General features: G+C 57.0%; 195 protein-coding genes and 5 tRNA genes (1 of these 200 running past the window's edge). 76 read left to right on the top strand and 124 right to left on the bottom strand.

Translation table 11 applies throughout. The features are described 5' to 3' along the window. Positions 1–671, top strand: partial view of a transcription-repair coupling factor gene (gene mfd, locus DSL70_RS07845; RefSeq protein WP_119307380.1) — the end only. Its footprint begins 2,833 nt before the window's first position; only the last 671 of its 3,504 coding nucleotides appear in the window; its start codon lies beyond the left edge, outside the window; its stop codon occupies positions 669–671. 17 nt (positions 672–688) lie between these two features. On the opposite strand, the gene DSL70_RS07850 is transcribed toward mfd, so the two are convergent. From DSL70_RS07850 to DSL70_RS07860, 3 genes are all read right to left on the bottom strand, one after another. Further along, on the bottom strand, positions 689–2,038 hold the full coding sequence (locus DSL70_RS07850) for a diguanylate cyclase domain-containing protein (RefSeq protein WP_119307381.1): 1,350 nt from the start codon (positions 2,036–2,038) through the stop codon (positions 689–691). A gap of 65 nt (positions 2,039–2,103) precedes the next feature. Further along, positions 2,104–3,810 (bottom strand): AMP-binding protein, encoded by a 1,707-nt coding sequence (locus DSL70_RS07855; RefSeq protein ID WP_119307382.1) that lies wholly within the window; start codon positions 3,808–3,810, stop codon positions 2,104–2,106. A gap of 138 nt (positions 3,811–3,948) precedes the next feature. Continuing rightward, on the bottom strand, positions 3,949–5,835 hold the full coding sequence (locus DSL70_RS07860; RefSeq protein ID WP_119307383.1) for an extracellular solute-binding protein: 1,887 nt from the start codon (positions 5,833–5,835) through the stop codon (positions 3,949–3,951). Positions 5,836–6,210: 375 nt separating this feature from the next. Between DSL70_RS07860 and DSL70_RS07865 the strand changes: the two genes are divergently transcribed. Continuing rightward, positions 6,211–6,861 (top strand): invasion associated locus B family protein, encoded by a 651-nt coding sequence (locus DSL70_RS07865; protein WP_205563199.1) that lies wholly within the window; start codon positions 6,211–6,213, stop codon positions 6,859–6,861. Positions 6,862–6,985: 124 nt separating this feature from the next. Here the strand turns inward: DSL70_RS07865 and hspQ are convergent, their stop codons facing one another. The 4 genes from hspQ to DSL70_RS07885 form a co-directional block, all read right to left on the bottom strand. Then, positions 6,986–7,309, bottom strand: coding sequence for a heat shock protein HspQ (gene hspQ / locus DSL70_RS07870; protein ID WP_119307860.1), 324 nt, complete (start codon positions 7,307–7,309; stop codon positions 6,986–6,988). A 300-nt stretch (positions 7,310–7,609) separates the two neighbouring features. Beyond that, a complete protein-coding gene (locus DSL70_RS07875) occupies positions 7,610–8,656 on the bottom strand; it encodes an HpcH/HpaI aldolase/citrate lyase family protein (protein WP_119307384.1) in 1,047 nt (348 codons plus the stop codon). 203 nt (positions 8,657–8,859) lie between these two features. Next, a complete protein-coding gene (locus DSL70_RS07880) occupies positions 8,860–9,732 on the bottom strand; it encodes a lysophospholipid acyltransferase family protein (RefSeq protein WP_119307385.1) in 873 nt (290 codons plus the stop codon). Positions 9,733–9,904: 172 nt separating this feature from the next. After that, positions 9,905–11,134: an FAD-dependent monooxygenase gene (locus tag DSL70_RS07885; RefSeq protein WP_119307386.1), complete on the bottom strand. Its 1,230-nt coding sequence runs from the start codon at positions 11,132–11,134 to the stop codon at positions 9,905–9,907. A 268-nt stretch (positions 11,135–11,402) separates the two neighbouring features. Here DSL70_RS07885 and DSL70_RS07890 point away from each other — a divergent pair, with 268 nt between their 5' ends. From DSL70_RS07890 to DSL70_RS07925, 8 genes are all read left to right on the top strand, one after another. Next, positions 11,403–12,398, top strand: coding sequence for a DUF2182 domain-containing protein (locus tag DSL70_RS07890; RefSeq protein WP_205563200.1), 996 nt, complete (start codon positions 11,403–11,405; stop codon positions 12,396–12,398). A 64-nt stretch (positions 12,399–12,462) separates the two neighbouring features. Further along, complete coding sequence (locus tag DSL70_RS07895) at positions 12,463–13,158, top strand: CDP-alcohol phosphatidyltransferase family protein (protein WP_119307387.1); 696 nt, start codon at positions 12,463–12,465, stop codon at positions 13,156–13,158. 67 nt (positions 13,159–13,225) lie between these two features. Then, positions 13,226–13,993, top strand: coding sequence for a TerC family protein (locus DSL70_RS07900; RefSeq protein ID WP_119307388.1), 768 nt, complete (start codon positions 13,226–13,228; stop codon positions 13,991–13,993). Positions 13,994–14,233: 240 nt separating this feature from the next. Beyond that, on the top strand, positions 14,234–15,118 hold the full coding sequence (locus DSL70_RS07905) for a LysR family transcriptional regulator (protein WP_119307389.1): 885 nt from the start codon (positions 14,234–14,236) through the stop codon (positions 15,116–15,118). Positions 15,119–15,424: 306 nt separating this feature from the next. Next, on the top strand, positions 15,425–17,017 hold the full coding sequence (locus DSL70_RS07910; protein ID WP_119307390.1) for an ABC transporter ATP-binding protein: 1,593 nt from the start codon (positions 15,425–15,427) through the stop codon (positions 17,015–17,017). Next, positions 17,007–18,095, top strand: a complete 1,089-nt coding sequence (locus DSL70_RS07915; protein ID WP_119307391.1) for an ABC transporter permease — start codon at positions 17,007–17,009, stop codon at positions 18,093–18,095. Before DSL70_RS07910 ends, DSL70_RS07915 begins: the two co-directional genes overlap by 11 nt. Next, positions 18,092–19,015, top strand: coding sequence for an ABC transporter permease (locus tag DSL70_RS07920; RefSeq protein WP_119307392.1), 924 nt, complete (start codon positions 18,092–18,094; stop codon positions 19,013–19,015). The genes DSL70_RS07915 and DSL70_RS07920 overlap by 4 nt, the downstream gene beginning before the upstream one ends. 144 nt (positions 19,016–19,159) lie before the next feature. Next, positions 19,160–20,230, top strand: coding sequence for a BMP family ABC transporter substrate-binding protein (locus DSL70_RS07925; RefSeq protein ID WP_119307393.1), 1,071 nt, complete (start codon positions 19,160–19,162; stop codon positions 20,228–20,230). Between the two features lie 507 nt (positions 20,231–20,737). On the opposite strand, the gene DSL70_RS07930 is transcribed toward DSL70_RS07925, so the two are convergent. The 4 genes from DSL70_RS07930 to DSL70_RS07945 all read right to left on the bottom strand — a co-directional run bounded on the left by DSL70_RS07930 (position 20,738) and on the right by DSL70_RS07945 (position 25,019). After that, entirely contained in the window at positions 20,738–21,853 is a 1,116-nt protein-coding gene (locus tag DSL70_RS07930; RefSeq protein ID WP_119307394.1) for an ABC transporter ATP-binding protein, read from the bottom strand. Between the two features lie 12 nt (positions 21,854–21,865). Beyond that, positions 21,866–22,753 (bottom strand): carbohydrate ABC transporter permease, encoded by an 888-nt coding sequence (locus tag DSL70_RS07935; protein WP_119307395.1) that lies wholly within the window; start codon positions 22,751–22,753, stop codon positions 21,866–21,868. Continuing rightward, the gene (locus tag DSL70_RS07940) at positions 22,746–23,642 is read right to left on the bottom strand and encodes a carbohydrate ABC transporter permease (protein WP_205563201.1); all 897 of its coding nucleotides are present in this window, start codon (positions 23,640–23,642) and stop codon (positions 22,746–22,748) included. Before DSL70_RS07940 ends, DSL70_RS07935 begins: the two co-directional genes overlap by 8 nt. 126 nt (positions 23,643–23,768) lie before the next feature. Then, positions 23,769–25,019, bottom strand: coding sequence for an ABC transporter substrate-binding protein (locus DSL70_RS07945; RefSeq protein WP_119307397.1), 1,251 nt, complete (start codon positions 25,017–25,019; stop codon positions 23,769–23,771). 195 nt (positions 25,020–25,214) lie between these two features. On the opposite strand from DSL70_RS07945, the gene DSL70_RS07950 reads away from it, so the two are divergent. From DSL70_RS07950 to DSL70_RS07985, 8 genes are all read left to right on the top strand, one after another. After that, complete coding sequence (locus DSL70_RS07950; protein WP_119307398.1) at positions 25,215–25,946, top strand: response regulator; 732 nt, start codon at positions 25,215–25,217, stop codon at positions 25,944–25,946. 15 nt (positions 25,947–25,961) lie between these two features. Next, entirely contained in the window at positions 25,962–27,476 is a 1,515-nt protein-coding gene (locus DSL70_RS07955; protein ID WP_119307399.1) for a sensor histidine kinase, read from the top strand. A gap of 301 nt (positions 27,477–27,777) precedes the next feature. Next, positions 27,778–28,797 carry an ABC transporter substrate-binding protein gene (locus tag DSL70_RS07960; RefSeq protein ID WP_119307400.1) on the top strand — a complete coding sequence of 340 codons (1,020 nt, stop codon included), beginning with the start codon at positions 27,778–27,780 and terminating at the stop codon, positions 28,795–28,797. 75 nt (positions 28,798–28,872) lie between these two features. Then, the gene (locus DSL70_RS07965) at positions 28,873–30,381 is read left to right on the top strand and encodes a sugar ABC transporter ATP-binding protein (protein ID WP_119307401.1); all 1,509 of its coding nucleotides are present in this window, start codon (positions 28,873–28,875) and stop codon (positions 30,379–30,381) included. Continuing rightward, complete coding sequence (locus DSL70_RS07970) at positions 30,378–31,355, top strand: ABC transporter permease (RefSeq protein ID WP_119307402.1); 978 nt, start codon at positions 30,378–30,380, stop codon at positions 31,353–31,355. The genes DSL70_RS07965 and DSL70_RS07970 overlap by 4 nt, the downstream gene beginning before the upstream one ends. Before the next feature lie 5 nt (positions 31,356–31,360). Beyond that, positions 31,361–32,344 carry an ABC transporter permease gene (locus tag DSL70_RS07975; RefSeq protein ID WP_119307862.1) on the top strand — a complete coding sequence of 328 codons (984 nt, stop codon included), beginning with the start codon at positions 31,361–31,363 and terminating at the stop codon, positions 32,342–32,344. A gap of 62 nt (positions 32,345–32,406) precedes the next feature. After that, positions 32,407–33,426, top strand: coding sequence for a substrate-binding domain-containing protein (locus DSL70_RS07980; RefSeq protein WP_119307403.1), 1,020 nt, complete (start codon positions 32,407–32,409; stop codon positions 33,424–33,426). Between the two features lie 118 nt (positions 33,427–33,544). Beyond that, on the top strand, positions 33,545–34,789 hold the full coding sequence (locus DSL70_RS07985) for a Gfo/Idh/MocA family protein (protein ID WP_119307863.1): 1,245 nt from the start codon (positions 33,545–33,547) through the stop codon (positions 34,787–34,789). Positions 34,790–34,873: 84 nt separating this feature from the next. Here DSL70_RS07985 and DSL70_RS07990 read toward each other — a convergent pair whose 3' ends face one another. From DSL70_RS07990 to DSL70_RS08005, 4 genes are all read right to left on the bottom strand, one after another. Continuing rightward, positions 34,874–35,887, bottom strand: coding sequence for an FAD:protein FMN transferase (locus DSL70_RS07990; RefSeq protein WP_425359346.1), 1,014 nt, complete (start codon positions 35,885–35,887; stop codon positions 34,874–34,876). Next, positions 35,868–38,081 carry a PepSY domain-containing protein gene (locus DSL70_RS07995; RefSeq protein ID WP_119307404.1) on the bottom strand — a complete coding sequence of 738 codons (2,214 nt, stop codon included), beginning with the start codon at positions 38,079–38,081 and terminating at the stop codon, positions 35,868–35,870. Before DSL70_RS07995 ends, DSL70_RS07990 begins: the two co-directional genes overlap by 20 nt. A 49-nt stretch (positions 38,082–38,130) precedes the next feature. Beyond that, on the bottom strand, positions 38,131–38,601 hold the full coding sequence (locus tag DSL70_RS08000; protein ID WP_119307405.1) for a DUF2271 domain-containing protein: 471 nt from the start codon (positions 38,599–38,601) through the stop codon (positions 38,131–38,133). Between the two features lie 78 nt (positions 38,602–38,679). Beyond that, positions 38,680–39,000, bottom strand: coding sequence for a hypothetical protein (locus DSL70_RS08005; protein ID WP_119307406.1), 321 nt, complete (start codon positions 38,998–39,000; stop codon positions 38,680–38,682). A 184-nt stretch (positions 39,001–39,184) separates the two neighbouring features. On the opposite strand from DSL70_RS08005, the gene DSL70_RS08010 reads away from it, so the two are divergent. From DSL70_RS08010 to DSL70_RS08020, 3 genes are all read left to right on the top strand, one after another. Beyond that, complete coding sequence (locus DSL70_RS08010; RefSeq protein ID WP_119307407.1) at positions 39,185–39,844, top strand: response regulator transcription factor; 660 nt, start codon at positions 39,185–39,187, stop codon at positions 39,842–39,844. Next, a complete protein-coding gene (locus tag DSL70_RS08015) occupies positions 39,841–41,343 on the top strand; it encodes a sensor histidine kinase (RefSeq protein ID WP_119307408.1) in 1,503 nt (500 codons plus the stop codon). Before DSL70_RS08010 ends, DSL70_RS08015 begins: the two co-directional genes overlap by 4 nt. Before the next feature lie 160 nt (positions 41,344–41,503). Beyond that, entirely contained in the window at positions 41,504–42,214 is a 711-nt protein-coding gene (locus tag DSL70_RS08020) for a fumarylacetoacetate hydrolase family protein (RefSeq protein ID WP_119307409.1), read from the top strand. A 52-nt stretch (positions 42,215–42,266) separates the two neighbouring features. Here DSL70_RS08020 and DSL70_RS08025 read toward each other — a convergent pair whose 3' ends face one another. The 3 genes from DSL70_RS08025 to DSL70_RS08035 form a co-directional block, all read right to left on the bottom strand. Next, entirely contained in the window at positions 42,267–44,141 is a 1,875-nt protein-coding gene (locus DSL70_RS08025; RefSeq protein WP_119307410.1) for a TRAP transporter permease, read from the bottom strand. Positions 44,142–44,236: 95 nt separating this feature from the next. Then, entirely contained in the window at positions 44,237–45,202 is a 966-nt protein-coding gene (locus DSL70_RS08030; protein WP_119307411.1) for a TAXI family TRAP transporter solute-binding subunit, read from the bottom strand. 325 nt (positions 45,203–45,527) lie between these two features. Beyond that, the gene (locus DSL70_RS08035; protein WP_119307412.1) at positions 45,528–46,403 is read right to left on the bottom strand and encodes a LysR family transcriptional regulator; all 876 of its coding nucleotides are present in this window, start codon (positions 46,401–46,403) and stop codon (positions 45,528–45,530) included. A gap of 133 nt (positions 46,404–46,536) precedes the next feature. Here DSL70_RS08035 and DSL70_RS08040 point away from each other — a divergent pair, with 133 nt between their 5' ends. From DSL70_RS08040 to DSL70_RS08060, 5 genes are all read left to right on the top strand, one after another. After that, positions 46,537–47,484 (top strand): Bug family tripartite tricarboxylate transporter substrate binding protein, encoded by a 948-nt coding sequence (locus DSL70_RS08040; RefSeq protein ID WP_119307413.1) that lies wholly within the window; start codon positions 46,537–46,539, stop codon positions 47,482–47,484. Further along, positions 47,481–47,996, top strand: coding sequence for a tripartite tricarboxylate transporter TctB family protein (locus DSL70_RS08045; RefSeq protein WP_205563203.1), 516 nt, complete (start codon positions 47,481–47,483; stop codon positions 47,994–47,996). The genes DSL70_RS08040 and DSL70_RS08045 overlap by 4 nt, the downstream gene beginning before the upstream one ends. A gap of 1 nt (position 47,997) precedes the next feature. After that, on the top strand, positions 47,998–49,515 hold the full coding sequence (locus tag DSL70_RS08050) for a tripartite tricarboxylate transporter permease (RefSeq protein WP_119307414.1): 1,518 nt from the start codon (positions 47,998–48,000) through the stop codon (positions 49,513–49,515). Then, a complete protein-coding gene (locus DSL70_RS08055) occupies positions 49,499–51,088 on the top strand; it encodes a gamma-glutamyltransferase family protein (RefSeq protein WP_119307415.1) in 1,590 nt (529 codons plus the stop codon). The genes DSL70_RS08050 and DSL70_RS08055 overlap by 17 nt, the downstream gene beginning before the upstream one ends. 157 nt (positions 51,089–51,245) lie before the next feature. Beyond that, a complete protein-coding gene (locus DSL70_RS08060) occupies positions 51,246–52,256 on the top strand; it encodes a bile acid:sodium symporter family protein (protein ID WP_119307416.1) in 1,011 nt (336 codons plus the stop codon). Positions 52,257–52,363: 107 nt separating this feature from the next. On the opposite strand, the gene DSL70_RS08065 is transcribed toward DSL70_RS08060, so the two are convergent. The 11 genes from DSL70_RS08065 to DSL70_RS08115 all read right to left on the bottom strand — a co-directional run bounded on the left by DSL70_RS08065 (position 52,364) and on the right by DSL70_RS08115 (position 65,100). After that, positions 52,364–53,134: an SDR family oxidoreductase gene (locus DSL70_RS08065; protein ID WP_119307417.1), complete on the bottom strand. Its 771-nt coding sequence runs from the start codon at positions 53,132–53,134 to the stop codon at positions 52,364–52,366. Next, a complete protein-coding gene (locus DSL70_RS08070) occupies positions 53,134–54,060 on the bottom strand; it encodes a dihydrodipicolinate synthase family protein (RefSeq protein ID WP_119307418.1) in 927 nt (308 codons plus the stop codon). The genes DSL70_RS08065 and DSL70_RS08070 overlap by 1 nt, the downstream gene beginning before the upstream one ends. Before the next feature lie 19 nt (positions 54,061–54,079). Next, entirely contained in the window at positions 54,080–55,210 is a 1,131-nt protein-coding gene (locus DSL70_RS08075; RefSeq protein WP_119307419.1) for a M24 family metallopeptidase, read from the bottom strand. A 137-nt stretch (positions 55,211–55,347) separates the two neighbouring features. Next, entirely contained in the window at positions 55,348–56,049 is a 702-nt protein-coding gene (locus DSL70_RS08080) for a type 1 glutamine amidotransferase (RefSeq protein ID WP_119307420.1), read from the bottom strand. Positions 56,050–56,127: 78 nt separating this feature from the next. After that, positions 56,128–57,336 (bottom strand): M24 family metallopeptidase, encoded by a 1,209-nt coding sequence (locus DSL70_RS08085; protein ID WP_119307421.1) that lies wholly within the window; start codon positions 57,334–57,336, stop codon positions 56,128–56,130. A gap of 13 nt (positions 57,337–57,349) precedes the next feature. After that, a complete protein-coding gene (locus DSL70_RS08090) occupies positions 57,350–58,573 on the bottom strand; it encodes a M20 family metallopeptidase (RefSeq protein WP_119307422.1) in 1,224 nt (407 codons plus the stop codon). Beyond that, the gene (locus tag DSL70_RS08095; RefSeq protein WP_119307423.1) at positions 58,563–60,275 is read right to left on the bottom strand and encodes a dipeptide ABC transporter ATP-binding protein; all 1,713 of its coding nucleotides are present in this window, start codon (positions 60,273–60,275) and stop codon (positions 58,563–58,565) included. The genes DSL70_RS08090 and DSL70_RS08095 overlap by 11 nt, the downstream gene beginning before the upstream one ends. Then, positions 60,275–61,093, bottom strand: a complete 819-nt coding sequence (locus tag DSL70_RS08100) for an ABC transporter permease (RefSeq protein WP_119307424.1) — start codon at positions 61,091–61,093, stop codon at positions 60,275–60,277. The genes DSL70_RS08095 and DSL70_RS08100 overlap by 1 nt, the downstream gene beginning before the upstream one ends. Further along, positions 61,086–62,036, bottom strand: coding sequence for an ABC transporter permease (locus DSL70_RS08105; RefSeq protein WP_119307425.1), 951 nt, complete (start codon positions 62,034–62,036; stop codon positions 61,086–61,088). Before DSL70_RS08105 ends, DSL70_RS08100 begins: the two co-directional genes overlap by 8 nt. A gap of 18 nt (positions 62,037–62,054) precedes the next feature. Then, positions 62,055–63,599: an ABC transporter substrate-binding protein gene (locus DSL70_RS08110; protein ID WP_119307426.1), complete on the bottom strand. Its 1,545-nt coding sequence runs from the start codon at positions 63,597–63,599 to the stop codon at positions 62,055–62,057. Between the two features lie 97 nt (positions 63,600–63,696). Next, positions 63,697–65,100 carry a M24 family metallopeptidase gene (locus tag DSL70_RS08115; protein ID WP_119307427.1) on the bottom strand — a complete coding sequence of 468 codons (1,404 nt, stop codon included), beginning with the start codon at positions 65,098–65,100 and terminating at the stop codon, positions 63,697–63,699. Between DSL70_RS08115 and DSL70_RS08120 the strand changes: the two genes are divergently transcribed. The 4 genes from DSL70_RS08120 to DSL70_RS08135 all read left to right on the top strand — a co-directional run bounded on the left by DSL70_RS08120 (position 65,099) and on the right by DSL70_RS08135 (position 69,658). Continuing rightward, a complete protein-coding gene (locus DSL70_RS08120) occupies positions 65,099–65,758 on the top strand; it encodes a GntR family transcriptional regulator (protein ID WP_119307428.1) in 660 nt (219 codons plus the stop codon). The two genes, DSL70_RS08115 and DSL70_RS08120, sit on opposite strands and share 2 nt — an antisense overlap. Continuing rightward, positions 65,755–67,071 (top strand): hydantoinase/carbamoylase family amidase, encoded by a 1,317-nt coding sequence (locus DSL70_RS08125; protein WP_119307429.1) that lies wholly within the window; start codon positions 65,755–65,757, stop codon positions 67,069–67,071. The genes DSL70_RS08120 and DSL70_RS08125 overlap by 4 nt, the downstream gene beginning before the upstream one ends. Before the next feature lie 345 nt (positions 67,072–67,416). Further along, positions 67,417–68,190: a LamB/YcsF family protein gene (locus tag DSL70_RS08130; RefSeq protein ID WP_119307430.1), complete on the top strand. Its 774-nt coding sequence runs from the start codon at positions 67,417–67,419 to the stop codon at positions 68,188–68,190. 103 nt (positions 68,191–68,293) lie between these two features. Beyond that, entirely contained in the window at positions 68,294–69,658 is a 1,365-nt protein-coding gene (locus DSL70_RS08135) for an aspartate aminotransferase family protein (protein ID WP_119307431.1), read from the top strand. Between the two features lie 61 nt (positions 69,659–69,719). Here DSL70_RS08135 and asnB read toward each other — a convergent pair whose 3' ends face one another. Beyond that, a complete protein-coding gene (asnB, locus tag DSL70_RS08140) occupies positions 69,720–71,579 on the bottom strand; it encodes an asparagine synthase (glutamine-hydrolyzing) (protein ID WP_119307432.1) in 1,860 nt (619 codons plus the stop codon). 357 nt (positions 71,580–71,936) lie between these two features. Between asnB and DSL70_RS08145 the strand changes: the two genes are divergently transcribed. Together DSL70_RS08145 and DSL70_RS08150 are read left to right on the top strand one after the other, a co-directional pair. Then, a complete protein-coding gene (locus tag DSL70_RS08145) occupies positions 71,937–73,280 on the top strand; it encodes a ferredoxin reductase family protein (protein WP_119307433.1) in 1,344 nt (447 codons plus the stop codon). A gap of 135 nt (positions 73,281–73,415) precedes the next feature. Beyond that, complete coding sequence (locus DSL70_RS08150) at positions 73,416–74,969, top strand: D-aminopeptidase (RefSeq protein ID WP_119307434.1); 1,554 nt, start codon at positions 73,416–73,418, stop codon at positions 74,967–74,969. A gap of 153 nt (positions 74,970–75,122) precedes the next feature. Here the strand turns inward: DSL70_RS08150 and DSL70_RS08155 are convergent, their stop codons facing one another. The 7 genes from DSL70_RS08155 to DSL70_RS08185 all read right to left on the bottom strand — a co-directional run bounded on the left by DSL70_RS08155 (position 75,123) and on the right by DSL70_RS08185 (position 82,179). Further along, positions 75,123–76,604 carry an ABC transporter substrate-binding protein gene (locus tag DSL70_RS08155; protein WP_425359354.1) on the bottom strand — a complete coding sequence of 494 codons (1,482 nt, stop codon included), beginning with the start codon at positions 76,602–76,604 and terminating at the stop codon, positions 75,123–75,125. Between the two features lie 84 nt (positions 76,605–76,688). After that, positions 76,689–78,365, bottom strand: a complete 1,677-nt coding sequence (locus DSL70_RS08160; RefSeq protein ID WP_119307436.1) for a dipeptide ABC transporter ATP-binding protein — start codon at positions 78,363–78,365, stop codon at positions 76,689–76,691. Further along, positions 78,362–79,165, bottom strand: coding sequence for an ABC transporter permease (locus DSL70_RS08165; RefSeq protein ID WP_245418162.1), 804 nt, complete (start codon positions 79,163–79,165; stop codon positions 78,362–78,364). The genes DSL70_RS08160 and DSL70_RS08165 overlap by 4 nt, the downstream gene beginning before the upstream one ends. A 47-nt stretch (positions 79,166–79,212) precedes the next feature. Continuing rightward, entirely contained in the window at positions 79,213–80,151 is a 939-nt protein-coding gene (locus DSL70_RS08170) for an ABC transporter permease (protein ID WP_119307866.1), read from the bottom strand. 6 nt (positions 80,152–80,157) lie between these two features. Beyond that, entirely contained in the window at positions 80,158–81,063 is a 906-nt protein-coding gene (locus tag DSL70_RS08175) for a proline iminopeptidase-family hydrolase (RefSeq protein ID WP_119307438.1), read from the bottom strand. Positions 81,064–81,150: 87 nt separating this feature from the next. Beyond that, positions 81,151–81,918 (bottom strand): LuxR family transcriptional regulator, encoded by a 768-nt coding sequence (locus DSL70_RS08180; RefSeq protein ID WP_119307439.1) that lies wholly within the window; start codon positions 81,916–81,918, stop codon positions 81,151–81,153. A 173-nt stretch (positions 81,919–82,091) separates the two neighbouring features. Next, positions 82,092–82,179, bottom strand: a tRNA-Ser gene (locus DSL70_RS08185). A gap of 391 nt (positions 82,180–82,570) precedes the next feature. Between DSL70_RS08185 and DSL70_RS22730 the strand changes: the two genes are divergently transcribed. The 7 genes from DSL70_RS22730 (at position 82,571) to DSL70_RS08220 (ending at position 90,547) form a co-directional block, all read left to right on the top strand. After that, positions 82,571–83,896: a septal ring lytic transglycosylase RlpA family protein gene (locus DSL70_RS22730; protein WP_280955344.1), complete on the top strand. Its 1,326-nt coding sequence runs from the start codon at positions 82,571–82,573 to the stop codon at positions 83,894–83,896. A 219-nt stretch (positions 83,897–84,115) separates the two neighbouring features. After that, positions 84,116–85,273: a D-alanyl-D-alanine carboxypeptidase family protein gene (locus DSL70_RS08195; RefSeq protein ID WP_119307867.1), complete on the top strand. Its 1,158-nt coding sequence runs from the start codon at positions 84,116–84,118 to the stop codon at positions 85,271–85,273. A 112-nt stretch (positions 85,274–85,385) separates the two neighbouring features. Then, on the top strand, positions 85,386–86,090 hold the full coding sequence (gene tmk / locus DSL70_RS08200) for a dTMP kinase (RefSeq protein ID WP_119307441.1): 705 nt from the start codon (positions 85,386–85,388) through the stop codon (positions 86,088–86,090). Between the two features lie 2 nt (positions 86,091–86,092). Further along, entirely contained in the window at positions 86,093–87,178 is a 1,086-nt protein-coding gene (locus tag DSL70_RS08205; protein WP_119307442.1) for a DNA polymerase III subunit delta', read from the top strand. Positions 87,179–87,364: 186 nt separating this feature from the next. Beyond that, complete coding sequence (gene metG, locus DSL70_RS08210) at positions 87,365–88,927, top strand: methionine--tRNA ligase (RefSeq protein ID WP_119307443.1); 1,563 nt, start codon at positions 87,365–87,367, stop codon at positions 88,925–88,927. An 8-nt stretch (positions 88,928–88,935) separates the two neighbouring features. Further along, entirely contained in the window at positions 88,936–89,712 is a 777-nt protein-coding gene (locus tag DSL70_RS08215; RefSeq protein WP_119307444.1) for a TatD family hydrolase, read from the top strand. Positions 89,713–89,740: 28 nt separating this feature from the next. Continuing rightward, entirely contained in the window at positions 89,741–90,547 is an 807-nt protein-coding gene (locus DSL70_RS08220) for an MBL fold metallo-hydrolase (protein WP_119307445.1), read from the top strand. A gap of 822 nt (positions 90,548–91,369) precedes the next feature. On the opposite strand, the gene DSL70_RS08230 is transcribed toward DSL70_RS08220, so the two are convergent. Next, positions 91,370–92,548 carry an NAD(P)/FAD-dependent oxidoreductase gene (locus tag DSL70_RS08230; RefSeq protein ID WP_119307447.1) on the bottom strand — a complete coding sequence of 393 codons (1,179 nt, stop codon included), beginning with the start codon at positions 92,546–92,548 and terminating at the stop codon, positions 91,370–91,372. A gap of 108 nt (positions 92,549–92,656) precedes the next feature. On the opposite strand from DSL70_RS08230, the gene mnmC2 reads away from it, so the two are divergent. Together mnmC2 and mazG are read left to right on the top strand one after the other, a co-directional pair. Continuing rightward, on the top strand, positions 92,657–93,376 hold the full coding sequence (gene mnmC2, locus DSL70_RS08235; RefSeq protein WP_119307448.1) for a tRNA (5-methylaminomethyl-2-thiouridine)(34)-methyltransferase MnmC2: 720 nt from the start codon (positions 92,657–92,659) through the stop codon (positions 93,374–93,376). 51 nt (positions 93,377–93,427) lie between these two features. Next, positions 93,428–94,273 carry a nucleoside triphosphate pyrophosphohydrolase gene (gene mazG / locus DSL70_RS08240; RefSeq protein ID WP_119307449.1) on the top strand — a complete coding sequence of 282 codons (846 nt, stop codon included), beginning with the start codon at positions 93,428–93,430 and terminating at the stop codon, positions 94,271–94,273. Positions 94,274–94,353: 80 nt separating this feature from the next. Here mazG and hflX read toward each other — a convergent pair whose 3' ends face one another. From hflX to dusB, 9 genes are all read right to left on the bottom strand, one after another. Next, positions 94,354–95,697 (bottom strand): GTPase HflX, encoded by a 1,344-nt coding sequence (hflX, locus tag DSL70_RS08245; protein ID WP_119307868.1) that lies wholly within the window; start codon positions 95,695–95,697, stop codon positions 94,354–94,356. A 54-nt stretch (positions 95,698–95,751) separates the two neighbouring features. Then, on the bottom strand, positions 95,752–96,006 hold the full coding sequence (gene hfq / locus DSL70_RS08250; protein WP_119307450.1) for an RNA chaperone Hfq: 255 nt from the start codon (positions 96,004–96,006) through the stop codon (positions 95,752–95,754). 346 nt (positions 96,007–96,352) lie between these two features. Then, the gene (locus DSL70_RS08255; protein ID WP_119307451.1) at positions 96,353–97,816 is read right to left on the bottom strand and encodes a TrkH family potassium uptake protein; all 1,464 of its coding nucleotides are present in this window, start codon (positions 97,814–97,816) and stop codon (positions 96,353–96,355) included. 21 nt (positions 97,817–97,837) lie between these two features. Continuing rightward, the gene (gene trkA / locus DSL70_RS08260; RefSeq protein ID WP_119307452.1) at positions 97,838–99,214 is read right to left on the bottom strand and encodes a Trk system potassium transporter TrkA; all 1,377 of its coding nucleotides are present in this window, start codon (positions 99,212–99,214) and stop codon (positions 97,838–97,840) included. Between the two features lie 225 nt (positions 99,215–99,439). Further along, positions 99,440–100,810 (bottom strand): nitrogen assimilation response regulator NtrX, encoded by a 1,371-nt coding sequence (gene ntrX / locus DSL70_RS08265; RefSeq protein WP_119307453.1) that lies wholly within the window; start codon positions 100,808–100,810, stop codon positions 99,440–99,442. 2 nt (positions 100,811–100,812) lie between these two features. Further along, complete coding sequence (locus DSL70_RS08270) at positions 100,813–103,167, bottom strand: sensor histidine kinase NtrY-like (protein ID WP_162916464.1); 2,355 nt, start codon at positions 103,165–103,167, stop codon at positions 100,813–100,815. A gap of 168 nt (positions 103,168–103,335) precedes the next feature. Further along, complete coding sequence (ntrC, locus tag DSL70_RS08275; protein ID WP_119307455.1) at positions 103,336–104,769, bottom strand: nitrogen regulation protein NR(I); 1,434 nt, start codon at positions 104,767–104,769, stop codon at positions 103,336–103,338. 14 nt (positions 104,770–104,783) lie between these two features. Further along, positions 104,784–105,842 (bottom strand): two-component system sensor histidine kinase NtrB, encoded by a 1,059-nt coding sequence (locus tag DSL70_RS08280; protein WP_394700830.1) that lies wholly within the window; start codon positions 105,840–105,842, stop codon positions 104,784–104,786. 47 nt (positions 105,843–105,889) lie between these two features. Continuing rightward, positions 105,890–106,939 (bottom strand): tRNA dihydrouridine synthase DusB, encoded by a 1,050-nt coding sequence (gene dusB / locus DSL70_RS08285; RefSeq protein WP_119307457.1) that lies wholly within the window; start codon positions 106,937–106,939, stop codon positions 105,890–105,892. A 310-nt stretch (positions 106,940–107,249) separates the two neighbouring features. On the opposite strand from dusB, the gene DSL70_RS08290 reads away from it, so the two are divergent. Both DSL70_RS08290 and DSL70_RS08295 read left to right on the top strand, forming a co-directional pair. After that, a complete protein-coding gene (locus DSL70_RS08290; RefSeq protein ID WP_119307458.1) occupies positions 107,250–108,482 on the top strand; it encodes a bifunctional 2-C-methyl-D-erythritol 4-phosphate cytidylyltransferase/2-C-methyl-D-erythritol 2,4-cyclodiphosphate synthase in 1,233 nt (410 codons plus the stop codon). 84 nt (positions 108,483–108,566) lie between these two features. Continuing rightward, a complete protein-coding gene (locus DSL70_RS08295) occupies positions 108,567–109,085 on the top strand; it encodes a CinA family protein (RefSeq protein WP_245418135.1) in 519 nt (172 codons plus the stop codon). 76 nt (positions 109,086–109,161) lie between these two features. Here DSL70_RS08295 and DSL70_RS08300 read toward each other — a convergent pair whose 3' ends face one another. The 12 genes from DSL70_RS08300 to DSL70_RS08355 all read right to left on the bottom strand — a co-directional run bounded on the left by DSL70_RS08300 (position 109,162) and on the right by DSL70_RS08355 (position 124,539). Next, a complete protein-coding gene (locus DSL70_RS08300; RefSeq protein ID WP_162916466.1) occupies positions 109,162–111,237 on the bottom strand; it encodes a peptidoglycan DD-metalloendopeptidase family protein in 2,076 nt (691 codons plus the stop codon). A 255-nt stretch (positions 111,238–111,492) separates the two neighbouring features. Continuing rightward, complete coding sequence (surE, locus tag DSL70_RS08305; RefSeq protein ID WP_119307460.1) at positions 111,493–112,245, bottom strand: 5'/3'-nucleotidase SurE; 753 nt, start codon at positions 112,243–112,245, stop codon at positions 111,493–111,495. 130 nt (positions 112,246–112,375) lie between these two features. Beyond that, positions 112,376–113,653, bottom strand: a complete 1,278-nt coding sequence (serS, locus tag DSL70_RS08310; RefSeq protein WP_119307461.1) for a serine--tRNA ligase — start codon at positions 113,651–113,653, stop codon at positions 112,376–112,378. Between the two features lie 190 nt (positions 113,654–113,843). After that, positions 113,844–114,635 carry a twin-arginine translocase subunit TatC gene (gene tatC, locus DSL70_RS08315; RefSeq protein WP_119307462.1) on the bottom strand — a complete coding sequence of 264 codons (792 nt, stop codon included), beginning with the start codon at positions 114,633–114,635 and terminating at the stop codon, positions 113,844–113,846. Then, positions 114,635–115,138: a Sec-independent protein translocase protein TatB gene (tatB, locus tag DSL70_RS08320; RefSeq protein WP_119307463.1), complete on the bottom strand. Its 504-nt coding sequence runs from the start codon at positions 115,136–115,138 to the stop codon at positions 114,635–114,637. Before tatB ends, tatC begins: the two co-directional genes overlap by 1 nt. Before the next feature lie 60 nt (positions 115,139–115,198). Further along, positions 115,199–115,417, bottom strand: coding sequence for a twin-arginine translocase TatA/TatE family subunit (locus tag DSL70_RS08325; protein WP_119307464.1), 219 nt, complete (start codon positions 115,415–115,417; stop codon positions 115,199–115,201). 110 nt (positions 115,418–115,527) lie between these two features. After that, positions 115,528–116,643, bottom strand: coding sequence for an ABC transporter ATP-binding protein (locus DSL70_RS08330; protein WP_119307465.1), 1,116 nt, complete (start codon positions 116,641–116,643; stop codon positions 115,528–115,530). Between the two features lie 137 nt (positions 116,644–116,780). Next, a complete protein-coding gene (gene scpB / locus DSL70_RS08335) occupies positions 116,781–117,539 on the bottom strand; it encodes an SMC-Scp complex subunit ScpB (protein ID WP_119307466.1) in 759 nt (252 codons plus the stop codon). After that, a complete protein-coding gene (locus DSL70_RS08340) occupies positions 117,536–118,459 on the bottom strand; it encodes a segregation and condensation protein A (protein ID WP_119307467.1) in 924 nt (307 codons plus the stop codon). Before DSL70_RS08340 ends, scpB begins: the two co-directional genes overlap by 4 nt. Positions 118,460–118,623: 164 nt before the next feature. Beyond that, positions 118,624–121,284 (bottom strand): SPOR domain-containing protein, encoded by a 2,661-nt coding sequence (locus DSL70_RS08345; protein ID WP_162916468.1) that lies wholly within the window; start codon positions 121,282–121,284, stop codon positions 118,624–118,626. 78 nt (positions 121,285–121,362) lie between these two features. Next, a complete protein-coding gene (gene argS / locus DSL70_RS08350) occupies positions 121,363–123,123 on the bottom strand; it encodes an arginine--tRNA ligase (RefSeq protein WP_119307469.1) in 1,761 nt (586 codons plus the stop codon). 201 nt (positions 123,124–123,324) lie between these two features. Beyond that, positions 123,325–124,539: a deoxyguanosinetriphosphate triphosphohydrolase gene (locus DSL70_RS08355; protein ID WP_119307470.1), complete on the bottom strand. Its 1,215-nt coding sequence runs from the start codon at positions 124,537–124,539 to the stop codon at positions 123,325–123,327. Positions 124,540–124,802: 263 nt separating this feature from the next. On the opposite strand from DSL70_RS08355, the gene erpA reads away from it, so the two are divergent. Both erpA and xth read left to right on the top strand, forming a co-directional pair. Then, positions 124,803–125,132 (top strand): iron-sulfur cluster insertion protein ErpA, encoded by a 330-nt coding sequence (gene erpA / locus DSL70_RS08360; protein WP_119307471.1) that lies wholly within the window; start codon positions 124,803–124,805, stop codon positions 125,130–125,132. A gap of 71 nt (positions 125,133–125,203) precedes the next feature. Further along, positions 125,204–125,995: an exodeoxyribonuclease III gene (gene xth / locus DSL70_RS08365; RefSeq protein ID WP_119307472.1), complete on the top strand. Its 792-nt coding sequence runs from the start codon at positions 125,204–125,206 to the stop codon at positions 125,993–125,995. Positions 125,996–126,125: 130 nt separating this feature from the next. On the opposite strand, the gene DSL70_RS08370 is transcribed toward xth, so the two are convergent. Further along, the gene (locus DSL70_RS08370; protein ID WP_119307473.1) at positions 126,126–126,965 is read right to left on the bottom strand and encodes a tetratricopeptide repeat protein; all 840 of its coding nucleotides are present in this window, start codon (positions 126,963–126,965) and stop codon (positions 126,126–126,128) included. 471 nt (positions 126,966–127,436) lie between these two features. Between DSL70_RS08370 and ppk2 the strand changes: the two genes are divergently transcribed. Next, positions 127,437–128,528: a polyphosphate kinase 2 gene (gene ppk2, locus DSL70_RS08375; protein ID WP_245418136.1), complete on the top strand. Its 1,092-nt coding sequence runs from the start codon at positions 127,437–127,439 to the stop codon at positions 128,526–128,528. A gap of 95 nt (positions 128,529–128,623) precedes the next feature. On the opposite strand, the gene DSL70_RS08380 is transcribed toward ppk2, so the two are convergent. From DSL70_RS08380 to DSL70_RS08415, 8 genes are all read right to left on the bottom strand, one after another. Beyond that, complete coding sequence (locus tag DSL70_RS08380) at positions 128,624–129,076, bottom strand: type II toxin-antitoxin system RatA family toxin (protein WP_119307871.1); 453 nt, start codon at positions 129,074–129,076, stop codon at positions 128,624–128,626. A 19-nt stretch (positions 129,077–129,095) separates the two neighbouring features. Further along, entirely contained in the window at positions 129,096–130,079 is a 984-nt protein-coding gene (gene lipA / locus DSL70_RS08385; protein WP_119307474.1) for a lipoyl synthase, read from the bottom strand. 71 nt (positions 130,080–130,150) lie between these two features. Then, complete coding sequence (locus DSL70_RS08390; RefSeq protein ID WP_119307475.1) at positions 130,151–130,393, bottom strand: GlsB/YeaQ/YmgE family stress response membrane protein; 243 nt, start codon at positions 130,391–130,393, stop codon at positions 130,151–130,153. A 163-nt stretch (positions 130,394–130,556) separates the two neighbouring features. Then, positions 130,557–131,951 carry a dihydrolipoyl dehydrogenase gene (lpdA, locus tag DSL70_RS08395; protein WP_119307476.1) on the bottom strand — a complete coding sequence of 465 codons (1,395 nt, stop codon included), beginning with the start codon at positions 131,949–131,951 and terminating at the stop codon, positions 130,557–130,559. 147 nt (positions 131,952–132,098) lie between these two features. Next, positions 132,099–133,433 carry a pyruvate dehydrogenase complex dihydrolipoamide acetyltransferase gene (locus DSL70_RS08400; protein ID WP_119307477.1) on the bottom strand — a complete coding sequence of 445 codons (1,335 nt, stop codon included), beginning with the start codon at positions 133,431–133,433 and terminating at the stop codon, positions 132,099–132,101. A gap of 12 nt (positions 133,434–133,445) precedes the next feature. Next, positions 133,446–134,834 (bottom strand): pyruvate dehydrogenase complex E1 component subunit beta, encoded by a 1,389-nt coding sequence (locus DSL70_RS08405; protein WP_119307478.1) that lies wholly within the window; start codon positions 134,832–134,834, stop codon positions 133,446–133,448. A 17-nt stretch (positions 134,835–134,851) separates the two neighbouring features. Continuing rightward, positions 134,852–135,895 (bottom strand): pyruvate dehydrogenase (acetyl-transferring) E1 component subunit alpha, encoded by a 1,044-nt coding sequence (pdhA, locus tag DSL70_RS08410; protein ID WP_119307479.1) that lies wholly within the window; start codon positions 135,893–135,895, stop codon positions 134,852–134,854. Between the two features lie 175 nt (positions 135,896–136,070). Further along, a complete protein-coding gene (locus DSL70_RS08415; protein WP_119307480.1) occupies positions 136,071–136,382 on the bottom strand; it encodes an FtsB family cell division protein in 312 nt (103 codons plus the stop codon). 405 nt (positions 136,383–136,787) lie between these two features. Between DSL70_RS08415 and DSL70_RS08420 the strand changes: the two genes are divergently transcribed. The 5 genes from DSL70_RS08420 (at position 136,788) to DSL70_RS08440 (ending at position 141,523) form a co-directional block, all read left to right on the top strand. Further along, on the top strand, positions 136,788–138,290 hold the full coding sequence (locus DSL70_RS08420) for a UbiD family decarboxylase (protein WP_245418137.1): 1,503 nt from the start codon (positions 136,788–136,790) through the stop codon (positions 138,288–138,290). 24 nt (positions 138,291–138,314) lie between these two features. Next, a complete protein-coding gene (locus DSL70_RS08425; protein ID WP_119307481.1) occupies positions 138,315–138,902 on the top strand; it encodes a UbiX family flavin prenyltransferase in 588 nt (195 codons plus the stop codon). A gap of 179 nt (positions 138,903–139,081) precedes the next feature. After that, positions 139,082–139,408 carry a hypothetical protein gene (locus DSL70_RS08430; protein WP_119307482.1) on the top strand — a complete coding sequence of 109 codons (327 nt, stop codon included), beginning with the start codon at positions 139,082–139,084 and terminating at the stop codon, positions 139,406–139,408. A gap of 552 nt (positions 139,409–139,960) precedes the next feature. After that, the gene (locus DSL70_RS08435) at positions 139,961–140,518 is read left to right on the top strand and encodes a DUF2087 domain-containing protein (RefSeq protein ID WP_119307483.1); all 558 of its coding nucleotides are present in this window, start codon (positions 139,961–139,963) and stop codon (positions 140,516–140,518) included. Between the two features lie 108 nt (positions 140,519–140,626). Beyond that, positions 140,627–141,523 (top strand): alpha/beta fold hydrolase, encoded by an 897-nt coding sequence (locus tag DSL70_RS08440; protein ID WP_119307484.1) that lies wholly within the window; start codon positions 140,627–140,629, stop codon positions 141,521–141,523. A 63-nt stretch (positions 141,524–141,586) separates the two neighbouring features. On the opposite strand, the gene DSL70_RS08445 is transcribed toward DSL70_RS08440, so the two are convergent. Both DSL70_RS08445 and eno read right to left on the bottom strand, forming a co-directional pair. Continuing rightward, the gene (locus DSL70_RS08445; protein WP_119307485.1) at positions 141,587–141,937 is read right to left on the bottom strand and encodes a DUF6693 family protein; all 351 of its coding nucleotides are present in this window, start codon (positions 141,935–141,937) and stop codon (positions 141,587–141,589) included. A gap of 240 nt (positions 141,938–142,177) precedes the next feature. Continuing rightward, entirely contained in the window at positions 142,178–143,452 is a 1,275-nt protein-coding gene (eno, locus tag DSL70_RS08450) for a phosphopyruvate hydratase (RefSeq protein WP_119307486.1), read from the bottom strand. A gap of 480 nt (positions 143,453–143,932) precedes the next feature. Here eno and DSL70_RS08455 point away from each other — a divergent pair, with 480 nt between their 5' ends. Next, a complete protein-coding gene (locus tag DSL70_RS08455; RefSeq protein ID WP_162916470.1) occupies positions 143,933–144,916 on the top strand; it encodes a DUF1835 domain-containing protein in 984 nt (327 codons plus the stop codon). Between the two features lie 81 nt (positions 144,917–144,997). On the opposite strand, the gene DSL70_RS22215 is transcribed toward DSL70_RS08455, so the two are convergent. The 6 genes from DSL70_RS22215 to tpiA all read right to left on the bottom strand — a co-directional run bounded on the left by DSL70_RS22215 (position 144,998) and on the right by tpiA (position 150,576). After that, positions 144,998–145,177 (bottom strand): hypothetical protein, encoded by a 180-nt coding sequence (locus DSL70_RS22215; protein WP_162916472.1) that lies wholly within the window; start codon positions 145,175–145,177, stop codon positions 144,998–145,000. A gap of 267 nt (positions 145,178–145,444) precedes the next feature. Beyond that, positions 145,445–146,275: a 3-deoxy-8-phosphooctulonate synthase gene (gene kdsA / locus DSL70_RS08460; RefSeq protein WP_245418138.1), complete on the bottom strand. Its 831-nt coding sequence runs from the start codon at positions 146,273–146,275 to the stop codon at positions 145,445–145,447. A 30-nt stretch (positions 146,276–146,305) separates the two neighbouring features. Next, the gene (locus tag DSL70_RS08465) at positions 146,306–147,181 is read right to left on the bottom strand and encodes a VOC family protein (protein ID WP_119307489.1); all 876 of its coding nucleotides are present in this window, start codon (positions 147,179–147,181) and stop codon (positions 146,306–146,308) included. An 87-nt stretch (positions 147,182–147,268) separates the two neighbouring features. Then, the gene (locus DSL70_RS08470) at positions 147,269–148,900 is read right to left on the bottom strand and encodes a CTP synthase (RefSeq protein WP_119307490.1); all 1,632 of its coding nucleotides are present in this window, start codon (positions 148,898–148,900) and stop codon (positions 147,269–147,271) included. Between the two features lie 298 nt (positions 148,901–149,198). Next, a complete protein-coding gene (secG, locus tag DSL70_RS08475) occupies positions 149,199–149,594 on the bottom strand; it encodes a preprotein translocase subunit SecG (protein ID WP_119307491.1) in 396 nt (131 codons plus the stop codon). 235 nt (positions 149,595–149,829) lie between these two features. Further along, positions 149,830–150,576, bottom strand: coding sequence for a triose-phosphate isomerase (tpiA, locus tag DSL70_RS08480; RefSeq protein ID WP_119307492.1), 747 nt, complete (start codon positions 150,574–150,576; stop codon positions 149,830–149,832). A gap of 402 nt (positions 150,577–150,978) precedes the next feature. Between tpiA and DSL70_RS08485 the strand changes: the two genes are divergently transcribed. The 5 genes from DSL70_RS08485 (at position 150,979) to DSL70_RS08505 (ending at position 156,619) form a co-directional block, all read left to right on the top strand. Further along, the gene (locus tag DSL70_RS08485) at positions 150,979–152,859 is read left to right on the top strand and encodes a peptidyl-prolyl cis-trans isomerase (RefSeq protein ID WP_119307493.1); all 1,881 of its coding nucleotides are present in this window, start codon (positions 150,979–150,981) and stop codon (positions 152,857–152,859) included. Between the two features lie 167 nt (positions 152,860–153,026). Next, on the top strand, positions 153,027–154,049 hold the full coding sequence (trpD, locus tag DSL70_RS08490; RefSeq protein ID WP_119307494.1) for an anthranilate phosphoribosyltransferase: 1,023 nt from the start codon (positions 153,027–153,029) through the stop codon (positions 154,047–154,049). 17 nt (positions 154,050–154,066) lie between these two features. Further along, positions 154,067–154,864 (top strand): indole-3-glycerol phosphate synthase TrpC, encoded by a 798-nt coding sequence (gene trpC / locus DSL70_RS08495; protein WP_119307873.1) that lies wholly within the window; start codon positions 154,067–154,069, stop codon positions 154,862–154,864. 46 nt (positions 154,865–154,910) lie between these two features. Beyond that, entirely contained in the window at positions 154,911–155,405 is a 495-nt protein-coding gene (gene moaC / locus DSL70_RS08500) for a cyclic pyranopterin monophosphate synthase MoaC (RefSeq protein ID WP_119307495.1), read from the top strand. A gap of 11 nt (positions 155,406–155,416) precedes the next feature. Beyond that, positions 155,417–156,619 carry a molybdopterin molybdotransferase MoeA gene (locus DSL70_RS08505; RefSeq protein WP_119307496.1) on the top strand — a complete coding sequence of 401 codons (1,203 nt, stop codon included), beginning with the start codon at positions 155,417–155,419 and terminating at the stop codon, positions 156,617–156,619. A gap of 62 nt (positions 156,620–156,681) precedes the next feature. Here the strand turns inward: DSL70_RS08505 and DSL70_RS08510 are convergent, their stop codons facing one another. Further along, positions 156,682–157,518, bottom strand: coding sequence for a ferredoxin--NADP reductase (locus tag DSL70_RS08510; protein WP_119307497.1), 837 nt, complete (start codon positions 157,516–157,518; stop codon positions 156,682–156,684). A gap of 1,029 nt (positions 157,519–158,547) precedes the next feature. Between DSL70_RS08510 and DSL70_RS08520 the strand changes: the two genes are divergently transcribed. The 10 genes from DSL70_RS08520 to DSL70_RS08565 all read left to right on the top strand — a co-directional run bounded on the left by DSL70_RS08520 (position 158,548) and on the right by DSL70_RS08565 (position 169,933). Then, the gene (locus DSL70_RS08520; RefSeq protein ID WP_245418166.1) at positions 158,548–158,985 is read left to right on the top strand and encodes a curli assembly protein CsgF; all 438 of its coding nucleotides are present in this window, start codon (positions 158,548–158,550) and stop codon (positions 158,983–158,985) included. 15 nt (positions 158,986–159,000) lie between these two features. Next, positions 159,001–160,065, top strand: coding sequence for a CsgG/HfaB family protein (locus tag DSL70_RS08525; RefSeq protein WP_119307500.1), 1,065 nt, complete (start codon positions 159,001–159,003; stop codon positions 160,063–160,065). Positions 160,066–160,374: 309 nt separating this feature from the next. Beyond that, entirely contained in the window at positions 160,375–161,763 is a 1,389-nt protein-coding gene (locus DSL70_RS08530) for a curlin repeat-containing protein (RefSeq protein ID WP_119307501.1), read from the top strand. Between the two features lie 252 nt (positions 161,764–162,015). Then, entirely contained in the window at positions 162,016–163,554 is a 1,539-nt protein-coding gene (locus DSL70_RS08535; protein WP_119307502.1) for a beta strand repeat-containing protein, read from the top strand. A gap of 252 nt (positions 163,555–163,806) precedes the next feature. Then, positions 163,807–165,588, top strand: a complete 1,782-nt coding sequence (locus DSL70_RS08540) for a beta strand repeat-containing protein (RefSeq protein ID WP_119307503.1) — start codon at positions 163,807–163,809, stop codon at positions 165,586–165,588. 94 nt (positions 165,589–165,682) lie between these two features. Beyond that, entirely contained in the window at positions 165,683–167,236 is a 1,554-nt protein-coding gene (locus tag DSL70_RS08545; protein WP_162916474.1) for a hypothetical protein, read from the top strand. Between the two features lie 161 nt (positions 167,237–167,397). Beyond that, positions 167,398–167,907 (top strand): hypothetical protein, encoded by a 510-nt coding sequence (locus tag DSL70_RS08550; protein WP_119307505.1) that lies wholly within the window; start codon positions 167,398–167,400, stop codon positions 167,905–167,907. 35 nt (positions 167,908–167,942) lie between these two features. After that, complete coding sequence (locus DSL70_RS08555; RefSeq protein ID WP_119307506.1) at positions 167,943–168,671, top strand: hypothetical protein; 729 nt, start codon at positions 167,943–167,945, stop codon at positions 168,669–168,671. Positions 168,672–168,716: 45 nt separating this feature from the next. Next, a complete protein-coding gene (csgH, locus tag DSL70_RS08560; RefSeq protein ID WP_162916476.1) occupies positions 168,717–169,184 on the top strand; it encodes a curli-like amyloid fiber formation chaperone CsgH in 468 nt (155 codons plus the stop codon). A gap of 23 nt (positions 169,185–169,207) precedes the next feature. Beyond that, positions 169,208–169,933: an SH3 domain-containing protein gene (locus DSL70_RS08565; protein WP_119307508.1), complete on the top strand. Its 726-nt coding sequence runs from the start codon at positions 169,208–169,210 to the stop codon at positions 169,931–169,933. A 98-nt stretch (positions 169,934–170,031) separates the two neighbouring features. Here the strand turns inward: DSL70_RS08565 and DSL70_RS08570 are convergent, their stop codons facing one another. Continuing rightward, positions 170,032–170,247 (bottom strand): hypothetical protein, encoded by a 216-nt coding sequence (locus DSL70_RS08570; protein WP_119307509.1) that lies wholly within the window; start codon positions 170,245–170,247, stop codon positions 170,032–170,034. A 264-nt stretch (positions 170,248–170,511) separates the two neighbouring features. Between DSL70_RS08570 and lexA the strand changes: the two genes are divergently transcribed. Next, a complete protein-coding gene (gene lexA, locus DSL70_RS08575) occupies positions 170,512–171,225 on the top strand; it encodes a transcriptional repressor LexA (protein ID WP_119307510.1) in 714 nt (237 codons plus the stop codon). A 291-nt stretch (positions 171,226–171,516) separates the two neighbouring features. Here lexA and DSL70_RS08580 read toward each other — a convergent pair whose 3' ends face one another. Continuing rightward, positions 171,517–173,952, bottom strand: a complete 2,436-nt coding sequence (locus DSL70_RS08580; RefSeq protein ID WP_119307511.1) for a ComEC/Rec2 family competence protein — start codon at positions 173,950–173,952, stop codon at positions 171,517–171,519. A 203-nt stretch (positions 173,953–174,155) separates the two neighbouring features. Between DSL70_RS08580 and gltX the strand changes: the two genes are divergently transcribed. Together gltX and gltA are read left to right on the top strand one after the other, a co-directional pair. Continuing rightward, positions 174,156–175,577, top strand: coding sequence for a glutamate--tRNA ligase (gene gltX, locus DSL70_RS08585; protein ID WP_119307512.1), 1,422 nt, complete (start codon positions 174,156–174,158; stop codon positions 175,575–175,577). A gap of 417 nt (positions 175,578–175,994) precedes the next feature. Next, entirely contained in the window at positions 175,995–177,284 is a 1,290-nt protein-coding gene (gene gltA / locus DSL70_RS08590) for a citrate synthase (RefSeq protein WP_119307513.1), read from the top strand. 113 nt (positions 177,285–177,397) lie between these two features. Here the strand turns inward: gltA and lpxB are convergent, their stop codons facing one another. From lpxB to rpsB, 15 genes are all read right to left on the bottom strand, one after another. Beyond that, on the bottom strand, positions 177,398–178,549 hold the full coding sequence (gene lpxB, locus DSL70_RS08595; protein WP_119307514.1) for a lipid-A-disaccharide synthase: 1,152 nt from the start codon (positions 178,547–178,549) through the stop codon (positions 177,398–177,400). Positions 178,550–178,639: 90 nt separating this feature from the next. After that, positions 178,640–179,509, bottom strand: a complete 870-nt coding sequence (locus DSL70_RS08600) for an LpxI family protein (protein WP_119307515.1) — start codon at positions 179,507–179,509, stop codon at positions 178,640–178,642. A gap of 3 nt (positions 179,510–179,512) precedes the next feature. Further along, on the bottom strand, positions 179,513–180,310 hold the full coding sequence (lpxA, locus tag DSL70_RS08605) for an acyl-ACP--UDP-N-acetylglucosamine O-acyltransferase (RefSeq protein WP_119307516.1): 798 nt from the start codon (positions 180,308–180,310) through the stop codon (positions 179,513–179,515). Beyond that, positions 180,310–180,777: a 3-hydroxyacyl-ACP dehydratase FabZ gene (gene fabZ / locus DSL70_RS08610; RefSeq protein WP_119307517.1), complete on the bottom strand. Its 468-nt coding sequence runs from the start codon at positions 180,775–180,777 to the stop codon at positions 180,310–180,312. The genes lpxA and fabZ overlap by 1 nt, the downstream gene beginning before the upstream one ends. 123 nt (positions 180,778–180,900) lie before the next feature. Continuing rightward, complete coding sequence (gene lpxD, locus DSL70_RS08615; RefSeq protein WP_119307518.1) at positions 180,901–181,941, bottom strand: UDP-3-O-(3-hydroxymyristoyl)glucosamine N-acyltransferase; 1,041 nt, start codon at positions 181,939–181,941, stop codon at positions 180,901–180,903. A gap of 66 nt (positions 181,942–182,007) precedes the next feature. Further along, positions 182,008–184,329 carry an outer membrane protein assembly factor BamA gene (gene bamA, locus DSL70_RS08620; RefSeq protein ID WP_119307519.1) on the bottom strand — a complete coding sequence of 774 codons (2,322 nt, stop codon included), beginning with the start codon at positions 184,327–184,329 and terminating at the stop codon, positions 182,008–182,010. A gap of 222 nt (positions 184,330–184,551) precedes the next feature. After that, complete coding sequence (gene rseP, locus DSL70_RS08625; protein ID WP_119307520.1) at positions 184,552–185,700, bottom strand: RIP metalloprotease RseP; 1,149 nt, start codon at positions 185,698–185,700, stop codon at positions 184,552–184,554. 174 nt (positions 185,701–185,874) lie between these two features. Beyond that, positions 185,875–186,771 (bottom strand): alpha/beta hydrolase fold domain-containing protein, encoded by an 897-nt coding sequence (locus DSL70_RS08630; protein ID WP_119307521.1) that lies wholly within the window; start codon positions 186,769–186,771, stop codon positions 185,875–185,877. Positions 186,772–186,889: 118 nt separating this feature from the next. Then, on the bottom strand, positions 186,890–188,107 hold the full coding sequence (gene dxr, locus DSL70_RS08635; RefSeq protein ID WP_119307522.1) for a 1-deoxy-D-xylulose-5-phosphate reductoisomerase: 1,218 nt from the start codon (positions 188,105–188,107) through the stop codon (positions 186,890–186,892). Between the two features lie 69 nt (positions 188,108–188,176). Then, positions 188,177–189,028, bottom strand: a complete 852-nt coding sequence (locus DSL70_RS08640) for a phosphatidate cytidylyltransferase (RefSeq protein ID WP_162916478.1) — start codon at positions 189,026–189,028, stop codon at positions 188,177–188,179. 99 nt (positions 189,029–189,127) lie between these two features. Continuing rightward, positions 189,128–189,874, bottom strand: a complete 747-nt coding sequence (locus DSL70_RS08645; protein WP_119307874.1) for an isoprenyl transferase — start codon at positions 189,872–189,874, stop codon at positions 189,128–189,130. 239 nt (positions 189,875–190,113) lie between these two features. After that, a complete protein-coding gene (gene frr / locus DSL70_RS08650; RefSeq protein WP_119307524.1) occupies positions 190,114–190,674 on the bottom strand; it encodes a ribosome recycling factor in 561 nt (186 codons plus the stop codon). Positions 190,675–190,852: 178 nt separating this feature from the next. Then, positions 190,853–191,569 (bottom strand): UMP kinase, encoded by a 717-nt coding sequence (gene pyrH / locus DSL70_RS08655; protein WP_119307875.1) that lies wholly within the window; start codon positions 191,567–191,569, stop codon positions 190,853–190,855. Positions 191,570–191,783: 214 nt separating this feature from the next. Further along, positions 191,784–192,704, bottom strand: coding sequence for a translation elongation factor Ts (gene tsf, locus DSL70_RS08660; RefSeq protein ID WP_119307876.1), 921 nt, complete (start codon positions 192,702–192,704; stop codon positions 191,784–191,786). 177 nt (positions 192,705–192,881) lie between these two features. Then, on the bottom strand, positions 192,882–193,682 hold the full coding sequence (rpsB, locus tag DSL70_RS08665) for a 30S ribosomal protein S2 (RefSeq protein WP_119307525.1): 801 nt from the start codon (positions 193,680–193,682) through the stop codon (positions 192,882–192,884). A gap of 252 nt (positions 193,683–193,934) precedes the next feature. Here rpsB and DSL70_RS08670 point away from each other — a divergent pair, with 252 nt between their 5' ends. Then, positions 193,935–194,258, top strand: a complete 324-nt coding sequence (locus DSL70_RS08670; protein WP_162916480.1) for a hypothetical protein — start codon at positions 193,935–193,937, stop codon at positions 194,256–194,258. Here the strand turns inward: DSL70_RS08670 and DSL70_RS08675 are convergent. After that, positions 194,255–195,118, bottom strand: a complete 864-nt coding sequence (locus tag DSL70_RS08675; RefSeq protein WP_119307527.1) for a helix-turn-helix transcriptional regulator — start codon at positions 195,116–195,118, stop codon at positions 194,255–194,257. The two genes, DSL70_RS08670 and DSL70_RS08675, sit on opposite strands and share 4 nt — an antisense overlap. A 164-nt stretch (positions 195,119–195,282) precedes the next feature. Between DSL70_RS08675 and DSL70_RS08680 the strand changes: the two genes are divergently transcribed. Next, the gene (locus tag DSL70_RS08680) at positions 195,283–196,197 is read left to right on the top strand and encodes a DMT family transporter (protein ID WP_119307528.1); all 915 of its coding nucleotides are present in this window, start codon (positions 195,283–195,285) and stop codon (positions 196,195–196,197) included. Between the two features lie 7 nt (positions 196,198–196,204). Here the strand turns inward: DSL70_RS08680 and DSL70_RS08685 are convergent, their stop codons facing one another. Continuing rightward, positions 196,205–197,164 carry an NAD(P)H-binding protein gene (locus DSL70_RS08685; RefSeq protein WP_119307529.1) on the bottom strand — a complete coding sequence of 320 codons (960 nt, stop codon included), beginning with the start codon at positions 197,162–197,164 and terminating at the stop codon, positions 196,205–196,207. A gap of 133 nt (positions 197,165–197,297) precedes the next feature. On the opposite strand from DSL70_RS08685, the gene DSL70_RS08690 reads away from it, so the two are divergent. Further along, positions 197,298–198,197, top strand: a complete 900-nt coding sequence (locus DSL70_RS08690; RefSeq protein ID WP_119307877.1) for a LysR family transcriptional regulator — start codon at positions 197,298–197,300, stop codon at positions 198,195–198,197. Positions 198,198–198,213: 16 nt separating this feature from the next. On the opposite strand, the gene dnaE is transcribed toward DSL70_RS08690, so the two are convergent. The 24 genes from dnaE to DSL70_RS08810 all read right to left on the bottom strand — a co-directional run bounded on the left by dnaE (position 198,214) and on the right by DSL70_RS08810 (position 225,995). Then, positions 198,214–201,660, bottom strand: coding sequence for a DNA polymerase III subunit alpha (gene dnaE / locus DSL70_RS08695; protein ID WP_119307530.1), 3,447 nt, complete (start codon positions 201,658–201,660; stop codon positions 198,214–198,216). A 790-nt stretch (positions 201,661–202,450) separates the two neighbouring features. Then, on the bottom strand, positions 202,451–203,119 hold the full coding sequence (locus DSL70_RS08700) for an ABC transporter ATP-binding protein (protein WP_245418167.1): 669 nt from the start codon (positions 203,117–203,119) through the stop codon (positions 202,451–202,453). A gap of 319 nt (positions 203,120–203,438) precedes the next feature. Continuing rightward, positions 203,439–204,707 carry a lipoprotein-releasing ABC transporter permease subunit gene (locus DSL70_RS08705; protein ID WP_205563205.1) on the bottom strand — a complete coding sequence of 423 codons (1,269 nt, stop codon included), beginning with the start codon at positions 204,705–204,707 and terminating at the stop codon, positions 203,439–203,441. A gap of 70 nt (positions 204,708–204,777) precedes the next feature. Next, positions 204,778–206,100, bottom strand: coding sequence for a proline--tRNA ligase (gene proS, locus DSL70_RS08710; RefSeq protein WP_119307531.1), 1,323 nt, complete (start codon positions 206,098–206,100; stop codon positions 204,778–204,780). 842 nt (positions 206,101–206,942) lie between these two features. Continuing rightward, a complete protein-coding gene (locus tag DSL70_RS08715) occupies positions 206,943–207,218 on the bottom strand; it encodes a DUF1467 family protein (protein ID WP_119307532.1) in 276 nt (91 codons plus the stop codon). Positions 207,219–207,244: 26 nt separating this feature from the next. Next, a complete protein-coding gene (gene mce / locus DSL70_RS08720) occupies positions 207,245–207,649 on the bottom strand; it encodes a methylmalonyl-CoA epimerase (protein WP_119307880.1) in 405 nt (134 codons plus the stop codon). A 92-nt stretch (positions 207,650–207,741) separates the two neighbouring features. Further along, on the bottom strand, positions 207,742–209,406 hold the full coding sequence (locus tag DSL70_RS08725) for a ribonuclease J (RefSeq protein ID WP_119307533.1): 1,665 nt from the start codon (positions 209,404–209,406) through the stop codon (positions 207,742–207,744). Between the two features lie 30 nt (positions 209,407–209,436). Continuing rightward, positions 209,437–210,213, bottom strand: coding sequence for a biotin--[acetyl-CoA-carboxylase] ligase (locus DSL70_RS08730; protein WP_162916482.1), 777 nt, complete (start codon positions 210,211–210,213; stop codon positions 209,437–209,439). A 175-nt stretch (positions 210,214–210,388) separates the two neighbouring features. After that, complete coding sequence (nuoN, locus tag DSL70_RS08735) at positions 210,389–211,834, bottom strand: NADH-quinone oxidoreductase subunit NuoN (protein ID WP_119307535.1); 1,446 nt, start codon at positions 211,832–211,834, stop codon at positions 210,389–210,391. 35 nt (positions 211,835–211,869) lie between these two features. Continuing rightward, positions 211,870–213,381 carry an NADH-quinone oxidoreductase subunit M gene (locus DSL70_RS08740; RefSeq protein ID WP_119307536.1) on the bottom strand — a complete coding sequence of 504 codons (1,512 nt, stop codon included), beginning with the start codon at positions 213,379–213,381 and terminating at the stop codon, positions 211,870–211,872. Continuing rightward, positions 213,381–215,336: an NADH-quinone oxidoreductase subunit L gene (gene nuoL / locus DSL70_RS08745; protein ID WP_119307537.1), complete on the bottom strand. Its 1,956-nt coding sequence runs from the start codon at positions 215,334–215,336 to the stop codon at positions 213,381–213,383. The genes DSL70_RS08740 and nuoL overlap by 1 nt, the downstream gene beginning before the upstream one ends. An 8-nt stretch (positions 215,337–215,344) precedes the next feature. Further along, positions 215,345–215,653 carry an NADH-quinone oxidoreductase subunit NuoK gene (gene nuoK / locus DSL70_RS08750; RefSeq protein ID WP_119307538.1) on the bottom strand — a complete coding sequence of 103 codons (309 nt, stop codon included), beginning with the start codon at positions 215,651–215,653 and terminating at the stop codon, positions 215,345–215,347. 75 nt (positions 215,654–215,728) lie between these two features. After that, complete coding sequence (locus tag DSL70_RS08755; protein WP_119307539.1) at positions 215,729–216,343, bottom strand: NADH-quinone oxidoreductase subunit J; 615 nt, start codon at positions 216,341–216,343, stop codon at positions 215,729–215,731. Between the two features lie 63 nt (positions 216,344–216,406). Beyond that, a complete protein-coding gene (gene nuoI / locus DSL70_RS08760) occupies positions 216,407–216,895 on the bottom strand; it encodes an NADH-quinone oxidoreductase subunit NuoI (RefSeq protein WP_119307540.1) in 489 nt (162 codons plus the stop codon). Between the two features lie 3 nt (positions 216,896–216,898). Next, complete coding sequence (locus DSL70_RS08765) at positions 216,899–217,156, bottom strand: hypothetical protein (protein WP_119307541.1); 258 nt, start codon at positions 217,154–217,156, stop codon at positions 216,899–216,901. Between the two features lie 19 nt (positions 217,157–217,175). Continuing rightward, positions 217,176–217,421 carry a hypothetical protein gene (locus DSL70_RS08770; protein ID WP_119307542.1) on the bottom strand — a complete coding sequence of 82 codons (246 nt, stop codon included), beginning with the start codon at positions 217,419–217,421 and terminating at the stop codon, positions 217,176–217,178. Between the two features lie 9 nt (positions 217,422–217,430). Further along, on the bottom strand, positions 217,431–218,480 hold the full coding sequence (nuoH, locus tag DSL70_RS08775) for an NADH-quinone oxidoreductase subunit NuoH (RefSeq protein ID WP_119307543.1): 1,050 nt from the start codon (positions 218,478–218,480) through the stop codon (positions 217,431–217,433). Positions 218,481–218,492: 12 nt separating this feature from the next. Further along, positions 218,493–220,577 (bottom strand): NADH-quinone oxidoreductase subunit NuoG, encoded by a 2,085-nt coding sequence (nuoG, locus tag DSL70_RS08780; protein WP_119307544.1) that lies wholly within the window; start codon positions 220,575–220,577, stop codon positions 218,493–218,495. A gap of 33 nt (positions 220,578–220,610) precedes the next feature. Beyond that, positions 220,611–221,915, bottom strand: coding sequence for an NADH-quinone oxidoreductase subunit NuoF (nuoF, locus tag DSL70_RS08785; RefSeq protein WP_119307881.1), 1,305 nt, complete (start codon positions 221,913–221,915; stop codon positions 220,611–220,613). An 8-nt stretch (positions 221,916–221,923) separates the two neighbouring features. Beyond that, on the bottom strand, positions 221,924–223,051 hold the full coding sequence (nuoE, locus tag DSL70_RS08790) for an NADH-quinone oxidoreductase subunit NuoE (protein ID WP_119307882.1): 1,128 nt from the start codon (positions 223,049–223,051) through the stop codon (positions 221,924–221,926). A gap of 98 nt (positions 223,052–223,149) precedes the next feature. After that, the gene (locus DSL70_RS08795; protein WP_119307545.1) at positions 223,150–224,340 is read right to left on the bottom strand and encodes an NADH-quinone oxidoreductase subunit D; all 1,191 of its coding nucleotides are present in this window, start codon (positions 224,338–224,340) and stop codon (positions 223,150–223,152) included. Positions 224,341–224,369: 29 nt separating this feature from the next. Then, positions 224,370–224,972 carry an NADH-quinone oxidoreductase subunit C gene (locus DSL70_RS08800; protein ID WP_119307546.1) on the bottom strand — a complete coding sequence of 201 codons (603 nt, stop codon included), beginning with the start codon at positions 224,970–224,972 and terminating at the stop codon, positions 224,370–224,372. 85 nt (positions 224,973–225,057) lie between these two features. After that, complete coding sequence (locus tag DSL70_RS08805) at positions 225,058–225,639, bottom strand: NuoB/complex I 20 kDa subunit family protein (RefSeq protein WP_119307547.1); 582 nt, start codon at positions 225,637–225,639, stop codon at positions 225,058–225,060. Next, a complete protein-coding gene (locus tag DSL70_RS08810) occupies positions 225,630–225,995 on the bottom strand; it encodes an NADH-quinone oxidoreductase subunit A (protein ID WP_119307548.1) in 366 nt (121 codons plus the stop codon). Before DSL70_RS08810 ends, DSL70_RS08805 begins: the two co-directional genes overlap by 10 nt. Before the next feature lie 593 nt (positions 225,996–226,588). On the opposite strand from DSL70_RS08810, the gene DSL70_RS08815 reads away from it, so the two are divergent. Then, a complete protein-coding gene (locus DSL70_RS08815) occupies positions 226,589–227,692 on the top strand; it encodes a carbohydrate kinase family protein (RefSeq protein ID WP_119307549.1) in 1,104 nt (367 codons plus the stop codon). Between the two features lie 467 nt (positions 227,693–228,159). Here DSL70_RS08815 and DSL70_RS08820 read toward each other — a convergent pair. Beyond that, positions 228,160–228,236, bottom strand: a tRNA-Asp gene (locus DSL70_RS08820). A 43-nt stretch (positions 228,237–228,279) separates the two neighbouring features. After that, a tRNA-Asp gene (locus DSL70_RS08825) sits at positions 228,280–228,356 on the bottom strand. Between the two features lie 445 nt (positions 228,357–228,801). On the opposite strand from DSL70_RS08825, the gene DSL70_RS08830 reads away from it, so the two are divergent. Both DSL70_RS08830 and DSL70_RS08835 read left to right on the top strand, forming a co-directional pair. Then, positions 228,802–228,878: transfer RNA gene (locus DSL70_RS08830), tRNA-Val, on the top strand. A gap of 77 nt (positions 228,879–228,955) precedes the next feature. Continuing rightward, positions 228,956–229,032, top strand: a tRNA-Val gene (locus DSL70_RS08835). A gap of 500 nt (positions 229,033–229,532) precedes the next feature. Here the strand turns inward: DSL70_RS08835 and DSL70_RS08840 are convergent. Together DSL70_RS08840 and DSL70_RS08845 are read right to left on the bottom strand one after the other, a co-directional pair. After that, complete coding sequence (locus DSL70_RS08840) at positions 229,533–230,042, bottom strand: hypothetical protein (RefSeq protein ID WP_162916484.1); 510 nt, start codon at positions 230,040–230,042, stop codon at positions 229,533–229,535. Between the two features lie 125 nt (positions 230,043–230,167). Continuing rightward, complete coding sequence (locus tag DSL70_RS08845) at positions 230,168–230,446, bottom strand: HU family DNA-binding protein (RefSeq protein ID WP_119307551.1); 279 nt, start codon at positions 230,444–230,446, stop codon at positions 230,168–230,170. Between the last annotated feature and the right edge of the window lie 240 nt (positions 230,447–230,686).

Genomic DNA, 230,686 nt, shown 5'->3' on the forward strand with positions numbered 1-230,686 from the left:
CCGAACGCCGCCTCAAGGTGTTGCAGAGCCTCGACACCCTTGGCGCAGGCTTCCAGCTCGCCAGCCACGACCTTGACATTCGCGGCGCGGGCAACCTCTTGGGCGAGGAACAGTCCGGCCACGTCAAGGAAGTCGGTTACGAGCTTTATCAGCAGATGCTGGAAGAAGCCGTAGCGTCGCTGCGCTCTGGCGATCTGACCATCATGGAAGACAAGTGGTCGCCGCAGATTTCCATCGGCACACCGGTACTGATCCCGGACAGCTACGTCCATGATCTGCAGTTGCGGCTCAACCTCTATCGGCGCCTTGCCGACCTGGTGGAAGCGGACGAAATCGATGAATTCGGCTCCGAGCTGACTGACCGTTTTGGTCCGCAGCCCGAGGAGGTCAAGCATCTGCTCAAGATTGTCTATATCAAGGGTCTGTGTCGCAAGGCCAATGTCGAGAAGATCGACGCCGGACCGAAAGGGGCCGTCGTATCCTTCCGCAACAACGAATTCGCCAACCCGGCCGGTCTTGTGCAATATCTCACGGAACAGGGAACACTGGCCAAGATCCGCCCGGATCAGAAGGTCTTCCTGGCGCGCGATTGGAAATCGTCTGCAGACCGTCTCAAAGGCACGGCCGTCATCATGACGCAGCTGGCACGACTGGCCCTCAGCGCAAAATAGCCCTGAGGGGTCACCCGTCAGAAGCGGACGACCGGATTCTCGAACAGGTCCCTGAGGATGCGTTCGACATTGAATTCCGGGCTGCGTGTGTCGCAATAATGCAGGGAGAAGTCGAGCGATACATAGACCGCCCGTTCCGAATGCTGCTCGACAAAGGGACTGAGCTGGACAATCGAGCGGATACGCTGCAGTGCCAACCGCGCCTCAAACAGATCGGTATCGGGAAAGAAGCCGACCATGAAGCCATTATCGAGCCGCGCCAACAGATCTTCCGCCCGCATCAGCGACGAGATGAGGCGGCCCACCTTGGCCAACAGAGCCGGTGGCAGGCGATCCCCGCCACGCTTTTCATGCACGGCATCAAACGAAAGATCGAACCCCACGAAGGTCACCGATGCGCCGGCATCTTCCTGCTGCAAGACCTCCAGATGCGATTTGAGGAACTCTTCCGAATAAAGCCGCGTGACAGCATCCGTCGGCATCAGCAGGCGGGCTTCGGAAAAGATCTTGCGCAACTGCAACCGATAGCGTTCCTCACGCACCAGAATGTCAAAGCGGTTCTCGAAAAAGCGCTCGGAGAAGGGGAAGGAGACGATGTCGTTTGCCCCGGCAGCAAGCCCCGCCAACCCGTCCTGAACGGCCCGCTTATGACAGACAAGGATAATCGGGAAGGAGAAATAGTTTGGATTGCGGCGCAGGTCGGCAATGAACTCGATCAGATGCTCGTTATAGTCACTGAGCTCCACGACCAGAGCATCGAACGACTTGGCCTCCAGATAGTGCATCGCCATCGACGGGGTCAGTGCGGCAATGGTCTCGACAGTATCTGGCAGGGCGACCTGTACCGGCAGAAAGGCAGCACCGGCACCAAGATAGAGCAGGCTCTGCTTGTCAAGGTCACGCGGCGGAGGAACGACTGGCAGCCCAACCCCGAACCGCTTGAAGGTGAGAGACCGGCGCTCTGCCTCACGCCGCATCGTCGCCAACCGCATCAGGGACGTCAGCCGATTGGCGATGAGATCCTGGGTGAGGGGAGGCTTCAGAATGTCGGCAAAAGGCTTCATCTGCTCTTCGGTCAGTGCCAGGGCTGAGTCCGCAATGGCTACCATCGGCACCCGAGCATCGGAGAAGCCATATTCCTTGCGCAACGCCACCGCCCGCTCGATAAAGGCGGCAACATCTTCGCCCTCCACGTCAAACAGATCGACCAGCAAAATACCCGACGCCAGCGAGACCGGATCAATCGGTTTTTCGGAAAAGACATAGTGCGACCAGACTGCAAAGTCAGCCTGTGTAAGCACATCGGCCCATTGCGGTGTATCTAGGCCAAGATCAGTCGAGGTAAAAATCAGAGCATGCTTGGCCATTCGGCTGCCTTGTGCCTTCTAGTACGGGGAGGACTGCACAAAGGAAACCCTTGCGCATTCAGACCTCAAGCAACATTTGCGACCTGACTGGCTTCCAGCAGGCTTTCCCGCATGACCTTGCCATTGGTCCGGCGCGGAATGGCTTCAACGAATATAACATCACGGGGCCATTTCATACTCGAAACACGTTTGGCCTTGAGATAGGCATAAAACTCTTCGCGCGCAGTTTCCTTGTCATCACAGACAAGCGCCGCCATCAGATGGGCCGGCCCGCTATCCTCAGCAGGTACAACAAAGGCGGCAGCGTCCGAGACGGCAATGCAGGCGCGATAAAGTGCATCAAGGTCTTCCCCGCGCTCGGCAAACCCGCCAAACACCAGCACGTCGACCAGATCGCCAAGCGGGCGGAAGAGGGCGCGTTGATCGCCATGTTCCTCGGTCACAAGGTGGCATCCGATCTCGGTATGAATAAAGCCGTCATCCGTCGCACGCAGCGGTTCGCCTTCTACCGCCCCGGCCAGAGGGAAGGCACAATCAGGCAGCATCGCGCTTTTGATGCACAACTCCCCACCAACGATCCCGGCGTCGCCCTTGGCCCTTGCTTCTTCCATGCCATAAAGGAAGGTTTCCATATAAACCTGAGAAGGGTCTCGCAGGAAATTAATGGCACCAAGCGGAACGGAGCCGACTTCGCTTGGATGTCGGCGGATCTGGGAAACCAGCGCCAGATCCTTGAAGTTGGTCACATCGATCAGACGGGCAGCAGTTTCATTCTCGCCAAACACGCTCTGTTCAGCGTGGGCACGGTTCCACACCAGCGAAATGCTGACAAGCTGTTCGCGCACCGACATTGGCAGCAGGGCATGGACTTCCTCCCAAAGGGCTCCCGGCAGATAGACATGCTGGCCACCAAACTCGGCGAGCGCATTGACGAATTTCGGCAATGACCGGAAATTGTGAAACTGTAGCCGCGCGCCGGTTTCCAGCGCCCCGATCAGCCCGACGGCAAACCCGACAAGCCCGGACATGTGGTGGGTCACGAACACACAGCTCTCCGCGCCAAGGTCCGTCTGTTCATGGGCGTAGCGCGCAATCGTCAGCAGCTGATTGTGGCTGCGCCCGATCGGTCGGGCCTGTTCGCTCCCGGCAGAACTCCAATGGATCGCCAGAATGCTGTTGGCCCCGGCCTGCAGCGCATGCTGGAACAACGTCTCTTCATCGACCTTGTCTTCCTCGGAGAGGATGTCACCAAGATCAATGAGGCCTTCGGGGGCATTATCGCCAATGCAGAAGACAAAGCGGATGGAAAACATGTCGGCCGCAACATTGCGGACACGCTCGGCGACGGGCTCGTTTTCATAGTGTGAACAGCAGACAATTGCCTTGGCGCCAACCTGTTCGAGCTTTTCCCTGAGATCGGCCTCGCCGCTGGTCAGCGGAATGGGCGCAAGAATGATCCCCATCCGGCTCGCAACAAGCGTCAGCACGGCAGCATCGGCACTCGGCGGTACCAGCATAGCAACCACCGTGTCGCTCTTCATGCCAATGCCGGTCAGGAACTCGCAAAGGGCGACCACGCGCCGCCATGTCCTGATGAAGGACAGGCACTGGGGCCGACGACCACTGACGGAATGCAGCAACTGATCATCAACCAGCGCCAGCTCGTCCGGCCTCTGTTCTGCGTGCCGCGCAAAAACCAGATCAACACGATCTTCCCCCCAGAGGCCTGATGAAGAATAGAATTCGATTTGTTCGGGGGTGGAGAGGAGCATACGAGACCTCTTGCTCAGTGAAACACACGTAGAACTTTGAGCAAGTGTAGCTGATTCCGATAGGATCAAGACAGCCCCCAACGGGGGCTATCATATCGTTTCCGTTGTTTTCTCGAGAAAAACTGCGTTTTTTGAATATTATTCCCCACCATACCAGAAGACGGTGGGGCGATATCCGGCCATAGGCCGCCCTTTGGCTTCCGTTTCCGGGTAGCGTATCCGCTTCCACATGCCGACCCATTGTTCGCCCTTGTGAAACAGCGGCACCACATAGAAGCCGTTGATGAGGGTTCGGTCATAGGCCCGCACAGCAGCGGTGAAATCTTCCTGACTGCGTGCGGCAAGCAACGCATTGATCATCGCATCAACCGCAGGATCATGCGCGCCAGCCTGATTGAACCAGCCATCGACGTCCCTTTGCGAGGACTCCCAACGGGATTTCTGTTCGTTGCCCGGAGACAGCGACGCGCTCCACGACATCTTCATCATGTCGAAATCCATGGTTTTGCGCCGTTCCCAATATTGGGCCGAGTCGACGGTTCGGATTTCCATCTTGATGCCAAGGCGTTCCAGCACCCGGGCGTAGACGAGGGCGAGGCGTTCCTCTTCCTTGGTGGTCGAAAGAAACTCGAAGACAAACGGTGCCCCGGTCGCCTCGTTCACCATGACCCCGTCCTTGAGGCTATAGCCTTCGCCTGCAAGGTCGGAGAGAGCGGCCCGCATCAGCTTGCGCATCTCGCCATTGTTGGCCGCGGAAACGGGCAGATAGCTGCCGTCCAGTATGTTTGCGTCTATGGTGTCGAGATAGGGAGCCAGCAACGCCTTTTCCCGCTCACTTGCCGGCTCCCCCAGCGCCGAGAGAGAAGAGTTCTGGAAATAACTGCCAGAACGCTGGAACAGGCCGTGGTAGAGATTCTTGTTCACCCAGTCGAAATCGAACAGCGTGGCCAATGTGCGCCGGACAACACGGTTCTGGAAGACCGGTTTGCGCGTGTTGAAAACAAAGCCAGACATGCCGGTCGGCAAGTTCGAGCTGAAGACCTTCTTTTCGACCTTGCCGTCCCGGATGGCATTGAAATCATACTGATCGGCCCAGCGGGCAGGGTCGGATTCCGGCTGAATGTCGAACTGCCCCTTTTTGAAGGCCTCGAACATCGCGGTTCCATCCCGATAATATTCAATGCTGATCTGGTCGAAATTGTCCTGGCCGATCTTGATTGGCAGATCCTTGGCCCAGTAATCGGGGTTCCGCTTGAGCACGATTTTTGAACCGGCATCAACCTGCGAAATCAGATAGGGCCCAGAGCCAATGAACTGATACATGCCGGACTTGGCAAAATTCTCCGGATCAATGGCATGTTTGGGCAACACCGGCATCATGCCGATCAGCAGCGGCAACTCACGGTCTTCGCCATTATCAAAGACCAACCGAATCTGTCCCGGCCCCGGTTCCTCAATGGCAACAATCCGCTTGATCTGGCTCTTGTAGGACGGACGACCATGTTCCTCGAGCAATTTGAGTGTAAATTTCACGTCGTCCACAGTGATTGGCTGGCCGTCGGAAAAACGCGCCTCATCGCGAATTTTGAAGGTAATCGACGACCGGTCCTCCGGCATGTCTGCCCATTCGGCAATCAATCCATAAAGTGAAAAGGCCTCGTCAGCACTGCGCGCCATCAACGGTTCATAGACATTGTAGCCATAATCGGCATCCCAGAGGCCACGTGGTGCCACCCCTTTAAGAAGAAACGGATTGAGGCTGTCAAAGCTGCCCTGACTGGCATAGGTGATCTGGCCACCCTTCGGAGCATCCGGGTTCACATAGTCCAGATATTTGAAATCTTTCGGATATTTTGGATCCCCATGCATCGCTATACTAGGAGATGGCGCAGCCTGGCTGACAGTCGACAGAAGCGGAGAGGCCAGCAGCAAGGAACAGGTCAGAACCGGCAGCACAGCCTTTCTGACCAGCGCTCCCCGAACGGAAGACCGAGAAGGGGACTGGCGCAAATATCGAAAAAACATGGTTCACTTCCTCTGTCGCAAACGGAATGCCGAACAGGGACCGAAATGAATCAGTCCCGCCGGGTCAATCTATCATAGGCAGGAAAACGGCCGCAGCATGATTCTGCCACTGGCATTTTGCTGCGACAGCTTGTAGAAGAAATAGCGTTTAGTCACTATTCTGCCCAATTCATTGTGAATGAAGAGACTAGTTTTGGATTCATGACTGCCGCCGAATTGCATCGATAACTCGCTCTTGGCATAGAGGCCATAAATGGAGCTGAGGCGATTCTGCCAATCCGGTGTCAGTCAAAACGATCTGATGTCGCAAGGATCGACATATTGAACGGGAACTCGCCTTCCTGCAGTAACGGAACAAAATCGGGATTCTAATTAATGGTCATGTTTGACAGGGCTTCCAAACTCATAAAGCCAGTTGCCACGGCTGCTTTCGCACTCGCAGCTGTTGCATTTCTCGCACCTGTGCAGAGCGCCAGCGCCCAGCAGGCAGCTGATGCCAATGCAAATGCCAACGCCCCGCGATGGATGAAATTCTGCAGCGACGATGCCAAGACCAAGAAACAGCTCTGCGCCGTCACCCAGGAGCTGAAAGCCGAGACCGGCCAGTTTCTGGCTTCCATTTCGCTGCGCGAACTGGAAGGGGCAAAGCGCAAGGCTCTTGTCATTGCGATCACCCCGGGCATGCTGCTGCGCCACGGCCTGACGCTGCAGATCGACAAGGGCAAACAGACCAAGGGCACATTCTCGATCTGCTTCCCGAACGCCTGCTTCTCGGACGTTGCCGTGGATGACACCTTCGTTGATCAGATGAAGAAGGGCGGCACCATTTCGGTCACCGCGCTCAACCAGCAGGCTCAGCCGGTGCGCTTCGATCTGTCCCTCAACGGCTTTACCGCCAGCTATGATGGCGATCCTATCGACCTCAAGAAGGCAGCTGAAGAACAGCAGAAACTGCAGGATCTGCTGCGCAAGCGCGCCGAAGAGCAGCGTCAGAAGATTCTTGAACAGAAACAGAAGACCGAATAGTCGGGCCCACTGTTCTGCAGACAAAACAAAACCGCGATCCGATTGCTCGGGTCGCGGTTTTTTGTATCCGATCCTTGATCGACAAGCTGGGGTCGACAAGACCGGGGTAAACGAGACTGTGAGGTCAGTTGACCAGATCGTCTTCAGGCATATAGACGCCTTCCTTCATGCCCTTGAAGAGCTGACGCACCTGCGGGTGCCGGATAGGCTCGCCTGAGCTGTCCTTGAGCAGGTTCTGCTCGGAGACATAGGCGACATACTCGGTTTCGTCATTTTCGGCAAAGATATGATAGAAGGGTTGATCCCTGCGTGGACGCACGTCCTCAGGAATGGAATCATACCATTCCTCGGAATTGGCAAACTCCGGATCCACGTCAAAGACGACGCCACGGAAGGAATAAACCCGATGGCGCACGACCTGACCGATCTGAAATTTTGCGGTTTTCATTTCCGCCATGAGACCAGGCTCCATTGTTTCTTTTATTCGCCTCGCAAAATAGGCTCTTAGCATTAATCTAGCATACATATTGCCGCAGACGCTATGAACATTCTTTTGATCAGCTCGTCGGAAAACGAAGCTCAGTACACATCACAGACAGATGGGCAAGTCAACAAGAGCCTTCACCTGTCTGGCCCTTGTTGCGCATTTTGAAGAGTTTGAAATGCGAATTTCGGCAAAATCGCAGGAATTTGCCAGTTTTCCGCGCCTGTTCCCGCCAATGCGGGTGGGGCTCACATGAACACTGTTCTAGCCCCCAAAACCGTAAAGCGCTCCCATATCCGGGTCCTTGTCGGCCACCTGACGCGCCAGATCAACGATCACCTTGGCCTGCTTCCAGGTTGCATCGTCCTGCATCTTGCCATCGATCATTACGGCTCCGGTCCCATCAGGCATGGCCTCCAGAATGCGTATGGCCATCTTGACCTCATCAACATCCGGGCTGAAGACGCGCTTGGCGATGGCAACCTGAGAAGGATGCAGCGTCCATGTGCCAAGGCACCCTTGCAGGAAGCTGTTGCGGAACTGGGCTTCGCAGGCGTCGGGATCGGCGAAATCGCCAAACGGACCGTAGAAGGCCTTGAGGCCATAGGTCATGCAGGCATCCACCATCTTGGCCATCGTATAGTGCCAGAGGTCCTGCTGATAATAGGCACGTTCCTTGCCTTCCTCGATGTCCGCCAGAACCCGATAGCCCGGATGCCCCCCGCCGACCCGCGTGGTCTTCATGCCACGGGACGCAGCAAGGTCGGCTGGTCCAAGCGAAATACCATGCATGCGCGGCGACGCGGCACAGATGTCCTCGACATTGGCCACCCCTTCAGCGGTTTCCAGAATGGCGTGAATGAGTATCGGCTTTTCCACTCCATGCTTGGCTTCCAGCTGGGCCAGCAGTTGGTCTAGATAGTGAATGTCCCAAGCACCTTCCACCTTGGGCAGCATGATCACGTCGAGCTTGTTGCCAACCGAGGAGACAATGTCGATGACATCATCAAGAAACCACGGCGAGTTGAGGCAGTTGACGCGGGTCCACAGCCCGGTTGAGCCGAAGTCATTGTCGCGCGCCATCTGGATAAACCCGGCGCGGGCCTCTTCCTTCTTCTCAGCGGGAATGGCGTCTTCGAGATTGCCCAGGATCACATCGACAGACTTGATCAGATCGGGAATCTTGGCTCGCATCTTTTCAATATGCGGCGGCACGAAATGGATCATGCGCTCGACGCGAACCGGCAATTCGCGATAGGGGACTGGCGCTCCAATTGCCAATGGCTTGTAGAATGCACGCGGCGTTTTCATCGTCTCTCTCCCGTTCTTTGCACCGCCAGCCCCGACGCTCCAATCGTCTTTTCGGGCCTCATTCAAGGGAACGGCGCACTCCTTGGCCTATTTGCACCGCAAAATTGCTGCAGTGCAATAAGACTGTAGGGGAAGATACGGAAGGGGTAGAGGAACGGATGTAATGAGGGGGTAATGAGCGGTAAAGCGGCAAGTGGAGCAGCCTAGCCCCAACGGCGATGCGCCCACATCCATTGTTCTGGCGCCTGCCGGATCCAGGCCTCAAACTGTGCCTGTTCGGCTATGGTCGCCTTGAGAATGTCGTCCTCGATATCGTCCGTCTGGGGCATGGGAATGATTTCTGCCTGCACCTCGAAATGGATGTCCCTGATCCGGCGAATGCGCAGCCCGATAAGCGGCGCTCCCTTCTTGCGCGCCAGACGGGCAGGAAAGCTGTTGGTCGGCGCCGGGCGCCCAAAAAAGTCGATACTGCTGCCGCGCACGTCTCTCAGGTCTCCCATGATCGCCACGGCCTTGCCACCATGCACGGAGGTGAGCGCTTTCATGCCGGCCCGGTCACCCTTGACAAACACGCCGCCACTGAAGGTTTCGGCCCGCTTGCGGACCATATAGTCATGCACCAGCGGGTTCTTGAGCTTCTGCATCACCACCGAGCAGTCAAATCCATTGTGCGAGGAAATCGCACCGCCGAGTTCCCAATTGCCCGAATGCAGCGAAACGATTACACCGCCGGATTTCTTGATTTCCTCGACTACCTCTCGATAGTTTTTCGGCTCTGTGATCAACTCGTCCATCCGCGCCACGAACCGGTCAGCCAGCACGCTCTCGGCAAAGGTCCGCCCGAGATTCTCCCACATGCCGAGCGTAATGGCATGAAGCTCATTGTCGCTTTTGTCCGGAAAGGCGAGGCGGAGATGGGCCATCGCCCGCTTTTGCCGTCTGAGCCTTGGCGCAAGGCTGCGCCAGATCCAGCCCATGAAGGCGGAGGCCACATGCAGCGGCATCAGTCGCAGGATGAAGATGACAGACATCAGCAGCGCATATTCAACCCGATGAGCCAGCGTGACTTTTCTCATTCTCAATCCCTGCAGGTTTCTCGACACCCTTCGCTACCGCCAGTGAGCGAATCCATTTTTGCGATTTTTATCCCAGGTTGCCCAAAGCGCAAAGGGGACAAAGGCGAATGTGGAAAGAAGCCGGCCACCGGGCGACCAATCCTGTACGACTCGTCGCGCCTGTTGGCAGCGTTCAGAGCTTGGGTTGATGCTTTTTCATGGCCGCGCTCGTCCAGCCAATCCGGCCCGGTGCATCCAGCCCGGCCTTCATCATGAATTTACGCAAGGTGGGCACCATGTTGGCAAGCGCCAGACCGGCCGTTCTGGCCCCCTGACCAAAGGGCAGAGACGAGATAAGCGACATGTTGAGCATGTGCACGCCCGCCGTCCGCGACCAGATATCGCCGCGTCGCATGCGATCATATGCAACGAGCACTTCCTCCGACCCCGGGTCGTTGATGCCGTCTTCGCGAATGACATCGGCAAGGGTCGAGATATCGCGTAGGGTGAGATTCAGCCCCTGCGCCCCGATCGGCGGAAAGGCATGGGCGCTTTCGGCGATAAGTGCTGCCCGTGGGCCATGGAATTCCTTCGCCATTACGCCAGACAGAGGGAAGATCTGAGGCGTGCTGATGACTTCGAATGCGCCATAGATGGAATGAGCACGGCGTTCCAGCTCAAGTGCCAGCGCGGCAGGCTCCATGGCCTTCAGCCGCTCGGCATCATCCGCAGTGACAACGCAGACAAGGCTTGAAGTGAAGCCGTCCCGATAAGGCACCAGCGTGAAGGGGCCGGTTTTGGTGTGAAACTCGGTCGAGATATTGTTATGCGCCGTAGAGGCGTGATGCAGATTGACCACCAGTGCCGCCTGCGGATAGGACCATTTGCGCATTTCGATGCCAGCGGCCTCCCTGACAATCGACTTGCGCCCGTCTGCGGCAATCACAAGCCGCGCGTTCCATTCGGTGCCGTCGGCCATGTCAATGTGGACACGATCCCCACCAAGCGCGACAGAGCTGGCAAACTGCTGATCCTCTATCAGGCGGCTCATCTCCAACCCGCCAAGCGCCGAATGCAGGCAGGCCACCAACCGGTTGTTGTCGATATTGTAGCCAAAGGCTTCAAGTCCAATTTCCGAGCTGTCAAATTCAGTGGTCGGTGCCTTGAACAGACGTCCGGTATCGTCAATGAGACGCATCGTCCGCAGGGCCTGCCCCTCGGACTTGATGGCATCCCACAGTCCGAGGCCTTCCAGATAGGGAACCGAACTGCCGAGCAGGGCAGTCGTTCGCCCGTCAGTACCGCCATGGGCCGGACCGATCAGCACGCAGGAAAAGCCGAGCTTGATCATCTGGATCGCAGCGACATGCCCCGCTGGTCCACTTCCGATCACAGCAACATCGACCTGTCGACTCTGCAACATGACAGCACCCCTTTGATGACGACCAACGGAACTCAGACCATGGCCCGCCATTCCGATTCCGTAACATTTACCCCAGATAGCTTCGGGTCATAGCGCGTTCCCGGCGTGAAATCCAGATACTTTCCCGTATCGGTCCAGCCAGCTTTTGCCATTATGACACCATGACTAACTTGCAATCCACAACGACTACGGTTCATATGGCACCTCAAGATCACCCTTGCCAAGATCACCCCAGCCAAGATCACCCATGCAATGAGGGCGCGTCCGGATGAGTTTTCTCGGATCCTTTTTCGATACCAGCAACGCCAGAGAGCTGCAGCAGCAGATGGCCCGCTTCCGCAAGGAACATCCGGACCTCGCCGCAGCCGAAGCCAAGCCGCGCATTGCGCTCTTTCTTGCCATTGCTGTCGCATCGCTGTTTGCGTGGTTCTATCTGTTTGCCATGGTGGTCGACATGGCCCCGGACATGGACATGCGCTCCCTTGGGCCGGGCATGGCGGCCTTCAACGCCTTCAACAGTTTTGAAGCGCTCGACCCGACAACCCGCGCCTTTATCGCCGCGGTTTGCGCACCATCCGCCGCCATCGGCCATTTCGGCATGCCCGGGCAGGGGGCCTGGGGGCTTCAGGATCTGATGATCGTTTTTGCCATGTGGGTGATGATGGCCATTGCCATGATGCTGCCTACGGCCGCGCCAATTCTCAAGAGCTACGCTGCGGTTCAGGAGACCAAGGGCCGCAAGACCGGCGCCTTTGGCATTCTCATGCTGGCACTGGGCTATCTCAGCGTCTGGGTCGGTTTTGCCCTTCTGGCAACCCTGTTGCAGTGGGGCCTTACGGAAATCCAGACCATGTCCCCGGTCATGGCACCCGCTTCGATGGTCTTTTCCGCCTCGACGCTGCTGCTCGCCGGTATCTACCAATTCACCGCCGCCAAGCAGGCCTGCCTGCTGCGCTGCCAGCTGCCCTTTCCCTATTTCAGTCGCCGAACCGAAAAGGGCTTTTTCCGCTCCTTTGCCGGCTCCTATGTCATGGGGCTGGAACAGGGGCTGTTCTGCACGGGCTGCACATGGGCATTGATGGCGGTGATGTTCGCGGTCGGTGTGATGAATGTCATCTGGATGGCAGTGCTGGGCCTGCTCATGGGGATCGAGAAGGTGGTTCCCAATCCGTGGGTCACTCGCGGCATAGGTATTTTCCTCATAATCTGGGGCCTTCTGGTACTGTCCATATCACCAGCCGGACGTGCCATCCTCGGCATTTGATTTTTGTAGCGGATCGCGGTTGTTTCTGATTGCTTCCCACATCAGGATGGGCTAGGGACTGCGCATGCAAAAACAAACCGCATTCCTCGTTCATCTGCTGACCGCCTCCGGTGCAGCCTTTGCCCTTCTGGCCACACTTGCCGCTTCGAATGGCGACTGGACAGCCCTGTTCTTCTGGCTGCTGGCAGCGCAGTTCGTCGATGGCATCGACGGTCCGATCGCGCGCAAGATGCACGTGTCCACGGTTTTGCCCCACTGGAGCGGAAACAGCCTCGATTTCGTCATCGACTATGCGACCTATGTTTTCATTCCGGCTTTTGCCTTCGTCAAGGCAGACCTGATGCCCGAACCCTACGGGCTGGTTGCTGCCGCCATTATCGTCGTCACTGGCGGGCTCTATTTTGCCAATGACCAGATGAAGGCTCCATCCAACGCCTTTCGCGGCTTTCCAGCAGTCTGGAACGGAGTGCTGTTCTACTATTTCATTTTCACGCCGGACCCTGTGACGGGCTTCATCGTTCTGGTGCTGCTAGCTGCCGGGCAGTTCGTTCCCATCGAATTCGTCCATCCGGTAAGAGTGAAATCCCTGCGCCCGCTGACGCTGACAATTGTTGCCGTATGGTCAGTGTTTGCCTGCCATGTTGTATTCAACAATATGGTTCCTACATCTTTGGATCGCATCGCTCTGGCAATCAGCGGCCTTTATCTGTTTGCCATTGGACCACTGCTCCATTTCCGCAGGATCAGACCGCAAGGCTAGACCGGATCCTGCGCCCGGATCCCGCTGACGCATGACGTCGGCACCATAGCAAGAAAGCGGACTGACCATGTTCACCCATCTTCTCGACGCAACCGTTCTGGCCAGTCTGCTGACGCTGACCGCCATGGAAATCGTGCTTGGCATCGACAATGTGGTGTTCATCTCGGTTCTGGTCAGCAAACTGCCCGCCCATATGGCCCAGAAGGCTCGCGCCATCGGCATCCTGCTCGCCCTGATCTTCCGCATCGGGCTGTTGTTTGCACTTTCGTGGCTCATCGGGCTCACCGATCCCGTCCTGTCGCTGTTCGATCAGGCTTTTTCCTGGCGCGACATCATCATGATCGCTGGCGGCGTGTTCCTCATCTACAAGGCGATGACGGAAATCCACCTCGAACTTGAGTTCAGCCACGAGGAGGAAACCCGGATCCGCACCGGCCAGACGGAATATGTCTTCGGGGCCGCCATCCTGCAGATCATCGTCATCGACCTTGTGTTCTCCATCGACTCAATCGTCACCGCCATCGGCATGGCACAGCATATCGAGATCATGATCGCCGCCATGGTGATCGCCATGATCATCATGTATGCGGCATCCGGTCCCATCGCCCATTTCATAGAGAAACACCAGACCACCAAGATGCTGGCCCTGAGCTTCCTGATGCTGATCGGCTTCGCCCTCATCGGAGATGGCGTCAGCCTGCACATCCCGCGTGGCTACATCTATGCCATGATGGGCTTTGCCGTGCTGGTCGAGTTTCTCAACATCATTGCGCTGGATGCCCGCAGACGCAAAAAGCTGCTGCAAATGGAAGAGGGCAAGGGCGAGCCGTCCTGAACTTGTGCTGGAGGCGGTTAAGACGACGCCAAGACCGGGCAGGGAGGGGTCCAACTCTCCCGCTTTGCGCCCTGGCCCCCAAAAGCCCGGAGTGCCAATCCCCACAATCTGAACAGGGCACGACAGTTGGCCGCCTCTCGCGCTTGTTTCATCCTCCTTTATATGTCAATGTCATAGCAAGAAAACATCAACTCAGGGAGCAGCATCCTGGACCGCGCTCGTCTTCTCTATTCCCCGGCTATGCGTTATTTTGCAGCGGTTGCCGAACATGGTGCAATCCGCGCGGCAAGCCGTGAACTCAATGTTGCCTCCTCAGCCGTCAATCGACAGATCCTCTGGCTTGAAGACAGTCTCGGCGTGCCGCTGTTTGAGCGGGTGGGCCGTCGTTTGCAGCTTTCCCCTGCTGGCGAGATCCTGCTGCGCCACGTAAGGCACGTCCTACGTGATTTCGAACAGACCGCCTCCGAGCTCGACGCCCTGCGTGGCCTCAAGCGCGGTATCGTCCGGATTGCCAGCGTCGAGAGCGTGGCAACCGAGCTTCTGTCCGATCTTGCCGCCTCCTTCGGCAAGGCCTATCCCGACATCCAGTTGCGGATCACCGTGACCCACTCGGACAATATTGCCCGACAGATCATTGACTCCGACGCCGACATCGGCTTCTGCTTCGATCCCCCCGATGAGGATCTGCTGACGATCAATTATTCCCACGCCTTCGAGATCGGGGCTGTCGTCAACAAGAACCATCCGCTTGCCCAGAAGACGGCCTGCAGTTTCGAGGACTGTCTCGATTTTCCGATCATCCTGCCGTCCCGCGGCCTGTCCCTGCGGACAGCGCTTGATCGTCTGCTTGCCAAGACCGAGAACGAACCTTCGATATTCGCCGAGGTCAGCACCCTGCAGATGATGCGCCGCCTGGCAGCTCGTGATCTTGGTGTCTGCTTCCAGACACGCATCGGCCTCAATGACTCGCTGGACCATGCAGAACTGCGTTTTGTACCGCTCACGAACGAGCAGTTGCACTACAACACCCTGTCGATTTTGACCCATCAGCAACGCAAGCTGAAGCTGGCTCCGGCCATGTTTCTGACCCATGCCCAACAGTTCTTCAGTAAGCGCTTCTCCTGAATCATCCCACATGCATTTAAACACATTTCGGGAACAGTCAGGCGGTCAATGATGACATTTTGTGCACATTGATCTAACCTGATTAAATTCCGTTCAAAAAATAAGGTAAAAGGTCAAAATTTTTGCGCCGAAATTAATTTTGCGTATGGATTGTCTTGGGAATGTCACTTAAACAGTGGGAGAACCCAAGCTGAGATGCGAATGGCGCGTTTGCGCACCTACACTGATTGCTGGAGAAGCTTTCAGTGTTTTGCATTTCTGGAAATGATGAAAACCGTTTGATCCAAGCTCCGTAAACAGGTTGAGATGACATCAGCTCCCTTACTTGAAGCCAAAGGCATAACCAAACGTTTCGGCACTCTTTTGGCAAATGACGCCGTGGATCTGGTCGTACAACCGGGTGAAATCCACGCACTTCTGGGCGAGAACGGAGCTGGCAAATCGACCCTTGTGAAGATCCTTTACGGATCGCTTGAACCGACCGCCGGACAGATCGTCTGGAAGGGCAAGGAGGTTCGCCTGAAAGACCCCGCCGAGGCTCGAAAGCTCGGTATCGGCATGGTTTTTCAGCATTTTTCCCTGTTTGACAGCATGACTGTCGTCGAGAATATCGCGCTTGCTCTGCCCAATGGCCAGAAGATGGCCGAGCTCTCCAGACGGATCGAGCAGGTCAGTGCCGAATATGGTCTGCCTCTCAAAGCGAACAGCCTGGTGGCCGACCTTTCGGTTGGCGAGCGTCAGCGGATCGAGATCGTTCGCTGCCTGTTGCAGGACCCGCAGCTGATCATCATGGACGAACCGACCTCCGTGCTGACGCCACAGGAAGCAGAGCTGCTTTTCAAAACCCTTCTGAGATTGGCAGGCGAGGGGCGTTCGATCCTCTACATCAGCCATCGTCTTGAAGAGGTCAAACGCATCTGCGATACCGCAACCATCCTGCGCCATGGCAAGCTCGTTGCCCATTGCACGCCGTCAGAGGAAACCGCCTCTTCGCTCGCCAGCCTGATGGTCGGCTCGAGCGTCAAGTCCGTGCAGCGCGACAAGGTCGACTTCACCGACGCGCCGGTCCTGATGCGTCTTGATCATCTTGATCTGCCAGCCTCCGGGCCGTTTGCCGTCGAACTCAAGGGCATTTCGCTTGATCTCAAGGGCGGCGAAGTCGTTGCCATTGCCGGTGTCGCCGGTAACGGCCAGTCGGAACTGTTCGACGCCATTTCCGGCGAACGGGCAACGGCACCGGATGCTGTCATCATCGACGACCAGAGCGTCGGCAACAAGAGCATCACCGTCCGGCGCAAGCTCGGTGCGGCCTTCGTGCCAGAGGAGCGCCTCAGCCATGCGGTCGTTCCCTCGTTGCGCCTGTCAGAAAACGTGCTGCTCACCCGCCACGGATCAGAAGAGCCATCGATGATGCACAAGGGCGTGTTCATCAAGCGGACCAAATCCGGCAAGATCGGTCAGCGCATCGCCGAAAATTTCGATATCCGCAAGGGCGAACCTGATCCGCATGCCGGCAGTCTTTCCGGCGGCAACCTGCAGAAATTTGTCGTTGGTCGCGAGATCGACCGGTCGCCGTCGGTGCTGATCGTCTCCCAGCCGACATGGGGCGTGGACGCCGGGGCAGCAGCCCTCATTCGGCAAGCCCTGATCGATCTGGCACGCGAAGGGTCCGCCGTTCTGGTCATATCGCAGGACCTTGACGAGATTTTCGAAATCGCCGATCGCATTGCCGTCATCAACAAGGGTACCCTTTCCGAGGCAAAACCGGTTGAAGACATGAGCTTGGAAAAGATTGGCCTGCTCATGGGCGGCGTTCACGGCGACGATGGCAGCATAGACATTCCGTCCGTACAGTCAAACGCTGGGGCAGCAGAAGCAGGAGGCTCCAATGCGGCTTGAAATGCAAAAACGCCAGTCCCCGTCTCAGGCGATGTCATTGCTCTCGCCGGTATTGGCGATCATCCTGACCCTTCTGACCGGTGCCATCATGTTCAGCCTGCTCGGCTTCAATCCGGGCAAGGCGCTTTACGTCTATTTCGTTGAGCCGCTGCTCGACCCCTGGAGTCTTCAGGAACTGGTGGTCAAGGCCTCGCCGCTGATCCTCATCGCAGTGGGCCTGACGATCTGCTATCGCTCCAACAACTGGAACATCGGCGCCGAAGGCCAGTTCACCATTGGCGCAATCTGCGGTTCGGTCCTGCCGATCATGTTCCCGGATTTCCAGAACTACGCCGTCTTCCCGATCATGCTGGCCATGGGCGCCATCGGCGGCGCTCTGTTTGCCTATATTCCGGCGCTCCTGAAAAACCGCTTTGCCACCAATGAGATCCTCACCAGCCTGATGCTGACCTATGTCGCCCTGCTGCTGCTCGACTTCATCGTGCGCGGCCCGTGGAAGGATCCGGAAGGCTACAACTTCCCGGAAAGCCGTCTGTTCCACAGCTACGCGCAGGCTCCCAGCCTGTTTGAAGGCGGCCGCATGCATATCGGCGCGCTGTTCGCCGTTATCGCTGCGATCGTGGTCTTTGTGCTGTTCATTCGCACCCTCAAGGGGTTCGAGATCAAGGTTATCGGCGAAACGCCGCGGGCAGGGAACTTTGCCGGTTTCTCAAAGGAACGCATGACCGTCTTCGCCTTCCTCGTTTCCGGCGCCCTCACAGGCCTTGCCGGTATCCTGGAAGTGTCCGGACCGATCGGCCAACTGCGCCCGACCATCTCTCCCGGCTATGGCTTCACCGCCATCATCGTTGCCTTTCTGGGACGTCTCAACCCCATTGGCGCGATCTTCGCCGGGCTTTTGTTGGCACTGTCCTATCTCGGAGGCGAGGCTGCTCAGGTCGATCTTGGCATCTCGGAGAAGACGGCTAAGGCGTTCCAGGGCATCCTGCTGTTCTATGTGCTGGCCTGTGACACCCTCATTCACTATCGTATCCGCATCGTCTTCAGCAACAAGACGCAGGTAAAAGAGGTCGCATGATGGATTTTGCTGATGCCTTGCTGGTCTCTATCGTAACCGCATCCACGCCGCTGTTGCTGGCAGCGATCGGCGAGCTGGTCGTTGAACGGTCTGGCGTGCTGAACCTCGGCGTCGAGGGCATGATGATCATGGGGGCGGTCTGCGCCTTTGCAACGTCCCTGACCACCGGCAACCCTTATCTGGGCATCCTTGCCGGTATCCTTGGCGGAGCGGCCATGTCATTGCTGTTCGCCTTCCTGACACTCGGACTGGTGGCCAACCAGTATGCGACAGGGCTTGCCCTCAGTCTGCTCGGCCTTGGTTTCTCGGGCATGATCGGCGAGAACTATGTCGGCACTCCGGGCGTCAAACTGCCAACGCTGGACATTCCGGTGCTTTCCGACCTGCCGGTGGTGGGCGACGCTCTGTTCAATCAGGATATCCTGTTCTACATTGCTATCCTGCTGGTATTTTTCGTCAGCTGGCTGCTGTTCAAGAGCCGTTGGGGTCTGATCCTGCGCGCTGTCGGCGAAAACCACAATTCGGCTCACGCACTTGGCTATAACGTCAATCGCGTTCGCCTCTATTCCGTGTTGTTCGGCGGCGTCTGCTCGGGTCTTTCCGGAGCCTATCTGTCGCTGGTCTACACCAATCTCTGGATCGAGAACATGACGGCAGGCCGCGGCTGGATTGCGCTGGCGCTCGTGGTCTTCGCCTCGTGGCTGCCATGGCGCACCATTGCCGGGGCCTATCTGTTTGGCGCGGTGCTGATCCTGCAGTTCCATGCACAGGGCGCTGGCTGGGAAGTTCCGTCCCAGCTGCTGTCAGCACTACCATATCTTGCAACAATCGTTGCGCTTGTATTCATTTCCCGCAACCGTACAGTTGCACGGGTCAATACTCCTTCCTGTCTGGGGCAGTCTTTTGTTCCAGACCGCTGATGACCAATAGCTGGTCATCCTCTGTCATTCAGATGGCAGCAACAAACATTGCCCTGATTTTCAAAAGCAGGGCATTGAAAAAGCAAGCAAGACTCAGAACATGATCCGAAACCCGGATCACGCAATGAAAGAGGGATGCAACAAATGCGTAAACTATTCGCAGCGGCAGCAGCCGTCGCTCTGGGCCTGACCGCCTCTTTGGGCGCACAGGCTGCTGACAAAACCAAAGTCGGCTTTGTCTATGTCGGTCCGGTCGGTGACATGGGCTGGTCCTACCAGCACGATCAGGGCCGTCAGGCTATCGAAAAGAAATTCGGCGACAAGGTTGAAACCACCTTCGTCGAAAGCGTATCCGAAGGCCCGGATGCCGAGCGCGTCATCGAAAAGCTGGCCCGCGCTGGCAACAACATCATCTTCACCACTTCCTTTGGCTACATGAACCCGACCCTCAAGGTCGCTGCCAAATATCCGGACGTGAAGTTCGAGCATGCCACCGGCTACAAACGTGCAGACAACGTCTCCACCTACGGCGCACGCTTCTATGAAGGCCGTTACATCCTCGGCCAGATTGCAGCCAAGATGACCAAGACCAAAACCATTGGTTACATCGGCGCAACCCCGATTCCTGAAGTCGTTCGCGGCATCAACTCCTTCATGCTCGGCGCGCAGTCCATCGACCCTGAACTCAAGGTCAAGATCATCTGGATCAACAGCTGGTTCGACCCGGGCAAGGAAGCAGACGCTGCCAAGGCTCTCATCGACCAGGGCGCTGACATCCTTGTTCAGCACACCGACTCCGCAGCTCCTTTGCAGGTTGCAGCAGAGCGCGGCGTATTGGGCTTTGGTCAGGCGTCCGACCAGATCAAGTTCGCTCCGAAAAACCAGCTGACTGCGATCGTCGACCACTGGGACGAATATTACATTTCCCGCGTACAGGCTGTCATGGATGGCACCTGGAAGTCTGAAGACACCTGGGGTGGCTTCGACAAGGAAATGGTTCACATGGCTGAGTTCACCAACATGCCGGAAGACGTAGCCAAGATGGCTGCAGAAACCGAAGCCAAGATCAAGTCTGGTGAATTGCATCCGTTCAAGGGCCCGATCTACAAGCAGGACGGCACGCTGGTTGTCAAAGAGGGTGAAACCCTTGACGACGGCACTCTGCTTGGCATGAACTGGTATGTCAAAGGCATCGACGGCAAAGTGCCGGAATGATAACGCCTTAGCCTGCAGAACCGGCTTGAATGTGTCTCCTCCGAACGATCGTTTCGGAGGAGATTTTTTTTGCTGAAAGGCCAGCGTTTCGCAGCAGCGTCGAAGCCCTCGCCAGAGAAAACCATGGGGAAGGCCCTTATACATTAGAACTAGTACATTACACTGGTACACTTGACTTATTGCAATTTCTGCCTAGTTGGAGCAAAATGTCTGTCGTTGATATTTAATCACCAGAAGTTTCCAGGGCAGCAATCCAGGAGCCGAATATTTGGGGGACCCGTTCTAAAGATTGTTGTCAATGAGGTCCAGCCAATCGGTCGGGCCTCATTTTTTTTGGGCTACCAAACCTCGCCAATCTCTTCACCGAGCACGTGCTATCTGCATCCCGTTGCGTCTTCGTAAGGCTACGGCCTGACGGCGCACCATTACTTCAATAAAACATCCGGCTACAGTCAGTAACTGCAACCGGATGCGTATCTTTGGATAGTTGACAAGCGGATGGCTGCGTCAGATCCGCTTTTCCGTTTCCGGATCGAAGACATTGGCCCGCTTCATGTCGATCGCGCAATTGAAGTGATCGCCGATCTCAACTTCGATGGTGTTGTTGATACGGGCGAGAACAGAATTGATCCCCCACTTGATGTGACAAAGCGTGTCTGCACCCGTTGGCTCGACTACGTCGACAACACCAGTCACCACTTCATGGCCGTCCTTCACCGGTTCCTCGGTGTAACTGATATTCTCGGGACGGATACCGATGATGGCTTCCTTGCCGACATAGGCTGACAGATCGGAATCGTAGCCCTTGAGCGACAGATCCAGGGTTGGGCCGGAGGCGTCTCTGGTCAGGGGTACATGGGCGATGATGTCATCGTCGGTCTTTTCCAGACGGCTCTTGAGAAAGTTCATCGGCGGCGACCCGACAAGGCTGGCGATGAACACATTGGCAGGCTTGTTGTAGATCTCGGCCGGGGTCGCATACTGCTGCACGATCCCGTCCTTGAGGATCGCGATCCGGTCGGCAAGTGTCATGGCCTCGATCTGATCGTGGGTTACATACACGATCGTTGCATTGAGCTCCTTGTGCAGGCGCTTGATTTCTGTCCGCATTTCAAGCCGCAACTTGGCGTCAAGGTTGGAGAGCGGTTCATCAAACAGGAAGATTTCCGGCCGTCGCACCAGTGCCCGCCCCATGGCCACACGCTGGCGCTGGCCGCCCGAAAGCTGCGCTGGCTTGCGATCCATCAGGTGATCAATCTGCAACATCGTGGCCACTTCAGAGACCAGCTTGTTGCGTTCTTCCTTGGGAATGCCGCGCATTTCCAGCCCGAAGGCTATGTTCTTCTCAACGGTCATGTTGGGATAGAGCGCGTAGGACTGGAAGACCATCGCAATATCGCGGTCTTTCGGATGAACATCGTTGACCACCCGATCTCCGATGAGGATTTCCCCTTCGGTGATGCTTTCAAGACCAGCAATCATGTTGAGCAGTGTGGATTTGCCACAGCCCGACGCGCCAAGCAGCACTAGGAATTCACCATCCTTCAGATCAAGAGACACATCCTTGATCACCTCGACCGCCCCAAAGCGCTTGACCGCATTTCTGATAGACAGGGATGCCATGCTGATTACTCCTTATCCTTTAACCGAGCCTGCGGTCAGGCCACGCACGAAATACCGACCGGCAACTATATAGACCAACAGCGTTGGCGCTGCCGTTATCAGGGCGGCAGCCATGTCTACGTTATACTGCTTGACCCCGGTGGTCGTATTGACAAGATTGTTGAGGGCGACCATCAGCGGCTGTGATCCCCCCGTGGTGAAGCTGACCCCGAACAGGAAATCGTTCCAGATCTGGGTGAACTGCCAGATCACGGCCACCACGATGATGGGAGGCGAGATCGGCAGCAGGATACGGAAGAAGATCGTGAAGAATCCCGCCCCGTCGATTGTCGCAGCCCGGATCAGTTCATCCGGGATGGTTACATAGTAGTTCCGGAAGAACAGGGTGGTGAAAGCCAACCCATAGACCGAATGCACCAGAATGAGGCCATAGACGGTGTTGGTCAGCCGCAGAATGCCAAGGGTTTGCGCCATCGGCAGGATGACCACCTGAAACGGCACGAAACAGCCGAACAGGATCAACGCAAAGATGATATTGCTGCCCCGGAAGCGCCATTTCGTCAGCGTGTAGCCAGTGAGGGCTCCCAGCATTGTCGAGAACAGAACCGCGGGAACCACCATCATCACGGAGTTCCAGAAATAGGGCTTGAGCCCCGAACACTGAACCCCAATGCAGGCTTCATTCCACGCATGGGTCCATGCGGTAAAATTCAGCTCGTGGGGCAGGGCCAGAAGCGAACCGCCGCGTATTTCCTCAAGATTCTTGAGCGAAGTACTGATCACTACATAGGCAGGCATCAGGAACCACAGGCAGAACAGCAACAGAATGGTCCAGATCAACAGCCGCCCGACCCAATGGAACGATGAGTTTTCGGGTCTTACGATATCCAGATTAGACATTTTTCGACCCCCGCAATTCCGAATAGAGATATGGCACCATGATCGCCACCACCGTGGCCAGCATGATGATGGCCGATGCCGCACCGACACCGATTTCATTGCGCCGGAAGGTCATTTCATACATGAAGTTCGCAGGCAGTGTCGAAGAGTAGCCCGGACCACCATTGGTCAGTGCCACGACAAGGTCGAAACTCTTGATCGCAAGATGCGAGAGGATGACGACAGCGCTCATGAACACTGGCCGCATGGAGGGCAGAATGATCCGCAGATAGATCTTCGCGGTCGATGCCCCGTCGAGACTGGCCGCCTTGATGATGTCCTGATCGACACTGCGCAGGGCAGACAGGAACAGCGCCATGACAAAGCCTGACGACTGCCAGACTGCTGCCATGACGAGCGCATAGACAGCCATGTTCTGGTCAACGATCCAGCCAAAGGAAAAGGATTCCCAGCCCCATGACCGCACCACGGTTTCAAGCCCGAGAGACGGGTTCATGATCCATTTCCAGGCCGTCCCCGTGATGACGAAGGAAATTGCCATCGGATAGAGATAGATGGTCCTGATCGCGCCTTCGATGCGTATGCGCTGGTCGAGCAGAATGGCGAGCAGAACCCCGATGATGATCGAGACGAGGATGAATGTTGCGCCAAAGATCAGAAGGTTGGTGAAGGCAACATTCCAGCGATCCATCTGGAACAGACGCTCATACTGGCGCAGACCAATGAGATCATAGTTGGGCAGCATCCTCGACTTCGAAAACGAGATATAGGCCGTCCAGATGATGAATCCATAGACAAACAGCAGAATTGCCAGAAAGCCGGGAGCGATAACAATCTTGGGCATCCAGCGTTCCAGCCTGTCCGCCATTCGCGCCGCAACACTAGCCATTTGGGCTCTCCTTTCTAGTTCAGAGGCCAGACCCCATTCCGTTTCCAAGCATTAGACAGGATTGGACAGCCCCTTTGGTCGGTTGAGCCGACCGCAACAAGCGGTCGGCTCCAGGCCAGAAAGCTGCTATTTGGCGAGATTGATCGCTTCAATCAGTTTCTTGGTTGCTTCTTCAGAGCTCATGTCAGAGTTGAAGTGAGCCGTAACCACGTCAAGGAAAGCACCACGAACGGCACCGGCCTGAGCGATTTCGTGGGCAACAGAGCCAACCAGCGTATTGTTCTTGGCAGCGGCCGTCATGTCTTCCATGGATTTGATGGCACAGGCATCAAACTTGTCCATGGGAACGTCCATGCGGGCAGGGATGGACCCCTTGTAAAGGTTGAAGGTTTCCTGGAATTCCTTGCCAAGAATAAGCTCTGCGAGCAGGGCTTGACCCTCTTTCTTGTCTTCGCCCTTCACATTGAACATGGCAAAGCTGTCGGAGTTCAGGATATAGCCGCCCTCAGATGGTGTTGGCGCGCAAATATAGTCAACGCCAGGTTTCTTGCCGGCAGCCGCAAATTCACCCTTTGCCCAGTCGCCCATGATCTGCATGGCCGCTTCACCGCGCATGACCATGGCGGTGGCAAGGTTCCAGTCGCGTCCAGGATAGTCCGGATCGACATAATCGCGCATCTTGCGCATCTGGTCGAAGACCTTGACCATGGTCGGAGAGCCAAGAGCTTCCTCATCAAGATCAACCATGGCCTTCTTGTAGAAGTCCACGCCGCCAATGCCGAGCACAACGGTTTCAAAAACGGTTGCGTCCTGCCATGGCTGCCCACCATAGGCCAAAGGCACGATGCCAGCTGCTTTCAGCTTGTCGGCGGTTGCGTTGAATTCATCCCAGGTCTTTGGCACTTCGGCACCAACCTTGGCCAGCACTTCCGGATTGGCCCAGATCCAGTCCACACGGTGGACGTTGACAGGAACGGCAACATAATGGCCGTCATACTTGACCACGTCCTTGATGGCCTGTGGCAGGATGTCATCCCATTTCTGGGCGGTAGCCACTTCGGTCAGATCACCAAGAGCACCGGCGGCTGCCCATTCGGCAATATTCGGCCCCTTGATCTGCACAGCGGCTGGTGGATCCCCCGCCAGAACACGCGAACGCAAAACGGCCGCCTGGGCATCCCCGCCGCCACCGGCGACCGGAGCATCGATCCATTTGCCGCCACGTTTCTCAAATGCCTGTTGCAATTCCTTGATGGCTTTGGCTTCGCCACCGGAAGTCCAGTAGTGCAGGACTTCGGCGACAGGTTCGGCCTGTGCGGCCAGAGGCATAGCGGCCAACGCTATTGCGCCCATCAGGGCGAGCTTCAAAGATTTCATTTTTTCCTCCCAAGATAAAATGAAAACAAATATGCAATATCATAGTAAAATGGAATCTCGGACGACAGCAGCAGGTTTTTGTAAGTTTTTGTATCAGAAAACATGATTGCAACCGTCGAATGTTACAAATTGTAACATTCTCGCTCTTGTTGAACAAAACGGATTATTCAAGAGTATAATAAGGGAGGAACAGGGGTGCAACGTATTCACATCATAGAAGATGATCCCGAGATTTCGTCTCTGTTGTCATCATATCTGGATGCGCGCAATTTTCAGTGCGTTGTGTCTGAATCCGCAGAAGTCGCCTACAGGCGTGGCAATGTTCTGTTCGATCTTCTGATCGTCGACCTGATGCTGCCCGGCGAGAGCGGCCTCGACTTCTGCAAGAAGGTTCGGGCAACCTCCCGAATTCCCATCATCATACTGTCGGCGGTCAAGGGCGATACCGAGCGAATCATCGGCCTTGAACTGGGTGCCGATGACTATATGGAAAAGCCGTTCAACCCGCGTGAGCTGCTGGCCCGCATCAACGCGCTGTTGCGGCGGACCGGCCCGGGCGAGCGGTCGGCGACGACGGGCAAGCTGACCTTTGACGGCTGGCTGCTCGATCTGACCAATGAGCAATTGCACGCACCAGGCAACCTTCTGGTGCCGCTCAGCACACGTGAATATGCCGTGTTGTCCATTCTGGTGCATGCCTCGCCCAATCCGGTTTCCCGCGATGAACTGGCCCAATTGCTCATCGGCCACGACATCGAACCGGGTGACCGGCGTATCGATATTCTCGTCAGTCGCCTGCGCAAGAAGATCACCGACGTCGACAGCAGGGCCCAGTTCATCCGAACCGTCCGCAATCAGGGTTACAAATTCTGTTCTGAAATAGAAACCTCAAGCGGGGCATCCCGAGACCTGAAATCCAATCTCTAGAAAGACCGCAAGACCATGTGGCAATTCATCCTGTCGATCTTCCCGCGCAGTCAGGCAGCCCGCATCGCGACCATGCTGTCCCTTGCCTTCGTTGCCGGGATCGGGACGACGTGGATCGTGATTGAGACCTATCTGGTTCGCCGAAACGAGATCACCATTGCCGAAATGACCGGCGGGCGTCTGTCCCAGATTATCGAGCAATGCATCGAAACCACCACATTTCAGGAAGATCCTTGCAACGGCGACGAACAACCCTACAGCTTTCACATGCTCGACGGTTTCCCGAAGGAAACAGACAGCTATGTGTCGCCACTGATCCTGACGCTTAACAAAAAGCGGATTCGGGCCGCAGTGCGGTTCGCGGCTACCCCACCACTGCCGGGGCTTTTGAGCGCAAAGCGGCATAGCACCGACCTGCAGGAAGACAGCATCTACAACCCGACCCTCCTGAGCCAGGGGGGAGACCAGTTCCCCAATGCCTCCATTCCAGCCGCCGTGCGCATGGCGTCGCTGTCTCAGGCCATCGCCCGGCAGGATATCGATGCGACGCTCTATATCTTTGGTGAGAATGATCAGGTCATGGCAATCAGCTCGCCCAGACTATGGCGGGTGCGCGTTTCCGAAACGCAAGGGGCCTTCATGACGCTGTTTCTCGCAGTCCTCATTCTCTCGGTCAGTTTCCCTTTTTCCAACACGCTGATGGCCCCGTTCAGGAAACTTGGTGATGGCACCAAATTCACCCGCAAGTCTCTAGGGCGCTTTACGCCCACAGAGGCATTGGCCATCCAGGACAACATGCGGGAACTGGTCAAACGGTTCGATCGGGACAGGGAACGTCAGCTTCTGGGCCTCGCCGCGATCTCCCATGACCTGCGCACACCGGTTACCCGCATGCTGCTGCGCACCGAGATGATCAAGGAAGATGACATCAGAGACCGCTTTGCCAACGATCTTGAATCCATCCATGATCTGGTGGAGGGCGCTCTCGATTTCCTCTCCCTGCACAAGAACAACGAGGAGAGACACCGCTTCTCGCTGAGCTCGCTCATCACCAGCCTCTGCGACGACTATCAGGACATGGAGCTCAATGTAACCTTTGACACGACACAGCCAATAGAGATCGAAGGCGTGGCGTCGGTGTTCAGTGTCGCCGCATCAGTGGAGCTCTCAACCCTCACACAGGGCTTCATGATCGGCCGCCCCAAGCAGCTGCGCCGGGCCCTGTCCAACATCATCGACAATGCCCTCAAATATGGGTGCTATGCCAAGGTGTCCCTCGGTTATGATGGCAGCGAACGGACAGTCATCACCATTGTCGATGGTGGCCCGGGCATTCCGAGCGACCAGATCGAGAAGGTCTTTCTGCCCTTTGAGAGGGGCCATGAAGGGCACAAGACCAAAGGGGTTGGGCTTGGTCTGAGCATTGCCAACGAAATCATCCGCAATCACAAGGGCGAGATGACCCTGAGCAACAGCAATGAAGGCCTGAAGGTGGAAATCACCCTTCCGCGCGACATCTTCACCAACTAGACCGCGCGCAAATGGCGCGCCCCTGGCGCGATTGGCGAGAATTGCACAGAGTTCCACCAATTTAGTAGCATTGACAGGTGCGCTAGAGAGCCTCTCTTGCCTGCTGACGCTTTGTCTAATCACGTAGATCCTCAAATACTGCGAGCATATTCAAGGCGTTACAAACAGAGATTTCAATATTTCTCATGCGCGTCCAAAATCCACTGAAATCAGCCAATGAAATCGAATACACTTTTTCGTTTGAAATCGATTTCACAAGCCAGCAAACTGCTTCCATCATTTGTGACAAGGGAGGAAGCAGATGAAGTTGAAGAACGCACTTCTGGGAATGGCCGTCATGGCTCTGGCTATTCCGGCAGCGCAGGCTGAAGAGTTTACCATCGGTCTTTCAAATGGTTGGGTCGGCTCCGAATGGCGCACCCAGATGATCGAGGAAGCTCAGGCAGCTGCTGAAAAATGGAAAGAAAAGGGCGTAGACGTCAAAGTCGTGGTGCAGAGCGCCAATGTCGACGTTCCCGGCCAGATCGCACACGTCCGCAATTTCATCAATCAGGGCGTCAACGCCATCATCATCAACCCGAACAGCCCGACGGCCTTTGACCCGGTCTTCTCACAAGCCAAGGAAGACGGCATTCTCGTCATCTCCACGGATGCGGAAGTCTCGTCTCAGGACGCCCTCTATGTGGGCATCGACCAGACCAACTGGGCAGCCCTCAGCGCCAAGTGGCTCGCCGAAACCCTGAAGGGCAAGGGGCAGGTCGTCGCGATCAATGGCGTGGCCGGTCATCCTGCCAATGAAATGCGCATTGCAGGTTATACCAGCGTGTTCAATCAGTATCCCGACATCAAGGTCGTCAACGAAGTCAACGCCAACTGGGATCAGGCTCAGGGCCAACAGGCCATGCAGAACCTTCTGGCAACCTATCCCGACATTGACGGCGTCTGGGTTCAGGACGGCATGGCAGCCGGTGCATGGCGCTCGCTGATGGATGCTGGCAAGGCCGGGCAGGTAGCCGCAACAGGTGAAATCCGCAAGGACTTCATCGATCTGTGGGTCAAGAACGACTTCAACTCCGGTGCATCCGTGAACCCTCCCGGGGTCATGGCCAGCGCGCTCAACGTTGCCGTCTTCATGCTGCAGGGGCGTGAACTGAAGGAACCGGCCGCTGCGGGGCAATACAAGAACGCCTTGTATCTGCCAATCCCGTTCATCAACGGCGACAACGTCGCAACCGTTGCCAAGGAACTGGAAGGCAAACCCGGTTTCTATTCCTACACCAGCTCCCTGAGCATCGACGAAGCTGAAGCATACTTCAAATAATCCCGATGACCATGATGCCGCTGACCTCTAGGCCAGCGGCAAGCATCGACAGACGATAACGAAGGTGCAGGCAAGATGAGTCGATTGAAGCTGCAGCAGATTTGCAAATATTACGACGCAACGACTGCTTTGGCCTCTGGGGATCTGCTGCTGGAAAGCGGCGAAATCCACGTTTTGATCGGAGCCAACGGCTCCGGCAAGAGCACATTATGCAAGGTCGTTGCCGGCAGTGTGCGCCCGGATGGCGGGCTGTTCGAACTGAACGGAAAACCCGTCACGCTGTTCGGGCCCAAGGCGGCTAGAGACATGGGGATCTGCCTGTTCTATCAGGAACTCAGCCTGGCCAACAGCCTGTCCGTCGCCCAGAATATCAATCTCTATCACCTGCCGACCCATGCAGGCGGCCTTGTTGATGAGGCCGAACTCGCTAGACGGGCCGAGCATTACATCGACAAGTTCAGGAAGGTAGTCGGAGAGAATTTTTCCGCTGACACCCCGGTTACAAAGCTGCGCCCCGACCAGAAGCAGTTGGTCGAGATCATGAAGACGCTGGCCAGCGAAGCCGAAATCCTGATTTTTGACGAACCGACCTCGGCGCTCGACCGGTCGCAGGTCGACTGCTTTTTCTCCATCCTGCGAGAGCTTAAGGAGGAGGGGCGTTCAATCATCTTCATTTCCCATCGCATGGACGAGATTTTCGACATCGCAGACCGCATCACGGTAATCCGCGATGGCACCACAGTCTCCTCGCGCCCGATCAATGAGACCGATCAGGCAACCATCATCCGTGACATGATCGGCGAACAGCACGAAACGGCAGCGCAAATCAGCGTATCCCCCCATGACCAGATGGCAAATGCGGAAATCTGCCTCAAGGCAGAAGCCCTTGGCGGCACCCAGCTCCGCAATGTCGGCTTTTCCCTCGCAAGAGGCGAGATTCTCGGCCTTGGTGGTTTGCACGGGCAGGGGCAGTCAACACTGCTTCGCACCCTGTTTGGCGCAAAGAGGCTGACAACAGGCACGCTGGAGCTGAACGGCAGACTTGTGCACCCGGCCAGTCCGAGAGCTGCCATCAAGCTGGGCTTTTCCTATGTGTCCGGCGATCGGGTGCGTGATGGCGTCATCACCGGGCGCTCGATCATGGAAAATGTCTCGCCCATCCATTTTCTCAAGGACCGCAAGTTTCTGGCCTTTCCAAGCGTGCTTTCGCGCGTCATTGAACCGGCCCTTGCCTCGCTCAACACCAAATACACAAGCCTTGGCGCTTCCATCAGTTCGCTTTCAGGGGGCAACCAGCAGAAGGTGGTGATTGCCCGCTGGCTGACCAATCCGCCCGATATCCTGCTGCTCGACGACCCCACCAAGGGCATCGACCTCAGTGCCAAGAGCGAGCTTTTCGCGCTGGTCCGCAAGCTCGCCGACGAAGGCATGGCCATCATCCTCTATTCCTCGGAAGACAGCGAGCTGCTGGCCCACTCGGACCGCATTCTGGTCTTCAACAACGGCTCGGTTTCTCGCGAGCTGGTGGGCGAAGACAAGACCCGCTTCAATCTCTATCAGGCAGCATATTCGGGGGCAAAATGACAGAAGCACACGCATTGAAAACCCGCATGGCAACGCTCTTTAGGCGCTTTCCGTTTCTTCCAGCGCTGGGCATGCTGCTGCTGCTGTTCGTGCTCAACGGCATTGCCGAACCAAACAGCATGACCGTTCGGGCGCTCAAGGGTGTCGCCAGCACCTATCTCGCCCTTGTCTTCCTGTCAGTCGGCCAGACCTTCGTGGTCTACACAGGTGATATCGACCTGTCCGTCGGCGCAATCCTGTCGCTGGTCAATGTGTCCATAGTGGTCATCATGAGCCAGCTTGGCGGCGAACCCTATGTCGTTCTGCTGGCCCTTCTGGTGGGTATCCTCATCGGTGCGCTATGCGGGCTGGTCAACGGTTTCGTGGTGTCCGGCCTCCGGATGCAGGCCATTGTGGCAACCTTTGCCACCAGCATCCTGCTCTCGGGCATCGCCCTGTGGGTTCTCCCTGTTGCGGGCCTGCCAGCCCCGAGCCTGTTCTGGAAGGTCTATGGCGGTCGCAGCTATGGCATTCCGAATGTCTTCTTTTTTGCCGTCGTCCTCATCGCCATCCTTGCCGTGCTGGCCAAGACGAGCATGGTGACCAAGCTGCTCGCCGTCGGCAATGGCCAGCTGTCCGCCTATCAGTCCGGCCTGTCGGTCACCCGCATCCGGATCTATGGCTATGTGATTTGCGGCGTATTCGCAGCGCTTGCAGCCTTCTGCATTACCGGTGACACGGCCAGCGGCGACCCGTTGGTCGGCGGCGCCATGACCCTGTCCAGTGTCGCCGCCGTCGTCCTTGGCGGCACGGCGCTCTCGGGCGGTATCGGATCAGCCTTCGGATCCGCCATCGGCGCCATCATCATCGGCCTCATCAGTTCGCTGGTCTTCTATGCCGGTATCCCGTCCGAATGGCAGAATCTGGCGCAGGGTGCGACGATCCTTGTGGTTCTGATGCTCGGAGTGCTGGCCTCGCGGAGGATCAACCAATGACCATCATGCAGCCGACCAACCCGCAGGATAGCCGGTCCTCGATCATTGTCTATTTCAAGAATCCGCTGCTTGTGGCGTTCATTCTCATCGTCCTGTTGCTGATTGCAGGTGAAACACTGTCACCCGGCTTTGCTTCGATGGAGCAGATCCTTCGCCTGCTCATCGTGGCAGCCTTGCTGGGCATAGTCGCCGCCGGGCAAAATCTGGTTATTCTGGGGGGACGCGAGGGGATCGACCTCTCTGTCGGAGGGGTCGTATCCCTGAGCGCCGTGCTCGCGGGCAATGTGATGGATGGCAACAATGCCAACATCATTGCTGCAATCCTCGTCTGTCTGGCCGCAGGCGGGCTGGTCGGACTCATCAACGGTGTCGGCGTTACCATCTTCGGCATCCCGCCGCTGGTCATGACGCTGGGCATGCTTGGTGTGTTGCAGGGGCTTCTGGTCGTCATCCGTCAGGGCATTCCGTCCGGCCTTGCCGCTCCGGCGCTGGCCAATTTCGTCTCAAAACCCTTCCTGTTGAACCTGCCGGGCATCCTATGGCTCTGGATCGCCGTGGGGTTGCTGATGGCCTTCCTGCTGATGCGAACCTCGCTCGGCTATAAGATCTACGCCATCGGCTCGAATGAAAACGCCGCCTATATGGCCGGTGTACCCGTCAAGCGGGTTCGCGTCATGCTGTTCGCGCTGTCGAGCATGTTCGCCGCTCTGGCTGGCATCTGCATTCTGGGCTATGCGGGGACGTCCTTTGCCAATGTTGGCGACAGCTACATGTTGTCCTCGATCATCGCCGTGGTGCTCGGCGGCACGCCGCTATCCGGCGGCAAGGGCGGCTACACCGGCACCATGGCGGGAGCCTTCCTGCTGATCCTCATGCAGAGCATCCTGACCACGCTCAGCATCGGCGAATCCGGCCGGCAGGTGGTGTTTGGCATCACTCTGCTGTTCCTGCTGCTATTCTATGGTCGCAGCAAGGCCTTGCGGGGTTAGAATAACGGGGCAATTGGAACAAGGTGCGAGCATAAAACAGGGAGCGTGAAAGAAGGCAACAGGTGAACAAGCGAGCAAAAATCAAGGATATTGCCCTCAAGGCCGGTGTTTCGCCGACCACCGTCTCGCGCGCCCTCAGCGGGTCCGGTCTGGTGGCGGAGCCAACCCTCAGCCATGTCCGGGAGATCGCCCAGACCATGCGCTATCGGCCCAACATCAGCGCCCGCAACCTTCGAACCCAGAAAACCATGTCCATCCTCGTCGTCGTCCGCGACATCGGCAACCCGTTCTATCTCGACATCTTCAAGGGAGCGGAAAGCATCGCTCATGACGCGGGCTATTCTTTGCTGATGGCCAACACCGAAGACGATCCCAATCGCGAGGCCGATTATTTCGACATGCTCAACCACGGCCACGCAGACGGCATGATCCTGATGACCGGCAAGATGCCGGTTGATTGCGATCTGCCAGTTGACATTGCCCAGAAAGTGGTCGTTGCCCTTGAAATGATCGACGGCGTCGATCTGACCCATGTCGTGATCGACAATGAATATGCCTCCATCGAGGCGATTGACCATCTGGTAGCGCTTGGCCATCGCAAGATCGCCTATATCGCAGGGCCGATCCCGGAGGGGATGAGCGTCCGGCGGCTGGCCGGGTTCCGCCACGCCATGAAGGCCTCCGGTCTTTCTCTGCCCGAGGCCTATGTCCAGCAGGGCGACTTTAGCTATCGGAGCGGCGAGATGGCCACCAACAGGCTGCTCGATCTGCCAGACCGCCCAACCGCGATTTATACCGCCAATGATGAAATGGCCTTTGGCGCCATCAGGGCCGCCAAGAACAAGGGGCTGGTCGTCCCTGATGATCTGTCCATTTTTGGCTTCGACGACACCTATCTGGCAGAAGCCTTCGTTCCGGCGCTGACCACCGTCCGCCAACCCTGTCTCGAGATTGGCCGACGCGCCATGACCCGCCTTCTGGCCCATCTTTCCGGCGACAAGCCGCAAACCGACAGCATCGTCGTGCCGACAGAAATCGTGGTCAGGGAAACGACTGCACCACCAAAGCATTTCGTGGAATAGCCAACAGACCAAAACCAGAAACTGCACATAAACGGACGCATGCCCGGAGCACCTGATGGAACGTGTGGGCCTGCATCAAGAAAGCAAGGTCATGAACCTTGTGAGTGGGAGGAGTACCATGACACACCCTAAAGAAACCCTGAATGTCGGCCTTGTCGGCTCCGGCTTCATCGCCGAGTTTCATCTCAAGTCAATGCTCGGCGTGCGCAATGTCCGCATATCGGGCGTGTTCAGTCGCACACAGGCCCATCGCCAGCATATCGTCAATGTAGCCACCAAACTCGGCCTCGGGCCATGCCAGTCGTTTGCCTCGCTCGATGCCATGCTGGAAGACGACAGCATCGACGCCGTCTGGATCCTTTCGCCCAACTACACGCGCCTTGACATCATGCGACAGATCCACGCTGCGGTAACAGAAAACCGCAGCAAGGTGTTTGCCGTCGCTTGCGAGAAGCCGCTGGCCCGGACCATATCCGAAGCCCGCGAAATGTTGCGGCTGGCCGAAGACGCCAAACTCAACCACGGCTATCTGGAAAATCAGGTCTTCTGTACGCCGGTCTTGCGTGGCAAGGAGATCATCTGGCGGCGGGCCGCCGCCAATGCTGGTCGGCCCTATCTGGCCCGCGCAGCAGAAGAACATTCAGGCCCCCATGCCGCATGGTTCTGGCAGGGAGACAAGCAGGGCGGCGGTGTCCTCAACGACATGATGTGCCACAGCGTCGAAGTGGCGCGCCACCTGCTGACGGATCCGGCAAAGCCGCGCAGCTCTCTGCGGATCAAATCGGTCAACGGCACGGTGGCCAATCTCAAATGGACCTTGCCGAAATATGCCCAGCAACTGTCCGACCGTTATGGCTCTGACGTCGACTACCGCAACCGTCCATCAGAAGACTTCGCCCGCGCCACCATCGCGCTGGAAGACGACGAGGGCAAGGAACTGATGATCGAGGCAACCACCTCCTGGGCCTATGTCGGGGCAGGGCTGCGCATTCAGCTCGAACTGCTTGGACCGGAATATTCCATGGAGTTCAATTCGCTTGCTACCGGCCTCAAGATTTTCATGTCCCGCGAGATTGCTGGGGCCGAGGGCGAGGATCTGGTCGAAAAGCAGAATGCGGAGCAGGGGCTGATGCCCGTGCTGGAAGACGAGGCTGGCATCTACGGCTACACCGACGAGAACCGCCACATGGTGGAATGCTTCCGCAAGGGGGAAACCCCGTCCGAAACATTCGAGGATGGCCTTGCCGTGGTTCAGATGCTGATGGGCCTTTACTATTCGGCGGAAGTCGGCCGAACGGTGTCGTTCCCGGCAGATGACCTTGAAGACTATGTTCCTGTTGTCGCGCGCGTCGGCGCCAGTTGAGCCGCTCCCTTTGAGCAAAGGAAAAGCCGGATCCCTTGAGGTCCGGCTTTTTGAGTTCAACAGGCTTGGGAACAGCCGAAACAATCAGTGAACATCCTTGTCGCAGGCAGCCGCAACGCCAAACAACGGCCCCACGGCGACCTGTCTGAGACGATCTCCATCCCGGACGACAAACAGGGCGTTGATCCCCTTGGCGCGCGCAACATGCACGCCCGCATCATGTCCCATCACCATCAGCGCCGTTGCCCAGGCATCGGCCGTCATGCAGCGTTCGGCGATGACACTGACCGAAGCCACGTCATTCTGCAACGGGCCACCGCGGCGGGGATCCATCGTGTGGCTGAAGGTCTGATTGCCAACCTTCACCCATTGGCGATAGTCGCCACTGGTGGCAATGGCGCAATCGCTTAGCTGCAACATGCCCAGAGCCGCGCGCGTGGTGTAATCAGGTTTTTCCAGAGCCACCGACCATGGCAGATCACCGGCCTTTGCACCCATCGCGCGCATCTCGCCGTCAATCCCGACAAGCCCGTTCTCGATCCCGAAATCGGCGAGCACATCTGCCATGGCATCGACGCCATAGCCCTTGGCGATGCCACTAAGATCAAGCTTCACGGCCACCGACTTGCGGACAGCCAGACGGTCGGGGTCCAGCTCGATAAGGTCGCAGCTCTTGGGACGGCCGCGCCCCAATTGCTGGCGGATCGCGAGCGGGTCGGGCTCCCTCGAGGGTGCACCAAATCCCCACGCATCCACCATATCGCCGACAGCGGGGTCGAACAGCCCGCTGGAGGCGCGGTTGATCACCATGGCTTCCGTCAGCACCGTGAACAGCTCACGCGGCACAGGAGTCCATTGTCCCGGCTCGGCCCGATTGAGCCGCATGAGGTCGGAGGCAGGATTCCAGGTCGACATTTGCCGGTCCACCCGGTTCACCGCCTCGAACAGGGCCTGATCAAGGCCTTTCGGCTTCTCGCTCTCCTCACTCATGATGATTGCACTGTAGCGCGTGCCCATGGTGGGGCCATTGAAGACATGGCGATGAAGACCGGGGCCAACCGGTTCGGCCTTTGGCATATCAAAAGACATCTTCAACATAACGACCCTCCTTCTTGAGGTCAGCGAGGTCCATGCCGGAGGACTTGAGGACGTCCATGAAGGCCTCCTCGATCCCCTTGGCCATCTCCCGACCGCCACAGATCATGATCTGGGCACCATCACGGACGAGGGCCGAGAGTTCTGCAGCATCCTGACGGATGCGATCCTGCACATAGAGCCGCTGGTGGGTTCGGGAAAAGGCAAGCTTGACCGAATGAACAAACCCCGTCTTGTGCCAGTCTCCGAGCTCCTTGTGATAAAGGAAGTCCGATTGCGGATGGCGAGCGCCGAAATAGAGCCGCATCTGCCGTTTACTGTGGTTGTTGCGGACAAATCCGATCAGTGGACCAATACCGGCTCCGGCCCCAATGAGAATGACCGGTGTGCCGGACTTCTTGAGCTGGAAGCCCGGGTTGGCCTGAAAGGCAGCCTTGATGCTGTCTCCGGGCTGAAGGCCATGCAGATACCCCGAACAAAGACCACCAGGCACATTGCGGACGCAAATCTCGACAAAGCCATTCTTGCGGGCCGAAGCCAGGGAATAGTAGCGCGGCACGCTGTCACCCTCTGGCGTAATGCTGAGCAGGTCACCCGGCTCAAAGGAAGGCAAGCCCTTGCCAAACAGACGGGCAACCCACGAGCGATTGTTGTCGGCCAGCTTGAAGCGGAAGACCGTGGTCGGCGCCTGAACCTCGTGACCATAGTCTTTGCGAGACACCAACGTTAGTTGATGCTGCTCCACACGGGAGACCACAGGGGCCAGCTCCAGCACGAACCCCAACCGTCTGGACAGTGCCTCACTCCAGCGGGCGAACTCCTGCGCGGACTGGCGATTGATCGCAGCAAACGGCATGACCTGTGGCCATCCATCCTCGGCGAACTGACGGGTCACATCCTGTGCATACTGGCAATAATTCGGGAACTGGCGATCACCAAACCCAAGCACGGCAACCGGTATCTTTTGCGCCCCGGCATATTTGCCGAGCTTTGCCAGAAAGCCCTTGGCAGAACGCGGGGCCTCACCATCGCCATAGGTGGCGGTGAGGACAAACATCAGCCTGGCTTGCGGATAGTCCCCGGCAAAGGCATTCATCTCGCTGGTGTGAACACGCAACCCCGCCTTGACAAGACCGTCATGCAGGCTGCGAGCAAACCCCCATGTGCTGTTGCCTTCACTCCCCACGAGGATAACAGCATCCGCATCACGGGTCTTTGAGTTGCCTGCAATCTTGATCTTGCTTTGACGTTTGCGCCACCAGATGAGACCACCGGTCACTCCCATCAGCGGCACACCGAGGGAGGCAACACCGAGCAGCAGGGCAAGCGGAGCCAGTCCTTCACCGGTATGCAGCATATAGATGAACTCATAGATCTGTTTGGCACGGCCATTGGGCGTGTAGTTCAACAGCGCACCGGTAGCCTGATCCACATAGCCCATGCCATCAGCCGTCGTCAGGGTGAAGGCATCCTTGGTGTCTCCCTCATAGGGGAAGGAAAGCTCCCGCAATTGCGAGACGGGTGTTTCGCGCAAGCCTTCAAGGGAAATGATCTGCGCAGGCGTCCCGCCGTTGACTGTCGGGAATGCAGCATCTGCACCGGAACCATCCGGAGCCAGCCCGAAAGTAGCCGCCGTCATGTAGATCCCGGTGAGCGCACTGAGAGACAGCCCGGCAACGGCAATACGCGCGACTTCCAGATGCAGCCGCTGGGAGAGGGTGCCACGCACCGGCCCGAACAGCTGTTTCCAGCTTCCCATACGCCGCTTGAGCATGATGAGACCTGACACACAGATAAGCCCCATCACCACAGCCCCAAACCCTGTGGTCATGCGCCCGCCATCACCCAGAAACAGTGACCGATGCAGATCGGTCAGCCAGATCTGGGTTTGCGACGACTGATATGGACCAAGGTCCGCACCTGTAGACGGGTCGAACAGCTCGGCACCGGAAACACCATTCTCATAGTAATAGGCGATAACCTGGCCAGAAGCGCGCCGGACAATCTGCGATGTGCCCGGATGGGCTTCCTTGACCACATCGGCCAGTTCGGCAACAGACAGGGTCTCTGAGCTTTCCAGAGGCTGGCTGCTTCGCTCAAGAACGGGATAGATGGACAGGGCCGCCCCGCTCAGGCTCAAAACGAGAACAAGCGGCAGAAGAATGAGACCGGTGAATTTATGAATAAGCTGCTGCATGGCAGGAAATCTCTTTTTCGTGGCAATCGGTCAGGGAGTGAAAGGAAGCTCACATATCGAAGCTGAAGGACTGGACAAAGCGCCGGCCGGATACTGCCTTGCCTGTGTTGCCGGAATCCAGAGGCACCACGACTTCCGAAGGCGCGGACCCCATGTTTTCGACGGCGGTGTCGATGTGTAGCTGGTAGCCCGCATTGAACAGCGCGTCGGACAGATCAAGCGTCACCTTCAGTGTGCGTCCGCTGCCGACGCTGGCGCCGGTGATGCCATCCACTTCGGCAGGGTTTGCGCCGGTAGCGCGAGCCCAGTCGCGCAGATCGCGGTAGTATTTGGCCCGCCCGCCCGACATCCACAGTGAGCCCTGATAGGCACCGGAGGCATCGGTGACATACATCACCATATAGGCTTCCGGTCCACCATAGTTTTTCATGGTCGTGGTGAAGGTTACGGGAGCGGCTTCTGCCACGGCAGGCAGAGCAACGACCGAAGCGAGGGTGGCGGTGGCAAGATATTTGTTCATGGCTGGTTTCCTTGTGATAGAGAGCAGCATCCCGACGTCGTTCTCTTTTTGCTCGTCAGGATGCCGCCAGATCTGGCTCTAGTTGATGGAAGCTTTCGGGGCAGAGCCCCTGGTGATGAGCTTGTTGTTGTTGATCGGGCCGGATGGGGCCGGTGTTGTCGCCTGCGCGCCACGAGACCGATAGTTGTCGTCGTCGTCGTCATCATCGGAATGCCAACCGATGGGCAGACGCCAGCCAAACAGATTCAAACGGTGATCCCGGTCATGTTCGGAATAGCCGTGTTCGCGTTCATCGCCGTAGTACCCTCGTTTGTCATGACCGTAGCCTTCAGCCCAGGTCGCTGTGGCGGCCAGAATGGTGCCACTGACAAGCAAGGCGCCAATTACAAGTTTCTTCATGGTTGCGGTCTCCCTTCCATTGGTTCGATGGAAGCACTATCTCCCACCAGCCTGAAGGCGACCTGACTGGGAATTTCTTTTTGCGTCAGCTTCCTGTAAGGTTTCGCAGCGACACTGCGGCTGGCTTCAGGCAAGCGGAAAATGCCGCTGATGCATGGAATATGTGAAGGAAAGTGAGTGACTGATGCGGGTCTTGTTGGTCGAGGATGACATGGTGCTCGGGTCTGCGGTGCGCGACCAGATCGCCGCCGACGGGCACAGCGTGGATTGGGTACAAAGGCTGGACGCCGCAGGGGATTATCTGCGCGCCGCGCCCTATGACCTTGTACTGCTCGATCTGATGCTGCCGGACGGTCTGGGACTCAACTTCCTCAGAAAACTCAGAGCATCGGGCGATGTGACACCGGTCATTATCCTGACCGCCCTCGATCAGATCTCCGACCGTATCGAAGGCCTCAACGCTGGTGCCGATGACTATTTGGTCAAACCCTTTGACCTGCAGGAACTGACAGCGCGCCTCAAGGCCGTCGCCCGTCGCTACAGCGGCAACCCCAATCCATTGGTCAAGATCGGCGAACTGGAAATCGACATCGCAGCCCGCACCATCATGCGCTCAGGCAAGACCGTGACGTTGACAGCAAGGGAATGGGCTCTCTTCGAGGCCTTTCTGCAACATCCGGGCAACCTGCTCTCCAAGAGCCAGTTGGAGGAAACCCTCTATACATTCGACGCAGAGATCGAAAGCAACACCATCGAGGTCCACATCAGCCGCATGCGCAAAAAGCTCGGGGCCGGCGTGATCGAAACCGTGCGCGGTATGGGCTATCGGCTGGAGCAGTCATGAAAGTAAGGTCCTTCGTCAAAAACAGTCTTCAGCTGCGTCTGTCCCTCGGTCTTGCGCTGGGTGTGGGCCTTCTCTGGCTGGCAGCAACCACCGTCAGCGGGCTCGTCGTCAAGCATGAGCTCGACGGCGCCTTCGATCAGGCCCTTGCCGAAGCCGTGGAGCGTCTGCTGCCACCGGTCATTCACGACATTGTCGAAGGCAATGGCAGAAGCGATGAAATGGAGGACCTCAAGGTCAATGGCCTCCATATCGGACGGATCGGCAAATCCTGGCGCACAGAAAACGGCATCACCCGCGATGGTTTCAAGCAAGGCTTCAAGCGCCGCCTGCACAAAGACAATGAAGAGGATGATGACGGCGAAGAAAAAGGTCGGCAAGACGTCTCGCAAAAAGTCGAAAAGCCGTCCATCAAATCAGATGACGATCAGTATCTCACCTATATTGTTCGAGACGCCCAAGGCGGGCTTTTGCTGCAGTCCAATCATGCAGATCCCGAGATTTTCCCGAGTATCGATCAACTGGGCTTCATCACGCTCAACGACCAGCGCATTTTCACTGGCTCCACCCTTGATGGCAACGTGATCATCTCCGTCGCAGACCCAATGGAAAGGCGCCAACGGGCTGCACATGACACCCTGAAGGCGCTCGCCATGCCGCTTTTCTTTCTGGTACCGCTCAGCATGTTTGGCGTCTGGCTGCTGGTGCGTATTTCTATGCGACCAATGCGCGGCTTCCGCTCGGGCATCGAAGCGCGCGGGGCAGGGGATCTGACCCCGATCAGGGCCAAAAATCTGCCGTCTGAAATCGAACCCATCGCCGATGCCGTCAACAATCTGCTTGACCGCATGCGCAGGACACTGGAAGCCGAGCGCAGCTTTACCGCCAACAGCGCCCACGAGTTGCGTACCCCCGTTGCCGCAGCGCTGGCACAGACCCAGCGTCTCATCTCGGAAGCGGGTGAAGGCTCCATCGGGGACCGGGCCCATCAGATCGAAACGGCGCTCAAGTCGCTCTCACGCCTCACCGAAAAACTCATGCAGCTGGCCCGTGCCGAGGGTGGATCCATGCTGTCCGAACAGGAACGCGACATCGTGCCGATTGCCAGACTGGTGATGGACGAGTTCCGCGAGGATTCCGAACGCCTCGACATCCTGTTGCCGTCAGAGCCGCTACCCCTGCTAATCGACGCCAATGTCTTTGCCATCCTGTTGCGCAATCTCGTCGAGAATGCCCTCAAGCATGCGACCCCGGAAAGCATCGTCACCATCACGCTGGCGAGGGACAAAAGCCTGTCCGTGACCAACGACTGCGACCCGATACCCGCAGATGTGATGGAACGCCTGCTCCGCCCCTTCGAACGCGGCAACACCTCTGCCAAGGGTAGCGGAGTTGGTCTAGCCATTGTCGAGGCCATCACCAAGGGCAGCGGGGCTTCGCTCTCGCTGAAGTCACCGATTACCGGCACATCAAGAGGGTTTGAGGCCATGGTCCGTTTCTGATCCGATCAGCTCTTGGCTCCGGGCAAAGAAAATGGGGATGGGGTATCGAGAAAGCCGGGCAAAATTACGGGCGACATACGACGTATTGACGCACGTCCAATCTGCGGTATTTAATCGGGTCTGTTTTTTTCTTGATCCCTTTTTCCCGTCAGGCTCCATCATGAACACCAATGCCTCATCCCCTCGCTTTGCGATCCCTCAGCCCGTGACACCGACCATACCGGTAACCGGCACCGACGCTGTTTTCCCCATCCGGCGCATCTATTGCGTCGGTCGGAACTACGCCGCCCACGCCATCGAAATGGGGCACGATCCGGATCGCGAATTGCCATTTTTCTTTCAGAAAAATCCAGACAACATTCTGTTTGCACAGGATTTTCCCTATCCGCCATTAAGCAGTGACGTGCATTTCGAAGTGGAACTGATCGTTGCGCTGAAGGACGGCGGCAGCAATATTGCCGTTGACGACGCCATGGACAAGATCTTCGGCTACGGCATCGGGGTGGACTTCACGCGCCGGGATTTGCAGGCCGAGGCCAAGAAGCAGGGCCGTCCGTGGACAGCCGCAAAGGCATTCGAGCATTCCGCTCCAGTATCGGCGATTGTGCCGGCCGAGGAAGTCCCTTCATTGGCAAAGAAACGGATCTGGCTTGAGAAGAACGGCGCAGTCCAGCAGGACAGCGACCTCGATCATCTGATCTGGAAGCTGCCAGAGGTGATCAGCGAACTGTCCAAGCAGTTCGAACTTGCCGCAGGCGACATCATCTTTACCGGAACACCGGCCGGTGTCAGTTCCGTGGACGTAGGAGACAGCATTCATTGTGCTGTCGAGGATATCGCGGAACTGTCCTTCAAAGTGGTTGCGGGTTAAGCCGCAAAGGCTCTCTCCCGGCAGATGTCGGGAGAGAGAAACACAGGCATCGCTAGGCCGAGACAGCCCTGTCTCCGGAAAGCTTGCGCCCCCAGATCATCGCAGCCGCGATGGTGGCGGCAACCCCGGCCAGCTTGACAATCACCAGCGGCCACAGGCAGGCAATCGCAATGATACCGAAAACATAGCGCTGCCAGACCGGTATCGGAGCCCGGATAAAGCCCAGCATGGCAAATCCCATCGCAAACAGCGCCCCGATCCCGCCAATGACTGCCAGAGTGTTGTCAACGAGACCGGCATTGGACAGTAGCCCCAGATCATAGCAGAAGGCGAACGGCACCATGAAGGCGAGGATGCCGAGCTTGAGCGCCTGAATGGCTGTCTTGTTCGGATCGGACTGGGCCAGAGAACTCGCCGCATAGGCCGCCAGAGCCACCGGTGGGGTGATGTTGGAAACGATCGCGAAATAGAACACGAACATGTGCGCCGCCAACGGCTCGAAGCCCAGCTCAGCCAGAGCCGGTACGCCAAGAGCCGCCCCGAGAATGTAGGCGCTGGTGGTTGGCAGCCCCATACCGAGAATCAGCGATACGACGGCGATGAGGAACAAAGCAACAAAGGGCACGCCCTGTGCCAGCGAAAAGACCAGTCCAACAAACTTGAACCCGAAACCGGTAAGGGACACCGACCCGACCACAATGCCTGCCGCCGCACATGCAATGGCGACAACCGGCACATTTCTGGAGCCGGACACGATCGCATCAAGAATTTTCCGCGGTCCCATGCGATGCTCCGGATCGGGCAGGGAAACCAGCCACGCCCCGAGAATACCGATGGCGGCCGCCAGCATGGGCGAAAAACCTGACAGAAGCATGTAGACGAGGCCGACGATCGGGAGCAGCTTGTAGGACTGCTTCAGCACCCGCTTCTTGCTTGGCAGATCCTCTTCGCTCAGCCCCTGCAAATTATTCTTGAGCGCTCCCAGATGCACCATCAGCAACACGGCTCCGTAATAGAGAACAGCCGGGACAAGCGCCGCAATGATGATGTCACTGAAAGGAACCCCAAGGAAAGACGCCATGATGAAGGCACCGGCCCCCATGATCGGAGGCATGATCTGTCCCCCGGTACTGGCAACCGATTCCACGGCGGCAGCAAAGTAGGGCGGATAGCCGATCCGTTTCATCAGCGGGATGGTGAAGGTGCCGGTTCCATAAACGTTAGCAACCGCAGCTCCGGAGATTGAGCCGAACAGGGCTGAACTCACCACCGAGATCTTGGCCGGGCCTCCGGGAGACGTTCCGGTGAAAGCCTGGGCAAAATCCATAAAATACTGTCCGACACCGCTTTTTTCCAGAAAACCGCCGAAAATCAGGAAAACCATCACGAATGTTGCAGACACACCGAGCGGAATGGAGAAAACGCCTTCATCGGTCAGATAGATCTGTTCGATAACCTCGGCAAAGCTGAAGGGCAGCCCCTTGAGGATTCCGGGCATATAATTGCCAAACCACATATAACCGGCAAAGAAGCCGACGATGATGGCCAGAGGCATCCCGACCACGCGCCGTGTCGCTTCAAGCAGGAAGAACACCAGCGCCAGTCCGAGCACCTGCTGGGCCATGGTGACGTCATCGACCTGCACCATACGGAAGGTGATTTCCTCATAATTCAGAATGATGTAGAGGCCGGGCAGCGTGGACGCAATGGCCAGTATCCAGTCATACCACGGGACATTGACACTATCCTTGTCGGCGCCTCGCATCGGATAGAGAATGAAGGCCATGGGGAACACCATGCTCAGATGCAGGCTGCGTTGCAGATAGGCCTCGAAACTGCCGAAAACCGATGTGTAGAGATGGAACAGACCAACACACAGGATATAGACATAGACAATTCGTTTAACCAGTGAACCCGTCGCGCGCATATCGGTTTCCTTCTGTCACGAAAGGGGAAATGGGGGAGGGAGCAAGTGCGACCCCGGCAATCGGGCCGGGATCGCCACGTCTTCTGACATGCGCTTTACTGCACCGACTTCCAGAACTTGACGGCGCCCGGATGGGCAGGAACAGAAGCAGGAACAGCTTCCTGCGGGTTCAGCTCTTCAACAGCCTTGACGCCCTTCTGCAGGGTTTCCTTGTTTTCCCAGAGCGCCTTGGTCATGTTGTAGACCGTATCCTCATCCAGATCACTGCGCACAACGATACTGGTGTAGTCCCCAATGGTTGGAACGGGCTCGGTCACGGATTTGTAGATTTCCGGATCGATCTCGAAGGTCACCGTACCAAGAGCATTGCTCATCGCATCAAGGATCTTCTTGTCGACAGGGAGAAGAACCACATCCAACTGGCTTTCGATCTTAAGAACAACAGCTGCGGCGCGACCAACCGAGAAGGCGAAGCAATCAAGGTGATTGTCTGCCAGCTGGTTGGAACCGTCATCATACGATGCGAAGGAGACAGAGCCACCCCAGCCCTGAATATCCTTCCAGCCCACACCCAGACCCTTTTCAAAGGCGGCGCGGATCACGAATTCGGAAGAGGTCCCCGGCTTCAGGGTAGCCATACGGATTGGCAGCTTCTTGTCAACGATATCGGCAACCGACTTGATGCCATTGGCCTCGGCATAGTCCTTGCGCATGACGAAATAGGTATACTGACGATAGACGTTGGCCAATACCGAGACATTCTCATAGGCCTGCTTGAACGGATCCTCGCCCTTTGTCGCAGCACCAACCAGAGACGTCACGGAGAATCCAAGATCGGTCTTGCCACGGTCGGCATTCACCACGTTGGAAACACCGCCACCGGTGCCGCTGGAAGTCGGAATACCCGCCTTTGACCAGGTTTCCGCCAACGCGCCACCAAGGGCAAACCAGTTGCCACCCGGAGGGCCTGCGGAAAAGCGAAGCTGGTCCTGTGCACTAGCAGGAACCGACACGATCGTTGCGCAAACCAGCGCAGCTGCAACAGCAATTCTCTTGAACATCTACCATCCTCCACGTTCAATCCAAGACGTATGAAATCAAATGAAACCAGCGACTAAGTCCTTGCCCTGATTACTGATAGTTTACCTTTCCAATTCAACAGTATCGCAACAGACACAGGCCAGCCATTCATCCTTAGGTTGAATAGGCCATATCGCATCAGGTCTTCTACGAAGAGTTGCCGATGAGGTTTTTAACAAGCCGGTTCAAATTGCCCGGGCACGCAGCAAGGAGAAGGCCAAAGGCGCTTTTGCAAATGCCAGCAGGAAGGATGCGCAATCGCAAGCGCAGAATACCGCGCCTCGCAGGGGGAAATATGAACAGGCCTCAGGTCTGCGGCATCCGATAATTGAGCAGAGCGTCCGTCAGGACGTCGAGAACCGCTGCACGACTGGAACTTGGCCGGCGTACAACCCCCAGTTTCCGATAGATCGGCGGTGATCCGAAAGGGGTGGTCTCAAGGCCGGTTGTCACCATGCCATGCAAGGCCACTTCCGGAACAACCGAGAATCCGAGCCCTGCCTCGACACAGCCAATCACCGCTGGCATGGTGTTCACAGAAACAAGCTGGCGTTGTTCCGCCCCGAGTCGCGCCAATTCCGTGTCAATTTGACGCGCCAGAGGCACGTGAATGCGATATCGGATGTAGGGAATCGTCCGCACGAGCTCCTCAAACGACAGCTCTTTTGCGCCCGCAGGCAACAGGATCAACAGCGGCTCGCTAAGCACTTCCGTCCAGATAAGACCGCTCGGAACCGTCACCTGATCGGCGACGAGTGCCGCGTCCAGCTGCCCTGAGGCAACCTCGCTCATCAGCTGCTCCGACATGCCGATACGGAGGCGAAACGACAGATCAGGGAAGGTCGACCGGATTGTCGCCAGCGTGCGGGGTACATAGGAATTGGCAGCCGTGCGCAAAGTCCCAAACGCCAATGTTCCCCGTACCTTGGCCCCGCTGACCGACGCTTTGGTTTCGGTGACGATTTGCAGGATCGTGCGCGCCGACCGCACCATCTCCGATCCCTTTGCGGTCAAGACAGGCGGCCTTCGGGACCGGTCGAACAGATCCGTTTGCAGCTCGGATTCCAGCGCGGCAATCTGCTGGCTCACCGCCGATGCAGTCAGGTTGACTGCCTCGGCCGCAGCGGCAAAGCCACCGTGTTGAACGACGGCCAAGAGTGTTTCGAGTTGTCGTGTGTCCACGCCATAACATTAGCATTTCTTATTTTAATAGCAAGAATTCTGAGCTTTGCGTGCGTTTTCCTTGTGTTACAGTTGATGCGCAATCATAAACAAAACGGGTATCCGTTACATATTTCCATTGGGAGTAAGCTCCATGAATTTACGTTCGGGCCTCGCAGCCCTCGTTGCAGCCGTTTCGCTGTTTTCTTCGCCCGTCCTCGCCGCCGACTATCCGGAGCGTCCGGTCGAATTCATTGTTCCCTGGGCACCGGGTGGTGGCTCCGATACGCTGATGCGCCTCATTGCCAACGATATCAAACCCTATCTCGGCGTTGACATGCCGATCATCAACATGCCCGGCGTCGGCGGTACCGTCGGCCTGCGCGAAGCCTCTCGCCGCGCAGCGGATGGCTACACCATCTCTCAGGTTCATGAAGGTCTTCTGGTCGCCTCGCAGATCGGTCTGACCGAACTCAAATGGACCGATTTCGAACCCATCGCCCTGATGACCTCTTCGCCGCAGTATCTGGTCGTCAATGGCAAGGCACCCTACAAGACCTTTGAAGAATTCGTGACCTATGCCAAGGCCCATCCGGGCGAGATCACCATGGGCGTCACCCTTGGCGGCGTGCCACACCTGCATGCAGCCATGATCGAACAGGCATTCGGCCTCAAATTCTCCTACGTCGGATATGAGGGCACCGGTCAGCGCATTCGCGCCCTTGTTGGCGCCAACCTCGACGCAGCCATCGGCGACATCAGCTCGTCCAAACAGTTCGTCGACAATGGCGATCTGATCTTCCTCGCCGTGGGATCGACCAAACGCGTCAAGGAAGCACCGGATGTACCGACCTTTGCCGAACTGGGTTCCGACATCGAACTGAGCGTCACCCGTGGCATTGTCATGCCGAAAGACACCCCGCAGGAAGCCCGCGACAAGATGGAAGCTGCTCTCAAGGCTCTGGCTGCTGACGAAACCTACATCAAGCAGACCAACAATGCGGGCGCCGAGGTCGATTTCCGCGGTCAGGTTGATTACAACAAATATCTCAGCAAACTCGACAAGACGGTTTCTGAACTGGCAGAGGTGCTTGCACCGTGAGCCAGTCGGATCTTGATGAAGAACTGGCTTTGGAGGCGGGCGAGATCGCCCGCCTCGTAAGCTATATCCTGTTTCTTCTCATCGCTTCGGGGATGTTCTTTGCCGCAGGCGACATCCCGACCTCCCGCTTTGAGCGGTTGGGAGCAGGGGCTTTCCCGCAATTTGTCTTTGCCGGTATCGTCCTCATCTGTGCCATTGCGATTGTCCTTACCGTTCCCAAGATTTCCGCCGCGGCCTATGGGCAGTTTTTCCGCTTCGCCGCGAAATGGGCACGCAAATGCTACCTTGTGTTCCTGTGCCTTGCTGCCCTTGGCCTCTATCTTGTCGCCATGCCGTGGCTCGGCTTCAGTCTCGCCAGCCTCATTTTTCTGTTCGGCATGCAACTGGCGCTGCTGCCACGGTCCGTTAAATCGATCATCATTGCAGCGATCATTGCCGTGGTCTTCTCCTACGGGCTGAACTTGCTGTTTGCAGAGGTCTTTACGGTCTTTCTGCCAAAGGGAGTGTTGTGAAATGGATAGCTTCCTGATCGGCGCAGCCCAGATTTTCACCTTCACCACGATCGCCTACATGGTCGCGGGGTCGATTGCCGGCATCATCGCCTCGGCCATTCCCGGCTTCACCGTGACCATGGCCATCGTGCTGACCCTGCCGCTGACCTTCACCATGGAGCCACTGCAGGGCATCGCCGTCATGCTCTCGGTCTATGTGGGCGGCTACACCGGCGGCCTGATTTCCGCCGCTCTGCTCGGCATTCCGGGCACGCCATCCTCCGTTGCCACCACCTTTGATGCCTTTCCCATGGCCCGTGGTGGTGAAGCCGGTCGCGCCCTGTCCCTCGGCGTCTGGGCTTCCTTCTTCGGTACGGTCATTTCCACCATCGTGCTGATCGTGGCCGCGCCACCATTGGCCCTCATCGCGGTCAAGCTCGGCCCGTGGGAATATTTCTCGCTCATCGTCTTCGCCCTGACGATCGTTGCAAGCCTTGTCGGCGACTCCGTCATCCGAGGCCTTATCGCCGGTCTCATCGGCCTTGCCATGTCGACCGTCGGCAGCGACCCCATTCTCGGTCGGTCCCGGTTCGACTTCGGCTTCGAGATGCTCGAGACCGGCCTGCCGTTCCTTGTCGTCCTCATCGGCATCTACGCCATTTCCCAGCTTGCCTCGGAAGTGGAGGATTCCCACAGTGTCCGCTCCGGCAGCAAGCTGGTCACCGGTGCCATCGACTTCCAGACCTGGAAGGTGATGAAAGAAGTGCTCTCCCGTCCGGTCAACCTGATCCGCTCGTCGATTGTCGGCGTCCTGATCGGCGCTCTGCCGGGGGCAGGGGGCTCGATTGCCAACCTCGTTGCCTATGATCAGGCCAAACGCTCGTCCAGGACCCCGGAGGCTTTCGGCACCGGCATCCCGGACGGCATCGTCGCCTCGGAATCGGGCAACTCGGCCACAGCCGGTGGCGGTCTCATCCCGATGATCGGCCTCGGTATTCCCGGCTCGGCGGTTGATGCCATCCTCATGGCCTCACTGATGGTCCATGGCATTTCCGTGGGTCCACGCCTGATCATGGATCATTCCGATCTGGTCTACGGCATGTTCATCGCCATGGTGGTTTCCTCCTTCATCATGCTGATTGTCGCCATCTTCTCCATGCGCCTTTTCCTACGCGTGGCCGAAGTGCCCAAGTGGATCATTGTGCCGGTGGTCATGGTCTGTTGCGTGGTCGGGGCCTTTGCCCTACACAACCGCATTTCCGATCTCTATCTGCTCGGTTTCATCGGCGTTGTGGGCTACGTCCTCAGAGCCCTTGGCTATTCGCTGGCACCACTGGTACTGGGTGTCATTCTCGGGCCGATTGCAGAAACCAACCTGCGCCGAGCCCTGATGACCGATGGGGACCCGACCGTATTCTTCACCCGTCCCATCAGTCTTTTGTTCTTGATTGCCGCCGTCATCTCGATTGTCTGGGCTATCAGGACCCATCTGAAGAAACGCAAGACAGACGAAAGGTTTTTCGATGCAGCTGCGTCATGATCCCATTTATTCATCCCGCCGCTCACCGGTTCTGGCTGACAATGTCGTCGCGACATCCCAGCCCCTTGCAACCCAGGCAGGCCTGACGATCCTGCAGCGCGGCGGCAATGCTGTCGACGCTGCCATCGCCACGGCTGCAACCCTGACCGTCGTGGAGCCGACCGGCAACGGCCTTGGGTCCGATGCCTTCTGCATCCTCTGGGATGGCAGGCAACTGCACGGTCTCAACGCATCGGGCCGCGCACCAGCGGCCTGGACTGAGGATCGCTTCCCCAACGGGATGCCCGCCCATGGCTGGGACAGCGTGACCGTCCCCGGCGCTGTCAGCGCCTGGGTCGAACTGTCCGAACGATTTGGCAAGCTGGAACTCTCCGAGGTTCTGGCTCCCGCCATTCACTATGCCGAAGAAGGCTTCATTGTGTCGCCGGTAATCGGCGCTCTCTGGTCACGCGGAGCCGCAACACTGAAGGATCAGCCCGGCTTTGCCGACCACTTCATGCCCAACGGACGGGCTCCGAAGGCAGGCGAACGCTTCGTCAACCGGGCTCTGGCCAAAACCCTGAAGGCCATCGCCCAGACCCATGGTAAGGCCTTTTACGAAGGTGAGATCGCCGAGAAGATCGTCGCCTTTTCCAAGGCCAATGGCGGCGCGATGGCAATGTCCGATCTGGCCGAGCACAGCCTTGATTGGAGCGGCACGATCAGCCAGCCCTTCGATGACATCGACCTGCATGAAATCCCGCCAAACGGGCAGGGGATCGCCGCTCTGATGGCGCTTGGCATGCTCCAGCACACCACGATCCGAGATCACGGACCGGATGACCTCGCCGCAGTGCATCTGCAGATCGAGGCCATCAAGCTCGCCTATGCCGACTTGCATCGCTATGTCGCCGACCGCCGCTTCATGAAGGATATCCGGGAAACAGATCTTCTCGATCCGGACTATCTCAAGGCCCGTGCCCGGCTGATCAGCATGGACCGCGCCCAGAATCTCGGACCGGGGGCACCCAAGCGCGGCGGCACCGTGCTGCTCAATGCAGCCGATGCCTCGGGCATGATGATCAGCTACATCCAGTCCAACTACGCAGGCTTCGGCTCAGGTGTTGTGGTACCCGGCACCGGCATCGCCATGCAGAACCGCGGCTTTGGCTTCACCACCGAGGCAGGGCACCCCAACTGCGTCGGGCCGAAGAAACGTCCGTTCCACACGATCATTCCGGGCTTTGCCATGAAGAGTGGCGCACCGCTTATGGCCTTTGGCATGATGGGAGGCCCGATTCAGGCTCAGGGTCACATGCAGCTCTTGCTCCGTACCCAGCTTTGGGATCAGGATGTCCAAACCGCAGCCGATGCCCCGCGCTGGCGCATGATCGAAAATCTGGACGTCGCCTGCGAACCCCAGATGCCGGAGTCCCTGCTTGAAGGTCTGGTCGATCTTGGCCACCGCATCCAGATTGAAGCCCCGGACAATGCCTTCGGCTTTGGCGGTGCCCAACTGGTGCAAAAGCTCCCCGGTGGGGGCTATGCAGCGGGGTCCGACCCGCGCAAGGACGGACAGGCCGCAGGTTTTTGATCGCCGGGAACTGAAGACCGGAAGCAAGAAGTCCCCGCGCCGGACAACGTCCGGACCAGATGGCCCCTTTTCGGCATAGCGCGGAGAAGGGGCCATTCAGACACAAAGACAAGAGACAGGCCCGTTTCAGAGAGGCCTCGACAATTCGGGAGGTGACATGAAGTTTCTCAAACGCATTGGTATCGACACATACATGTTGCTGTTGGTTGCGACAGTGTGTCTTGGCCTGCTGATCCCCGCGCGCGGCATCGCCATGACCGGGCTCGGTCATGTCACCTTCTGGGCAGTCGCTTTCTTGTTCTTCCTTTATGGAGCCAAGCTGGATGCCAGCTCGGTGAAGGCCGGGCTGATGAACTGGCGACTGCAGGGGCTGACATTTCTGGCAACCTATCTGGTGATCCCGATCATAGGTCTGGCTCTGGCGGCAACCTTCGGCCCACTGCTCGGCACGACAGTTACCCTTGGCCTGCTGTTCCTCGCCGTGCTGCCGTCCACGGTGCAGTCATCCATCGCCTTCACCTCGATTGCCGGGGGCAATGTGCCTGCCGCCATCTGTGCCGCCTCCGTTTCCAACATGATCGGTGTCGCCCTGACACCGGCCCTCGTGGCGCTGCTGATGCATCAGGGCACTGGCGGCGTCAGCTTCGATGCGGTGATCAAGATCAGCACCCAGATCCTGCTGCCCTTTGTTCTGGGCCAGATGGTGCGTCCGCTGATTGGCTCCTTCATCTCCAGACACAAGGTCTTGACCATGGTCGTGGACCGTGGCTCCATTCTGCTGATTGTCTACAAGGCCTTCAGCTCCGGCACCACGTCGGGCCTGTGGAATGCCGTCCCGGTTTCCAGCCTTGCCATGTTGTTCGTAGTCATCCTCATTTTCCTTGCGCTGACCATGGCGTCCATGATCCTTGGCGGTCGGGTTTTCAAGCTCGACTATCCGGACAGTGCCGTGCTGTTCTATTGTGGCTCGACCAAAAGCCTTGCCAGCGGTCTGCCAATTGCCAGCGCCCTGTTTGCAGCCGATCAGGTGGGCGCGATCGTGCTGCCGATCATGATTTACCACATGAGCCAGCTCTTGGTCTGTGCCTATGTCTCGCAGAAAGCGGGCAGGCGCATTCGCGAGGAGGAAACCCGGCAGGGCGCATTGGCCAACCAAGGCGCCAAATAGGGTTTTGCGCAGCAACCCGGATGCGTCATGGCTCCAGACACAGAAAAGGCGGGACCGATCCCGCCTTTTCCTTTTCAGGTAGCAAGCTGCCGTTCAAGCGCCTTGGCCTACATGCCCTTGATCATGCCGCCATCAACCCGGATCATCGACCCGGTGACAAAGCTGGCCTGTTCCGAGCACAGGAAGGTGACGACGGCACCGAATTCTTCCGGCTTGCCATAACGGGCAGCCGGAATGGTTGCGCGTGACGCAGCCTTGACCTCATCAACAGACTGGCCGCTCTTCTTGGCCTTGCCCGCATCAAGCTCGGCAAGCCGGTCGGTCGCAATGCGCCCCGGCAGTACCATGTTGACGGTGATGCCAGAGGCTGCCACTTCGCTTGCCAGCGTTTTCGACCAGCCGGCAATCGCACCGCGCACGCCATTGGACAGCGCCAGATTGGGGATCGGGCTGACAATGCCGGACGAGCCGATGGTCACCACGCGGCCCCAACCCTTGTCGGCCATCGCTTCCACGGCCTTGTCGGTGATGGCAAAAATCGGCGTTGCCATGGCGTTGAAGGCGGCAACCCAGGCTTCCACGCTCTGGCCCTTGGCCGGACCGGCAGCCGGTCCACCACAGTTGTTAACCAGAATGTCCACCGGCGTCTCACCAAGAAAGGCAATCACATCGCTCACCGACCCGGCATCGGCCAAATCAAGCTTGATGGTGCTTACCTTGTCCTTGAGACTCTCGGGCAAGCCAACAGGCAAAGCCCCGGACCGGGAGGCGGCGATGACATCAGCGCCTTCCTCAGCAAGCAGGATGGCCGATGCGGCACCAAGGCCGCGACTGGCACCCAACACGAGCGCACGTTTTCCCTTCAGACCAAAATCCATCAGCCAAGCTCCTTCAATCTCTTTTCCTGTCGATCAATGATGCGATCGACCTCACTGCGGGCAGCAGCCGTCAGCCCCTTGCCCGGTTTGCGCATCGCTTCAGAGGCGATCACGCCCCGTTTCTGCAACACATATTTGCGGACGGCAAGGCCCAGTCCCGGCTGCTGTTCATAACAGACGAGCGGCAGGTAGGCATCATAGATATCCTGTGCCTTGTCCAGATCGCCCTTTTCGGCAAAGGCCACGATATCGCGCAGCATTTCGATATAGGCAAAGCCCGTCATTGCACCATTGGCACCGCGTGCCATGGATTCGGGCAGGAACAGCGCACCATTGCCGCACAGGATCGAAATGCGACGGCGACCGGCTTTCTCGGCCTCGCGCACGGCACTGATCTTCTCCAGACCCGGCCAGTCTTCATGCTTGAGCATGACGATCTGTTCGTTCTGGTCGATGATCGTGCCAAGGGTATCGGTCGAGATATTGACCCCGGTGCTCAACGGAAAGTCCTGCAGAACCACCGGCGCACCGGCCCCGGCCGCTTCGCAGGCATTGGCATAATAGGCGATGATCTGCTCGTTGGTCTTGAGGTTGCCCGGAGGGGCGATCATCACACCGGCTGCGCCCAGATCCATCACCTTTTTCGACAATTCCGAGATGGCAGCAAGCCCCGGTGCAGATACACCGACAACGATGGGCGCCCCATTGGCGCGTTTGATCACACGGCTCGCGATGTCTACGGCTTCTGCCTGCGTCATCTTGGGTGCTTCGCCCATCATGCCCAGCACGGTGATGCCCGTTGACCCCTTTTCCAGATAGAAGTCTGTCACCCGATCAAGGCTGTCAAAATCGATGGCGCCCTGTTCGTCAAAGGGCGTGACCGAGATCGAGAAAACACCTTTGGTGTCATTGCTGAGAAGCGTCATGTTCCGTCCTTTTCGACCGTTATTTTACAAATAGCTTACGGGGGAAATTGGTCAGTCTTTCGTAGCCCGTTTCCGTGATGGCGATGGTTTCTGACATACCGTAACCGCTCGCCAGAAGATAGGTATGGAATGTCTGGCCCGGTTCGAATTTCCATGTGCAGCTTGGCTCTGCCTCAAGGGGCTCGCCACCGTTCGGCTGCAGCAGAAGGCCGACCGAGTAGAAGGTCTTGTTGGTATAGGTCTCGCGCAGACCGGCAGACAGGATGCCGTCGCGATAGATGCTGTCCGGCACCGTTGCTGCCACACCGGGGCGTACTTCTGCAAGTGCCGCATCCTGAATGGCAATCAGTTTCTCGACGATAGCGTGATCATCATCCCGTGCAGGAGCAATGCGGATCGGACGCATGAACCGGGCGTGATAGTGGTGAACGTTCGGGGTTACCTCGATCTGCACGATATCACCAGCCTCAAGCACACGGTCCGAATAGCCGCCATGCAGATGGAAGGCCCGCTCGCCGGACGACATGACCCCCGGTCCCGGCAGGTCGGATCCGGCCCGGATCATCGCCGCGCAGATCTGGGCAGCCATTTCGCGTTCGGACACGCCGACTTCAGACGCATCAATGGCAGCCTGCATCCCGGCTTCCGCCGCCTTGGCAGCAAGCCGCTGATAGGCGATCTCGGCCGGGCTCTTGATGAGCCGCATGGTCGGAGCCAGATTACTCTCGTCCTGCCAGAGAATGCCGGGGATGGCAGTCTTGAGATATTCGAAACGCCCGGCAGAAAGCGGCCATGCGGACAATTCGATGCCCAGTTTGGCATTCGGTCCCATCCGGCTGCGGATCGCATCGGCAGCCACCTTCATCCGATCATCGCTGTCGGTCCACATCACCCGATCGGGAAAGACACAGGTCGTATCGAGATAGTATTCCTCGACATCGCGGCAGAAGAGGGTAGGCTCGCCGTCAGCGGGAATGATGGCAAACTGCAATGTGCCATAGGCGCGGGTATAATAACCGGTAACCCAGGTCACTGTCTCGGGCAGAAAGGCCACTAGGCCGTCGAGATCCCGTTTTTTGAGTTCGGCCTGAACGCGGGCAAGACGGGCGAGATATTCCTCGCGCTGGAACCAATAGGCAGGTGTCGGCATTTGAAAACTCCTTGAGAGCGATACACCACAGACCGGGCATGACCCGCCGGGGTGTCTCTCAAATCCTTGCTATGAATTCACCCCGCACAAAGACGGGGCAAGTCTGACTTCTTGATTGATCGGTTGGCCCGAACGGGTCAGCCGTTAAGCACCAGTTCGGTGAAACGGGTCAGCATGGTCTTTGCCTCATCAGCTTCATGGGCAGACGCCTTCAACTCTTCGATGTCGGCACCGTCCAGCTCCATCCGCTCGCGGTTCTGTTCGAACCAGATCGGGGCCTGCGCCAGGGTGACTTCCGGATGGCCCTGAATGCCCCAGATATCCTCGTCCTTGTAGCGCCAGACATGGTTGGCGCAATCGTCCGAGTAGGCCAGAATGGTCATGTCCGGATGGGCGCCTAGCACTTCGTCATTGTGCCAGACGAACATATGCACGGTCTCGTGCAGATCCTTGGCAATCTTGTCGGTGCGAGCCGCTTCCGTGACCGGCAGATCCTTGTAGCCGATCTCGCAGCTGGTGCGCCGGAAGACCTGATCCTTGCCGCAAAGGGCCGAAGCGAGGATCTGGTGACCGAAGCAGACACCCAGCATCGGGATCTTTTCTTCAGCCGCCTCACGGATGAGATCATGCTCGCGCAGGATGAAGTCGATTTCCTCATAGGCACCATGCGGGCTGCCAGACAGGAAGATGCCGTCATAGCCATCCAGGGAAAGCGGAAACTGGCCGTCATAGGCCCAGAAGCGATCGACGTTGAGACCCCAGGTTTCGAACCGTTCGTCAAGTTTGGCAACCGACTGCAAAGACCGGCCATTGCCCAGATATAGAAGACGTTTACCCATGGCGTGGGCATTCCTTGTTGTTGTTGGGGGCCCTGTCAGTGTGCCGACAAGGGCCCTGAATTCCTGACAAATCCGGCCTCAGCAGCGGAACAGTTCAATGGGCAGATCGGAAAAGACCTCAGGCGCCCCGGTTTCGCGGATAACGAAGGTCTGGCCGATACCGGCAACAAGGCCGGTGTCCGTGTCGGGGATCATGATATGGACGAAGAACACCATACCCGGCTGCATGACGAGCGGATTGCCCGAATAGATCATCGGCGGCACGTCCATCCATGTCGGCTTGAAGGTGCAGCCAAGGGCATAGCCACAGGCGGCGTATCGGGCCTTGGCAAAACCGCCCTTGTCAAGCACCCGGCGATGGATATCATCGAGGGTTCCCAGTTCGCGACCGGGCAGGGCATTGGCCTTGATCTCCTCAAGCGCATCGCGGGCAACACCCATCTGGCGTTCCTGACGCGGATCGACTGGACCGACGGTCAGCGTATTCTCGATGCAGACATGATACCGGCAGTGGGACCCGGCCAGCTCGACCAGTACCTGATCCTGCGCCTCGATGGTGTGGGCGATACCCGAGCTGCGACCGAACAGGGCCGCAGCACCGGCATTGACCATTGGACCACCCGACGGCATGTCACCACCAAGCGAAAGCATGGCATCAGCCGCTGCACCCACCAGAGCGCTATCCGGGATGCCCGGCTTGACGCGGGCAATGGTAGCGCGCACCGCCGCATCGGCCAACTTGCCAGCAATGCGGACATGCTCCAATTCGGCGGAGGATTTGACCAGACGCAGCCCGCGAATGATCCACGAACCGTCGGCGGTTTCGCAGAAGCCTTGCAGAGCAGCGTCGACAGTGCGTCCGTTGAAGGCGGTGAGGCCATAGGTAGCATATTCGATACCGACCTTCTTGCCCTTGAGGCCCTTTTCTTCAAGAATGCCGCGCAAGTCCATGGCCGGATTGGCATCTTCGGCATTGAGCCAGATGCGGACCTCGTCATAGAGCGATGCCACTTCGGCCTGCCGCTTGTCCGGCGTGCGGGTCAGCACAACGGTCTCGCTGTCATCGGCGGTGATCACTCCAGCCTGAAAGAACACATAGCCGGCGGTGTCAAAGCCGGTCAGCCAATAGTGGCTTTCCTGCGCGAAGACGAGCAGAGCATCGAGCCCTTCCTCCCGCATCCGCTTGCGCGTTGCGGTGAGGCGAGCGGCGTATTCTTCAGCGGGAAACCGGAGCAAAACGTCCCGTCCGCTTTTGGTCTTTGCGGTATATTCTTTTGGAACAAACATCTCGGTCACGTGACTACTCCATTTCACAGATATCGGCCATGGTCATCAGATAGACCCGGATCATGTCGAGATAGTCGACAATCTCGACCCGTTCATCCGGCATGGTATTGAACTTGCCACCCGGCCCGCAGACGACCCCTTCCATGCCGCCAACAGCCCATAGATGGCCAGCATCCGTGCCGAAATAGGCCGGAGGGGCAATGGCGCCGGTGGGCTGGTCTTCACCGCGCACAGCCTTGTAGGCACCGTTGAGCGCAGTGACGATACGGGCATCCTTGGCAACCTCGAAGGCTGGCATGGTCGGTTGCCCTTTCCGGGTTTCCGGCGTCACGGTTGCCTTGAGACCGGGGAAGCGCGCTTCCAGCTCATCAAGCTTCTTGCGCATGTCCTTGACGGCGTTTTCGCGGGTCTGGCCAGGTCCATAGCGACCCGAGCCCTTGATGCGCACATAGTCGGCCACCTGCGGCGGGCGCCATTCATGCAGCTCCTTGCCAAGCGCTCCGTGCACCACGCCCACATGAACGCGGTTGACCGAGCGGTGCTCTTCGGACGGCGCATCCGAGAAGGTCATCTCGTTGAGTTCGGGGATAAGGGCACAGGCTGCCATGATGGCATCGACACCGGCTTCGCGCTTGGAGAGGTGGCGGGTGATGCCTTCAAGCTCGATGGTGAAGGTGAAAGCCGCCGCATGCATGGTGATTGCCTGCAGGTCGGACGGTTCGGAATTGATGAAATAGTCCGCCCGGAGACCGGCATTCACCGCAGCCAGGGTGCCTATCCCGCCCTGCAATTCGCCGATCACATAGGTCAGGATGACATCACCCTTGAGCCGTTTACCGTTGTCGATCAATGTCTTGACAGCACAGAGCGAGGCCATGTCACCGGCCTTCATGTTGGAAACGCCGATGCCATAGATGAACTCGTCATCAACGAGCCCACCCCACGGATCGACAGTCCAGCCTTCGGTAACCGGATTGGTGTCGAGATGGCCATTGAACAGCAGGCTCTTGCCGCCACCGGTACCGCGCCAACGCCCGATGGCATTGACGCGGTCACCCACCACAGGCATCAGTTCAACTTCCAGTCCCATCTTCTCCATGATCGATGCAACATGCTCGGCCAATTTGCGCTCGCCTTCGGTTTCCGAATAGCTCTTGTGGCTGACGATGTCGGACAGAATGTCGAGACAGGCTTGGTCATCAAGATTGCGCGCCAGATCGAGGGCTTCACTCATCATTTTGCTCCGTTTCATATACGCCGAGCGAAACCTGAACAGGCACTGCGTCGAGTAGGGCTCTGGTGTAGGGATTGCGATCCTCTGCCTGTGCGTCCTCGCGGTCGAACAGGTCAACCAGCCGACCATGCTGCATGACGGCAATGCGATGGGCGATCTGGCGGATCAGATTGAGATCGTGGGTAATGAAGATACAGGCCGTGCCCGTATCTTTCTGAAGGTTGACGAGCAGCTCCGTCACCGAAGCCTGCACCGAAACGTCGAGCGCGGCGGTCACCTCGTCACAGATCACCAGTTCGGGCTCGGCCGCAAAGGCACGGGCAATGGCCACGCGCTGTTTCTCGCCGCCAGAAAGCTGATGCGGCAGCCGGTCGGCATACTCAGCGGGCAGACGCACGAGCTCAAGCAGCTCCCGAACCCGGTTCTTGATCTCGGCAGCAGGCACGACATCATAGAGGTGCAACGGGCGCGACAGGATCGTGCCGATGGTCTGGCGCGGGTTGAGCGAGGCGTCAGGATGCTGGAACACGATCTGCACCTTGCGGCGATAATCGCGCGAGATTTCCTTGCGCCCCTTGACCGAAATGTCGCCAAACTTTACCGCTCCAGTGAAATCATTAAGCCCGGTCAGGGCCTTGGCGATGGTCGATTTGCCCGATCCGCTTTCGCCAACGATGCCCAGAAGTTCCCCGGGACGGACGCTCAAAGAGACATCCTTGGCACCCCAGAAAATCTGGTCTTCATCCGGCTTGGCCTTCAGAACCTTTTCCTTGAAGGTGAGGGGCGAATAGCGCACGCTGACCTTGTCCAGAGAGAGCAGGGGGGCTGACGTTTCGGGCTTTGCCACTCCCAACCAGCGGTCAGGGTGGGGCACGGCACTGATCAGGCGCTTGGTGTAGCTGTCCTGCGGGTTGTTGAACACCTCGTTGACCGGGCCATGTTCGACCAGATCGCCATGATGCAACACCGACACCTTGTCGGCGATGCGCGAAACCAGCCCCAGATCGTGCGAAATGTAGAGGGCGGAAACATGGGTTTCCTCCCGCAGGCGGTTGAACAGATCAAGGATCTGCCGGGCCGTCAGGATATCCAGCGCGGTTGTCGGCTCGTCGAAGATGATCAGCTCCGGTTCGCAGGCAAAGGCCGTGGCAATCACCACGCGCTGCTTCTCGCCGCCGGATGCCTCGTGGGGATAGCGATCGAGCATTTCCTTCGGACGCGTGATGCCGGTGCGGGCCAGCGCCGCTTCCGCCTCTGCACGCGCCTCGGCCTTGGTCAGACCGCGATGAGCCATCAGCACTTCGGAAATCTGTTCCCCGATGCGCATTGTCGGATTGAGCGAGGTCGATGGGTCCTGAAAGACCATGGAAATACGCTGGCCGCGGATGTCGATCATCTGACGTGGCGACATCTCCAGCAGTTCCTGACCGGCAAGACGAATCGCACCATGCTTTTCGATGGCGTTTGACGGCAGATAGCGCATGATCGACCAGGCCATAGAGGACTTGCCCGATCCGCTTTCGCCCACCAAGCCGTGGGTTTCACCCGGAGCGATCTCCAGATTGATGTTGTTGAGCGCCTTGACCGGGCCGTTGCTGGTGGCATAGGCGAGGGAATAGTTGCGGATGGAAAGCCGCGGTGCCGTAGCGTTGAAGACCACCGCCTTTTCCCTAGCCGGGTGGCTGTTGACATGGGTTGCAGACATCAATGGCTCCTTCGAGGGTCAAGGCTGTCGCGCAGGGCATCGCCAAACAGGTTGAAACCGAGCGCGGACATGGCAATGAACATGCCGGGAATGGCCACACACCATGGATTGCGGAACATGAATTGACGTGCTTCGGCAACCATCAGCCCCCATTCAGTACTCGGAGGCTGCGCCCCAAGCCCAAGAAAGCCGAGGGTGGCACCGATCATGATGGCAAAGGACACGCGGATGGTGGATTCCACGATGATGGGACCAAGCGCATTGGGCAGCACTTCACGGACCACGATGTAGATGCCGGATTCCCCGCGCGCCACGGCAGCACGGACATAATCGCGGGTACGCACCGACAGCACGGCACTGCGCGAGATGCGCGCCATGCCGGGCGCAAAGGCAACGGCGACCGCCAGCATGGCCTGCCCCATGCCACCGCCAAGCACAGTGACGATCAACAGCGTGAACAGCAGTTCCGGTACGGCCAGCAGACCGTCCAGAATGCGCATGATGGCGTTGTCGACCCAACCGCCTGCGACACCGGCCACAACACCGATGACAGCTCCGATGCTGACACCGAGCAATGTTGCGAACACACCGAACAGAACGGTCGTCGGCGCGCCATTGAGAATGCGCGACAACAGATCGCGACCGAACTGGTCAGTGCCCAGCAGATGGGTCATTGACGGTCCCTGAAGCCGGTTCAGGGCATCGAAGGCCTGCGGGTTATAGGGGGCAAGCCACGGACCGGCAATGGCGATTGCCAGCGTGAAGAGCAGGAGAAAGACGCCAACGAGAGCGTTGGGTGCCAGAAAGCTTTTAGGCATAACGAACCCTTGGATCGAGTATGGCGATGATCACATCTGAAAGGAAGTTGGACAGGGCGTAGACAGTGGCAAGAAGCAGGGTTACGGCCTGAATGACCGGCAGATCCCGGTTCTCCAGAGCATAGATCAAAAGACGCCCCAACCCCGGCCATGCAAAGATTTCCTCAACGACGATAATACCGCCGAGCAGATAGCCGATGTCCAGCGAAATGACCGCAACGGCAGGGGCCAGCGAGTTCGGCAGGGCGTGACGCCAGATCACCCGCTTTTCATTGAGCCCCTTGAGGCGCGCAGCGCGAATGAAATCCGATGACAACACCTCGGACATTTCCGACCGCACCTGACGGGAAATATGCGCCATCAGCACCAGACCGAGCGTGACCGCTGGCAGCACCACATGGGCAAGGAAATCCGGAATGCTGACCCACGGTGCCGTAAAACCACCGGCAGGGAATACACCCGTCTTTGGTGCAGCGAAAACGACCAGCAACAGCGTTGCCGTCACGAATTCCGGCAAGGCAGAGCCCATGTAGCTGAAGACAGCCAACAGGAGATCCATCACCTTGCCGCGGCTGACCGCAGCGATGGCGCCAAGAGGGATCGCGATGATGGTAACCAGCACAAGCGCCGTTCCTGCCAGCACGGCGGAATTGACGAAAGCTTCGCCAACCACGTCCGATACGGGCAGGGACAGACGCAATGACATGCCGAAGTCACCGTGAATGACGCCGCTCACCCAGCTCAGATACTGCATGTACCAGGGCAGGTCGAGATGAAGCTGCTTCTCCAACGCCGCCACCGCATCGGGCGTAGCATATTCGCCCAATATCATGATGGCAGCGTTGCCCGGGAGCACCGCAGTAATCGCGAAAACCGCGAAAGTGACGATGACCAGAACAAGGAGAATGGACAGCAACCGGCGGAATAGATATCCGATTGTCATGTCAGTTCAAGTCTCGGCCTATTTGTCCAACCAGACGTTTTCGAAGTAGAAGTAGCGGTTGATCGGAGCCAGATTGTAGCCCTCGGTCTTGTCGCTGGACGCAGTCAGAAGGTCTTCCCAGAACGGGATGATATAGACCTGGTCATCGAGCATCATCTGCTGGGCCTTGGCGTAGATTTCTACACGTTTGATCGGATCGAGAGTTGCCCGACCTTCATCAACAAGAGCGTCGAACTCCTTGTTCTTCCATGCAGAATCTTCATAGGACGCATCAGAAGTGACCAGCAGGCGGAAAGCCGCATCAGCGGTTGGCTGCATACCCCAGTAACCGATGTAGAAGTCGCCCTTCATCCAGACATTGGCCAGATAGGTGTCGTGCGGCATGGTTTCGACCTCGATGTCGAAGCCTGCTGGCAGGGCCATCTGCTTGATGGCAACGGCAACCTGTGCACGAATGGCCGGACGGTTGGAAGCAACCATGGTGACCTTGAGGCCATCCGGATACCCGGCTTCGGCCAGCAGGGCCTTTGCGGCTGCCGGATCATACGGGATTTCCGGAGAGTCGATGACATACTGATATTCCGGCGACAGGATGTTGTCATAGGCCGGACGGCCCAGGCCTTCCAGAATGACATCCACCAGCATCTGGCGGTCAACAGCCATGGCCAGAGCCTTGCGAACCCGCACATCGCTCCATGGCTTGGCGTCGTGACGCATCACCACGTTGACGAAACGGCCCGACGGAATACGCTTGGCTTCGATGCCAGCAGACCCGGCAATGCGCTCATAGTCGGCCTGCTGAACCGTCAGCATGACGTCCATCTGGCCATTGAGGAAGTTGGCAGTTTCAGCGGCAAGATCGGGGAAGAGGTGCATTTCGACCGCATCAAGATAGGGCTTGCCAGGGATGAAGTAGTTCTCGTTCTTGACCAGACGCACCATCTGGGCACTGTCGTAGGTTTCCAGCTTGAAGGGACCAGTACCGTTGACGGTGGTTTCCAGCGTTGCCGGATCCGCTTCCAGCGCCTTGCGCGACACGATGCGGGCGTTGGCATGGGCAGTGGCCGTCGGAAGGTCGGCAAACGGAGACTTGAGCTTGAACACAACCGTCAGATCATCAGCAGCGGAAACGCTGTCGATCATGGTCAGAACCGAGCGGGCAGAGGCCGGACGATCCGGATTGAGAATGGCTTCGTAGGTCGCAACCACATCATCGGCGGTCAATGCTGAACCATCATGGAAGGTAACGCCCTTGCGCAGCTTGAACGTGAAGACGGTTGCGCCCTCGCTGCCTTCCCAGCTCTCAGCCAGATCGGCCATCGGCTTGTTGTCGACACCGATGCGGGTCAGACCGGAATAGAGCATGTCGAGACACGGATATTCGGCCGGTCCGGACAGTGTCAGCGGGTTCAGCGTGGCGATACGGGTGGAATGACTGACCTTCAGAATGCCCCCGGCCTTCGGAGTAGCGGCGGAAGCCATGCCGATGCTGGTCATGGGAATAAGGCCAGCGGCGGCCATGCCCAACATTACTCCGCGGCGGGAAATCGTAAATTTGCTCATTGTGCCCTCATGAGGTTGATTACACGTTCGTAATTGGGTTGGTGATTTATGTTTTTGTTATGCTGTTTTGCTTTTGTCTTATTGGAAGTTCGGCCCGTCAGGTGATCACGGTCAGATCATCTGGCAAAGCGGTCAGGACTTCAGGGGCCCCATCTGTGATCAACAGGGTGTGGCCAACACCCATGGCAAGTCCGGTGTCACTGTCACCGTTCATGACATGGTAGAAAAGGGTCATGCCGGGCTGGCATTGGGTCGGATTGCCCGAATAGATCATCGGCGGCACATCCATGCTGGTTGGAGCAAAATTGCAGCCGACCGAATAGCCCGTCGCGCCATAGCGGGCCCGACGATAGCCACCAGCATCCAGACCTGCGGCATAGAGATCGAAAATCTCGCCAAGAGTGGTGCCTGGACGGGCGATTTCCGTCATCCGGTGCAAGGTCTCCATGCCCACGTCATACATCTTGCGATGCGCGTCGGAGACGGTACCGAACAGGATCGTCCATTCGGTCTTGACGTTGTAATGACGATAGGCAACCGGATATTCCGCCAACACCTGATCCTGCTTTTCGATCCGACGCGGATCAGACACGCCACGGCCATAGACGGCACGGTTGCCCGAATTGAAAATCGGGGCATTGGGCGGCATGTCGGCACCCTGGCCGAGGATCGAGGTGAGATAGGCGGCTTTCAGGTCGCTATCGAGAACACCCGGTCTGGCTGCGTCGATGACCGCCAGAAGCGAATTGTCGAGGATTTCAGCGGCCTTGCGGGAGTAGGCGATTTCTGCGGGGGACTTGATTACACGGAGGCGGCGAATCATGTGGTCGTCATTGACCAGAGTACACCAGCCGTTGAGCGCGTTCTGCACACGCCAGAGGTTCCAGCCAGTGAGACCATGTGTATTCAGCTCAATGGCAATTTTCTTGCCCTCAAGGCCAAGCTCGGCAAGGATGCCCTTGAGATCCTGTGCAGGATCGGCTTCCTCCGAATCCCACCAGATGCGGATATCTGTGATCGTGCTGGTCTGTCTGGCCTGCACCAGATCGGGGCGTCTGGTCAGAAGAATCGGCTCACGGCCATCTGCAGGGACAACAAGGCACTGAAAGAAGACAAATCCGCCAGTATCAAAGCCCGTAAGCCAGTACATGCTCTCTTGAGAAAATACCAGCATGGCTTCACAGCCGGCTTCTCTGACTTTCTGACACAGCCGCCTGTAGCGTGAAGCATGCTCCTCTCTTGTAAAAGGGAGGCTTGGTTGAGCAAGGCTTTCCACGAGTGGTTCATCCTTTTTCGATCGTTGCGTTGCATTGAGCTTAAAGTATGGTATACCAAAGGTCAACCACTGGAATTCACATTGTCTGCCAAGAAAATGCATTACGCATTTTGTGCTGTTTGAATTGTGGCAACTGGATGAGTATAAGAAGAGTGGTACAGGCTCATCCCTGCCGAAAGGCGGCAGCTGGAGACGACTGTGGAACGAGAAGAGCGAGAAAAGCATGCTGATCGAGACCAGTAAGCGACTGGCCCAACAGGCTTATGAACAGATTCTGGAGCTGATCCTGACAGGCAAGGCGGAGCCGGGCGAAATGCTCACCGAGCGTCGACTTGCGGAGACGCTGGACATGTCCCGCACCCCCATCAGGGATGCCCTGCTGATGTTGGAGAGCGAAGGCCTTCTGAAGCGTCATGGCAGTCGCGGACTACAGGTCAAGCAGATGCGCATCGAGGACTATATGGAAGTGCTCCAGATTCGCCTGATGCTCGAACCGGAAGCCGCAAGGCTCGCCGCCGGGCGCATTCCCGCCGAAACCCTTGCCGATCTGCGTGAGCGCCTTGAAGGGCTGATCAAAGATGCCGACAAGGGGGAGGCCCGACCGGATCGTGAGACGGTCCGCGCCGTCGATGATGGGCTGCATGGTGCAATCGCCAACATGGCAGGCAATGCCCATCTCGCCCAGATCATTCATTCACTCAGACGTCAAACCCAGATTTTTGACCTGCGCAGCATGCCTGAGCGCCTGACATCCACCTGTCGGGAACATCTGACCCTCATCGACCTGCTGGAACAAGGCCGGGGCGACGAGGCGGCTGCGGCGATGCGAGAGCATCTGGACCATGTTCGCGCCAGCATTATACGGAGACTTACGCCGCAATGACCCCAAACGCGGAGAGCGCTGTCGCTCTCGATCAGGATGGACACAACCAGCCACCCGCCGACATCGCCCTTGCGCGCAGGCTTTTTGACGAACTGGAACACCGGACCAGCAATGCTTTCGGTTTTACCCGCCCGTCCTTCGGGCTCGGCGAACAGATTGCCCATGACATGGTTCGGCGCGAAGCCCGTAAACTCGGGCTAGAGACGACAATCGACGCAGGCTGCAATCTCTACATGACCCTCAGGGGCCGCAAGAGCGGCCCCGGTCTGGTCATCGGCTCTCATCTGGATTCGGTGCCCCGTGGCGGCAACTTCGATGGCGCAGCCGGTGTCCTGATGGGTCTGGCTGTCCTGTCCGGTTTCGTCAAGGCGGGTATCACGCCTGAACGCGACATCACCGTCATGGCCATCCGCGCCGAGGAAAGTGTCTGGTTTGGCGCATCCTATATTGGCAGCCGCATGGCCTTCGGCCTCATGGACAGCAAGGAGCTGATGGCTCTCAAGCGCTCATCCGACAAGGTCTCTCTTCATTCCGCAATCGAAGCCAATGGCGGCGATGCTGCGGCGATCGCTGCCGGTGAGGGCTATCTGTCCCCTGAGACTGTCGGCATGTTCATAGAGCCCCACATCGAGCAGGGGCCAGTGCTGGTGGAAAGGGAAATCCCAGTTGGCATCGTGACAGGCATCCGCGGTTCTTTCCGGTTCCGCGCCGCCCGCTGCCTTGGCGAATATGGTCACTCCGGCGCCACACCGCGCACCTATCGAGCCGACGCCGTCCGCGCCGTTTCCACACTGGTCGTGCGCATGGATGAAGCATGGATGAAACTGGCCGAAGAAGGACACGATCTGGTCGTCACCTTCAGCCAGTTCTATACCGACCCGGACGAAGCCGCCTTCAGCAAGATCGCCGGAGAGGTGGCCTTTTCCCTCGATGTACGCAGCGAGGAACAGGAAACGCTGAACCGCATGCAGACCATTCTGCACGAAACCGTTGCCAAGATCGAAACGGAACAGAATGTCCGGTTCCAGATGGGCACGGTTTCAACCAGCACACCGGCGATCATGGCGCCCGGGATCGTCAAGGGGCTCGAAAAATGCGCGGAAGATCATGGGCTTGAAACCCTGACCATGCCCTGCGGGGCTGGCCATGACGCCGCCGTGTTTGCCGGGGAAGGGGTGCCCACGGGAATGATCTTCATCCGCAATGACAATGGCAGTCACAATCCCGAAGAACATATGGAAATGAGCGACTTCACAAAAGCGGCCGAACTACTGTCGGCCTTTTGCCTTTCCGACCCCATCTCCGCGCTTTGATCAAAAAGGCTGCCTGAACGTCAGGCAGTCACCATTCTGCAAGACATGCCTTCATGGCCACCGACCCCAGTGCGCAGATGGGACAGCAAGCCGATGCGCCCAGACACCGAGCCAATGCCTATGCGCAGCACAGCATCGCGATAAGATAACTCGGATTGGCAAGGCGTTGGAAAAGCCGACCGTGGGCCGTCGGCTTGCCTTGTCAATCCGGTATACCAAATGTATCCATAATACTGCAAAGAATAGCAAGAACCTGCCGGTCACATTCATGCGTCAAAGATCCGTCACACATGGATGGGACAACGGCATGGCACGCATCACCAGAACACAAGAAGGGAACTCAAGATGGGCAAATCCGTCGATTTGAACTGTGATATGGGAGAGGGCTTTGGCGCTTACCGCATTGGCGACGAGGCGGCCATGCTTGATATTGTCACCACCGCCAACATCGCCTGCGGATTTCATGCTGGCGACCCTGTGGTGATGCGCGAAACGATTCTGGCAGCAAAAGAGCGCAAGGTCTCCATCGGAGCCCATCCGTCCTTCATGGATCTCTATGGCTTTGGTCGCCGCCGCATTCTTGGTGACAGCCCTGAAGATCTGGAAGCGCAGATCGTCTACCAGATTGCCGCCATCGACGGCATGGCCCGTGCCCTCGGCTGGCCAATCACCCACATGAAGACCCATGGCGCGCTCGGCAACATGGCAGCCGAAGATCCTGAGTTGGCGGCCATCTGCATTCGGGCAACCAAAGCCGTCAATCCTGATCTGGTGATCGTTGCCCTGCCATATTCCGAGATCATGAAAGCGGCCGAGAAGGCCGGGATGGCCGTGGTTTGCGAGGTCTATGCCGACCGCACCTATACGGCAGAGGGCATGTTGACCCCGCGCAAGGAACCCGGAGCCGTCATCAAGGATCACGCCCAATCCGTGGAACAGGCCCTTACCATGGTGCGCGATGGTTTTATCCCCACCACTGCGGGAACAAGACTGCCGGTAGAGGCCGCCTCCATTTGCGTCCATGGCGACACCCCCGGCGCCGTGGCCACGGCTGGTCAACTGCGCACGGCCTTCCTTGACGAGGGGATTGAAGTTCGCCCCTTTGCCTTTCCTGCATGATCAGTCATTAAGACAGGCTGTTGAAATCGGCCATTGACTGTCGGCACCCCCGGCAGGACAGTTTCATTCATACTTTTCAGCATACATTCAGGAGCATTTCATCATGACGGATTCAGCCAATTCCATTGAGGCAAGAGACATTGCCTATCACATGCATCCAGTCGTCAACCTGCGCAAATACGAAAAGACCGGCGGGCTGGTCATCGAGCGCGGCGACGGCATCTATGTCTATGACAACACCGGCAAGCGCTATATCGAGGGACTGGCCGGTTTGTGGTCGGTCGCCCTTGGCTTTGGCGAAAAGCGGCTCGCAGAAGTTGCCAAGGCGCAGATGGAAAAGCTGCCCTATTATCATTCCTTCAACTACAAGGTAAACGGCCCGTCGGTCGATCTGGCGGAACTGTTGATCAAGCTCGCGCCCGTTCCGATGTCGAAGGTGCATTTCACCTCGTCCGGTTCGGAAGCCAACGATCTGGTCGTCAAGATGGTCTGGTATCGCTCCAACTCCCTTGGCAAGCCGGAAAAGAAAAAGATCATCGGCCGCATCAAGGGCTATCACGGCGTGACCATTGCCTCGGCGTCGATTACCGGATTGCCTGCCAACCACAAGAGCTTTGACTTGCCACTAGACCGCATGGTCCACACCTCCTGTCCGTCCTACACCCACTTTGCAGAAGCGGGAGAAACCGAAGAAGCCTTCACAGCCCGCATGCTCAAGGATCTGGAAGATCTCATTTTGGAGCAGGGCCCGGAAACCATCGCCGCCTTCTGGGGAGAGCCGGTCATCGGGGCAGGGGGCGTTCTGGTGCCACCGAAAGGCTATTGGGAAGGCGTTCAGACCATTCTGAAGAAATACGACATCCTGCTGGTGGCCGACGAGGTGATCTGCGGTTTCGGTCGCACCGGCAAGATGTTTGCCTGCGAAACCTACAACATCACCCCGGATGTAATGGTCACCTCCAAGCAGATTTCTTCGTCCTACATGCCGCTTTCTGCCATCCTGATGAATGATGCCTTCTACCAGCCGATCGCAGACGAATCCGAAAGGATCGGTGTCTTCGCTCATGGTTTCACGGCTTCCGGCCATCCGGTCGCCACGGCTGTCGGGCTGGAAAACCTGAAGATCATTCTTGAACGCGATCTGGTCGGCAACGTTGCCCGACTGGAATCAACCTTCCTTGCAGGGCTTGCCAAACTCGCCGAGCATCCGCTGGCCCAATCCTCCCGTGGCGTCGGGCTGTTGGGTGCTCTGGAACTCAAGCCGTGGGACGATCAGCCCGCAGGCGCTGCCGCTTTGGCTGTGGCAACCCAGTTGCAGGAAGAAGGCGTGATCATCCGCAACATTGCTGAAGCCATCTGCTTCTGCCCGCCAATGATCATCACAGCCGAACAGATCGAAGAGATGTTCGCAATTGTCAGGGTCGCCCTCGACAAGGTGCTGGCAGCCAGAGAAGCAGGCGAAAAATAGCCCGGAAGACAAAAAGGGGAAGCCCTCGGGCTTCCCTCCATCTCCTGTCCCTGTCAAGGGATCAGGCCGCGGTCTTGCTGATCGGCAATCTGGCTTCCAGTGCCGAAACCACGAGCAACCGCTTGGCCAACGACGTTTTCAGCAACCCTGGGCTGCGCGATGCAGCAGCGCAGAAACGCTCGACATCGATCTGTGAGCGGTAGGTACGGTTTTCCCTGATCAGTTCGATGATCTGCACTGCATTGGTTTTGACAAACTCGCGCCCGTCCCACCGGAATCCCTGTTTCTGCTTGCGCCACTGGGTGGGAAGCGAATGAAACGCATCAAACAGGCGCCTCAGTTCATGTTTGTTCCAGTCACCGACAAACTTGTTCTGATAGCCAGACCGGATATAGGGGAACAGGCGGTAGTCGAGGATCGGGCTTCGAGCCTCGATGCTGGCGCGCATCGAATTCCGGTCATTGTGCCAGAGCCATTCCCCAAGCCGACCTCCCGGCGAGACATCGGCGATCAACGCCTCGTCAAAGCCGAGGGAGGGGGTGATCGGGTCGATCTGCTGGCACTGGCGAATGGCAGCCATATCCATCTTCATGATTGGATTGAGGCGGGTTCTGAGGCGGGTCTTTTCCAGCGCGAATTTTTCGACCATGGCATCAGGCATGAATGCGCTGGCCAAATGGGAAAGTGTCTCCTTCTTGCGGCTGCTGGCGAGCTGTTGACGGACCCACGACCAATCGCCGCCCTTGACCGCTTGCCGCACGGCTTGCGGGTACTGTCGGCTCCAGTAGCCACCGAAAATTTCGTCGCCGCCCGTGCCGTCAAGCACCACCGGAACGCCACGCTCGGCAATCGCTTCATACATGACGGGCATTGCCATCGAGCTCCCGTTGAGCGGAATGGGTTTTTCCATATGGCCGCAGATATCAAGGAAGCGCTCAAAGGCATTGGTGTTGTAATCGAGCTTTATGACTTCCGCGTCGACGCCCAACTGATCGGCGGACCGCTTGGCATAAATGTGATCATCCGATCGGCCGGTATCGCCGATGAAGATCTTGCATTGTTCATGGAGGCCGAGCGAATAGAGACAGGAGAAAACCAGCGAACTATCGATGCCGCCAGACAGCAACAGGCCGACCGGACGATCGGAGATCAGACGCTTTGTCAGGCTATCCCGAAGAAGATCCGCAAGCGACTCCTGAGAATGGATGTCGGGCGCATCAGCCTGAATGGCATAAGTGTCGAAATACGCTTCACAGGCAAAATCCCAGCGGTTGAGATCAAAGCGGGCGTTGTGCCCCGGAGGCACCTGCTTGATGCCGACCAGATGCGTGTTGAGCCCGTTTTGCGGGAACATGTCACCGAAAACCAGAAAATCGCTCATGATGCCTGCGTCAAACGCAAAGTCTCTGCCCAAATAGTCCATGATCGACCGGGCGGTAGACGACAGGCACAGGATGTTGTCATCCATATAGAAGAACAGCGGCTTCTTGCCATAGCGGTCTCGTGACGCCGAAACCGTCATCGTGCTGATGGTAAGCGACGAGAAGGACCACATTCCGTTCATGCGCGGCACACGGGCAAGGCCGTGCAGCTGCAAATAGCGGCTCAGAACCTCGGTATCTCCGCGCGGGTGAATGTTCACACCTTCCGCTCTCAACTCCTCGGCAATGTCGCGGAAATTGTAGATCTCGCCGTTGAACAGCAGGATGCTGTCTTCCGACTGGTAGGGCTGGTTAGAGGTTTCCTGCACATCCAGAATCGACAGTCTCTGATGCCCGAAGGCACAGTGAACATTGTTGATTTCCTTGAAGACAACGCCGGTGTTGTCGGGTCCACGATGCTTCATCGTGTCGAGCGCCTGCCTGAAACGGGCCTCATCTATCGGCGCATTCTTGCTAAATACCTGAAAAAATCCACACATGCCAATTCTCTAAAAAACATCTCGAAGCACGTTCGAAACTAACGTGTTTCTGTCGGGAAAACCACTGAAATATAACAGGGTATTCCGCAAACCGGAGAAACAGACAAAGCCCGTCATTTCCCCCCGACAGGAGCAACAAATGTCATATCACAGAGGCCAGAGTGTTTGCAGTGCTGGAATGGCGGAAGATTTGGACACAGTTCGTTACAATTCGATACCGAGCAGCGACAGAAATGTAGGACATAAAGCAGCAGACCTTCAGGTTGGTGTAAGGTGGAGATGATTAATCGGGTACACTGCTTCAGAATTCGTGTCTGCCAATCAGCAGACCACCGTTAATTGAATAGGAATACCCGAATGCGCCGCGTCATCCTGTCCCTGACTACAATCGTCATGCTCTTGTTGCTCATCTTCGGAATCAGCTCATTGAGTGCCGTCGATTTCACCGATCAAAAGAGCCTTGCTCAGGCCTTCACCCAATTGACCGGCTTCCTGTCGCTGGGAATGATGGCGATAGCAATCGTCCTTGCCCTACGGCTTCGCTGGCTCGAACCCGTCTTTGGCGGCCTCGACAAGATCTACCGCCTGCACAAGTGGCTGGCGATCGGCGCGCTGCCGATGCTACTTGCCCACTGGCTGGTCAAGACCGGAGAGGGGCATCACCCCGAGGCAACAGTCGACGCAGCAGGCAATACCGTTGCCGCTGTCCATAGCTTTGACCCGGTACAACTCGCAACACAAACGCTGTTTCCGAGCCTTTATGGCCCGGCCCGCGGCATAGCCCAGCCAATCCTCTTTCTGCTGTTCGCCTTGTTGGCATTGGCACTCATCAAGCGCATACCTTACCGGATATTCAGGAAGGTCCACTTCGTGATGGGCATCGCCTTTGTCATTTTCGCGTATCACAGTGTCATCCTGATGCGTCCTGAATACTGGTCGACGCCATTTGGCTGGTCCACAGTAGCCCTGAGCGTTATCGGAAGCCTTGCGAGCATCTATCTGGTCGTCATCCACTTCAAGGGCTTCCCATCTTCGAGGGCCGTTGTCGCCTCGACCCACTACTTTCCGGAACTCAAGGTGCTTGAAATCGATCTCGACATGCAGGAGGCATGGCGCGGTCACAAGCCAGGACAGTTCGTCTTTGTCGAAACAGATCGCAAGGAAGGACCGCACCCGTTCACACTTTCCACCCATTGGTCGCCAGAATCCGGTCGTATCGGCATTATCGCCAAGGAACTCGGCGACTATACTGCCAAAATCAGGGAAAGATTTGCACCCGGCACCCCGGTCAAGATTAATGGCCCTTATGGCCGCTTCAATTTTGAATGCAAGAAACAACGGCAGGTCTGGATCGGGGCGGGCATCGGAATCACGCCATTCGTTGCCAAGATGCGCGATCTGGCAGGCACGCCGTCAGACAAGGTGGTTGACCTGTTTCATACTACACGAGAGGTATCCGAAGAAGGTCTCGCCCGCATGCAGGCCGATGCGGACGCCGCCGGTGTCAATCTTCATATCATCATCAGTGAGCGAGATGGCCGACTCAATGTGGCCAAACTCATCGCCATGGTGCCGGACTGGAAGGACGCCAGCTTCTGGTTCTGCGGACCAAGCCAGTTCGCCGAACAACTGCGCAAGGGTCTCGTAGCGGAAGGGCTCAGCGCCAGCAACTTCCATCAGGAACTCTTTGAGATGCGCTGACCCTTGAAAAGGGGCGCCCTTCCGGCGCCCCTGCCACTCAGAGAACTGAAACCTATAACAAATAGCATCTACAAACTGGCCCGGAATCGTTGTTAGGTTGATCATCAGGATTTTCCCAACCGAGCGGATTTGCAGATGATTGATACTCTCCGACTAGACCAGATTCTAGATGCATTACCCAACATGTACCGTGGCCCCGGCGGGGTTGCTGGCGTCGTCAAAGACGGAAAGATCATCGCCTCCCGCGCCTGGGGCTATTCGGACCTTGCCTCCCACCGCAAGATGACAAAAGGCACGCGCCTGCCGATCTGTTCCATCTCCAAGCAGTTCACCTGCGCGGTCCTGTTGCACACCTTCGATGACTTTGCACCACTCAATGCCCGCCTGCCGGAGCTGCTGCCCAATTTCGAAGGCCAGCTGCCGACCATCGAACAGCTTTGCCACAACCAGTCGGGCCTGCGCGACTATTGGGCTCTGACCATCCTCGAAGGGGCCAAGGCAGAACAGACCTTCGCCCGCAATGATGCCTATGCGATGTTCGAGAGGATGAAGAGCTGCCATTTCGAACCCGGCACCAGCTATTCCTATTGCAACGCCAACTTCCGCATCGTCGGAGAGCTGATCGAACGGGAAACCGGCCGCTCGCTTCAGGGGCTGCTTGCGGAAACCGTCTGGGGACCGGCAAACATGAAGACCGCCGCGCTGCTCTCCGACAGCCGCGTAACCGCCGATGGCGTCATCGGCTACGAAGGCAACGAACAGGTCGGCTTCATGCCAGCAGACAATGGCATCTACTGGTTCGGGGATGCCGGCATTTCAGCATCCCTTGAAGACATGCTCGCCTATGAATGCTGGATTGATCAGACCCGAGACGACCCGGATAGCCTCTACAATCGCATTTCAACGCCACCGACCTTCAAGGACGGGACACCTGCCGGCTATGGCTACGGGCTGGCCCACATGGAGCTGGCCGGTCGCAAGGTGACCGGTCACGCAGGAGCCCTGCGCGGCTTCCGCGCCTTCCGCATGCATTGCGCATCCGAGCGCATGTCGGTGGTCGTCATCCTCAACCATGAAGGCAGTGCCTATGGCGCAGCCGAGGCCCTGTTCAATGCCGCCCTCGGCTATAAAGCACCAAAGCCGATGCCCATGCCTGAAGGTTGGGATGGCCAATGGCTCTGCCCCGAGGCCAACCTGCTGACCGCCATCGAAAGTGGCAAGACAGATGCCCATCTGCATTACTCGACCGGCGGCGACATTGTCTTTGCAGCCGAAGACGGCACCTTGAAAACTGCAAGCGTCACCCTCAGCAAGACCCAAGACACAATGACCATGACGAGGAAGGGTGAAAATCTGGTCTCCAAACTGGTGCCGCTGCCAAAATCGCCAGTAACGCCGGACGCAGAGTTCGCAGGTCGTTACTATTCGGACGAGCTCGACGCGACCTTCACCGTGGTTGCCGAGGATGGCGGCCTCTATGCCTACTGTCAGGGCGTTCTTGGAACCGGCATCATGGAACGTGTCCATCCGGTCGGGCTCGACACATGGGTATTCGTCACCCGCCGCTCGATGGATGCGCCTGCACCAGGGGATTGGACCATCACGGCAACCCGTGGCGACGATGGCACCATCGAAGGCATCACGCTTGGTTGCTGGCTGGCACGCAAACTCGACTACCGCCGCCTGTAGAAAGCCCAAGCCCTCAAACAGACAAAACCCGCAGCGATCACCTGATCCCTGCGGGTTTTCTGTATCTGCTGCGACCTTGCGCAGTGCAATGCCCAGAGGCAGAGGCAAAAGAGGGCACCGCCCGGCTTGCTGGGCGGTGCCTTGTATCAGAGGCTATTCAGCCGTCTTGACAGTGTCTTCCAGGAAGAAGCGACCGAGAGGGTTCTGGTCGAAATTCTTGATGCCCTTCTGGGTGACATTGATGAACGGGCTATAGAACAGATCAATCCAGTGTGCATCAGCCTTGGCCAATTTCTGGATTTCGAAATACATGGCCTTGCGTTTGGCCGAATCCAGCTCAAGACGGGCTTCGGCAACCAGCTGCTTGACCTTTTCGTTGTTGTACCGGGTCATGTAGTTCATGTTGACGTCATGGCCCACAACGAAGGTGGTCTTCTGATCGGGGTCGAGAATGTCGTTGGTCCAGTACATCATGGACAGGTCATAATCGCCAGCAACCAGCATGTCCCAGGTCTGACTCGGGTCCATTTTCACCAGATTGATGGTGATGCCGATAGCGGCCAGCTGCTGCTGGATCAAAACGGCAACCTGTTCGTCAACTTCGTTGCCGGCATTTACCAGATAATCAAGCGAAATGCCGTCGACGCCAGCTTCTGCAAGCTCGGCCTTGGCTTTTTCGAGGTCGAAGTCACGAGCCCCGTTTTCATCGCTGTGATAGAGAGCCCCAGCCGGAATGAAGCTGTTGGCAACCTTGCCCTGACCGAAGGTCACGGCATCAACGATAGACTGCTTGTCGATGGCGTAGTCGATGGCAGCACGGACATGAACATTGTTGAGTGGCTCATGCTCGTGGTTCATCAGAAGATGATCTTCACGGGTGGAGGGCTCGATGTGAACGGTAAGCTTGTCGTCGGCCTTCAGCTCTTCCACGCGGGAGAACGGCACATAGATGGCGGCATCAAGCTCGCCGGACTGAACGCTCAGCATGCGGGTGTTGTCATCCGGCATGGAGATCCATTCGACGCCATCAAGGCTAACCTTGTCTGCTTGCCAGAACTCGGGGTTCTTGGCAAGGATGACGCGGTCACCGCGCAGCCATTCCTTCACGACGAAAGCGCCGGAAGCAACCGGGTTCTGGGAATAGTCTTCCTGACCCTTTGCTTCAAAACCGGCCTTGGAAATGACAGAGGTGGCAGGCATGGCGAGGGTGGAAAGGAACGGAGCCGACTGTTCGGACAGGGTGATGACAAGCGTCTTGGGATCCGGGGTCTGCATGTCGGAGATGATCTTGTAGCTGTCAGACCACAGGGAAAGTTCATCGTCACGAACGCGCTCAAGAGAGAATTTGGCGTCTTCGGACGTGATGGCAGAGCCATCGGAGAATTTCGCATCACGAAGATGGAAGGTGTAGGTCAGGCCGTCCGTGGAGATGTCCCAGCTTTCGGCAAGACCGGGCACCAGCTCGGCACCGGTTTTGTCGACGCGGACCAGCACGTCATACACGTTCATGAAAACCCAGAAGTCGATGTTCTGGGCGGTGTTGATCGGGTCGAAGGTGCTGGAGTCCTCACGGCGACCGATGGAGAGCACGCCTGCAGCATCGGCCACAGTCATCGCGCCCATGACAAGGGTCATTGCAAGAAGTCCCACACGGGAAAATTTTCTGAACATTGTTTTGGTGTTCCTTCTGTTATGTGATTGCGTTTGTTGTGTGTTTTCTCAATTGCCCTGAATTGCGCGGGCGACCGTTCTGGTGCCAATCGGCTTGTCGGGATCAATATTGGGGATCGCGGCCAGCAGATTTGCGGTGTAGTCCTGCTCGGGATTATCGAAGACGTCTTCGGTTCTGCCAGCCTCGACAATGCGACCGTGATGCATGACAATCACGCTTTCACAAAGCTCGCGGACGATGGCGAGGTCGTGGGCAATGAAGATGATGGTCAGCGCCATTTTCTCCCGCAGTTCCTTGAACAGCGAGATGATCTGAGCCTGAATGGTCACATCAAGCGCGGCAACGCACTCATCGGCGATGATCACCTTGGGATTGACGGCGAGGGCACGGGCAATGCCGACACGCTGACACTGGCCACCGGAGAGGCTCTTTGGCTTGCGTGGGCGGAAGGATACATCAAGGCCCACCAACTCCAGCAATTCGTCAATCCGGCTGTCAATGGCGTTCCTTGCGATCTCGCCCTGCGTTTCCAGAACCTCGCGCAACATCGCTTCCACCGTCATGCGTGGGTTCAGCGCATTGAACGGATCCTGAAACACCATCGCCACTTCCCGGCGCAGTTTCCTGAGGGCCTGATCGCGTTTCAAGGTCAGCACGGCACCATCATAGGCAATATCACCCGAGGTGATGGGGGTGAGGCCGATCATGGCCCGCGCCAGTGTGCTCTTGCCCGAACCGCTTTCCCCTACGATACCGATCGTATCGCCGGGGAAGATCTGGCAACTAACCCCCGCCAACGCCCGGAAGGCAGCTTTGGAGCGAAACCAGCTTTTGCCTGCGTTGAACTCGACCACCAGATCATCCACCTCGAAGATCGGCTTTATGTGCGGTTCTTCCACCACGATATCATCGTCAAGCGCACGGCTTGCCAGATGGTCATCGAATGAGGGGTGAGAAGCGATCAGCGTCTTGGTATAGCTGTGCTGCGGAGCAGACAGCAGCTTGCGCTTTTCTTCAATTTCGACGATCCGGCCTTCTCGCATCACGGCAATCCGGTCGCAGGTTTGCGCCACGACGCCCAGGTCATGCGTGATGAGAATGATGGAAAGCCCGCGTTTCTTGCGCAACTCCAGCAAAAGCTCCAGAATTTGCGCCTGCACGGTCACATCAAGCGCCGTGGTCGGCTCGTCGGCAATGAGAATTTCCGGCTCGCAGGAAAGGGCGATGGCAATCATCGCGCGCTGGCGCATGCCGCCGGAAAATTCGTGTGCATAGCTGCGGAAAGCCCGGGCGGGATCGGGAAAGCCGACCTGTGTCAACAACTCGATAGCCTGCACTCTGGCATCCTGTTTGGAATAGGAGCCGTGACGGAACAAGCCTTCGCAGATCTGGTCGCCGATACGCATGACCGGATCCAGATGGCTGGTCGGGTTCTGGAAAATCATCCCGATGCGCCGACCGCGCACATCCATCATCGCCTTTTCCTCAAGGCCGAGAATGGACCGGCCCTCGAGCACAACGTCGCCGCTGGTAACCGACAGTTTCGTTGAGGGCAGCAAACCGATGATCGCCCGACACAACAGGCTCTTGCCAGACCCGCTTTCGCCCACAAGGCCAAGAATTTCCGACTGGCCAAGATCGAAAGTGGCATCTTCCAGCAAAGAACGGGTTTCCACCTTGTCCTGATAGCTGACCGAGAGGCCTTTTACGGAGAGAATGGTCATACTTCAGCCTCCCACATGTCACCAAGGGCATCGCCCAGCAACGAGAAGCCCAAAGCGAGGCAGACAATGGCAAAGCCGGGGAAGAAGGTGATCCACCAAGCCTGCGTGATGAAGCCCTGTCCTTCGGCAACCATGATGCCCCATTCGGCAGCAGGCGGCTGAACCCCAAGCCCCAGATAGCTGATGGCAGCACCATTCAACAGCACCAGAATGACATCGGACATAGCAAAGACGATGGAGCCGGTGAGAGCGTTCGGCAGCAGGTGACGAAACATGATGCGTAGCCGAGAGTAGCCCAGACTCTGGGCAGCAACGGCGAAATCCATCGTTTTCAGCACGAGAATCTGCGCCCGCACCAGTCGGGCATAGCTGACCCAGCCAACCAGCGCCATGGCGATATAGAAACTCGCCAGACCGGGGCCGAGAATGGTGATGATGGACAGCATCAGAACGAGAAAAGGAAAGGCCAGCACAATATCGATGATGCGCATCAGGATGGTATCGACGATACCGCCCAGAAAACCGGCCACCGTTCCCAGAATCGTCCCGATGATCATCGGGAACAGCACGCCCAGCAAGGCTATCTGCAAGTCGATCCGCACGCCCCAGATTACGCGGGAAAGAACGTCTCGGCCGAAGTTGTCCGTGCCAAACGGATGCAGCAGAGTAGGGGCCTGCAGTCGCGCACTGGCGTCCTGCAGAATCGGATCGAACGGAGCCACCAGCGGCGCCAGAAGGGCCGCCGCGATGAAGAAAGCCAGAATGCAGAACCCGAGCGTCAGGGTCGTGTTACTGCTCATCAGGGCGCGCCATTTGAGCTGAGGGAAGAAGGGTCTTGTTTGCGCCATCAGAATTTCACTCTCGGATCAAGGGCTACGGTCAGGATGTCGGCAAGGAAGTTGATCAACAGGGTTGCAACGGCAAACACCATGGCAACGCCCTGAACCACCATGTAATCTCGCGAGAAGATGCCGCGAACCAGCAGTTGCCCCATACCGGGCAGAGCGAACACGCTCTCCACCACCACCGTGCCACCGATCAGCCAGCCGATATTGACGGCAAGCAGGTTGATGGTGGGCACCAGCGCATTGGGCACCACATGCCGCCAGAACACCGTGTTTTCCGATACCCCACGCGCCCGGGCAGCCGTCGCGATATCCGAATTGAGACCGGAAATCATCGCCGCCCGCAAGCTGCGGGTGATGACCGAAGACAGCGAAAGCGCAATGGTCAGACAGGGCAGAACAAGGTGAAGAGCCTTGTCCTCGAAGGACTTGCCATAGCCGGACACCGGCAACCAATTGAGACTGACCGCAAACAGGATGATCAGCATGACGCCAAGCCAGAACTGCGGAAAGCCAAGCCCGGCAGTCACGGCGATACGGGCAAAATGATCCGGCCATTGGCCCTGCTTGCGCGCCGAAAGAGCCGCCAGCGGAACGGCGATCACCAGCGACAGCAGCACTGCAAAGAAAACCAGCATCAGCGTTGGTTCAATGCGCGTAGCGATCAGCTTCAATACGTCGATCTTGTAAAGGGTCGAACGCCCCATTTCACCGTGAACCAGATTTTTCAGGAAATAGAAATACTGGGTGATCATCGGCTCATCGAGCCCATATTGCGCCCGTATCTTGGCAAGGGCAGTCGGGGTCGAACGCGCACCCAGCAACACCCGTGCAGGATCCCCGGGGATAAGGCGCACGAGAATGAAGGTGACAACCGAGATGCCAAACATCACAGGCAGCAACTGGAACGGACGGAACAGGACAAAGCGATAACGACCCAGCATGCTTTACTCGCTATCATACTTCGACAGGAAGGCTTCTACGACGGCCATACAATCCTCTTTTTCCTCTACATGGGGCATGTGGCTTGAGTTGGGGAAGACATGCGCAACCACATCGGGGATATTGTCCCAAAAAGGCTGCAAGCACTCGGTGGTTGCTTCGTCATGGGCGCCGCGAAACGCCAGCGTTGGCGCTTTGACCTTGTGCAGGCGATCAATGATCGACCAGTCCTTCATGGTGCCGATGACGTGAAATTCGGTTGGACCATTCATGGTGTGATAGACAGTGGGGTCTTCATCCATCGCATCGAAGGTCCGCTGCACCTCCACCGGGCGTGGCTTGGTGCGACAGACATGACGATCATAGAAGACCTCGGTCGCTGCTTTATAGTCGGGATGGTCGATTGTGCCAGCCTTTTCATGCAGATCCAGAGTGTCCTGCACATCCTGCGGCAATTGGGCCCGCAGCTCGGCAGCCCCTTTCAACCAGATTTGCATGTTGCACGGCGAGTTGGCCAGAACCAGCGCCTTGAGGCCAGCCGGCTGCCTGACTGCATGTTCAGACCCGAGCATGCCGCCCCAGCTTTGCCCCAGATAGGCATAGCGGTCCTGAATGCCCAGATGGCTGAGCAGCGCGTCCAATTCGCCTAAAAAAAAGTCAACTGTCCAAAAATCAGCCCCTTTTTCGCGCAGGTGCGTCGACTTGCCGTTGCCGATCTGGTCATAGTGGATGACAGGGCGGCCCGTTTTGGCCAGGTCCATAAAACTGTCGATATAGTCGTGAGTGCACCCTGGACCGCCGTGCGCCACCACCAGGGGAAGCTTGGGCGAGTCGAGGGATCCGCAGATCCGATACCAAGTTTTATATGTCTGATAAGGCGAATAGCCTTCCTGAATCTCAAAATCTGCCATCTAAACCTCATTGTCTTGCTGAGATCCAATCCTAGGCACATTCGACCATTCACCAATAGCTAATGAATCTTATAGGTTCTGCAAATTTCAGTTGGTTGTTTCGAGCAATTGATAGTGCGCAGCGAGCACCAGCGCGTGAAAGCGGTTGCGCGCGCCGAGCTTTTTGGTCGCCGAGGTGAGATGCAGGGTAACCGTAGCAACCGAGCGCCCGAGCTCATGAGCAATTTCCTTGGCAATCAACCCCTTTGCACACAGCTGCAGACACTGCCGCTCGCGAGCAGTGAGCCTGACATGCGGCGTGCGAAAAGCTTGTGGAGGAAAGCCCTTGACGACCGCTTCATGAAAGATATGAGCCAGATAACCAACTGACGAAACAGCATTGTTCAGGTCATCAATGTCGATTCTGGACGTGCTGATCGCTGTAAAGGTCGCCAAAGCACCACCTGCGCCGCGAATGGGCACCGTGATGCCGCTTTCCATGCCGGTGTCACACAGATAATCGACCACCGGCCGATGGCGCTGATCCAGAATCCGGCTCATGATATCACTTTGCTGGCCGCGATAGGTCCAGATGAACGGGCAGGACGTTTCGCGCGACGCATCCATGACCGGATCATGGGCATAATAATGCTGGCCACACCACAGGTCCGTCATGTCACTGGGGGTGTTCTGCATGGCGTAGACAGTGGGGACGATGAATTCACCGTCATGGGTGAGGGGGACGGGGGAGAAATCGTAGCTCGATGCATCAAACCCCAGGGGACGCAGAACGGTTTGCGCGATCTCCATCGCATCGTCGAGTGCAATTCCCGAAGAGAGTGCACTTACGAAATCATGTTGCATATTACTCACCATTGCCTCCTTTCTTGCGTACCAGTCTTTATCTTATGCAAGTGCCACGCCAATCTCGTTTAACATGCAAAACAGGGGCGAGGCCAAAGGCAGACATTAGACATCCATTCCGCAGAATATCCGGCACGTAAGCCAAAACCGGCGGAGCGGTATCAAGACAATCTTTCAGGAGGAAATGGCGGAGGGGGAGGGATTCGAACCCCCGGGACCGTGAAGCCCAACGGTTTTCAAGACCGCCGCAATCGACCACTCTGCCACCCCTCCGGCGTCATGTGGTTGGAGGCCCTTTTGACGCTATTTTCTGACAATTGCAAGTCTTCTTGCATTTCATCAGCCGATGCTGTTGAAAACACCGCACCATTCCCTTAAAAAGCCTCATTCCCGACCGAACTAGCCACTACGAGCGGGAAAAAAACCGTTGAAATTCAGGCATCCATTAACAGGCACCACAATTTTGCCACCATAGCTTTACACTTCCTTCACCAAGAAACCTGTAAAGCGTCAATTTTTCTGGTAAAGTCTGCCTGTTTCGGAAATATTGAACTTTTGCAGGTTACTATGCCATAAGGTCGGTTCAGTTGTAGCTGTTAACCTTGATGCTATGGGATTTTACCGATTGAGAGGACGTCGGCTGAAGAGTAATGAGTTTGTCGGCATGCTAGATAAGAACAAATCAATCCTGCTTTCTGCAAAGCAACCAACGGGGTATGACGTGGTGGTTTCAATCGCAAAGAATACTCGGGTAGGAATGCTGATCGCGCTGTTGAGTGTGACGGGCCTTGTCTTGTCAGGATGCTCCAGTTCGTCGAAGAAAAGCAGGGTCGATCCCAAATATGGCGTGTCGGCCAGTGCCCGTGTGGCCACGAAGTCTGGCGAGTTTGTAAAAGGTGGCGGTGTCTACAAGGTCGGCAAACCCTACAAGGTTGCCGGGCGCACCTATGTTCCAAAGGAACAGCCATCCTACAACAAGGTTGGCAAGGCCTCCTGGTATGGCGATGATTTCCACGGGCGCCTGACGGCGAACGGCGAAATCTTCGACATGAATTCGCTCACTGGCGCTCATCCAACACTACCCTTGCCGTCCTACGTCCGCGTGACAAACCTCAATAATGGCAAGTCGACACTGGTTCGCGTCAATGACCGTGGCCCCTATGCCCACGGCCGCATTATCGACCTTTCCCATCGCGTTGCCCAGAAACTCGGTTTCATCAATGACGGCATCACCAACGTCCGTGTCCAGTATGTGGGTCGGGCGCGCATGGATGGCCATGACACGGCATTTCTTGAGAATTCCTATCGCGACAGGGGACAGCCGATCGGCAACGACAAGCTCAATCTCCCGACAGGCGGCGGCAGCTTCGAATCCTCTCCCGTCATGATCGCATCGGCCTCGGTTCCAAGATCCAAACCGCAGCCGGAAACCAACGATTTGATTCTGGGGCAATTGCCGCAGTTGACTGCTCCCGATGCCACTGCCTTTGTGCCGAGCACGATTGACCTTGCTTCGTCATCCCCAAGCGCAGGCTGGGCACCTGTCGACCTTGTCGGAGACGGCTATTTCCCGCCGGAAGGCATGGGCACTCTGGGCACCCCGATCGAGCTGGCCAGCATGGCCCCGATCCAGCTAAACTATGCCCCTTCCAGCTCCATGCGGGTTGAGGCTGGATATGCCGCAATCGATCGCATTCTCGGGCAGAACAAGCAGGCGGGCCTTGCCGAGGCTCTCGCCCGCAAAGCACGTGACTTCAACGAAACAGACAGCACCGAGGCAGCTGTTGGTCCTGCACCGAAGGCTCTCGATCAGATCGGTCGCTTCGAACCGTCCTATGGCATGCGACTCGCTCAGGAATTTGCCATGCTGGCAGCCGTCGACATCCGCAACGAGGATGACGGGACCGTTTCTCTGGCGATCAACAAGCTCAAGCCCGGTGTGACATGGTCCGACATCGCGGATATGAGAAGCCAGTTGGGTCTCAGCTAGGGTTCAACAGCGTACAAATCCGAAATATCAAGTTTTTTCAAGGAGAGCGCCATGCTCTCCTTTTTCTTTTTCCTCAGTTAAGATACTATCCCTCCCAACGGAAATGGCACACGCAAAGGTGAATTGCCTGAAGCTGTGTTTTTTCTAAAGATGTCTGTCCGCGCCGGATATGGCAGCGGGCACCAAACCTAACGTTGGGGGGGAAGGATGCTCAACGGCATGTTTAAGAAATTTTTCTGCCTTTTGCTTTTTCTGACGATTGTCTCTTTATCGCCGATCTCTGGCGCCATGGCGCAAGTCTATGAAACAGCCGCCAAACACGCCTATCTGATCGACTTCAATTCGGGATCGGTGCTGTTTTCCAAAGAGGAAGATGAACCAGTTCCTCCGGCTTCCCTTGCCAAGCTGATGACCCTTGAAGTGGTGTTTCATGCTCTCAAGACCGGCCAGCTCAAGCTTGATGAGGAATTCTACATCTCCGAACACGCATGGCGGGAAGGGGGCGCGAACTCCGGCGGCTCCACGATGTTCGCCAAGCTCGGCTCGATGGTGCCTCTGGATGCACTGTTGCACGGCATCATTGTCCAATCTGGCAACGACGCCTGTATCGCGGTTGCCGAAGGCATGGCTGGCAACGAAGAGACATTCGCCCAGCTGATGAACAAGCGCGCCGAGGAAATTGGCCTCACCAGTTCCCATTTCGTCAACTCCACCGGCCTTCCAGCTGATGGCCAGAAGGTCACGGCACGGGATCTTGCCGTGCTGGCGCGCCATATCATCGAGGAATATCCGGAATACTATCACTATTTCGCCATTCCCGAGTATACGTGGAACAACATCACCCAGCAGAACCGCAACCCGATTCTCGGATTCACCGAAGGCGCTGACGGACTGAAGACCGGCCATACGGAAGCTGCCGGCTATTGCCTTGTCGCCTCGGCAAAGCGCGGCGATGAGCGGCTCATTGCGGTTCTGACGGGCATGAAATCACAGAAGGAGCGCCGTGAAGAAGCCCGCAAGATCATGAACTGGGGCTTTCGGGCCTTCACCTCCCGGCGCATTTTTGATCCGGATGAAAAGATCGCCTATGCGAATGTCTTTGGCGGCGACAAGGCTGAGGTCATGCTCGTCAGCAAGCGCCCGGTCAGTCTGTTCATGCCACGCTCCCAGGAAGGCAACCTGAAGGCTCGCGTCGTCTATGACGGCCCTCTGCGTGCGCCGCTTGAAGAGGGCGTCGAGGTAGCCACACTCAAGGTCTGGAATGATGACAAGCTGATCTATGAGGCTCCACTGATCACCGGTGAATCCATCGGTCGTGGCACCACATCCCAACGGGCCATCGGGGCGTTGAAAGAACTCCTGCTTGGTTGGTTCTAGGCCAACTTCCTGCTACAAGCAGAACTCGAAACCAGCGTGAGGGAAGCGATTCCCTCCGTCCCTAGTCTTGTCTGCAAGGCGGGACGACAGCTTATCGGGAGCAGGCTGCGGCATGTCACAAGGAAAATTCATTACCTTTGAAGGCGGCGAAGGCGTCGGCAAATCGACCCAGATCAGCCTGTTGGCAAGGCGCCTGCAGCAACGGGGCATAAATTGCATCCAGACGCGCGAACCCGGCGGTTCCCCCAAGGCCGAAGCCGTTCGCGAGCTGCTGCTCTCAGGCACTGTCGAGAGAATGGGCATCCCGCCAAGTGGCGAGGCTGTGCTTTTCGCTGCGGCAAGAGCCGATCACGTCGACACGAAAATCCGCCCGGCGCTGAAAAGCGGCCAATGGGTGCTGTGCGACCGCTTCATGGATTCTACCCGCATCTATCAGGGCGAAAACACGGATGTCTCGGAGGATCTAGTCAATATCCTCGAGCGTCTGGCGATTGATGGTGTGCGCCCGGATCTGACATTCATTCTCGACCTGCGGGCAGAAATTGGCATGGCCCGGGCCAACAAGCGCCGCGCCGAGGGGGAAATGGCCGACCGCTTCGAACGCGAAGCTCTGGCCGTGCATGAAAACCGGCGCAACGCCTTTCTGCATCTGGCCCATAACGATCCTGACCGCTGCAAGGTGATTGACGCTTCGCAGAGCATTGAGGACATTGCCTACGATATCTGGCAGATTGTCGAACGCGAGCTGATCGACCCGGAGCAGGGGGCTTCGCCGTCGCAAGTGGCAAACAATACGGACGCGAACACAAAGGGATAGTGATGGCTGATACGGATCAGGACAGCCCCGTCTATGACGCACTCGAGGGCCTTGAACCGCCACACAGGCAGCGGCTCTTCTTTGGCCACACTGCCGACGAACAGCGCTTCCTTGCCTCCTGGCAATCGGGAAAGCTGCATCACGCGTGGCTTCTGACTGGCCCCAAGGGCATCGGCAAGGCGACCTTTGCCTATCGTGCGGCACGTTTCATCTTCAACGAGGGTGCCGCCCAGCTCTCCGGAGGAGGCCTGCTTGGGGCCAGCGCTGCACCAACCAGCCTTGACAGCCCGGACGATAGCCACGCAGTGCATCTGGTCAGCAATCTGGCGCATCCCAACCTGCTGGTCATCGACCGGCCCTATGACGACAAGCTCAAGCGCTTCAAGACCGAAATCACCGTCGATGAAGTGCGCAAGACGGTGCGCTTCTTCGGGTCAACGGCGGGCGAACGCACATGGCGCGTTTGCATTGTCGATCCGGCAGACGATCTCAACAACAACGCGGCGAATGCGCTTCTGAAAATTCTTGAAGAGCCACCGGCACGGACAATCTTCTTTCTCGTCTCCCACGCACCGGGGCGGTTGCTGCCCACCATCCGTTCCCGCTGTCGGCGCCTCAATTTCTCGCCGCTCGAAAGCCCTGTGCTCGACAAGGCGATTGCCGGCCTCGGTATCGCCGAAGGCGACACCATCCCACAGCTCGTCCAGAGCTGCGACGGATCCCTGCGCAAGGCAGCCGAGCTCCAGTCTGACGAGGGGTTGGTCCTCATTCATGCCTTCGACCGCCTGCTGACGCCGCCCTATACGCCGGATTACGAAAGCCTCAATGCCTTTGCCGAAACGGTTGCATTGCGCGGCAAGGACCAACGCTTTGACGGCTTTGCCGATCTCGTTCACCGCTTCCTCAGCCGCCAGTTGCATACCAACAGCCGCAGGGATGGCATCAGGGGCGAAGACCTGTTTCCGCTGGCACGGGTTTGGGACGATGCACGCGACAAGATACAGGAAACCCGCGTGTTCAATCTGGACAAGAAGCAGACTGTGATCGAAGTCATGCGCATGGTGGCCAAGGCGGCCCGAGGCGAATAGAATATTGGCTCGAAAGCGGCCTCTGTCCACCGTCATTGCACAAAAAACCTTGACGATCAGCGCCCCTTCGCCCACAAACCTTTCTGAAAGAATTCCATGCTCTGCACAGCCGTTCTCATGGCAAACCAAACCATGATGGCTCCATGCAGGCGAAAATCCACCCATTGATAGAAGACGACCATCGGCATGACTGACAAATCTCCGTTTTTCATCTCCACAGCTATCTCGTATCCCAACGGCGCCCCTCATATCGGGCATGCCTATGAAATGATGGCAACGGACTCGATGGCACGCTTCAAGCGCCTCGATGGATATCCGGTGTTTTTCCTGACCGGAACGGATGAGCATGGCCAGAAGATGCAGCAGACGGCCGAAAAATTCGGCATGACAGCCGCCCAGCTGGCCGACCAGAATGCACCAGTGTTTGAAAGAATGGCCAAGGCGCTGAACCTGTCCAACGATGACTTCATCCGCACCACGCAGCCACGCCACTATGAAGCCTCCAAGGCGATCTGGAAGGCGATGGAAGCCAACGGCGACATCTATCTGGACAGCTACGCGGGCTGGTACTCCGTCCGCGACGAAGCCTTTTACGCCGAGGGCGAAACCGAAGTACGCGAAGACGGTGTCCGTTATGGCCCGCAGGGCTCGCCCGTGGAATGGACCGAAGAGGAAAGCTATTTCTTCCGCCTCTCCGCCTATCAGGACAAGCTGCTGGCCCTCTATGAAGACCATCCGGATTTCATGGGCCCATCCGAGCGCCGCAACGAAGTCATCAGCTTCGTGAAAAGTGGCCTGCGCGATCTGTCGATCTCCCGCACCACCTTCGACTGGGGCATTCCGGTGCCCGGTAATGACAAGCATGTCATGTATGTCTGGGTTGATGCTCTGACCAACTATATCACCGCCCTTGGTTATCCCAATGTCGACGCCGAGAAGTTCAAGACCTTCTGGGGCAACGCCACCCACATCATCGGCAAGGACATCATCCGCTTCCATGCAGTCTACTGGCCAGCCTTCCTGATGTCGGCAGGCATCGATGTGCCGGGCCGCGTGTTTGCACATGGCTTCCTGTTCAACCGCGGTGAGAAGATGTCCAAATCCGTGGGCAACGTCATCGATCCGTTCGGCCTCATTGAGGAATACGGCCTTGACCAGACCCGCTTCTTCTTCCTGCGCGAGGTGCCATTCGGTCAGGATGGCAACTACAGCCACGAAGCAATCGTCAACCGCACCAACGCCGATCTTGCCAACGACCTTGGCAACCTCGCAAGCCGTTCGCTTTCGATGATCGCCAAGAACTGCGACAATGCGCTGCCAGCACCGGGGGCCTTCAGCCCTGAAGACAAGGCAATGCTTGACCAGACCGATGCGATGCTTGAAAAATGCCGTGAGTTCATGGACAAGCAGTTGATCCACAAGGCTCTTGAGGTCATCTGGGACGTTGTGGGCGAAGCGAACCGCTATTTTGCGAGCCAGGAACCATGGGCTCTTCGCAAAACCGATCCTGCCCGGATGAACACCGTGCTCTATGTCACGGCCGAGATCATCCGTCAGGTTGGCATCCTTGCTCAGGCCTACATTCCGGACTCCGCCGAGAAGTTGCTCGATCTCTTCGCTCTTCCGTCTGACAAGCGCGATTTCACCTCCCTTGGCCCTGTTGGCCGTCTGGCAGCAGGCACTCCGATCGACAAACCAAGCCCGGTATTCCCGCGCTATGTCGAGAAAACCGAAGAAGACGAGGCATAGACGGGATCATGCTGGTTGATAGCCATTGCCATCTGGATTTTCCTGACTTTCAGGAAGAACTGGACGATGTCGTCCGCCGCGCCAAGCTGGCGGGCGTCGGGCATATGGTCACCATATGCACACGCATCAACAAGTTCGATGAAATCAAGGCCATCGCCGAGCGGTATGACAATGTCTTCTGCTCGGTCGGCACCCATCCGCACAATACGGACGAAGAGCTGAACTACAGCGCCGAAGACATCGCCAGACTGGCCGAGCATCCCAAATGCGTCGCCATTGGTGAGGTCGGCCTTGACTATTTCTACGACAACGCACCGCGTGAAGCACAGGCAGAAGGCTTTCGCAGGCATATCAAGGCGGCCCGGATGACCGGTCTACCGCTGTCCATCCATACCCGTGACGCAGAAGACGACACCATCGCGATCCTCAGGGAAGGCATGGAGGAGGGGGCCTTCCCCGCCCTTTTGCATTGCTATTCCTCCAATCGCGAACTGGCGATGCGATCACTGGAAATGGGGCTGTATGTCTCCCTCTCCGGCATTCTGACCTTCAAACGCAGTCAGGAAATCCGCGATACCATCAAGGACGTGCCGCTTGATCGCCTGCTGGTCGAAACCGACGCTCCTTATCTGGCCCCGATGCCATATCGCGGCAAACGCAACGAACCATCCTATGTCGTCAACACGGCTCAGGTTCTGGCTGAGGTGAAAGGCGTATCGCTGGAAGAGATTTCCAAAATTACGACGGACAATTTCTTCCGCCTGTTCAGCAAGGCTGCGCGATAAGGCAACAGATTGCGGAAAGCAATAAGTGATGACAAAGGACAACGGATACAAGCTGCATATTCTGGGCTGCGGATCATCGCCGGGCGTGCCACGGGTTGGCAACGACTGGGGCAAATGCGATCCGCATAACCCGAAGAACCGGCGCACCCGTTGTTCGGCTCTTGTCGAAAAATGGCAGGACGGTCAGGTGACCCGTGCGCTCATTGACACCGGCCCGGATTTCCGCGAGCAGATGTTGCGCGAGAATATCGACTGGGTTGATGGCGTTCTCTATACCCATCCTCATGCGGACCACACCCACGGCATCGATGATCTGCGCGCCTTTGTGTTCAACCGTCGAGAGCGGGTGAAAGTCTATGCCAACGAGATGACGCTCAAGCGTTTACATCAGGGTTTCGGCTATTGCTTTGAAACGCCGGAAGGCAGCAGCTATCCACCCATTCTGGTATCCGAGTGCATCGCCCATGGTGGCATGGTAACCATTGACGGTCCAGCAGGCTGCATCGAGGCAATGCCCTACAATCAGGTGCATGGCGATATTCATTCGCTCGGTTTCCGCATTGGCAACCTGGCGTACTCGTCGGACGTCAACGATCTCGAACCCGAAACGATTTCGATGATGCAGGATCTCGATGTCTGGATTGTCGACGCCTTGCGCTATGCACCGCATCCGAGCCATTTCTCGCTTGATGAAGTTTTGCACTGGGTCGAGCGTCTGAAGCCAAAGCTGACCATCCTGACCCACATGCACATCGATATGGACTACGATACGCTCCGGCACATATTGCCCGAAGGCGTCATTCCTGCCTATGACGGGCTGACGCTGTCCTTCTGAACAGATCTCTCCGATCCTCAGTCCCACTTTGCGCGGCTCTGATGCCGCGCCTGCATCCGTGCAGGCTCTGACCACCAAGTATCCAACACAGCTTGCCAACAGAGCCCTGATCGCATCGGGAGCATGTCTCCATCTCGATTTCACCGATACGACTGCCTCAGAGCCACGTCAGGCGAGACTGTCTGAGGTCGACGGGTTCGCGCTTGCGAGCAAGTGGCTCGATGCCATGAGACGACAGACCAACGACGGTACGGAGCTGACTGCGCGTGCACATGCCACGCAGGCCAGTCGCCAATGCCTTCTGAGCGCCACAGCACGAACAGCACGACAAGCCAACGGTAGCGAGCTGGAACACTTCAGGTGAGACATCACGTCAACACGAAGTGGCGCATTTCTTTGATTCCCTGCGTCTTCCTCAATTGCCTTGTCAATCAGAAGAAAAATTGGCGCTTCCAGCACACGAATGAGAGACGCCTAAAGGGATTTAGTTGAACCTCTGAGTCATGACTCCATAAAGTGATTGTAAGACACTGGAATCTCGTCATAATACTCATTCATCCACCAGCCACGAACCAGTCACGATATTTCTATTTAGTTCCATAATATAGATTATGCGTCTTTTGGATGGACAAAGAAAACTCAGCGGAACGCACTCTCCATACCCGCTTTCCCGGTGCACAATTCAAAGGCCTCCTCCCTGACAGGCACCTTATCGACGCCCCGCAGCAACGTCCCCTTACGCACCTCATTCGCTGCTCGCAAAAGAAAAGCCGCCAGACACACATCTGGCGGCTCTCTCGTATTTATACGATTGCAACGGAGCTAATGCTTACCCCAGGCCTTGCCATCAAGATGATAGGTCATCTCGAAGCTCTCAGGCAGTTTCAGGGTTGACTGCAGCTTGGCCAGACGCTCAACAGAAACCTGAGCGATGGCATGCGCCAACCCGAACCCGATCTTGAACCCACCCGTTGCGATATAGATGCTTGAAGATCCCGGCAGGAATCCGACCATCGGGTCACGTTTTTCGGCCTTCGGACGAATGCCCGCCCAGCGCTGCAGGATCTCGGCACCTTCCAGCATCGGACACAGGTTCAGCGCCTTGGCCCAGATCTCATCGCAGCGCTCGTCCGTGCTGTGCTCGTCGTCCCAGACCTCTTCGGTCGTGCTGCCGATCGCACAAACCCCGTCATCATGTGGCACGACATAGACTGTGCGGTCGTAAAGGATCGGCAAGCCCGGCTTCTGGCCAACGTGAGCGATCAGCGCCTGTCCCTTGACGCCCTGGCCGAGTTCCGTCATGCCCGTCAGCGCCTCAATCATCGCAAAGCTCTTGTAACCGGCTGACAGCACCACGATGCCGGCAGAAAGCCTGTCACCGTTGCTGAGTGTAACCTCGGCCCCCTCGCCCAGATCCTTGATATCAACCACCTCGGCATTCTCCAGCACCGTGCCGCCGCGCTTGATTACCGAGGCTCTGGCAGCCTCGCAATAGGCGCGCGGATTGGCGCGAGCGGAGAAATTGTCGAACGCATAGCCCTCGGAACAAAGGTCGGCATTGAGCCACCCGCCCAGATCGTCCTGCGGCATGACCTTGTGATAGTATCCGGTCTCGGCGCCGTGCCAGAGGGTTTCAGCCTCCTTGGAACGCACTTCGTGGCGCTCTCTGAGGTTGGCTGTCCCGAGGGGCACGACACGGCCGCAACGGTCGTAGCCGATTGACAGCCCGACCTCTTCTTCAAGTTCCACTTTAACATTAGAAAGATTTTTTAAAGCATTGAATTGAAACTCTTTTTTCTCATTCCATCTTTCCGACATATGCGGCAGGAGCGCCCCCAGAAGACCATAGCTCGCACCCTGCCCGATCTCCTGTTTGTCAACGAGTGTAACGCTCATGCCTGCACCCAGACAGGCTCTGGCGATGGAAAGGCCGAACACGCCGCCTCCCACGATAAGGCAATCACTGTGAGAAGCAGATGAGGTATTAAGAGCACTTGGCATGGCAGACTTTTCTTTTTATGAAGGGAAGCGGTATGACGGCAGAGGCCCCACTTTGAAGCTTCCAAAGTTACGGTTGCTGCACCCTAATCGATCAAAGGCAAAATTGATATGGCGAACCCTCCCGAACTCGTGTGGCTGGACAATTTGACCCCTAAATCCACACGCTTCGATGACACCTATTACACCCGTGACAACGGTCTGGAGGAAACGCGCCATGTCTTCATTGGGGGCAACAGACTGGAGGCGCGATGGTCAGAGGGCCAGTCGCCGGTGATCGGAGAGTTCGGCTTCGGCACCGGGCTCAACTTCCTCGCCACCTGGCAGGCATGGGACAGCCATCTTGCCCGGCAAAAAGATCTCAGCCCCTCGGGCACCAATCTGCAAGACGCACAACTGACTTTCATCTCATTCGAAAAATACCCGCTCGACAGAACCAGTCTGGAAAGAGCGCTGTCATGCTGGCAGGACCTCTCCCCGTGGACGGAACGACTTGTAGCCGCATGGAAGCCGGAAGCCGACGGATGGCAGTCTCTCCATTTCGGCTCCGTTACGCTCATTTTGTTTATCGGCGACGCTGCGGATGGCATCAGCAGCATCCCCCATGGAATCGACGCATGGTATCTTGATGGTTTCAACCCAAAGACCAACCCGGAACTCTGGTCGCTTGAGTTGATGACAGCCGCCTTTGCCGCGTCCAATCCCGGCGCAACGCTTGCCAGCTACACCGCGGCCGGATGGGTTCGCCGCACCCTGCAATCAGCAGGTTTCTCCATTGCAAAGCGCAAAGGCTTTGGGCATAAACGGGACATGACCATCGGAACCCGGTGAGTCAATCTGCACGCGTTAGGCGTGCCACCGCAAATAATCTTGAGTTCAAATATGACACTTCAGCCCTCTCGCGACATAGCAACGCTTGTCGAAATAATGACCCGTCTTCGTGACAAGGAGACAGGTTGCCCTTGGGACATTGAACAGGATTTCGCCTCCATCATCCCCTATACCATAGAAGAAGCCTACGAAGTTCAGGACGCCATCGAGCGGAACGATCTCTATGATATGCGGGATGAGCTGGGGGATCTTTTGCTCCAGGTTATCTTCCACGCACAAATGGCCAGCGAAATGGAAGACCATCCGGCCCGCTTCGACTTTGGCGACGTCGTTCTTGCTGTGACAAAGAAGATGCTGCGCCGCCACCCCCACGTATTCGGCACCACTGAGGCCCGCGACAAGGGCATGGTGCGTGAAGCATGGGAAGCCATCAAGACCGAGGAAAAGGCCGAACGCGCCAAGGAACGGGAAGCCATCGGCCTGACCGAAAAGGAGCAGACCTTCCTTGATGCCGTACCGCGCGGCATGCCAGCGATGAAAGCCGCCGTCAAACTGCAGAAGCAGGCCAGCAAGGTCGGGTTCGACTGGAATGACCCCATTCTCGTGCTCGACAAGATCGCCGAGGAAGTGGAAGAAGTCCGCGCCGAACTCATCGACCATGAGCTTGACGAAAAGGCCATCCGCAATGAAATCGGCGACCTGCTGTTTGCCGTGGCTAACCTCGCCCGCCATCTGAACGTCGACCCGGACGAAGCGCTGTCCTATACCAACCAGAAATTCCGTGACCGCTTCGGTCACATCGAAAGCGAACTGGCTGAACGGGGGGGCAACCTCGAAAGTGCCACGCTCGATGAAATGGAAGATCTCTGGCAGGAAGCCAAGAGTGAACGGGACTGACCGTCTCCGGCTATCATGAACAAGGGCTCCGAACGCGACTTGCATCCGGAGCCCCTGCCCTGATTTAATGACTGGGTTGACTAATCGACGTCAAAACGGCTGCGCAATTCGGACTGAAGCTTGTCCTGCGCCCGCACATGAAGAGCAATCCCGTCTTCGCCGTCGGCCCGATCGAGCACATCGCAATGGCGATACAGCCAGGCGAGCCCTTCCCCGTCCTCGAAATCGAGATGAACCGTCAGGATGTTGTCCTCTTCAGACAGCTTTTCCTCGATTTCGGCCAACAGAATACTGGTGCCCTCACCGGTCACGGCGGAAACCGCGACAGGTTGCATCTGCCCCGTTGCTCGGGACGGCTGCTGAATGGCAGCCCTGTCAAGCACAGTCTGTCGTTCTTCTTCGGGCAGCAGGTCTATCTTGTTCCAGACTTCGATCACCCGCGGATCAATGTTGATCTCGATCCCGAGGTCATGCAGAACGCTGGCAACGTCTTCCGCCTGCGCGTTGGTATCCTCATGCACGATGTCCCGCACATGCAGAATGACATCGGCTTCAAGGACTTCTTCCAGCGTCGCACGGAAAGCGGCGATCAGATGGGTCGGCAGATCGGAGATGAACCCGACCGTATCGGACAGGATGACCGACCGCCCATGCGGCAACACCATTGTGCGCAGGGTCGGATCAAGCGTTGCAAAGAGCAGATCCTTGGCAAAGATCCCGGCTCCGGTAAGATAGTTGAACAGCGTCGATTTGCCAGCGTTGGTGTAGCCGACAAGCGCAACGATGGGATGCGGAACCTTCTGCCGGTTGGAGCGGTGCAGCCCACGGGTCCGGCGTACCTGCTCGAGATCCTTCTCAAGCCGGTTGATCTTGTCCTGAAGGGCCCGCCGGTCGGCCTCGATCTGCGTTTCGCCGGGACCACCCATGAAGCCGATACCGCCGCGCTGACGCTCAAGATGCGTCCAGCTGCGTACGAGACGACCTTTCTGGTAATTGAGATGGGCCAGTTCGACCTGCAGGCGCCCTTCCTTGGTCTGGGCGCGGCGACCGAAAATTTCGAGGATCAGTCCGGTTCTGTCGAGAACCTTGCTATCCCATTCCTTTTCCAGATTGCGTTGCTGGATAGGCGAAAGCGGATGATCGATGATGACGAGATCAACCTTCTCGCGGTCGATGATCTCCCAGATATCTTCCAGCTTGCCCTTGCCGATCAGCGTCGCAGGTCGAATGGCATTGAGCGGCACGCGCAAAACATCGACAATATCGAGATCAATAGCGGCAGCAAGCCCGGCGGCTTCTTCAAGACGCGCCTCATCTGTGCGCCGGATAACACGTCCGTCCGACGCAGCCTTGTTTTGCAAATGCTGTGAAAGAATAGGAACAAGCACCAGCGCACGTGTAACAACGGCGCCGCGATCAATCATCTTGCTCGCACGTTTGCCTGTTTCCTGACCTTCAAATTCGTCTGAGTCTGACAATCAGCCCTCAGCCTTTTCGCCATTCTCGCCAGCTTCGAACAGCGTCAATGGTCCATTTGGCATGATCGTGGAGATGGCATGCTTGTAGACCAGCTGCGAATGCCCGTCGCGGCGCAAAAGCACGCAGAAATTATCGAACCAAGTTACAACACCTTGCAACTTGACCCCATTGACCAGAAAAATGGTCAGAGGTGTCTTCGTTTTTCTAACATGATTGAGAAAGGTATCTTGGAGGTTCTGGGCGCGTTCAGCCATGTGTCCTGCCTTATTTTCTTTTCATTCAACATGAGGTCATCAAGACCTGTCATGTGATTTCAGTATGACGTAGTCCGGTAGATTTCACCAGCCTGAGCCACGCCATTTTTGATCGCGTGAAGCCATTAGGCTGATATTGTCCACATATCTTGGGGGAATTCTGCCAGTGATCACCCGGCAGCCCCCCACAAACCGCATCGGCAATCTTGCTCATAAAAATCGAAGTTTTCTAAGATATCGATTCTCAGACTACCAGTTTAACTAAAACCGGTCGCTTGCCAAGCTGCAATCGCAACCAAATTGGGCATTGTGCCCAATAGCCAACCAATGTGTTGCAACTTCAGGCTTATCTGAGCCATGTCCTGAAGCTCAGTGCCCCCAAAAGGACGATGATTTCCACCCGCCCGAGCAGCATTGTCGCCGCCAGAGTGTATTTCACAACCGGTGCCATTTCGAAATAGCTGGGCCAGTCGGCAGTCTGCGTCCAGTTGGTGCTGTAAAGCGGGCCGATATTGGCGAAGCTCGAAACGGTAGCCAGAATACCACCATCCAGATATCCGATATGGCTTGTGACGATCCCGACGACCACAGCGATCAGGGTGAGCGACAGGAACAGCGAAGTCCAGACACCGTTCATGAACTGGATCGTTGGCCGCGCATCGCCAAGCCGCCCCTTGCGGATCTTGTTGGGGTGGAGCAGCCGGCTGACTTCACTCACCAACTGCATGAACAGCGCGGCCACACGATAGATCTTGAGGCCGCCAGACGTGGAAAAGGAAGTTGCCCCCATCAGCGCCAGACTGACCACCAGCAGCCCGGGAAAGACCGTAACGTCTGCGTGACGCAGTTCGATGCCGGTAGTCGAAATCAACGAAATGGCGGCAAAGAATCCCTGCCGGATCGCAGCACTTGGCGCCAGCACACTCGCGCCGCCGGCAAGCTGAAAGAGGGTTATGGAATAGAACAGCCCGACCACGAACATCAGCGCAAACAGGATGTAGCTTTCCCGGTGTTCGATGAGAAACTGCAATTTCTTGCGCACCGCCATCCGATGCCAGACGACACTGGACGACCCGGCGATCATGCCAAGGGCAATGACAAGCTCGGCCAACCGGTTGTCATAATGCTCGCCGATCGCGCCATCAAAGGGCAGAAAGCCGCCAGTACTGATGGTCGAGAAGGCAATACAGGTGGAATCGAAGGGTGGAATTCCCACCACCACCAGCAACACCGCAAGCGCCAGCGTGATCAGCCCATAGGCCGTTCCCACCTGTCGCAGGACATTGGTCGTCCAGCCGATTTCATCGCCCAGACTCTGCTCCATGAACTTGCTGTAGGTATCGCGAATGACACCGACCCCGCTTGGTGCCAGCACCAGAAGGAAACTCAGCAAGGTAAGGAAGCCGCCGAACCATTGCAGGATGGCCCGCCAGAAGATGATCGCCTTCGGCACCCCTTCAAGGGTCGGAAAAATGGTTGCCCCCGTAGTGCTGATCCCCGATGCAGCCTCGAAAAAGGCGTCGACCCACGCCATATGACCAGACATCACAAAGGGAAAGGCCGCAGCCACGGGCAGACCGAACCAGGCGAAAACACACAGCAGAAAGGTCTGCTGGTTGACCATCTCCCGTTCCTGACCACGCAAGGCAAAATAGATTCCGCCGGAGAGAAACCCCGTAAGACCGGAGGTCAACAGAAACCCCTCGGCCAATTCCGCATCCCCCGCGCTGAGCGCCACCAGCGCCGTCGGCAGCATAAGGCTGCCGAGGGCTCCGAGCAGAATGGACAGATAGTAGAGAATAGCGGTCATCCGCAATCAGCCTCGTTGGGATCAGAAAAATTCGAAACTGACGCGGAACAGCAGTTCCACCTGCTTGACGCGATCTGCAAGGGCAAAAAGAATGACCCGGTCACCGGCCTGAATGGTCGTCTCGCCATCAGGCATCAACACCTCGCTGCCACGGTAGATGGCACCGACACGAACGCCTTCGGGGAATTCAACGCTGCGCAACGGTCGACCGACCAGTGGAGAGGTCTCCAGAGCTTCTGCTTCAATGCCCTCGGCGGCACCGTCTTCCACAGCATGAACCCCACGGATACGACCGCGCCGAACATGCTGCAGAATCTTGGAAATGGTGACCGAACGCGGGTTGACGCTGGAATCGATTCCGAGATCATGCACCAGCGCGGAATAATGGGAATCATTGAGCAGCGCCATCGTGCGCGAACAGCCAAGACGCTTGGCCATTGCACAGCTCAGAATGTTCACCTGATCATTGTTGGTCAGTGCAATCATCGTGTCCGCTTCGCGAATATCGGCTTCCTTCAGAATATCCTGATCAAGCGCACTGCCCTGCAGAACGATGGTATCGTTGAAATCGTTGGCGATCTTGATGGCCCGATCGCGATTGAGCTCGATGACCTTGGCGCGGGTCCGCTTGCGGCGTTCCTCAATGGCCATCGCAACATAGCGGCCAATGTTACCACCACCGGCAATCACCACCCGGTTGGCCTGAGCCTCGTCATGGCCGAAGATGCTGAGGGTACGCCAGACATGATCGCGGGAGACAACGACGTAAGCCAGATCGCTGGCCTGCATGTGGTCTTCCGCGTGCGGCACAAACAGTTGCCCCTCGCGCCGGATGCCAACCACCACGGCCTGCAGATCGGGGAACAATTCGGTCAGCTGCCGTAGCGGCGTATCAACAACCGGACATTCCTCTTCGCACTCGATCGCGATCATCAACACTTCGCCATCGGCAAAGCGCACCGTATCTTCCGCGCCGGGCATGGCCATGCGTGACAGCACCATTTCCCCCACTTCCACCTCGGGAGAAATGATCACGTCGATAGGCAGATGTTCGCGCGAGAACAGGTCTGCATAATGCTTTTCAAGATAGGACTGCGCGCGCACACGCGCCACCTTGGTGGGTACGTTGAAAATGGAGTGGGCGACCTGACAGGCGATCATGTTCACCTCGTCATAGAGCGTGACCGCGATGATCATGTCCGCTTCCTTGGCCCCGGCTCGCGCCAGAATGTCCGGATGCGCCCCGTGGCCGACATAACCGCGAACGTCCAGCGTATCGCGAATGGCAGCGACGAGCTGCGGAGAGCTGTCAATCACGGTAACATCATTCTGCTCTGACGACAGATGCTTGGCGATGCCATATCCCACCTGCCCTGCGCCGCAAATCACCACTTTCATAACTGACCGCTTTCGTTTTTCGGTCTGCCGCCAAAGCAACAGCCCTTGCGCATTGAACCCGATGAGCGACTTGCACCATGAACCGGAACAGATGGCCGCTCTAGAGATGTCATCCGCGCTTTATTGCATATTTTGGAGCCAAGCCCAACGAAAGAAACGCATAGCCTCCTTCACGACAGAAGGCAAGAGAGGCGACGGGGAAGGCATATCCCCGCAAGCCAACCCTCAAACCACGCCGAGACTCTTCAGCTTGCGATGCAACGCCGAGCGCTCCATGCCGACAAATTCCGCTGTACGCGAGACGTTTCCGCCAAATCGGGCGATCTGTGCCTTGAGATATTCGCGCTCGAAAACTTCCCTCGCCCTCTTCAGCGGCAGCGACATGATCTGCTCGCCCGCTTCTCCACCGCCAGGAATGCTCGGCACGGTCTCGCCAACTTCGCTTGGCAAAAGATCAGCGGTAATGATCGCATTTTCATCTCCCTTCGTGAGAATCAGCAGCCGCTCGATGTTGTTGCGCAACTGGCGGATATTGCCCGGCCAGTTGTGCGCCTGCAGGATCGCCATGGCGTCTTCCCCGATCTTGCGCGCAGGCAAACCAGCGGTCGCCGACAGCTGCTCCATGAAATGCAGGACAAGCTCGGGGATGTCCTCCCGCCGGTCAGCCAGAGGTGGAACGGAAAGCGGAACGACGCTGAGGCGATGGAACAGGTCTTCACGGAACGTTCCTTCGGTAATCAGGCCCTCCATATTGCGCGCAGTGGAGGAAATCACGCGCACATCCACCTGAACCGGCTTGCTGCCACCAACGCGGATGAACTTGCTCGTCGTCAACACCCGTGTCAGCTTGCTTTGCAGGTCGATCGGCAGGTCGGCGATTTCCTCAAGATAGAGCGTACCGCCGTGCGCTTCTTCAAAGGCGCCGACCTTGCGCTGGGTAGCACCATCCGCTTCTGTGCCAAACAGCTGCAATTCCAGATCTTCCAGCGCAAACTGGATGGAGGAAAAGATCACGAAAGGCGCTTCAGCCCTTGGCGACTGCTGATGGATGCAGCGAGCGACCAGCTCCTTGCCGGAGCCGGACTGACCGGAGATAAGAACCCGACTGTTGGTCGGCGCGACACGCTGGATCATCTGCCGAAGGTTGTTCATCGAGCCGGACGAGCCGACCAGTTTGGTCTCCACGCCGCTGCGCGACTGCAGATCCTTCACCTGCCGCTTGAGGCTGGAGGCTTCAAGGGCACGCTCGGCCACCAGAATGAGCCGATCGGCCTTGAACGGCTTTTCGATGAAATCATAGGCCCCGCGCTTGATCGCCGCCACTGCGGTTTCCACCCCGCCGTGGCCGGAAATCATCACGACCGGCAATTCGGGGTGCTTCTGCTTGATGACAGCCAACAGCGCCAGACCATCAAGGCGCGAGCCCTGCAACCAGATATCGAGAAAGATGAGAGAGGGTCGGCGCTGCTCGATCAGCTCCAGCGCTTCGTCGCTGTGCGACGCCATGCGCGTATCGTACCCTTCATCTTCCAAAAGGCCTGCAACAAGCTCACGAATGTCGACCTCGTCATCGACCACAAGAATATCGGCAGCCATACTCAGTCCTCCGTTGCATTGTTTGTCGTAGTTGTAATGGCCAATCCGGAATTGACATTCTGGATGGCATCTTCGTCCTCATCCGTACCAAGACGGTCCGCCCCCTCCTTCGGAATGCGGATCTCGATGCAGGCGCCCTGCTCGAAATCCGAAACCTCGCTGGCGTCTCTGAGCTGAATGCCGCCGCCATGCTCACGCAGAATCTTGCGCACGATCGCCAGACCCAGACCACTGCCCTTTTCCCGGGTCGTCATGTAGGGCTCAAGCAATCGCTGCCGGTTGTTGGCCGGGAAGCCGATGCCATTGTCAATGACGCGAACACAATAGTTGACGTCCTCTTCCTCGGCCCGAACGATGACATGCCCGTCAATCTCCTGACGATCTTCCCGTCCGGCAATGGCTTCGGTGGCATTCTTGATGACATTGGCCATGGCCTGCGAAACAAGGCGATGGTCGAAGGAAACCGGCATCTTCTCGGGGATTTCAGTGGTAAACTCGATATCGTGGTTGGCAACCTCGATCAGGAACACCGATTGCTTGATCACCTCGGACAGGTCCCCGTGCTCGAATACCGGTTTCGGCATCCGGGCAAAGGACGAGAACTCATCGACCATGCGCCCGATATCGCCCACCTGCCGCACAATGGTGTTGACGCATTGTTCAAACACCTTCTGGTCATCCTCGGCAATCTTCTTGCCGTAGCGCCGACGCAAACGCTCCGCCGAAAGCTGGATCGGTGTCAGCGGGTTCTTGATTTCATGGGCGATGCGCCGGGCCACGTCAGCCCAGGCAGCCGAGCGCTGCGCACTGACCAGCTCGGTGATATCATCAAGCGTGACTACATAGGAATGGCTCTCGTCCTCATTGCTGCGTTCCAAGGTGACCCTTGCACGCAGGGAGTATTCGATGCCATTGCGGACCACCAGAATCTGGCCTTCCTTGTGGGCTTCGGCCAGATTGTCCGCCTCATCCACCAGCGTCGCCACCTCTGGCAGCACCTTGTCGAGATCCTCGCCCAGAAGGTCCCGCTCCTTGAGCCCGAGGATCTTCAGCACCGAAGGGTTGGCCAGCGTGATTTCGCCAGTCTCGTCGACACCGATCACCCCGGCACTAACCCCTTGCAACATCGCCTCGGTGAAGCGTCGGCGAGCATCAATGGCATCGCGGGCCAGGATCAGCTCATCGCGCTGCAGCCTGAGCTCGGTGGTCATGGTGTTGAAGGTCTGGTTGAGGTTGGCAAAATCGGTCGAATCCTTTTCAACCGGCAGTCGCGCATAGAGATCCCCATGGCGCACACGCTCCGCAGCACCGATCAACCGGCTGATCGGCGCCACCAGACGGTTGGAGAAGCCAATGGCGAACCAGGTCGTCGACAACAGGATGATCAGCCCTGCCCCGATATAGAGCATGGCAAAAGCCGCCTGAATATTCGATCGACTGTCAAAGAACGCCCGGTATTCCTGCGCATTTTCAGACGTCATACGCAGGAAGTTGGAAACGACAGGGTCGATCACCCGCAGCACGAAAAGATAGGCGTCGTTGAACTCCTCAAGCCGCATGATACCGGCTACGAGATTGGAATCTCCAAGCGCAATGAACACCGGCTGGCTATGAGCCTGTTCCAGAAGGTCCGGCCCCGGCATCTTTGGCACAGGCTGATCAAGGCGGCTCGGCGAGGCCATCAGCTGCTCACCGGCACCATTGACAACAAAGGCCGCAGGAATGCCGCGAATGCGGGTCTGGCGCGAGAAGATGGCACGGAAGCGGTCTGAATCGAGCAGAAAATAGGGCTCTGCATCGTTGAGCGCCTGAGCAATGCCCAAAAGCTCGTTGCGCAGAACGCGCGCATGTTCCTTGGTGTAAGCACTGGCGACGGTCTGTGAGCTGTTAATGATCGCCTGAGTTCGCGACGAGAACCAGCGATCAAGGCCCTGGTCGAGGGTAATGGAGGCGAAAATGGCGACCAGAATCGTCGGTAAAGTCGCGACCAGTGCAAACAGCCCCATCACCCTGATGTGCAGACGCGCCCCGGCCCGACCCTTTTGTCGCGCCCGCAAGACTGCGCAGGCTTCCAGGAAGATCACCAGAGCCAAAAGGAACAACAGCGTTCCGTTGACGATCATCGCGATCCGGATGACATCATCGGTCGGCTCAATCGGGGTAAGCCCCAGAAGAATGACAAAGGACGTGATACCGGAAACGACCGACAGCACCACGCTCGCCAGCCCCAGATAGCGCAGTCGGCTCCTCGGTTCCGGCTTTTCGGGAATGGAGGCCGTTGCAGGCTCCTTGCCGCCCAAAGGCTCAGCACCACCATCCCGCTTCGCGGAATAATCAGACTCGGAAAGATAGGACACCGGCAACAAATCCTCGAGAAAAGGGACAACCCAATAGAGGGAATCGTCCCTTCTATCCAATGAAATTGTTGCTTAAATGTGACAGCTCTCTGTGAAACTGTCCATGCAAAAGGCCACATCTGTGTCAAAAAGGGCACAGATGGGCTATTGCCATGTCAAATCAAGACCTTAGGCTCCGCGAACAACCTGTATATCGAGGTCCTTGATTTTCTTGCGCAGGGTGTTCCGGTTGAGCCCGAGCAGTTCTGCGGTCTTGATCTGGTTGCCCTTGGTTGCAGCCAGAGAAGCGCAGATCAGCGGATATTCGATCTCGCGCAACAACCGGTGATAAAGCCCCGGAGGTGGTAGATTATCGCCAAACTCCTTGAACAGCTGTTCCAGATAGGATTCCATGGCCCCGGCCAGATTCTGCACCTTCTGCTCCGGCTGGATGTCGGTCGACAGGCTGATCTGATTGAGCTCATTCTCGATCTGGTTGGCCGTGATCGTGTCTTGCGGATAGAGCGCGGCAAGGCGACGAACGAGGTTTTCAAGCTCGCGCACGTTGCCCGGCCAGCGATAGCGCAACATGACGTCGAGTGCATCCGGCTGGATCTGTTTGACCGGCAGGCCTTCCCGCTCGCCAAGCGCAAAGAAGTGGCGCACCAGATCCTTGATGTCCTCGGCCCGCTCACGCAATGGCGGCAGGCGCATGGGCACAACGTTGAGGCGGAAGAACAGGTCTTCGCGGAACAGGCCCTGATGAATGAGCGACTGAAGGTCCTTGTTGGTCGCAGCAACAATCCTGACGTTGGTCTTGATCGGGGTGCGCCCGCCAACCGTGGTATATTCACCCTGCTGGAGCACGCGCAGCAGACGGGTCTGCGCTTCCATCGGCATGTCGCCGATCTCGTCAAGAAACAGCGTACCACCCTCAGCCATTTCGAACTTGCCCGCCGAACGGCCATGGGCGCCGGTGAACGAGCCTTTCTCGTGGCCGAACAGCTCGGATTCAATGAGATCCTTCGGGATGGCAGCCATGTTGATGGCGACGAACGGTCCCTTGCGACGCTTGCCATAGTCATGCAGCGCCCGGGCAACCAGTTCCTTGCCGGTGCCGCTCTCGCCGGTGATCATGACGGTGAGGTCATTCTGCATCAACCGGGCCAGCATCCGGTAGATGTCCTGCATGGCGGCCGAGCGACCGATCAGCGGAATGTCCGTGCCGTCATCTTCCGATGGCTGCAGGCTCGGCCGCGGCTCTGACAGCGCGCGCCCGGCGATATTGATCAGTTCCTTGAGGTCGAACGGTTTGGGCAGATATTCATAGGCACCACGCTCAGAGGCCTTGATCGCCGTCATGAAGGTATTTTGCGCGCTCATGACAATGACAGGCAAATGGGGTCTGGCCTTCTTGATGCGAGGCAGCACATCGAAGATGTTCTCGTCAGGCATCACGACATCGGTAATCACGAGGTCGCCTTCGCCTTGCGAGATCCAACTCCACAGCGTTGTCGCATTCGAAGTCAGACGCACAGTGTATCCGGCACGAGACAGCGCCTGATTGAGCACTGTACGGATTGCAGTATCGTCATCCGCTAGCAGGATTGTCCCTTTAGGCATGGTGGTCCAAACTCCTATAACTGATCCAGATCGCTTGTGGGCAGCATGACCCGGAAGATGGTCTGTCGACCAGAACCGTCAAACTCGATGACGCCGCCATGATCCCCGATCAACTTGGCAACCAGAGCCAGCCCGAGGCCGGACCCGTTGGTCTTGGACGTCACAAACGGATCGAACAGGCAGTCCTCAAGTTCCTTGGGAATACCCGGTCCGTTGTCCTTTACGCAGATTTCCAGCGGCAGAGAGGTCTTCTCGCTCGAGCCGGGAACCTGAATGCGAATGCCGGGCCGGAAGGCCGTGGTCAGCACGATCTCCGGATCGGGAACCTCGATCACCGCTTCGGACGCATTCTTGACCAGGTTCAGGAACACCTGCACCAGCTGGTCCTGATTGGCGTGTACCGAAGGCAGGGACGGGTCATACTGCTCGACGATTCGGATCTTGTCGCCGAATTCGGCCTTGGCAAGCTGCTTGACGCGATCGAGCACCACATGGATATTGACCGCCTCGCGCTCGACCGGCCGCTGGTCGGAGAAGACCTCCATACGGTCGATCAGGCGAACGATACGATCGGTTTCCTGCGTGATCAGCTGCGTCAAGGCCCGGTCTTCATCCGAAACTGAGCTTTCCAGCAACTGGGCAGCACCACGAATGCCGGAGAGCGGATTCTTCACCTCGTGGCCAAGCATCGAAGCAAGACCTGTGACCGAACGGGCCGCATCGCGATGGGTCAGTTGGCGGTCCATCTTGTCGGCAATCGACCGCTCCTGCAACATCACCGTCACCGCCCCCGTCATGTCGGGCACCGGTGCGGCATAGACATCAACCACCTTCTCGACACCGATCCGGGGATTGGAAATATCGACGCGATATTCATTGACCGGGGCAAGTCTGTCCCGCGCCTGATCAACCAGCGCCAAAACGGGGCTGCCAAACGGCAAAAGTTCGGACAGTCGCTGTTTGCGCAAGTGGGATGCACTCGACTGGAAGAAAAACTGCGCCATATCATTGGCGGCAGCAACAAACCCATCCTTGTCGACCATGACAATGGGATGCGGCAAAGCGCTCATCATCGCCTGATAGGGGTTGTTGGCAAGGCTGCTGCCCTTTTTGCTATCGATCATGCTACGTGCCTCTCCGCAGCAGCGCCAAAAAACTCGCGCAAGGCAATGCGCACCGTTTGAGGCTCCTCTGCGGTTATAATGACTTTTCTTAATTGAGAGAGTTCGGATGAAACGGAACTGGCGCCCTCAAGGACACCATCCAGATAACCATCCATGTACCAGCCCAGATGCTTGCGGGCGCACCGCACACCCACCACATCCGGGTAATAGTCGAGCATTGCATCATAATGCTCGAGGATAAGGTCCAGCAGCTCCCCGCCGGACAGCGCGTCCCTGAATTCACCAGTCTGGAGATAATGGGCGATGAAACCGGGCAACCACGGGCGACCATAGGCGCCGCGCCCGACCATGACGCAGTTCGCGCCGGATTGTTCGAGGCAGGCTACCGCATCCTCTTCGCACAGGATATCGCCATTGGCGACCAGCGGAATGGATACCACCTCGGCGACCTTGCGAATGGCGCGCCAGTCCGCCTCGCCCTTGTAGAACTGGTTGCGCGTGCGCCCGTGAACAGTCACCATGGCAACGCCACTCTGTTCGGCTCGTCTGGCCAACTCGGCAGCATTGTGGCTGTCATCATCCCAGCCGAGACGCATCTTGACGGTCACCGGAACAGAGACCGCGCCCAGAACAGCATCGATCAGACGGAGCGCCTGATCGAGATCCCGCATCAGGGCAGAACCGGAATAGCCCGAGATCACCCGCTTGGCCGGGCAGCCCATATTGATATCGATGAGTGAAGCCCCTGCCCCTTCGGAAAGACGCGCTGCTTCCGCCATCCAGTCGGCCTGATTGCCAGCCAGTTGAACCGCATGCACATCCATGCCCTGCCCTTCGGCCCTCAGGCGCATTTCTTCCTGCCCGACGGCAAAGGCCCTGCTGGCCACCATTTCGGAAATCACCAGCCCCGCGCCAAAGCGTTTCGCAAGCCTACGAAACGGCAGATCCGTGATCCCTGACATCGGCGCAAGAAACACGCCGTTTGGCAAGGAAACGGATCCAACTTTCAGGCCGTTTCCAGCCCTATGAAATGGAAGCGATGGCATAAGGAGATCAGCTTTCAAAACTCACAACATCAGACAGTATATCTGTGCCTAATTAATGTGCAAGCAAATTCGCTGATCAATTTTTGATCATTAACACCCTAAGTGAACAAGCAGCCCGAAAGATGCCTTGACCGCAGCTTCTTTTTCATGAAATGCCTAACTGCAAACAAATGCAATCGCTATTCTTGCAGGCAAGCGGCTGGCAATGCAAAAACAAATGGTAATCTGACACAACAGAACCTGAGATTTCATCAAGCCCTCCGAATCGCCGCGCCCAAGCATATGCCGAGAGACCAAGGAACAATACAGCATGTCATGCGCCGCCCTTATCGTTGCCGCCGGATCAGGCAGTCGCGCCAGACGCAACTCGGACAACGTGGCCAAGCAATATGTTGAAATCGGTGGCAAACCCGTTCTGCAGCGCACGATCGAGATATTTCTCGCAAATGATCGGGTTGACAGCATTCAGGTGGTCATCGGGCCGCACGACAAACAGCAATATGGCAACATGATCGCGCCACTGCTTGAAGGCCCTCTTGCCACGGAAGCACGTGCCAAACTGCTGCCCGCCGTCGCGGGCGGTACGACACGCCAGATTTCAGTCTACAATGGCCTCAAGGCACTGGAACAAACCGCCCCACGGCTCGTGCTCATTCATGACGCCGCGCGACCCTTCGTCACACACACCATTCTGGACCGCTGCTTCGAGGCGCTCGCAACCCACAAGGCCTGCCTTGTCGCCACCCCCGTCACGGACACCGTCAAGAAGGTCGATAGCAACGGTGCGATCATCGAGACGATTGACCGCAGCACGCTCTGGTCTGCCCAGACGCCCCAGGCCTTCGACTATGGCTTCATTCTCGAAGCGCACCGGAAAGCCAACCTTCAGAATATCGACCATTTCACAGATGACGCTCTGGTGGCCGAATGGGTGGGCGAAACCGTCTATATCGTTGAGGGAAGCCCCTCCAACCGCAAACTGACCAGCAAGGAAGACCTGACTATGGCCGAAACCATGATGGGCCTGACCGAACCCGCCCCCCGCCCCTTAACCGACATCCGAGTGGGAACCGGCTATGACGTTCACGCCTTCGAAGAAGGAACAGCGGTCATTATCGGCGGCACTGCCATTCCCCACGACAAGAAACTCAAGGGCCATTCCGACGCCGACGTCGGGCTTCACGCTATAACGGACGCCCTTCTCGGCGCTATCGCCGATGGCGACATCGGCACCCACTTCCCGCCCTCTGACCAGCAGTGGAAAGGGGCAGCCTCGGATCTATTTCTGAAAGACGCCGTCCGGCGTGTCACCGAACGGGGCGGCAAGATCTCCAACATTGACATGACCATCATCTGCGAGGCCCCGAAAATTGGCCCGCACCGTCCAGCCATCCGCACGTCCATTGCCGAAATCTGCGGCATCGCCATGGACCGCGTCAGCGTCAAGGCAACAACCTCCGAACGTCTGGGCTTCACCGGACGAAAGGAAGGCATCGCCGCCATCGCGACCGTTTGCGTCCGCCTGCCGGAAACCGAAGACTAATCGCTGCCAACACCAGTATTGAAGCGTTGCGACAACCCGGCACCCTGCCTATCATTCCGCATCGCCTTCAAGAAAGGATGAACGATGTATGTAACCATGGATGCAATCGAGCAGGCCAATCAGGTTCTCGAACTGGCAAGAGAGCGAGACTACAAGATTGCAACAGCGGAATCCTGCACCGCAGGCATGATCAGCGCCACCCTCACGGAAATCCCCGGCGCCTCGACCGCCTTTGATCGCGGCTTTGCCACCTATTCCAACGAAGCCAAAACCGAAGTGCTTGACGTACCGGCCGAGATGATCGAGGAATTCGGAGCTGTCAGCGAAGAAGTCGCCCGGGCCATGGCAGACGGAGCCCTCAATCATTCCAATGCCGACTTCGCCGTAGCAGTGACAGGCATCGCCGGTCCTGGCGGCGGCTCAGACGAAAAGCCGGTTGGCCTTGTGCATTTTGCCGTTTCTTCGAGACACTACCCGCAAGCCCATGACAAGAAAATCTTCGCGGCCATGGATCGCGAAAACGTGCGCGCCGCCACCGTTGAGCATGCAATAATCATGCTCATAGAAGCGATGACTCAAAAACATTTCATTGCAACTGAATAGATCTTGTTTCGTTTGCAACAATACAAAAAGCCGTCACTCAGTGGCGACGGCTTTTCTATTTCTGTCTTCAAGCTTTCTAGATCAGATACGGCACCGGATCGACCGGATCACCCTTGATGCGCAGCTCGAAGTGAAGCTGCGGGCTGGTCACGTTACCCGAACTGCCAGCCTCGGCAATAATCTGACCGCGGCGAACATGCTGGCCCTTGCTGACCAGAATCTTTTCATTATGTGCATAGGCAGTCACCCAGCCATTCGGATGACGAACGAGGATGAAGTTGCCATACATTTTCAGCTCGTCACCAGCATAGATGACCGTGCCACTTTCTGCCACGCGAATGGAAGAGCCCATCGGAACCGACAGGTTGATGCCCTCGTTGCGAGCTCCACCGTTGTTGGCACCAAATCCGGAGATGATGCGACCGCGAACCGGCCAGCGGAATTTTGAATCATCGTCCAAAACCGGGTTGGCATTGGAAGAAACCGCAGCAACTGGTGCCGCGCTAACCGGAGCAGGAGCAGAAGCCGGGGCCACTGCAGGCGCAGAAGCTTCCGTCGGCAGCCCGACCGCATTGTCAACCGAAGCCACCTGCTGACGCCGGCTAGGCTTGGCGCTGGAAGCCATTTCCGTCACCCAGCGCGGCTTTGCCTTAGGCACAGCAGAGATAGCAGCATAGGCAGAGGCCGCAGCAGTATCATTGGCATAGGCACCGGCAGCATTGCTGTTGATTGAGGCCGTGCTGGTATAGTCAATTCCTGCGCTCTGGTTCGGACGCGGGATATGCAGGCGTTGCCCCATGCGCAGTGGTGCATCAACCGACATGCCGTTGGCCTGGGCCAACGCACGCGGCGAGACCTGATACCGACTGGCAATTCCACCCAGCGTTTCACCCGGCGTTACCATATGGCGGTTTTCGGCATTTGCATTCTGCTGCAGCTTGACCATCTGCTGACCGTAGGCCGACTGACCACGCAAGCGCAACGGATTGCCCTTCGGCACACGCATCACAAACGGCATCGTGGCCACGTCCGGACCGATCGATGCCACCTGCATCGGCGCAGCGCCCACTTGAGGCGCCGGTTGCCGGTTCGATGCGTAGTTCTGATAACTAGGCTGCTGGAAAACAGGAATCAGCATTTTCTGACCCGGCGCGACAAAGCTCTGATCGACCAGACCATTGACATCTGCGATTGCCTTGGAAGGCACGCCATACCGGCGCGACAAGGACTGAAGATCTTCGCCCCGCTCCACCGTCACCATGGTGCCACCAACGCTAGTCCACTGCCCACTGGTCCGCGCCGCTCCACCAGCCGAAGCAGCCGGAGACTGCGCATTGATGGACTGCGTGGTGTAGGAACCGGAATATTGTGAACCACCGGAAATCGGATTTGGCGGCGTGATAGAGGCCGTCGACGTGTAGTCGATGTCCCTTGACTTGGGCGCATTCTTCGGCAGCGAGAACAGCCGAGCAATACTGAAACGGGACGGCTCAGACGTCTGCTGACCCTGCTGCTGCGCAGCAACAGGAACGGAGACCGGCATCCGCTGGGATCCGTAGGACGAAGAACCATAGGCAGGTGCCGATGCAACATTCATCTTCGTGCGCGGCGCATCATGCGGCAGTGAGTCAAACCGGGATACAACAACCGGAGGCCCGTTGAGCACGGACTGATCAACCGACGTCCGCGAGGCATAGACATTCGACTCGTTGCGAACTGGCACATCCACATAAACCGTCTGGGATGCCCCCTGACCGCCAGATGGCGCACCCGGCATTGGATAGGCTTGAGCAGAATAGCCATTGCTCGAACGATTGATCGATCCGGTTGTCAAAGAAACAGGGGACTGCGTCCGAACGGTCGGCTCGGCATAGACCGGCTGACGATAGACAGGCACCTGAGCCTGATAGGACGGATCCGTGTATACGGGCGCCGAGCGAGACACAGCAACCTGATTTGGCGAAACCGCCGCAGGCATCGGCTGATTGACCGCAGCCGGAAGAGGCCGGGAGCTGACCGAATTGGTGAAAATCTCGTTCTGATTGGAAGTGAACCCTGATCCGGGCGTTCCAAAACGCTCCACACCGCCGCTGCAGGCTGCAAGCGTAGCCGCCACGGTCAGCAATGAAGTCGTAGATAGAAGCTTACGCAATACTGAATAGTCCATACCAACACCGGTTAAACGCACAACACCCCACATGTTGATACCAATTTAATCGCGGTATCCTTTCCAAACCTTTAAAACAGCCTCTAAATTCGTAACGAATGGAGCAATCTGTGGTTACCGGATCATTTATTCACGAACACACAAAAAAGGCCGCAACGCCCTGGCGTCACAGCCCTGTCAAAAACTGGAAAATATCGAAAAAGCACGCCTAAGCGGCTGATGAAACGAGTAATTCAGGGATTATCCCTTTTTCAGAACAGCAAGCGTCGTGTTGTCCGTCATGTCGAGATGAAGCGGTGTCACCGAAATTTTCTTGTGCATCACAGCGTGCAAATCGGTCCCCTCGTCCGGATTTGAGCGACGGTCTTCAAACCCGAGCCAGAAATAGGACATTCCGCGCGTATCAACCCGAGGAACCACACTCAGATGCGCCTGATCGCGTTTGCCCTGACGGGTGTAGACCACTTCTTCCACCTCATCGGCAGGGCAAGCCGGGAAGTTTACATTGAGCAATGTCTGACGCGGCAGGCTATGTTCCAGCAGATCCTTGACCACGCGGGCACCATGTTCTTCAGCAGCGCTCCAGTCAAACGGATCGCAGCTTTCCCAACTGTAGGACTGGCTGAGCGCGATGGACCTGATTCCAAGCAGAACCCCTTCCATCGCCCCGGCGACCGTACCAGAGTAGGTCACGTCTTCGGCCATGTTCTGCCCGCGGTTGACGCCGGAAAGCACCAGATCCGGACGGCCATCGAGAATGTGGTCAACACCCATGATTACGCAATCGGTCGGCGTCCCGTGAACCGCATAGCGCTTCTCGCCCAGCTTGCGCATCCGCAACGGGTCATGCAGGGTCAGCGAATGGGCCATGCCGGACTGCTCGGTTTCCGGCGCGACAACCCAGACATCATCAGAGAGGGCATGCGCGATTTTCTCCAGCACCTGAAGGCCGGGTGCATTGATTCCATCGTCATTGGTCAGAAGAATACGCATTTCATTCCCTCGTCAGTCAAAGTTGCAAAGCCCGCATGCAGACAGTCGCACGCAGAAAAGGAAGAGCGCACAAGACCCGACCATAAGGGCCGGGTCCCATGCGTTATGGCACCTGTCGAAGCCGATGGCCTCAGGCAGAAATCTTTTCCAGACCGCCCATATATGGCCGCAACACGTCAGGAATCACGATGGACCCGTCTGCAGTCTGGTAATTTTCCATGACCGCAATCAGACAACGGCCGACAGCAACGCCGGAGCCGTTCAGGGTGTGCACATATTTGACAGTCTTGTCAGCGACATCACGATAGCGCGCATTCATGCGGCGAGCCTGAAAATCTCCACAAGTGGAAACCGAGGAAATCTCGCGATAGGTATTCTGCCCCGGCAGCCATGCCTCGATATCGAAGGTGCGGCGAGCAGAGAAGCCCATGTCGCCAACGCAAAGGGTCACGACGCGGTAAGGCACCCCGAGCTTCTGCAAAATCGCTTCCGCGCAGCCAAGCATCCGCTCCTGTTCGGCAACGGAGCTGGTCTCGTCGGTGATCGACACCATCTCGACCTTGGTGAACTGGTGCTGACGCAGCATGCCGCGGGTATCGCGACCAGCAGAACCAGCCTCCGAACGATAGCAGTGGGACAGCGCCGTAACACGCATCGGCAGCTTGTCGCCATCGATGATGCTCTCGCGCACCATGTTGGTCAGCGGAACCTCGGACGTCGGGATCAGCCAGCGATCATCGTCAGTGTGGAAGGCATCCTCGGCGAATTTGGGCAACTGGCCAGTGCCAAACATCACCTCGGAGCGCACAAGCGTCGGCACGGAAACTTCCTCGTAGCCATGCTCGCTGATATGGGTATCAATCATGAACTGACCGATGGCGCGTTCCAGACGGGCGAGCTGACCCTTGAGCACAACAAAGCGCGAGCCGGACAGCTTGGCCGCCGTTTCGAAATCCATCATGCCGAGCGCTTCGCCCAGTTCATAATGCTCTTTCGGCTCAAACCCCTTGTCGGCAATTTCGCCCCAGGCGTGATGCAAGACGTTATCATTCTCGTCCTTGCCTGCCGGCACGCTGTCGAGCGGAATGTTCGGTAGGCTGGAAAGCGCTTCACTCAGCGCATCCTGCAAGTCACGTGTCTTGGCTTCGCCTTCCTGAATGGCGCCCTTGAGCTGGCTGACTTCAGCCATCAGAGCCGCAGCCTTTTCCTCGTCGCCCGAGCCTTTGGCCTTGCCGATTTCCTTCGAAGCCGCATTGCGACGCTGCTGGGCGTCTTGCAGTTTCTGAACCTCGACAACCCGCTCCTCATCCAGCGCGATGAGCCGGGATGACGATGCTTCAGCTCCGCGTGCAACCTGAGCCTTGTCGAATGCTTCTGCATTCTCGCGAATCCACTTGATGTCAAACATGTCAATAATCCCGAATCTAGCTTTGTTGGGAGGAGTTAAAAATTTGGACGGGCGAAAAATAGGCAAGCCCCAAGCATGAAGCAAGCACAATGCCACTTAGTCACTGCAAAGAATCCATAAAACCCACAAACAATGCCCCGAAAGATGAGCATTTTCTTTCGGGGCACGCTTGATGATGGATTTGAGCCGGTCAGGAGGTCTCTTCGGCGTCCCTTGCTGCGCGTTTCCTCTCGACCGATCGCACAGAAAGGATCGACAGCTCGTAGAGCAACAGGGTCGGCAATGCCAGCCCCATCTGACTGATAGGATCGGGAGGCGTAAGAATGGCCGCCATGATAAAGGCGACAACCACCGCATATTTGCGCTTTTTCTTCAAAAAGTCGGAGTCGACCAGCCCCGCCCGCGCCAGCAATGTCAGAACCACCGGCAGCTGGAACACCAGACCAAAAGCAAAAATCAGGGTCATGATCAGACCGAGATATTCACTGACCTTGGGCAGATGCCGAATCTCGACAGGCCCCTCGCCTATCTGCTCCATGGACAGGAAGAACTGCATGGCCAGCGGCATCACCACGAAGAAGACGAGGCAGGCACCAAGGACAAACAGGATGGGCGTTGCAATGAGGAACGGCCGGAAGGCTTCCCGTTCATGCTTGTAGAGGCCAGGTGCCATGAACATGTAGATCTGGCTGGCAATGACCGGGAAAGCGATGAACAGCGCACCGAACAGCGCGATCTTCAACTGCGTGAAGAAATATTCCTGCGGCGCGGTAAAGATCATCTCGACCTGATGGGCTCCGCCGACGGCGCGCTCATAGGGAACGACCAGAATATTGAAAATATCGCTGGCAAAATAGAAGCAGAAAAGAAAAGCGATCGCGATGGCGATCACTGTCTTGAGCAGGCGACTGCGAAGCTCGATCAAATGCTCGATCAAGGGCGCCTTGCTGCTCTCGATCTCGTCTCTTTCACTGTCACTCATCAGTCAACCTTTTGACTTGCATCGCTCTTGAGAGGCGCCTGGGGTGAACTGTCCGACGCGCTTTTATCCGTGCCCGAGGCATCCGCCGCAACGACAGGCTCAGACGCAACAGCGGATTCAGTCGCAGCTGGGCTGCCTTCCGCAGGCTTGTCAGCAGCCACATCCTTGTTCAGCGACGCATTGATCTCGTCAGAGCTTTCTTTCATGCTCTTGGAAACCTCATCGCTGACGTCTCCCAACTCGCCCAGATGCTTGGTAACGGCATTCTTGACGGCGTTGCGCGGATTGAGGCTGCGAATATCGCTGATGGAATTTGCCACGTCGTCGAGCTCGGCTTCGCGCAGGGCGTCGTTGAACTGGTTCTGAAAATCGCCAGCCATGCGCCTGAGGTTGGCAACAGTCTTGCCAACAGTCCTGAGCAATCCCGGCAATTCCTTCGGCCCTACCACCAGAATCGTGATGATGACCACCACGAGGATTTCGCTCCAACCGATATCAAACATGGAAACGCACCGGACCAATCATGAAAAACAAAAACGAAAAGAAAAAAGGAGCCAAGATCCTTAGCTCACCTTGTCCTTTTGTTCGCTCTCTGCAGAGACCTTTTCGGACGGCTTGTTTTCCAGAGCAGGCTGGTCTTCCTTGTCTTCGTCCTTGAGGCCCTTCTTGAAGCTGTTGATGCCCTTAGCGACATCACCCATGAGATCGGAAATCTTGCCCCGACCAAAGAGAAGAATAACGACGACGGCGATGATTACGACCTGCCAGACACCAATCTGCATGCTGAATTCCCTTTTTCTGCTTTGCGCCACAAAAACATCTCTGTGTGTGGCTCGAACACAAGAGAGCCTTTTGCCAGTTTTGGGCTTACTTTGTCAAAGAAATAAGTGTTTTAGGACGGTTTGGCAAATATCAGCACGTCCTTTTTGCGAAACGATACACCGATATTCTCACCTTGCACAAAATTTTGTCCAGAAGTTGACCGGACGAAAAATGGAACCTCGCAATCCTTGATGGTGATTTCATAGAGATCTATTTCGCCAAGGAACATCCGGCGCTTAACCCGTCCGGGCAAGGCAGAGACATATCCGTCGTTGATTGCCTTGTGCAGTTTGACCCCTTGCTGACGGATGCAGACCTGCACATCCTGCCCGTCGGCAAACTGGCTCGTCTGAAAGCTGCCGACTGCGGTTTCAGCTTGGTTACCACGCACCACACCATCCACCTCATTGAGATCGGAAAAGAAGCGCGCCACCCAATGGTCGACCGGATTGAAATACAGCTCTTCCGGTGCCGCATATTGCACAATGCACCCGCCCCGAAGCAGTAGAATGCGATCACTCACCCGCAAGGCCTCTTCCGGGTCATGGGTAACAATGACACAGGTTGCGCCGATTTCGCGCAATACAGCAAGGGTTTCGTCCCGCACCCGGTCTCTCAAACGGTTATCAAGGCCGGAAAACGGCTCGTCCATTAAAAGGATACCCGGACGGGGGGCAATCGCCCGCGCCAGCGCCACCCGTTGCTGCTGCCCGCCTGAGAGCATGTGCGGATAGTGGTCGACATAGGCTTCGAGCCCGACACGAGCAAGCGCACCGTGGGCTTCCACCTCCGCATCGCGGGTCGGCAGATCCCGCAATCCAAACATGACATTCTTCAGGATGGAGAGATGGGGAAAGAGAGCATAGTCCTGAAACATCAGGCCGACATTGCGGTGTTCAGGCGGCATGAATGCCCCCTCACCGGCCACGATCTGGTCGTCAATCCGCAACACGCCGGACGTCGGCGCCTGGATACCGGCGGCAATGCGCAACAGCGTCGTCTTGCCCGCCCCCGATGCTCCGAGAAGAGAGACGACTTCGCCGGGCATGATGGAAAAGGAAATGTCGCGCAAAACATCCTGACCATCGAATGAACAACCGATGGCCTCAAATGCGAGCCCCGTCGCGATGGATACGCGCGCAGTACCCCGGTCTCCCCAACGATTGCGCCCTTCCTGCATAGCCATTCACAAACTCCATTCAGATCTCGCAAATGACCTTATAACCTTGGGGGGCAAAAACACAACTCTCACATTCATATTATTGTGACCTGGCCCCCGAAGGGTCCACAGCAGGCAACGCCGCCAGCCGCGAAGCAGTGCAGCTATTGGCCGCTTTCATCCGCATCGTCGGATTCGTCATCTTCCCCGTCCTCGTCATCCTCAAGGACGACCAGATCGAGTTGATAGGTGTCCTCCAACGGATCCTCGTCATCGGCAAGGTCTTCGTTGTCATCAGGCGACGGCATGGAAAAGGCCGGTGGCAGCGCCGAATCCAGCATTCCCGCCCCCTTCAGCTCTTCGAGGCCGGGCAGGTCCTGAATCGACGATAGGTCGAAATGGATGAGAAACTTTTCGCTGGTGCCATAGGTCACCGGCCGACCGGGCACGCGTCTGCGCCCCCTCACCCGGATCCATTCGGTCTGCAACAGCACATCCAGCGTGCCACGCGCAACGGAAACACCGCGAATCTGCTCGATATCCGCCCGGGTGACCGGTTGATGATAGGCGATGATGGCGAGAGTTTCGAGCGCTGCCCGCGACAGCCTTCTGGGCTCGAACGCTTCGGCCTGCATCATGAAGGACAGGTCCTTGGCCGTGCGGAACAGCCATTTGCCATTCACCTCGATCAGATTGACCCCACGCCCCTTGTAATCTTCCTTCAGTTGGGCCAGCAGAGCCGCCACTTCAACATTGTCGGGAAGACGGGACGCAATTTCCACGGCGCTAATCGGCTCCGCGCTGGCGAACAGAAGCGCCTCAACCATGCGCTTGAGCTGAAGTCTTGCTTCCTTGGCAAGCGCTTCGAACTCGCTCTCGGCGCGCCGTTTCGGCTCTGATGACGACTTGCTTTCTTCGGTCATGGAGCTTCCTTCTGTTTGCTGCGCAGGTAGATCGTTCCGAACGCCTCGGTTTGCCGGATCTCCAGATGTCCCTCGCGCACAAGCTCGAGCGAGGCAGCAAAGGAACTGGCGAGCGCCGTCGTTCGAACATCGGTGAGCTTGAGATAGCTGCGCAGGATCTCTTCCACCGGCGTCCAGTCATGCAACCCGCCCACCAGCCGCATCAGCACATCCCGTGCCTCTGGCAGCGACCAGACATTGCGTTTTCGCACATGAACCAGAGACACCGACTGCCGCTGCCGCAAGGAGGCATAGCCGGTCAGCAGATCGTAGAGCGAGGCAGAAAACTGCGGTTTGCGGATCAGCGACATATCCTCCGGCTGGCCACGCAAAAAGAAATCCTGCCCCAGACTGGGGCGTTCCATCAACTTGGCCGCAGCCTCTCGCATGGCTTCCAGCTTGCGCAGCCTGAAGGCCAGCATGGCGGCCAGTTCCTCGCCGCTCGGTTCATCCTCTTCCGGCATTTCTGGAATGAGAAGGCGCGACTTGAGATAGGCCAGCCAGGCCGCCATCACCAGATAGTCCGCCGCCAGCTCAAGACGCAGCTTGCGCGCCCGCTCGATGAACAGCAGATACTGCTCGGCCAGCGCCAGAATGGAGATTTTCGTGAGATCCAGCTTCTGCTTTCGGGCCAGCGCCAGCAGGAAATCCAGCGGCCCTTCAAAGCCTTCCACGTCGACGATCAGCGATGGCTCGCCAATCTGGGCCTTGGGCACCAGATTGAGCTCGCCGAACTCCTCCCAGTTGCCCGATGGCGCCGGAGCGCTGACGCCCGAACCGTCTTCGCCGAATGGGGCTGCGACATCGGGTGAGCCAACAACCGGGTTGCCTTGCCCGGTATCCTCCCTGCCGTCGTCCTGATGCCCCTCTTCGTCCGCCATGCGTCTTGTCAATCCATATGCAACGGTACTACCCGTCCGCCGATTCTAGCCAAATTCCCCCGAACAATGAAGAACAGTAGCGATCTTTGAACAGCAAACCAAGCGGGCAAAAGAAAATCCGGCTCGAAAGCCGGATTTTCGCAATTTCACAAAAAGGGCAGAGCCTACTTTCTGGCAACCAGACAGTCGCCACCGGCGGCCTTGATGCTGTTGCAGAAATTGACCGCGCCAGCCTGATCGGCAAACGAACCGACCCGCACGCGATAGTAGGTACCACGGGCGCCGAGGTCGGCTTCCTTGATATCCGGTTCATAGCCACCCAGAACGCTGCTGAGCTGAGCCTGAATGTTGCGATAGCTCGCCTGCGCCTGCTCAGGCGTACGCTGAGAGGTAACCTGAACCGTATAGCCGCCAGCGCCGGATGAAACCGCCGTATTCTGCGGAGCCGGGCTGCTCGCTGGATTGAGCACGAGCGGAGCCTGACTGACCGGCTGAACGGGCTGTGGAGCCGGAGCAACGGGCTGCGGCACGGAAGCCTGCTGTGCCTGAACCTGCTCTAGACCGGCCGGTTTGGATTTCGGCAACGGCATGTTCGGATCAACAACACCCTGAGCTGCGGCCCCGTCAACGCCGGTCGCCTGACTGCCATTCATGTTGGTGTTGTAGGTCTGGGACATGGCCTGTTCCGATGGCGTTGCATCGAGCATCTGCTGATCGACATTGGCGACCTGTGGCTGCTCCTGCGTTGCCTCCGGCTGGTCAGATGTCACAAAAGTTCCGTCCGGACGGACAACAACGGTCCGGACCCGCTTTGGTGCAACCGCACCACTATCCGTTGCTTCGCTGCTGGACTGGGAAACCGTAGACTCGCTACCCGGCAGGGCGATGACGCGCGGTGACTGCCCATTGGCCGTCACATCAATTGGTGTTTCGGTCGCAGGCATCATGGTCGTCGGGCCTTCGTCGCTCTCTGTCCCGTCGATGCGATCATAAACCGTCTGATCCTGATGCGGAACAACGGTCCCACCCGGGTTTTCCGGCGCTTCCTTGACAGGATCGGTATTGGCCTCGATGACCGGCGTATCGGTACTGCCGCCGCCGCTTTGCCCGAAGCTCCAGGCAAGAACACCACCGACGACAATCACCAGACCGGCAGCTGCTGCGGCGTAGAGCCCCTTGCGAGACTTGCGCTTGGGCTGAGGTGTCGCCATGGCAGCAGCCGTTTCCAGCGTCGTGTATTCCTCGTCGCCATAGTTGGGCGCACTCTCGGCGGCCGCTTGTGCTATGGTCGGATCAGAATAGGTGCCATACTCGGTCTCGGCAGCGCCATAGTCATTGCCGAGTGGATCATTATACCCGCCAGCATCCTGCGCATAGTCCTGATCGTAGGTCTGTTGGGCTGTCGTGCGATAGGAAGGACCGGATCCATAATTGGCATAATCATCGGAACGTCCGGCAACATTGACATCCGGCGCATGGCTTGGAGCCGATGGAGCATAGCCGCCATAGGCCGTTGTGCCCTGACTGGCAGCAGGATCGTTGAAGCTCGCATAGGGATCAACACGGCTTTCACGGGAACCACGCGGTGCGGTCTCTGCCTGCTGTCGGCGATAGTCATATGGCTCCGGTGCTTCCGGCTTAGACCGGCGATTGTCTTCATAGCCGCCAACGTAAGGGGCCGGTTCAACAGAGGGCTGTTCGACAGGAGCCTGAGGCCTTGCCCGCTCACCGGCATGCGGCAGACGCGGATCGGCATAGGCGCGTGTTGGTTCATACGAAGGCTCGGAAACGCTCGGCTCGCGATAATCCTGCGACGGCGTTTCAAGTGGCGTCCTTGACGTATAGTCACCCCAATTGGTCGGCATCACCGGTTCACGGCGGGTTGCTGGCTGTTGCGTCTCTTCACTGGTACGAAATCCGCTCATTGGATCACGGGCAGGCTGACGCGGTGCCACGGGCTCTTGTGGCCGACCGTATTCGGCTCCGGTTGCCCCAAGATCGGCACGGGTGTCGTAGGAAGGAGTACGCGGCGCAGGAGCGGGTGCTGCCGGAGCAACGCCTGCGCCGAGATTGACCTCTGGCGCGGCCGGAGCAGCATCTTCTTCAGCCGGATAAGCATCGGACTCTCTTGATGCATGCAGCCCCTTGAAGAAGGACTGGCCGCCTTCCGCCGGTGGTGCAGATCGACGTCCAAGCTGGCCATAGCTGCCACTGGTCGCAACCGGCGGCTCACCATCATCCTCATCCTCAACAGACAAAACAGGTTCAACCCGCGGCGCAGGCCTTGCCGGTTCGGCAGCTCTTGCTGCAGGTTTCGGCGAGATGTCATCGAACAGCGAGCTCCAGTCATCAAGACCGGACTCGCGCTCAACAGGACGCTCGGACGAAGGCAACGGCGCCTGCACCCGAGGCGCGGCACGCTGTTCGGAAACCGGCTCATAGCTTCTTCGCACCTGAGGCGCTTCAGGTACAGCTTCCATAGGAGGCTCAGCCCCATATGGTGCATACTCTTCAGGGGCCCCATGCTCTGCCGGAGCCTGATCATCCTGTGGATACCCCACCGGAGCACGCTCCTCAATTTCAGCATGATGACCCCGAAGCTCCCTTATGAGCTCCTGTTCCAGCATCCGCAAATCATCATCAGAAACAGAAGCGCCGCCGCGCTGGCTGCCGCCCTGCCCGAAATCGCCACTGACGATTCGGTCAAGTTCAGCCAAGGGATCTTCCATAATCTGGCCCGCACCTTGCTTTTCACGAGCCTGACGATCAATATCGGACCAGTTGGTTGCGGGTGATTGCGGCTTCTTGTCATTTGGATCTGACATGACGATTTGCCTTTTCATTCATACACTTAACTCGTATCGCCTGGCAAAGTTTTGTCGAGAGAAACGACCGGAATTCCCCTATCGCATTTCTTCAGGTGCCGATACACCAAGCAGACCGAGGCCAGAGCTGATTACATTGGCCGCAGCCTGAACAAGAGCCAAGCGCGCTAGAGTCATTTTCTCATCTTTAACGTTAATAAAGCGTAATTGCGGCATTTCCTTGCCCTTGTTCCACACAGCGTGGAAATATCCGGCAAGATCATAAAGGTAAAACGCAACCCTGTGGGGCTCTTGTGTTTCCGCTGCACCCTCTACTATTCGAGGATATTCAGACAACTTCCTGATCAGGGCAAGTTCTAGCTCGTCATTAATACCACTAAGATCAGCATTCACTAGATCTTCGATGCCGACGGCCAGATGAGGCACCTCACTTGCTGCCTGACGGAAAATGGAAGCCGTCCGGGCATGGGCATATTGTACGTAGAACACGGGATTGTCTTTGCTCTGCTCGGTAACCTTGGCAAAGTCAAAGTCAATCGTCACTTCGGACTTGCGATACATCATCATGAAGCGGACAGCGTCCACGCCGACTTCCTCCACCACATCACGCAGGGTAATGAAGTTGCCCGCCCGCTTTGACATCTTGAGCTGCTCGCCATTGCGCATCAGGTTGACCAGCTGGCAGATCTTGACTTCCAGCCCGCCCTTGCCTTCCGTGATAGCCGCCACAGCAGATTTCAGCCGTTTGACATAGCCACCGTGATCAGCGCCCAGAATATCGACCTGCTTGGAATAGCCGCGCTTGAACTTGTCAAAATGATAGGCGATGTCGTTGGCAAAATAGGTGTTGCTGCCGTCTGACTTTTTCAACGGACGGTCGATGTCATCGCCGAATGCGGTTGAACGAAACAGGGTCTGTTCGCGGTCTTCCCAGTCATCGGGAAGCTGGCCCTTTGGTGGTGGCAGGGTTCCGACATAGACCTGACCCTTGTCCGCCAGCCAGTCGATGGCTTCCTTGACCCGATCCTTGTCGCCATGAATGAGGCTTCGTTCGGAGAAGAAGACGTCATGCTCCACGTTGAGCGCGGCCAGATCTCCACGGATCATTTCCATCATCGCATCCACGGCAAAGGCACGCACCAGCGGCAGCCACTCTTCCTCGCTGGCCTTCTTCAGCTTGTCACCATGTTCCTTGGCCAGCGCCTCACCAACCGGAACCAGATAATCGCCAGGATAGAGCCCGTCGGGAATCGTGCCGATGTCGTCCCCGAGCGCCTCGCAATAGCGCAGGAAGGCCGAACGGGCCAGCACATCCACCTGAGCGCCAGCATCGTTGATGTAATATTCGCGGCAGACATCATATCCGGCAAAATCGAGCAGATTGGCAACACAGTCTCCGAGGACAGCACCACGCGTATGGCCCACATGCATCGGCCCCGTCGGGTTGGCGGAGACATATTCGACATTGATCTTGTCGCCACCACCAAGGTTGCAACGGCCAAAATCCTTGCCTGCCTTGACGATGGAGACAACAAGGCCACGCCAGAAATCATCGGACAGTGCCATGTTGATAAAACCGGGGCCAGCAACATCCACCCGGTCAATATCCTTGTCTTCAATGAGTTGCGCGGCGATTTTCTCGGCGACATCGCGCGGTTTCATGCCGATCTGCTTGGAGAGCACCATCGCTGCGTTGGTTGCCAGATCGCCGTGAGCGGCGTCCCGTGGCGGTTCAACAATCACGCGCGACAGGTCGAGCTCCGAGCCATCACGGGCAGTCAGCGCGCACTTGCCGATAGCTTCCTTGACCCGGTCGGTGAAAATAGTAAAGACGTTCATCTTCAGTCCTGTCTGATCTTCGGCCAGTGGCAGCAGAGGTCTGTCCGCTCCCCCGCATAGTAAACACGCGACTGGCGCAAATTGCTAGCAGTGTAACAAAGACGGGGCAAAGGGGCGCATCCGGCAGCGCCGGTTGCCTCGTTGAAAGCAACGCCCGTTCGGAGCCCAGCCTTGGGAAATCCATATGTTCGGGGATACGCTCTAACCCAAATCAGGGGTTTCGTCAAACAGACGTTGGTGTTCCTGAATGGCGAAACGGTCTGTCATACCAGCCACATAGTCGGCAACACGGCGCGCAACAACCTTCTGAGGGGCGCCATCAAGATCGAATTGCCAGGCAAACGGCATCGTATCCGGGGCTTCGAAGTGATAGACAAACAGGTTTCTGAGCACCTTCTCGGCGCTCTTCATGATCCGCATGACGCTGTCTTCCCGATAGACATTCTCGAACAAAAAGCGCTTGATTCCGGCAACCGAGCGAGCCATTTCGGGAGAAAAGCAGACGATGGTCTCCGATGCGTTGCGCACATCGTCGGCCGACTGCGGCGCTATGCGGGAAAGATTGGCCATCGAGGTGTTGATCACATCCTCGACCATCCGGGTGATGAGTCGGCGGACGATCTCATGGGTTGTGCGCGACTCGGAAAGCCCCGGATAGATCCCTTCCACTTCTGCAAGCAGATCCGAAACCAGCGGTACATCGCGCAACTGGTCAAGCGAGATCAGCATCGCCCTGAGACCGTCATCGATGTCGTGGGAATTATAGGCAATGTCGTCGGCGATGGCCGCCGCCTGCGCCTCGATGCTGGCATAGGACCAGAGCATCAGGTCCTGCTGTTCCGCATAGACACGGATCGCATAGGGCAAGCCATCGGCATAATGGCCGATTCCCTTGCCACTTCGGTCAGTCAGGGGGCCGTTGTGCTTGACGAGACCTTCCAGCGTCTCCCAGCTGAGATTGAGCCCGTCATGCTCGGCATAGCACTGCTCAAGCGCCGTGACCGCCCTCAGAGACTGGGCATTGTGATCAAACCCGCCATAGGGCTGCATCACCAGATCCAGCGCACGTTCTCCGGCATGACCGAAGGGTGTGTGGCCAAGATCATGTGACAGCGCCAGCGCCTCGGCAAGGTCCTCGTCGACAGACAGGGCACGGGCAATGGAGCGCGCAATCTGGGAAACCTCCAGCGTGTGCGTCAGGCGTGTACGGAACATGTCCCCTTCATGATAGAGGAACACCTGTGTCTTTGCCTGCAGTCGCCGAAACGCTGAGGAATGGATGATGCGGTCACGGTCGCGCTGATAGGGCGTGCGGGTCGGACTGGCTGGTTCATCGAACAGTCGCCCCCTGCTCTGCTCGGCAAGAACCGCATAGCATGCCCGGGGTTGCGCACCAAATCCGATCGCTGGCATCATTATTCTTCCATTCCAAATTCAAGAAATTTACAATAGGGCCAGATAGGGCTGGCCAAAACAGTTGACTAACGCTCTTTCGATCTTAACTATCAAAAGAAAGAGTAAGCTTTATGAAAGCTTCACCATAGAAACAACGCCCATCACAGGACTTTTCAGACCAGAACACAACCTGCTAGGCGCTTCAGGCTCGAAATTGGCCCCGAAACAGGGCAAAACAGGGTCTCAGTATTAGCGCGGATGGAAAATGAGACAGGAATAGACAGATGTCAAACCCGATCACGGTGACCGATAGCGCCATCAAGCGAATCGCCAAGATCCTCTCCAAGGAGCCGGACGGCTCCATGTTGCGCATTTCTGTAAGCGGCGGCGGCTGCTCCGGCTTCCAGTATAACTACGATATCGTCACGAGCCGCGACGACGATGACCTCGTCATCAACAAGGACGGCGCCATCGTTCTTTTCGACTCCCTCTCATTGCAATATATGGATGGGGCTGAGGTTGATTTCGTCAGCGATCTGATGGGACAGTCGTTCCAGATCAAGAACCCGATGGCCAGCGCCTCCTGTGGCTGTGGCACCAGCTTCTCGATCTGACCGCACAATCCTCCATCCGAACGCCGGCGCGCCTCATCAGCGTCCATTCTGTCCATTATCCGAGAGGCCCCATGCGCATAGCAACCTGGAACATCAACGGCATCAAAGCCCGTCACCCCAATCTGTTGCGCTGGCTGGAGGAAGAGAAGCCCGACATCGCCTGTCTGCAGGAAATCAAGTCGGTGGACGAGGCCTTCCCGCGCGCAGATATCGAGTCACTCGGCTACAATGTCGAAACCCATGGCCAGAAGAGCTTCAACGGTGTAGCGCTGCTCTCGCGGCTGCCGTTCGAGGAAGTCAATCGTGGCCTGCCCGGTGACGATAGCGATGAACAGGCCCGCTTCATTGAAGGGCTGTTTGCAACCGACAAGGGGCCGCTCAGGGTTGTCAGCCTCTATCTGCCCAACGGCAACCCGGTCGACAGCGACAAATATCCCTACAAGCTCAACTGGATGCGGCGCCTCATCAACTGGTCGAAGGAACGTCTGGCACTGGAAGAGGCCTTTGTCCTGTCGGGCGACTATAACGTCATTCCGAGTGCCGATGACGTTCATGATCATGATGCATGGTGGGGCGATGCGCTCTACAGGGCCGAAACGCTGGAGCTGTTCAGGGAATTGAAGGCCGTTGGCCTCACAGAAGCCTTCCGCGCCTGCAACGCCACACCACATCTCTATTCCTTCTGGGACTATCAGGCGGGCGCCTGGCAGAGAAACAACGGCATTCGCATCGACCACCACCTGCTCTCACCGGAAGCGGCCGACTGGCTCAAATCATGCGCCATTCAGAAGGACACGCGCGATTGGGAAAAGCCATCCGATCACGTGCCCGTCATGCTGACGCTCAATTGCCATCAATTGTAGGAAAATGAAGCCCAGACGATGGAACGGGACACCATTCCGGGGTCCCGATCTCAATCTGCTTCTGTCTGGAAAATCTGCTTCTGGCAGGTCCGCTTTTGGCCGATCTGGTCTTCACGCTCTGGCGAGGACGTCAGTCGCCGTCGCTTTCATTGTCGCCTTCGCCGCCGCTGTTGACCCATTCATTGGCCAGCTCGACCGCCTTCTGCCGGGTACTTTCATCAGCAAGGGCAAAAGCCGCTTCCTGCCGGTCGAGAACCTGCGGGTTGTTGGAGTCGAGAATACGGGCGACGGTCAGCCATTTCAGGCCGTTGACCGGCTGCTGCGGCAGAACGTCGCCTTCAAGCAGCAAGTCACCCAGCTTCATCTGAGCGGCAACATGCCCCTTGCGGGCTGCCTTGTTGAGCCATCTTGCCGCCATCTTGGGCTCGATCTTGCCATCCGACTTGTCGAGGTAGGACATGGCCAGATGATACTGGGCATCCGGATCGCGGAAATAGGAGGCTGCATATTGCAGGAAATCGCGCGCCTTCTTGGGGTTGGGCGCGAGCTTGCCCTTGATGCCGGTGCGCACAAAGGCACTCAGTTTGACAATGGCATTGGAAACGTAGCGTGCTTCGATGGAACCCGGCTGCGCGTCGCCATACTGGCGCACGATGCCGTTGAACAGGTCAAAGGCCTGCCCTGCGTCCTTGGCCACGCCGTCACCTTCTTCATACATGCTGCCGAGTTTCCACTGCGACGCCATATGGCCATTGTGGGCGGCGTAGGTCAGAGCCTGCACGGCGGTCGACTTATTGCCAAACTTGTAGGCCTGCGCGCCGAAGCGAAATGCCTCGTCAGGCGTGGCCTGACCTTCCTCGATGGTCCGAGGATCGAAGGCATAGGAAGACACACTTCCCGCTGCGCTTAGCAGACCGACAAGGGCAGCAGTCTGCAAAAGGCTAACCGCAAAACTTGTTTGACGCTTCATGACACACCACACGTCTGCCCGATCCTTCCATTGCTCAATGGGGTACCAGGCAGAACCCGTCTCCTGACTTCCGGGCAAACTCAGTCGCCTGCCCGATTTTTCTTTTCTTGACCGCTTCCCGCATCCGGGTCACTGGTTCGAAAACTTCTGCAGCCTATCAAGTCTTAAAAAATGTCACTTCTATGACGCGCTGCATTAACTTTTCAAAACCCGACCATCCGGGACCATCACGTTGCGCCAATAATGTGGCCGAAGACTGGCATGATGGGTTAAGCAAGATGGTTAACAAATCATTTTTCAACAAAACGTTGCTTTTCTGCAACGTCTTACAGGGATTTGTGCCAGCCACTACTGCTTAACAGATATTCTTAACCATATGCAAAGAATCTGGTTCCCTTTCCCATATACGGTTAATCTGTTTGCGATAATTTGAAACGAAAGCAACTCTTGACCGGATCAAGGGAGGAACGAATGTCAAAATCAAACAGAAAAACTGACACTGCAGGCTCTCCCGATCAGGTAGTCAAGGTGCAAGAAGATCTGGAAAGGCTGGAAAGAGCCATGGTGCAGAGCACATCAGAGGGCACCCCGGACCTTTCCGAAGGAACATCAGAGAAATTGCCTCCAAAGCAGCCTAACGAGCCCCAAAGCGAGCAACACCTCCCGCCACCTGAAGAACGGCTGGAAGATGCCGCACGGTCTCTGAGTGAGCGTCGTCACGACCCCAGCGAAATTCAGCGCGTCTTCGAACAGGGCGTCTATCCTTACAAGACAAGGATGAAGCGCCTAGCTTATGAAAAGCAGAAAAGCCTGTTGCAGGTCGAGCTTCTCAAGGCCCAGAAGTGGGTCGAGGAATCAGGCGAAAAGATTGTGGTCCTGTTTGAAGGGCGCGATGCCGCTGGCAAGGGTGGCACCATCAAGCGTTTCATGGAGCATCTCAATCCGCGCACGGCGAGCGTCGTGGCCCTCAACAAGCCATCCGACCGCGAGCGCACCCAGTGGTACTATCAACGCTATGTGGAGCATCTGCCCGGCGCCGGAGAAATGGTTCTGTTCGACCGCTCTTGGTACAACCGCGCTGGCGTCGAGCGCGTCATGGGCTTCTGTACACCAAGCGAATATCTGGAGTTCATGCGCCAGACACCGGAATTCGAGCGCATGATCTGCCGGTCGGGCATCCGGCTGTTCAAATACTGGTTCTCTGTCACCCAGGAGGAGCAGCGCCGCCGTTTCTCGGCCCGCGAAACCGACCCCCTGAAACAATGGAAGCTCTCCCCGATTGACAAGGCGTCACTGGACAAATGGGACGCCTACACAGAGGCCAAGGAGGCGATGTTCTTCTATACGGACACCGCCGATGCGCCCTGGACCATCGTCAAATCCAACGACAAGAAACGGGCCCGCCTCAACTGCATGCAGCATTTTCTGGCTTCCCTGCCCTACCCCAACAAGGACCGCCACATTGTTCACGGCCCCGACCCGCTGATCGTTGGAAGCTACGGCAAGGTGATTGGCAAGGATGACCATATTCTCGGCAGAAGCCTCACGCCGCTTGGAGAGTAGCGACACCATCAAGCCGAAGCCAGCACTCGGACCGACCAACAAAAAAGGCCGCATCATGCGGCCTTCGTGATTCCTGATGCACCCGCCAGCTTCTTCTAGCCATAGACGGCATCAGCACGCTGTTCAAAGGCCGTCGAGAATTTCTTGAACGCCTTGTCGAACATCGCGCCCATCAGCCCGGAAAGCATCCGGTTGCGGAACTCATAGTCGATATAGAAAACCACGTTGCAACTGTCCGGCTCGCCCTCGATCGGCTCGAAGGTCCAGCGGTTTTCCATGTGCTTGAACGGACCATCCAGATACTCGGCGACAATCTGGTTCTGATCTGGCAGCAAGGTCACCTTCGAGGTGAAGCTTTCGCTGATCATCTTGTAGGCGACCACCATGTCAGCCACCAGAATGCTCTGCCCGGCGCTATCCTTGCGGCCACGAACATGCAGTGCCTTGCATAGAGGAACAAACTCGGGATAACGCTCGACATCCGCAACCAGCCTGAACATCTGATCTGCGGAATGCCTCACTTTATGGCGGGTCTCGAACTTGGGCATGAAGCGGGCCGGTCCTTGATCAATGGCCAAGCTTGGCGCGACGGGCGGCCTTCAGCTTCTCGAAATCTTCCCCGGCGTGATGGGATGAACGGGTTAGCGGATTGGCTGACACCATCAGGAAGCCCTTGGTGTAGGCAATCGTCTCATAACCCTTGAATTCCTGCGGCGTGACGAACTTGATCACCGGATGATGCTTCTTGCTCGGCTGCAAATACTGCCCGATGGTCAGAAAATCGACATCGGCAACCCGCAGGTCATCCATCAGCTGAAGCACTTCGTTGCGCTCTTCCCCAAGGCCCACCATGATGCCGGACTTGGTGAACATGGACGGGTCCAGTTCCTTGACGCGCTGCAACAGGCGGATGGAATGGAAATAGCGAGCGCCCGGACGAACCTTGAGATAGTTCGACGGCACGGTTTCCAGATTGTGGTTGAAGACGTCCGGCCTGGCCTCGACGACGATCTCCAGCGCGCCTTCCTTGCGCAGGAAGTCGGGCGTCAGCACTTCGATGGTGGTTTCCGGCGATGCGGCCCGGATGGCACGGATCACGGCGGCAAAATGCCGCGCACCGCCATCGTCCAGATCATCGCGATCAACCGAGGTGATCACCACATGCTTCAGCCCCATCTGGGCGACGGCACGTCCGGTGTTTTCCGGCTCTTCCGGGTCAAGCGCGCCGGGCATGCCCGTTGCGACATTGCAGAAAGCACAGGCACGGGTGCAGATTTCACCCATGATCATGAAGCTGGCATGCTTGTGCGACCAGCATTCGCCCATATTCGGACAACCGGCTTCCTCGCAAACCGTGACCAGCTTGTTGCCGCGCACGATGTCGAGGGTCTCCTTGTAGGCCTTGGAGCCCGGAGCCTTTACACGGATCCAGTCCGGTTTTCTCTGAATGGGATTGTCAGGCCGATGGGCCTTTTCAGGATGGCGAGGTCTGGCAAGAGCCTTGTCAGCGGCATCTGCCTTTACGGAAACGGTGTCAATGATGGTGACCATTCAGGAGCCTCGTCATTCCTGTTATTTCGGTTGATCAGCAATATCCAACCAGCAACAGGTGGTCAAGCCGGTCAGGATCGAACTTTTTGATAGACAAACAGCACGAGGATCGCGCCGAGTGTCGCAACGATCGTGGTATCCAGAAACATGCTGTGAACAAAGCGGATACCGAATCTGTCAGCGATAAATCCGCCGACAAATGCACCAATCAGCCCCACGATCAAATTTGTAAACAGACCATGGTCCGAATTGGTCACTTTTTCAGCTATGAAGCCAGCGATGATGCCGACGATAATCCAAAGGAAAATACCCATTTCACGTCCTCTTCTGAAAGCGATGCATAAGGATCTCAAATTCCGTCCTCTTTCATAGATAGAATGCGAAGACGGCCATTCAAGTTCCCGACACAGAGGCAGACCGCCTGGTCTGCCTCTGCTACGCTCACCACGAAGCCTAAAAAGGGTATATATCAGAAAATCACGTCTGGATCACACGACCATAGGCGTCGCGGACCGATTCCGGCATCATTTCCGACAGGGTCGGATGCGGGAAGATGGTTTCCATCAGCTCTTCTTCGGTCGTCTCCAGACCCATGGCAACAATGAAGCCCTGAATGAGCTCGGTCACTTCTGCGCCAATCATGTGTGCACCGAGCAACTGGCCGGTCTTCTTGTCGAAGATGGTCTTGATCATGCCTTCCGGCTCGCCAAGTGCAATGGCCTTGCCGTTGGCGATGAACGGGAAACGGCCAACGCGGACGTCCAGCCCCTTTGCCTTGCAGGCCTGTTCGGTAAGACCAACAGAGGAAACCTGCGGATGGCAATAGGTGCAGCCCGGGATCTTGCTCTTGTCCATCGGATGCGGATGCAGACCGGCGATCTTTTCAACGCAGATCGTGCCTTCATGCTCAGCCTTGTGCGCCAGCATCGGAGGGCCGGCCACGTCGCCAATCGCATAGATGCCTTCCACATTGGTACGGCCAAACTCGTCGATGACAATGCAGCCACGATCGGTTTTGATACCAAGCTTTTCAAGGCCGAGATTCTCGATATTGCCCTGAACGCCAACGGCAGAGATAATGCGATCGGCCTTGAAGACTTCGGTCTTGCCGCCCTTCTTCTCGATGGTCGCCTCGACGTTGTTGCCGCCCTTCTTGACGCTGGTCACCTTGGCTTCGGTCAGGATCTTGATACCCTGCTTTTCAAGGGACTTGCGTGCCATGGCGGAGATTTCATCATCTTCCACCGGCAGAATCTTCGGCATCATTTCAACGACGGTTACGTCAGCACCCATGGTGTTGAAGAAGCTGGCGAACTCGATACCGATCGCACCGGAGCCAACGACCAGCAGGCTCTTTGGCATGATGTCAGGCTTGAGGGCGTTGAAATAGGTCCAGATCAGCTGGCCATCCGGCTCAAGGCCGGGCAGAACGCGCGGACGGGCACCGGTTGCCAGAATGATGTGCTTGGCCTTGTAGGTGCCAGCGTCATCGCCGCTCACGGTAAGGGCGCCCTTGCCTTCCAGCACGGCGGTCCCCTTGATCACGGTGACCTTGTTCTTCTTCATCAGGAAGCCAACGCCGCTGTTCAGCTGCTTGGAAACGCCACGGGAGCGCTCGACAACCTTCTGCAGGTCGAAGCTGACGTTATCAGCCGACAGACCGTAGTCCTTGGCATTCTTCATGAAGTGAAAGATTTCGGCGGAGCGGAGCAGCGCCTTGGTTGGAATGCAGCCCCAGTTGAGGCAGATGCCGCCCAGTTCGTTCTTCTCGACGATTGCCGTCTTGAGGCCGAGCTGGGAAGAGCGAATGGCAGTCACATAACCACCAGGTCCAGAGCCGACTACGATTACGTCAAATTCAGTCTGTGCCATTTTGAAAATACCTCTCAATCGCCTCTTGATGTCCCGAAGGGCAACACCATCCCGGTCAGGCGACCGGGATTGCACAATGGCAGGTGCGCCTCAGGACTGCCCGATCGCACAACTGGGCGCGACCGGACGTTCAAGAGGAAGTCGGAATTAGACCAGCATGCTCATCGGGTTTTCGATGTAACCCTTGAATGCCTTGAGCAGTTCTGCGCCCAGAGCACCATCAACAGTGCGGTGGTCGGTCGACAGGGTGACGGTCATCATGGTTGCAACCTTGATTTCGTCGCCCTCGATGATCGGACGTTTCTCACCGGCGCCAACGGCCAGAATGGTCGAATGCGGCGGATTGACAACGGCAGAGAAGCTCTTGACGCCCATCATGCCCATGTTGGACACGGCGGTCGTACCACCCTGATATTCCTCAGGCTTGAGCTTGCGTTCCTTGGCGCGTTTGCCCATGTCCTTCATCTCGTTGGAGATGGTGGACAGAGCCTTTTCCTCGGCGCGGCGGATGATCGGGGTGATCAGGCCACCTTCGATGGAAACGGCAACACCCACGTCAACATGCTTGTGCTTGACCATGTTGTCAGACGTCCAGGAGACGTTGGCATCAGGCACATCGCGCAGGGCAAGTGCCAGAGCCTTGATCACCATGTCGTTGACCGACAGCTTGAACGTAGGCTTGTCGTCCTTGCGCGGAGCCGAAGCATTCAGCTGGCCACGCAGAGCGAGCAGATCGTCCAGTTTGCAGTCGACCGACACATAGAAGTGCGGAATGGTCTGCTTCGCTTCGGTCAGGCGCTTTGCAATGGTCTTGCGCATGCCGTCGTGAGGAACGAGCTCGTAGGAGCCTTCTTCGAACAGCTTAAGGACCTGAGCATCGGAAGGACCGGCAGCCGGAGCCGGTGCAGCGGCAGGCGCTGCAGCAGCTTTTGGAGCCTCGGCGGCAGCCGGAGCACCAGCCTTGGCGGTACCAGCTTCGATGGCAGCGTCGATATCGCGCTTGACGATACGTCCACGCGGACCGGTGCCGGTTACCTTGGCCAGATCCAGATCATTCATCTTGGCAAGGCGTCGTGCCAGCGGCGAAGAGAAGATGCGGTTGCCATCAGCAGCCGTTGGCGCCGGACCGGCAGCAACACTGACTTCAGGAGCCGCAGCTTCCTTGGCCGGAGCCGCGTCTGCAGCAGGAGCAGCAGCCGGGCTGGCAGCAGTCATCCCTTCCAGAGCAGAAGCGTCTTCGCCTTCTTCCAGCAACAGGGCAATCGGAGCATTCACGGCGACATCGGCAGTACCGGCTTCGACAAGGATCTTGCCGATGGTGCCTTCGTCAACAGCTTCCACTTCCATGGTTGCCTTGTCGGTTTCGATCTCGGCGATCACATCCCCGGAGGAAATCTCATCGCCTTCCTTGACCAGCCATTTGGCAAGGGTCCCGCTCTCCATGGTCGGAGAAAGGGCCGGCATCGTAATCGTTACGGGCATTTTCTCTCTCCTTTAAGCGGTATAGGTGACAGCCTTGACGGCAGCAATCACCTCGGCAACGTTTGGCAGAGCCAGCTTTTCGAGGTTTGAAGCGTAAGGCATCGGAACGTCCTTGCCGCAAACGCGGGCAACCGGCGCATCCAGATAGTCAAAAGCCTGATCCATTACGCGGAAGGCAACTTCCGAAGCGGTGGAGGCCTGCGGCCAGCCTTCTTCAACCACCACGCAACGACCGGTCTTGATAACCGAGCGAATGATGGTTTCGGTGTCGAGCGGACGGATGGTGCGAAGGTCGATGACTTCGGCCTCGATGCCTTCCTTGGCCAACTCTTCAGCTGCATGGAGAGAATGCTGCATGCCCATGCCGAAGGAAACGATGGTCACATCGCTACCCTTGCGGGCAATGCGTGCCTTGCCGAGCGGAACCGTGAAGTCTTCCACATCCGGAACATCGAAGCTGTGACCATAGAGAATTTCGTTCTCAAGGAAGACAACCGGGTTGTTGGTGCGGATGGCAGACTTGATCAGGCCCTTGTAGTCGGACGCCGTATAAGGATGCACAACGATCAGGCCAGGAATCTGGCTGTACCATGCGGTGTAATCCTGCGAGTGCTGGGCAGCCACGCGGGCAGCAGCACCGTTCGGACCGCGGAACACGATCGGGTTGTGGATCTGGCCGCCGGACATGTAAAGCGTCTTGGCGGAGGAGTTGATGATGTGGTCAATCGCCTGCATGGCGAAGTTGAAGGTCATGAACTCGACGATCGGGCGCAGACCGGCCATGGCAGCACCGGCAGCAAGACCGGTGAAACCGTGTTCGGTGATCGGGGTATCGATCACACGGCGTTCGCCGAACTCTTCCAGCATGCCCTGGGAGATCTTGTAGGCACCCTGATACTGGGCAACTTCTTCACCAATCAGGAAGACGTCATCGTCGCGGCGCATTTCCTCGGCCATACCGTCACGCAGTGCTTCGCGAACGGTCTGGGTTTTCATCGGCGTGCCAGCAGGAATTTCCGGCTCGTCTTCAACATCAGGAACAGTCACCGGAGCGGCAGATTTCGGCTCGGCAGGAACGGAGGCCGGAGCAGCAGGTGCTTCAGCAGCCGGAGCCGGAGCGGCATCGGAGGAAACGCTGTCGAGAGCGGAAGCATCTTCGCCTTCTTCAAGGATCAGAGCGATCAGCTCGTTGACCTTGACGCCCTGTGCGCCTTCGGCAACAACGATCTTGCCGAGCGTGCCTTCGTCAACCGATTCAACTTCCATGGTGGCCTTGTCGGTCTCGATCTCTGCGATCACGTCACCGATCTCGATCTTGTCACCTTCTTTTTTGACCCACTTGGCCAGATTGCCTTCTTCCATGGTCGGGGAGAGGGCCGGCATAAGAACTTTAATTGGCATAAGTCTATCCCTTCACCTTAGAGCGGCATGTAAATATCGGTCCAGAGTTCGGATTCATCCGGCTCGGGGTTGGTCTGGGCGAAGTCGGCAGAATCGGACACGATTGCGCGGATGTCCTTGTCGATGGCCTTCAGCTCATCTTCACTGGCAAGACCGCCATCGATCAGACGCTGACGCACCTGCTCGATCGGATCATGCTCGTTGCGCATCTTCTGCACTTCTTCCTTGGAACGATATTTCGCCGGGTCGGACATGGAATGTCCGCGATAGCGGTAGGTGATCATTTCGAGGATGTAAGGCCCCTTGCCTTCGCGAGCCCATTCAATGGCGCGTTCGGCAGCAGCCATCACAGCGCGCACGTCCATGCCATCAACCTGCTCGCCAGGGATGCCGAAAGAAATACCGCGCTGGGAAAGATCTGTGTTGGATGAAGAACGCTCAACCGAGGTTCCCATGCCATACTTGTTGTTCTCGATCACGTAGATCGCAGGCAGGTTCCAGAGCTTGGCCATGTTGAAGCTCTCGTAGACCTGACCCTGGTTGGATGCGCCGTCGCCCATGTAGATGAAGGAGACGTTGTCGTTGCCGCGATATTTGTTCGCGAAGGCAAGACCGGTACCGATGGATACCTGGGCTCCAACGATACCGTGGCCGCCGAAGAAGTTCTTCTCGCGGCTGAACATGTGCATCGAGCCGCCTTTACCCTTGGAATAACCGTCCTTGCGGCCCGTCAATTCGGCCATGACGCCCTTGGGGTCCATATCACAGGCCAGCATGTGACCGTGGTCACGGTAGGACGTGACAACCTGGTCACCTTCCTTTGCGGCCATCTGCATGCCGACAACCACAGCTTCCTGACCAATATAAAGGTGACAGAAGCCGCCGATCATGCCCATGCCATAAAGCTGGCCGGCCTTCTCTTCAAAACGGCGGATCAGCAGCATTTCACGATATGCGTGAAGTTCCTGATCCTTATCAAATTCAACAATTGTGCGATTTACCTGGGCACGGGATGTGCCCTTCGCCGCCTTTTTGGCGGTACCAGACGCGGATGCTGCCATTGTGCTGCTCCCTAAAGCGTTTCCATGTAGTGTAAGATAATTTAGGGAGTTCTAATCTGCAATTACAGATGCAAAGAGTAATCCACCGGCAAATTTCACATAAAACACTGAAAAAACACAAGAAAACAGACTTAACTGGAATGCAGTTAAAAAAAATCCGTCACCCTAATTCAGGTTAATTATTGAAAATGACGATTTCGTTTGGATCGGCAACGTCGAGGTAGGCGCGAGCACGCTCATCCATCATGTCCGGATCAAGAGTTCCCTGACGAAACAGGGCGATACGATGCTCGGCGGCTTCGCGCTGAAAGCGCAAATCCAGAAGATCCGCCTCCAGCACATCAGCCTGAACCTTCATTTCGGCAAGCGCATACACACCAAAACCGCCATGCAGCGTATGATACACGAAATAGGCTATGACTAACAGGAAAAAGAAGGGCAGCACCAACTGACGCAATACAGAATTTTTTCGTTGGCGAGTTGCCATACCGTACACCCTACTCACTCGGTTATCAGGCAGTACGCAAAACCCTCTCTGCCTGACACGATACCTATTTAGACCGCTTAGCGTTAACAAACGCTTTCCATACACGCCCGAAACAGAAAAATTGCAGATTTTTTTGGTATATAAAAAGTTAATCAATTCAGATAGTTAACCTTTGCTTTACAAAAATGGCAAGGCGGTGTCTGGATGTTTCAGAAAAACACAGAAATGAAGCTCTGAACAATTTTCGCTTAAGAACAAAGTCATTTGACCTTGATCATGGGATTTGCTCAGATCGGACGTAACAACTGCCTTGGCGACCTGGCGAGTGAAAATGAGCCTTCATGCCACCCAATTCAGACGCCATTCCTTTCCGGTGATGAGCCGTTCAACTTTTGGAACCTAAAGATGCACATCCACAGCCGTCGCCTGCCGATCTTCAACGACCTGCGCGATTTCATCAAATATTGCGAGGAACAGGGCGAGCTGATCCGCATCTCCGAGCCAGTCAGCATGAAGCTTCAGGCAACCGAGCTGCAGCGTCGCGTCATGATGAAAAATGGCCCTGCCCTACTTCTGGAGAAGCCGCTGAAGTCCGACGGCACCCCCAGCACAATGCCCGCGCTCATCAACCTGTTCGGAACGGTCAAGCGAGTCGCCTGGTCGCTGGGCTGCTCCGAGAGCGACCTGATTCCCTTTGGCGAGTTCCTCGCCTATCTGCGCCAGCCCCAACCACCGGAACGCTCAGAGATCCTCTCAGCCATCGGCCCCCTTTTCAAGGCCGCCACCAGCCTCAGAGGCAAAATCCAGAGCCGCGCCCATTGTCAGGAAGTCATCCATACGGGAGACGCCATCAACCTTGATTCTTTGCCGATCCAGACCTGTTGGCCAGAGGAACCTGCCCCACTCATCACATGGCCCATTGTCATCACGCGACCTGCCGAAAGCGAGGAAATCAAGGGCTATAACTGGGGCGTCTACCGCATACAGCAGGCCTGCAAGACCACACTGATCATGCGCTGGCTGGAGAATCGCGGCGGAGCGGCCCATTTCCGCCAATGGAAGGCAAAGGGCGAAGACATGCCCATTGCCATCGCCATCGGCAGCGACCCGGCCACCATCATGGGCGCCGTCACCCCCATTCCCGAGACCCTCAGCGAAGCCCAGTTCTCAGGCCTGTTCCGTGGCAAGCCGACTCAGTTGGTGCGGGCAAAGACCCAGCCACTGCTCGTACCCGCCAACGCCGAGATCGTCATCGAAGGCACCGTGTCAGCAACAGAGACCTTGCCCGAAGGCCCCTACGGCGACCACACCGGCTATTACAACGCCGTCGAGTCCTTCCCCAAGGTAACAGTCACCGCCATCACCCACCGCAAGGCCCCCATCTATCTCTCCACCTACACCGGCCGGGCGCCGGATGAACCATCCGTCATCTCCGAAGCGCTAAACGATGTCTTCATGCCGCTGGTGCGACAGGCCTTTCCGGAAGTTGTCGACTGCTGGCTGCCGCCGGAAACGGCATCCTACCGCGTTGCCGTCATTTCCATCAGGAAACGCTATGCCGGTCAGGCCCGCCGTGTCATGATGGGCATGTGGTCGATGTTGCCCCAGTTCAACATGACCAAGCTCATCATCATCGTCGATGCCCACATCAACGCGCGCAGCTGGGAGGACGTTATGTGGGCAGTGGCCACCAAGACCGACCCGGGTCGCGACCTCTTGCAGATCGGCAACACACCAATCGACTACCTCGATTTCGCCTCGCCCTTAGAAGGCCTCGGCGGCAAGCTGGGCATTGACGCGACCGACAAGATAGGCTCGGAAACCCAACGCGAGTGGGGGCGCGAGTTGAAGATGGACGAACAGACGGTCACAGAGGTGGACGACCTCGTCGCCAGGCTCAATTTGTAGGCCAGAACAAGGAATTCAAGGCACATGCAGCCCAACAAGAAAATCGGCCTTGTGGTAACCGGCGCCTCCGGCTCGCTTCTCGGCCTTTTTGCCATGAAGCAGCTCAACGCCCTCAAGGACCAAGGCGCAGCAATTGAGACCCATCTGATCATCACCGCTGGCGGCGACACCACCGCCCGGCTGGAGCTGACGGAAGATCAACGTCAGGAACTGGAAGCCGGGGCCGACCATTGCCACAATGACCACGATCTGTCGGCTTCCATCGCCTCAGGCTCCAATCCGCTGGACGGTCTGCTGTTTGCCCCCTGCTCCATCCGCAGCCTTGCCGCCATCGCCTATTGCCAGACGGACCGCCTATCGATCCGCGCTGCTGACGTGATGCTCAAGGAACGCCGCAAGCTGGTGCTCGCAGTACGCGAAACCCCGCTGCATCTGGGCCACATACAGGCCATGGAACAGGTAACCCGCATGGGCGGCATCATCGCACCACCGGTACCGGCTTTCTACCTCAAACCGGCAAGTTTGGAAGAAATGATCGAACAGAGCGCCACCCGCCTTCTCTCGCAATTCGACCTCGACGTTTCCCCCATTCTGCAGCGCTGGCGGGCCTGAACCGCAAGAGCCAACCCAACCCCTTCCGGGTTCCGCCAGCCCTTTCGCCGACGTCCCGCCATGGGCAAAAACGCCAAATGTGCTGAAGAAAAGTACAAAGAGCCTGACAGAGCCCGACCCGTTGGCTAAGCTCCCATCAGGGAAAATCAGAGGCAACCAACGGGAACAGGGGTCACGGGATGCTGCTATTGCGACTGTTCGGGGTAACACTGGTCGGCTTCTGGCGCCTGATCATCGGCATCATTTTTGGCACCATCCTCTACATCTACTGCTTCCTCTATCAGGAACAGATTTACACCGGGGTTCACGCCTTCTCCCGTGTTGCCATCGACTGGATCGACCACCAGAGTTACGTCGTGGCCTATGCCAAATGGTTCGAACTGCTGAAGATTGACGACAAACTGTCCTTCGCGCTCTATGTGTTGTTTGGCCGTCTGGCATGGATGCTGATGGAGACCATCGCACGCCAGACCATCGCGCGGATTTCAGGCACAGCCAGATCCTGAAATCCTACTGAAGTCCCCCGCCAGACCAGTCCGTTCAAGGCCAACCCCGACCTTCCAAGATCCACAATTCCCCTCCCGCGCATCCCTCAGCGGCGCCAGACAAAGCGCACGCCTTACCTTTCGCTCATCGCTTACTCGCATGAACAACAGTGTAACCTCACTGCCTTCATGCGATTCAACTGGCTGGAATTTCAATTTCCGCAATGATAACAACGGCTTCTACATGTCGAATTATATTTCAACTCAAATGAAACAAGTCGTTTCATTTAATAAGTTATTATATTGACAATTGTTCGCAAACACAGACCTCCAGCCACCAAAAGCAATGTTTGATCAAACGATCAAAGACTGGCGCGACAAATTGTGATGAGCATTGCATCTTGCCATCGCACATCTTTCGCGCTAAACACAGCCTCGGTCGACAGTTCACCAAGGCGTCACTGCTTCTCTGAAGAGCTAAACCTGTCACACTGCATGGACCCACACTTATCCCGTGCCATGTCGCAAGAGTGACCACGACTTACTGAATTCGGCACATGTCGAGGATAAGTCATGACCAAATCATCGCTTCCGTTTCAGGTTGAAGATATCTCTCAGCTCGCCAAGTCCCTGAAGAAATCCGCAAGTCAGGGCGACATGCCGCCAAGCCATGTCGAATGGTTGAACATTCTGGCGCGCGCTGCTGGCTTCCGAAACTACCAGCATTTCAAGGCCAATCATGACGCAGAAAAGCGCCTGACGACCACGCAAACCATCGAACCAATCGATCACGTCCTGATTGAGCACACCCTGCGCCATATTGACGAAGAGGCCCGGATGGTACGCTGGCCCAGCCGCCCTGCCCAGAGAGACCTGTGCCTGTGGTGGCTATGGTCGTTGTTTCCCGCCAATGCGGCTCTCGCCGAGGCTGAGGTCAATGCCCTGCTCAAGGCACGCAACAGCTTTGAGGACCATGCCCTCCTGCGCAGAGCGTTGGTGGATGGCGGCTTTGTCACGCGCACACCGGACGGAACGGCCTATCGACGCAAAGAGATGCCGCCAACGGCCACGGCCCGGACGTTTCTGGCATTGATGAAGCAAAAGCGCACCCAGACCGCTCAGCAGCACTGACCCATTCCTGAACTATTCCGCAGCAGCCCGCGCCGTCATGCCCAGCCTTGTCTGGACAGGGAAGCATGGCGCTTGCGCCCGCTTGCCTATCGATTGAAAGCAGATCTCATGACCACCATCGAACCATTCATCATAACCCATCGCCAGATCATGCAGACAGACCTGGGGCCCATCGAATATGCCATCGAGGGAAGCCACACAGGACCAACCCTTTTGGCCATTCATGGCGGCATGGGCGGAGTCGATCAAGGCACCCTCCTCGCCAAAGCAGCCATAGCACCGGATCACCCCTTCACGACCATCGCCGTCTCCCGCCCGGGTTATCTCGGCACTCCCCTGCACAACAGGACAACGCCTGCAGAGCAGGCTGATCTCCTTGCTCTCCTCCTCGACCGACTGGACGTGAAGCGAGCGACCGTAGTGGCAATTTCGGCCGGAGGTCCGTCCGCAATCGAGTTCGCCGCGCGACATCCGGAGCGGTGTCAGGCCCTCATCCTCATTTCCTGTTGCATGAAGGCACTGCCGGTCAACCGCTCAATCCTTGCGCGCCTTGCTCTCTTCAGGCTCGTGGCCCGATCGCACCTCTTCGTGAACTGGATGCGAAAAAAGGCGATGAATGACCAGGAGCGGATGGCGCGCAGATCGATTCCAGACCCCGAACTGTTACGGGCAACCATCAAGAACAGGGAGGCATGGCACCTGATGCAGGCCCTGCAATCAAGCCTGTTTCAGGAGATGGCCGCGAGACTGCCTGGCACCATCAATGACACAAGGCTATTTGCCCGAAGCAGACCCATCCCCTTTTCCGCCATCCAATGCCCCACGCTGATCATTCACGGCAACAGGGATACCGTTGTTCCCTTCGACCATGCAGAGACGGCAGCGAAAAACATCGCCGGAGCAAGGCTAATCACACAGGAAAATGCCGGGCACGTTGCCCTCTTCAGCCATCTTGAGAGAGTTCGTCGGTCCATCAATCAATTCATGACCGAGCTTGCGCCGTGACTAACGGGGCAGCATGCAAGGCCGGAGAAAACAAGCCCTCCCCGGCACCTCTTGCCAGAGCCGTTATTCGGCGGGCGCATTCTGCCTGCCGACCGGCAGGAAAACCGAAGCATTGATCAACTGCCGAACAACCGAAAACCAGTAGAAGAAATAGGCGATACCCAGAGTGATAATTGTAAGCAAAAACCAGATCACCGCATGGCCAATAACCTGCCCGATATTGAAATCGACATGGACGCGGGCAAGTTTGACACCCTGACGGTCAACCAGATAGGTCTGGTTCAGCGGCGCCTTGGCCAGATAATAGGGCGCAAGAAAAGCCGCAAACCCGAAAGTGATGATGCTCAGAAAAATCCAGAGCACGATATGCCCCAGCGCCTCAACCAACTGAAACTCGCATTTGAAACCGCTCATGGTCCGTCCCACCCCTTTATTGAAAAGTCACTATCAAACAAAATCAATCAATGCGAACAGACCGTTCCGTCCTGTCCCCGCCATAAATTAAACCCTGCCGCACACAAAAACACAACCTAGGGTAAATACCAATTCACAACATCCAACCTATTGCAAAACAAAGAAAAACCGGCGCACCGCCATGGTGCGCCGGTTTTATAAATTCTTGAGATGAACCGTATGATTCAACCTCTGACGGTCTTAGCCCTTCAGGATAGAACGGCCAGCAAACTTAGCCATCGGGCCAAGCTCTTCTTCGATACGGATCAGCTGGTTGTATTTTGCCAGACGGTCAGAACGGGACAGGGAACCGGTTTTGATCTGGCCGCAGTTGGTGGCAACAGCGAGGTCGGCAATGGTTGCGTCCTCGGTTTCACCAGAGCGGTGAGACATCACAGCGGTGTAGGATGCCTTGTGAGCCATTTCAACAGCTTCCAGGGTCTCGGTCAGGGAACCGATCTGGTTCACTTTAACGAGGATGGAGTTGCCAACGCCCATTTTGATGCCGTCTTTGAGGCGAGCGGTATTGGTTACGAACAGGTCGTCGCCAACCAGCTGGCACTTGTCACCGATCTTTTCGGTCAACAGCTTCCAACCGTCCCAATCGTCTTCTGCCATGCCGTCTTCGATGGAGATGATCGGATAGTTTGCAACCAGGTCGGCAAGATAGTCAGCCATGGCAGCTGCATCCAGAACCTTGCCTTCGCCTTTGAGGTTGTACTTGCCATCAGAATAGAATTCAGAGGAAGCGCAGTCCAGAGCGAGGTAGATGTCTTCACCCGGCTTGAAGCCAGCGTCCTTGATGGACTGCATGATGAAGTCCAGAGCTGCCTTGGTGGATTCCAGGTTCGGTGCGAAACCGCCTTCGTCGCCAACAGCAGTGTTGTGACCAGCCTTGGAGAGGTTCTTCTTCAGGGCGTGGAAGACTTCAGCACCCATGCGAACTGCTTCCTTGATGCTGTCTGCACCAACTGGCATAATCATGAATTCCTGAACGTCGATCGGGTTGTCAGCGTGCTCACCACCGTTGATGATGTTCATCATCGGAACCGGCAGGGTGCAAGCGTTCATGCCACCAACGTAGCGGTAGAGCGGCAGACCGGCAGCAGCAGCAGCAGCCTTGGCAACTGCCATGGAGGTGCCGAGAATGGCGTTTGCGCCGATGCGGCCCTTGTTTTCGGTGCCGTCGAGCTCAATCATGACCTGGTCGAGCTGGATCTGGTTTTCTGCATCCAGACCTACCAGAGCGTCAAAGATTTCATCATTGACGGCTTCAACAGCTTTCAGGACACCCTTGCCGCCATAACGTTCTTCGCCATCGCGCAGTTCGTGCGCTTCGTGAACGCCGGTAGACGCGCCCGACGGAACGGCAGCGCGACCCATGGAGCCGTCTTCAAGAATAACGTCCACTTCGACGGTTGGGTTGCCGCGGCTGTCAAGGATCTCGCGACCCACGATGTCAATAATTGCGGTCATGATCGTACCTCAATTTGGATGAATTTGGTTAAAGTCTGATGCCCGTTTATCTATCGAAATTTTTGACAGAATCATAGAGCAAGAAACCGTTTTTATGCACAAATGAACCCTAGGGGAGCATTTTGTCAGTCCGATTACAGCCATTTGCGCCGGACCGCTTTGATCTGTGTAAAATTAGGCTTTAGTCTTAAGCGATAGTGCGCAACTTTTTGGGCCTGCGAATCGTCCTGTGCATTTTAGTGAAAGTGTAACGATGAAATCGACACTGACAGACGAAATGCGCAGACTCCATCCGCTCCGATTGTATCGTTCCATCGCCTGCCGAGAGCGAACAGTCGATTGTGCATTTTTTATGGACAAGCATCTTTAGGTGCTTCCCAAACCAGCTCTCAATGAAAACAATACCACATTCCCGGCCGTGGTGACTCTCCGACAAAAGAGATATCTGGCTGGCTCTTGCAACCATCAAAGAGGTGTTCCGTGACTGACTTGATAATTACCAACGGCGATCAGGCCGCGGACCTGCTCAAACAGGCCGGGATCGGCGATATGGTCCTGCCCTGGCGCGATGTGTTGCACGAAGGGCCGGTGCCCGATGCGGACGACATGCTGTTTGCCAAGATCCGCGCGGCAACGCTGGCCGACGGCCATGTCATGACCAGCGCGCAGATTCAGAAGGGGATGACCGCGCGGCTGGAGCTGATGCGCAATCATCAGCAGTTCGACCGCATCGCGCTCTGGTTCGAGCATGACCTTTATGATCAACTGCAGATCCTGCAGGTCCTCGACATGCTGAGCCGCTTCAATCGAATCAACAATGTGACGATCGTTCAGTCTCCGGCCTATCTGGGGATGCAACCGGTCGACAAGCTGGCTCGGATCGCCGAGTTATCGCTGCCGGTGCTGGATCGCATGTTCGCCTTTGCCTCGCGCACTTGGAAGGCCTATGTCTCCGGCAGCCCCGAAGCCATCAACGAAATCCGTAAAGACCCCATTCCGGGCTTTCCCTTCATGGGTCAGGCCCTGTTGCGCCTGTTGCAGGAGCTGCCCGGCCCGGATGGTCTCTCACGCACCGAGCGCCAGATCCTCTATCGTCTCAACCGCGGCGTGAACCGCCCCGGCATGCTGTTTGCTCAGGTACTCAACATGGAAGAAGCCGCGTTCCTTGGAGACTGGAGCTTCTTCAGGATCCTTTCCAGCCTGCAATTCTGTCCGCGCCCGGTCCTCACGGGCCTGCCGCAGAACTTCAAGCCGCGCATTTTCAAGGACGGAGACCAGCGCAAGGAATTCATCACCTCACAGCTGCACGTCACCGACTTCGGCAAGCGGCTGCTGGATGGCAAGGCAGACTACATCGCCGAGAACGGCCTGCATCGCTGGTGGGGCGGAACAGAACTGACCACGGCCAACCACTGGCGCTGGGATGATGAAAGCGGCACCCTCACCCACCACCGGGCCTCCTGAGCCAACAGTTGCAGCAGACAATGAAAAAGGCGCCTGGGCGAAAGCCCGGCGCCTTTTCCTCACCACCGTTCTGGACGGCTGTCACCCTCTGGTGACGAATACAAGACTGACAAGAGAAGAAAATGTCAGGAACAACGCGACCGAAATGATCGCTGCATAGCCCCATGTGGCAATTGCAAATCCCCAGACAGCCAGCAGCAGGATGATGCCGAACAACAGGATGTTGCTCAATTTCGTATCTGAAGACTTTACGTCAGCCATGACTTCCCTCCGTTCAAATTCCCTGGCGCTCCGCCCCATGTCGGGCAGCCGCTTTTTGTTCACGAGGGGGTATATATGAAATTTTACTTACAAGTCCAGTGACGAAACCATAATTGCGGCAATTTGACACAGATCAAATACCTACACATTCAGTCACCCGTGAACACGCCCTTCCGGACGCAAAGAGCCGGAGCATCCGCCCCGGCTCTTCTCAAACCCTACGCTTCGAATGACTCAGACCAGGCATCGACCCACTGCCAAACCAAATCATGCCTTGGCGATGGCGTCGAATTTCTGAAGCTGCGCCAGAAGGGCTTCCAGTTCCCTGATCGGCACCATGTTCGGCCCATCGCTGGGCGCCTTGTCCGGATCTTCGTGGGTCTCGATGAACACACCGGCAACCCCAACGGCCACGGCAGCTCTGGCCAGAACCGGCACGAATTCGCGCTGACCGCCCGAAGTTTCGCCCTGTCCGCCCGGCTGCTGCACCGAATGGGTGGCGTCGAAAATGACCGGAGCGCCGGTCTGGGCCATGATCGGCAGACCGCGCATGTCTGATACCAGCGTGTTATAGCCAAAGGACGCGCCGCGCTCGGTCAGCATGACATTGGGATTGCCGCTCTCCACAATCTTGGCCGCAACATTCTTCATGTCCCACGGTGCCAGGAACTGACCTTTCTTGACATTGATGATCGCGCCAGTCTTGGCAGCCGCGATCAACAAATCAGTCTGGCGGCACAGAAACGCCGGAATCTGCAGGATGTCGGCAACTTCCGCCACGCCCGCGCATTGTTCAGGCTCGTGAATGTCGGTCACGATCGGGAGACCGTATTTCTCCTTGATCTCGGCAAAAATCGGCAGTGCCTTGTCAAGACCGATACCGCGAGCCGACTTGAGGCTGGTGCGGTTCGCCTTGTCGAAGGACGACTTGTAGACAATCCCGATGTTGAGATTGTCGGAAATCTCCTTGAGTGCGGCTGCCATTTCCAGAGCATGATCCCGGCTTTCCATCTGGCACGGACCGGCCATGATGGACAGTGGCAGATGATTGCCAAATTGAACAGAGCCTGCTGATACGACACGATTTGGTATGGTCATCGTCAATTTCTCACTCATTATGAAGAACGGTTATTCGGACGCCTGACAAAAGATCAGGCCAACACCGGCCACGGCTTCCGCCTGCAGGATCACCTCGCCGTTGTGAACGGTATAGGAGAGCCCGGCGTCATCAAGAATGCTGCGGGTGCGATCAAGATCCACCGCGATCCGCAGGGCAAGGATTCCTCCCTCCTCCGGCATATCATGGGGAATGTCCAGATTGAAGAATGCCTTTATCGCAGATGGCGTCAACACTTCAAGATCGCATCCATCCACCTCTATCACCACCCCGGCACTGGTGGAGCGCATGACGCGCTGACCACTGAAACCGCCAAGGAACTCATGGTGGTCAGAGGGATTATGCGCGACAAAAAGCACCGAGTTCAGATGGCGCGCACCGTTACGATGCGCCTGATAGTTGGCTTTCCAGAACAGTTCAGGGCTGTGCTTGTGCTGACAGACGAAAAAGCCGGTTTCGACCATCAGTGGGTCTTGCACGAACCCCAGCGCAAAGCCGACTTCCACGAGGCTACCGTCCGGCATCTCTGCCTTGCGCCCAAAATCAAATGGCGCAAAGGTGCGCAACCCCAGCGTCTGGAACGCCTCAAGGTCCGCAGCCCGGTCACCAGACCGAAGCACCAGCATCGACGCCCCCTGACGCTTTTCCAAAAATCCCATGTTGAAACGGGGAAAGGAAAAATCGCCAGCCGCCACCTGTGGCATCAGGCGCGCGTCTTCAACGGCCAGCAACTCCAGAAAGCTGTCGTCCAGTTGGACCAGTGCGTTCTTTGTTCCGAAAGGATGATGCGCAGTTGGCGTGACTGTGAAACCCAGGCTCTCATAAAGCGCCCGTGCAGCATCCAGATCAGCAACTGCCAATACGATATGATCCACGCCGCGCAGCATGGCCAGTCCTCCCCGGAAGCATGTCTGTTTTCTTGATCATGGAAAAGACAAGGCGCGAACCGAACCGCTCGCGCCTTGTTGTTTGTGTCAGACCAGACGGCTCTGCTCGACCGCCGCCGCAATAAAGGACTTGAACAGCGGGTGCGGAGCAAACGGGCGAGACTTCAGCTCAGGATGATACTGAACGCCAATGAACCATGGATGAGTATCAATCTCGACAGTCTCAGGCAGGACGCCATCAGGAGACAGACCTGCAAAATTAAGACCGCAGGCTTCCAGCTGTTCCTTGTAGTCGATGTTGACTTCATACCTGTGGCGATGGCGCTCATGAATGACGCGCTCGCCGTAGATCTCGGCAATCTTGGAGCCTTCTGCCAGATGAGCTTCGTAGGAACCAAGACGCATGGTACCGCCAAGATCGCCATCTTGAGACCGAATCTCTTTGGCGTTCCCCTTGCTCCACTCAGTCATCAGGCCGACAAGATGGTGCCCTTCTGTCGTAAATTCAGAGGAAGTTGCATCCTTGATGCCAGCCAGATTGCGGGCCGCTTCAATCACCGCCATCTGCATGCCAAAACAGATGCCGAAATACGGAATCTTGTTCTCGCGCGCATATTTGGCAGCAGCGATCTTGCCTTCCGACCCGCGCTCACCAAAGCCGCCGGGCACCAGAATGCCGTGCACGCCCTCAAGGCGCACAGTCGGATCACTGCCTTCCTCGAAGATATCGGATTCGATCCAGTCGATCTTGACCTTGACCTTGTTGGCAATGCCACCATGGGTCAGGGCTTCCATCAGCGACTTGTAGGCATCGAGCAGAGAGGTGTATTTGCCCACCACTGCAATGGTGACTTCCCCTTCCGGATTGTTGATCCGGTCGAGAATGTTCTTCCAGACTTCAAAGTTCGGCTTCGGAGCGCCATCGATACCGAAGGCGGCCAGAACTTCGCGGTCAAGCCCCTGCTCATGATAGGACAGCGGCACTTCATAGATGTTCTTGACATCGAGTGCCTGAATGACTGCTTCCGGCCGCACGTTGCAGAACAGCGACAGCTTGCGACGCTCCGATTCCGGAACCGGACGGTCACAGCGCACCATCAGGATGTTTGGCTGAATGCCGATCGACCGCAATTCCTTGACCGAGTGCTGGGTCGGCTTGGTCTTGAGCTCGCCTGCGCTCGGAATGTAAGGCAGAAGCGTCAGATGGATATAGATCGCCTGCCCGCGAGGCAGTTCGTTGCCCAGCTGGCGAATGGCTTCGAAGAAAGGCGTTGCCTCGATGTCGCCCACAGTGCCGCCGATTTCGCACAGAACGAAATCATAGTCTTCGTTGCCATCCAGAATGAAGGCCTTGATCTCATCGGTCACATGAGGAATGACCTGCACGGTCCCGCCGAGATAGTCGCCGCGGCGTTCCTTGGTGATGATGTTCTGATAGATCTGCCCGGTCGTGATGTTGTCCTTCTTGTTGGAAGGACGACCGGTGAACCGTTCGTAATGCCCCAGATCCAGGTCCGTTTCCGCACCATCATCGGTAACGAAGCACTCCCCATGCTGATAGGGAGACATCGTGCCGGGATCGACATTGAGATAGGGATCGAGTTTGCGCAGCCTAACTGAATAGCCGCGCGCCTGTAGAGCCGCCCCAAGAGCCGCAGACGCAAGCCCTTTGCCGAGCGAGGACACCACACCGCCAGTAATGAAAATATATCGCGCCATGGAACTTTAAGTTACTTCCCTTTGTATCGATTCGCCAAGCAAATCGTCTCGGTTCCAACAACTAAAGCAGCGCTCACCCGAGAGGATCAGGCAAGCATCACTTCCTGTCTTTTTGGTACATCCCTGCCCATAAAAATGGATCGAAACACAAGGATATACCTGAGGTTCGGGCTTTCGCCCACTATTTCATGATCGGCGCGTTTACGCCACACATAAAAGAAACCGGCCCTCGCATAATCGGCAAGGGCCGGTTGAAATCGCAGAACAATTACCGGAGGGAGGTCGGGCCTCCTCGGAATTACTGTGAGGTCGGCACCTGAGGACCACTTGGCGCCTTGCCAGTGGTGCTTTCCTTGATCTTGTTGAGTTCGTCCAGAACGCCACCACTCGGAGCGCCTTCCGTACCGGAAGCCGGAGCTGTCTGGTTCTGTTCGACAACAGGAACCTGATCCAGAACGTCAGACGGCTTGGTCTTCATGCCAGCCAGAATGGTCAGCCCCAGAGAGGTGATGAAGAAACCAGTTGCCAGAATAGCCGTGGTCCGGGTCAAAAGGTTGGCTGCACCGCGACCGGACATAAAGCCGCCGCCGCCACCACCGATTCCCAGTGCGCCGCCTTCCGAGCGCTGCAACAGCACTACGATAACAAGCGCGCCAACTAGCAGCAGGTGAATGACAATTAATACTGATTCCATCGTCTGGGCCGTCTCTAAAACAGTCAATCGGGCCCAAAGGTCAGAGGCCCGATACACAAGGTTCATATAATCTGCGTCGTCTTCTACAACAAGACTTCCCGCAATTCCAGTGCCAACGGCACTTTTTTCCTTGGCTCATGTCACCATTTGGGAACAAGACTCACAAAGAACAAGCCCCGAAGCGCTTTGCCAAGCAAACTTCGAGGCCGGAATGTCCGCCAGTCAGGGCGAAAGCCTATTTGTAGGCAGCAATGATGCCGAGGAAATCGGCAGCCTTCAGGCTGGCACCACCAACAAGGGCACCATCAACGTTGGCAACTGCCATCAGTTCCTTGGCGTTGCTCGGTTTTACGGAGCCACCATAGAGCAGACGCATGTTGGCGCCTTCTGCACCGAATGCCTTGACCAGCTCGTCGCGCATGAATTTGTGCACTTCAGCAACGTCGTCAGCAGTTGGCGTAAGGCCAGTGCCGATAGCCCAGACCGGTTCGTAGGCGATCACGGTGTTGGCAGCGGTTGCCCCGGCAGGAATGGAACCTTCCAGCTGGAAGCCCACGACATTGAGGGTTTCGCCGGATTTGCGTTCGGCTTCGGTTTCACCAACGCAGATGATGGCAACCAGGTTCTGCTCCCAGGCAGCCTTTGCCTTGGCATTGACGACTTCGTTGGTTTCGCCATGGTCGGCGCGACGCTCGGAGTGGCCAACGATAACGGCGGAAGCGCCTGCATCAGCCAGCATCTGGGCAGAGATATCGCCGGTGTGTGCGCCGGAAACATTGAAATGGCAATCCTGAGCACCGATAGCAACTGCGCTGCCAGCAGCCTTTTCAGCGAAAGCGGCAACAAGCGTGGTCGGCGGACAGATCATCGTTTCCACCTGCGCAGCCAGATCAAAGCCTTCGATCAGTGCGTCCAGCTCAACAGCGGAGGCTTTCAGCCCGTTCATCTTCCAGTTACCGGCCACAAGCGGTTTGATGCTCATATGTCTGCTCCTTCCAATATTTCAGATATCGGCAATAGAATGTGTTCCGTCGAATATGTCAATGATCGATACCAAGATCGCCCATGGCGATATTCAACTTTAGCATTAAAGGTCATACCTTGCCCGTTTGAAAAATGCACGACACCGCAGCAAAGGTTGATCAGTTACCCCCTATTTTCCGGCCTTTTGCCCGGACAATCCCGCCAGTTGGCAATCTTTTTGCGTACAAATCAGTCTCCATCCCCATTTCCGCCTCCTTTTCTGGACTGATTGGGTTGCGGCAACGGATCGAGCTTTCTATGATCCGGCAAATATTTTGGAAAGGCGGATGCAGACGCAAAAGACGTTTCAAAGGCGCGCTTTATCAGGTCTGGTCCGTGGGAAAGAAGGACACACCATCCCATGATGGAATTTATGCGTTCGATGGCTTCGGGATTCATTGCAAAGATCCTGATGCTGCTTCTGGTTTTGAGTTTTGCGATCTGGGGCATAGCCGACGTGTTCGGGCGATTTGGTCAAAGCGCCATTGCCACCGTTGGAGACACCGAGATCGACGCCCGTGATTTTCAGAGCGAACTGCTGCTTGAAGTGAACAGCCTGTCGAGCCGGCTGGGTCAGCGCCTTACGGCCGCACAGACCCAGGCCTTTGGCGTGCCCAACCAGGTTCTCGGACGCATGATCAACGAAGCAACACTCAATGATCTGGCAAGCACCTTCAACATGGGGCTGTCGTCAACCGAGCTGGCCAAGAGGATTGCCGAGGAACCGGCCTTCCAGACGGCAGGCAAGTTCAACCGCAACCAGATGGCTCTGGTGCTGCGCAATGCCGGTACCACCGAAGACCGCTATGTCACCAACCGCGAAGAGCTGGAAGTCCGTCGCCAGCTGGCGCAGGGGCTGACCGGCAATTCGGCCATTTCCAACACCGCCCTGAAAATCTTCAACGACTTCAGCTTCGAAAAACGCGACATCCGCTACCTTGCCCTCAAGGAAGCCGGTCTTGACACCATCGAGGATCCGTCTGACGAGGCTCTGAAGACCTATTATGAAGACAACAAGGTGGCCTTCCGTGCACCAGAATACCGCTCCTTTGTCGTTCTGAAACTGGAACCGGGCGACATCATGGACCCGTCTGCGGTTACCGATGAAGACGCCAAGACCTACTATGAAAGCGTCTCCAACCGTTTCGTGCAGCCGGAAAAACGCCAGATGCAGCAGATTCTGTTCGGTTCCAAGGAAGACGCAGATGCAGCTCTTGCCAAGATCAAGGCTGGCGCCAGTTTTGACGACATCATGGCGGAACGCAACCTGACCGAATCCGACGTCGACTTCGGGCTGATGGCCAAGGCCGATATCGCCGACCCGGCGGCTGCCGACGCCATCTTCTCGCTCGATGAAGGCGCTGTCTCGGACGTTGTCGAGGGCCAGTTCGGCTTCCTTCTGCTGCGCAACGTCAAGACCGTACCGACCCAGACTTCTCCGTTCGAGGATGTCAAGGATCAGCTCAAGGCCGAAATCGCTGGCGATCGGGCCAACGGCGAAGTGATGAGCGTCTATGACAATGTCGAAGACATGCGTGCCGGTGGGTCGACGCTTGAAGAGATCTCCCAGAAGCTCAACCTGAAGCTACGCACGGTTACGCCGATTTCCAAGGCTGGCGAGCTGGAAGATGGCAACAAGGTAACGGACCTGCCTGAGCAGGAAAAACTGCTGACCTCGGTCTTTGACACGGATGTCGACTACGAAGCCGACCCGATCGACATCGGCAACACCGGTTTTGCCTGGTTCCGCGTGACCAACATCGTCGCCAGCCGCGACCGCGACCTTGATGAAGTCAAGGACGACGTCGTCAAGGCCTGGAAGGAAAACGAGCGGACCGACCGCAATGCTGTGCTCGCCGGTGACATCCTCAAGGAACTCAAGGCTGGCAAGACCCTCGACGACGTCGCCACGGAACGCGGTCTGACCATCGCCACGGCAACCGATGTCACCCGTCAGGTGCACAAGGACCTGCCCGCTTCTGCTGTTGATCAGGCCTTTGCTGGCCCGCTCAATCACATGGCAACCGCCGTTGATGGTGAAACCCAGTATGTTCTGGAAGTGGTCAAGGTCACCGCCCCCGAGTTCAATCCGGATGCGCTGGAACTTGAATCGGTCAAGGCGCGTCTCAATGAAAACGCCAGCACGGACCTGCTCTCCCAGCTGAGTGCAGCCATCCTGAGCAAACTCGGCTATACGGTGAACGAGGCCATGCTCAATCAGGTCGTCAGCGCCGCCCGCTAGAGGTGGCCGACGCAATATTTGTCCGGGGCGTCTTTACAAAGAGGTCGAAAAATCGCCCATTGCGATGCCCCGGATACGTCATCTGTGATCATCAGAGACGTGCAATCCAATTCAGTCGACCCAGCCAATCTCCGACCGGGCCGTAAGATACAGTCGGGAGCAATCCAATGGAAGAAATGAAACCCCTTCTCGCGAAGGTGGCTGACGGCAAGTGTCTCAGCCAGCAGGAGGCAGCGGATGCCTTTGACATCATCCTGAGCGGAGAAGCCTCTCCGGCGCAAATGGCCGCCCTGTTGATGGGCCTGCGCCTGCGTGGCGAAACGGTTGAGGAAATCACCGGGGCCGTATCGAAAATGCGCGAAAAGATGCTGCGCGTTGACGCCCCCGAGGACGTTGTCGACATTGTGGGAACCGGTGGCACCGGCACCAAGAAATACAACATCTCCTCCTGCTCGGCTGTTGTCATGGCGGCGGGCGGTGTCAAGGTTGCCAAGCACGGCAACCGGGCTGTCTCGTCCCTCTCCGGCTCTGGCGATGTGCTCTCGACCCTTGGCGTCAACCTCCAGCAGGATAGTGCTGGCGTGACCCGTTGCATCGAGGAAGCTGGCATCGGCTTCATGTTCGCCCCCAACCATCACACCGCCATGCGCTTTGTCGGCCCGACCCGCGTCGAGCTGGGCATCCGCACCATCTTCAACCTGATCGGCCCGCTTTCCAACCCGGCTGGCGCAACCCGTCAGGTGCTTGGTGTCTATGATCCCAAGTGGCTGGTGCCATTTGCCGAAACACTGCGCAATCTCGATGGCAAGTTCATCTGGGCGGTGTATGGCGCCGGCGGCCTTGACGAGATTTCAACACTGGGCGAAACTCAGGTGGCCCAGCTCAAGGATGGCGAGATCACCGAATTCACCCTTGTCCCCGAGGACTATGGCATCAAGCGCGTGACCATCGAGGACGTGCGTGGCGGCGACTGCCAACACAATGCCAAGGCCCTCACCGCTGTTCTTGAAGGCGAAAAGGGCGCATACCGGGACATTGTCCTGATGAACGCTGCCGCTGGCCTTCTGTTGGGCGATAAGGTATCCGACTACAAGGAAGGTATCGCCCTCGCCGCTGAGCTTATTGATAGTGGCAAGGCGCTTGCGACCCTTAACAAACTGGTCGAGGTCTCCAATCGCGCCGCCGATTGAAGCAGGAGGACCCCCTGATGGCAGACATTCTCAAAAAGATCGAAGCCTACAAGCGCGAGGAAATCGCCGCCGCAAAGCTTCACACGACCGTTGCAGATCTCAAGGCGCGCATCGCCGATCAGGCTCCCATGCGCGGCTTCTACAATGCGTTGAAGGCCAAGGTGGACGATGGCCATTATGGCCTCATTGCCGAGGTCAAGAAGGCAAGCCCGTCCAAGGGGCTCATCCGCGCCGATTTCGATCCGCCCAAGCTGGCCAAGGCCTATGAGGAAGGTGGCGCGGCCTGCCTGTCAGTTCTGACCGACAGCCCTTCGTTTCAGGGCCACCCGGATTTTCTCATTGCCGCGCGCAATGCGGTGTCGCTGCCCGTCTTGCGCAAGGACTTCCTGTTCGAGCCCTATCAGGTCTATGAGGCCCGGGCATGGGGGGCAGACTGCATTCTCATCATCATGGCTGCGATTACCGACGACGAAGCCAAGGCACTGGAAGAGACCGCCCTTGAGCTTGGCCTTGATGTCCTCGTCGAAGTGCACAACAGGGAAGAGCTGGAGCGGGCCCTTACCCATCTTACCTCGCCTCTGATCGGCATCAACAACCGCAACCTCAAGACCTTCGAGACAACCTTGCAGACTTCGATTGATCTGGCCCCTCTGGTGCCGGACGACAAGCTGCTGGTTGGCGAAAGCGGACTGTTCACGCCGCGGGATCTGGCCCTTCTGGCAGCAGAAGCCAACATCCACGCCTTCCTGATCGGCGAAAGCCTGATGCGTCAGGAGGATGTGACCGCCGCGACCCGGAACCTTCTGGCGCTCTAGAAGCCGGAAGGCCATCATCTGTTTCCCAATTTTCAGAGAGAAAGAAATGAGCGACACCAAACTGACCCATCTGGACGAAACCGGTGCCGCCAATATGGTGGACGTATCCGACAAGGCACCGACCGTGCGCGTTGCCGTGGCAACCGCCAAAGTGATCATGAAGCCTGAAACGCTGGCCCTGATCCTTGGCGGCAAGTCAAAGAAAGGCGATGTTCTGGCAACCGCCCGCATCGCCGGGATCATGGCCGCCAAACGGACCCACGAGCTGATTCCCCTTTGCCACCCGCTGGCCCTTTCCAAGGTGTCGATCGACATCGATGCCGACCACGCCCTGCCCGGCCTTGTGGTCACGGCCATGGCCAAACTGACCGGACAGACCGGTGTCGAGATGGAAGCACTCACTGCGGCGTCTGTCGCCAGCCTCACGGTCTATGACATGGCCAAGGCCGTCGACAAGGGCATGATCATCAGCGACGTCCGCCTCCTGGAAAAGATGGGCGGCAAGTCGGGCCATTGGCAGGCCGACAAGTCCGATACATAGGAAACCCATCAATGTCTCTTCTGAAAGTGGAAGACGCACTGGCGCAGCTGCTCGCCGACGTCTCACCGACCGAAACAGAAAATGTTTCCCTGCACAATGCCACCGGTCGTGTGCTCGCCGTGGACCTCAAGGCACAGCGGACCCAACCGCCCTTCAACGCATCTGCCATGGATGGCTACGCCATCCGGGCCGACAACATCCGCGAGCTGCCCACCAAGTTGCAGATCGTGGGGGAAGTGCCCGCTGGCTACGTCTTCCCGGACATAGTGCACAACTGGGAAGCCGTCAGGATCTTCACCGGTGCTCCGGTGCCTGAAGGCGCCGACGCTGTTGTCATGCAGGAAAAGACCGAACGCGACGGCGCCTTCGTCTCCATCTTGCAGCAGGTTCCGAAGGGCAACAACATTCGCCCCGCCGGTCAGGACTTCAAGGAAGGCGAGGTTCTTCTCAAGCGCGGCACGGAGCTGACCTATCGTCATCTGGCGCTCGCGGCATCGATGAACCATGCCGTCGTGCCGGTCTACCGGCGTCCGGTGATCGCGATCCTCTCCACTGGTGACGAGCTCGTCCTGCCCGGCGACAAGCCATCTGATGGCCAGATCATCGCGTCCAACAATTTCGCCATCGCCTCCTTCGCCCAGACCATCGGCGCCGATGTTCTGGACCTCGGCATTGCCCGCGACGACATGACGGAAATTTCGACAACCATCGAGAAGGCCGTCGCCGCAAGGGTCGACTGTCTGGTGACAATCGGCGGTGTTTCGGTTGGTGATCATGATCTGGTTCAGGACGCCCTGAAAACGGCTGGCATGGATCTCACCTTCTGGCGCATCGCCATGCGTCCGGGCAAGCCTTTGCTTGCTGGCAATCTCGGGGCCACCCGCGTGTTGGGCCTTCCCGGCAACCCGGTTTCCTCGATGAGCTGCGCCATCCTGTTCCTGCAGCCGATGATCCGCAAGATGCTTGGCAAGGAAGGCCCCTACCGGATTGATCCGGCCATTTGTGCCAGCCCACTGCCCGCGAATGACTATCGACAGAGCTACATGCGTGCACGCCTTGGCAAGGATGCCGAGGGTCGTGCCGTTGCTTCGCTGTTCTCCGATCAGGACAGCTCCAAGCTGGCAAGCTTTGCCGAGGCCGATTGCCTGATCGTCCGCCCGCCAGACGCTCCGGCGAGCAAGGCAGGCGCACCCTGCCAGATCCTCATTCTTTAATCAAAAAGGCCGGTCTCCTTCAGGAAGCCGGCCTTTTCTTCAAACTCAGTTATGGCTGCCGGTCAGTCGACAAAGGCACGTTCGACCACATAGCTCGCCGGGCGGGCATTGGAGCCTTCCACCAGACCGAACTTTTCCAGCATGTCCTTGGTGTCGTTCAACATCGCCATGGAGCCGCAGATCATGGCACGGTCAACTTCCGGATCTATCGGCGGAACACCAAGATCCTTGAACAGCTTGCCCGATTCCATCAGATCGGTGATACGCCCCATGCGAGGGAACTCCTGACGGGTGACCGAGGTGTAATGAATGAGGCGACCCTTGGCGAACTCACCCACCAGCGGATCGTTGTTGCACAGCTCCACCAGCTCTTCGCCATATTTCAGCTCGTCAATCTCGCGGCAGGTGTGCGTCAGGATGACCTGATCGAACTTCTCATAGGTCTCGGGATCGCGAATAAGCGAGGCAAATGGGGCAAGCCCGGTGCCGGTCGAGAACATATAGACCCGCTTGCCCGGAATGAGCGCATCATTGACCAGCGTCCCTGTCGGCTTCTTGCGCATCAACACCGTGTCGCCCACCTTGATCTTCTGCAGATGCTCCGTCAGCGGTCCATCCGGCACCTTGATCGAGTAGAACTCGACTTCCTCGTCCCATGACGGGCTGGCAACCGAATAGGCGCGGAACACAGGCCGCTCCGCATTCGGAAGGCCGATCATGACGAATTCGCCGGAACGGAACCGGAAACTGGCGGGACGCGTGATTCTGAACTTGAACAGACGATCCGTATAGTGATGCACATGCGTGACTGTTTCTGCGAACACATTTGCCGGAATCGGAAAAGCCGATTTACTGGCGGCACTGGCGCTTGCGTGAGAGACCTCATCGGACTGCGTCATTGCTTACTCCTTCAAGTTAATTCGAACCACACCCGCCGGGGGAGCGGAAAAGACCATGTCAGCACCATGGCCATTGCATCAAGACGCCTAACGCGCACCATTTCAAAGGTTGAACGGCAATTATCTGCCTGTTCGGGAAAGCACCAGACCAGACAGAACGGCTGGCGGTTTCGCGGCTATACTAACTACTATTTTTCGGCCCCGTCACCATGTCACAAGCAAAAATCCCGCAACCTTTCATATTTTTAACAAACCGCAGACCCGGCCATCGCCAACACAGTCATGACAAGCCGGAGCCTCGTTTCCCGTCGCTTGTTAAAAGCAGTCGAGACGAATTTCAAGACAATTCCAGAAACCGGAAACGACTACAAAGTGGAGGCGTGACCGCAAAAAGGGCATCAGGATCAGCAAAGAGGCGGCAAAAACGTTAATTTCCACCGGAAGCAGACGAAATTGGATTCAATTTTTAATAGTTGCAATAACGCAACACACCGAGACTTTGCCAGCCTTGCTTTTTGGCTCCAATGCGTTCAAATCGCAGAAATACTGAACAAATATCTTCATATATTTCAATTAGTAAAGGGATCGCGGCACCGTTGGCCTCTAGAAATGCCGCCACGAAGTCTCCCCGGCATTGCAACCGTACAACTCGGTTTCCGCAAGCTTCGGCCATCCTGAACGCGCGCATGTCACCGAGGGCTCCATCCCGCAAGGGCCGCAATCCTCCAAGCCACGCCATGGTTCCGCACCCGCGCCTCATTCCGCTTTCTTCAATGATTCCTGAGAATTACAAAGACTCTGAAAAGGATGACACGCCATTCTGCTTGCGCCTTTCCGCCAAATTGCAACCAACATATATTTATAGTTGCATTGTTGACTATTGCAATTCATTTAGATACAAACCATGAGATTGTGATTTTTATTATACATCACTTCTGGTTGTTCCCAGAATGCTGGCACCTCGAAGGACTTACGTTAGGCCATCCAGGATCGCCAGGCCTTGGCTCAGGAGACATTGAATTGAGAAAAGTGATTACTGTAGTCGGCCTGCTCCTTGCAGCAAGCAGCGCCCACGCATCAGAGCTTGTCTATACGCCGGTCAATCCGACGTTCGGCGGCAGTCCGTACAACTCGTCTCATCTGCTCTCCATCGCGAGCGCCCAGAGGTCAGCAACGGCAAGCGACGCAAACAAATCCAGCTCCAGCGGAGGAACCGACAGCGGCACCACCGACAATACCGCAGCCGATCTGTTTGTCAGCCAGCTGCAGAGCCGCCTGCTTTCCGCTCTCGCCAGCCAGGTTACAGAAGCCATCTTTGGGGACGACCCGCAGGAAAACGGCACCATCACTTTTGGGGACACGGAAATCACCTTCAACCAGACGACAGATTCCATATCTCTCGTGATCACAGACTTCACCGATGGAACAGTGACCCATATCGAAGTTCCGCAGTTGGTTACAAACTAGCCTCTGGTTTTGAAAATGAATGATACTCTCCGAATCCGGTCTGGAACGAAACATGTTGTCGGCAAACGCTTCGCAGCCCCTGTTCTTCTCGTCATGGTCACCCTTGCGGGCTGTGCCACCAACAAATCCCTGATGACGGAAGCCCCGCGGGTCGCCGAAGTCAGTGAAGTCAACCTGCGGCTGAGGAACATCCCAGCTCCCAAGCAGCGCATTCCCGTCGCCGTCTATGATTTCAAGGACGAAACCGGGCAATACCGCGAAGCCGCAAACTACCAGCAGCTGTCGCGCGTGGTCACACAGGGTGGCGTCGCCATCCTGATCAAGGCTTTGCAGGACGCAGGCAATCGTCGCTGGTTTACCGTCATGGAACGCAACAAGCTGGCCGACCTGCTCAAGGAACGCCAGATCATCACCGAGATGCGCCGGCTTTACCGTGGCGAGGAAAAGGTGAACGCCAGTGTCCTGCCGCCACTCAAGCATGCCGCAATCATCATTGAAGGCGGTATCATCGGCTACAACCACAATGTCCAGACAGGTGGCCTTGGTGCGTCCTATCTCGGCATTACCGGCGACAGCGACTATTCCAAGGATGAAATCACGGTTTCGCTGAGGGCCATCTCCACAAAGACCGGCGAAGTCCTGACCACCGTAACCGCCCGCAAGACTGTTGTCTCGGTCGGGCTGCAAGCTTCGGTGTTCCGCTACGTCAAGCTTGACGAGTTGCTGCAGGCAGAAGGCGGCTTTACCAGCAACGAGCCGAGCCAGATCGCCCTTGAGGCCGCGGTCGAAAAGGCCGTTGAAGCCCTGATCGTTGAAGGCGTCGAACTCGATATCTGGCAATTCAAGGATCCCGGAAATGGCACGTCCTATGTCGAGACCCTGAAATCTGAACAGTATAAGGATACAAAGGACGCGACGTCCCCGGCCATGCTGCCACCGGAGACCAAAAATGCCACCGCCATTTCAACAACAGTTCCGAGAATTGTGATCAGCCAGAAGCCGCAACCAACGCAGCCCGTTCGACAAACAACAAGAAGGCTTCCTCCACCATACTCAAATAATGAAGAACCACTTGGCTGAGTGAATTTATAATTTTTTAGTTGTATTAGGTTGAATAGGCCGAGGAAGTATTTATTCCTCGGCCTTTTTATTTCAAGACTTCCATTAACCACCTAATTTTACCAACAAATTCGAAAGTAATTACAGTTTTAATAAATTGTTTTCTTCCATATTGACTTTCAAAGTTAAGGAGAGGTAAATGAGTTGCATTGCCGCTTTTTAATAATCATTGGTTGTATCTTTCATCGGCATGAGGGGTGCAAAAAGGGGGGATCTCCCCGGGTGGTGGCATCAATTTTTTAACAAAGAAATTCATATGGGAGACAACAAATGACCAAAACCCGTTTGGTACTCATGGCAGCGGTTGCCACTGCTGCTATCTCTGCAGGCCATGCCTACGCAGCAAGCAACGAAGCCAAGGTTGATCAGAGCGGGAACCAGAACTCGGCCTCGATCATTCAGGACGAAGCAGACAACAACAGGGCTTATGTCAAGCAGATCAATGATACCGACAGCAATTCAAACACGCTGACAATCGAACAGAAATCCGCGTGGAGCTTTGCTGCGGGCGTCGTTCAGGATGCCTCGACCGGCACCGGTAGCAACACCGCGGACATTCTGCAGCAGGGCCGCACCGCCAACAACATCCGCGGCCTTACCCAGACAGTGACCGACGCCGGCTCGAACACGGCCAGCATCACCGAAACCGGCTATAACAACTCCATCCGCTCGGTCAGCCAGACCAACACGGGAGCATCGGATAACACCATTTCCATCGACCTCGTGGGCAGCCGCAACGGCTACACCAACTCCCAGGCAACCGGCAGCGTGGTTTGGTCGGCCCTTTCCGGCTATGCAGCCGCCACAACGGCTTCCAATGGCGTCGTCTCGCAGGATGGCACTGACAACGACATCACCCTGTCCATCACCGGTGACGACAACCTGTTCGGCGTTTCCCAGAAAGGCACCAACAGCCTTTCCGCCCTGTCCATCGTCGGTGACACCAACCAGCTTGGCGTCTATCAGGAATCCACCGCCGCTGGCCCCAACAGCCTGACCATCGCCGCCATCAATGGTGACGACAACAACATCGGTGCCTATCAGTACGGCGCCAACACCGGCACCATCAATCTGGACACCACCAGCAACCGCAACATGGTCCTGTTGCATCAGTCTGGCGACAACACCGGCACCGTCTCCATCAGCAATGGCAGCGACAACAGCATCTCACTGGTGCAGGACGGCACCAACAGCGCCGACATTGCCGTCGCCCGCAGCTTCAACGAAATCTATGCCACCCAGATCGGCACCAACCTTCTGGATGCAGATGTAGAAGGCAACTTCAACAACTTCACCATCAACCAGACAACGCCAAATGGCACGCTGATCGGTGCGCAGAACGAGTTGACCCTCTCGGTTTATGGCAATTCCAACGGTCTGCGCAGCTGGCGCGGGAATGTGGCCCATGATGTCGGCCTGACGGCAGGCACCCTCACCCAGACCGGCCTCGACAACACCGCAACCGTTTCTGTCGGTTCGTCCAGCAGCTTCAGCGCCAACAACGTTCTGGCTCTTGCCCAGATCGGCGACAGCAACAGCATCGCCATCGACATCTCGGCGGGCAACGCCAACCAGGTAGCCATCTCCCAGACCGGCGACAGCAACAGCTCGTCCGTCACACAGGTCGGTTCCGACAACGTCGTTGGCATCAGCCAGTAAGCGGCCACAGGGCATACTCTTCAAGCCAGGGTTGGGCGGCATCTCTCCGCCCACCCTTAACCGCACCAACCAGAACCAAAGGACAGGTGGCACCCCCCTCACCTCAGGTTGACAATTATGGTGAACATAAAGTAAAAATTGCATTATTAAACATATAAAATCTTAGGTTGCATTTGATTCCCTGACCTCGCGCGACGGACAAGGCCTGAAGCCGGGGCGATACACGGGCGAACATCATTTTGGAGACAACAAATGACTAAAATTCGTTTGGCACTCATGGCTGCCGTTGCATCAGGTGTTATCGGCGTTGGCTATGCCTATGCCGCAGGGGGCAACGAGGCGGCGATCCGTCAGGAAGGCCAGAGCAACACTGCCAGGATCAACCAGAGCGCAGGACAGAGTAACCAGTTCAACAGCACTGGAGCGGGCGATACCAGCGCCGCCCTTCAAATGGGCAATGGTAACAGCATTGATGTCCTGCAGCAGGGCACGGGCAACCAGGCAGGTCTCATTGCAAACCGCTTCAATCAGCTGGACGAAATCATTCATCGCCTTGATGGCAGCGCAACGCTCAATCGCGCAGCTTGGGGTGTACCAGCTGAAGACTTCGACAGCGACGCCACCTCCGGCATTGCCCAGATCGGCGACAACAACGCATTCACGGCTGTTCAGCAAGTCGGTGGCAATGTCATCGGCGGCGTTGTTCAGCTTGCCGTCCGCCCGTCTGGCTCCCAGAAGAACACCCTTGAGATCACCCAGCAGGGCGGTTCGGGCAACGAGGTGTCGCAGGTGATGCAGGCAACCTCCTACAACAAGCAGAATTATGCCTCCATCACGCAGACCGGCTCCAACAACAAGATTGCTGCCATCAACCAGATCGGCGTCAATGTTGCAGGTGCGACCACTGCGGTGAACAGCATCATTGCCAATATCAGCGGCACGGATAACGGCACCAGCGCCCTCACCGGCTATGCCCTCTCTTCAGGTGCAACGACCAGCGAACTGAACCAGTTCGGGGCTGACAACTCGATTTCCCTCAACATCACCGGAGCCAGCAACAACAACGCCTTTGGCGTCAGCCAGACCAACTATGGTGGCGGTCGCAACACTCTGCAGGCGCTGACGATCACGGGCGACGACAACCAGCTCGGCGTTTCACAGGATGCTGATGGGGTGTCTGGCAATCACAACCAGTTGACCATCAGCTCGATCATTGGCAATGGCAACAACATCGGCGTCTCCCAGTTGGGTAGCAACCTTGGCACCATCGACCTGAAAACCAACTCCGACAACAACCAGATCGGTCTGTCCCAAACCGGAACCAATCTGGCATCTGTTACCATTTTCTCCGGTGACGGCAACAATTTCGATCTGACGCAGGAAGACTTCAACCAGCTGACGATCAATGCGACCGGCAGCTTCAACCTGCTGAAAACGTCCCAGTCAGGCTCGGCTGCGGGCAGCGACAATATTCTCAACGCCACCATTTACGGCAGCAACAACAACAGCACTGGCTTTGACCTTGCCGGTGTCGCCGGGGCCACCGGTCTTGTCGCCGGGGAACTGATCCAGACCGGCTATGGCAACACGGCCACGATCGATGTTGGGTCTTCGACGATGGAAAGCAACAACAACTCCTTCGCGCTCACTCAAAGCGGCAACAGCAACAAGGCCTTCATCAGCATCTCTGAAGGCAGTGACAACCAGGTTGCCCTGCTGCAGAGCGGCAATAGCAACTATTCCAGCATCACACAGGTCGGGTCATCCAACGTTGTTGGCGTAACCCAATAGGCGTGATGTCAATTCCTTGAAACATGGTTGGGCGGCATGCCGCCCAACCATTCCTTTACCTCGAGGTCGCGGGTCCAGAGCGGAAAGTGGCAGACCGGCCGCTCCAGCTCAGGAAAAAATCGGCATCAGATCGGGGCAAAGTTTCATTTTTACGTTTCATTTCAAAGCACTCAAACACTGCACACGTCATAAACGCAGATCGGGCAAGGCCCAGACGCATGCAAGTCATGAGTAGAGTATTGGAGACATCAAATGACTAGAATTCGTTTGGCACTGATGGCAACCGCAGCAACCAGCGCAATCGCCATGGCAGGTCTGGCCTACGCGGCGAACAATGAGGCATTCATTACACAGCAGGGCACCAACAACAGCGCGTCAGTGGATCAGACCAACACCGGCGGGACAGCCGACCGCAACAAGCTTGGCAGCGCCAGCGACACTGTGCTCCAGAACGGCTCCTCCAACAGCCTTGACGTGACCCAGAGCGGTAGCGACAACGCCATCGGCCTTCTCGGCGACGGCGTCGACCAGACTGGCGCAAACAATGGCTTTGAGGCGTTACAGGCCACCGACGGCAACATCATTGGCTCGGTCCAGCAGATTGAGAACACCGCCGCAGGTGCCGATGGCGCCAACTATCTGCGCATCAAGCAGCAGGTCGGCAACGCCAACATCGTTGGCTCCGTTCGGCAGGAAACCACCGCAGATGGTGAAAACCGGGCCATCCTTCGCCAGGACGGCGCAGGGAACCGGATCAAATCCGTATCCCAGACCAACAACGGCAATGGCACCAACAATCTGGTCGTCAAGATCGAGGGCAATGGCAATGGCACGTCCGACACTTTGACCAACTACGCTGCAATCAATGGCGTCAATGGCAGTGAAATCATCCAGTCTGGCAGCGATAACGAGATCAAGCTCTATATCACCGGCGACGACAACCAGTTCGGCGCAACCCAGACCAATCTGTCTGGCGGCACCAACAGCATCAACACCCTGAATGTGGAAGGGGATCGCAACGAATTGGGCGTTTCCCAGATTGCCCATTCGGCCACCGATGCCAACACGCTGACCATCCAGAAGATCGTCGGCGACGACAACAACGTCGGCGTCAGCCAGCAGGGTTGGGGTTTCAATACCGGTAGCATTGATCTGGGCGACAGCAGCGATAACAACTGGGCCTATCTGAGCCAGCGAAACGGTGCAGACGCTGACATCACTGTTGAGGATGGCGACTTCAACCGCATCCGCATTTTCCAAATCGGGGCCAGCACCACCAACCACTCGGCAACCATCTCAATTGACTCCAGTGATGTGACCGGCGTGAACAACGAAGCCTACATCAATCAGAGAGGCAATGGCCACACAGCAACGACAACCATCGTTGGCGACAGAAACTACAGTCTTGTCTATCAGGAAAACGGCTACAGCAACACGGGTGTGAACAGCATTACTGGAGATGTAAACGAGGTCTATATCAAACAGATCAATGGCAGTCATGATGACGACGCCAGTGTCTCGGTGACAGGTGATCGCAATACTGTGAATTCACGGCAAACCACCAGCAACAACGACGTCCTCACCGTGGACATCACTGGCCAGAACAACACCATCAGCTCTACTCAGAACACGACATCTGGCAGTTCAGCCGAATTCGCAATCCTTGGCGATGCCAACTCGTTTGATGCAACCCAGATGCTTGGTGCTGGCAACGGCCTGACAACCACAATCTACGGCAATGACAACGGCATGGGCACCTGGTCCGTCGGTGGCGCGGCTGCGTCACTGCTGCTTGATAGCGGCTATCTGAGCCAGTCCGGTTCCGGCAACACTCTGGCGCTGGCCATTGGTGACAGCGGGTTCAACAGCTCCAGCAACCTTGTGGCCACGATGCAGAATGGCGATGACAACATGATCAACATTTCGATCACTGCAGGTGACAGCAACGAAGTGGCGATCAGTCAGCATGGCAACGCCAACAGCTCTCAGGTTGCTCAAATCGGCTCGATGAACATCGTGGGCATCAGTCAGTAACGGCCCAGGAATAGCAACAACAGGGTGGACGATCCACGCCCATCCTGCATTTCACGGGCGTTGATGCCCGATCCCCATGTGGAGTGATAGATCCATGAAAAAGACCCGTCATCTTGTGCAGAATGCAGCGCTCAGCCTCGCCATGGCAACATGCGCGACGGCGGCTTTGGCTGATGAAAACGAAGTCTATCTCGGACAGACCGGTGTTACCAACGTCATCGACATCAACCAGCTTGGCGATGCCAACAAGATTGGTGCTGATGACAGGCAGATTTTCATTTCCCAGCAGGGCATCAGCAACGAGATGACGATTTCCCAGACGGGATACAGCAACCAGGCAGGGGCGCGGGCGTCCTCCGGTAGCCTCGGCCTACAGGGGCTCTACCAGACCGGTGCCCTGAATAGCCTCGATATCACGCAGGAAAACGACAACGCCATCGGCATCAACCAGATTGGCGCCATCTCTCAGGTGTCACCCGATACTTATGCCTCGGCACGCAGCAATAGCCTCACCATCATTCAGAGCCACAACGCCCTTGATGGCACAGATGGCTCAGGCGATGGTCAAGGTAATCACTTCATCGGCGAGATCCAGCAGATTCAGACAGCCACCGCCCTGTCCCCTAACGTTGCCACGATCCGGCAATATGACGGCGGAAACAATAGTGATGATGGCAACAGCATCAATCGGCTGGTTCAGGAGGGCAGCGCAAACCGCGTCGATATCACACAACAATATCGCGGCAATGCCATAGACACCTTCCTGCAATACGGGCTTTCCAACGAAGCTTCCATCCTGCAACGGGCGGGCATGGACAACCTGATCTCCAGCTTCAACCAGATCGGCAGCAGCAACAGGACTGCGGTCACCATGACCGGCTCTCGCAACCTTTTGCTTTCCCTCATCCAGAACAACGATCTCGTCAGCGTGGCGGGCAACCTTGCCACCGTTCAGCTTGGCGGGGATGACAACGGCGGCGACGGGTTCGGTGGCCTTGGACAATTCACCCACGCCATCACCAAACAGCTGGCCGTCGCGCAGGCGGAAATCAAGCAGCTCGGTGATGACAACACGCTCAACTTCGTGACTTCGGGTGTCTCTTCGATGACGGTGTTCGGCTTCGTGCAGGATGGCGACGGCAACTGGCTGAGCGGCACCACCGACGGAACGGAGAACGAGGTGGCAGCGTTGCAGATCGGCGACGGCAACCGGCTGAACTTTTCCCAGAGCGGAGACCGCAACGCCCTGTCCGTCTCCTATCGCGGCAAGGACAATGAACTGAACGCCGTACAGACCGGCAATGACAACACCATGTCAATCGCCTTTGACGGCAGCGTCAGCCCCCTCACCCGCAGCGATCAGAATAATGACACGGCTCTGGGCGGGTTCACGGATGTTGTGCTCGGCGCTGCAGGCACCCTGACACCCGGTCAGGCCATTCAGACAGGCAACCTCAATGTCGCCTTCGTGCAGATCAGCGAAGGCAGTTTCAACAAATTCGCCTTTTCCCAGTCTGGTGATCAGAACGTCATCGACGGTGCAATCCATGGCTCGTCCAACCAGTCTGCTGTCATCCAGACCGGTGGCGACAACTACGCTTACTACCGCCAGTCGGGCAATTACAACCAGCTCATCATCCTGCAGTAGAAACAGGTTGTGCTATTGAATTTTTCTACCACAGGATTTAAGATAAGATTCACTCTGTCATCAAGAAAAGACTCAATCGCAACGCTTAAGAGGTTCACATAAGAGCTCATTAAAGATTTCCCTGATCTACTGGCTTCAGTTGAAAGCAAAGGAACAGGGATATGCAAAAACAACTGACGGCTTTGGCAACAATTCTCCTCTTGAGCGGGGCCACACAGGCATATGCGGAGACGAATGTAATCGAATTACTTGATGACGCAAATCTGGATGGAAATGTCATTGAGATGAACATCACCGGCGACAACAACAGCCTGAGCCTCACTCAGGACTTTGCTTTGGGCGCCTGGGGCGAAAATCTGATGGACATCACCATCGAAGGAAACAACAACGGCGGCGCAAATGGTTCCATCTTTTCGGGCGTGGCGCTCAAAAGTGGATTGCAGCCGGGAGAATTGATCCAGGAAGGGTTCGACAACAGCATGATTGTGAATGTCAGCGGCAACAGCAATCTGTTCTCCTTCCTGCAAAATGGAGCGCACAACTCGCTTCAGGCCTCAATCGAGGGCACGGGTAATCAGGCCGCCGTGCAGCAATATGGACAGAATAACCACGTGAGCTTCAGCCAGATGGGCAGCAACAACAGCATCAACATCTCGCAAAGATCATTCTAGGGTCATTCTGTGCCAATGAATGAGGAGACTGGCACATGAACAAAGCCTTCTATTTGGGCGCTCTCGCACTATCCCTTGCGGGGTTCCCGCTTTCAACCGCTCTGGCCGGTGATGAAAACACCCTGATCCTGCTTCAGGAGGGTGCCGGAAACACCATTTCCATCGATCAGAAGACAGCAATCGGCAGTCAGATCGGTGGGGTGAATTTCATCGAGAAGCCGGCGCTTGAGAATTCCGAATTCGAGGTGCTCGATCTTTCGAACCCTCTAAATCTCAATGAAGCAACCAACCATCCGATCTTGCAGTTGGGCGACAACAACAGCGCCAACATCACGATCGAGGGGCAGGATGACGTGGTCTACCTGCAGCAGAACAGTCAGGGACAGGCACCGGGCAACAATGCCGATATCTATGTCAACTCCGGAGCTGGTGCACCTTCCTTTGCGGCAGTCGTGCAGACCGGCGCTGGCAACAATGCCGAGGTCAGCATTGACGGCAGCCTTTCCAACGGCACAATCCTGCAAAACGGATCGGACAACAACGGCACCATCACTGTGGACGGCAACAATGTCACCGCGGCCTTGACGCAGGTCGGCTCCAACAATGACAGTCAGCTGGTAGCACAGGGCAATGCAACATCTGCCACCGGGGTCGACGGTGCAAACGTGACCTATACGCTCTATGCCAATGGCGTCACGACCACTCAGCCGGTCACCGTGTCGACAAACGGCGCGTCCGTCAGCATTACGCAAGTCCAGTTCTGATCCTTCCAACGCCCAACCCTGCCTTCGGGCAGGGATTGGGGGAGCATGGCCTTGCGACATCCCGTTTCACAAAAGACAATTCCAACCGGCCATGGCCGGAGACTTGGCCCGGCCATGCGTCTGTCGCTGTTGCTTGGCCTTGCCGTCACCCCGAGCATGGGAACGCCAACCATGGCCGCCGACCAAAAAGCAGAGCCCAGACTTGTCTTTGAGACCAATGGCGATCAGCTCACCATTTCAGGCGTTCTGCATCCCGCGGCCCCCGGCGACTATGTTGCCAAACTCGAAGTCATCAAATCGGGGCCGAACGGCAAGGCAACCACCAGGCAGAGCAACAGGATAATGGTCAACGGCGACAAGACCTATCCATCAAGCAAGGTCTCCTTGCGCCTGTCGACGGGCGACCATGTCACCGCCCGGCTCGACCTCTTTTCCAATGACAAGCTCCTTCAGAGCACCCATCGAGAATTTGATTTCGGCACCTCGGCGCCGGAGGACAAAAACCATTTGTGATCCATTTCGTATCGGTGAAATCAATGATCAGGCTAACCGCAGTTTTCGCATCCACTCTCCTCTGGCTGGGCTGTCTTGCACAGACCCCGGCTCTGGCTCAAACCCCAAGTGCCGTGGCAAAAGCCTTCGCTGGACGCTGGATCACCTATGACCGGAATTTCTCCGATCAGAAGAGCTGCATCTTCGAGTTCTCCAGCGAGTTGAAAGACGACATTTTCCCGATTGCCAAGACCGGTTGCACCGGCGCCCTTGCCGCCATCGCAGGCTGGCGGATCCAGAACAATCAGCTGGTCTTTGTCACTGCGGACAAGAGTGCCATCGCTCTGGTCGGCGGCAATCAGGAACGGATGAGCGGTTCCATCCTGCAAAGCAAGCTGCCGATCATCTTCGAGCGTCTGGAAGTGGCTGAAAAGATCGAGCAGGCCCGCAAGTCCATCGAATGTTCCTACATCGGTTACAGCCAGACCTGCGCGTCACCACAAGACTTCACCCCGCCACCGGCAACCATCGGCTCGCCGTCTCCCATCCAGATTCTCGTAAACCTCAACGCACGCGCCGAACCGCGCAATAGTGCCGCCATCAAGGGCGTACTGAAGCCAAATGCCTGCGTCAGCGCCGAAGTTTGCACCGTCGCCTCCGATGGCCTGTGGTGCAAGGTGAAAACGGAAAACGGCAACGCCTGGGTCAAGAAGCAGACCGTCCGTCAGCAACGGTGGCCCATCATCACCTTCAAGAACGGCTGCGTCTGACCTGCTGTCCTGCGCGATAGCAAGTCTTGAGGCCACCAACGGCTCCGGGCTGCTGGTGGCATTTTCATGTCTGTGATTGAGGATCATGAAGACCAGAATCAAAGCGTGAAAGATGAATCCAGACAGGTTAGAACCGAGCCAACCTCGCCCATCACCATCAAAACCTGAAGAGACTGGTACTGAATGCCCCACTCCAGCGGCGAGCGCCCGATGGACATTTGACGGCTATCGGAAAGCGCATCCTCGATTTCACAGCCAGCAAGACATGATCGCAGCCACCTCCTGACGGCTTTGCCATCGATCAGAAAAAGCATGTCTACTCATAAAGTTATAAGCAGGTCCTCACAGATATGTCGATGCATTCGAGTTGGCATTTGCTCAAACGCTACAGACAATGACGCGCTTCAAGCGAGCCGTCCTTCCGGCACCCGTCAAAGCCCAAAAGTCTTTGCTCGACAACAGCATATCAGACATATTCCCGCTTGCAGAACACAGCAAGAACATGTATAGTTTGTTCGTGATTTGTGCCACAGATGTTTCGCTCAGGCGAACAAAACACGCGGGAATTGGAGAGGGAAATGCTCACACGCAAACAGCATGAACTGCTGATGTTTATTCACGAACGCATCAAGGAATCAGGCGTTCCCCCTTCCTTTGACGAAATGAAAGACGCCCTTGACCTGCGTTCCAAGTCCGGCATTCATCGCCTGATCACTGCATTGGAAGAGCGCGGATTTATTCGCCGGTTGCCCAACCGTGCCCGTGCGCTGGAAGTGCTCAAACTGCCCGAATCCCTGAAACCCACCCTTGGCAGTCCGTCTCGTGGCTTCTCTCCAAGCGTTGTAGAAGGCGGACTTGGCAAAGCTCGCCGAGATGAACCTGCCGCCCCCGAGACAGCAGAGGAAGGAACCGGCATTTCAGTCCCGGTCATGGGCCGCATCGCCGCAGGTGTTCCCATTTCTGCCATCCAGCACCAATCACACACGATTTCCGTTCCCGCCGAAATGCTGCGCGGTGGTGAACATTTTGCCCTTGAGGTGCGTGGTGACTCGATGATCGAGGCTGGCATTCTCGATGGCGACACGGTCGTCATCAAGAAATCCGACGATGCGGTTTCCGGTGATATCGTCGTCGCCCTTGTGGACGATGAGGAAGCGACTCTCAAGCGCATTCGCAAGAAAGGGGCTTCCATCGCTCTGGAAGCTGCCAACCCGGCTTATGAGACCCGTATTTTCGGGCCAGACCGTGTCCGCGTTCAGGGCAAGCTCGTTGGGCTGATGCGCCAGTATTAGGAGCATCCCGGCCGGTTGAGCCATCCGCTTGACCGGCTTGCCTCTGCCAACGGGCCGCCACTGTCTGGCTTTTCTGGCAGGCTCTTCTGGCTGGCTTTCCTGACAGGTCCTGGCAACGACCTGACGTCGGATAAAGCCTCTGGAAAGTCATGCGAAGATACCAACTAGCACGGATCGGGTGCTTGTCATCTGGCTATGGAGTAAAGCACAGGCTGCCAGAAGTATCGGTCGATCTGTGCTTTAAAGTGCAATTTCAGAGGTCTGAGAGGTCTTGCCATCTAGCAGAAGCGCTCAGGATTGCGGCATCCATGGCCGCTTTCCCTGCGGCAGAACCGCCGTTTCCTTCAGCGTCCAGCGCGGCCTGCCGCCGTTGTCAAGCACATCGGCACTCTGCCCATATTTCAGCCCACATGGACCACCTCCGGTCGCTTCCTTGCAAGAAACCGTGTCTCCGCTGTCGACTGCCTTGAATGAGAGGAAGCGAGCCCCCGCTTTAGCCAATTCGGCTTCGCCAAGGATCAGCGCCGGACCAATGCAGCTTTGCGGGATCGGCAATTGCGACACGATGATATCGCGCCGCAGGCATTCTTCAGCAAAAGCATCCGGCTTCTTGACAATCGCCAGCGACAAAGACGTTCTGTCGCCCCTTACCGTGTAGAGAGACGGAACAAGGCAGGCTTCCTTGTCACAGGCAGAGACTTCGGCGACAGATGTGCGGTCTCCCAGAGCCCGGGTGTCGCCGTCGGCCCGCAAAAGCGCATTGAAATCCAGTGTCATCCTGCGCCCGCCGGTCAATTGCCATGCGCCGTTTGCATCACGACTGGCGATACGCGTCCCGCCCTCGGATATCCATACATCAGGCATCGGGCTATACCACCAGAGCGCCAAGGCGAGCAGCATGGGCATGACAGCCAGCGCCGAGAGCAGGCGTCGGTGGATGGTATAGACAGCCAGCCCCAGCACCGCCAGCGGCAGAAAGTTTCCGCCCGCCTTGATGACCAAATAGTCCGCAGATGACCAGCGCGAGGTCATCTCGGCAATCGCAATCACCCAATCAAGCCCCCACTCGACCAGCTTCAGCGGCCAGGACTGCAGCCCGAATGGCGTCAGCAACACGGTGACCAATCCCATGGGCATCACCAGCAGGCTGACCAGCGGCATTGCCAGCAGATTGGTCACCAGACCATACGGCGCCATTTGCTGAAAATGAGCAACGGAGAAAGGCAACACTGCAATGCTTGCGATAAGCGACGTCAGTCCAATCCCGGAGATCCATCTCCCGGCAGTCAAGATCCCCTCCGTCATCGCCCCACGCGCCGCGCCAGAGCCATGATCCGCATCCACGCGGCGATATCGAAATCGGGTCAGTCGATCATAGGAGGCTATGAGCGCAGCCGTCGCTGCAAACGACATCTGCATACCCGCTTCGACAACACCATAAGGCTGCATGATAATCAGCAGGATCAGGACCAGAGCCAGATTTTGCATGGTCATCGCGGGGCGTTTTGCCAATATCGCGACAAGGAAAATAGCCGTCATGCAGAACGCCCGGATGGTCGCAACTGACGCCCCGGACAGCACCAGATAGGCCACAGCACTGAGCAGAGCCGCCCCCGCCGCCCACTGCTTGATCGGATAGCGCAGCGACAGGAACGGCCACAAGGCCAGAAAGCCACGAACACCCCAGAAGACTGTCATGGTGACCAGCGCCATATGTAGCCCTGAGATGGCAAGAATATGCGCAAGCCCGCTGCGCCGGAGCGCCGTTTCCACATCGTCAGAGAGAAAGTCCCGCTTGCCAACGGCCAGCGCTGCCGCAAGACCACCCGCCTTGCCGTCAACCCTGTCGGTGATATAGCTGGCAACCCGCTGCCTTGTGCGTTCGATCCCGTCTTTCAGCATCAGGCCAAAGGAAGCCAGTGCGCCTTCCTGCTTTTCCGGCAATCGCGTGATGGAACGGCCAAGATAGCCCTGCCCGCCAATCGCCCTTGCCCAGAGATAGCGGCCATAGTCAAACCCGCCCGGATAGGCAGGCTGTTGCAACGGCGTCACCTGCACCACCATCTTCAGCCGCTCTCCGACCCGATAGGTCTTGCCCATGGCCCGCCGAACGAGCAATAGCTTGCGCGGAGTCTCTTCAGCTTTGAGCTTGTTGATCGCCTCCACGGCAATGGTCCAGCGCTCCTGCGGCCGTTCTGCCGTGCCGCGCTGCTCAACCCGCTCCAGACGGCCAGTAACTTCGCCGGAAAAGCTCTGCGCCAGCACCGGTGTGGTGGCAAACTGCCCATGCCCACAGGCCGCGCACAACCCGACAACGACAGACGTGGCCAACAGCAAAGGAAATGTCACCACGCCCCTGCGCGCGCGGATGAAAGCCCAGACACAAAGCCCGATTGCCACTGCAAGCAACACCGGAAAGCTTGGCTCATCCGGCAAGGCATAATAGGCCGCCGCGCCAAACCCCATGAACACGCCCACCCAGAGAAAGCGGGCATTCTGATCGACACAGTCTTCCTGCCAGTTGCGCGCCAAGAGCTGCCAGAAGGCTTCCAGACGAAACATCAGGCGCCGCGCCAGCGCAGGACGACCAGTCAGGCCCTGCCAGTCATATCCAACGCCAGTACCAGCTTCCCCTCCATCCTCCTCAGGGGTGTCATTGGGGCGCGGAGCAAGGGGCCAGACCGTTTCGGCGGCTTCCTCTGGCTGATGGAAGGGGCTTTGCGCCATATTTCGTCCTTATGCACCCTTTTTTCGACACTCTGACAGCCCTGAGGTCTTTCGCCACAGGCGCAAGCTGTGCTAGATCCTTCACAACTTCGATCGCCGGTTCATGAAGCAGTGTGCAGTGCGAGGCTCTCAAGAGTTTTCCCGCACAACCTGCCTCAACTGCTGGTCTACTATATCCCGAACAACAGGTTACTGATAGCATTATGTGTTCCCAGGTTGTAACGCGCTTCGCTCCATCCCCGACAGGCTTTCTTCACATCGGCGGGGCCCGCACCGCTCTCTTCAACTGGCTCTATGCCAAGGCCAACGGCGGCAAGATGTTGCTCCGCATCGAAGATACTGACCGCGAACGTTCCACCGATGCCGCCATTGACGCGATTATCGCTGGCATGGAGTGGATGGGCCTGAGCTATGACGGCGACCCCATCTCGCAATATTCACGTGTTGAACGCCACCGGGAAGTTGTCGAGCAGATGCTTGAGAAGGGCATGGCCTATCGCTGCTACTGCTCTCCTGAAGAGCTGACCGAAATGCGCGAGAAGGCCCGCGCCGAGAAGCGCCCGCCGCGCTATGATGGCACCTGGCGCGATCGTGCCCCGTCCGAAGCACCGGCAGGCGTCGCTCCGGCCATTCGCCTCAAGGCTCCACAGGAAGGCTTCACGGTGATCGAGGATCAGGTTCAGGGTACTGTCAAGTTCCCCAACAAGGACCTTGATGACATGATCATCATGCGCTCGGATGGCAACCCGACCTACAACCTTGCCGTGGTTGTCGATGACCATGACATGGGCGTCACCCACATCATGCGCGGCGACGACCACCTGACCAACGCAGCCCGCCAGAAGCTCGTCTATCAGGCCATGGGCTGGGATGTTCCCGTTATGGCGCATATTCCGCTGATCCATGGACCGGATGGCGCAAAGCTGTCCAAGCGTCACGGTGCTCTTGGCGTTGAAGCCTATCGCGACATGGGGTATCTGCCGGTGGCCATGCGCAACTATCTCGTTCGTCTGGGCTGGGCCCACGGCGACGACGAAGTCATGACGACCGAACAGATGGTCGAATGGTTCAGCTTCGAAGGCATGAACAAGGCCGCATCGCGTTTCGACTTCAAAAAGCTCGAAAACCTCAATGGCATTCACATGCGTCATGCCGATGACGCCGACCTCTATACCCAGCTCATCGCCCTGCTGCCTCATCTGGAAGACGGGCAGGCCATGCTGGACAAGATCGATGATGCCAAAGAGGCCCAGATCATGCTGGCCATGCCGAGCGTCAAGGAACGCGCCAAGACGCTGCTCGAACTCAAGGACGGTCTGGCCTTCCTGTTCGACACCCGGCCGCTGGAGATGGAAGAGAAGGCAGCCAAGCAGCTGACCGACGAGTCCCGCGCCATGCTGAAGGAGCTTTTGCCGCGTCTTGAGGCCCTTGGCGAATGGACCTTGGAGAGCACGGACGCCGAGGTGAGAGCCTTTGCCGAAGAGAAGGATCTCAAGCTTGGAAAGGTCGCCCAGCCGCTGCGCGCTGCCATGACCGGTCGTGCCACGTCTCCGGGCATCTTCGACGTTCTGATTATTTTGGGCAAAGATGAATCGATCGCCCGCCTTAAGGATCAGGCCCAATAGGGTTTTTACACAGCCTTTTTAGAAAAACTACACAAAAGCCGACCAATAGGTCGGCTTTTTGCGTATCCTGAGTATGAATGACAAGATTTCAGGGCAAATGCGCAACAAACAAAAAGATGAATCCCTACTTGCCAATTTCCAGCAGAATAAGCATAGTCTTATCGCGATAATTGTTTCAACAATTACGAATGTCATGAGACTGAAGCGCTCATACTTTTGTAGGATAAGACACTGAAAGTCCTATATATTTCACAGTCCGACACCTATATTCAGTCCTAAGGCTGCTTGCTACCGAGCAAAAAATCAGATACCGAAAGCGCAATTCCTACGTTGTCGCGGAAAGTTTCTCGTACCCACGCACGAAGCTCAACCGCCATAAACAACAGCAAATAGTTTTCAAAATTTGGGAGTATCCGAATGAGTGATAAAAAAGCAACTTTGACTGTTGGTGACCAGTCCTGGGAGTTCCCCATCAAAAGCGGATCTATCGGGCCAGACGTTATCGACATCGGGTCCCTCTACAAAGAAACTGGAATGTTCACCTACGACCCAGGCTTCACCTCGACGGCATCATGTGAGTCAGAAATCACTTACATCGATGGCGAAAAGGGCGTTCTGCTGTATCGTGGCTACCCGATCGAACAGTTGGCCGAACATGGTGACTTTCTTGAAACCTGCTACTTGCTGCTTTATGGCCACCTGCCGACTCCTGAAGAGAAGAAAGACTTCGACACCCGTGTGACGCGCCACACCATGGTGCACGAGCAGATGAGCAAGTTCTACACTGGCTATCGTCGAGACTCCCACCCGATGGCTGTGATGGTCGGTATCGTCGGCGCGCTGTCTGCCTTCTATCATGACTCCACGGACATTGCCGATCCGCATCAGCGCATGGTCGCATCCCTTCGCATGATCGCCAAGATGCCAACCATGGCAGCCATGGCCTACAAATACTCCATCGGCCAGCCGTTTGTGTATCCGCGCAACGACCTCAGCTATGCAGCAAACTTCCTGCACATGTGCTTCTCCGTTCCGGCAGAACCATATGAAGTGAACCCTGTGCTGGCACGCGCCATGGACCGTATCTTCATTCTGCATGCGGACCACGAGCAGAACGCCTCGACCTCGACGGTTCGTCTTGCCGGTTCTTCGGGCGCCAACCCGTTCGGCTGTATCGCTGCGGGCATCGCCTGCCTCTGGGGCCCGGCCCACGGTGGCGCCAACGAAGCTGCCCTCAACATGCTCCATCAGATCGGAACTGTTGACCGCGTGGCCGAGTTCGTTGCCAAGGCAAAAGACAAGAATGATCCGTTCCGCCTGATGGGCTTTGGCCATCGCGTCTACAAGAACTATGACCCGCGCGCGCGCATCATGCAGCAGACCTGCCATGAAGTGCTCAATGAACTGGGCCATGGCGATGATCCGACCTTGCAGGTCGCAATGGAACTGGAAAAGATCGCTCTTAGCGATGAGTATTTCATCGAGAAGAAACTCTATCCGAACATCGACTTCTATTCCGGCATCACCCTGCGTGCTCTGGGCTTCCCGGCAGAGATGTTCACCGTGCTGTTCGCTGTGGCTCGTTCCGTGGGCTGGATTGCCCAGTGGAAAGAGATGGTGGAAGATCCGTCCCAGCGCATCGGTCGCCCACGTCAGCTCTTTGCTGGCGCCCCATTGCGCGACTATGTCGAGATGGACGACCGCTAAGCGCGGCTTGTCTGACAGCACCACGAATGCAGAAAGGCTCCCTTCCGGGAGCCTTTTTTCGTAGGGCATATCAAAATATTGAGCAATCCAAGACCCCGTGGCAGCAAAGCGCCTCAACTAGGCAGGAAATCCCGCACGATGCGGGCAACCCGCTCGCTAGGGGTTTCATCAGGCAGCGTCATCTTCTCATCAAGCTCTTCAAGAGCGGTGACCTGCGCGGCACGGGCCGGGCTTGCCTCCAGCAACGGCAACAGATTGTCTGCCAGTGTCCGGGCGTTGGCCTCATCATCGAGAAATTCGGGGATTGCATTCCGCCCCAGCACAAGATTGGTCAGCACAATCGAATGGGCCGTCAGCAGCCATTTGAACTGACGAACAATCCAGTCGACCTTGTAGGCCACAACCATCGGAATACCCGAAAGCCCCAGCTCCAGTGTGACAGTCCCCGAAGCCGCCAATGCGGCATGGGCCTTGCGAAAAGCGGCAAACTTGGCGCCTTCCCCGACCACGACTTCCGGCTGGACGGCCCAACTCTTCAGCCCCTCATCAATCAGCCCTCTGAGATGGCTGACCGCAGGCAGAATGACACGCAAGTTTGGGTGGCGCTCCCTTGCCAGTCGTATGACTTCGCCAAACTCGACCAGCAAACGCGACACTTCGCTCCGGCGCGACCCCGGCAGCACCAGAAGAACCGGGGCGTCCAGCCCCCCGCGTTCACCGGCCTGCGGTCGCAGCACGTCAAGACGCTCGATAAGCGGATGGCCGACATAGGTGCAGGGAGGTCCCATAAGGCGTTTGTGCGCCTCAACCTCGAAGGGCAGCAGCGCCAGCACATGATCGACGTAGCGCGCCATCTTGCGGGCACGACCGGGGCGCCAGGCCCACACACTGGGCGAGACATAATCGATGATCGGCAAATCCGGACGCCGCTTGCGAACGCGCTTGGCCACGGCATGGGTAAATTCCGGACTGTCAATGATCAGAAGGAGATCCGGATTCCTGGCAATCACGTCCTCCACCACCTCCATTCCCCGCCGATGCAGGGAAGGATATTGACGGATAATATTGATGATCCCCATCACCGCGATCTCGGAGAGCGGGAAGAGCGTCGACAGCCCCTCTTCCTGCATGCGCTCCCCGGCCAGCCCGGCAAAGCGAACCCGACCGCCCAACAATGCCTTGATGGCTTTGACAGCACGCGCTCCGAGCTGATCGCCGGAGTCCTCGCCAATAACGATATAGATCAGCGGACCCTTGTCGTCCATTCGGCTTCTCCTCAGCCCCGGAACCGCGAAGGAGACCTCTCCCGACCGCGGACATCAGATGCATATAGACACCAGACAATCACAACCTTATTACAGTGCGACCTCTTCAAGCTTTCTGGCTTGCAGAAACAAGCCAGCCTCTTTCGCCATGGCGAGGCTCTGCTGGCGATTGGCGCAAAGGACCTCGCCCTCTGCGCAAATAATACCGGCGAGACCTGCTCTATTGGCATTTTCGATGGTGCGAGGGCCAATCGTTGGCATGTCAAAGCGAAGGTCCTGCCCCGGTCTGGCGCGCTTGAGCAGCAGCCCCTGTTTGCCATAGGACCAGCGCGCTCGCTTTTCCTCGCGGATACGGCAGACCCGTTCAAGCATCTGGTCGGTTCCCTCCGGCCCTTCCAGAGCCACAATGCGCCCGGCGGCAACAACCACCCCCTGCCCGGCGTCCAGCGCCCCAATGATGCCTGCAGCCCGCGCAGCGAGCGCGATATCATCCTCATTGGCCTCAGCCAGCGTCGCCCCGACCGACAGGTCAGGCCCGACGACCAGCCGCGAAGCAACTTCTGGCACCGACACCAGCCGGACCCCACGCTTTTCCATGTACCGGGCCACACCCTGAAGCACACCCTCGTCGCCCCCGGCGGCCATGATCTTGAGGATGGCAGGCAATGCCTTCACCGCCCCGAAATCAAGCCGAATGCTGCGAAAATCCGGGCGTGCGCGAATGGACCCGATGCAGAGAAGCTCGGCAATGGCCATTTGTTCGATTGTCTTGAAAAGAAGGCCGATCTCACCCCACTTCAGCCAGAGATGCGGATGCGCCTCGATGCGGGCATCCGCCTCACCAACAATGCCGAACAGGAAATAGTCGCGCCCTGATTCTTTGAGGGCGTTGACAACCTCGAAGGGAAGGTCCTGTCCGCCAGCGATGATACCCACCGGCCCATCACCGGAAACAGCCATGGATCAGTCCTTGTTGCTGCGTGGTGTGCAGAGAGACTTCTTGGTATCCTTGCGGATGAAATTGACGATCTTCATGACATTCTCGTCGTCCGCATAGGCCTCAGCCACCTGATCAACCCGCTCCACCAACGTGCCTTCTTCTGTAAACAGCATCTGATAGGCATGGCGCAGATTGTGAATGGTCTCGCGACTGAACCCGCGACGCTTGAGGCCAACAAGGTTGAGGCCGCCAAGATGGGCACGGTTGCCGATGACGGAGCCAAACGGAATCACGTCATTCTCAACGCCAGACATGCCGCCAACAAAGGCATGCTCGCCCACACGGGCAAACTGGATCACCGCCGAAAGACCGGCAACGATGGCATAGTCGCCAATTTCACAATGCCCTGCAATGGTGGCATGGTTTACCAGAATAACGTGGTCACCGATCATGCAGTCATGAGCGATATGCGCACCGACCATGAGATGGCAATGGTTGCCAACCTTTGTCAGCCCGCCGCCGCCCTTGGTGCCCGGATTGATGGTCACATATTCACGGATATTGACATTGTCGCCAATCACGCAGCCGACGTCCTCACCCTCGAACTTCAGGTCCTGGGGAATGGTGCCGACGGAGGCAAACGGGAAAATCTCGACATTCTTGCCAATTGTCGTGTTGCCTTCGATCACAACGTGGGAATGGACCTTGCCACCCTCGCCGATGGTCACATGCTCACCGATTATGCTGTAAGGACCAACCTCGATGTCATCGGCAAGCTGAGCCCCATCAGCGACAATTGCTGTTGGATGAATATTGGCCATTACTTCTGCTCGTTCCCGATCAGCATTGCACTCACTTCGGCTTCGGCAACCTTCGCGCCGTCGACTTTCGCCTCGCAGGCAAATTTCCAGATATTGGCGCGGTTCTTCACCTTTTGAACGTGAATGTGAACCACATCACCCGGCACGACCGGCTTGCGGAACTTGGCCTTTTCAATGGTCATGAAATAGACGAGGCTGGGCGTACCCATGTCTTCGCGGCTGTTGACGCACAGAGCGCCAGCAGTCTGCGCCATGGCTTCAATGAGCAGAACCCCGGGCATGACGGGCTGAATCGGGAAGTGCCCCTGAAAATGCGGCTCGTTGATCGTGACATTCTTGATGCCGATGCAGCTGTCGTCACCATCCATCTCAATGATCCGGTCGATCATCAGAAACGGATAGCGATGCGGCAACAGCTCAAGAACGCGCATGATATCTGCACTATCAAGGGTTTGTTTCTCGCTCATGATGTATTTCCCTTCAACACCTGTCGGGGTCTTTTGCCCAGTATGAAAGACCCCTTGTTGAGCTCTGCAGCCGGACCGCCGCCAAGCGGGAAATCTCCGACGAGCTCGTTTTAATTGTTAGCTTTAGCTGTTTTTCTCCGCAAGTCGGCTCAAGGCCGTCATTTCGCGGAACCACTGTTTCACTGGCTTTGCAGGAACGCCACCATAACGGCCACCGGCAGGAACGTCATCCTTGACGACGCTGACAGCGGCAATTTGCGCGCCCATTCCAATGGTAATATGACCAGCAACGCCAGTTTGTCCACCAATCGCGACGAAATCTTCCAGTTTCGACGACCCCGACAGACCAACCTGGGAAACCAGAACGCAGTGACGACCAATTTCAACATTGTGGCCAATCTGAACCTGGTTATCAATTTTTGTGCCTTCGCCGATGATGGTATCGCGGTTTGCACCGCGATCGATCGTGCTATTGGCACCGATTTCAACCCGGTCCTGAATGATCACCCGGCCGATCTGTGGCACTTTCTGATGCCCCGTCGCGCTCATCGAGAACCCGAATCCGTCCTGCCCGCTGCACACACCGGGATGAATGATCACACTGTCGCCAACCAGCGTATGCTGCAGCACGCAGTTGGCTCCAATATGACACTTGCGACCGACACGGACGCCCTGCCCGATCACGGCACCAGCCCCGATGGTCGTACCCGCACCAATTTCAGCATTGGCACCGATGCTGGCACCCGGCTCGACGCACACACCCGCCTCGATCCGTGCCGACGGGTGAATGTGAGCCGCCTGTGAAATTCCGCCGTTGGTCTCAAAATAGGCCATGGGAACAGCAGCTTCCGGATAGAAGGCAGCGGAAACATCGGAGAATGCCCGATAGGGATTCTTGGATTCCAGCACAATGACCCCTTCCGGCACACGCTCCACATAACGCTTGGCGCAGATCACGACGCTCGCCTGCGTCTTTTCCAACTGCCCCACATATTTGGGATTGTCGAGGAACGTGATGTGTCCTTCAGCCGCGGTATCGATCGGAGCGACGTCGGTGACCAGCAGATCACCCTGAGCACCTTCCGGCAGCTCGGCACCGATCAACTCGGCAACAGCAGCCAGCGTAAGAGATTCAACTTTGGAGAAAAAAGCAGCGTCGGTCATGATAGCCTTAAAAAAAAGCCGCCGCCCAAAAGAGCAGCGGCTTTTTACCTATGTGTTTGTCAGGTCTTAGAACGAGGTCGCAGCGCCGAAGCGAATGATCTGCGTCTCGTCATAGCTTTCCTTGGTCAGAGCGTGACCATAGTCAAGGCGCAGTCTGCCAAACGGGCTGGCCCAGATGATACCAGCACCAATGGAAGACCGGATGCTATGGGAGTCATAGAAGGAACCGGCAGCGTCGGATCCAAACAGAGTACCGGCATCCGCGAAGACAGCGCCACTCAAGCCCACGCTTTCAAGATATGGCAACGGGAACTGCAATTCGGCAGTTGCGTTGAAGTAGGTCTTGCCGCCCAAAGCCTCACCAGAGGTGATGTCACGCGGGCCAAAGCCGTAAGATGCGAAGCCGCGAATGGTCTCGCCACCCTGACTGAAGGCATCCAGCAGACGAACATCGTCACCACCGACACCCTGAATATGACCAGCCCCAACACGCAGCATGCCAACCATGCTCCAAGCCGGATACAGCTCGTGATAGTAATAGGCATCAACCGTGGACTTGATGAAGCGAACGTCGCCACCAAGACCGGCGAATTCCTGGCTGAACTTGCCATAGATACCACTGGTCGGGTTGCTCATGCTGTCCAGCGAGTTGTAGACAAGCGCATAACCGACGGCGGATTTGATCGTTGATCCTTCGTCCTGCGCCTGCTCGATCCCGGGAGCGGCAGTCGGCAAGCCATATTTGGTGTAGTTGGAAATCTCTTTCTGTTCAATCGTGTAGTACGGGTTGAAGGAGATCTCTTCCGTGATCGGCAGACCAAACCGGATAGTACCACCATCACGTTTGTAGTCATAATCGCGGTAGTCGTTGTCTTCATAAACCGAGTGGAACAGATCGAACCCGGCAGCAAGACGACGGCCCATGAAGTAAGGCTCGGTGAAGGACAGCGTGTAGGACTGCTTGGTAGCACCACCAGAGGCGGAAACCTTCAGATACTGCCCGCGGCCCATGAAGTTCCGCTCGGAAACGGAAACGTCGGCAATGAAGCCATCGGCGGTAGAATAACCACCACCAATCGTAACAGAACCGGTACCCTTTTCCTTCACATCGACGTTCAGTACGACGCGGTCAGGAGAAGACCCCTGAGACGTGCTGATATCGATCTTGTCGAAGAACCCGAGAGCGTCCAGACGGCGTTTCGCACGATCCAGCAGAACACGGTTGAAGGCATCGCCTTCAGCCATATCGAACTCGCGACGAATGACATAGTCACGGGTACGGGTGTTGCCACGGATATTGATGCGTTCAACATAGGCACGGTTGCCTTCATCAACCTGATAGACCAGATTGATGACCTTGTTTTCATAGTCGCGGTCAGCGCGTGGCGTGACGCGTGCGAAGGCATAACCGGATTTGGAAATCTCGATGGTCATGTCTTCGAGCGACTTGGAAACCGCGTCGACACTGTAAACATCGCCGGCACTGGTATGAACCTGGCTGCGCAGCGTTTCGCCATCCACTTCGGGAACAGCGCTATCCACCTCGACATCACCGATGCGATACTGCTCGCCTTCGTCAACCGTGATGGTAACAAAGAACTTGTTACGTTCGCGATCAAGATCAGCAACGGATGAAACAACGCGGAAGTCGGCGTAACCATGATTGAGATAGAACTGACGAAGGCGCTCTTCATCGGCGGCCAGACGGTCGGCATCATACACATCGTTAGTGAAGAGCCAGCTCAACCAGCCGGTTTCCTTGGTCTTCAGAACGTTCTGCAGGCGATTGTCGCCGAAGGCCTTGTTGCCGAGAATGGCAATCTTGGCAACAGCAGTCTTCGCACCTTCAGTGATTTCAAACACGAGGTCGGCACGGTTGCGGCCAAGGTCGATGATCTTCGGCTCTACGCGAGCACCGAAACGACCGGCACGCCGGTAGGCTTCAAGAATGCGCTGCACATCTGTCTGAATGCGGTTTTCGCTGAGGATACCACGACTCTTGGAGGTAACCACCGTATTGAGGTCGGCATCCTTGATACGCTTGTTGCCTTCGAACGAAATGCGGTTGATAACCGCGTTTTCCTGCACATTGACAATCAGGGAAGACCCGCTCAACCGGATATCGACATCCTTGAACAGGCCCGTCTGATAGAGTGCCTTGAGTGACTCATCGATGTCGTAAGCGCTGGACCGCTGCCCCGCCTTCACAACAACGTAGGAACGGATCGTGTCATCAGACACCCGAGCGTTGCCGCGCACCACGACCTGACTGACCGTTTGCGCGAAGGCCGGACTGATTGCAAAAATATCTACAGGACCGAGCTGCGCGCCTGCACACATAACGGTGGCCAGTGCCGCTTTCCACGCGATGGTCTTAACTTTTTTCATCAGCCCCAACACTCTTTTTCTAAATCATCAAATCGAATGGGATACATATACGACCCACGAATTGGAATCTATATGCCTAAAAAGGTTTTACCTTGAATCGTAAAAGGATCAACCCCCCGAAGGCACCTAACTACAACAAAGACGACGTTCCGTTGCCCATAAGCCACAAATTTCTGCAGAAATCACTATAATAATTTCTGCGGAGAAAAACCACTTGCATTCCTAGTCCGACATAAAAATGTGTGTGATATCATTGAATGTAGCAAAGATCATGAGCGAGAAAACCAGCGCCAGACCAATCCGGAAGCCCACTTCCTGACTTTTGGCCGATAGTGGCTTTCCACGAATTCCCTCCAATGCATAGAACACCAGATGACCGCCATCCAGCATCGGAATCGGAAACAGATTGAGCAGCCCGATACTCACTGAAAGAATGGCTGCAAGATTGACCAGGGCGACGATACCCAGCGTCGCCACCTGCCCGGAAACCTGCGCAACACGAATGGGGCCACCCAACTGATCGGCGTCTTCCTTGCCGACAAAAATCCGCCCGACATAGCCCAGCGTCCGCTCAACGATGGCATAGGTCTCGGTCACCCCGCCCCAAGCCGCTTCAAGCGGACCATATTGCTTGCGCACGACATCCTCAGGCCGAGCCGCGTGCCGGATCCCCAGAACACCGATTTTCTGCTTGTTGCCAAACTGGTCGGTGACTTCGGTCCGACGCGGTGTTGTCATCAGCGTGATTTCCTGACCATTACGATCAACAACAACAGCCAGCGCATCACCGGAACTCAACGCAACAATGCCCTGAACATCAGCAAAGGACTTGATGGCCTGCCCATCGACAGACAGCATGATGTCTCCAACCTCAAAGCCTGCTTCGGCAGCAGCACTGTCCGGCGCGATGGCATCCACCCGTGCAGGCGTCATCGGCTTGCCATAGAGGAACAGCAACATGCCGAAAATCACAATCGAAAGCAGGAAGTTGGCAAAAGGCCCAGCAGCCACGATCGCGGCGCGCGCCCAGAGAGATTTTGAATGCAGGGAACCTTCCCGATCATCTTTGCCAAGACTGTTCAAGGCCTCCTGATCGGGCACACTGGCGGCGTTTTCATCGCCTAAGAACTTGACATAGCCGCCAAGGGGAACAGCAGAAACCTTCCAGCGCGTTCCATGCTTGTCATAGAAGCCAAACAGCTCCTTGCCGAAGCCGATCGAGAACTCGCTGATGGTCACGCCGCACCATCGTCCCACCATGAAGTGGCCAAGCTCATGAAAGAACACAACAATCATGAGAACAAACAGCGCAGGAATGACATAGCCAAGCAAACCGGAACCGGCAGAAAAAATGCTCTGTAGGAATTCCATTCAAATCTCCAAATTTCCTTGGCGTGAGAATACCGCCCATCCTCTAAAGAAGGCTTAAATAGGGTCAAAATATGGAGAGATCAACCGCGACAGACGAAGCAATGGCTCTCAACAGCCAAAAGGCGGACGCACCGTCGGGCGCGTCCACGCGAAAATGAGGCAGCAACGGCCGGCTCAGCGTTCCAGCATTGCCAAGAAGTCACCCGCAGCCTTCAGTGCGTTGTAGCTGGTGTCGTGATATTTGCTGTAATGAATGAAGCCATGCGGCGCGCCCTCGAAGGTAGCATAGTAATGGCGAACGCCCGCTTCCATCAGCTTGCCTGCAAGCCAGCGACTGTCGTCGGCAAGGCAATCGCATTCCGCCTCGCAGATCAGAACCGGCGGCAAGTCCGTCATGTCCTCATCGCCAAGATCGGCATATTTCGGATCGACCCCGTCGGGCAAATAAAAATCCCACAGGGCGTGCATCCAATCGGTGGAAAGACCATTGCTGCCATCGCCATAGGCCTTGTGTGACCGCGTATCATAAAGCCGTCTGTAGCAGCCGTAATACAGCAGCAGAGCGGAAACGACAGCCGGACTGTTCTCGTCCCTGAGGCGCAGCGCGGCAGCCAGCGCCAGATTGGCCCCGGCGCTATCGCCACCAAGCACGATCTCGCATTGCTCCTCGGCCGCAATCTTCTCGATCTTTTCACACACCATGTTGATCGCAGCCGGATGTGGATCCTCTGGCGCAAACGGGTAGGTCAACCCGAAAACCTCCCGCTCGGCCAGCACAGCCATATCGGCAATGGCGCTGGCGTGGGTGATAAGGTTGCAGTTCCGCCAGCCGCCGCCGTGAATGTAGAGAATAAGCTTGCGTGGCCCTGCCTTGATGGTCTTGGGCGTAAAACGACGCCCGAAATCCGTGTCCACAATGGAGATCTGGTCGTCATGCCGCCCAACCAGACCGCGCCGAGCGTCTGTGTATTTCTTACGCACTTCGTCAACCGATTCCGTGCTGCCCGGAGCCGGAAAATAGGAAAACTGCGCAGCATAGTCGAGAAGAAGCTTGTCCACCTTGCCTTGCATGGCAATACCTCCGTTTGCAGCATCCCGACCGGAAGCGAGACACCTGACACTGGTTTATCAAAATCAGACCGCACTCACCGTCAGTGTCAAGGCACCAACTGGCAGCGGACGGGAAACACTAGCTCTCAGCTCTCAGCAACTGGCTGGCCACGTCGCGCGCCGCCTTGTCGAGCGCCAGAACATCCGCCACATCATTAGCAGCACACACCTCGCCACGGCGCAAGAATTCGGCCATGACCTTCTCGACCAGAACCGCGATGCCGCCAAAGGACATTCCGCCCGCGAGGAAGGACGCAACGGCAATTTCGTTGGCCGCATTGAGAATATTGGGCAGACTGCCCCCCACTTCCAGTGCATTCCTTGCCAATTGCATGCATGGGAAGCGCTCATAATCGGGCGCTTCGAAGGTAAATTTACCAATATCAATAAGAGAGATGCGGTCCGTATCAGCCGGAGCCCGATGCGGCCAGGCAAGACAATGGGCAACCGGGATGCGCATGTCCGGTGCGCCAAGCTGGGCAAGCAGCGAGCCGTCACTATAGGCCACCATGCCGTGAATGATCTGCTGCGGGTGCACCACCACCGACAATTGCTCCGACGGCAAACCATAGAGATGGTGCGCCTCGATCAGCTCAAGCCCCTTGTTCATCATCGAGGCGCTGTCGATGGTGATCTTGTTGCCCATGGAAAAATTCGGATGGTTTAGCGCCTCGATAATGGAAGCGTTGGCGATCGCCTCTTTGTCCCAGGTGCGAAACGGCCCGCCCGATGCGGTGAGGACTACTTCGAGAATTTCGCTGGCATTGTCCCGCTCATAGACTTGGAACACGGCGCTATGTTCGGAATCCACCGGCAGGATCGGCTTGCCGAGACGCTTGGCTTCGGCCATCACCAGATCACCCGCACAGACCAGCGCTTCCTTGTTGGCCAGAGCCACCTGATTGCCCGCCTTCAGCGCCGCCAGCGTGGGGCAAATTCCGGCCGCCCCGACGATGGCACCGATCACGATATCTGCCGGGCGGGAGGCCGCGTCTTCAACCGCGCTCTGACCGGCCCCAACCTCGATGTCATGTCCGGCGAGCGCGTCTTTCAGCGCACCATAGCAGCTCTCGTCGGCGACCACCGCAAAGCGGGCCTTGGAGGCAATCGCCGCTTTCGCCAGCTTGGAAACGTTGCGATTGGCCGTCAGCGCATCAACCCGGTAGCGCTCGGGCGAGCCGGTGATGATATCGAGCGCGGAGTCTCCAACCGATCCACTCGCTCCCAAAACGGAAATTGATTTCTGTGCCCCCGAATAGGTCGGCGCGGGAGTGTCAGAGGATGAAGACTTTGGCATAAGCTACTCATTAGAATTCGAATGATCGACCGGAAGGCGACATTGGTCTTGCGACGGCAGGATCTCGGCCTACTGGATCAGAAAGCCTGTGGCCACGGAATGGATATCCGCAAAGGCAAATCCGATGACGGCAGCAGCCACAACAGCGAAAAGCAGACCGTCGACGCGATCCATCACACCGCCATGACCCGGGATGAGAGAACCGGAATCCTTGACGCCAAACATACGCTTCATTTGTGACTCCGCAAGGTCTCCCACCTGAGAGAGCACAGAAAGTCCACCGAGCATTGCAACCATCGTCACGCTTGGCTGGAGCCCCAGAATGATGGCGACGGTGACGGAAAATCCGGTGCCCAGAACTAGCCCGCCAAGCGAGCCGGACCAGGTTTTCTTGGGTGAAACCCGACGCCACAGCTTGGGGCCGCCAACAAATTTGCCGACGAAATAGGCCGACACATCCGTTCCCCAGACGAGGGCAAACAGGATCAGAATCGCGGAGAAACCATGGGTCGCATCCTGCCGCAGCAGCAGCATTGCCGCGCCAAACAGTCCAGCGTAAAGAATCCCCCCAGCACACCAGCGGGCCGCAGCATAGGAGCAACGAGCAATCAACAGATACCCGGCCCCGAACACCGGAATGGCAAGCCCGGCCTGCCAGTCTCCGAAATAGAAACAGAACAGCGAGCCGAGCACCGAAATATAGCCGGTCATGGCAGGCGTGCCTGTCGGCGCCTCCCCGACCATAGCAACCCATTCCCGATAGATCAGAACGGTAACCGCACCGAAAAACAGCGCATAGACCAATCCGCCCCACCAGGTCACAGCAAAAGCGGCGACCGCGAGCACGACACCGGACACAATCCTCAAGGCCAGATCGGACCAAAGGGACTTCACTTGTGCCTTTTCTTCCGTATCACTCACGGGTTTCTTCAAAGAGTCCAGAACAGAGTCTCCTGTAATTTCCCGCCAGCCGGTCAGCCAGCAGGCGACACCATATCGCCGATCAAATGACAGGGGCGACTAGCCCCCGGAAGCAACAGCGCTCTGCTCCATTTCCGGCTCATCGGTCGTCAGGCCACCAAAGCGGCGATTGCGTCGGCCATATTCCGCCAGCGCCAGCTCAAGCTGACGCCGATCAAAATCTGGCCAAAAGCAATCGACAAAGATGAATTCCGAATAGGCCGCCTGCCACAAGAGGAAGTTGCTAAGTCGCTGCTCCCCGCTCGTCCGGACGATCACGTCAGGATCGGGAATGCCTGCGGTATAAAGTGATTGCGAGACCAGAGCCTCGGAGATCTGATCCGCAGTCATCTGCCCCATCTCGACCTGTCTGGCCAGATGGCGCACCATATCGGTGATTTCCTGACGGGCCCCGTAGTTGAATGCGATCATCAGATTGAGACCGCTGTTGTTTGCCGTCAGACTCTCGGCCTTGTCCAGCAGAGCGATGATATCGTCATCGAGCCCGGCACGGCTGCCAATCACCCGCACGCGCACATTCTGTTTGTGCAGCGTTGCCAGATCCTTGTTGATGAAAAGCTTGAGCAGACCCAGCAGGTCGCGGATTTCCGAGGGGGGACGGGACCAGTTCTCCGAACTGAAGGCAAACAGCGTCAGATAGGAGATGCCCAGCTCAATCGAATTGGAAACGATTTCACGAACGGCAACTACCCCCTGCCGATGCCCGTGCGTACGGGTCAGCTTGCGCGCCTTGGCCCAACGCCCGTTTCCGTCCATGATGACAGCCAGATGCCGAGGTATGACCATAGTCCCGGTAACGGAAGTGTCAGCGAAACGCACCTGCCCTGCCATAAATTTCTATCCCCTAGGTTCCTCAACGGCCCGACGCAACACCTCAAGGATGTAGAATGGCCGGGCCGAATTCTAGCTTCAAATATGCATCCAGACCATCGGAATGCACGCAATGGGCACCCCGAAGCAGACCGAAACGCTTGACCCACCCCCACTTCCGGCTGGCCGTCGCCTCGATCCGGGCCTTGAAGGCTCTAGACCTGCATGATCTCGGCTTCTTTTGTCGCCAGAAGATTGTCAACCTCGGCCACATATTTGTTGGTCAGTTCCTGAATCTCGTCATTGTAGAGACGGGCATCGTCTTCACTCATGCCGTCTTTCTCGGCCTTCTTGCACAGGTCCATGCCATCGCGGCGAATGTGACGGACAGACACCTTGGTGTTCTCGGCATAAGAATGCGCAATCTTGACCATTTCCTGACGGCGCTCTTCGTTAAGCTCGGGAATCGGCAGACGCAGCAACTGACCGTCGGTCACCGGGTTGATGCCGATGTTGGATTCACGAATCGCCTTTTCAACGGCACCAACCATGCCCTTGTCCCAAACCTGAATCGAAAGCATGCGCGGCTCCGGAACGGATACGGTGCCAACCTGGTTGATTGGCATGGTCTGCCCATAGGCCGATACCGTGATCGGGTCCAGAAGTGCGATGGATGCACGCCCGGTTCTCAAACCGGACAGATCTGATTTGAGAACAGACAGAGCCCCCTTCATTCGGCGTTCAAGGTCATCAAGATCCAGTTCTTCGGCAGACATGGTAAAGCCTCTTGTTTTCTAAGTCGGTTTTCATTCCGGGTTTTTAGTTTGCTCATGCCCCTCGATGTGAGCTCCCCTGAGCAGTTTCCCCCTGACGTGACATGCGGAACGGCTAGCAGTGCCCTCTCGCAGATCCGGTTTGGAGACCGGGCATCCAGCAGCAAAGCGCTGCAGAGCCCTAGCCCGAAACCACGGTTGCACGCCCCCTGCCCTGCAAAACGTCCAGCAGGCAGTTGGGTTCATGCAATGAATAAACAATTATCGGGATATTCGCCTCTTGAGCAAGCGCAATCGCAGCAGCGTCCATAACCTTGAGCCCTTGCTTGAGGACTTCGGTGTAAGTAATCGTATCATAACGCACAGCTGTTGGATCTTTACGCGGATCTGCGGAGTAGACGCCATCGACCTGCGTGCCTTTCAGCACGGCATCGCATTGCATCTCGGCCGCACGCAGGGCTGCGCCCGAATCCGTTGTCACGAACGGATTGCCCGTTCCTGCGGCAAAAAGAACCACCTTGCCCTCGGCCAGATAAGCCTTGGCTGCGCGCTGTGTGAACTGCTCGCAGATTTCGTCCATGGCAATCGCCGACATGGCAACAACGGGAACATCAATATCCTCAAGCGCATTGGCCATGGCGAGAACATTCATCACGGTTGCCAGCATGCCCATGTGGTCGCCGCGCACCCGATCTCCGCCCTTGGCAGCAACCGAAACACCGCGGAAGATGTTGCCGCCGCCGATAACAACGCCAACCTCGACCCCGAGCGCCCGCACATCGGCTATTTCCCGGGCAACACGCGCCACCATCTTCTGGTCAATTCCGAACCCCTGCTCTCCCATCAAGGCTTCGCCAGACACCTTCAGCAGAACCCGCTTGTATTTCAAATTACCCATACTGTCAGCCACCTCGAGCATTGCGACCCGACCGCGCATCGGCCACAAAACGGTCCTGCAGATGGCGCGGGTCAGGAATTGTCCGGCGAACAGAAAGAGGGCCGGAAGAAAAGCTGTCTCTGCATACACGAAGGGCGCTGGTTCGTCATCCCCAACGCCCTTCGAATTTCGCTTTTTTCACGCCCGTTGCAGCACAATAGGCAAAGAAAGTCGATTATTTGCCAGCAGCAGCAGCAACTTCAGCTGCAAAGTCTTCTTCTTTCTTCTCAATGCCTTCGCCAAGAGCGAAGCGAGCGAAAGAGACAAGCTTGATTGGTGCGCCAACTTCCTTCTCGGCATTCTTGATTGCCTGCTCAACGGTGTTTTCGCCGTCGATAACGAAGGTCTGTTTCAGCAGAACGACTTCTTCGAAGAACTTGCGCATACGGCCTTCAACCATCTTTTCGATGATGTTTTCAGGTTTGCCGGATTCGCGAGCCTGTTCGGAGAACACAGCCTTTTCGCGCTCGATCGCAGAAGGATCAACTTCCTCGGTGGTAGCAGCGAGCGGGTTGGTTGCAGCAATGTGCATGGCGATCTGTTTGCCCAGAGCGTCGAGCTTCTCTGCATCGCCTTCAGATTCCAGAGCAACCAGAACGCCCAGACGGCCGAGGCCAGGAGCAGTAGCGGAGTGCATGTAGGAAGCAACAACGCCCTTGTTCACGCTCAGCACCTTGCCGCGACGCAGGTTCATGTTTTCACCAATAGTTGCGACAGCATTGGTGATGGTTTCAGCAACCGTGCCACCAGTCGGGTAATCTGCAGCCAGAATGGCTTCCAGATCGTCACCGGCTTCAACAACAACAGAAGCGATGTTGCGAGCCAGTTCCTGGAACTGGTCGTTACGGGATACGAAGTCGGTTTCGGCGTTGACTTCTGCAAGAGCAGCCTTGTTGCCGGCACCTGAGATGGCGATAAGCCCTTCAGCAGCGATACGACCGGATTTCTTGGCAGCCTTCGCCAGACCTTTGGTGCGCAACCAGTCGATTGCGGCTTCCATGTCACCGTCGGTTTCGCCCAGAGCCTTTTTGCAGTCCATCATGCCCGCGCCAGAAATCTCACGGAGCTCTTTCACCATTGATGCTGTAATAGCCATTGCAGCCTCACGTCCTTTATCAAACAAGCCAGAAGCCGCCCGAATGATCCCGGGCGGCCATTTCAATCAATTCAGGGCAAAGCCCTCAAATCTCACATTCGAAGCAGAGCATATTCCCTTGAAGCTGACAGAGTTCCAAGACAGGAATATGTAAGCACCGAAGCGCCAGACTTCCGCTTATTCAGCAGAAGCTTCGGCAGCTTCAACTTCTTCTGCGTCGTCTTCATCATCGAGATCGCTCTCGAGGAGACCTTCTTCAGCAGCACCCAGATCAACACCAGCTTCGCCAGCCGAACGGGAAATACCGTCGATGGCAGCAGCTACGATCAGGTCGCAGTAAAGAGAGATTGCGCGAGAAGCGTCGTCGTTGCCCGGAACCGGGAAGTCGATGCCATCCGGATCGCAGTTGGTATCAACCACTGCAGCAACCGGAATGCCCAGACGACGGGCTTCGTGAATGGCGATGTCTTCCTTGTTGGTGTCGATAACGAAGATCAGGTCAGGTACGCCGCCCATGTCCTTGATACCACCCAGAGCGCGTTCCAGCTTGTCGCGTTCGCGGGTCAGGGTCAGGCGTTCTTTCTTGGTGAAGCCTTTGCCTTCGCCTTCCAGCAGTTCGTCAAGCTTGCGCAGACGCTGGATGGACTGGGTGATGGTTTTCCAGTTGGTCAGCATGCCGCCGAGCCAGCGGGAGTTGACATAGTACTGTGCAGCAGCCTTGGCAGCATCAGCAACCGGACCAGCAGCCTGACGCTTGGTGCCAACGATGAGAACGCGGCCACCACGAGCGACGGTGTCGGACACAGCCTTCAGGGCGTCGTTCAGCAGAGGAACGGTCTGGGACAGGTCGATGATGTGGATGTTGTTGCGAGCGCCGAAAATGAACTTGCCCATTTTCGGGTTCCAGCGGTGGGTCTGGTGACCAAAATGCACGCCTGCTTCAAGCAGGGAGCGCATGGAAACTTCAGGAAGTGCCATGTATATTTTCCTTTACCGGTTTAACCTCTGCGGGAAGTGGCCAAAAAGGGCACCGGATGGATGTCAGCACATTTCTCCATGCTGCCACCCTGCTCCCGCATGTGGATTCGAGGGGCCTTATAGGCGGTAAATTCATGGATTGCAAGGGACAGAGCGGCCTTTTTTGGGGAATTGCGGCTTGACGAGGCCAATCAAACGCCCAATTCTACGCAAACACCGCCTTCCAATCTGGCCACAGCTTCGACAAAACCGATGATCAGTCTCCGGATCCAGCCTTCAGTCCTGCTTTCAGCCCTGCTACTCTCGACCTTAATCGCCTCACAGACTCGAGCAGATCCGGCCCCCTGCCGTCAGAAGTTCGAGGCCTCTGTCCTTGAGCAAACCATTGCCAGAGACAAACTCAGCCGCTTCATGGATCAGAACCCAACCTGCCTGCAGGTGTCAAATGGCTGCGAACAGTGTCGCCGCAATGACAAGGGCGTCGTTTCCTGCCGCTCCATCGGCTTTGTCTGCAGTGAAGACGCAACGCGCTGCGACAGTCCCGTCAAGACAACGCCGCCCGCAGACAACCGCTAGGCAACTCCCTTGCGATAGGCCGCAGGGGTTGCCCCCGTGCCAGTCTTGAAGCTGCGAGTGAAATGGCTCTGGCTGGAGAAGCCACAGGCATCGGCCACTTGAGCCAGCGGCTCACCTGCCCGGATCAACCCCTTGGCCTGCTCCACCCGACGGTGGGCGATATAGAGATTGGGCGAAACGCCGCAGGTCTGTTTGAAGCTGCGCTGCAGATGAAACTCGCTGAGATTGGCAATCTGGCCAAGATCTCTCAGATGTATCACCCGATCCAGATTGGCCTCGATATAATCGATCAGACGCCGCTTGACCGGAGCCGACAAGCCGCCACGCATGGGCACGACCACCTCGCCATGGAACCGCTTCTGGACCAGAACACCGGCGATCAGCTCAACCATCGCCTCTTCGGCCCCCAGCAGATTGCGCTCGTTGGTTGCCTGAAACAGATGGGCAAACGGCACGATCAGGTCGTCCGGCGAAACATAGGTGGCCTCAGCCAGTTCGATCTGCCGCCCGTCCCGGTCCATCATCTCGCTGTAGCAGCGCCGCAATTCCTCATCCGGCAGATAGAGATGCATCATGGTCAGCGGGCCATTGACCAGCCATTCCGAGCTCTGCCCTTGCGGAAAGATGCACATCGCCCCCGGCCAACCATGCTTTGGCTCCTGATCAACACGCCAGACATCCTGTCCATCGCGCACATAGAAGCTCAGGGCGTGTCCCTCAAGATCATCATAGGTGAGATGGTCCTGACTGTTGCTCCAGATCGCACAGGACCGTCCAAAACCGAGATCAAGGCTGCCATGCCGGATCGCGGATGAACTGTCGCGCAAAAAGTTGAAAACGGAATGATCCTTGGAGCGCATGAAAAGCCCGGATGAAAGAAAAGATGACGAGCCTCTTCATACCATCGGCACCCCCTTTCAACCAGCATCAAAATATCGGCCCACATGACTTCACCGCAAGATCATGCAAAAACGCCGAGGCGAAAACGGCTAGATCGATAGCCTGACACTATGAGGTTTCTGTCATGATCCCGTTTCTTTTCGCATCCACTGTCCTGATCTGGGGCACCACCTGGTTCGCCATCGCCCTTCAGAGCGGCCCCGTTCCGGCGCTCGTCTCCGTTTTCTATCGCTTTGCCACAGCTGGCATATTGTTTCTGATCCTGCTGGCAGCCACCGGCCGCCTGCGCCTGCCAAACAGGAAGCATCACGTCTGGATCATCGCTCAGGCCTGCTGCCTGTTCAGCCTGAACTTCATCTGCTTCTACAATGCCGTGCGCTACATTCCCTCCGGCCTTGAATCGGTGATCTTCTCGCTGGCGACGATCTTCAATGCCGTCAATGCGCGGCTCTTCTATGGCGACAGGATCACCAGACAGGTGGTTCTGGCCAGCCTCTGCGGGGTTGGAGGCCTTGCCCTGATGTTCGGACGGGGCATTCTCTCCGCTGACGGCACGGATGTATTGTTAGGCGTAGGGCTCGCTACGCTGGGGACGGTGTTCTTCTCGCTCGGCAACATGGTATCCCGTCACAACAGCCAGATTGGCATATCACCGGTGATCGCCAACGCATGGGGCATGGGATATGGTGCGCTCATCCTGCTAGCGCTCATCACCATCACCGGAACACCAATCGTCCTGCCGTCGGGCTCGGCCTATATCGGAGCCTTGCTCTATCTGGCCATATTCGGCTCGATTGTCGGCTTCACCACCTATCTGATGCTGGTCGCCAAGATCGGCTCGGCCAAGGCAGCCTATATGACGGTGCTGTTCCCCATCATCGCCCTGGCCGTCTCGACACTGTTCGAAGGCTATGTCTGGCACTGGACCGGCGTCCTCGGCCTGGCACTTGCCCTCACCGGCAATCTGATCATCTTTGCCCCACGCAAGCGACTCCAGCCACAGGCTCCGGCCCAGCCAGCCCCCGTTGCAGACGCCTGATGGCACCTCAGAGACAACCAAGAGAGTGAAGCGTCGCGCGTAAAGCCTCATCGAGCTCAGTGTGCGGCTCTTCTTTCAGAATGGCAACAAGACGGGCGTTATCCATCCGCATCGGATGCTGCCAGAAGGGCTCCACCTCTGACACCTCGCGCAAGAAACTGACAAAAGGCGCGCCCAGATGCATAAGCCACCATGGGAACATCCGCACCGGAAGCTGCTTCCCTACGACCCGCTGAATGCCTGAAACAAGCAGATCACCAGTCTCATCATAGACACCGCCAAAGACCAGATCTTCGAACATCGAAAGCGCGTCGCCTCGATTGGCCAGTTGGGCAATCGCTTCGGCCAGATCAGGCAGATAGGCCCAGCTATGCCCGCCCCCTCGGGCTACACGGACGATCTTGTCAAGCGGTCGCCCCGGCTTGATCATTCCCTGACAGAGCCAGCTTGACCGCGCATCCGGCCCGAAGAAGTCCCCCGCCCGCACGATCAGCACCGGCACGTCATGGCTTGCGTCCCGCAACCGTCGCTCAAGCTCGATCCGCACCTTGCCCTTGCGGGTCGTGCCAGTCTGGGCCGTTCCGCAGGCAACAACCGGGGTTGTCGCCGGATCGAAATTGTAGATCGTGCCGGGCAGGATGATCCTTGCGCCGACAGCCCGCGCCGCAGCGATGGAGTGATCAATCATCGGCAGCACCAGCTTGTCCCAGTTTTGATACCCCGATGGGTTCACGCCATGGAACAGCACCGACGCTCCCTCAGCGGCCGCAACCACATCGTCCGCCCACATGGCATCCCCCGTCCTTGCCTCGACGCCGGGGCTCAGTCGGTCCCGGTGTCTGGAGCCTTCCCGCACAAGGGTCCGCACCCGCCATCCATGGGCAAGCAGCGCTCTGGCAACCGCCCCACCGACACCTCCCGTTGCACCCAAAACCAGCGCGGTCCTCTGTTCACCGGACTTGCTCATCGCCAAACCTCACTCACTTTCATGTTTCCTCGATCCGTGGACGGAACGCCCCAAAGACGGACCAACGAGACAATCTCCCAAACCAGCCTGAAAATAAATTGCGAAAAAACTTTCATCTGCTAGCATGTTTTTTATGAGTAAAATGATTTCATGGGACGATCAACGCTTCTTCCTCGCCGTCCTTGAAGAGGGAAGCCTTTCCGGTGCTGCGCGGCGTCTGGGCGTGTCACAGCCCACTGTGCGCAGCCGCATCGAAGCGCTGGAACAGACAACTGGCGTAACCCTTTTCACCCGCTCACTCAACGGCCTGACCCCGACCGACCACGCCAGACAGCTGCGCGCGAGCGCCAGAGCAATGGCATTGGCCTCAGAGGCTTTCCTGCGGCAGGCATCGGCCCCACCGGGAGAAATCGCTGGCACAGTGCGGCTGAGTGTTCCGGAAGTGATGGGGACGGAGATCATCCCCGAAATGCTGGCCCCATTGCGCAAAGCCTATCCCCAGCTTCAACTGGAGCTGGAACTGAGCAACAGTATTGCCGATATCCTGCATCAGGAGGTGGACCTGGCCGTCCGCACCTTCGCTCCGTCCCAGAGCGCCCTTGTTGCGCGCAAGGTGGCGAGCATCCCATTGGGATTCTTTGCCCGGAAAGACTATTTGCAGGAACAGGGGGAGCCACGGACGCTGTCCGATCTCAAGAATCACACCACGATCGGCCCGGACCGCAACAAGAGCGACCTGCAACTGGTTCGCAGTCTCGGTCTTGAAGACTGGGCTCTGCCGAAAATCCGCACTGACAGTCACCCCGCGCAGCTGGCCGCAGCCCTCGCCGGTCTTGGCATCGCCTATCTTCAAGTCCCGATCGGCAGGCGGCACCCGTCTTTAAGACAGATTCTGTTGGACATCCCGCCCTTCGCCCTCGATACATGGATCGTCACCCACGAGGACCTGCGCCATGAGCCGCGCATCCGCGCCGCCTTTGACTGCCTCGTCGATGGCTTTTCTTCCTATGTCAGCAAGAGCTCGACCGCATAGAGATAGCGCCGAGATCCTAGGCTGCCCCCACCTCGACATCGACAACACCCGGGATTGCCTTCAGCGCGCGCCCGACTTCCGGCGAGACATAATATTTGCCCTTGAGCCGCATCTCGACCTCGCACTGGCCCTCGTCCAGCATCACGATGACCGAAACCTCGCCATCGCCGCGATCGTCAAGCTGCTTTTGCAGCGAAGACAGCGGCTTGGGATCATTGACAAACACCCGCATGACCTTTTGCATGCCATCGCTTTCAAGCGGCCGCACGTTGTTGATGCGCACAGAAATGCCCTCCGGCCTTTCATCTGCCCCAACCTCAAGAATGACCGTCTTACCTGGCTCAAGCATATCGCGGAACCGCGCCAGTGCCTCGGAGAATAGCACCGCCTCATACTGCCCGGTCGGATCGGATACTGTGATAATGCCCATCCTGTTGCCGGTCTTGGTCTTGCGTTCCTGACGCGCCGTAATGGTCCCGGCTAGACGGCCTGCGCTCGCGCCCTGCTTGACGGCCAGCTCGAACGGTTGCCATAGCTGGATTCGCATCTTCTCAAGCTGCGGCACATATTCATCGAGAGGATGCGCGGAAAGATAAAAGCCGATGGCGCTATATTCCCGCTGCAGCTTCTGCTCGCTGGTCCATGGTCGAACATCAGGCAACGGCAGCGGCGCCGCTTCCTGCTCACCAAACAGACCGCCCTGCCCGGAAGACGCATCGCGGGTATGGCTGGTGGCCTCGCCCATGATCACGTCGATGGAGGCAACAACCTGCGCCCGGTTCGGATTGAGCACATCAAAGGTGCCAGCGGCGGCCAGATTCTCGATCGTCCGCTTGTTGATCACGCGCGGGCTGATGCGCTTGGCGAAATCGGCCAGATCCTTGAACGGCTTGTCGCCGCGCACGTCCATGATGTGTTCGGCGGCAGGCTGCCCGACACCCTTGATGGCGGCCATGGAATAGATGATCGATCCATCCTTGACCACAAACTCGACGCCGGATTCATTGATGGACGGCGGACGCACCTCGATACCCAGGCGGATGGCGTCCCGGCGGAATTCCGAGAGTTTGTCCGTGTTGTTCATATCGAGCGTCATGATGGCGGCGAGAAATTCAACCGGATAATTGGCCTTCATATAGGCGGTCTGATAGGCCACCAGAGCATAAGCCGCCGCGTGTGACTTGTTAAAGCCATAGTCGGCGAACTTGGCAACGAGGTCATAGATCTCGGAAGCCTGCTCACGGGCAACGCCACGTTCCTCAGCACCATCGCAGAAGAACACCCGCTGCTTTTCCATCTCCTCGCGGATCTTCTTGCCCATCGCGCGGCGAAGCATGTCAGCCTGACCGAGGGTATAGCCGGAAAGGATCTGCGCGATCTGCATCACCTGTTCCTGGTAGATGATGATGCCGTAGGTTTCCTTGAGCACCGGCTCAAGCAGATCATGCATATAGTCCGGCTTTTCCTCGCCACGCTTTCGGGCGCAATAGACCGGAATGTTGGCCATTGGCCCCGGTCGATAGAGCGCCACGATAGCGATGATGTCCTCGAACTGGTCAGGCTTCATGTCGAGCAGTGCCTTGCGCATGCCCATACTTTCAAGCTGGAACACACCGACGGTCTCGCCCTTGCAGAGAATCTCGTAGGATTTCGGATCGTCAATCGGGATCTCGGACAGATTGAGCTCAATCCCGCGCTGGGCCACGAACCGCACAGCGGTCTGCAGCACCGTAAGCGTCTTGAGGCCAAGGAAGTCAAACTTGACCAGACCTGTCTTTTCCACCCACTTCATGTTGAACTGGGTGACCGGCATGTCAGAGCGCGGGTCGCGGTACATCGGCACCAGCTTGTCGAGTGACCGGTCGCCGATCACCACACCAGCCGCGTGGGTCGAGGTATGACGATAAAGCCCCTCAAGCTTCAGCGAAATGGAAATGAGTCGATCAACGATTTCCTCTTCCTTGCGCGCCTCGACAAGACGGGGCTCCTGCTCCAGCGCCTCGGGTAGCGACACGGAAACCGCTCCCTTCATTGGCACCAGCTTGCACAGCTTGTCGACCTGACCGAACGGCATCTGCAAGACGCGCCCCACGTCGCGCAGCACCATTCGGGCCTGCAGCGTACCATAGGTGATGATCTGCCCCACATTGCTCCAGCCATATTTGCGCTGAACATAATGCACCACTTCTTCACGCCGGTCCTGACAGAAGTCGATATCGAAGTCGGGCATCGACACGCGTTCCGGATTGAGGAAACGTTCGAACAGCAGGGCAAAGCGCAAGGGATCAAGGTCGGTAATGGTCAGCGACCAGGCCACCAGCGACCCCGCACCGGAGCCACGGCCCGGCCCGACAGGGATGCCATGTTCCTTGGCCCACTTGATGAAGTCGGCAACGATGAGGAAGTAGCCGGGAAACTTCATCGAAACGATGATGCCGAGCTCAAACTCGAGTCGCTCCCAATAGGATTCCTCGGTCAACCCGGGAGCCAGCCCGTGCACATCAAGGCGCTTGCGCAGACCTTCCTCGGCCTGTTTACGCAGCTCGGCAGCCTCATGGCGCTCGGCTTCCTCCGGATCGGCGTCAGCACCGGCAAACCGCGGCAGGAGCGGTTTGACCGTGCGCACGCGCGTTGAACAACGGCGGGCAATCTCGATTGTATTTTCAAGCGCCTCAGGAAGATCCGAGAACAGCTCGACCATCTCTTCCTGCGATTTCAGATAATAGTCGCGGGTCAGCTGCCGCCGGTCACTTTGAATGAGAACCTTGCTCTCGGCGATGGCCAGCAGCGCATCATGGGCCTCGAAATCTTCCTTCTCACTGAAATAGACGTCATTCGTAGCGACCAGAGGAATGTCCATCTCATAAGCGAGATCTATGATCAGCGGCTCCACCGCAACCTCTGAAGCCATGCCCTGACGCATGATCTCGACATAGAGGCGGTCGCCAAAAATGGTCTTGAGTGCAGCCAGACGGTCCCTCGCCTTTGGCGCATGATTGCTCGCCAGCATTCGGTCAACAGGACCGTTGCTGCCGCCAGTCAGACAAATGATCCCTGCTCCCAACTCCTCAAGGTCTGAAATACTGACATGCGGCTCCCGATCGTCTTCCGGCGCGAGATAGGAGCGGGACACCAGAAGCTTCATGTTTGCCCAACCCTCGTCGGTCGCCGCCAACAACACGAGCGACGGCAACTGCGTATGACCCGCCCCCTGAAAATCGCCGTCCTGGCAGTTGAGTTCTACCTGACAGGCCATGATCGGCTGAATGCCCTCAGAAACAGCCTTTTCCGAGAATTCGAGCGCCCCGAACATGTTGCGCGTATCGGTGATTGCCACCGCAGGCATATGGAGGCTTTTGGTCTTCTTGATGATCTTGGCAACGGGCATCGCTCCCTCCAGCAAGGAGTAAGCCGAGTGCACATGCAGATGAATGAATTTCAGAGTGTCAGACAGTCCATCCATGGAACACAAGCCTTCCCGTCAAATCTCGCAAGAACAGATACCAAAGCGCGAGAATCATATCGCACAGGATCACGAGAATAGAAAAGGTCACCGAGAATGGCAAAGCCCGACCGGCCGCTTTTTGACATTTGACCCAACAGGCCGAAGACCGGCAGAAGCCGCCGCACAAAACCGGGAATATGTAAAACCCCCGATCTTATCTTTGTTCACAATAGTGGGATCACCTGGCCCGATTACACCAGAACCTGCATCCACACACCAATCATGGACATGAAGGTAATCAGGGAGCCAAGCGCAAGAACATCACGAATAATCATAACCAGACCTCAAATTTGTTCGCGTTATAAACTCATTATGTATTTGTTTTGTTCTCATTGCAAGCGAATTATCTTAAACCTGCAGAGTGCATTTTATTACAATTTTCCAAATAGTTAGGGGGATTTGTTCTCTTTTTATTCACACTCCTTCAAACAGAGCGGCCAAGAAGAAGGAATGAGCCACAACGCGCCAGCTAAATTTGACAAGCTGTGCACAAGGCGCCTCCTGTCCTCAGGATGTGCACAGGCTATCCCCAAAAAGGAGCGCCATTTCCCTCGCACTTTCCTGGATATCCAACATTGTCCACCAGCCATCAACAGCCGGGCAGCAAACAACCGGGAGGAAATCATGGGAGAACAGACGGAGGAAAGCAGGTCTGAGGCCTGCTTCATGGGCCACAGAAAAATAGTGCATCAGGAGCAGAGGAAAGGCCCGCCAGCTAATCTAGACGGCAGGCAGAGAAAAAGCCTTCTCAAAGATCGACGATCTTGCCGTCAACCAGCGTGATCTGGCGATCCATGCGTTCTGCCAGAAACAGATTGTGAGTGGCAACCAGCGCAGCGATTCCGGACTGCTTGACCAGAGCATTGAGCGCCTTGAAAACATATTCCGAGGTATTCGGATCAAGGTTGCCGGTCGGCTCGTCAGCCAATAGCACACGGGGCGCATTGGCCATGGCGCGAGCTATTGCAACGCGCTGCTTCTCGCCACCGGAAAGCTCGCTTGGCCGATGGTCAGAACGGTGATCGATCTTCATGTAAGCCAGCAGCTCCTTTGCCCGGACCTCGGCTTCCTTGCGATTCTCACCTCGAATGAGCTGTGGCAGCATGACATTTTCGAGTGCCGAGAATTCCGCCAGCAGATGATGGAACTGATAGACAAAGCCGATCTCGTTGCGGCGCATCAGCGTGCGCGCCCGATCGACAGCCTGACTTTGCGCAACCTGCGCGATATAGACCTCCCCCGAAGTCGGACGCTCCAGCAGGCCGGCAATATGCAGCAAGGTGGACTTGCCCGCGCCGGATGGCGCAACCAGCGCCACCATTTCACCGGCCCGAACCACCAGATTCGCACCATTCAGAACGACCAGATCTTCCTCGGCCTGTTCATAGGATCGGTGAATATTGTCGAGCACCAGCAGCGGCTCGTTAAGTTCAGTATCACCAAATCCTGAACCTTTGTCCGCAGCGCCGGAAACACTTCCCCCGGAGCCGAATGACGCCGGATACTCCGTCACAGCCGCATCAGCAGCAACTCCGGTACCGTCGTCGCTGGCCGGATAGGAAGTTGGCATGACGGGGATGCTCGAGGTCAACTCGACAAAATTGCCGGATGCTTCATAGGAGCTGGCAGACGATGCGCCACCGCTGGCAACTTGCGCCGGAGCGGCCTTCGGTTCCTTGGCCCTCGCTGCCTTGCGCTTTTCTTCATCGCTCAGGATCGGCCAGAAAAAGCTTTTCTTATTCATACCGAAGAGCCTCCACCGGATCGAGACGCGCTGCACGCCACGCAGGATAGAGCGTGGCAAGGAAAGACAGAACCAGCGAAATCGCCAGTACGGAGATTGTTTCTGAGGCATTCATGTCCGCAGGAAGCTTGGAGAGGAAATAGAGTTCAGGCGAAAACAGCTCGGTCCGCGTAATCCAGGAAACAAACTGTCGGATTGACTCGATATTGAGACACACCACCAGCCCCAAAAAGAATCCGGCAAAGGTGCCGACAAACCCGATGGCCGCCCCGGTAATCATGAAAATCCGCATGATCGAAGCGCGGGTTGCGCCCATGGTCCGGAGAATGGCGATGTCGCTGCCCTTGTCCTTGACCAGCATGATGAGACCGGAAATGATGTTCAGCGCCGCCACCAGAATGATCAGTGTGAGGATGATGAACATCAGGTTGCGCTCGACCTCAAGCGCAGAGAAGAAGGTGACATTTCGATAGCGCCAGTCGGTCATGAAGATCTGCTGACCGATCGCCTCCTCGACAGCCGGGCGCAATTCACCCACCCTGTCCGGGTCATCGAGATAGACCTCGATGGCAGAAACCTTGCCATCCTGATTGAAATAGGCCTGTGCGGCCGACAACGGCATGAAGATGAAGGTGCTGTCATATTCGCTCATGCCGATCTCGAAGATCGCCTTGACCGGATAGGACTTGATACGTGGCGCGACCCCCATCGGCGTCACCGCCCCTTTGGGCGAGATCAGCGTGACGCGATCCCCGGCGATCACACCGAGCGAACGGGCAAGGCGGGAACCAAGTGCTACCCCTTCGGATTCGTCAAAGCCTTCGAATGTGCCCTGAAGAACATTGCTGGAAACCAGCTTGAGCTTGTCGATGCTTTCCTTCGACATGCCACGCACAAGCGCACCAACCGAACCGCCCGCTCCGGATGCAAGGATCTGTCCTTCGACAAAGGGAATGGCAAAGCTGACGCCATTGACACCGTCAACGCGTTTGACGATGCCGTCATAGTCCGTCAGTTCCTTGTCCATCGGCTGGACGACCAGATGGCCGTTGATGCCGAGAATCTTGTCCAGCAGTTCGGAGCGGAAGCCATTCATCACGGCCATGACGATGATGAGCGTTGCAACGCCCAACATGATTCCGAAAAAGGAAAGCCAGGAAATGACGGAAACGAAGGCATCCCGTCTACGGGACCGCAAATAACGGAACGCCATCATCCATTCAAACAGAGCAAACGGCGATTGGACCTTTGGCGCGGACATTCAATTCTCCAGACGGAACGGTCGCCCGCCCGGAACTCCGCAGCAGGCGACACATTCTTGATTTATCGAATCATTTACCGGCGATGATACGATCTACAACCCCGTCGAGGGAAACCATTTCACGTGCCCCTGTGGCGCGATCCTTGATTTCCACCTCATTCGACGCAAGGCCACGCGGCCCGACGATAATCTGCGTCGGCAACCCGATAAGATCCATCGTGGCAAATTTCGCGCCAGCCTGACCGGCGCGGTCATCATAGAGGACGTCAAATCCGGCATTTCCAAGGCGCTCGTAAAGAGCGTCACTGGCTGCCGTGGTTTCGGCGTTGTCGGCCTTCATGTTGATGAGGCCGATATCGAACGGTGCAACCGACTTCGGCCAGATGATGCCGTTTTCGTCATGGCTGGCTTCAATGATACCGCCCAGAAGACGGGATACACCAACACCGTAGGAGCCCATGTGAACCGGATATTCCTTGCCGTCGGCAGCCATCACGTTGGCGTTCATCTTGCCGGAATACTTGGTGCCGAAATAGAAGATGTGACCAACTTCGATGCCGCGCGCTGCGATCCGGTCTTCTTCAGGAACAGCGTTGAAGGCAGCCTCGTCGTGCATATCCTCTGTTGCCGCATATTCACGGGTCCAGTCCTCGACAATGCCGGAAAGATCGCCGCCGAAGTCCACGTCATCGCCGGGCACGGTCTTGGTGAGATAGTTCTTGTGACAGAACACCTCACTCTCACCGGTATCCGCCAGAATGATGAATTCATGGCTGAGGTTGCCCCCGATCGGGCCGGTATCGGCCTTCATCGGAATGGCGGTCATGCCGAGACGCTTGAAGGTGCGCAGATAGGCAACGAACATGCGGTAGTAGGCTTCGCGAGCCCGGGCTTCATCCATGTCGAAGCTGTAAGCGTCCTTCATCAGGAACTCGCGACCGCGCATCACACCGAAGCGAGGACGAATCTCGTCACGAAACTTCCACTGAATGTGATAGAGGTTGAGCGGCAGATCCTTGTAGGACTTCACATAGGTACGGAAGATGTCCGTGATCATTTCTTCGTTGGTCGGGCCAAACAGCATGTCGCGTTCGTGGCGATCGACGATTCGCAGCATTTCCTTGCCATAATCGTCATAGCGGCCGCTCTCTTTCCAGAGTTCGGCGGGCTGCAAGGTCGGCATGAGCAGTTCGATGGCGCCCGAGCGGTCCTGTTCTTCCCGAACAATCTGCTCGACCTTGCGCAACACTTTGAGCCCCAGCGGCAACCAGCTGTAGATACCGGCCTGTTGCTGGCGGATCATGCCAGCGCGAAGCATATAGCGATGGGATACGATTTCTGCTTCTTTCGGGGTTTCCTTGAGAATTGGCAGAAAATAACGGGAAAGACGCATGGATCTGGCTCTTTCATTAAAACAAAACGGATTTCGCGCGGATCAATTGAACGGCAGCCACAAAAGCCCCAAAAACTGACCGCATATCACTCGACGTCTTTATAGACCGAGATCGATTCTGAGACAGCAAATATCGAACAAGAAGCCTGGAGTTCGACTTTTTACACAGGCAGAGCGGTCAGAGAAGGTAAATATTACCATTCACTTATTCTAAAGACGAATAACAAAGTCGATTTCGCTTTGCTGATGATTTTCGATCTCAAAAAACGCGAAAAAATACGCAATTGCTTAAAAATAGTGATGACAAAATGGGCGTTTGGGATTAATGTCCCTGCATAATGATAAGAGATACGCTCACCACCGTTATCTCACTTCGCGCAGTAATGTCTTGGGAGGATACATATCTCGGGCGCGCTTTTTAGCCGCAGCCGTTCAGCATCAGCAAAACCACAAATGCAAGCTGAATTATGAGATCACGACGCGATCACTTAAAAAACAAGGCTTCGGCCTTGTTTTTTTTTGCCTTTTCCCTCGGACACCCTTCATGTCGTGACGACGGATAGCGATTTCAAGTGACAGCGACATGACATTTTATCCAAAGCCAGCAAAAATGCATCGATCAGGTCTCTGTGTTGCAGCAACGCAACAGGTCCAGACACACTGACCCACACTCCCCCTCAAAGACCAAAAAGGGCTTGCAACGCCATCTGCCCGTGCCAGCCACAGGCATTCACCATCCTGTAAACAACAGGAAGGTGATGACAGGATCGTCAAACAGGGTCGGGCTTCAAGGGAAAGGGGCTGCCTGCAGAGCACGTCCGCCAGACAAACAACGGAGAACCTTACTTCAGGCTATCCGGCATGGGCAGAAGGGACAGAAGATCAGGACCAAGGCCCTGAACTTCTATTGCCCAATAGAAGAGACCAAACAGCACGCTCGCCAGAATGGTCGTGGCAACGGCCTTGCGCAGCATCATCGCCTTTGCCGGAGCACTGGCCGTGGTTCCGAGCCGCCGATCATTCACCTCAGCCTGGGTGCGAACACCGAAAGGCAGGACAATGAACAGCGAGAGCCACCAGATGATGAAATAGACGGCAAGGCCGCTAACCAAACTCATGAAGTCTTCCTTGTTGAAGGAAAGGCTTATACCTGTTCCAGCTCGGTCAAAGTACCGCAGAAGTCTTTCGGATGCAGGAAGATAACCGGTTTGCCGTGTGCGCCAATCTTCGGTTCGCCGTCGCCAAGAACGCGAGCGCCTTCAGCTTTCAGCTTGTCGCGGGCAGCGATGATATCTTCAACTTCGTAGCAAACATGGTGGATACCGCCAACGGTGTTCTTTTCAACGAACTTTGCAAGCGGGCTATTTTCCCCGAGAGGCTCCAGCAGCTCGATTTTGGTGTTTGGCAGTATAACAAAGACCACCTTCACGCCATGTTCAGGAATTTCCTGTGGCTCAGAGCATTCTGCACCCAGTACGCCGCCATAGGTGGCAACGGCTTTTTCAAGACTCGGTACGGCAATAGCCACATGGTTCAAACGACCAATCATTTCCATGCATCCTTTTTTCACTGTGTTGTTTACCGGTCAGGGCTTGCCGACGCGACAAGTCTTTAGTCTTACCGGAAACGCATTCCTCACTGTCATACAAGGTTGATCATGACTGCGACAACTGGCTTTTTGGACCACTTTTGGTTCACTTCAGAGCGGACAGACCGCCTGACAGCCTCGCGCAGCACCTCGACATCCTTGCGTTTCTTGGCTGGCATCCCTTTCAGGGCACCAAAAATCCCGGCTTCCACGATTTCAACAAACAACTGATCATTTGCATCTCTCTCTGGAATCCCGGCGAGAGCCATCTGTGGATGGCCCAGGATTTCCCCCTTGCGGCTGATCGTGATCGCCACGGAAATATGCCCCACGTAGGAAAGCTTGCGCCGTTCCTGTATCCCCATTTCCTCGAAGGTGCCAACGAGCGATCCGTCCTTGTAGAGGCGACCGCCGAAATATTCGTCCCAGGCTTTGACAGTACCACCGGCCAGGCGAGCCATCCAGCCGTTGCGTACGTGCAAAATTTCCTTTACGCCCATCTCCCGCGCCAGACGGGCATGTGCCCGCAGATGCATTTCCTCGCCATGAACGGGAATCGCGATTCTGGGCCGGAGCCATTCATAGAGCTTGCGCATGTCACCACGCCGCGGATGACCGGAAACATGCACGGCGGCATCCCGGTCGGTGATGATCTCGATATCCTGCGCTGCAAGATTGTTGATCACCTCGTTGATGGCGCGTTCGTTGCCCGGAATGGCCTTGGAAGAAAAGATCACCTGATCGCCCTTGGAAAGTTGCACGGTGGGGTGTTCCTTGGCCGCGACGCGGGCAAGCGCCGCCCGTTTTTCACCCTGTGAGCCGGTGAGAATGGCGACAACCTTGTCGCGCGGCAGATAGCCATAGTCATCATCGGAGATGAAGGGCGGCAGATCCTGCAGATAGCCCTGCTCCTGCGCCACTTCGATGAAGCGCCACAGCGCCCGCCCGACAACCACACACTGGCGATCATTGGCCCGGGCCGCTCTGGCAATTGCCTGAACGCGGGACACGTTGGAAGCAAAGGTCGAAACAGCCACCCGATGCGGAGCCTTGGCAATGAGATGGGTCAGTTCTGCTTCCACTTCCGTTTCCGAAATCGATGATCCTTCGGAAAGGGCATTGGTCGAATCGCACATCAGCGCCAGCACACCCTCGTCACCAAGCTCGATCAGCCGGGCAATGTCTGTTCCCTTGCCGACGCCGGGAGTGGCATCCAGCTTCCAGTCACCGGAGTGGACCACCAGCCCGTGCTCTGTGCGGATGGCCAACGCATTGGCTTCCGGAATCGAATGGGAGACCGGCACAAACTCGACATTGAACGGCCCGATCTGAACCCGGCTGCCCTGCGCGACCCGGTTGACCGGAATATCGCCGCAATCCGGCTCGGATTCAGCCTTGGCCTCGACCAGATCGGCCAGAAAGCCCGTTGCATAGATGGGGGCAGCAAGGCGCGGCCAGAGCGAAAACAGCGCGCCGAAATGATCCTCATGACCATGGGTGATCACGATCCCGTCGATGCGGTCCCTCTCCTGCTCAAGAAAGCGGATATCCGCAAAGATAAGATCGGCGCCGGGATGCGCTTCATTGGCAAATGCCACACCAAAATCGACCACAAGCCAGCGCTTGTCGCCCTCTGGCCCTATTCCGTAAAGGGCCATGTTCATTCCGATTTCCCCTACGCCGCCGAGCGGCATAAAGACCAGTTCAGAAGATATCATACTCTCTCTCAGTGGCGCTTGTTCGCGCCATCATTTTTGCATTTCACCATGCATTCCGGGCAAGAAGACATCGCCCGCATAGATAATCCGTGTCTGACCGTCCGCCAGACGTAAAATCAGGGCGCCGCTCTCGTCCAGCATTTCGAAAGTGCCTTCGACCACCTCATTTGGCAGTCGGGCGACCACATGCTGGCCAAGTCCCTTGGCGCAAGCGAGCCAGTCGGCCCGTATCGAGGCGAAATCCGCCCCGTTGCTCCAGACCGAAAGCCGGTCGTCCATATGAAAGGCCAGCCGTTCCAACAGGGCATCCGGCGCCACCTCATAGCCGCTCTGGGCAATGTCGGCAGCCGCAAGGCCATCTGTCTCAGCCGGATGGGTCTGACAGTTCACGCCGATACCGATGGCAACCGCCATGCGTCCATCCACCAGAAAGGCGCTCTCCAGCAGAATGCCGCAGACTTTCTGGTCGCCCCACAACAGGTCGTTGGGCCATTTGATCCGCACCGAACCGTGCAGATGGGCCGGAATGAGATCGCAGATCGCCCGATGCACCGCCGTTGCGGTCACCAAAGGCAGCTGACCGACCAGACTGGGCGGAGCCGGATTGATCAGCAGCAGGGTAGCTGCCAGATTGCCCGGCTCGGAACTCCAATGGCGTCCGCGCCGTCCTCGTCCCTGGGTTTGCTGACCGGCCTTGATCCAGAGCCCACCCTCTTCGCCACCCTTTGCGGCATCCAGAGCAAACTTGTTGGTGGAGTCGATCGTATCAAAAGAAATGAGGCGATATTTATCGGGTAAACTGATCAATGCGGTTGCTCGATTTGCAAAACCGAATGCTTCGGTATGGTGCGCCTGACAGCAATATTTGGCCAGACAAAAACAGCCCGGACATTGTCCGGGCAGCCACTACATACCACAACAGTCTGTCACTGTCTTGCAAAAGAACCACATTTCTTTGCGCCGAAACGAAAAGAAATGCGCCTCAAAAGAAGCTGTTTGCCGCCGCTTCCGCGACCGCACGGATGGGGCCGACATAGAACACCATGGTCGCCATGAACAGGCCGCTGACCACCAGCACGAAGCGCAACTCGCTTGACGGACGCTCGAACGCTGGCGCTGGCTCATCGAAAAACATGATCTTGACGATGCGCAGATAGTAATAGGCCCCGACCACCGACGCCAGTACACCGATGATGGCCAGCGGATAAAGCCCGGCCTCGATTGCAGCCGAGAAGACAAACCACTTGCCAATGAAGCCCCCCATCCATGGCACGCCAGCCAGCGAGAACATCAGGATGCCGAGCAGAACCGCCATCGGCAGATCGCTGCGTGACAGCCCGGCCAGATCATCAATCCGCTCGACCGCTCCGTCCCGCCGACGCATCGACATGATGGCGGCAAAGGTGCCAAGCGTCATGGCCAGATAGGTGATGAGATAGATGATCACCCCGACGACCCCGGCCGAGTTGCCAGCGGCCAGACCAACAAGCGCATAGCCCATGTGGCTGATGGAGGAATAGGCCATCAGTCGCTTGATATTGCGCTGACCGATGGCGGCAAAGGCGCCGAGCACCATCGACAGGATGGAAACAAAGGTGATCACCTGCTGCCATTGCAGGTCCATCGGGTCAAATGCCGTCATCACGGCACGCACGATGAGCCCCATCGCCGCGACCTTGGGAGCCGCCGCAAGGAAAGCCGTCACCGGCGTCGGCGCACCCTCATAGACATCCGGCGTCCACATGTGGAACGGCACAGCGGAAATCTTGAAGGTGAGACCGGCGAGAATGAACACCAGACCGAAGGTGATGCCGATCCCGACCCCTTCCATATGCACGGTATCCGCGATGCCAACAAAGGAGGTCTGACCGGTAAAGCCGTAGACGAGGCTCATGCCATAAAGCAGCATGCCCGAGGACAACGCACCGAGCACGAAATATTTCAGCCCTGCCTCCGTCGCCTTGACGCTGTCGCGCTTGAAGGACGACAGCACATAAAGCGTCAGCGACTGCAGCTCCAGCCCCAGATAGACCGCGATCAGATCATTGGCGGACAGCATCAGCATCATGCCGATGGTCGCCAGCAGCACCAACACCGGATATTCGAAGCGATCAAACTTCTCGACCTGCGCATAGCCCACAGACATGGCGAGAGAAAAGCCGGACCCGATGATCACCAGCACCTTCATCAACCGGGCGAACGGATCCTGAATGAAAGCATCGTTGAAGGTCGTGACCGTGCTGCTCGTCCCCAAAAGGATGATTGCACCGGCGATGATCAGCAGCGCCACAGCAAAGCCATTGACCGCTTGCGAGGTTTTTGATCCGCCAAAAGCGCCAAGCATCAACAATCCCATCGCACCAATCGCCAGAAGGATCTCGGGCAATGCGGGCATCAGATTCGGAAGCGTAGCCAACTCAGTGGTCATCTTTCACTCACTTCATGTTTCGCCTGCACCCTGCTCTATTGAGCAAGAAGCGCAAGCTTGTCCGCAGCGCTCAGGGCTGCCTGATAATTGTTGATCAGATTCTCGACAGCAACGGCCGTGATCGACTGGATTGGCGCCGGATAGAAACCGAACAGGATGGTCAACGCGGCAAGAGGCACGAGAATGAGCTTCTCGCGCGCATCCATATCGAGGATACCCTTGAGGCTTTCCTTCTCCAGCTTGCCGAAAATGATGCGGCGATAGAGCCAGAGCGCGTAGGAGGCCGACAGGATGACACCCGTGGCAGCGAATAGCGCCACCCATGTATTGACCTGGAACACCCCGATGATGGTAAGGAATTCACCGACAAACCCCGAGGTACCGGGCAACCCGATGTTGGCCATGGTGAAAATCATGAACAGCGTTGCAAACACCGGCATCCGGTTGACCAGCCCGCCATAGGCGGAAATCTCGCGCGTATGCATCCGGTCATAGACCACGCCAACGCAGAGGAACAGTGCCCCGGAGACAATACCGTGCGAGATCATCTGGAAAATGCCGCCCTGCACGCCCTGTTGGGTCATCGAAAAGATGCCCATGGTCACATAGCCCATATGGGCAACCGACGAATAGGCGATCAGCTTCTTGATGTCCTGCTGGGCCAGAGCCACCAGCGAGGTATAGATGATGGCAATCACCGACAGGGTGTAGACCAGCGGTGCAAACATCTCGGACGCCACCGGGAACATCGGCAGCGAGAAGCGCAGAAAGCCATAGCCACCCATTTTCAGCAGAATAGCGGCCAGAATGACCGATCCTGCCGTCGGCGCCTGCACATGGGCATCCGGCAACCAGGTATGCACCGGCCACATCGGCATCTTGACCGCGAAGGAGGCAAAGAACGCCAGCCACAGCCAGATCTGCATCTGTTGCGAGAACGGATGCGCAAGCAGGGTCACGATGTCCGTCGTTCCGGCGTCCCAATACATCGCCATCACCGCCAGCAACATCAGCACTGAACCGGCAAGCGTGTAAAGGAAGAACTTGAAACTGGCATAGACCCTGTTCTGTCCGCCCCAGATGCCGATGATCAGGAACATCGGAATGAGACCGGCCTCGAAGAACAGATAGAACAGCACCAGATCGAGCGCGCAGAACACGCCGATCATCATCGTTTCCAGCACAAGGAAGGCAATCATGTATTCCTTCACCCGCTTGGTGATGGAATTGCGGCTGGCGTAGATGGCGGCGGGCATCAGGGCCGTCGTCAGGATGACGAACAGGATGGAGATGCCATCGACCCCCATGCGATAGGAAATCGAAGCGCCGAGCCAGTCAGCCTTCTCCTGCATCTGGAAGCCGGGGTTGTCAGCATCAAACTGGCTGAGGACCAACAGCGAGATCAGGAAGGTGACGACCGTCGTCCAGAGCGCGACATTGGTGATGTTGCGTCTGGCAATCGCGGTATCGCCCTTGACCAGAAGGATCATCAGCGCGCCAACCAGGGGCAGGAAGACGACCGTGGATAGGAGTGGCCAATCGCTCATCAGTGCGTTCCCCCGCTCAGCATCGAATAGGTAATCAGGATCGCCACACCGATCATCATGGCAAAGGCATAGTGATAGACATAGCCGGTTTGCAGCTTGTTGATCCGGTTGGTCAGGGCAACGACCCGCGCCGCAATCCCGTTGGGCCCGAAGCGATCGATGATCCCCTCATCGCCTCTCTTCCAGAGAAGAGAGCCCAGCCCCTTGGCGCCGCGGATGAAGATGAAGCTGTAGAGCTCATCAAAATACCACTTGTTGAGCAGAAAGCGATAAAGCCAGTTGTGCCGCTCTGCCAGCCGCTTGGGTATGACGGGCGAGAGAAGGTAGAACACCACCGCAACGAGGAAGCCGATAGCCATCATTCCGAACGGCGCCAGTTTGACCATCACCGGCACGCCGTGCGACTCATGCATCACTTCATTTTCAGCTCCGGTGAACAGCGCCCCTTTCCAGAACTCGTCATAGGCATGGCCGTAGAAGTAGGATGAGAAGACCATGCCAGCAGCAATGGCTCCAAGCGCCAGAACCATCAGTGGCACCATCATTACCGCCGGGCTTTCATGAATATGAGCCTTGGCGTCCGGGCTCATGCGCTCGCGGCCATGGAAGGTCATGAAGATCAGGCGCCAGCTGTAGAAGCTGGTGAACAGCGCAGCAATCACCGTCATGGCAAAGGCGTAATTGGCCATGCTGTTTGTCGCGGCAAAGGCGGATTCGATGATTGCGTCTTTGGAATTGAACCCGGCAAAGCCCAGAATGGTCCCCGGAATACCAACGCCGGTCAGAGCGAAGGTGCCGATCAGCATCATTGCATAGGTCAGCTTGATATGCTTGCGCAGACCACCCATCCGGCGCATGTCCTGTTCATCGGAAACCGCGTGGATGACCGACCCGGCCCCAAGGAACAACAGCGCCTTGAAGAAGGCATGGGTGAAGAGGTGGAACACTGCAGCCCCATAGGCTCCGATACCCAGCGCCACGAACATGTAGCCCAGCTGCGAACAGGTCGAATAGGCGATCACCCGCTTGATATCGTTCTGAACCAGCCCGACGGTCGCGGCGAAGAAGGCCGTTGTCGCACCAATGAAGGTCACCACTTCCAGCGCGGTTGGAGACAGCTCGAACAACGGCGAGAGGCGCGCCACCATGAAGACACCGGCCGTGACCATGGTTGCGGCATGAATGAGCGCTGAAACCGGCGTTGGCCCTTCCATGGCATCCGGCAACCAGGTGTGCAACAGGAACTGCGCCGACTTGCCCATGGCACCCATGAACAGCAGCAGGCAGATGGTCGTCATCGCATTGAGATCTTGCCCGAGGAAATGGATCGTCGTGTCCTTCATCGCGTCGGCATTGGCGAAAATGTTGCCAAAGCTCACGCTATCAAACAGCACATAGATGCCGCAAAGGCCAAGCAGGAAGCCGAAGTCGCCGACGCGGTTGACGATGAACGCCTTCATGGCAGCGGCATTGGCCGAGGGTTTCTGATACCAGAAGCCGATCAGCAGATAGGACGCCAGACCAACGCCTTCCCATCCGAAGAACATCTGCAACAGATTGTCGGCCGTGACCAACGACAGCATCGCAAAGGTAAACAGCGACAGATAGGCAAAGAACCGGGCGCGATTGGGGTCGGCATGCATGTAGCCGATCGAATAGATATGCACCAGCGCCGAGATCGTGTTGACCACGACCAGCATCACCACCGTCAGCGTGTCGACACGGATGGCCCAGTCGATCTGCAGATCGCCAGAGCTGATCCACGTCAGGATATTGACCGTCTGCGGCGAGCCATGCCCGATGCCAACCGACAGGAAGGCGATCCACGACAGGAGGGCTGCAATGACCAGCAGCGTGCTGGTGATGATTTCCGATGCCTTATGCCCCAACGTGCGGCCAAAGAAACCGGCGATCAGAAAGCCGATGAGCGGCAGAAAGAGAATGGCCGAATACATGTGATCTCTCAGCCTTTCATCATATTGACATCTTCAACCGCGATGGAGCCGCGATTGCGATAGAACACGACAAGAATGGCCAGCCCAATTGCCGCCTCGGCGGCAGCAACCGTCAGCACGAGCAGACCGAATATCTGCCCGCCCAGATCCCCCAAAAAGGAAGAAAAGGCCACAAAATTGATATTCACCGCCAAGAGGATCAATTCGACCGACATCAGAATGACGATGACATTCTTGCGGTTGATGAAAATGCCGAACATGCCGATCACGAACAGGATCGCTGCAACGGTCAGATAATGGCTAAGCCCGATTTCCATCTCTCTGTCTGTCCCTTCTTGGTGCGCCCGCTTCTCTGCGGGCCCTACTGGAAACTGCTGGCGGAAGCGCGGCGGCTAAATGCCGGAGCCCGTTTCCACCTCAACAATCTCGATTGAATTCTCAACGGTGCGCGCGACCTGACGCTCGATCTTCTGCCGTTTGACATCGGTACGGTGATGCAGCGTCAAAACGATCGCCCCGACCATCGCCACGAACAGGATCAGCGCGGCGGTCTGGAAGTAGAAAATATATTTGGTGTAGAGCAGCGAGCCTATGGCCTCGATGTTGGAGACCTGCGCGATATCCGGCATGGGTTCACCAAGGTTCGCGGCAAGATCCGGACTGACAGCCCAGCCACCAAAAGCCACCAGAAGCTCGGCCAGCAGCACAACACCCACCACCAGTCCGATCGGCATATACTGAAGGAAGCCGGCGCGCATCTCGACAAAGTCGACATCCAGCATCATCACGATGAACAGGAACAGCACTGCAACTGCCCCGACATAGACAACCACCAGCAACATGGCCAGAAACTCGGCCCCGAGCAGCACGAACAGGGCTGCGGCATTAAAGAAGGCCAGGATGAGGAACAGCACCGAATGAACAGGATTGCGCGCACCGATGACCATCAGTGCCGAGATCAGCAGCACCGCCGAGAACAAATAGAAGAAGACGCTCTGAAGGATCATGTCTTTTGCTTTCCTGCGTCCCTTGCGGGAGGCAATTCTCCTTGAAATCTCTTTGTGGCGGCCTTAGCGATAAGGCGCGTCCAGTGCGATATTCCGTGCCAGTTCCTGTTCCCACCGTTCCCCGTTCTCAAGCAGCTTCTGCTTGTCGTAGAACAGCTCTTCGCGGGTTTCCGTCGCAAATTCGAAATTCGGACCCTCGACAATCGCTTCCACCGGGCAGGCCTCCTGGCAATAGCCGCAATAGATGCATTTGGTCATGTCGATGTCATAGCGCGTCGTGCGGCGGCTGCCGTCATTGCCGCGCGGACCGGCCTCGATGGTGATCGCCTGCGCCGGGCAAATGGCCTCGCACAGCTTGCAGGCAATGCAGCGCTCTTCCCCGTTGGGATAGCGGCGCAACGCATGCTCGCCCCGGAATCGCGGCGACTGTGGCCCCTTTTCGAACGGATAGTTGACCGTCGACTTGGGCGAGAAGAAATAGCGCATCGACAGCGTGAAGGCCGAAACGAACTCCTTCAGCATCAGCGATTTTGCAGCCTGAGCCAGTGCCATCAATTACCCTCCAAATGCCGTCAAACCGGCAAACCAACCAACAAACGCGAACAGGACCGGCATCGGAACGCGATAGAAAAACCGCGTCAACCGGGCCATGGTCTCCTTGCTCATCGAGCCGGGAGCAGTTTCCCGTCCGAGCAAAAACCCGTTCTCCTGCGCCCGCAAAACCGCAGGCAACACCACGATGTTGGCAAATACCGCTATAAGGAGCCCGAGAAGGGCGCCAAGACTGCCTGCCATCCAGGGTGTATCAATCATTCAACTCTCCAGCGCGAGCCTAGCCCGCAAGCGAGGCACCAGCCCAATAGCCGATGAACGGAAACAGAAGCTGGGTACCACACCAGATTCCGAACTGTATCCAGTCACCGAATTTCTTCGTATCCGGATGCCGCGCCAACCCCTTGTCCGAGCGAGCCTTCATCCATTTGGCCCCGACAAGGCCGCCAATCATCTTGTAGTCAGCCCAGCCGACCACCCCGCCAATCAGGGCCCCGACCATGCCGGGAAGCGAAAGATCAAACATCACGGTCCCTCACGGTGCCCAACCGGCAAATTGCAGAACCCCGGCCACCAGCACCACATAAAACAGCGACAACGGCAGGAACACCTTCCAGCCAAGACGCATCAGCTGATCGTAGCGATAGCGGGGAACGAAGGCCTTCACCATGGCGAACATGAAGAACACCAGACCGGCCTTGAGAATGAACCAGACAACGCCCGGCAGCCATGTGAACGGCACCACATCCAGCGGCGGCAGCCAGCCGCCCATGAACAGGATGGTGGTCATCGAACACATCAGAGCGATCGAGACATATTCGCCCAGCATATACATCATGTAAGGCGTCGAGCCATATTCGACCATGAAACCGGCCACCAGCTCGGACTCCGCCTCGGCCAGATCGAATGGTGGGCGGTTGGTCTCGGCCAGCGCCGAAATGAAAAAGACGACGAACATCGGGAACAACGGCAGCCAGTACCAGTTGAGGAAGCTCATCGACGGCATGCCGAGCTTGGTTGCAAGGCCGGTTTCCTGAGCGTGCACGATATCGCTGAGATTGAGCGAGCCGACGCACAACAGCACCGTCACGATGACAAAGCCGATGGAAACCTCGTAGGACACCATCTGCGCCGCAGAACGCAGCGCTGAAAGCAGCGGATATTTCGAGTTGGAGGCCCAGCCCCCCATGATGATGCCATAGACGCCGAGCGACGACACCGCCAGCAGATAGAGAATGCCGACGTTGATATTGGAAATCACCCAGCCGTCAGCCACCGGCACCACGGCCCAGGCGGCCAGCGCCACGGTCACAGTAACCAGCGGCCCCAAAAGGAAGATCACCTTGTTGGAGCTCGAAGGAATGACCGGTTCCTTGAGAATGAACTTCAGAAGATCGGCAAAGGACTGGAACAACCCGAATGGCCCGACCACGTTTGGCCCGCGCCGCATCTGCACCGCAGCCCAGATCTTGCGGTCGGCAAGCAGCACATAGGCGATCACCACCAGAAGAACGACCAGCAGCAAGAGGGATTGCCCCACCATGATGGCGCCGGGAATCAGCCAGTTTGTGACAAACTCATTCATCTAGCAGTCCTCTCACTCCGCAGCTTCCGCCTTGTGGCCCTTGGCCAAAGCGCTGCATTCGGCCATGACAGCCGAAGCCCGCGCAATGGGGTTGGTCAGGTAATAGTCCGAAACCGGCGACACCAGCGCCTGCCCCTTGACCGGTTTGGCCTCCTTGGCGAGCGCCTCAATGGTAGCTCCGTCGCCTCTCAGGCACTCATCCAGCGCCCCAAGGGCTGGATAGTCGGCATAAAGCCGTGCCCGCAGCTCAGCGAGGCTGTCAAACGGCAACGTCTTGCCAAGAACGGCTGACAGTGCCCTGAGGATCGCCCAGTCTTCCTTGGCGTCGCCCGGAGCAAAATTGGCCCGGACCGACAACTGAACGCGCCCTTCGGTGTTGATATAGAGCCCGGATTTTTCGGTATAGGTCGCAGCAGGCAGAATCACATCCGCCGCATGGGCGCCGGCATCCCCATGCGAACCGATATAGATCTTGAAGGTCGACCCGAAGCTGTCAAAGGCCAGCTCGTCTGCCCCCAGCAGGAACAGCGCATCGACGCCCCCGGCCTGCATCGCGGCAATGTCCTTGCCACCGGCCTGCGGTTCGAAACCGATCTCCAGAGCACCCACGGCGCTTGCATCGGTGTGCAACACGGAAAAGCCGTTCCAGTCGCTGGAAACAGCACCGCAGGCCATGGCCAGTTTCGCTGCCTGCGCAAGAACCGCGGCACCGTCCTCATGGTTGATCGCGCCCTGCCCGACAAGGATCAGCGGACGTTCGGCCTTGCTGAGCACATCAGAGAATGCACTCTCGCCCTCGGCAAGTCTGGCCAGCACATCGGCACCAGCGCCCAGATAGTCATAGCCATATTTGAGATCAGCCTGTTCGCCGATGACGGCAATCCTGGTGCCGCCAGCCAGCCACGTCTTGCGGATGCGGGCATTGAGCACAGCCGCTTCCATGCGAGGATTGGAGCCGACGATCAGAATGGCGTCCGCCTCTTCAATGCCCTCGATGGTGGCGTTGAACAGATAGGCGGCCCGCCCCATGGCCGATGTCAGCACCGAGCCATCCTGACGGGCATCCATGTTACCCGAACCGAGCGAAGTCATCAGACCCTTGAGCGCATAGAGTTCTTCAACACTCGCCATGGACCCGGCAATGGCTCCGATCCGGTCGCCATCAAGCCCTCTGAGCTTTTCGGCAATGGCACGGAACGCAACGTCCCAGCTGGCAGGTGTCAACTTGCCGTCCTTGCGGACATAGGGCTTGTCCAGCCGCTGCGCTCTCAGACCATCCCAGATGAAACGGGTCTTGTCGGAAATCCATTCCTCATTGACCGCATCATTGACACGCGGCTGAATGCGCATCACTTCCCGACCACGGGTATCAACGCGAATGCTGCTGCCAACCGCATCCATCACGTCAATGGTCTCGGTCTTGGTCAGCTCCCATGGCCGCGCCGTGAACGCATAGGGCTTGGAAGTCAGGGCACCAACCGGGCACAGGTCAATCACGTTGCCCTGCAGCTCGGATGTCAGCGCCGCCTCCAGATAAGTGGTGATTTCAGCGTCTTCGCCGCGCCCCACAAGGCCCAGCTCCTGAATGCCGCACACCTCGGTGGTGAAGCGCACACAGCGGGTGCAATGGATGCAGCGGGTCATGGTGGTTTTCACCAGCGGCCCGATATACTTGTTCTCGACCGCCCGCTTGTTCTCGTGGAAGCGCGAACCGCCCTTGCCGAAGGCCATCGCCTGATCCTGCAGGTCGCATTCACCGCCCTGATCGCAGATCGGACAGTCAAGTGGATGGTTGATGAGCAGAAACTCCATCACTCCTTCCCGCGCCTTCTTGACCATCGGCGACTTGGTAAAGATCTCCGGCGGTTCACCGTCGCGACCGGGGCGCAGATCGCCCACACGCATCGCGCAGGATGCCGTTGGCTTGGGTGGTCCGCCCTTCACCTCGACAAGACACATGCGGCAGTTGCCCGCAATCGACAGACGCTCGTGATAGCAAAAACGCGGAATCTCGGCCCCGGCCTCTTCTGCGGCTTGCAGCAGGCTATATTCCTTCGGGACATCCACTTCTATTCCGTCAACGACCAGCTTTGCCATCGAACGTGTCTCCGTTGCGTTAAAGTCCTTGGCCTATTCGGCCGCTGCCAGCGGGGCCGCATCCTCTTTCGGATTGGCCGTATACTGATCAATTCTCTGTTCAATCACCGGGCGGAAATGCCGGATAAGCCCCTGCACCGGCCAGGCTGCGGCATCACCAAGGGCGCAGATCGTATGACCTTCCACCTGCTTGGAGACCTCGAACAGCATGTCGATTTCCTTCTTCTGCGCCTCGCCCCGCGCCATCCGCTCCATCACGCGCCACATCCAGCCCGTACCCTCGCGGCATGGCGTGCACTGGCCACAGCTTTCGTGCTTGTAGAAATAGGAAAGCCGGGCAATCGCGGCGATGATATCGGTCGACTTGTCCATGACGATCACCGCAGCCGTGCCAAGCCCCGACCCAAGCCCCCTGAGGCTGTCGAAATCCATCGGACAGTCCAAAATCTGGTCTGCCGGGACGCACGGTACGGACGAACCGCCCGGAATGACCGCCAGAAGATTATCCCAGCCGCCACGAATACCGCCGCAATGCTTGTCGATCAGCTCCTTGAAGGGGATCGACATGGCTTCCTCGAAGGTCGCTGGCTGGTTGACATGACCGGACACGCAGAACAGTTTGGTGCCGTGGTTATTCTCGGCGCCGAAGCCCTTAAACCAGTTGGCCCCGCGCCGCAGGATTGTCGGTGCAACAGCAATGGATTCGACATTGTTGACCGTTGTCGGGCAACCATAAAGGCCACAGTTGGCCGGAAATGGCGGCTTGAGGCGCGGCTGGCCCTTCTTGCCTTCGAGCGATTCCAGCAGCGCCGTTTCCTCGCCGCAGATATAGGCCCCGGCACCATGATGCACGATAATGTCGAAGTCGTAGCCGTGAATGTTGTTCTTGCCGATGAGACGCTTCTCATAGGCCTGATCGACAGCGGCCTGCAACCGCTCGCGCTCGCGCATGAACTCGCCGCGCACATAGATGAACGCCGCTTCCGCATTCATCGCAAAACCTGCGATCAGACAGCCCTCGACCAGATGGTGCGGATCATTGCGCAGGATCTCGCGGTCCTTGCAGGTGCCCGGCTCGGATTCATCGGCGTTGACGACCAGATAATGCGGCCGCCCTTCCTGCTTGGGTGGCATGAAGGACCATTTGAGCCCGGTCGGAAAGCCTGCTCCGCCGCGTCCACGCAGACCGGACGCTTTCATCTCGTTGATGATCCAGTCGCGACCCTTCAATAACAACCCGCGGGTGCCATCCCATGAGCCGCGCTTCAGCGCCCCTTCAAGGCCCCAGTCATGGATGCCATAGATGTTGGTAAAAATCCGGTCTTCGTCCTCGAGCATCACGGCCATTATGCATCACCTCCGCTCTTGCTGGATGAGACCGCACCGGCCTGTACCCGCTTGGAAAACTCTGTCTCTTGGCCGGACGCCAGCACTCTGGCCTGCTCGATCCACTGCTCACGGGCAATCCGCCCACGGAAAGCGAGCTGGCCATCGACAAAGGCGGCGTTGTCATCGGACCAGCTGGCAATCTGGGCAAAATGGAACACGCCGAGTGCATTCAGCTTCTGCTCGATCTTGGGGCCGATACCGCTGATTTCCTTGAGATTGTCCGCCTTGCCATCAAGTGGCTCGGACAACAGGGTCGGAGCCTCACCTTCGCCAGCAGGCTTTACTGCCGGTGCAGGCTCTGCCTTGACCGCAGAAGATTTGGCAGCCTTACCTTTTGCTGGTTTTTTCTCGGCAGCTTTCGCTGGGGTGGCGCCTTCAGGCTTAGACTTGGTCTCCGGAGCCAGTTCTGCCGCTGGAGCTGTCTCGACTTCTGTCTCGCCCATGTCTGCCCCAAGTCCCCATTTCACACGGGAGCCATCATAGAGCGACGGATCGGTGAGCGTAACCGGGCCACTTGCCGGTGCCGACCCCTGACGGCCTGTCTGACTGCCCGGCGCGACCGGTTCATCCTTGCCGATCTTCTCGATTAGCTCTTCAAGGATTTCCGGCGTCAGATCCTCATAGGTGTCCTTGGAAATCTGGACCATCGGTGCATTGACGCAAGCCCCGGCGCATTCGACCTCTTCCCACGAAAAATTGCCGTCCTCGGACAGGGCAAACTGCTTTTCGGCGATCTTGTTCTTGCAGACGCGGATCAGGTCCCCCGCGCCCCGCAGGCGACAGGGTGTCGTACCGCAAACCTGGATATGAGCTTTTCTGCCCACTGGCTGCAGCTGGAACTGGGTGTAGAATGTCGCCACTTCGAGAACGCGGATATATGCCATGGACAGCATGTCCGCCACATATTCGATGGCGCGCTGGGTGACCCAGCCTTCCTGCTCCTGAGCCCTCATCAGAAGCGGAATCACGGCAGAGGCCTGACGCCCCTCGGGATATCGACCAATCACGCTATGGGCCCATTCGAGATTCTCCTTGGAGAATTCGAAACTGGCTGGCTGTTCGCTATGCAGGCGACGGACACTCATGTCTGCCGTTCCTCGTTTCTGTTTCGATCCAACCGCGATGCGATCGGCAACCGAAGTTAAAATCATGAGGCCGAACAAGCGGCCCGAATTGCATGGGCCTAGCGGTCCACCTCGCCAAATACCAGATCAAGCGACCCGAGAATGGCAGACACGTCGGCCAGCTGATAGCCGCGAGACAGGAAGTCCATCGCGGACAAATGCGCAAAGCCCGGCGCCCTGATCTTGCATTTGTACGGCTTGTTTGAGCCATCCGAGACCAGATAGACACCAAACTCACCCTTGGGGGCCTCCACCGCGGCGTAAACCTCGCCAGCAGGCACATGGAAGCCTTCCGTATGCAGCTTGAAGTGATTGATCAGCGCTTCCATCGAGCGCTTCATCTCGCCGCGCGTCGGCGGCACAATCTTGTCATTATCAGCACAGACCGGCCCCTGCCCCTGAGGCTGGCGTAGTTTGGTGATGCACTGGCGCATGATCCGCACGGACTGGCGCATTTCTTCCATGCGCAACAGATAGCGGTCGTAATTGTCGCCATTCTTGCCGATCGGAATATCGAAGTCCATTTCAGCATAGCATTCATAGGGCTGGCTCTTGCGCAGATCCCACGGCACACCGCAGGAGCGCACCATCGGCCCGGAAAAGCCCCAGGCCCAGGCATCATCCAGATCAACGATACCGATGTCGGCGTTGCGCTGCTTGAAGATGCGGTTGTCTGTCAACATCGTGCCGATGTCGTCGACCACCTTGAGGAATGGATCGCAGAAGGCCTCGATATCATCGATCAGCGTTTCCGGCAGGTCCTGCCGCACGCCACCGGCGCGGAAATAGTTGGCATGCATGCGCGACCCGCTGGCCCGCTCATAGAACACCATCAACTTCTCGCGCTCTTCAAAGCCCCATAGAATCGGCGTGAGCGCGCCGACGTCCATCGCCTGCGTGGTGATGTTGAGGATATGGTTGAGAATCCGTCCGATCTCGCAATAGAGCACGCGGATCAACTGCCCACGCCGCGGCACCTCCAGCCCGAGCAGCCGCTCGACCGCCAGACAGAAGGCATGTTCCTGATTCATCGGGGCAACATAGTCGAGCCGGTCGAAATAGGGCGTTGCCTGAGCATAGATCTTGTGCTCGATCAACTTCTCGGTGCCACGATGCAACAGGCCGATATGCGGGTCGACGCGCTCGACGATCTCGCCATCCAGCTCCAGCACCATACGCAACACCCCGTGGGCAGCGGGATGCTGTGGGCCAAAGTTGATATTGAAGTTTCTGACCTGTTTTTCAGCCATGTCGCGCCTGTCCCCTCCCGGTCCCTTTATCAGCCTTCGGCCTTTTCATCGCCGGGAAGGACATAGTCAACGCCCTCCCAGGGACTGAGAAAATCAAAATTGCGAAACTCTTGTGCCAGCTTTACTGGCTCATAGACGACGCGCTTCTTCTCATCGTCATAATGCACTTCATAATAGCCCGTCAGCGGGAAATCCTTGCGCAGCGGATGCCCATCAAAGCCATAGTCGGTCAACAGCCGCCGCAGATCAGGGTGCCCGAGAAACAGGATGCCGTACATGTCATAGGCTTCCCGCTCGAACCAGTTGGCACCAGGAAAGACACCGCAGATCGAGTCGACCGGCATGTCCTCACCCGTCGAGATCTTGACACGCACACGGGCGTTCTGTTTTGGGCTGAGCAGATGATAGACCACCTCGAACCGCTGGCCTCGCTCGGGATAATCAACTGCCGTCACGTCGATGAAGGAAACGAACTTCAGGCGCGGATCATCACGCAGCACCCGGATGACCTCGACAATATCGGTACGATTGGCAAGCACCGTCAGCTCACCGAAAGACACACGCCACTCAATGATCTTGTCGTCCAGAACAGCCTCGATATAGTCACCGAGATCTCTCAGCGTCTCATCCATCGCTTGTCGTCCTCTTGCAAGCCTTGACAGCCCTCGCCGCGGATGGCCTTCAGCCACGGGCGGAGCTGGAAATCAGTTCGTCATCTCAGCGCTCGATTGAGCCGGTCCGCCGGATCTTCTTCTGCAGAAGCATCACGCCATACAGCAGCGCTTCGGCCGTCGGAGGACAGCCGGGTACATAAATGTCGACCGGGACCACGCGGTCACAGCCTCTTACAACACTATAGGAATAATGATAATAGCCACCGCCATTGGCGCATGACCCCATGGAAATCACATAGCGCGGCTCGGGCATCTGGTCATAGACCTTGCGCAGCGCCGGAGCCATCTTGTTGGTCAAGGTGCCAGCAACGATCATCACGTCAGACTGGCGCGGCGAACCACGCGGCGCAAAACCGAAGCGTTCGCAGTCATAGCGCGGCATCGACATCTGCATCATTTCGACTGCACAGCAGGCAAGCCCGAAGGTCATCCACATCAGCGACCCGGTCCGCGCCCAGTTGATCAGATCATCGGTCGCAGTTACCAGAAATCCCTTGTCCGAAAGGTCCTCGCGCATCTGCGCAACAAACGGATCGTCATGACCGATCGGCTTTCCCGTGCGGGGATCGATGATCCCCTTGGGTGCCTGGGCGATCATTGTCTGATTGCCATCGCTCAATCCCATTCCAGCGCCCCCTTCTTCCATTCATAGACGAATCCCACTGTCAGGATTGCCAGAAAGATCATCATGGACACGAACCCGAACATCCCGAGATCGCCGAATGAGACCGCCCACGGGAACAGGAACGCCACCTCGAGATCGAAAATGATGAACAGAATCGCCACCAGATAGAAACGAACATCGAACGGCATGCGCGCATCGTCAAAGGCGTTGAACCCGCATTCGTAGGCAGACAGTTTTTCAGGATCGGGATTTTTGAACGCCACAATGAAGGGCGAGACAAGCAGGGCAAGACCAATAATCAGAGAGATGCCGATGAATATGAGAATGGGAAGATATTCTTTTAAAAGCTCTTCCATGACAGTCGGTCCTCTCGACTAGGGTCCCTCGCTTGACAAGACTCCTAGGTTTCGGTCTTGCGGTGTCATTCTGTCAAGCGAAATCTAAGACAGGATAAAGGCTGTGGTCCTTGGCAACCTCGACGTCAGCACGATTACCTTAGCAGAAACACTTAAGCAAGAGCCGTTGTCCAATTTTGTCGCAGATAGCGACTAACAGCGGAGACAACGCCAATACTGATGCACAGGCAGAAATGCAATCCTCGCGACAACACGTACGCCAAAAGTTGTTCGTTCCTCCCGGTCTGTCCTTCATCATTGTCCATCCCGGTCCTTTCCCTCAAACCCAGACCGTAGACGCTCCTCGAAAGCTCCGATCGAAATGGATGCAACAGGGCTTCGGCGGGCATGAAATTTATACTATAGTCGGAGTTTGACCAAAATAACTCTGTGAAATTCACGGATTCTATTGTAAGCCAAGCGGCAAGTTTGATTTTTTTTGAGGCGAGAACAAAAAAACCAAATTAACAATTGCAGACGCAGAATTCCATTTGAGCGACGGGACGCTCGCTCTTCAGTCTTCATGACCATCAACCCAAAATGAGGCAAGTCTGATGAAAACAGCAACAATCGGCTCCGCAATGATCGACATCATTACCATTGTTGCCGACAATGACATTGAGCGCATTTCCATGACGAACGCGCACAATTCTTTTTTGATGCTCGAGCAAGGTCGCAAAGTTGATGCCCTCAACATCTCCACCCATGTCGGCGGTGGCGCAATCAACGCTGCGGTCGCCCTGTCACGCCTTGGCAACGAAGTGACCCCCAACGTCAAGATTGGCGAGGACATTGAAGCCGAAATGGTTCGCCAGCTTCTGGCACGCGAAGGCCTGTCTGACAAGGGGCTGATGACAACGGACAAGGCAATCACCGGCTGTTCCGTCATGATCGCATCCCATGACCGCAATGCCTCCATCTTCACCGCCCGTGGTGCAAACTGCCGCGTGACCGACAAAGACATCTATGAAGGCATCTTCGATGGCGCAGAACTCCTGCATATTGCGCCGATGTCCAATGAGTCGGCCGAAGCCTTCCCGATCATCTGCCAGCGCGGCAAGGAAGCCGGTGCATTTGTCGTGGCCAACCCGGGCGAACGCCAGATTGATCGCCGCGGCAAGGAATTCCTCGATACCGCCAAGAATATCGACCTCATCAACATCAACCGCGCTGAAGCCGAACTGATGATGCCGGCCCTTCTCGACTACACCCAGCATTCCAACATGCGCACGGTGAAGATGGACCAAAATGCCAGCAAGAGCCTGATGACTCGCGGTCTGATCATGGATCACGTCCACTGCTCCCTGTCCGGCTTCATGTCTCTGCTGATGTCGATTGGCCCGAAATATGTACTGATCACCGACGGCACCGGCGGCGCCTATCTGAGCAGCGAAAAGGGTATCTACCATTGCCCGATCAAGAAAACCAACGTCCGCGGCACGGCGGGTGCAGGCGATTCCTTCACCTCGACCTTCGGTGCTATTCTGGGCAATGGCGCTTCGCCGGAGAAAGCCTTGCAGCTGGCAACGATCAACTCGTCCTCTGTCTGTGAGTATGTCGATACCCAGAGCGGCCTGTTGACCCTCGAGGAGATCGAGAAACGCTACGAAGTCGACAAGGCAAGCCTGCCGGTCGATTTCTGGCCATGGCAGGACTAAGGGATCATCGATCCAGTCCACAACAGATCCAAGAAGGGCTACAGCTTACGCTGTGGCCCTTTTCTTTTTCCGGGCAGGTGTCTCACGGCAATCAGGCACAAACCGCCACACAGCGCCATCAGGGCCGCCAGAGCCACAGGAGAGCAGAAGGGAAAGGAAGAGAGAGGGATCAGAGCCGTTGACGGCCAGATGGCTCGAATGCCGCGTTGTTCATGATGCGTCTCTCAGAGCACGTTAGTCCTATCACCCTGTCCAGCACGGGTAGAGCCAACAGAACCAATCACAAGACGGTCAAGAACAGACAGAGCGCATCACTCCCGAACCATTCCAGACAGTTGTGCCAAATTGTTCTAGGCCAAATAGTCCAGAGCCAAATTGTTTCGGGAAACCAACAAACGGCAAAAACGAGCGTAAGTTCAACGCCCGAAATCGTCACATCAATGTCAAAGGAGAGTGCCATAAGAAAATGGCGAGAATGACGGGACTCGAACCCGCGACCTCCGGCGTGACAGGCCGGCGCTCTAACCAACTGAGCTACATCCCCGCATTTTGATCCAGACACGAAATGTCCAGGAGCGGTTTCGGGATGGCGAGAATGACGGGACTCGAACCCGCGACCTCCGGCGTGACAGGCCGGCGCTCTAACCAACTGAGCTACATCCCCATTACCCGAACCACACTGTTCACCGCCGAAGCTTGATGTTCCGTGTGGAGTGGCGCTGAAATACGACGGGGACGTGACTAAGTCAAGCACTGAAAAAAGTCTTTTTGAAAAAACTTCACAGCCCATTTTCAGAACCGGCAAATTCCTGCGGTTTCGCTTGTTGGAAACATATGGTTATCCAAAGGCACGTTCAAAATCCCCGCCTTTATCCTCAAGGATGGAGGGGAAATCAACTGGTGGTCGACTAAGGAGGAGATGACAAAAACTCCTCGCCAGACCATCAACCGGCATCCGACGCGAAGCCAGGTCAGCCCCGCGCCAGCAGAAAAAACACAGCCCCTCCCCGTCACGCGCGATTTCCCCAGAGAATGAATTTCCGTGTCATTTTTTTGTTGCATGCCCGGCACTCAGCCTCTAAAAGCAGCTCACGCACACGTTGGCGCAAGGGTGTTTAGCTCAGCTGGTTAGAGCATCTCGTTTACACCGAGAGGGTCGGGAGTTCGAATCTCTCAACACCCACCATTCTTCTGCAAGTCATTGCAAGAGACATACCGACAGCATTCAATGCAATCGGTTGAGCCCAACGTTAAGACAAGGATGGGTGTTTAGCTCAGCTGGTTAGAGCATCTCGTTTACACCGAGAGGGTCGGGAGTTCGAATCTCTCAACACCCACCATCCTTCCCCAAACCTTGCCTCGTTTTGAGCCCACCTCACCTCTTGGCTGCTCAGTTGCATAATACGCGTGTGCTTTAAACCCAGGGCACGCGATCCTTTGGCGAATCCAATGGCATTGCCGCTTCTGAAAGTGTGTCAGCAGAATCAGAGTGAAGGGGAGACGTCGTCTTGTAGCTGATGAGAACCGGGCGCCAACTATATATTGGCACCCTGATGGCACCCTGATATTCACGAACCCGTTCATCGCGATATTTCTGAGCGATATGGCCATCAGGCACTGACCGCTCCCATCAACGGATTCGGGCTTCGTTCTTGCTCTTGGGCCCCTCTTGTTCCAAGCGCTTTAGCCGATCTCGTGATGCGCTCCGTCACTGCGGAAACGGAAAATCTCACCAGCGAATTGAAGGGGGCAATCGTCCTCCGAGGAACCCTGCTGGTCCCGCTGGCCGCCGCCTTCATCTTTTGGGTCCGGATGATGCTGCCGTAACGCTCTCCTTCAATTACGCCACATGATGCCTGAGCGATTGCAGGAAGGCGTGCACACGCTTTTCCGTGCCCGTCCCTTCAAATTCCTCAAGAAGCTCCTCAGTCCAGCCGTCAGCCGGATTCAGATCGGTCAGAAGCCCATCATAGCGGTCGATTTCCTCATCGGTCAGCGGCAAACGGGAAGCAGCCTGTAGCAGACTGAGCAATTCGTGAACCTTCAGCATGATGACAAAGGCTCGGGTCATCGGATCGAGCAGCTTGGGATTGTCGCGCCAATTGCGCCCGCCGAACACTTCCTGTGTCACGCGCTGGCCAGCCCCCTGACAATCAAAATGCATGCAGCCGCGATAGCCCTGCCGCTCCCGCTCCTCGTAGATCTTGCAAGTCTGCCCCTCAGACAACTGCGGGCACACTTCACCATTTGGTTTGTCGATCGGAAAGTCATCCGATTTGTCAAACGCCAGACACACGCAGCACAGCGCCGCACAACTCTTGCAATCGGGGCTCAGAATTGAATCAGCCATCCACCAGCCTCTCCGGTCTTTATAAGGTCGCAGTTAGATCGGGCGCATCCCACCCGGAAACAAAAACCCCCGATTCAGCAGGAACCGGGGGTCAAATTCTCGAAACGGTATGAAACATGCCGTCCTTATTTGCTGTTAACAGCGTCCTTGAGACCTTTACCAGCCTTGAATTTCGGCGTTTTGGAAGCCGGAATCTGAATGGTGTCGCCAGTGCGAGGGTTACGGCCTTCAGTCGCAGCACGTTCGGTGACAGAGAAATTGCCAAAGCCGATGATACGGACTTCATCACCGCTTTTCAGAGTGTCGGAAATGATGTCAAACAATGCATCAACCGCTTCGCCAGCCTGAGCTTTGGTGAGATCTGCCTTTTCCGCAACCGCAGAGATCAGTTCGTTCTTGTTCATTTTAATTTCCTTTTCGGTTCAATCGCAAAAGCTCGAAGTCTTTCACAACGCTTCACCACTAAGAATCAACACACCTTGGGAAATACCAGACGCGGAATGCGACCATCTGGCGAATTGGGTCAGAAATCAAGAGGGAATTTCGCAGAAATCAGCCATTTCTGACGGTTTAAACAGGAATTCACAGCTGCAAAACGAAAAAAGGCTCTTCCAGTACAGGAAGAGCCTTATTTTTTGTTCCTG

Source organism: Cohaesibacter haloalkalitolerans (assembly GCF_003574655.1).
Lineage (GTDB): Bacteria > Pseudomonadota > Alphaproteobacteria > Rhizobiales > Cohaesibacteraceae > Cohaesibacter > Cohaesibacter haloalkalitolerans.

What these genes read in the sequence shown, in the direction of transcription:
- DSL70_RS07850 (WP_119307381.1), bottom strand. Translation starts at nt 2,038, where the DNA reads ATGGCCAAGCATGCTCTGATTTTTACCTCGACTGATCTTGGCCTAGAT.
- DSL70_RS07855 (WP_119307382.1), bottom strand. Translation starts at nt 3,810, where the DNA reads ATGCTCCTCTCCACCCCCGAACAAATCGAATTCTATTCTTCATCAGGC.
- DSL70_RS07860 (WP_119307383.1), bottom strand. Translation starts at nt 5,835, where the DNA reads ATGTTTTTTCGATATTTGCGCCAGTCCCCTTCTCGGTCTTCCGTTCGG.
- DSL70_RS07865 (WP_205563199.1), top strand. Translation starts at nt 6,211, where the DNA reads ATGGTCATGTTTGACAGGGCTTCCAAACTCATAAAGCCAGTTGCCACG.
- hspQ (WP_119307860.1), bottom strand. Translation starts at nt 7,309, where the DNA reads ATGAAAACCGCAAAATTTCAGATCGGTCAGGTCGTGCGCCATCGGGTT.
- DSL70_RS07875 (WP_119307384.1), bottom strand. Translation starts at nt 8,656, where the DNA reads ATGAAAACGCCGCGTGCATTCTACAAGCCATTGGCAATTGGAGCGCCA.
- DSL70_RS07880 (WP_119307385.1), bottom strand. Translation starts at nt 9,732, where the DNA reads ATGAGAAAAGTCACGCTGGCTCATCGGGTTGAATATGCGCTGCTGATG.
- DSL70_RS07885 (WP_119307386.1), bottom strand. Translation starts at nt 11,134, where the DNA reads ATGTTGCAGAGTCGACAGGTCGATGTTGCTGTGATCGGAAGTGGACCA.
- DSL70_RS07890 (WP_205563200.1), top strand. Translation starts at nt 11,403, where the DNA reads ATGAGTTTTCTCGGATCCTTTTTCGATACCAGCAACGCCAGAGAGCTG.
- DSL70_RS07895 (WP_119307387.1), top strand. Translation starts at nt 12,463, where the DNA reads ATGCAAAAACAAACCGCATTCCTCGTTCATCTGCTGACCGCCTCCGGT.
- DSL70_RS07900 (WP_119307388.1), top strand. Translation starts at nt 13,226, where the DNA reads ATGTTCACCCATCTTCTCGACGCAACCGTTCTGGCCAGTCTGCTGACG.
- DSL70_RS07905 (WP_119307389.1), top strand. Translation starts at nt 14,234, where the DNA reads ATGCGTTATTTTGCAGCGGTTGCCGAACATGGTGCAATCCGCGCGGCA.
- DSL70_RS07910 (WP_119307390.1), top strand. Translation starts at nt 15,425, where the DNA reads ATGACATCAGCTCCCTTACTTGAAGCCAAAGGCATAACCAAACGTTTC.
- DSL70_RS07915 (WP_119307391.1), top strand. Translation starts at nt 17,007, where the DNA reads ATGCGGCTTGAAATGCAAAAACGCCAGTCCCCGTCTCAGGCGATGTCA.
- DSL70_RS07920 (WP_119307392.1), top strand. Translation starts at nt 18,092, where the DNA reads ATGATGGATTTTGCTGATGCCTTGCTGGTCTCTATCGTAACCGCATCC.
- DSL70_RS07925 (WP_119307393.1), top strand. Translation starts at nt 19,160, where the DNA reads ATGCGTAAACTATTCGCAGCGGCAGCAGCCGTCGCTCTGGGCCTGACC.
- DSL70_RS07930 (WP_119307394.1), bottom strand. Translation starts at nt 21,853, where the DNA reads ATGGCATCCCTGTCTATCAGAAATGCGGTCAAGCGCTTTGGGGCGGTC.
- DSL70_RS07935 (WP_119307395.1), bottom strand. Translation starts at nt 22,753, where the DNA reads ATGTCTAATCTGGATATCGTAAGACCCGAAAACTCATCGTTCCATTGG.
- DSL70_RS07940 (WP_205563201.1), bottom strand. Translation starts at nt 23,642, where the DNA reads ATGGCTAGTGTTGCGGCGCGAATGGCGGACAGGCTGGAACGCTGGATG.
- DSL70_RS07945 (WP_119307397.1), bottom strand. Translation starts at nt 25,019, where the DNA reads ATGAAATCTTTGAAGCTCGCCCTGATGGGCGCAATAGCGTTGGCCGCT.
- DSL70_RS07955 (WP_119307399.1), top strand. Translation starts at nt 25,962, where the DNA reads ATGTGGCAATTCATCCTGTCGATCTTCCCGCGCAGTCAGGCAGCCCGC.
- DSL70_RS07960 (WP_119307400.1), top strand. Translation starts at nt 27,778, where the DNA reads ATGAAGTTGAAGAACGCACTTCTGGGAATGGCCGTCATGGCTCTGGCT.
- DSL70_RS07965 (WP_119307401.1), top strand. Translation starts at nt 28,873, where the DNA reads ATGAGTCGATTGAAGCTGCAGCAGATTTGCAAATATTACGACGCAACG.
- DSL70_RS07970 (WP_119307402.1), top strand. Translation starts at nt 30,378, where the DNA reads ATGACAGAAGCACACGCATTGAAAACCCGCATGGCAACGCTCTTTAGG.
- DSL70_RS07975 (WP_119307862.1), top strand. Translation starts at nt 31,361, where the DNA reads ATGCAGCCGACCAACCCGCAGGATAGCCGGTCCTCGATCATTGTCTAT.
- DSL70_RS07985 (WP_119307863.1), top strand. Translation starts at nt 33,545, where the DNA reads ATGACACACCCTAAAGAAACCCTGAATGTCGGCCTTGTCGGCTCCGGC.
- DSL70_RS07990 (WP_425359346.1), bottom strand. Translation starts at nt 35,887, where the DNA reads ATGTTGAAGATGTCTTTTGATATGCCAAAGGCCGAACCGGTTGGCCCC.
- DSL70_RS07995 (WP_119307404.1), bottom strand. Translation starts at nt 38,081, where the DNA reads ATGCAGCAGCTTATTCATAAATTCACCGGTCTCATTCTTCTGCCGCTT.
- DSL70_RS08000 (WP_119307405.1), bottom strand. Translation starts at nt 38,601, where the DNA reads ATGAACAAATATCTTGCCACCGCCACCCTCGCTTCGGTCGTTGCTCTG.
- DSL70_RS08005 (WP_119307406.1), bottom strand. Translation starts at nt 39,000, where the DNA reads ATGAAGAAACTTGTAATTGGCGCCTTGCTTGTCAGTGGCACCATTCTG.
- DSL70_RS08010 (WP_119307407.1), top strand. Translation starts at nt 39,185, where the DNA reads ATGCGGGTCTTGTTGGTCGAGGATGACATGGTGCTCGGGTCTGCGGTG.
- DSL70_RS08015 (WP_119307408.1), top strand. Translation starts at nt 39,841, where the DNA reads ATGAAAGTAAGGTCCTTCGTCAAAAACAGTCTTCAGCTGCGTCTGTCC.
- DSL70_RS08020 (WP_119307409.1), top strand. Translation starts at nt 41,504, where the DNA reads ATGAACACCAATGCCTCATCCCCTCGCTTTGCGATCCCTCAGCCCGTG.
- DSL70_RS08025 (WP_119307410.1), bottom strand. Translation starts at nt 44,141, where the DNA reads ATGCGCGCGACGGGTTCACTGGTTAAACGAATTGTCTATGTCTATATC.
- DSL70_RS08030 (WP_119307411.1), bottom strand. Translation starts at nt 45,202, where the DNA reads ATGTTCAAGAGAATTGCTGTTGCAGCTGCGCTGGTTTGCGCAACGATC.
- DSL70_RS08040 (WP_119307413.1), top strand. Translation starts at nt 46,537, where the DNA reads ATGAATTTACGTTCGGGCCTCGCAGCCCTCGTTGCAGCCGTTTCGCTG.
- DSL70_RS08050 (WP_119307414.1), top strand. Translation starts at nt 47,998, where the DNA reads ATGGATAGCTTCCTGATCGGCGCAGCCCAGATTTTCACCTTCACCACG.
- DSL70_RS08055 (WP_119307415.1), top strand. Translation starts at nt 49,499, where the DNA reads ATGCAGCTGCGTCATGATCCCATTTATTCATCCCGCCGCTCACCGGTT.
- DSL70_RS08060 (WP_119307416.1), top strand. Translation starts at nt 51,246, where the DNA reads ATGAAGTTTCTCAAACGCATTGGTATCGACACATACATGTTGCTGTTG.
- DSL70_RS08065 (WP_119307417.1), bottom strand. Translation starts at nt 53,134, where the DNA reads ATGGATTTTGGTCTGAAGGGAAAACGTGCGCTCGTGTTGGGTGCCAGT.
- DSL70_RS08070 (WP_119307418.1), bottom strand. Translation starts at nt 54,060, where the DNA reads ATGACGCTTCTCAGCAATGACACCAAAGGTGTTTTCTCGATCTCGGTC.
- DSL70_RS08075 (WP_119307419.1), bottom strand. Translation starts at nt 55,210, where the DNA reads ATGCCGACACCTGCCTATTGGTTCCAGCGCGAGGAATATCTCGCCCGT.
- DSL70_RS08080 (WP_119307420.1), bottom strand. Translation starts at nt 56,049, where the DNA reads ATGGGTAAACGTCTTCTATATCTGGGCAATGGCCGGTCTTTGCAGTCG.
- DSL70_RS08085 (WP_119307421.1), bottom strand. Translation starts at nt 57,336, where the DNA reads ATGTTTGTTCCAAAAGAATATACCGCAAAGACCAAAAGCGGACGGGAC.
- DSL70_RS08090 (WP_119307422.1), bottom strand. Translation starts at nt 58,573, where the DNA reads ATGATGAGTGAAGCCCTCGATCTGGCGCGCAATCTTGATGACCAAGCC.
- DSL70_RS08095 (WP_119307423.1), bottom strand. Translation starts at nt 60,275, where the DNA reads ATGTCTGCAACCCATGTCAACAGCCACCCGGCTAGGGAAAAGGCGGTG.
- DSL70_RS08100 (WP_119307424.1), bottom strand. Translation starts at nt 61,093, where the DNA reads ATGCCTAAAAGCTTTCTGGCACCCAACGCTCTCGTTGGCGTCTTTCTC.
- DSL70_RS08105 (WP_119307425.1), bottom strand. Translation starts at nt 62,036, where the DNA reads ATGACAATCGGATATCTATTCCGCCGGTTGCTGTCCATTCTCCTTGTT.
- DSL70_RS08110 (WP_119307426.1), bottom strand. Translation starts at nt 63,599, where the DNA reads ATGAGCAAATTTACGATTTCCCGCCGCGGAGTAATGTTGGGCATGGCC.
- DSL70_RS08120 (WP_119307428.1), top strand. Translation starts at nt 65,099, where the DNA reads ATGCTGATCGAGACCAGTAAGCGACTGGCCCAACAGGCTTATGAACAG.
- DSL70_RS08115 (WP_119307427.1), bottom strand. Translation starts at nt 65,100, where the DNA reads ATGCTTTTCTCGCTCTTCTCGTTCCACAGTCGTCTCCAGCTGCCGCCT.
- DSL70_RS08125 (WP_119307429.1), top strand. Translation starts at nt 65,755, where the DNA reads ATGACCCCAAACGCGGAGAGCGCTGTCGCTCTCGATCAGGATGGACAC.
- DSL70_RS08130 (WP_119307430.1), top strand. Translation starts at nt 67,417, where the DNA reads ATGGGCAAATCCGTCGATTTGAACTGTGATATGGGAGAGGGCTTTGGC.
- DSL70_RS08135 (WP_119307431.1), top strand. Translation starts at nt 68,294, where the DNA reads ATGACGGATTCAGCCAATTCCATTGAGGCAAGAGACATTGCCTATCAC.
- asnB (WP_119307432.1), bottom strand. Translation starts at nt 71,579, where the DNA reads ATGTGTGGATTTTTTCAGGTATTTAGCAAGAATGCGCCGATAGATGAG.
- DSL70_RS08145 (WP_119307433.1), top strand. Translation starts at nt 71,937, where the DNA reads ATGCGCCGCGTCATCCTGTCCCTGACTACAATCGTCATGCTCTTGTTG.
- DSL70_RS08150 (WP_119307434.1), top strand. Translation starts at nt 73,416, where the DNA reads ATGATTGATACTCTCCGACTAGACCAGATTCTAGATGCATTACCCAAC.
- DSL70_RS08155 (WP_425359354.1), bottom strand. Translation starts at nt 76,604, where the DNA reads ATGACCCTTGTCATGGGCGCGATGACTGTGGCCGATGCTGCAGGCGTG.
- DSL70_RS08160 (WP_119307436.1), bottom strand. Translation starts at nt 78,365, where the DNA reads ATGACCATTCTCTCCGTAAAAGGCCTCTCGGTCAGCTATCAGGACAAG.
- DSL70_RS08165 (WP_245418162.1), bottom strand. Translation starts at nt 79,165, where the DNA reads ATGAGCAGTAACACGACCCTGACGCTCGGGTTCTGCATTCTGGCTTTC.
- DSL70_RS08175 (WP_119307438.1), bottom strand. Translation starts at nt 81,063, where the DNA reads ATGGCAGATTTTGAGATTCAGGAAGGCTATTCGCCTTATCAGACATAT.
- DSL70_RS08180 (WP_119307439.1), bottom strand. Translation starts at nt 81,918, where the DNA reads ATGGTGAGTAATATGCAACATGATTTCGTAAGTGCACTCTCTTCGGGA.
- DSL70_RS22730 (WP_280955344.1), top strand. Translation starts at nt 82,571, where the DNA reads ATGCTAGATAAGAACAAATCAATCCTGCTTTCTGCAAAGCAACCAACG.
- DSL70_RS08195 (WP_119307867.1), top strand. Translation starts at nt 84,116, where the DNA reads ATGTTTAAGAAATTTTTCTGCCTTTTGCTTTTTCTGACGATTGTCTCT.
- tmk (WP_119307441.1), top strand. Translation starts at nt 85,386, where the DNA reads ATGTCACAAGGAAAATTCATTACCTTTGAAGGCGGCGAAGGCGTCGGC.
- DSL70_RS08205 (WP_119307442.1), top strand. Translation starts at nt 86,093, where the DNA reads ATGGCTGATACGGATCAGGACAGCCCCGTCTATGACGCACTCGAGGGC.
- metG (WP_119307443.1), top strand. Translation starts at nt 87,365, where the DNA reads ATGACTGACAAATCTCCGTTTTTCATCTCCACAGCTATCTCGTATCCC.
- DSL70_RS08215 (WP_119307444.1), top strand. Translation starts at nt 88,936, where the DNA reads ATGCTGGTTGATAGCCATTGCCATCTGGATTTTCCTGACTTTCAGGAA.
- DSL70_RS08220 (WP_119307445.1), top strand. Translation starts at nt 89,741, where the DNA reads ATGACAAAGGACAACGGATACAAGCTGCATATTCTGGGCTGCGGATCA.
- DSL70_RS08230 (WP_119307447.1), bottom strand. Translation starts at nt 92,548, where the DNA reads ATGCCAAGTGCTCTTAATACCTCATCTGCTTCTCACAGTGATTGCCTT.
- mnmC2 (WP_119307448.1), top strand. Translation starts at nt 92,657, where the DNA reads ATGGCGAACCCTCCCGAACTCGTGTGGCTGGACAATTTGACCCCTAAA.
- mazG (WP_119307449.1), top strand. Translation starts at nt 93,428, where the DNA reads ATGACACTTCAGCCCTCTCGCGACATAGCAACGCTTGTCGAAATAATG.
- hflX (WP_119307868.1), bottom strand. Translation starts at nt 95,697, where the DNA reads ATGATTGATCGCGGCGCCGTTGTTACACGTGCGCTGGTGCTTGTTCCT.
- hfq (WP_119307450.1), bottom strand. Translation starts at nt 96,006, where the DNA reads ATGGCTGAACGCGCCCAGAACCTCCAAGATACCTTTCTCAATCATGTT.
- DSL70_RS08255 (WP_119307451.1), bottom strand. Translation starts at nt 97,816, where the DNA reads ATGACCGCTATTCTCTACTATCTGTCCATTCTGCTCGGAGCCCTCGGC.
- trkA (WP_119307452.1), bottom strand. Translation starts at nt 99,214, where the DNA reads ATGAAAGTGGTGATTTGCGGCGCAGGGCAGGTGGGATATGGCATCGCC.
- ntrX (WP_119307453.1), bottom strand. Translation starts at nt 100,810, where the DNA reads ATGGCTGCCGATATTCTTGTGGTCGATGACGAGGTCGACATTCGTGAG.
- ntrC (WP_119307455.1), bottom strand. Translation starts at nt 104,769, where the DNA reads ATGCCTAAAGGGACAATCCTGCTAGCGGATGACGATACTGCAATCCGT.
- DSL70_RS08280 (WP_394700830.1), bottom strand. Translation starts at nt 105,842, where the DNA reads ATGATGAGCGCTTTGCCGCATCCCATTGTCATGGTCGACAAGGATGGG.
- dusB (WP_119307457.1), bottom strand. Translation starts at nt 106,939, where the DNA reads ATGCCATCGCTTCCATTTCATAGGGCTGGAAACGGCCTGAAAGTTGGA.
- DSL70_RS08290 (WP_119307458.1), top strand. Translation starts at nt 107,250, where the DNA reads ATGTCATGCGCCGCCCTTATCGTTGCCGCCGGATCAGGCAGTCGCGCC.
- DSL70_RS08295 (WP_245418135.1), top strand. Translation starts at nt 108,567, where the DNA reads ATGTATGTAACCATGGATGCAATCGAGCAGGCCAATCAGGTTCTCGAA.
- surE (WP_119307460.1), bottom strand. Translation starts at nt 112,245, where the DNA reads ATGCGTATTCTTCTGACCAATGACGATGGAATCAATGCACCCGGCCTT.
- serS (WP_119307461.1), bottom strand. Translation starts at nt 113,653, where the DNA reads ATGTTTGACATCAAGTGGATTCGCGAGAATGCAGAAGCATTCGACAAG.
- tatC (WP_119307462.1), bottom strand. Translation starts at nt 114,635, where the DNA reads ATGAGTGACAGTGAAAGAGACGAGATCGAGAGCAGCAAGGCGCCCTTG.
- tatB (WP_119307463.1), bottom strand. Translation starts at nt 115,138, where the DNA reads ATGTTTGATATCGGTTGGAGCGAAATCCTCGTGGTGGTCATCATCACG.
- DSL70_RS08325 (WP_119307464.1), bottom strand. Translation starts at nt 115,417, where the DNA reads ATGCAGATTGGTGTCTGGCAGGTCGTAATCATCGCCGTCGTCGTTATT.
- DSL70_RS08330 (WP_119307465.1), bottom strand. Translation starts at nt 116,643, where the DNA reads ATGGCTATGCAGGAAGGGCGCAATCGTTGGGGAGACCGGGGTACTGCG.
- scpB (WP_119307466.1), bottom strand. Translation starts at nt 117,539, where the DNA reads ATGACCGAAGAAAGCAAGTCGTCATCAGAGCCGAAACGGCGCGCCGAG.
- DSL70_RS08340 (WP_119307467.1), bottom strand. Translation starts at nt 118,459, where the DNA reads ATGGCGGACGAAGAGGGGCATCAGGACGACGGCAGGGAGGATACCGGG.
- DSL70_RS08345 (WP_162916468.1), bottom strand. Translation starts at nt 121,284, where the DNA reads ATGTCAGATCCAAATGACAAGAAGCCGCAATCACCCGCAACCAACTGG.
- argS (WP_119307469.1), bottom strand. Translation starts at nt 123,123, where the DNA reads ATGAACGTCTTTACTATTTTCACCGACCGGGTCAAGGAAGCTATCGGC.
- DSL70_RS08355 (WP_119307470.1), bottom strand. Translation starts at nt 124,539, where the DNA reads ATGATGCCAGCGATCGGATTTGGTGCGCAACCCCGGGCATGCTATGCG.
- erpA (WP_119307471.1), top strand. Translation starts at nt 124,803, where the DNA reads ATGTCAAACCCGATCACGGTGACCGATAGCGCCATCAAGCGAATCGCC.
- xth (WP_119307472.1), top strand. Translation starts at nt 125,204, where the DNA reads ATGCGCATAGCAACCTGGAACATCAACGGCATCAAAGCCCGTCACCCC.
- DSL70_RS08370 (WP_119307473.1), bottom strand. Translation starts at nt 126,965, where the DNA reads ATGAAGCGTCAAACAAGTTTTGCGGTTAGCCTTTTGCAGACTGCTGCC.
- ppk2 (WP_245418136.1), top strand. Translation starts at nt 127,437, where the DNA reads ATGTCAAAATCAAACAGAAAAACTGACACTGCAGGCTCTCCCGATCAG.
- DSL70_RS08380 (WP_119307871.1), bottom strand. Translation starts at nt 129,076, where the DNA reads ATGCCCAAGTTCGAGACCCGCCATAAAGTGAGGCATTCCGCAGATCAG.
- lipA (WP_119307474.1), bottom strand. Translation starts at nt 130,079, where the DNA reads ATGGTCACCATCATTGACACCGTTTCCGTAAAGGCAGATGCCGCTGAC.
- DSL70_RS08390 (WP_119307475.1), bottom strand. Translation starts at nt 130,393, where the DNA reads ATGGGTATTTTCCTTTGGATTATCGTCGGCATCATCGCTGGCTTCATA.
- lpdA (WP_119307476.1), bottom strand. Translation starts at nt 131,951, where the DNA reads ATGGCACAGACTGAATTTGACGTAATCGTAGTCGGCTCTGGACCTGGT.
- DSL70_RS08400 (WP_119307477.1), bottom strand. Translation starts at nt 133,433, where the DNA reads ATGCCCGTAACGATTACGATGCCGGCCCTTTCTCCGACCATGGAGAGC.
- DSL70_RS08405 (WP_119307478.1), bottom strand. Translation starts at nt 134,834, where the DNA reads ATGCCAATTAAAGTTCTTATGCCGGCCCTCTCCCCGACCATGGAAGAA.
- pdhA (WP_119307479.1), bottom strand. Translation starts at nt 135,895, where the DNA reads ATGGCAGCATCCGCGTCTGGTACCGCCAAAAAGGCGGCGAAGGGCACA.
- DSL70_RS08415 (WP_119307480.1), bottom strand. Translation starts at nt 136,382, where the DNA reads ATGGCAACTCGCCAACGAAAAAATTCTGTATTGCGTCAGTTGGTGCTG.
- DSL70_RS08420 (WP_245418137.1), top strand. Translation starts at nt 136,788, where the DNA reads ATGCACATCCACAGCCGTCGCCTGCCGATCTTCAACGACCTGCGCGAT.
- DSL70_RS08425 (WP_119307481.1), top strand. Translation starts at nt 138,315, where the DNA reads ATGCAGCCCAACAAGAAAATCGGCCTTGTGGTAACCGGCGCCTCCGGC.
- DSL70_RS08430 (WP_119307482.1), top strand. Translation starts at nt 139,082, where the DNA reads ATGCTGCTATTGCGACTGTTCGGGGTAACACTGGTCGGCTTCTGGCGC.
- DSL70_RS08435 (WP_119307483.1), top strand. Translation starts at nt 139,961, where the DNA reads ATGACCAAATCATCGCTTCCGTTTCAGGTTGAAGATATCTCTCAGCTC.
- DSL70_RS08440 (WP_119307484.1), top strand. Translation starts at nt 140,627, where the DNA reads ATGACCACCATCGAACCATTCATCATAACCCATCGCCAGATCATGCAG.
- DSL70_RS08445 (WP_119307485.1), bottom strand. Translation starts at nt 141,937, where the DNA reads ATGAGCGGTTTCAAATGCGAGTTTCAGTTGGTTGAGGCGCTGGGGCAT.
- eno (WP_119307486.1), bottom strand. Translation starts at nt 143,452, where the DNA reads ATGACCGCAATTATTGACATCGTGGGTCGCGAGATCCTTGACAGCCGC.
- DSL70_RS22215 (WP_162916472.1), bottom strand. Translation starts at nt 145,177, where the DNA reads ATGGCTGACGTAAAGTCTTCAGATACGAAATTGAGCAACATCCTGTTG.
- kdsA (WP_245418138.1), bottom strand. Translation starts at nt 146,275, where the DNA reads ATGACCATACCAAATCGTGTCGTATCAGCAGGCTCTGTTCAATTTGGC.
- DSL70_RS08465 (WP_119307489.1), bottom strand. Translation starts at nt 147,181, where the DNA reads ATGCTGCGCGGCGTGGATCATATCGTATTGGCAGTTGCTGATCTGGAT.
- DSL70_RS08470 (WP_119307490.1), bottom strand. Translation starts at nt 148,900, where the DNA reads ATGGCGCGATATATTTTCATTACTGGCGGTGTGGTGTCCTCGCTCGGC.
- secG (WP_119307491.1), bottom strand. Translation starts at nt 149,594, where the DNA reads ATGGAATCAGTATTAATTGTCATTCACCTGCTGCTAGTTGGCGCGCTT.
- tpiA (WP_119307492.1), bottom strand. Translation starts at nt 150,576, where the DNA reads ATGAGCATCAAACCGCTTGTGGCCGGTAACTGGAAGATGAACGGGCTG.
- DSL70_RS08485 (WP_119307493.1), top strand. Translation starts at nt 150,979, where the DNA reads ATGATGGAATTTATGCGTTCGATGGCTTCGGGATTCATTGCAAAGATC.
- trpD (WP_119307494.1), top strand. Translation starts at nt 153,027, where the DNA reads ATGGAAGAAATGAAACCCCTTCTCGCGAAGGTGGCTGACGGCAAGTGT.
- trpC (WP_119307873.1), top strand. Translation starts at nt 154,067, where the DNA reads ATGGCAGACATTCTCAAAAAGATCGAAGCCTACAAGCGCGAGGAAATC.
- moaC (WP_119307495.1), top strand. Translation starts at nt 154,911, where the DNA reads ATGAGCGACACCAAACTGACCCATCTGGACGAAACCGGTGCCGCCAAT.
- DSL70_RS08505 (WP_119307496.1), top strand. Translation starts at nt 155,417, where the DNA reads ATGTCTCTTCTGAAAGTGGAAGACGCACTGGCGCAGCTGCTCGCCGAC.
- DSL70_RS08510 (WP_119307497.1), bottom strand. Translation starts at nt 157,518, where the DNA reads ATGACGCAGTCCGATGAGGTCTCTCACGCAAGCGCCAGTGCCGCCAGT.
- DSL70_RS08525 (WP_119307500.1), top strand. Translation starts at nt 159,001, where the DNA reads ATGAATGATACTCTCCGAATCCGGTCTGGAACGAAACATGTTGTCGGC.
- DSL70_RS08530 (WP_119307501.1), top strand. Translation starts at nt 160,375, where the DNA reads ATGACCAAAACCCGTTTGGTACTCATGGCAGCGGTTGCCACTGCTGCT.
- DSL70_RS08535 (WP_119307502.1), top strand. Translation starts at nt 162,016, where the DNA reads ATGACTAAAATTCGTTTGGCACTCATGGCTGCCGTTGCATCAGGTGTT.
- DSL70_RS08540 (WP_119307503.1), top strand. Translation starts at nt 163,807, where the DNA reads ATGACTAGAATTCGTTTGGCACTGATGGCAACCGCAGCAACCAGCGCA.
- DSL70_RS08545 (WP_162916474.1), top strand. Translation starts at nt 165,683, where the DNA reads ATGAAAAAGACCCGTCATCTTGTGCAGAATGCAGCGCTCAGCCTCGCC.
- DSL70_RS08550 (WP_119307505.1), top strand. Translation starts at nt 167,398, where the DNA reads ATGCAAAAACAACTGACGGCTTTGGCAACAATTCTCCTCTTGAGCGGG.
- DSL70_RS08555 (WP_119307506.1), top strand. Translation starts at nt 167,943, where the DNA reads ATGAACAAAGCCTTCTATTTGGGCGCTCTCGCACTATCCCTTGCGGGG.
- csgH (WP_162916476.1), top strand. Translation starts at nt 168,717, where the DNA reads ATGGCCTTGCGACATCCCGTTTCACAAAAGACAATTCCAACCGGCCAT.
- DSL70_RS08565 (WP_119307508.1), top strand. Translation starts at nt 169,208, where the DNA reads ATGATCAGGCTAACCGCAGTTTTCGCATCCACTCTCCTCTGGCTGGGC.
- DSL70_RS08570 (WP_119307509.1), bottom strand. Translation starts at nt 170,247, where the DNA reads ATGCTTTTTCTGATCGATGGCAAAGCCGTCAGGAGGTGGCTGCGATCA.
- lexA (WP_119307510.1), top strand. Translation starts at nt 170,512, where the DNA reads ATGCTCACACGCAAACAGCATGAACTGCTGATGTTTATTCACGAACGC.
- DSL70_RS08580 (WP_119307511.1), bottom strand. Translation starts at nt 173,952, where the DNA reads ATGGCGCAAAGCCCCTTCCATCAGCCAGAGGAAGCCGCCGAAACGGTC.
- gltX (WP_119307512.1), top strand. Translation starts at nt 174,156, where the DNA reads ATGTGTTCCCAGGTTGTAACGCGCTTCGCTCCATCCCCGACAGGCTTT.
- gltA (WP_119307513.1), top strand. Translation starts at nt 175,995, where the DNA reads ATGAGTGATAAAAAAGCAACTTTGACTGTTGGTGACCAGTCCTGGGAG.
- lpxB (WP_119307514.1), bottom strand. Translation starts at nt 178,549, where the DNA reads ATGGACGACAAGGGTCCGCTGATCTATATCGTTATTGGCGAGGACTCC.
- DSL70_RS08600 (WP_119307515.1), bottom strand. Translation starts at nt 179,509, where the DNA reads ATGGCTGTTTCCGGTGATGGGCCGGTGGGTATCATCGCTGGCGGACAG.
- lpxA (WP_119307516.1), bottom strand. Translation starts at nt 180,310, where the DNA reads ATGGCCAATATTCATCCAACAGCAATTGTCGCTGATGGGGCTCAGCTT.
- fabZ (WP_119307517.1), bottom strand. Translation starts at nt 180,777, where the DNA reads ATGAGCGAGAAACAAACCCTTGATAGTGCAGATATCATGCGCGTTCTT.
- lpxD (WP_119307518.1), bottom strand. Translation starts at nt 181,941, where the DNA reads ATGACCGACGCTGCTTTTTTCTCCAAAGTTGAATCTCTTACGCTGGCT.
- bamA (WP_119307519.1), bottom strand. Translation starts at nt 184,329, where the DNA reads ATGAAAAAAGTTAAGACCATCGCGTGGAAAGCGGCACTGGCCACCGTT.
- rseP (WP_119307520.1), bottom strand. Translation starts at nt 185,700, where the DNA reads ATGGAATTCCTACAGAGCATTTTTTCTGCCGGTTCCGGTTTGCTTGGC.
- DSL70_RS08630 (WP_119307521.1), bottom strand. Translation starts at nt 186,771, where the DNA reads ATGCAAGGCAAGGTGGACAAGCTTCTTCTCGACTATGCTGCGCAGTTT.
- dxr (WP_119307522.1), bottom strand. Translation starts at nt 188,107, where the DNA reads ATGCCAAAGTCTTCATCCTCTGACACTCCCGCGCCGACCTATTCGGGG.
- DSL70_RS08645 (WP_119307874.1), bottom strand. Translation starts at nt 189,874, where the DNA reads ATGGTCATACCTCGGCATCTGGCTGTCATCATGGACGGAAACGGGCGT.
- frr (WP_119307524.1), bottom strand. Translation starts at nt 190,674, where the DNA reads ATGTCTGCCGAAGAACTGGATCTTGATGACCTTGAACGCCGAATGAAG.
- pyrH (WP_119307875.1), bottom strand. Translation starts at nt 191,569, where the DNA reads ATGGGTAATTTGAAATACAAGCGGGTTCTGCTGAAGGTGTCTGGCGAA.
- tsf (WP_119307876.1), bottom strand. Translation starts at nt 192,704, where the DNA reads ATGGCTATTACAGCATCAATGGTGAAAGAGCTCCGTGAGATTTCTGGC.
- rpsB (WP_119307525.1), bottom strand. Translation starts at nt 193,682, where the DNA reads ATGGCACTTCCTGAAGTTTCCATGCGCTCCCTGCTTGAAGCAGGCGTG.
- DSL70_RS08670 (WP_162916480.1), top strand. Translation starts at nt 193,935, where the DNA reads ATGATCAGTCTCCGGATCCAGCCTTCAGTCCTGCTTTCAGCCCTGCTA.
- DSL70_RS08675 (WP_119307527.1), bottom strand. Translation starts at nt 195,118, where the DNA reads ATGCGCTCCAAGGATCATTCCGTTTTCAACTTTTTGCGCGACAGTTCA.
- DSL70_RS08680 (WP_119307528.1), top strand. Translation starts at nt 195,283, where the DNA reads ATGATCCCGTTTCTTTTCGCATCCACTGTCCTGATCTGGGGCACCACC.
- DSL70_RS08685 (WP_119307529.1), bottom strand. Translation starts at nt 197,164, where the DNA reads ATGAGCAAGTCCGGTGAACAGAGGACCGCGCTGGTTTTGGGTGCAACG.
- DSL70_RS08690 (WP_119307877.1), top strand. Translation starts at nt 197,298, where the DNA reads ATGAGTAAAATGATTTCATGGGACGATCAACGCTTCTTCCTCGCCGTC.
- dnaE (WP_119307530.1), bottom strand. Translation starts at nt 201,660, where the DNA reads ATGGATGGACTGTCTGACACTCTGAAATTCATTCATCTGCATGTGCAC.
- DSL70_RS08705 (WP_205563205.1), bottom strand. Translation starts at nt 204,707, where the DNA reads ATGTCCGCGCCAAAGGTCCAATCGCCGTTTGCTCTGTTTGAATGGATG.
- proS (WP_119307531.1), bottom strand. Translation starts at nt 206,100, where the DNA reads ATGCGTCTTTCCCGTTATTTTCTGCCAATTCTCAAGGAAACCCCGAAA.
- DSL70_RS08715 (WP_119307532.1), bottom strand. Translation starts at nt 207,218, where the DNA reads ATGAGTTTGGTTAGCGGCCTTGCCGTCTATTTCATCATCTGGTGGCTC.
- mce (WP_119307880.1), bottom strand. Translation starts at nt 207,649, where the DNA reads ATGATTGGTCGTTTGAACCATGTGGCTATTGCCGTACCGAGTCTTGAA.
- DSL70_RS08725 (WP_119307533.1), bottom strand. Translation starts at nt 209,406, where the DNA reads ATGATATCTTCTGAACTGGTCTTTATGCCGCTCGGCGGCGTAGGGGAA.
- nuoN (WP_119307535.1), bottom strand. Translation starts at nt 211,834, where the DNA reads ATGACCACTGAGTTGGCTACGCTTCCGAATCTGATGCCCGCATTGCCC.
- DSL70_RS08740 (WP_119307536.1), bottom strand. Translation starts at nt 213,381, where the DNA reads ATGAGCGATTGGCCACTCCTATCCACGGTCGTCTTCCTGCCCCTGGTT.
- nuoL (WP_119307537.1), bottom strand. Translation starts at nt 215,336, where the DNA reads ATGTATTCGGCCATTCTCTTTCTGCCGCTCATCGGCTTTCTGATCGCC.
- nuoK (WP_119307538.1), bottom strand. Translation starts at nt 215,653, where the DNA reads ATGGAAATCGGGCTTAGCCATTATCTGACCGTTGCAGCGATCCTGTTC.
- DSL70_RS08755 (WP_119307539.1), bottom strand. Translation starts at nt 216,343, where the DNA reads ATGATCCTTCAGAGCGTCTTCTTCTATTTGTTCTCGGCGGTGCTGCTG.
- nuoI (WP_119307540.1), bottom strand. Translation starts at nt 216,895, where the DNA reads ATGGCACTGGCTCAGGCTGCAAAATCGCTGATGCTGAAGGAGTTCGTT.
- DSL70_RS08765 (WP_119307541.1), bottom strand. Translation starts at nt 217,156, where the DNA reads ATGATTGATACACCCTGGATGGCAGGCAGTCTTGGCGCCCTTCTCGGG.
- DSL70_RS08770 (WP_119307542.1), bottom strand. Translation starts at nt 217,421, where the DNA reads ATGTTTGATCTTTCGCTTCCCGGCATGGTCGGGGCCCTGATTGGCGGG.
- nuoH (WP_119307543.1), bottom strand. Translation starts at nt 218,480, where the DNA reads ATGAATGAGTTTGTCACAAACTGGCTGATTCCCGGCGCCATCATGGTG.
- nuoG (WP_119307544.1), bottom strand. Translation starts at nt 220,577, where the DNA reads ATGGCAAAGCTGGTCGTTGACGGAATAGAAGTGGATGTCCCGAAGGAA.
- nuoF (WP_119307881.1), bottom strand. Translation starts at nt 221,915, where the DNA reads ATGCTCGAGGACGAAGACCGGATTTTTACCAACATCTATGGCATCCAT.
- nuoE (WP_119307882.1), bottom strand. Translation starts at nt 223,051, where the DNA reads ATGAGTGTCCGTCGCCTGCATAGCGAACAGCCAGCCAGTTTCGAATTC.
- DSL70_RS08795 (WP_119307545.1), bottom strand. Translation starts at nt 224,340, where the DNA reads ATGGCTGAAAAACAGGTCAGAAACTTCAATATCAACTTTGGCCCACAG.
- DSL70_RS08800 (WP_119307546.1), bottom strand. Translation starts at nt 224,972, where the DNA reads ATGGATGAGACGCTGAGAGATCTCGGTGACTATATCGAGGCTGTTCTG.
- DSL70_RS08805 (WP_119307547.1), bottom strand. Translation starts at nt 225,639, where the DNA reads ATGGGATTGAGCGATGGCAATCAGACAATGATCGCCCAGGCACCCAAG.
- DSL70_RS08810 (WP_119307548.1), bottom strand. Translation starts at nt 225,995, where the DNA reads ATGGAAGAGCTTTTAAAAGAATATCTTCCCATTCTCATATTCATCGGC.
- DSL70_RS08815 (WP_119307549.1), top strand. Translation starts at nt 226,589, where the DNA reads ATGAAAACAGCAACAATCGGCTCCGCAATGATCGACATCATTACCATT.
- DSL70_RS08840 (WP_162916484.1), bottom strand. Translation starts at nt 230,042, where the DNA reads ATGGCTGATTCAATTCTGAGCCCCGATTGCAAGAGTTGTGCGGCGCTG.
- DSL70_RS08845 (WP_119307551.1), bottom strand. Translation starts at nt 230,446, where the DNA reads ATGAACAAGAACGAACTGATCTCTGCGGTTGCGGAAAAGGCAGATCTC.